At 55.9% G+C, this 230,686-nt stretch carries 207 protein-coding genes and 2 pseudogenes (2 of these 209 only partly in view); 117 read left to right on the top strand and 92 right to left on the bottom strand.

The genetic code is table 11. The features are described from left to right. The 3 genes in view from recF to dnaA are tightly spaced (at most 38 nt apart) and all read right to left on the bottom strand, a layout consistent with a single transcriptional unit that may run on beyond the window. A protein-coding gene (gene recF, locus RHM65_RS06105; protein ID WP_322166830.1) for a DNA replication/repair protein RecF crosses the window boundary here: on the bottom strand, nt 1-541 show its beginning. The gene continues 563 nt to the left of window position 1, outside the view; only the first 541 of its 1,104 coding nucleotides appear in the window; its start codon is at nt 539-541; its stop codon lies beyond the left edge, outside the window. A 25-nt stretch (nt 542-566) separates the two neighbouring features. Continuing rightward, the gene (dnaN, locus tag RHM65_RS06110; protein ID WP_322166829.1) at nt 567-1,670 is read right to left on the bottom strand and encodes a DNA polymerase III subunit beta; all 1,104 of its coding nucleotides are present in this window, start codon (nt 1,668-1,670) and stop codon (nt 567-569) included. A gap of 38 nt (nt 1,671-1,708) precedes the next feature. After that, nucleotides 1,709-3,217 carry a chromosomal replication initiator protein DnaA gene (gene dnaA / locus RHM65_RS06115; RefSeq protein WP_322166828.1) on the bottom strand — a complete coding sequence of 503 codons (1,509 nt, stop codon included), beginning with the start codon at nt 3,215-3,217 and terminating at the stop codon, nt 1,709-1,711. A gap of 603 nt (nt 3,218-3,820) precedes the next feature. Between dnaA and rpmH the strand changes: the two genes are divergently transcribed. From rpmH to glmS, 21 genes are all read left to right on the top strand, one after another. Then, the gene (rpmH, locus tag RHM65_RS06120) at nt 3,821-3,955 is read left to right on the top strand and encodes a 50S ribosomal protein L34 (RefSeq protein WP_002551315.1); all 135 of its coding nucleotides are present in this window, start codon (nt 3,821-3,823) and stop codon (nt 3,953-3,955) included. 16 nt (nt 3,956-3,971) lie between these two features. Then, nucleotides 3,972-4,373 carry a ribonuclease P protein component gene (gene rnpA / locus RHM65_RS06125; protein ID WP_322166826.1) on the top strand — a complete coding sequence of 134 codons (402 nt, stop codon included), beginning with the start codon at nt 3,972-3,974 and terminating at the stop codon, nt 4,371-4,373. Continuing rightward, complete coding sequence (gene yidD / locus RHM65_RS06130) at nt 4,366-4,611, top strand: membrane protein insertion efficiency factor YidD (RefSeq protein ID WP_322166825.1); 246 nt, start codon at nt 4,366-4,368, stop codon at nt 4,609-4,611. The genes rnpA and yidD overlap by 8 nt, the downstream gene beginning before the upstream one ends. Before the next feature lie 2 nt (nt 4,612-4,613). Beyond that, nucleotides 4,614-6,296: a membrane protein insertase YidC gene (yidC, locus tag RHM65_RS06135; RefSeq protein ID WP_322166824.1), complete on the top strand. Its 1,683-nt coding sequence runs from the start codon at nt 4,614-4,616 to the stop codon at nt 6,294-6,296. 81 nt (nt 6,297-6,377) lie between these two features. After that, on the top strand, nt 6,378-7,748 hold the full coding sequence (gene mnmE / locus RHM65_RS06140; protein WP_322184486.1) for a tRNA uridine-5-carboxymethylaminomethyl(34) synthesis GTPase MnmE: 1,371 nt from the start codon (nt 6,378-6,380) through the stop codon (nt 7,746-7,748). 490 nt (nt 7,749-8,238) lie between these two features. Then, nucleotides 8,239-10,131: a tRNA uridine-5-carboxymethylaminomethyl(34) synthesis enzyme MnmG gene (gene mnmG / locus RHM65_RS06145; protein ID WP_322184487.1), complete on the top strand. Its 1,893-nt coding sequence runs from the start codon at nt 8,239-8,241 to the stop codon at nt 10,129-10,131. Between the two features lie 5 nt (nt 10,132-10,136). Continuing rightward, nucleotides 10,137-10,772 carry a 16S rRNA (guanine(527)-N(7))-methyltransferase RsmG gene (rsmG, locus tag RHM65_RS06150; protein WP_322171297.1) on the top strand — a complete coding sequence of 212 codons (636 nt, stop codon included), beginning with the start codon at nt 10,137-10,139 and terminating at the stop codon, nt 10,770-10,772. Nucleotides 10,773-10,790: 18 nt separating this feature from the next. Beyond that, entirely contained in the window at nt 10,791-11,582 is a 792-nt protein-coding gene (locus RHM65_RS06155) for a ParA family protein (protein ID WP_322166821.1), read from the top strand. A 9-nt stretch (nt 11,583-11,591) separates the two neighbouring features. Further along, on the top strand, nt 11,592-12,464 hold the full coding sequence (locus RHM65_RS06160) for a ParB/RepB/Spo0J family partition protein (protein ID WP_322166820.1): 873 nt from the start codon (nt 11,592-11,594) through the stop codon (nt 12,462-12,464). Between the two features lie 145 nt (nt 12,465-12,609). Beyond that, nucleotides 12,610-13,017 (top strand): F0F1 ATP synthase subunit I, encoded by a 408-nt coding sequence (locus RHM65_RS06165; RefSeq protein WP_322184488.1) that lies wholly within the window; start codon nt 12,610-12,612, stop codon nt 13,015-13,017. Nucleotides 13,018-13,033: 16 nt separating this feature from the next. Further along, entirely contained in the window at nt 13,034-13,906 is an 873-nt protein-coding gene (atpB, locus tag RHM65_RS06170) for a F0F1 ATP synthase subunit A (protein ID WP_322166818.1), read from the top strand. Nucleotides 13,907-14,040: 134 nt separating this feature from the next. Further along, nucleotides 14,041-14,298 (top strand): F0F1 ATP synthase subunit C, encoded by a 258-nt coding sequence (gene atpE, locus RHM65_RS06175; RefSeq protein ID WP_002555987.1) that lies wholly within the window; start codon nt 14,041-14,043, stop codon nt 14,296-14,298. Nucleotides 14,299-14,355: 57 nt separating this feature from the next. Beyond that, the gene (locus tag RHM65_RS06180; RefSeq protein WP_299830955.1) at nt 14,356-14,826 is read left to right on the top strand and encodes a F0F1 ATP synthase subunit B; all 471 of its coding nucleotides are present in this window, start codon (nt 14,356-14,358) and stop codon (nt 14,824-14,826) included. 12 nt (nt 14,827-14,838) lie between these two features. Next, the gene (locus RHM65_RS06185; protein ID WP_322166817.1) at nt 14,839-15,375 is read left to right on the top strand and encodes a F0F1 ATP synthase subunit delta; all 537 of its coding nucleotides are present in this window, start codon (nt 14,839-14,841) and stop codon (nt 15,373-15,375) included. Between the two features lie 21 nt (nt 15,376-15,396). Continuing rightward, nucleotides 15,397-16,941 carry a F0F1 ATP synthase subunit alpha gene (gene atpA / locus RHM65_RS06190; protein WP_322166816.1) on the top strand — a complete coding sequence of 515 codons (1,545 nt, stop codon included), beginning with the start codon at nt 15,397-15,399 and terminating at the stop codon, nt 16,939-16,941. A 50-nt stretch (nt 16,942-16,991) separates the two neighbouring features. Then, complete coding sequence (atpG, locus tag RHM65_RS06195) at nt 16,992-17,852, top strand: F0F1 ATP synthase subunit gamma (RefSeq protein WP_322166815.1); 861 nt, start codon at nt 16,992-16,994, stop codon at nt 17,850-17,852. A 28-nt stretch (nt 17,853-17,880) separates the two neighbouring features. After that, nucleotides 17,881-19,260, top strand: coding sequence for a F0F1 ATP synthase subunit beta (gene atpD / locus RHM65_RS06200; RefSeq protein WP_322166814.1), 1,380 nt, complete (start codon nt 17,881-17,883; stop codon nt 19,258-19,260). A gap of 46 nt (nt 19,261-19,306) precedes the next feature. Beyond that, nucleotides 19,307-19,732: a F0F1 ATP synthase subunit epsilon gene (locus RHM65_RS06205; protein WP_322166813.1), complete on the top strand. Its 426-nt coding sequence runs from the start codon at nt 19,307-19,309 to the stop codon at nt 19,730-19,732. Between the two features lie 115 nt (nt 19,733-19,847). Continuing rightward, a complete protein-coding gene (gene glmU / locus RHM65_RS06210; protein ID WP_322184489.1) occupies nt 19,848-21,215 on the top strand; it encodes a bifunctional UDP-N-acetylglucosamine diphosphorylase/glucosamine-1-phosphate N-acetyltransferase GlmU in 1,368 nt (455 codons plus the stop codon). Nucleotides 21,216-21,345: 130 nt separating this feature from the next. Beyond that, complete coding sequence (locus RHM65_RS06215) at nt 21,346-22,113, top strand: DeoR family transcriptional regulator (protein ID WP_322184490.1); 768 nt, start codon at nt 21,346-21,348, stop codon at nt 22,111-22,113. Between the two features lie 9 nt (nt 22,114-22,122). Beyond that, nucleotides 22,123-23,958, top strand: a complete 1,836-nt coding sequence (gene glmS, locus RHM65_RS06220; RefSeq protein WP_322184491.1) for a glutamine--fructose-6-phosphate transaminase (isomerizing) — start codon at nt 22,123-22,125, stop codon at nt 23,956-23,958. A gap of 59 nt (nt 23,959-24,017) precedes the next feature. Here glmS and RHM65_RS06225 read toward each other — a convergent pair whose 3' ends face one another. The 6 genes from RHM65_RS06225 to RHM65_RS06250 all read right to left on the bottom strand — a co-directional run bounded on the left by RHM65_RS06225 (nt 24,018) and on the right by RHM65_RS06250 (nt 29,339). Further along, nucleotides 24,018-24,371: a hypothetical protein gene (locus RHM65_RS06225; protein ID WP_322184492.1), complete on the bottom strand. Its 354-nt coding sequence runs from the start codon at nt 24,369-24,371 to the stop codon at nt 24,018-24,020. A 188-nt stretch (nt 24,372-24,559) separates the two neighbouring features. Beyond that, nucleotides 24,560-25,261 carry a VIT family protein gene (locus tag RHM65_RS06230; protein WP_322184493.1) on the bottom strand — a complete coding sequence of 234 codons (702 nt, stop codon included), beginning with the start codon at nt 25,259-25,261 and terminating at the stop codon, nt 24,560-24,562. Between the two features lie 31 nt (nt 25,262-25,292). Then, the gene (locus tag RHM65_RS06235; protein ID WP_322185269.1) at nt 25,293-26,264 is read right to left on the bottom strand and encodes an FAD:protein FMN transferase; all 972 of its coding nucleotides are present in this window, start codon (nt 26,262-26,264) and stop codon (nt 25,293-25,295) included. Next, nucleotides 26,254-28,434 carry a PepSY domain-containing protein gene (locus tag RHM65_RS06240; protein WP_322184494.1) on the bottom strand — a complete coding sequence of 727 codons (2,181 nt, stop codon included), beginning with the start codon at nt 28,432-28,434 and terminating at the stop codon, nt 26,254-26,256. The genes RHM65_RS06235 and RHM65_RS06240 overlap by 11 nt, the downstream gene beginning before the upstream one ends. Nucleotides 28,435-28,459: 25 nt before the next feature. Beyond that, nucleotides 28,460-28,930, bottom strand: a complete 471-nt coding sequence (locus RHM65_RS06245) for a DUF2271 domain-containing protein (RefSeq protein WP_322184495.1) — start codon at nt 28,928-28,930, stop codon at nt 28,460-28,462. Between the two features lie 85 nt (nt 28,931-29,015). After that, nucleotides 29,016-29,339 carry a PepSY domain-containing protein gene (locus tag RHM65_RS06250; RefSeq protein WP_322184496.1) on the bottom strand — a complete coding sequence of 108 codons (324 nt, stop codon included), beginning with the start codon at nt 29,337-29,339 and terminating at the stop codon, nt 29,016-29,018. A gap of 131 nt (nt 29,340-29,470) precedes the next feature. Between RHM65_RS06250 and RHM65_RS06255 the strand changes: the two genes are divergently transcribed. From RHM65_RS06255 to RHM65_RS06280, 6 genes are all read left to right on the top strand, one after another. After that, nucleotides 29,471-30,130: a response regulator transcription factor gene (locus tag RHM65_RS06255; protein WP_322166804.1), complete on the top strand. Its 660-nt coding sequence runs from the start codon at nt 29,471-29,473 to the stop codon at nt 30,128-30,130. Beyond that, entirely contained in the window at nt 30,127-31,470 is a 1,344-nt protein-coding gene (locus tag RHM65_RS06260; protein ID WP_322184497.1) for a HAMP domain-containing sensor histidine kinase, read from the top strand. The genes RHM65_RS06255 and RHM65_RS06260 overlap by 4 nt, the downstream gene beginning before the upstream one ends. Before the next feature lie 99 nt (nt 31,471-31,569). After that, nucleotides 31,570-31,911 (top strand): hypothetical protein, encoded by a 342-nt coding sequence (locus RHM65_RS06265; RefSeq protein WP_322184498.1) that lies wholly within the window; start codon nt 31,570-31,572, stop codon nt 31,909-31,911. 99 nt (nt 31,912-32,010) lie between these two features. Further along, on the top strand, nt 32,011-33,267 hold the full coding sequence (locus RHM65_RS06270; protein ID WP_322184499.1) for a TolC family protein: 1,257 nt from the start codon (nt 32,011-32,013) through the stop codon (nt 33,265-33,267). Continuing rightward, nucleotides 33,264-34,742, top strand: coding sequence for an efflux RND transporter periplasmic adaptor subunit (locus tag RHM65_RS06275; RefSeq protein WP_322184500.1), 1,479 nt, complete (start codon nt 33,264-33,266; stop codon nt 34,740-34,742). Before RHM65_RS06270 ends, RHM65_RS06275 begins: the two co-directional genes overlap by 4 nt. Further along, entirely contained in the window at nt 34,739-37,891 is a 3,153-nt protein-coding gene (locus RHM65_RS06280) for an efflux RND transporter permease subunit (RefSeq protein WP_322166799.1), read from the top strand. The genes RHM65_RS06275 and RHM65_RS06280 overlap by 4 nt, the downstream gene beginning before the upstream one ends. Nucleotides 37,892-38,426: 535 nt before the next feature. Here RHM65_RS06280 and RHM65_RS06285 read toward each other — a convergent pair. From RHM65_RS06285 to RHM65_RS06300, 4 genes are all read right to left on the bottom strand, one after another. Next, on the bottom strand, nt 38,427-38,969 hold the full coding sequence (locus RHM65_RS06285) for a sterol desaturase family protein (RefSeq protein WP_322166798.1): 543 nt from the start codon (nt 38,967-38,969) through the stop codon (nt 38,427-38,429). A 398-nt stretch (nt 38,970-39,367) separates the two neighbouring features. Further along, nucleotides 39,368-40,024: a DUF2931 family protein gene (locus RHM65_RS06290; protein WP_322171291.1), complete on the bottom strand. Its 657-nt coding sequence runs from the start codon at nt 40,022-40,024 to the stop codon at nt 39,368-39,370. A 12-nt stretch (nt 40,025-40,036) separates the two neighbouring features. Further along, entirely contained in the window at nt 40,037-40,693 is a 657-nt protein-coding gene (locus RHM65_RS06295) for a DUF2931 family protein (RefSeq protein ID WP_322171288.1), read from the bottom strand. 2 nt (nt 40,694-40,695) lie between these two features. Then, complete coding sequence (locus tag RHM65_RS06300; protein WP_322184501.1) at nt 40,696-42,309, bottom strand: T6SS phospholipase effector Tle1-like catalytic domain-containing protein; 1,614 nt, start codon at nt 42,307-42,309, stop codon at nt 40,696-40,698. A 536-nt stretch (nt 42,310-42,845) separates the two neighbouring features. On the opposite strand from RHM65_RS06300, the gene tssA reads away from it, so the two are divergent. The 26 genes from tssA (at nt 42,846) to RHM65_RS06430 (ending at nt 74,423) form a co-directional block, all read left to right on the top strand. Beyond that, the gene (tssA, locus tag RHM65_RS06305; RefSeq protein WP_322166796.1) at nt 42,846-44,396 is read left to right on the top strand and encodes a type VI secretion system protein TssA; all 1,551 of its coding nucleotides are present in this window, start codon (nt 42,846-42,848) and stop codon (nt 44,394-44,396) included. Between the two features lie 33 nt (nt 44,397-44,429). Continuing rightward, nucleotides 44,430-44,936, top strand: a complete 507-nt coding sequence (gene tssB / locus RHM65_RS06310) for a type VI secretion system contractile sheath small subunit (protein WP_322166795.1) — start codon at nt 44,430-44,432, stop codon at nt 44,934-44,936. 27 nt (nt 44,937-44,963) lie between these two features. Next, the gene (gene tssC, locus RHM65_RS06315) at nt 44,964-46,439 is read left to right on the top strand and encodes a type VI secretion system contractile sheath large subunit (RefSeq protein ID WP_322166794.1); all 1,476 of its coding nucleotides are present in this window, start codon (nt 44,964-44,966) and stop codon (nt 46,437-46,439) included. A gap of 14 nt (nt 46,440-46,453) precedes the next feature. After that, nucleotides 46,454-46,858: a type VI secretion system baseplate subunit TssE gene (tssE, locus tag RHM65_RS06320; RefSeq protein ID WP_322166793.1), complete on the top strand. Its 405-nt coding sequence runs from the start codon at nt 46,454-46,456 to the stop codon at nt 46,856-46,858. A 106-nt stretch (nt 46,859-46,964) separates the two neighbouring features. Further along, entirely contained in the window at nt 46,965-48,746 is a 1,782-nt protein-coding gene (gene tssF, locus RHM65_RS06325; protein WP_322166792.1) for a type VI secretion system baseplate subunit TssF, read from the top strand. After that, entirely contained in the window at nt 48,710-49,717 is a 1,008-nt protein-coding gene (gene tssG, locus RHM65_RS06330) for a type VI secretion system baseplate subunit TssG (RefSeq protein WP_322184502.1), read from the top strand. The genes tssF and tssG overlap by 37 nt, the downstream gene beginning before the upstream one ends. A 6-nt stretch (nt 49,718-49,723) precedes the next feature. Then, a complete protein-coding gene (gene tssH, locus RHM65_RS06335; protein ID WP_322171286.1) occupies nt 49,724-52,327 on the top strand; it encodes a type VI secretion system ATPase TssH in 2,604 nt (867 codons plus the stop codon). Nucleotides 52,328-52,337: 10 nt separating this feature from the next. After that, on the top strand, nt 52,338-53,855 hold the full coding sequence (locus tag RHM65_RS06340) for a sigma-54 interaction domain-containing protein (RefSeq protein WP_322166790.1): 1,518 nt from the start codon (nt 52,338-52,340) through the stop codon (nt 53,853-53,855). A 67-nt stretch (nt 53,856-53,922) separates the two neighbouring features. Then, on the top strand, nt 53,923-54,063 hold the full coding sequence (locus tag RHM65_RS06345; protein ID WP_322184503.1) for a type VI secretion protein: 141 nt from the start codon (nt 53,923-53,925) through the stop codon (nt 54,061-54,063). 16 nt (nt 54,064-54,079) lie between these two features. After that, on the top strand, nt 54,080-55,219 hold the full coding sequence (gene tagH, locus RHM65_RS06350) for a type VI secretion system-associated FHA domain protein TagH (protein WP_322184504.1): 1,140 nt from the start codon (nt 54,080-54,082) through the stop codon (nt 55,217-55,219). 5 nt (nt 55,220-55,224) lie between these two features. Beyond that, nucleotides 55,225-55,725 (top strand): type VI secretion system lipoprotein TssJ, encoded by a 501-nt coding sequence (tssJ, locus tag RHM65_RS06355; protein ID WP_322166787.1) that lies wholly within the window; start codon nt 55,225-55,227, stop codon nt 55,723-55,725. Between the two features lie 2 nt (nt 55,726-55,727). After that, nucleotides 55,728-57,059 carry a type VI secretion system baseplate subunit TssK gene (gene tssK / locus RHM65_RS06360; RefSeq protein WP_322184505.1) on the top strand — a complete coding sequence of 444 codons (1,332 nt, stop codon included), beginning with the start codon at nt 55,728-55,730 and terminating at the stop codon, nt 57,057-57,059. Beyond that, nucleotides 57,056-57,943 carry a type IVB secretion system protein IcmH/DotU gene (gene icmH, locus RHM65_RS06365; RefSeq protein ID WP_416195099.1) on the top strand — a complete coding sequence of 296 codons (888 nt, stop codon included), beginning with the start codon at nt 57,056-57,058 and terminating at the stop codon, nt 57,941-57,943. Before tssK ends, icmH begins: the two co-directional genes overlap by 4 nt. Next, a complete protein-coding gene (gene tssM, locus RHM65_RS06370) occupies nt 57,940-61,437 on the top strand; it encodes a type VI secretion system membrane subunit TssM (protein WP_322184507.1) in 3,498 nt (1,165 codons plus the stop codon). Before icmH ends, tssM begins: the two co-directional genes overlap by 4 nt. Next, nucleotides 61,437-62,153: a PP2C family serine/threonine-protein phosphatase gene (locus tag RHM65_RS06375; protein ID WP_322184508.1), complete on the top strand. Its 717-nt coding sequence runs from the start codon at nt 61,437-61,439 to the stop codon at nt 62,151-62,153. Before tssM ends, RHM65_RS06375 begins: the two co-directional genes overlap by 1 nt. Continuing rightward, nucleotides 62,150-63,031: a serine/threonine-protein kinase gene (locus RHM65_RS06380; RefSeq protein WP_322184509.1), complete on the top strand. Its 882-nt coding sequence runs from the start codon at nt 62,150-62,152 to the stop codon at nt 63,029-63,031. Before RHM65_RS06375 ends, RHM65_RS06380 begins: the two co-directional genes overlap by 4 nt. Before the next feature lie 489 nt (nt 63,032-63,520). Next, on the top strand, nt 63,521-65,650 hold the full coding sequence (gene tssI, locus RHM65_RS06385) for a type VI secretion system tip protein TssI/VgrG (RefSeq protein ID WP_322184510.1): 2,130 nt from the start codon (nt 63,521-63,523) through the stop codon (nt 65,648-65,650). A gap of 18 nt (nt 65,651-65,668) precedes the next feature. Further along, nucleotides 65,669-66,478, top strand: coding sequence for a DUF4123 domain-containing protein (locus tag RHM65_RS06390; protein ID WP_322184511.1), 810 nt, complete (start codon nt 65,669-65,671; stop codon nt 66,476-66,478). After that, nucleotides 66,475-66,996 carry a DUF3304 domain-containing protein gene (locus RHM65_RS06395; protein WP_322184512.1) on the top strand — a complete coding sequence of 174 codons (522 nt, stop codon included), beginning with the start codon at nt 66,475-66,477 and terminating at the stop codon, nt 66,994-66,996. The genes RHM65_RS06390 and RHM65_RS06395 overlap by 4 nt, the downstream gene beginning before the upstream one ends. Then, the gene (locus tag RHM65_RS06400) at nt 66,981-67,538 is read left to right on the top strand and encodes a DUF3304 domain-containing protein (protein WP_322184513.1); all 558 of its coding nucleotides are present in this window, start codon (nt 66,981-66,983) and stop codon (nt 67,536-67,538) included. Before RHM65_RS06395 ends, RHM65_RS06400 begins: the two co-directional genes overlap by 16 nt. Continuing rightward, on the top strand, nt 67,523-68,080 hold the full coding sequence (locus RHM65_RS06405) for a DUF3304 domain-containing protein (protein ID WP_322184514.1): 558 nt from the start codon (nt 67,523-67,525) through the stop codon (nt 68,078-68,080). Before RHM65_RS06400 ends, RHM65_RS06405 begins: the two co-directional genes overlap by 16 nt. After that, nucleotides 68,065-68,622, top strand: coding sequence for a DUF3304 domain-containing protein (locus RHM65_RS06410; protein WP_322184515.1), 558 nt, complete (start codon nt 68,065-68,067; stop codon nt 68,620-68,622). Before RHM65_RS06405 ends, RHM65_RS06410 begins: the two co-directional genes overlap by 16 nt. Continuing rightward, nucleotides 68,607-71,171, top strand: a complete 2,565-nt coding sequence (locus tag RHM65_RS06415; RefSeq protein WP_322184516.1) for a DUF2235 domain-containing protein — start codon at nt 68,607-68,609, stop codon at nt 71,169-71,171. The genes RHM65_RS06410 and RHM65_RS06415 overlap by 16 nt, the downstream gene beginning before the upstream one ends. Before the next feature lie 463 nt (nt 71,172-71,634). Beyond that, nucleotides 71,635-72,627: an IS5 family transposase gene (locus RHM65_RS06420; protein ID WP_322165339.1), complete on the top strand. Its 993-nt coding sequence runs from the start codon at nt 71,635-71,637 to the stop codon at nt 72,625-72,627. A gap of 184 nt (nt 72,628-72,811) precedes the next feature. Next, entirely contained in the window at nt 72,812-73,507 is a 696-nt protein-coding gene (locus RHM65_RS06425) for a hypothetical protein (RefSeq protein WP_322184517.1), read from the top strand. Nucleotides 73,508-73,643: 136 nt separating this feature from the next. Beyond that, complete coding sequence (locus RHM65_RS06430; protein WP_322184518.1) at nt 73,644-74,423, top strand: hypothetical protein; 780 nt, start codon at nt 73,644-73,646, stop codon at nt 74,421-74,423. Nucleotides 74,424-75,170: 747 nt separating this feature from the next. Here RHM65_RS06430 and RHM65_RS06440 read toward each other — a convergent pair. The 7 genes from RHM65_RS06440 to RHM65_RS06470 form a co-directional block, all read right to left on the bottom strand. Next, complete coding sequence (locus tag RHM65_RS06440) at nt 75,171-75,482, bottom strand: DUF6124 family protein (RefSeq protein ID WP_322184520.1); 312 nt, start codon at nt 75,480-75,482, stop codon at nt 75,171-75,173. Between the two features lie 688 nt (nt 75,483-76,170). Then, nucleotides 76,171-78,060: an acyltransferase family protein gene (locus RHM65_RS06445; RefSeq protein ID WP_322184521.1), complete on the bottom strand. Its 1,890-nt coding sequence runs from the start codon at nt 78,058-78,060 to the stop codon at nt 76,171-76,173. 46 nt (nt 78,061-78,106) lie between these two features. Next, nucleotides 78,107-79,408: a hypothetical protein gene (locus RHM65_RS06450; RefSeq protein WP_322184522.1), complete on the bottom strand. Its 1,302-nt coding sequence runs from the start codon at nt 79,406-79,408 to the stop codon at nt 78,107-78,109. Between the two features lie 12 nt (nt 79,409-79,420). Next, on the bottom strand, nt 79,421-80,731 hold the full coding sequence (locus RHM65_RS06455; protein WP_322184523.1) for a hypothetical protein: 1,311 nt from the start codon (nt 80,729-80,731) through the stop codon (nt 79,421-79,423). 370 nt (nt 80,732-81,101) lie between these two features. Further along, complete coding sequence (locus RHM65_RS06460; protein ID WP_322184524.1) at nt 81,102-82,721, bottom strand: glucan biosynthesis protein D; 1,620 nt, start codon at nt 82,719-82,721, stop codon at nt 81,102-81,104. A gap of 150 nt (nt 82,722-82,871) precedes the next feature. Then, nucleotides 82,872-83,864 carry an IS5 family transposase gene (locus RHM65_RS06465; RefSeq protein WP_322165339.1) on the bottom strand — a complete coding sequence of 331 codons (993 nt, stop codon included), beginning with the start codon at nt 83,862-83,864 and terminating at the stop codon, nt 82,872-82,874. A gap of 346 nt (nt 83,865-84,210) precedes the next feature. Beyond that, nucleotides 84,211-84,525: a hypothetical protein gene (locus RHM65_RS06470; RefSeq protein ID WP_322166760.1), complete on the bottom strand. Its 315-nt coding sequence runs from the start codon at nt 84,523-84,525 to the stop codon at nt 84,211-84,213. A gap of 352 nt (nt 84,526-84,877) precedes the next feature. Here RHM65_RS06470 and RHM65_RS06475 point away from each other — a divergent pair, with 352 nt between their 5' ends. From RHM65_RS06475 to cfaB, 6 genes are all read left to right on the top strand, one after another. Further along, nucleotides 84,878-86,020, top strand: a complete 1,143-nt coding sequence (locus tag RHM65_RS06475; RefSeq protein WP_322184525.1) for an acyltransferase — start codon at nt 84,878-84,880, stop codon at nt 86,018-86,020. A gap of 142 nt (nt 86,021-86,162) precedes the next feature. Continuing rightward, nucleotides 86,163-88,145: a protease modulator HflK gene (locus RHM65_RS06480; protein WP_322184526.1), complete on the top strand. Its 1,983-nt coding sequence runs from the start codon at nt 86,163-86,165 to the stop codon at nt 88,143-88,145. An 11-nt stretch (nt 88,146-88,156) separates the two neighbouring features. Then, nucleotides 88,157-89,188: a protease modulator HflC gene (locus tag RHM65_RS06485; protein WP_322166756.1), complete on the top strand. Its 1,032-nt coding sequence runs from the start codon at nt 88,157-88,159 to the stop codon at nt 89,186-89,188. Further along, on the top strand, nt 89,185-90,243 hold the full coding sequence (locus RHM65_RS06490) for a protease modulator HflK (protein WP_322166754.1): 1,059 nt from the start codon (nt 89,185-89,187) through the stop codon (nt 90,241-90,243). The genes RHM65_RS06485 and RHM65_RS06490 overlap by 4 nt, the downstream gene beginning before the upstream one ends. Then, nucleotides 90,240-92,180, top strand: coding sequence for a heavy metal translocating P-type ATPase (locus tag RHM65_RS06495; protein ID WP_322184527.1), 1,941 nt, complete (start codon nt 90,240-90,242; stop codon nt 92,178-92,180). The genes RHM65_RS06490 and RHM65_RS06495 overlap by 4 nt, the downstream gene beginning before the upstream one ends. A gap of 272 nt (nt 92,181-92,452) precedes the next feature. Beyond that, nucleotides 92,453-93,637: a C17 cyclopropane fatty acid synthase CfaB gene (gene cfaB / locus RHM65_RS06500; RefSeq protein ID WP_322184528.1), complete on the top strand. Its 1,185-nt coding sequence runs from the start codon at nt 92,453-92,455 to the stop codon at nt 93,635-93,637. A 46-nt stretch (nt 93,638-93,683) separates the two neighbouring features. Here the strand turns inward: cfaB and cls are convergent, their stop codons facing one another. Next, on the bottom strand, nt 93,684-95,123 hold the full coding sequence (cls, locus tag RHM65_RS06505) for a cardiolipin synthase (protein ID WP_322184529.1): 1,440 nt from the start codon (nt 95,121-95,123) through the stop codon (nt 93,684-93,686). 158 nt (nt 95,124-95,281) lie between these two features. Between cls and RHM65_RS06510 the strand changes: the two genes are divergently transcribed. Beyond that, entirely contained in the window at nt 95,282-95,803 is a 522-nt protein-coding gene (locus RHM65_RS06510) for a DUF3617 domain-containing protein (protein ID WP_322184530.1), read from the top strand. A gap of 110 nt (nt 95,804-95,913) precedes the next feature. On the opposite strand, the gene RHM65_RS06515 is transcribed toward RHM65_RS06510, so the two are convergent. Continuing rightward, nucleotides 95,914-96,807: a metal ABC transporter solute-binding protein, Zn/Mn family gene (locus tag RHM65_RS06515; protein WP_322184531.1), complete on the bottom strand. Its 894-nt coding sequence runs from the start codon at nt 96,805-96,807 to the stop codon at nt 95,914-95,916. A gap of 330 nt (nt 96,808-97,137) precedes the next feature. Between RHM65_RS06515 and RHM65_RS06520 the strand changes: the two genes are divergently transcribed. Next, on the top strand, nt 97,138-98,367 hold the full coding sequence (locus RHM65_RS06520) for an N-acetylmuramoyl-L-alanine amidase (protein ID WP_322166745.1): 1,230 nt from the start codon (nt 97,138-97,140) through the stop codon (nt 98,365-98,367). A 9-nt stretch (nt 98,368-98,376) separates the two neighbouring features. Here the strand turns inward: RHM65_RS06520 and RHM65_RS06525 are convergent, their stop codons facing one another. Then, nucleotides 98,377-98,766, bottom strand: a complete 390-nt coding sequence (locus RHM65_RS06525) for a glutamine synthetase (protein WP_322184532.1) — start codon at nt 98,764-98,766, stop codon at nt 98,377-98,379. A 103-nt stretch (nt 98,767-98,869) separates the two neighbouring features. Between RHM65_RS06525 and zigA the strand changes: the two genes are divergently transcribed. After that, nucleotides 98,870-100,078 carry a zinc metallochaperone GTPase ZigA gene (zigA, locus tag RHM65_RS06530; RefSeq protein WP_322184533.1) on the top strand — a complete coding sequence of 403 codons (1,209 nt, stop codon included), beginning with the start codon at nt 98,870-98,872 and terminating at the stop codon, nt 100,076-100,078. A gap of 19 nt (nt 100,079-100,097) precedes the next feature. Here the strand turns inward: zigA and RHM65_RS06535 are convergent, their stop codons facing one another. Next, entirely contained in the window at nt 100,098-100,454 is a 357-nt protein-coding gene (locus RHM65_RS06535; protein ID WP_322171283.1) for an NADH:ubiquinone oxidoreductase, read from the bottom strand. 39 nt (nt 100,455-100,493) lie between these two features. Between RHM65_RS06535 and RHM65_RS06540 the strand changes: the two genes are divergently transcribed. Then, entirely contained in the window at nt 100,494-101,456 is a 963-nt protein-coding gene (locus RHM65_RS06540) for a CobW-like GTP-binding protein (protein WP_322184534.1), read from the top strand. 39 nt (nt 101,457-101,495) lie between these two features. On the opposite strand, the gene RHM65_RS06545 is transcribed toward RHM65_RS06540, so the two are convergent. The 5 genes from RHM65_RS06545 to uvrD form a co-directional block, all read right to left on the bottom strand. Next, nucleotides 101,496-101,888: a DUF3301 domain-containing protein gene (locus RHM65_RS06545; RefSeq protein ID WP_322184535.1), complete on the bottom strand. Its 393-nt coding sequence runs from the start codon at nt 101,886-101,888 to the stop codon at nt 101,496-101,498. Nucleotides 101,889-101,993: 105 nt separating this feature from the next. Continuing rightward, entirely contained in the window at nt 101,994-102,479 is a 486-nt protein-coding gene (locus RHM65_RS06550) for an acyl-CoA thioesterase (RefSeq protein ID WP_322166738.1), read from the bottom strand. A 196-nt stretch (nt 102,480-102,675) separates the two neighbouring features. After that, nucleotides 102,676-103,083: an SMI1/KNR4 family protein gene (locus tag RHM65_RS06555; RefSeq protein ID WP_322166737.1), complete on the bottom strand. Its 408-nt coding sequence runs from the start codon at nt 103,081-103,083 to the stop codon at nt 102,676-102,678. A gap of 126 nt (nt 103,084-103,209) precedes the next feature. Next, the gene (locus RHM65_RS06560) at nt 103,210-104,064 is read right to left on the bottom strand and encodes a Tim44 domain-containing protein (RefSeq protein ID WP_322166736.1); all 855 of its coding nucleotides are present in this window, start codon (nt 104,062-104,064) and stop codon (nt 103,210-103,212) included. A gap of 232 nt (nt 104,065-104,296) precedes the next feature. Continuing rightward, nucleotides 104,297-106,480, bottom strand: a complete 2,184-nt coding sequence (gene uvrD / locus RHM65_RS06565; RefSeq protein WP_322166735.1) for a DNA helicase II — start codon at nt 106,478-106,480, stop codon at nt 104,297-104,299. Nucleotides 106,481-106,725: 245 nt separating this feature from the next. On the opposite strand from uvrD, the gene RHM65_RS06570 reads away from it, so the two are divergent. From RHM65_RS06570 to RHM65_RS25290, 4 genes are all read left to right on the top strand, one after another. After that, complete coding sequence (locus tag RHM65_RS06570; protein ID WP_322166734.1) at nt 106,726-109,263, top strand: putative bifunctional diguanylate cyclase/phosphodiesterase; 2,538 nt, start codon at nt 106,726-106,728, stop codon at nt 109,261-109,263. A gap of 679 nt (nt 109,264-109,942) precedes the next feature. Continuing rightward, entirely contained in the window at nt 109,943-110,245 is a 303-nt protein-coding gene (locus tag RHM65_RS06575; RefSeq protein ID WP_322166733.1) for a DUF2845 domain-containing protein, read from the top strand. A gap of 165 nt (nt 110,246-110,410) precedes the next feature. Continuing rightward, nucleotides 110,411-111,277 (top strand): transcriptional regulator HexR, encoded by an 867-nt coding sequence (gene hexR / locus RHM65_RS06580; RefSeq protein WP_322166731.1) that lies wholly within the window; start codon nt 110,411-110,413, stop codon nt 111,275-111,277. Between the two features lie 297 nt (nt 111,278-111,574). Beyond that, nucleotides 111,575-111,721: a PA3496 family putative envelope integrity protein gene (locus RHM65_RS25290; RefSeq protein WP_369124696.1), complete on the top strand. Its 147-nt coding sequence runs from the start codon at nt 111,575-111,577 to the stop codon at nt 111,719-111,721. On the opposite strand, the gene RHM65_RS06590 is transcribed toward RHM65_RS25290, so the two are convergent. Beyond that, nucleotides 111,660-112,625 carry a LysR family transcriptional regulator gene (locus tag RHM65_RS06590; RefSeq protein ID WP_322166730.1) on the bottom strand — a complete coding sequence of 322 codons (966 nt, stop codon included), beginning with the start codon at nt 112,623-112,625 and terminating at the stop codon, nt 111,660-111,662. The genes RHM65_RS25290 and RHM65_RS06590 overlap by 62 nt on opposite strands. Nucleotides 112,626-112,831: 206 nt before the next feature. Between RHM65_RS06590 and RHM65_RS06595 the strand changes: the two genes are divergently transcribed. Both RHM65_RS06595 and oadA read left to right on the top strand, forming a co-directional pair. Continuing rightward, entirely contained in the window at nt 112,832-114,247 is a 1,416-nt protein-coding gene (locus RHM65_RS06595) for an acetyl-CoA carboxylase biotin carboxylase subunit (RefSeq protein ID WP_297837925.1), read from the top strand. A gap of 103 nt (nt 114,248-114,350) precedes the next feature. Next, entirely contained in the window at nt 114,351-116,159 is a 1,809-nt protein-coding gene (gene oadA / locus RHM65_RS06600; protein WP_322166729.1) for a sodium-extruding oxaloacetate decarboxylase subunit alpha, read from the top strand. 279 nt (nt 116,160-116,438) lie between these two features. On the opposite strand, the gene RHM65_RS06605 is transcribed toward oadA, so the two are convergent. The 4 genes from RHM65_RS06605 to RHM65_RS06620 form a co-directional block, all read right to left on the bottom strand. Beyond that, nucleotides 116,439-117,401 carry a transposase gene (locus RHM65_RS06605; protein WP_322184536.1) on the bottom strand — a complete coding sequence of 321 codons (963 nt, stop codon included), beginning with the start codon at nt 117,399-117,401 and terminating at the stop codon, nt 116,439-116,441. 445 nt (nt 117,402-117,846) lie between these two features. Continuing rightward, a complete protein-coding gene (locus RHM65_RS06610; protein WP_322166728.1) occupies nt 117,847-118,518 on the bottom strand; it encodes a GNAT family protein in 672 nt (223 codons plus the stop codon). Between the two features lie 16 nt (nt 118,519-118,534). Further along, nucleotides 118,535-118,981, bottom strand: coding sequence for a GNAT family N-acetyltransferase (locus RHM65_RS06615; protein ID WP_322166726.1), 447 nt, complete (start codon nt 118,979-118,981; stop codon nt 118,535-118,537). 10 nt (nt 118,982-118,991) lie between these two features. Beyond that, entirely contained in the window at nt 118,992-119,615 is a 624-nt protein-coding gene (locus tag RHM65_RS06620) for an FMN-binding negative transcriptional regulator (protein ID WP_322166725.1), read from the bottom strand. A gap of 88 nt (nt 119,616-119,703) precedes the next feature. Here RHM65_RS06620 and RHM65_RS06625 point away from each other — a divergent pair, with 88 nt between their 5' ends. Together RHM65_RS06625 and RHM65_RS06630 are read left to right on the top strand one after the other, a co-directional pair. Further along, complete coding sequence (locus RHM65_RS06625; protein WP_322166724.1) at nt 119,704-121,260, top strand: PLP-dependent aminotransferase family protein; 1,557 nt, start codon at nt 119,704-119,706, stop codon at nt 121,258-121,260. A gap of 44 nt (nt 121,261-121,304) precedes the next feature. Next, nucleotides 121,305-122,516, top strand: coding sequence for a YeeE/YedE family protein (locus tag RHM65_RS06630; RefSeq protein ID WP_322166722.1), 1,212 nt, complete (start codon nt 121,305-121,307; stop codon nt 122,514-122,516). A gap of 104 nt (nt 122,517-122,620) precedes the next feature. Here the strand turns inward: RHM65_RS06630 and tkt are convergent, their stop codons facing one another. Next, nucleotides 122,621-124,621, bottom strand: a complete 2,001-nt coding sequence (tkt, locus tag RHM65_RS06635) for a transketolase (protein ID WP_322166721.1) — start codon at nt 124,619-124,621, stop codon at nt 122,621-122,623. Here tkt and RHM65_RS06640 point away from each other — a divergent pair. Both RHM65_RS06640 and RHM65_RS06645 read left to right on the top strand, forming a co-directional pair. After that, nucleotides 124,620-124,781: a hypothetical protein gene (locus RHM65_RS06640; protein WP_322166720.1), complete on the top strand. Its 162-nt coding sequence runs from the start codon at nt 124,620-124,622 to the stop codon at nt 124,779-124,781. The genes tkt and RHM65_RS06640 overlap by 2 nt on opposite strands. 92 nt (nt 124,782-124,873) lie before the next feature. Then, complete coding sequence (locus tag RHM65_RS06645; RefSeq protein ID WP_322166719.1) at nt 124,874-125,761, top strand: bestrophin family protein; 888 nt, start codon at nt 124,874-124,876, stop codon at nt 125,759-125,761. Nucleotides 125,762-125,853: 92 nt separating this feature from the next. Here RHM65_RS06645 and RHM65_RS06650 read toward each other — a convergent pair. Together RHM65_RS06650 and aspA are read right to left on the bottom strand one after the other, a co-directional pair. Next, nucleotides 125,854-126,857: pseudogene (locus RHM65_RS06650) on the bottom strand (asparaginase). A 175-nt stretch (nt 126,858-127,032) separates the two neighbouring features. Continuing rightward, nucleotides 127,033-128,457 (bottom strand): aspartate ammonia-lyase, encoded by a 1,425-nt coding sequence (aspA, locus tag RHM65_RS06655; RefSeq protein WP_322166717.1) that lies wholly within the window; start codon nt 128,455-128,457, stop codon nt 127,033-127,035. 184 nt (nt 128,458-128,641) lie between these two features. On the opposite strand from aspA, the gene RHM65_RS06660 reads away from it, so the two are divergent. From RHM65_RS06660 to RHM65_RS06685, 6 genes are all read left to right on the top strand, one after another. Continuing rightward, nucleotides 128,642-129,562 carry a LysR substrate-binding domain-containing protein gene (locus RHM65_RS06660; RefSeq protein WP_322166716.1) on the top strand — a complete coding sequence of 307 codons (921 nt, stop codon included), beginning with the start codon at nt 128,642-128,644 and terminating at the stop codon, nt 129,560-129,562. Nucleotides 129,563-129,749: 187 nt separating this feature from the next. Then, on the top strand, nt 129,750-130,310 hold the full coding sequence (locus RHM65_RS06665; RefSeq protein WP_322166715.1) for a hypothetical protein: 561 nt from the start codon (nt 129,750-129,752) through the stop codon (nt 130,308-130,310). Between the two features lie 234 nt (nt 130,311-130,544). Continuing rightward, a complete protein-coding gene (gene purE / locus RHM65_RS06670) occupies nt 130,545-131,036 on the top strand; it encodes a 5-(carboxyamino)imidazole ribonucleotide mutase (RefSeq protein WP_322166713.1) in 492 nt (163 codons plus the stop codon). 9 nt (nt 131,037-131,045) lie between these two features. Beyond that, a complete protein-coding gene (locus RHM65_RS06675) occupies nt 131,046-132,128 on the top strand; it encodes a 5-(carboxyamino)imidazole ribonucleotide synthase (protein WP_322166712.1) in 1,083 nt (360 codons plus the stop codon). Nucleotides 132,129-132,258: 130 nt separating this feature from the next. Then, nucleotides 132,259-132,504, top strand: a complete 246-nt coding sequence (locus RHM65_RS06680; RefSeq protein WP_322166711.1) for a GlsB/YeaQ/YmgE family stress response membrane protein — start codon at nt 132,259-132,261, stop codon at nt 132,502-132,504. 87 nt (nt 132,505-132,591) lie between these two features. Continuing rightward, nucleotides 132,592-133,125, top strand: coding sequence for a DUF3299 domain-containing protein (locus RHM65_RS06685; protein WP_322166710.1), 534 nt, complete (start codon nt 132,592-132,594; stop codon nt 133,123-133,125). Nucleotides 133,126-133,133: 8 nt separating this feature from the next. On the opposite strand, the gene RHM65_RS06690 is transcribed toward RHM65_RS06685, so the two are convergent. Next, a complete protein-coding gene (locus RHM65_RS06690) occupies nt 133,134-134,033 on the bottom strand; it encodes a D-hexose-6-phosphate mutarotase (protein ID WP_322184537.1) in 900 nt (299 codons plus the stop codon). 83 nt (nt 134,034-134,116) lie between these two features. Continuing rightward, nucleotides 134,117-134,518: an acyl-CoA thioesterase gene (locus RHM65_RS06695; protein ID WP_297839195.1), complete on the bottom strand. Its 402-nt coding sequence runs from the start codon at nt 134,516-134,518 to the stop codon at nt 134,117-134,119. A gap of 443 nt (nt 134,519-134,961) precedes the next feature. Between RHM65_RS06695 and RHM65_RS06700 the strand changes: the two genes are divergently transcribed. Beyond that, nucleotides 134,962-136,251 carry an MFS transporter gene (locus RHM65_RS06700; protein ID WP_322166708.1) on the top strand — a complete coding sequence of 430 codons (1,290 nt, stop codon included), beginning with the start codon at nt 134,962-134,964 and terminating at the stop codon, nt 136,249-136,251. A 148-nt stretch (nt 136,252-136,399) separates the two neighbouring features. Here the strand turns inward: RHM65_RS06700 and RHM65_RS06705 are convergent, their stop codons facing one another. Then, a complete protein-coding gene (locus RHM65_RS06705) occupies nt 136,400-137,254 on the bottom strand; it encodes an EamA family transporter (RefSeq protein ID WP_322185271.1) in 855 nt (284 codons plus the stop codon). A 600-nt stretch (nt 137,255-137,854) separates the two neighbouring features. Here RHM65_RS06705 and RHM65_RS06710 point away from each other — a divergent pair. From RHM65_RS06710 to RHM65_RS06740, 7 genes are all read left to right on the top strand, one after another. Then, on the top strand, nt 137,855-138,856 hold the full coding sequence (locus RHM65_RS06710; protein ID WP_322166700.1) for a phosphate ABC transporter substrate-binding protein PstS family protein: 1,002 nt from the start codon (nt 137,855-137,857) through the stop codon (nt 138,854-138,856). Between the two features lie 423 nt (nt 138,857-139,279). Next, a complete protein-coding gene (locus RHM65_RS06715) occupies nt 139,280-141,316 on the top strand; it encodes an ABC transporter permease subunit (protein ID WP_322171277.1) in 2,037 nt (678 codons plus the stop codon). Nucleotides 141,317-141,385: 69 nt separating this feature from the next. After that, the gene (pstA, locus tag RHM65_RS06720) at nt 141,386-143,002 is read left to right on the top strand and encodes a phosphate ABC transporter permease PstA (protein ID WP_322171274.1); all 1,617 of its coding nucleotides are present in this window, start codon (nt 141,386-141,388) and stop codon (nt 143,000-143,002) included. Nucleotides 143,003-143,113: 111 nt separating this feature from the next. After that, nucleotides 143,114-143,947: a phosphate ABC transporter ATP-binding protein PstB gene (gene pstB, locus RHM65_RS06725; protein ID WP_322166699.1), complete on the top strand. Its 834-nt coding sequence runs from the start codon at nt 143,114-143,116 to the stop codon at nt 143,945-143,947. Between the two features lie 121 nt (nt 143,948-144,068). Continuing rightward, on the top strand, nt 144,069-144,830 hold the full coding sequence (gene phoU, locus RHM65_RS06730; protein ID WP_322166698.1) for a phosphate signaling complex protein PhoU: 762 nt from the start codon (nt 144,069-144,071) through the stop codon (nt 144,828-144,830). A 158-nt stretch (nt 144,831-144,988) separates the two neighbouring features. Beyond that, nucleotides 144,989-145,900 (top strand): response regulator, encoded by a 912-nt coding sequence (locus tag RHM65_RS06735; protein ID WP_322166697.1) that lies wholly within the window; start codon nt 144,989-144,991, stop codon nt 145,898-145,900. Nucleotides 145,901-146,109: 209 nt separating this feature from the next. Continuing rightward, nucleotides 146,110-147,006, top strand: a complete 897-nt coding sequence (locus tag RHM65_RS06740) for a peptidoglycan DD-metalloendopeptidase family protein (protein ID WP_322166696.1) — start codon at nt 146,110-146,112, stop codon at nt 147,004-147,006. Between the two features lie 90 nt (nt 147,007-147,096). Here RHM65_RS06740 and RHM65_RS06745 read toward each other — a convergent pair whose 3' ends face one another. The 3 genes from RHM65_RS06745 to phoB all read right to left on the bottom strand — a co-directional run bounded on the left by RHM65_RS06745 (nt 147,097) and on the right by phoB (nt 150,608). Next, nucleotides 147,097-148,437 (bottom strand): hemolysin family protein, encoded by a 1,341-nt coding sequence (locus RHM65_RS06745; RefSeq protein ID WP_322166695.1) that lies wholly within the window; start codon nt 148,435-148,437, stop codon nt 147,097-147,099. A gap of 111 nt (nt 148,438-148,548) precedes the next feature. Beyond that, on the bottom strand, nt 148,549-149,850 hold the full coding sequence (phoR, locus tag RHM65_RS06750) for a phosphate regulon sensor histidine kinase PhoR (RefSeq protein ID WP_322184538.1): 1,302 nt from the start codon (nt 149,848-149,850) through the stop codon (nt 148,549-148,551). 68 nt (nt 149,851-149,918) lie between these two features. Next, nucleotides 149,919-150,608, bottom strand: a complete 690-nt coding sequence (phoB, locus tag RHM65_RS06755; RefSeq protein ID WP_322166693.1) for a phosphate regulon transcriptional regulator PhoB — start codon at nt 150,606-150,608, stop codon at nt 149,919-149,921. 150 nt (nt 150,609-150,758) lie between these two features. Between phoB and RHM65_RS06760 the strand changes: the two genes are divergently transcribed. Further along, nucleotides 150,759-151,136 carry a hypothetical protein gene (locus RHM65_RS06760; RefSeq protein ID WP_322184539.1) on the top strand — a complete coding sequence of 126 codons (378 nt, stop codon included), beginning with the start codon at nt 150,759-150,761 and terminating at the stop codon, nt 151,134-151,136. Nucleotides 151,137-151,181: 45 nt separating this feature from the next. On the opposite strand, the gene ubiA is transcribed toward RHM65_RS06760, so the two are convergent. Further along, complete coding sequence (gene ubiA / locus RHM65_RS06765; RefSeq protein WP_322184540.1) at nt 151,182-152,072, bottom strand: 4-hydroxybenzoate octaprenyltransferase; 891 nt, start codon at nt 152,070-152,072, stop codon at nt 151,182-151,184. Beyond that, a complete protein-coding gene (locus RHM65_RS06770; protein WP_322184541.1) occupies nt 152,072-152,647 on the bottom strand; it encodes a chorismate--pyruvate lyase family protein in 576 nt (191 codons plus the stop codon). The genes ubiA and RHM65_RS06770 overlap by 1 nt, the downstream gene beginning before the upstream one ends. A 202-nt stretch (nt 152,648-152,849) precedes the next feature. Here RHM65_RS06770 and RHM65_RS06775 point away from each other — a divergent pair, with 202 nt between their 5' ends. The 4 genes from RHM65_RS06775 (at nt 152,850) to RHM65_RS06790 (ending at nt 155,191) form a co-directional block, all read left to right on the top strand. Then, on the top strand, nt 152,850-153,017 hold the full coding sequence (locus RHM65_RS06775) for a rubredoxin (RefSeq protein ID WP_297845633.1): 168 nt from the start codon (nt 152,850-152,852) through the stop codon (nt 153,015-153,017). Nucleotides 153,018-153,063: 46 nt separating this feature from the next. Continuing rightward, nucleotides 153,064-154,212, top strand: a complete 1,149-nt coding sequence (locus tag RHM65_RS06780; RefSeq protein WP_322166689.1) for an NAD(P)/FAD-dependent oxidoreductase — start codon at nt 153,064-153,066, stop codon at nt 154,210-154,212. Between the two features lie 194 nt (nt 154,213-154,406). Then, nucleotides 154,407-154,682, top strand: coding sequence for an HU family DNA-binding protein (locus RHM65_RS06785; RefSeq protein ID WP_003213368.1), 276 nt, complete (start codon nt 154,407-154,409; stop codon nt 154,680-154,682). Between the two features lie 131 nt (nt 154,683-154,813). Further along, nucleotides 154,814-155,191 (top strand): helicase, encoded by a 378-nt coding sequence (locus RHM65_RS06790; RefSeq protein ID WP_322166688.1) that lies wholly within the window; start codon nt 154,814-154,816, stop codon nt 155,189-155,191. Nucleotides 155,192-155,480: 289 nt separating this feature from the next. Here RHM65_RS06790 and RHM65_RS06795 read toward each other — a convergent pair whose 3' ends face one another. From RHM65_RS06795 to exbB, 6 genes are all read right to left on the bottom strand, one after another. Next, the gene (locus RHM65_RS06795; protein WP_322166687.1) at nt 155,481-156,878 is read right to left on the bottom strand and encodes an aminoacyl-tRNA deacylase and HDOD domain-containing protein; all 1,398 of its coding nucleotides are present in this window, start codon (nt 156,876-156,878) and stop codon (nt 155,481-155,483) included. Nucleotides 156,879-156,954: 76 nt separating this feature from the next. After that, entirely contained in the window at nt 156,955-159,030 is a 2,076-nt protein-coding gene (gene recG / locus RHM65_RS06800) for an ATP-dependent DNA helicase RecG (RefSeq protein WP_322166686.1), read from the bottom strand. A 9-nt stretch (nt 159,031-159,039) separates the two neighbouring features. Next, the gene (locus RHM65_RS06805; RefSeq protein ID WP_322166684.1) at nt 159,040-159,963 is read right to left on the bottom strand and encodes a hydrogen peroxide-inducible genes activator; all 924 of its coding nucleotides are present in this window, start codon (nt 159,961-159,963) and stop codon (nt 159,040-159,042) included. A gap of 79 nt (nt 159,964-160,042) precedes the next feature. Beyond that, nucleotides 160,043-160,798, bottom strand: a complete 756-nt coding sequence (locus RHM65_RS06810) for an energy transducer TonB (protein WP_322184542.1) — start codon at nt 160,796-160,798, stop codon at nt 160,043-160,045. Then, nucleotides 160,795-161,223, bottom strand: coding sequence for a TonB system transport protein ExbD (exbD, locus tag RHM65_RS06815; RefSeq protein WP_322184543.1), 429 nt, complete (start codon nt 161,221-161,223; stop codon nt 160,795-160,797). Before exbD ends, RHM65_RS06810 begins: the two co-directional genes overlap by 4 nt. A 3-nt stretch (nt 161,224-161,226) precedes the next feature. Continuing rightward, nucleotides 161,227-162,192 carry a tonB-system energizer ExbB gene (gene exbB / locus RHM65_RS06820; protein ID WP_322184544.1) on the bottom strand — a complete coding sequence of 322 codons (966 nt, stop codon included), beginning with the start codon at nt 162,190-162,192 and terminating at the stop codon, nt 161,227-161,229. 223 nt (nt 162,193-162,415) lie between these two features. Between exbB and RHM65_RS06825 the strand changes: the two genes are divergently transcribed. Continuing rightward, nucleotides 162,416-163,273, top strand: coding sequence for an NAD-dependent epimerase/dehydratase family protein (locus RHM65_RS06825; protein ID WP_322184545.1), 858 nt, complete (start codon nt 162,416-162,418; stop codon nt 163,271-163,273). A gap of 78 nt (nt 163,274-163,351) precedes the next feature. On the opposite strand, the gene RHM65_RS06830 is transcribed toward RHM65_RS06825, so the two are convergent. From RHM65_RS06830 to RHM65_RS06855, 6 genes are all read right to left on the bottom strand, one after another. Further along, nucleotides 163,352-164,089, bottom strand: a complete 738-nt coding sequence (locus RHM65_RS06830; RefSeq protein ID WP_322184546.1) for a hypothetical protein — start codon at nt 164,087-164,089, stop codon at nt 163,352-163,354. Nucleotides 164,090-164,146: 57 nt separating this feature from the next. Then, nucleotides 164,147-164,527 carry a RidA family protein gene (locus RHM65_RS06835; RefSeq protein ID WP_322166678.1) on the bottom strand — a complete coding sequence of 127 codons (381 nt, stop codon included), beginning with the start codon at nt 164,525-164,527 and terminating at the stop codon, nt 164,147-164,149. A 26-nt stretch (nt 164,528-164,553) separates the two neighbouring features. Further along, nucleotides 164,554-166,662 (bottom strand): bifunctional GTP diphosphokinase/guanosine-3',5'-bis pyrophosphate 3'-pyrophosphohydrolase, encoded by a 2,109-nt coding sequence (gene spoT, locus RHM65_RS06840; RefSeq protein ID WP_322166677.1) that lies wholly within the window; start codon nt 166,660-166,662, stop codon nt 164,554-164,556. A 60-nt stretch (nt 166,663-166,722) separates the two neighbouring features. After that, nucleotides 166,723-166,986: a DNA-directed RNA polymerase subunit omega gene (gene rpoZ / locus RHM65_RS06845; RefSeq protein ID WP_322166676.1), complete on the bottom strand. Its 264-nt coding sequence runs from the start codon at nt 166,984-166,986 to the stop codon at nt 166,723-166,725. Between the two features lie 191 nt (nt 166,987-167,177). Then, nucleotides 167,178-167,798, bottom strand: a complete 621-nt coding sequence (gene gmk / locus RHM65_RS06850) for a guanylate kinase (RefSeq protein ID WP_322166675.1) — start codon at nt 167,796-167,798, stop codon at nt 167,178-167,180. Between the two features lie 12 nt (nt 167,799-167,810). Beyond that, nucleotides 167,811-168,674, bottom strand: coding sequence for a YicC/YloC family endoribonuclease (locus tag RHM65_RS06855; RefSeq protein WP_322166674.1), 864 nt, complete (start codon nt 168,672-168,674; stop codon nt 167,811-167,813). Between the two features lie 273 nt (nt 168,675-168,947). Here RHM65_RS06855 and rph point away from each other — a divergent pair, with 273 nt between their 5' ends. Continuing rightward, nucleotides 168,948-169,670 (top strand): ribonuclease PH, encoded by a 723-nt coding sequence (gene rph / locus RHM65_RS06860; protein ID WP_322166673.1) that lies wholly within the window; start codon nt 168,948-168,950, stop codon nt 169,668-169,670. A gap of 108 nt (nt 169,671-169,778) precedes the next feature. Here rph and RHM65_RS06865 read toward each other — a convergent pair whose 3' ends face one another. Then, nucleotides 169,779-170,558, bottom strand: coding sequence for an exodeoxyribonuclease III (locus RHM65_RS06865; protein ID WP_219063057.1), 780 nt, complete (start codon nt 170,556-170,558; stop codon nt 169,779-169,781). A gap of 82 nt (nt 170,559-170,640) precedes the next feature. Here RHM65_RS06865 and pyrE point away from each other — a divergent pair, with 82 nt between their 5' ends. Both pyrE and RHM65_RS06875 read left to right on the top strand, forming a co-directional pair. Next, nucleotides 170,641-171,282, top strand: coding sequence for an orotate phosphoribosyltransferase (gene pyrE / locus RHM65_RS06870; RefSeq protein WP_322166672.1), 642 nt, complete (start codon nt 170,641-170,643; stop codon nt 171,280-171,282). 13 nt (nt 171,283-171,295) lie between these two features. Continuing rightward, nucleotides 171,296-171,886, top strand: a complete 591-nt coding sequence (locus tag RHM65_RS06875; protein ID WP_322166671.1) for a DUF4124 domain-containing protein — start codon at nt 171,296-171,298, stop codon at nt 171,884-171,886. A 237-nt stretch (nt 171,887-172,123) separates the two neighbouring features. On the opposite strand, the gene RHM65_RS06880 is transcribed toward RHM65_RS06875, so the two are convergent. From RHM65_RS06880 to coaBC, 16 genes are all read right to left on the bottom strand, one after another. Continuing rightward, nucleotides 172,124-172,873: a hypothetical protein gene (locus tag RHM65_RS06880; RefSeq protein ID WP_322184547.1), complete on the bottom strand. Its 750-nt coding sequence runs from the start codon at nt 172,871-172,873 to the stop codon at nt 172,124-172,126. Nucleotides 172,874-172,905: 32 nt separating this feature from the next. After that, on the bottom strand, nt 172,906-173,655 hold the full coding sequence (locus RHM65_RS06885) for a hypothetical protein (protein WP_322184548.1): 750 nt from the start codon (nt 173,653-173,655) through the stop codon (nt 172,906-172,908). Between the two features lie 32 nt (nt 173,656-173,687). Then, the gene (locus RHM65_RS06890; protein WP_322184549.1) at nt 173,688-174,437 is read right to left on the bottom strand and encodes a hypothetical protein; all 750 of its coding nucleotides are present in this window, start codon (nt 174,435-174,437) and stop codon (nt 173,688-173,690) included. Between the two features lie 32 nt (nt 174,438-174,469). After that, nucleotides 174,470-175,219 carry a hypothetical protein gene (locus RHM65_RS06895; RefSeq protein ID WP_322184550.1) on the bottom strand — a complete coding sequence of 250 codons (750 nt, stop codon included), beginning with the start codon at nt 175,217-175,219 and terminating at the stop codon, nt 174,470-174,472. Between the two features lie 32 nt (nt 175,220-175,251). After that, nucleotides 175,252-176,001 carry a hypothetical protein gene (locus tag RHM65_RS06900; protein ID WP_322184551.1) on the bottom strand — a complete coding sequence of 250 codons (750 nt, stop codon included), beginning with the start codon at nt 175,999-176,001 and terminating at the stop codon, nt 175,252-175,254. 32 nt (nt 176,002-176,033) lie between these two features. Next, nucleotides 176,034-176,783, bottom strand: a complete 750-nt coding sequence (locus tag RHM65_RS06905; RefSeq protein WP_322184552.1) for a hypothetical protein — start codon at nt 176,781-176,783, stop codon at nt 176,034-176,036. Between the two features lie 32 nt (nt 176,784-176,815). Beyond that, nucleotides 176,816-177,565 (bottom strand): hypothetical protein, encoded by a 750-nt coding sequence (locus RHM65_RS06910; RefSeq protein ID WP_322184553.1) that lies wholly within the window; start codon nt 177,563-177,565, stop codon nt 176,816-176,818. 32 nt (nt 177,566-177,597) lie between these two features. Next, nucleotides 177,598-178,347: a hypothetical protein gene (locus RHM65_RS06915; protein WP_322184554.1), complete on the bottom strand. Its 750-nt coding sequence runs from the start codon at nt 178,345-178,347 to the stop codon at nt 177,598-177,600. Between the two features lie 2 nt (nt 178,348-178,349). After that, nucleotides 178,350-180,713, bottom strand: a complete 2,364-nt coding sequence (locus tag RHM65_RS06920) for a hypothetical protein (protein WP_322184555.1) — start codon at nt 180,711-180,713, stop codon at nt 178,350-178,352. Nucleotides 180,714-180,721: 8 nt separating this feature from the next. Then, a complete protein-coding gene (locus RHM65_RS06925; protein WP_322184556.1) occupies nt 180,722-181,756 on the bottom strand; it encodes a toxin VasX in 1,035 nt (344 codons plus the stop codon). Next, nucleotides 181,746-182,627, bottom strand: coding sequence for a DUF4123 domain-containing protein (locus tag RHM65_RS06930; RefSeq protein ID WP_322184557.1), 882 nt, complete (start codon nt 182,625-182,627; stop codon nt 181,746-181,748). The genes RHM65_RS06925 and RHM65_RS06930 overlap by 11 nt, the downstream gene beginning before the upstream one ends. Continuing rightward, on the bottom strand, nt 182,624-184,708 hold the full coding sequence (gene tssI, locus RHM65_RS06935; RefSeq protein ID WP_322184558.1) for a type VI secretion system tip protein TssI/VgrG: 2,085 nt from the start codon (nt 184,706-184,708) through the stop codon (nt 182,624-182,626). The genes RHM65_RS06930 and tssI (RHM65_RS06935) overlap by 4 nt, the downstream gene beginning before the upstream one ends. A gap of 196 nt (nt 184,709-184,904) precedes the next feature. Further along, nucleotides 184,905-185,810, bottom strand: a complete 906-nt coding sequence (argB, locus tag RHM65_RS06940; protein ID WP_322166661.1) for an acetylglutamate kinase — start codon at nt 185,808-185,810, stop codon at nt 184,905-184,907. 28 nt (nt 185,811-185,838) lie between these two features. Further along, nucleotides 185,839-188,439: a phosphomannomutase/phosphoglucomutase gene (locus RHM65_RS06945; protein ID WP_322166660.1), complete on the bottom strand. Its 2,601-nt coding sequence runs from the start codon at nt 188,437-188,439 to the stop codon at nt 185,839-185,841. Nucleotides 188,440-188,554: 115 nt separating this feature from the next. Further along, nucleotides 188,555-189,010, bottom strand: a complete 456-nt coding sequence (dut, locus tag RHM65_RS06950) for a dUTP diphosphatase (RefSeq protein ID WP_299833822.1) — start codon at nt 189,008-189,010, stop codon at nt 188,555-188,557. A gap of 6 nt (nt 189,011-189,016) precedes the next feature. After that, entirely contained in the window at nt 189,017-190,225 is a 1,209-nt protein-coding gene (gene coaBC, locus RHM65_RS06955; protein ID WP_322184559.1) for a bifunctional phosphopantothenoylcysteine decarboxylase/phosphopantothenate--cysteine ligase CoaBC, read from the bottom strand. A 134-nt stretch (nt 190,226-190,359) separates the two neighbouring features. Here coaBC and radC point away from each other — a divergent pair, with 134 nt between their 5' ends. Continuing rightward, entirely contained in the window at nt 190,360-191,034 is a 675-nt protein-coding gene (radC, locus tag RHM65_RS06960) for a RadC family protein (RefSeq protein WP_322184560.1), read from the top strand. Nucleotides 191,035-191,094: 60 nt separating this feature from the next. Here radC and RHM65_RS06965 read toward each other — a convergent pair whose 3' ends face one another. Continuing rightward, nucleotides 191,095-192,684: an ABC transporter substrate-binding protein gene (locus RHM65_RS06965; protein ID WP_322184561.1), complete on the bottom strand. Its 1,590-nt coding sequence runs from the start codon at nt 192,682-192,684 to the stop codon at nt 191,095-191,097. A gap of 361 nt (nt 192,685-193,045) precedes the next feature. Here RHM65_RS06965 and rpmB point away from each other — a divergent pair, with 361 nt between their 5' ends. The 4 genes from rpmB (at nt 193,046) to RHM65_RS06985 (ending at nt 196,408) form a co-directional block, all read left to right on the top strand. Further along, nucleotides 193,046-193,282, top strand: coding sequence for a 50S ribosomal protein L28 (gene rpmB / locus RHM65_RS06970; protein WP_219063049.1), 237 nt, complete (start codon nt 193,046-193,048; stop codon nt 193,280-193,282). An 11-nt stretch (nt 193,283-193,293) separates the two neighbouring features. After that, nucleotides 193,294-193,449: a 50S ribosomal protein L33 gene (rpmG, locus tag RHM65_RS06975; protein WP_219063048.1), complete on the top strand. Its 156-nt coding sequence runs from the start codon at nt 193,294-193,296 to the stop codon at nt 193,447-193,449. Nucleotides 193,450-193,659: 210 nt separating this feature from the next. Then, nucleotides 193,660-195,153, top strand: coding sequence for an aldehyde dehydrogenase (locus RHM65_RS06980; RefSeq protein ID WP_322166655.1), 1,494 nt, complete (start codon nt 193,660-193,662; stop codon nt 195,151-195,153). A gap of 109 nt (nt 195,154-195,262) precedes the next feature. Then, nucleotides 195,263-196,408, top strand: a complete 1,146-nt coding sequence (locus RHM65_RS06985; protein WP_322184562.1) for an MFS transporter — start codon at nt 195,263-195,265, stop codon at nt 196,406-196,408. 10 nt (nt 196,409-196,418) lie between these two features. On the opposite strand, the gene RHM65_RS06990 is transcribed toward RHM65_RS06985, so the two are convergent. Next, nucleotides 196,419-197,840 (bottom strand): PLP-dependent aminotransferase family protein, encoded by a 1,422-nt coding sequence (locus RHM65_RS06990; RefSeq protein ID WP_322166653.1) that lies wholly within the window; start codon nt 197,838-197,840, stop codon nt 196,419-196,421. A gap of 177 nt (nt 197,841-198,017) precedes the next feature. Between RHM65_RS06990 and RHM65_RS06995 the strand changes: the two genes are divergently transcribed. Then, nucleotides 198,018-198,251: a DUF1127 domain-containing protein gene (locus RHM65_RS06995; RefSeq protein ID WP_322185273.1), complete on the top strand. Its 234-nt coding sequence runs from the start codon at nt 198,018-198,020 to the stop codon at nt 198,249-198,251. Between the two features lie 7 nt (nt 198,252-198,258). On the opposite strand, the gene RHM65_RS07000 is transcribed toward RHM65_RS06995, so the two are convergent. After that, entirely contained in the window at nt 198,259-199,572 is a 1,314-nt protein-coding gene (locus tag RHM65_RS07000) for an FAD-binding oxidoreductase (protein ID WP_322184563.1), read from the bottom strand. A 148-nt stretch (nt 199,573-199,720) separates the two neighbouring features. On the opposite strand from RHM65_RS07000, the gene RHM65_RS07005 reads away from it, so the two are divergent. Then, the gene (locus RHM65_RS07005) at nt 199,721-200,074 is read left to right on the top strand and encodes a YkgJ family cysteine cluster protein (RefSeq protein WP_322166651.1); all 354 of its coding nucleotides are present in this window, start codon (nt 199,721-199,723) and stop codon (nt 200,072-200,074) included. Between the two features lie 37 nt (nt 200,075-200,111). Here the strand turns inward: RHM65_RS07005 and dadR are convergent, their stop codons facing one another. Beyond that, entirely contained in the window at nt 200,112-200,600 is a 489-nt protein-coding gene (dadR, locus tag RHM65_RS07010; RefSeq protein WP_322184564.1) for a transcriptional regulator DadR, read from the bottom strand. 156 nt (nt 200,601-200,756) lie between these two features. On the opposite strand from dadR, the gene dadA reads away from it, so the two are divergent. From dadA to RHM65_RS07035, 5 genes are all read left to right on the top strand, one after another. Continuing rightward, the gene (gene dadA / locus RHM65_RS07015) at nt 200,757-202,058 is read left to right on the top strand and encodes a D-amino acid dehydrogenase (protein WP_322166649.1); all 1,302 of its coding nucleotides are present in this window, start codon (nt 200,757-200,759) and stop codon (nt 202,056-202,058) included. Beyond that, nucleotides 202,030-202,383, top strand: coding sequence for a RidA family protein (locus tag RHM65_RS07020; RefSeq protein ID WP_322166648.1), 354 nt, complete (start codon nt 202,030-202,032; stop codon nt 202,381-202,383). Before dadA ends, RHM65_RS07020 begins: the two co-directional genes overlap by 29 nt. 139 nt (nt 202,384-202,522) lie before the next feature. Beyond that, nucleotides 202,523-203,596 carry an alanine racemase gene (gene alr / locus RHM65_RS07025; RefSeq protein ID WP_322184565.1) on the top strand — a complete coding sequence of 358 codons (1,074 nt, stop codon included), beginning with the start codon at nt 202,523-202,525 and terminating at the stop codon, nt 203,594-203,596. Nucleotides 203,597-203,757: 161 nt separating this feature from the next. Next, a complete protein-coding gene (locus RHM65_RS07030) occupies nt 203,758-204,306 on the top strand; it encodes a cupin domain-containing protein (protein ID WP_322166646.1) in 549 nt (182 codons plus the stop codon). Nucleotides 204,307-204,494: 188 nt separating this feature from the next. Then, the gene (locus tag RHM65_RS07035) at nt 204,495-204,929 is read left to right on the top strand and encodes a c-type cytochrome (RefSeq protein WP_322166645.1); all 435 of its coding nucleotides are present in this window, start codon (nt 204,495-204,497) and stop codon (nt 204,927-204,929) included. Nucleotides 204,930-205,000: 71 nt separating this feature from the next. On the opposite strand, the gene RHM65_RS07040 is transcribed toward RHM65_RS07035, so the two are convergent. Genes RHM65_RS07040 through RHM65_RS07065 form a run of 6 tightly spaced genes read right to left on the bottom strand, consistent with a single transcriptional unit; the run spans nt 205,001 to nt 210,402 of the window. Then, nucleotides 205,001-205,729, bottom strand: a complete 729-nt coding sequence (locus RHM65_RS07040) for an AAA family ATPase (protein ID WP_322184566.1) — start codon at nt 205,727-205,729, stop codon at nt 205,001-205,003. Continuing rightward, nucleotides 205,726-206,622: a hypothetical protein gene (locus tag RHM65_RS07045; protein ID WP_322184567.1), complete on the bottom strand. Its 897-nt coding sequence runs from the start codon at nt 206,620-206,622 to the stop codon at nt 205,726-205,728. The genes RHM65_RS07040 and RHM65_RS07045 overlap by 4 nt, the downstream gene beginning before the upstream one ends. After that, nucleotides 206,600-207,433 (bottom strand): hypothetical protein, encoded by an 834-nt coding sequence (locus RHM65_RS07050; RefSeq protein WP_322184568.1) that lies wholly within the window; start codon nt 207,431-207,433, stop codon nt 206,600-206,602. The genes RHM65_RS07045 and RHM65_RS07050 overlap by 23 nt, the downstream gene beginning before the upstream one ends. A 46-nt stretch (nt 207,434-207,479) precedes the next feature. Next, nucleotides 207,480-208,340 carry a lanthionine synthetase LanC family protein gene (locus RHM65_RS07055; protein ID WP_322184569.1) on the bottom strand — a complete coding sequence of 287 codons (861 nt, stop codon included), beginning with the start codon at nt 208,338-208,340 and terminating at the stop codon, nt 207,480-207,482. Further along, a complete protein-coding gene (locus RHM65_RS07060) occupies nt 208,334-209,248 on the bottom strand; it encodes a DUF4135 domain-containing protein (protein WP_322185275.1) in 915 nt (304 codons plus the stop codon). Before RHM65_RS07060 ends, RHM65_RS07055 begins: the two co-directional genes overlap by 7 nt. Next, entirely contained in the window at nt 209,224-210,402 is a 1,179-nt protein-coding gene (locus RHM65_RS07065) for a DUF4135 domain-containing protein (RefSeq protein ID WP_322184570.1), read from the bottom strand. Before RHM65_RS07065 ends, RHM65_RS07060 begins: the two co-directional genes overlap by 25 nt. Before the next feature lie 666 nt (nt 210,403-211,068). Here RHM65_RS07065 and RHM65_RS07070 point away from each other — a divergent pair. Next, nucleotides 211,069-211,497, top strand: a complete 429-nt coding sequence (locus RHM65_RS07070) for a c-type cytochrome (RefSeq protein WP_322184571.1) — start codon at nt 211,069-211,071, stop codon at nt 211,495-211,497. Between the two features lie 303 nt (nt 211,498-211,800). Beyond that, a complete protein-coding gene (locus tag RHM65_RS07075; RefSeq protein ID WP_322184572.1) occupies nt 211,801-213,732 on the top strand; it encodes an acetyl-CoA hydrolase/transferase C-terminal domain-containing protein in 1,932 nt (643 codons plus the stop codon). Between the two features lie 90 nt (nt 213,733-213,822). Here the strand turns inward: RHM65_RS07075 and RHM65_RS07080 are convergent, their stop codons facing one another. Further along, the gene (locus tag RHM65_RS07080) at nt 213,823-214,395 is read right to left on the bottom strand and encodes a xanthine phosphoribosyltransferase (RefSeq protein WP_322166643.1); all 573 of its coding nucleotides are present in this window, start codon (nt 214,393-214,395) and stop codon (nt 213,823-213,825) included. Nucleotides 214,396-214,441: 46 nt separating this feature from the next. Then, on the bottom strand, nt 214,442-216,451 hold the full coding sequence (gene rep, locus RHM65_RS07085) for a DNA helicase Rep (protein WP_322166641.1): 2,010 nt from the start codon (nt 216,449-216,451) through the stop codon (nt 214,442-214,444). A gap of 203 nt (nt 216,452-216,654) precedes the next feature. Here rep and RHM65_RS07090 point away from each other — a divergent pair, with 203 nt between their 5' ends. Continuing rightward, on the top strand, nt 216,655-218,337 hold the full coding sequence (locus tag RHM65_RS07090; RefSeq protein WP_322184573.1) for a bifunctional diguanylate cyclase/phosphodiesterase: 1,683 nt from the start codon (nt 216,655-216,657) through the stop codon (nt 218,335-218,337). 234 nt (nt 218,338-218,571) lie between these two features. Here RHM65_RS07090 and RHM65_RS07095 read toward each other — a convergent pair whose 3' ends face one another. Continuing rightward, the gene (locus RHM65_RS07095) at nt 218,572-219,969 is read right to left on the bottom strand and encodes a NorM family multidrug efflux MATE transporter (protein ID WP_322184574.1); all 1,398 of its coding nucleotides are present in this window, start codon (nt 219,967-219,969) and stop codon (nt 218,572-218,574) included. Between the two features lie 152 nt (nt 219,970-220,121). On the opposite strand from RHM65_RS07095, the gene RHM65_RS07100 reads away from it, so the two are divergent. Beyond that, the gene (locus tag RHM65_RS07100; protein WP_322166638.1) at nt 220,122-221,042 is read left to right on the top strand and encodes a LysR substrate-binding domain-containing protein; all 921 of its coding nucleotides are present in this window, start codon (nt 220,122-220,124) and stop codon (nt 221,040-221,042) included. A gap of 194 nt (nt 221,043-221,236) precedes the next feature. Continuing rightward, nucleotides 221,237-223,214: pseudogene (locus tag RHM65_RS07105) on the top strand (Cache 3/Cache 2 fusion domain-containing protein). A 94-nt stretch (nt 223,215-223,308) separates the two neighbouring features. On the opposite strand, the gene RHM65_RS07110 reads toward RHM65_RS07105, so the two are convergent. Further along, the gene (locus RHM65_RS07110; RefSeq protein ID WP_322166637.1) at nt 223,309-224,802 is read right to left on the bottom strand and encodes a YifB family Mg chelatase-like AAA ATPase; all 1,494 of its coding nucleotides are present in this window, start codon (nt 224,800-224,802) and stop codon (nt 223,309-223,311) included. A gap of 157 nt (nt 224,803-224,959) precedes the next feature. Then, nucleotides 224,960-225,220 carry an accessory factor UbiK family protein gene (locus RHM65_RS07115; RefSeq protein ID WP_322166636.1) on the bottom strand — a complete coding sequence of 87 codons (261 nt, stop codon included), beginning with the start codon at nt 225,218-225,220 and terminating at the stop codon, nt 224,960-224,962. A 421-nt stretch (nt 225,221-225,641) separates the two neighbouring features. Between RHM65_RS07115 and glnK the strand changes: the two genes are divergently transcribed. The 4 genes from glnK to sutA all read left to right on the top strand — a co-directional run bounded on the left by glnK (nt 225,642) and on the right by sutA (nt 228,394). After that, a complete protein-coding gene (gene glnK / locus RHM65_RS07120) occupies nt 225,642-225,980 on the top strand; it encodes a P-II family nitrogen regulator (protein ID WP_002555808.1) in 339 nt (112 codons plus the stop codon). Between the two features lie 35 nt (nt 225,981-226,015). Continuing rightward, nucleotides 226,016-227,362 carry an ammonium transporter gene (locus tag RHM65_RS07125; RefSeq protein ID WP_322166635.1) on the top strand — a complete coding sequence of 449 codons (1,347 nt, stop codon included), beginning with the start codon at nt 226,016-226,018 and terminating at the stop codon, nt 227,360-227,362. Between the two features lie 177 nt (nt 227,363-227,539). Continuing rightward, nucleotides 227,540-227,971, top strand: coding sequence for a secondary thiamine-phosphate synthase enzyme YjbQ (locus RHM65_RS07130; protein ID WP_322166634.1), 432 nt, complete (start codon nt 227,540-227,542; stop codon nt 227,969-227,971). Between the two features lie 93 nt (nt 227,972-228,064). Then, entirely contained in the window at nt 228,065-228,394 is a 330-nt protein-coding gene (gene sutA, locus RHM65_RS07135) for a transcriptional regulator SutA (RefSeq protein WP_322166633.1), read from the top strand. A 72-nt stretch (nt 228,395-228,466) separates the two neighbouring features. On the opposite strand, the gene RHM65_RS07140 is transcribed toward sutA, so the two are convergent. The 3 genes in view from RHM65_RS07140 to RHM65_RS07150 are tightly spaced (at most 2 nt apart) and all read right to left on the bottom strand, a layout consistent with a single transcriptional unit that may run on beyond the window. Then, a complete protein-coding gene (locus tag RHM65_RS07140; RefSeq protein WP_322184575.1) occupies nt 228,467-229,159 on the bottom strand; it encodes an HAD family hydrolase in 693 nt (230 codons plus the stop codon). After that, nucleotides 229,152-230,054, bottom strand: a complete 903-nt coding sequence (gene xerC / locus RHM65_RS07145) for a tyrosine recombinase XerC (RefSeq protein ID WP_322184576.1) — start codon at nt 230,052-230,054, stop codon at nt 229,152-229,154. Before xerC ends, RHM65_RS07140 begins: the two co-directional genes overlap by 8 nt. 2 nt (nt 230,055-230,056) lie before the next feature. Beyond that, nucleotides 230,057-230,686 carry the 3' portion of a DUF484 family protein gene (locus tag RHM65_RS07150; RefSeq protein WP_322166630.1) on the bottom strand. It continues 108 nt past the right edge of the window, so only the last 630 of its 738 coding nucleotides appear in the window; its start codon lies beyond the right edge, outside the window; it ends in the stop codon at nt 230,057-230,059.

Genomic DNA, 230,686 nt, shown 5'->3' on the forward strand with positions numbered 1-230,686 from the left:
TGTCCCAAGCGGCTTGCGAAGCGGTGTCGAGTGTACCATGCCGAAGCCATGAGTTCCGCTGCCTGAGGGCCTTCTGCAAGCGCTGCCAGGTCGACATAAAACGAGGTTCCACGTGGAACACTCCCCAGTCGAGGAACTGTCGACGTATTTTCGGAGCACCTTCCAGAAGACGAAAGCTGTCTGGATTGATGAGCTGTAGGGGAAGTGCCTCGGCTAATTGCGCTGCACTTTTAGCGTTCTGGCCGTCAATACGGATCTGAAACTCACCCTGACGATCACGCGAAATACCTAGACTGCTATGACCACCTTCGGCCAATTCGACTTGACCAAAAACCGTGCACGCTGGCTGTTCGTATTGGATGACCGGCAGTAACCGTATGCTGCGAAAAGAACGCGCAAGACCCAGCAGGTGGATGGCTTCCAGCACACTGGTTTTGCCACTGCCGTTTGCACCGTGGAGGATATTGATACGAGGAGAGGGGGAGATCGTCACCGGGTGCAAATTGCGCACCCCAGTGACGGTGACGCGGCTAAGAGACATTCAAATTCTGCTGAGCATGGACACGTTACAGGCGCATCGGCATAACGACGTATGCAGAATCATCGTTATCCGATTCCTGCACCAGTGCGCTGCTATTGGAGTCGGACAGAATCAAACGCACCTGCTCGGTGGTCATCACGCCCAATACGTCGAGCAAATAGCTAACGTTGAAACCAATCTCCAGATTGCCGCCCGTGTAATCAACGCCGATTTCCTCTTCGGCTTCTTCCTGCTCCGGGTTGTTAGCCTGGATCTTCAAAAGACCGCTAGCCAATTGCAAGCGGATACCGCGGTACTTTTCGTTGGACAAAATGGCGGTACGGCTAAAGGCCTCACGCAAAGCCTGCCGATCACCCAACACCAACTTGTCACCGCCTTTTGGCAGAACACGCTCGTAATCCGGGAATTTTCCATCCACCAGTTTTGAGGTGAAAGTGAATTCACCCGTGGTTGCGCGGATGTGATGCTGACCCAAAACGATGCTGACCATGCCGTCTTGCTCAGTCAGTAAGCGCGCAAGCTCAAGGATACCTTTACGGGGCACTATGACTTGGTGACGATCTGCCTGCTCGATTTCCGCCGTCATTGAGCACATTGCCAAGCGGTGGCCATCGGTGGCAACAGCACGCAATATACCAGCGCTGACTTCCAGCAACATCCCGTTGAGGTAATAACGGACGTCTTGCTGAGCCATCGCGAAACTGGTGCGCTCAATCAACCGGCGCAGCTTGCTTTGCACCAAATTAAAGGTCAGCGATCCTGGGCCTTCTTCCACTGTCGGAAAGTCATTGGCAGGCAGCGTAGACAAGGTAAAGCGGCTACGGCCGGCTTTAACGACAAGCTTGTGCTCATCGAGCTTGATGTCTATCAACGCATCGTTGGGCAAGCTCTTGCAGATGTCCATCAGCTTGCGAGCAGGGACGGTGATTTCCCCTGGCTCGGCAGGCTCTTCCAGTTGAACACGACCAACCAGCTCGACTTCCAGGTCGGTACCTGTCAGCGAAAGCTGTTGCCCTTGAACAACCAAGAGCACGTTGGAAAGCACCGGCAAGGTCTGGCGGCGCTCTACGACGCCGGCGACCAGTTGCAGAGGTTTCAACAGGGCTTCGCGTTGAATGGTGAAATGCATGGTCTAGTCCCTTGCCTTAATAAGCTGCGCTGGTGTCATCAGGTTGTCAGTGTCCGCAGCAGGTTCTTGTAGTCCTCGCGAATATCCGCGTCGGATTCCTTAAGCTCGTTGATCTTTCGGCATGCGTGCAGCACGGTCGTGTGGTCACGTCCGCCGAACACATCACCAATCTCAGGCAAGCTGTGGTTGGTTAACTCTTTGGACAGCGCCATCGCAACTTGGCGCGGACGCGCTACAGACCGCGAACGGCGTTTGGACAGCAAATCAGAAATCTTGATCTTGTAGTACTCAGCCACGGTGCGCTGAATGTTATCCACACTGACCAACTTGTCTTGCAGCGCTAAAAGGTCCTTCAATGATTCGCGAATCAACTCAATCGTAATATCGCGGCCCATAAAGTGAGAGTGCGCGATGACCCGCTTCAACGCCCCTTCAAGTTCACGGACGTTGGAACGAATCCGTTGAGCGATGAAGAATGCAGCGTCGTGAGGCAGATCAACTTTCGCCTGATCTGCCTTTTTCATCAAGATGGCAACGCGGGTTTCAAGCTCTGGCGGCTCAACGGCAACCGTTAACCCCCAGCCGAAACGCGACTTCAAACGCTCTTCCAAGCCCTCAATCTCTTTAGGATAGCGGTCACTGGTCAAAATGACCTGCTGTCCGCCTTCGAGCAAGGCATTGAATGTATGGAAGAATTCCTCCTGAGAGCGCTCTTTGCGGGCGAAGAATTGGATGTCATCGATTAGCAGCGCATCCACGGATCGGTAGAAGCGTTTGAATTCGTTGATTGCGTTGAGCTGAAGGGCCTTGACCATGTCGGCAACGAAACGCTCCGAGTGCAGGTAAACAACCTTGGCATTCGGGTTCTTCTTTAATAGGTGGTTACCTACCGCGTGCATCAAATGCGTCTTACCCAAGCCGACCCCCCCGTAAAGGAACAGCGGGTTGTAACCGTGCTTGGGGTTGTCAGCCACTTGCCACGCCGCCGCGCGAGCCAATTGGTTGGATTTACCTTCAACGAAATTTTCAAAGGTAAACGTGCGATTCAAATAACTGGTGTGCTTGAGCGCTCCCTCTACTTGAACCGACCGTTGTTCGGCCCGAGCAGGCGCCTGCTGCGAACTCGCACCTGCCATAGGATCGAAGCTGGCACGAGAAGGTTCGTCGTGAACCGCAATCGTTTGGCTAAGAGCTGGCGAACTAACCTGCTGGATAGGTAAGGCCGCTACCTGGTTCACAGTAATCGCGTGCGAGGCCGCGGCAGCCAACGGCGCATTGGGTGCCGCCCGCGGCGCAGAGCTACGTTTGCTGCCAATTAATAAGGAGAGTGCAGGCACAAGGCCTTGTCCGCGCTCCCCAAGAAGCTCAAGCAAACGACCGAGGTATTTTTCATTGACCCAATCGAGAACGAATCGGTTGGGTGCATAGACACGCAACTCGTCGCCTTCGGCTTCGACCTGTAGCGGACGGATCCAAGTGTTGAATTGCTGGGCCGGCAGCTCATCGCGCAAAAGCTCCACGCACTGCTGCCAAAGTTCCACTGACACAGAGATCCCCTAAGTTGAAAGCCGGTGAGGCAAAAACAGCCGCCATTGTAACGATCAGCGGCTGACTTATCCACATGTAGCTTGTGAGCGGGGCGCGAAGAATCAAGGCTTTATCGCTAAATTGCTGGACCAGCAGCATGCGCATAAGCGTTGTGGATAAGCTAGCCTCAGCCCTTTGCATAAGTCACGCCTAAACTCTGTGGATAACCAGCCTGTGGATAAGATGGCATTCCATGCACAGCTTATCCGAGGGAGTAGCACAGGTGGAGCACCGTTTTTCAACCGAGTTGTCATCCTCTGTACAGCTTGTATATAAAGGCGTTGAGGCACTTATGCACAGAAAAACCGCTCCTTAGCTTTTATAAGCTTTATAAAAGAGCTTTAAATACTTTCCTTCTTTATATCTATATTTAATCACCCATCCAGTTCCGCCTATACAGCCAAAAAGGTCGATTGGAAAACCATCGCTCAAAAATGGCGTTGATAAGTATTTGAAGGAAACGCTGGTTGGAAATTGACCTAGAGGCTTGCTTTCTCTAGAATCCCCGGTCTCTTAAAACGGGGGCCATTCCGGCCCGTTGTGGACGAACCAGGTAACACGCCATGAAACGTACTTTCCAACCCAGCACTATCAAGCGCGCCCGCACCCACGGTTTCCGTGCACGTATGGCCACCAAAAACGGCCGTGCAGTCCTGTCGCGTCGCCGCGCCAAAGGCCGTAAGCGTCTGGCAGTTTGATAAATAGGCACAGGTGGTGAGTCAGGACTTCAGTCGGGAAAAGCGTCTGCTGACACCCCGGCATTTCAAGGCAGTCTTTGACTCCCCCACCGGTAAGGTTCCGGGGAAAAATCTCCTGCTCCTTGCGCGTAACAACGACCTCGATCATCCCCGCTTGGGGCTGGTTATCGGTAAAAAGAGCGTCAAACTCTCCGTTGAGCGCAATCGCCTGAAACGCCTCATGCGCGAATCATTTCGCCATCACCAGGATGATCTGGTTGGTTGGGATATCGTCATTGTGGCGCGCAAAGGTTTGGGTGAAATAGAAAACCCCGAATTGATTCAGCATTTCGGCAAGCTATGGAAACGCCTGGCACGTAGCCGGCCGGCTCCAGATGTTAAAACCGAAACTGTAGGGGTAGGCAGTTCAGATGCGTAAGCTGGCACTCGTTCCGATCCAGTTCTATCGCTATGCCATTAGCCCGCTGATGGCCAACCACTGTCGTTTTTACCCCAGCTGTTCCTGCTACGCGTATGAAGCCATCGAAAGTCATGGCCTTCTACGCGGTGGCTGGCTGACCTTCCGTCGGTTAGGTCGCTGTCATCCGTGGAATGCCGGTGGTTATGACCCGGTTCCACCTGTACCCACCTCCCGTTCCTCTTCGATGGCCGAGTAATCATGGATATTAAACGCACGATCCTGATCGCCGCCTTGGCAATCGTGACCTATGTCGGGGTTCTGAAATGGAACCAAGACTACGGTCAGGCTGCCCTGCCGACTCAGAATGTTGCTGCCAGCACTACCGCACCGGTCATTCCGGAAACGGCGCTGGGTTCAAATGCTACTGCAAGTGCCGATGTTCCAAGCGCCAACGGTGAAACTGCTGCCCCTATTGAAACGCCAATCGCGGCCAGCAAAGACCTCATCCAGGTAAAAACGGATGTGCTCAATCTGGAAATTGACCCGGTAGGTGGTGATGTTGCTCAGTTGCGTTTGCCTCTGTATCCACGTCGCCAAGATCACCCGGATATTGCGTTTCAGCTGTTTGATAACGGCGGTGAACGTACTTATCTCGCGCAAAGCGGTCTGACCGGTACCGATGGTCCTGACGCTCGAGCGGCAGGTCGTCCGGTTTACACCAGTACGCAGAAAACCTATCAACTGGCTGACGGCCAAAATGATTTGGTTGTTGATCTGAAGTTTGCTGACAACGGTGTCAATTACATCAAGCGCTTTTCGTTTAAGCGTGGCTTGTATGACTTGAAAGTCACCTACCTGATTGATAACCAGAGCGGCAAGCCTTGGGCCGGTAATCTGTTTGCTCAGTTGAAACGTGATGCCAGTGCGGATCCATCTTCAAGCACTGCAACCGGCACTGCGACTTATTTGGGCGCTGCGCTGGGTACTCCAGCCGAACCGTACAAAAAAGTATCGATGAAAGACATCGATAAGGCTTCACTGAAAGAAACTGTTCAAGGCGGATGGGTTGCCTGGTTGCAGCATTATTTCGTGACGGCCTGGATTCCAAACAAGTCCGACAGCAATGTCGTACAGACTCGTAAGGATGCTCAAGGCAATTACATCATTGGTTTCACTGGCCCAGCGATCTCTGTCGCTGCCGGTGCAACAGGTGAGACAACTGCCACGCTGTATGCAGGACCTAAAAGCCAAGCGGTATTGAAAGAGTTATCCCCAGGTCTCGAGTTGACTGTCGATTACGGCATTCTCTGGTTCATCGCCCAACCGATTTTCTGGCTGCTGCAACATATCCACAGCCTGGTCGGTAACTGGGGGTTCTCGATCATCTTCTTGACCATGTTGATCAAGGGGCTGTTCTTTCCTCTCTCGGCTGCCAGCTACAAATCCATGGCCCGCATGCGAGCCGTAGCACCGAAACTGGCTGCTCTGAAAGAACAACATGGCGATGACCGGCAGAAAATGTCGCAGTCGATGATGGAGCTGTACAAGAAAGAGAAGATCAACCCGCTAGGTGGTTGCTTGCCGATCGTTGTACAGATGCCGGTTTTCCTCTCGCTGTACTGGGTTCTCCTGGAAAGCGTGGAAATGCGTCAGGCTCCGTTCATTCTCTGGATCACTGACCTGTCGATCAAAGACCCGTTCTTCATCCTGCCGATCATCATGGGTGCAACCATGTTCATCCAGCAGCGGTTGAACCCAACTCCGCCAGACCCAATGCAAGCCAAGGTCATGAAGCTGATGCCAATCATCTTCACGTTCTTCTTCCTTTGGTTCCCTGCCGGTCTGGTTCTGTACTGGGTCGTCAACAACTGCCTGTCGATTTCGCAGCAGTGGTACATCACTCGTAAGATCGAAGCGGCTACCAAAAGCGCGGCTGCTTGATCTAACCTGTGTATACGTAGTTGTAAAACGCCCCCTCGTGGGGCGTTTTGCTATCCGCCTTTTGTCTAGAGAAGCCTGGTTATGAACGTTCCTCGTGAAACCATCGCTGCCATTGCCACGGCTCAGGGGCGAGGTGGCGTAGGCATTGTGCGAATATCCGGCCCTTTGGCGAGTGCCGCTGCGTCTGCAATCATTGGACGCACGCCAACGCCGCGCTATGCGCACTACGGTCCTTTCAACGATGACAATGGAGAGGTAATCGATGAGGGAATCGCCTTGTATTTTCCGGGACCACATTCATTTACCGGTGAAGATGTTCTCGAATTGCAGGGACATGGCGGTCCAGTAGTGATGGATATGCTGCTACAGCGCTGTTTGCAGCTTGGAAGCAGGTTGGCCAGGCCTGGAGAATTCAGTGAGCGCGCATTCCTCAATGACAAAATTGACTTGGCCCAGGCTGAAGCAATCGCTGACTTGATCGAAGCCAGCTCTGCGCAAGCGGCACGTAATGCTGTGCGTTCGTTGCAAGGCGCTTTCTCTGTGCGTGTGGATAATCTGACCGAAAAGCTAATCGGTCTACGAATCTACGTGGAAGCGGCCATCGATTTTCCAGAAGAGGAAATTGATTTTCTCGCCGATGGCCACGTATTGAATATGCTAGATGCGGTTCGTGAAGAGTTATCCACAGTCCAACGAGAAGCCGGCCAAGGCGCGTTGCTACGTGACGGTATGACCGTGGTCATTGCCGGTCGACCTAACGCCGGGAAATCGAGTTTGCTTAATGCGCTCGCCGGCAGAGAAGCTGCAATCGTCACTGACATCGCGGGCACGACGCGGGATATCTTGCGTGAGCATATTCATATCGACGGTATGCCATTGCACGTAGTAGATACGGCTGGGCTGCGGGCCACCGATGATAAAGTAGAAAAAATAGGCGTAGAGCGCGCCCTTAAGGCCATCAACGAAGCTGACCGAGTCTTGTTAGTCGTCGATGCAACTGCCCCTGAAGCGCATGAAGCCTTTGCCTTATGGCCCGAGTTTCTTGAACAGAGACCCGATCCGGCCAAGGTCACGCTTATCAGGAACAAAGCCGACTTGAGTGGCGATGTTATCGGTCAAGAACGTAGCGCTGACGGTCATGTAACGATTAGCCTGAGTGCAATGGCAGCCGGTGAAGGTCTGGAGCTGTTACGCGATCACCTCAAAGCGTGTATGGGCTACGAGCAAACCTCTGAAAGCAGCTTCAGCGCACGCAGGCGACATCTTGAGGCCTTAGGGCATGCCAGCGCATCGCTTGAGCATGGAAGAGCTCAGCTGACGCTCGCAGGCGCTGGCGAATTACTCGCCGAAGACTTACGGCAAGCTCAAAAATCATTGGGCGAAATTACCGGCGCTTTCAGTTCTGACGATTTGTTGGGACGTATCTTCTCCAGTTTTTGCATCGGCAAATAGACTCTCCCTTCCCCAATAACCTCCAACCGAGCGGATGAATGTCTGTCTCGGTGGCTTCCGTTCGCCCAACCTTTAGCAACAACCGCTATTTTGGGTGGAATAAGCCCTGTGTGTAACCATCCTTCAGCTCGGTTGATAACTAGGCTTAAAACCTGAGAATAATTCACCCTGTGGACAAGTCGCCCTTTAATCCACAGGCTTAGGCCACTTATCCCATCGGCCCAGGGCTACATGACCACAATGTTTTGATTCTCTGTACACAGCTAATATAAAGGGCTTCCGGATTCTATCCACAGAAACATGGCTCAGTAGTAGTAAACATAAAAACAAAGATTTATAAATTTCTTTCTTTTTAATTTCTATAACCGTCAATCACCCACAGCTGGTTGAATTTTGTGCAAAAGGTTCCTTTCAAGGGGGGTAAGTCCCTATACTTGCCGACTGTCCAAAATTTAATTTCCTGTTCTCAAGAGTAGGAACGAGGTGCGTGGTGGATTTCCCTTCCCGTTTTGAGGTGATCGTCATCGGTGGCGGTCATGCCGGTACCGAAGCCGCACTGGCGTCAGCGCGCATGGGTGCAAAAACCTTGCTGCTGACGCATAACGTGGAAACACTCGGCCAAATGAGCTGCAACCCAGCCATCGGTGGCATCGGCAAAAGCCATTTGGTCAAGGAAATCGATGCCCTTGGCGGCGCGATGGCCATCGCGACCGACAAAGGCGGTATTCAATTTCGCGTGTTGAACAGCCGTAAAGGCCCAGCCGTTCGAGCTACCCGAGCTCAGGCTGACCGCGTGCTGTACAAGTCGGCTATTCGCGAAATTATCGAAAACCAGCCGAACCTGTGGATATTCCAACAAGCCTGCGATGATTTGATTGTTGAACAGGACCAAGTCCGCGGCGTTGTGACTCAGATGGGGCTCCGATTTCTCGCGGACGCAGTGGTATTGACCACGGGCACGTTCCTCGGTGGACTTATCCACATTGGAATGCAAAATTACTCGGGCGGACGCGCAGGTGATCCGCCGTCGATTGCGTTAGCTCAACGTCTACGCGAACTGCCTCTGAGAGTGGGTCGTCTGAAAACGGGCACGCCACCTCGTATCGATGGGCGTTCGGTGGACTTTTCGGTGATGACTGAGCAGCCAGGCGATACGCCGATTCCAGTCATGTCGTTCATGGGCTCGAAAGAACAGCATCCTGCCCAGGTCAGCTGCTGGATTACGCACACCAACGCCCGTACCCATGAAATCATTGCGGCCAACCTTGATCGTTCGCCAATGTATTCCGGCGTCATCGAGGGTGTCGGCCCACGTTATTGCCCTTCCATCGAAGACAAGATTCATCGGTTTGCCGACAAGGAAAGCCATCAGGTCTTTATCGAACCGGAAGGGCTGAACACTCATGAGCTGTACCCTAACGGGATCTCCACCTCGTTGCCTTTTGACGTTCAGTTGCAGATCGTTCGTTCGATTCGGGGCATGGAAAACGCTCACATTGTTCGCCCTGGCTATGCCATCGAATACGATTACTTCGACCCCAGGGATTTGAAATACAGCCTTGAAACCAAGGTGATAGGTGGTCTCTTTTTCGCTGGGCAAATCAACGGCACGACAGGCTACGAAGAAGCCGCTGCCCAAGGTTTGCTGGCCGGTACCAACGCCGCGTTGCTCTCACAAGGCAAAGAGAGTTGGTGTCCGCGCCGGGACGAGGCTTACATCGGGGTCTTGGTCGATGACCTGATCACCTTGGGCACCCAAGAGCCGTACCGGATGTTCACTTCTCGTGCCGAGTACCGTTTGATTCTGCGTGAAGACAACGCCGACCTGCGGTTGACCGAGAAAGGTCGAGCTTTAGGGTTGGTCGACGATGCCCGTTGGGCGGCGTTCTGCACCAAGCGCGAAAGTATCGAGCTGGAAGAGCAACGCCTGAAAGGTACCTGGGTGCGTCCCGGAACGGTGCAGGGCGATGCCATTTCTGCGCATTTCGGTACGCCGCTGACCCATGAATACAATTTGCTCAATCTGCTGACGCGCCCTGAAGTCGACTACGCCAGCCTGATCGCTATTACTGGCGATGGTTGCAGCGATCCTCAAGTGGCCGAGCAGGTGGAAATCAAAACCAAATACGCCGGTTACATTGATCGTCAGCAGGATGAAATCGCTCGTCTGCGGGCCAGCGAAGATATCAAATTGCCTTTCGATATCGATTACGTCGGTATCTCCGGGCTGTCTAAAGAAATTCAAGGCAAGCTGGGGATAACTCGTCCTGAGACGCTGGGCCAAGCCTCGCGCATCCCCGGGGTTACCCCGGCGGCGATTTCGCTGTTGATGATTCATTTGAAAAAACGCGGCGCGGGCCGTCAGTTGGAGCAAAGCGCTTGAGTTCTATGGTTACCTCGCAACATGCCCAAGAGTTATCCCGTGGCGCCCTGCAACTGGGCGTCGATTTGAGCGAAAGCCAACACAGCCAACTGCTGGGTTACTTGGCGCTGTTGATCAAATGGAACAAGGCCTACAACCTCACTGCCGTGCGTGACCCCGACGAAATGGTTTCGCGGCATTTGCTCGACAGTTTGAGCGTGGTGCCCTTCATTTCAGGAGAGCGCTGGCTCGATGTAGGCAGCGGCGGTGGGATGCCCGGCATTCCGCTGGCGATCCTGTTCCCTGAAATGAAGGTTACGGTCCTCGACAGTAACGGCAAGAAAACCCGTTTTTTGACCCAAGTAAAATTGGAGCTGAAACTCGATAATCTTGAAGTTATCCACAGCCGGGCAGAAACATTTCAGCCTGCGTTGCCTTTCACCGGGATTGTCTCCCGAGCGTTCAGCAATCTCGCTGATTTCACCGGTTGGACTCGCCACCTCGGCGACACCGATACACGGTGGTTAGCGATGAAAGGCCTGCACCCTGCCGATGAGCTGGTAGCATTACCAACAGATTTTCGCCTCGATAGCGCACAAGCCTTGACTGTTCCTGGTTGCCAAGGCCAACGCCATCTGCTGATACTGCGCCGCACGGCATGATTGGGAACACGAGCAAGAATGGCTAAGGTATTCGCGATAGCGAACCAAAAAGGGGGCGTGGGTAAAACCACAACCTGTATCAACCTCGCCGCGTCATTGGTCGCTACCAAGCGCCGCGTGTTGTTGATCGATCTTGACCCGCAGGGCAACGCCACCATGGGCAGTGGTGTGGATAAACACGCCTTGGAACATTCGGTGTATGACGTGTTGATCGGCGAATGTGATTTGGCGCAAGCCATGCACTTTTCCGAGCATGGCGGTTACCAGTTGCTACCGGCCAACCGCGATCTGACGGCCGCGGAAGTCGTCCTGCTGGAAATGCAGATGCGAGAAAGTCGCCTTCGTAATGCACTGGCCCCTATTCGCGAGAACTACGACTACATTCTCATCGACTGCCCACCTTCCTTGTCGATGCTTACCCTGAATGCGTTGGTTGCTGCGGATGGCGTCATCATCCCCATGCAGTGCGAGTATTTTGCGCTGGAAGGCTTGAGCGACCTTGTGGATAACATCAAACGCATCGCCAGCGTACTGAATCCCCAGCTGAAAATCGAAGGCCTTTTGCGGACCATGTATGACCCGCGTCTGAGCTTGATCAATGACGTGTCCGATCAGCTCAAAGAGCATTTTGGTGAGCAGCTGTACGACACCGTTATTCCGCGCAATATTCGCCTGGCGGAAGCACCAAGCTTTGGCATGCCAGCACTGGCCTATGACAAAACATCGCGTGGTGCTCTGGCTTACCTCGCCTTGGCGGGCGAGATGGTTCGTCGGCAACGCCGCAACCCCCGTCCCGCTCAGACAACTTAAGGAATCCGCATGGCCGTTAAGAAACGAGGTCTCGGACGTGGGTTGGATGCACTTCTGAGCAGTCCGACCATCAGCGCACTGGAAGAGCAGGCTGTTCAAGCCGATCAGCGTGAGCTGCAACATCTACCCCTGGATGTGATCCAGCGCGGCAAATACCAGCCCCGCCGTGACATGGACCCCCAAGCCCTCGAAGAGCTGGCTCAGTCGATCAAGGCTCAGGGCGTCATGCAACCGATTGTCGTGCGTCCAATCGCTGGCAGTCGCTTCGAGATCATCGCCGGAGAACGGCGTTGGCGCGCGAGCCAGCAAGCAGGCCTGGAGACGATTCCGGCCATGGTTCGCGACGTATCGGATGAAACCGCCATCGCCATGGCGTTGATCGAGAACATTCAGCGCGAAGACCTGAATCCAATAGAAGAGGCCGTTGCGCTGCAGCGTCTTCAACAAGAATTTCAGCTCACCCAACAACAAGTGGCCGATGCGGTCGGCAAGTCCCGGGTAACCGTGGCGAACCTGCTACGCTTGATCGCATTGCCAGAAGTGATCAAAACCATGCTTTCCCACGGCGACCTGGAAATGGGTCATGCACGTGCATTGCTCGGATTGCCCGAAGAACAGCAGGTAGAAGGGGCGCGACATGTTGTCGCACGGGGTCTGACCGTACGCCAAACCGAAGCGCTGGTTCGCCAATGGTTGAGTGGCAAACCTGCTGCTGCCGAACCCGTAAAAAACGATCCGGACATCAGTCGCCTCGAACAGCGCCTGGCAGAGCGGTTAGGCTCTGCGGTGCAGATTCGCCATGGTCAGAAGGGTAAAGGGCAACTGGTTATTCGCTATAACTCGTTGGATGAGCTACAGGGCGTACTTGCGCACATTCGCTGAAACAGATGCGTTGTAGCGAGTAGTCGGAAATCACTACATGGCAGTTGAATAGGGGTTAATCCGCCCCTATACTCTGCGCGCATTTTGTCGGCACAAATTATGCCAGTTACTGATTTTGGTGGCTGACATTCCAGGAGCAGTTGTGATGGAAAACCGCACGCAGAAACGCCTGCCGTTCCATCGCCTGGCGGTTTTTCCGGTACTACTGACCCAATGTGCGGTACTGCTGTTGGCAGCGTTGACGTTATGGCAGTGGCACGGTGTCGTTGCTGGGTACTCAGGTCTTTGCGGAGGTCTGATAGCTTGGCTGCCCAATTTGTATTTTGCTCATAAGGCGTTCCGGTTTACGGGTGCTAGAGCAGCGCAAGCCATTGTCCGGTCTTTTTACGCTGGCGAGGCAGGCAAACTTATTTTTACGGCAGTGCTTTTTGCGCTGACCTTTGCAGGGGTAAAACCGCTGGCACCGCTGGCGGTATTTGGGGTGTTCATGTTGATCCAATTGGTCAACTGGTTCTCTCCCCTGCTTATGAGAACAAGACTTTCGAGACCTTAGGGCGTTTGAGGCAACCATGGCATCAGAGCAAACAGCTTCGGCATATATCCAGCATCACCTGCAAAATTTGACCTTTGGTCATTTGCCAACCAGCGGTTGGGGTTTTGCTCATGACGCGGCGCAAGCCAAGGAAATGGGTTTCTGGGCTTTCCACGTCGATACTCTCGGCTGGTCGGTCGCACTGGGGTTGATCTTTATTCTGATCTTCCGCATGGCAGCCAGAAAGGCAACCTCCGGTCAGCCGGGCGCCTTACAGAACTTCGTCGAGATTCTGATCGAGTTCGTTGATGGCAGTGTGAAAGACAGTTTTCACGGACGCAGTCCGGTCATTGCACCGTTGGCGCTCACTATTTTTGTCTGGGTGTTCTTGATGAACGCAGTCGACCTTTTCCCGGTTGACTGGATTCCGCATTTGGCGATGTTTGTCACTGGCGACCCCCATGTCCCATTCCGCGCCGTATCGACAACTGATCCAAACGCTACCCTTGGCATGGCCCTGTCGGTATTTGCGTTGATCATTTTCTACAGCATCAAGGTCAAGGGCATTAGCGGCTTCATCGGCGAAATGACCCTGCACCCGTTTGGTAGCAAGAACATCTTTCTGCAGGCACTGTTGATTCCAGTTAACTTCCTGCTTGAATTCGTGACGTTGATTGCCAAGCCTATCTCGTTGGCACTGCGTCTGTTCGGCAACATGTATGCCGGCGAGCTGGTGTTCATCCTGATCGCGGTCATGTTTGGCAGTGGCTTGCTCTGGCTGAGTGGCCTGGGCATCGTGCTGCAATGGGCGTGGGCTGTATTCCACATCCTGATCATCACCCTGCAAGCGTTCATCTTCATGATGCTTACCATTGTCTACTTGTCGATGGCTCACGAAGAAAACCATTAAGACTCGTCTTGGGCGACTTGATGACCCTACCGCTTCGGCGGCAGGGTGCCCGCAAGGGCTGATGTGAACAATTTTGTTTTACCGCTTTAAATCTAAAAAACCTAACCAATACGACGTAAAAGTCGGGAGGAAAGATGGAAACTGTAGTTGGTCTAACTGCTATCGCTGTTGCACTGTTGATCGGCCTGGGCGCACTGGGTACCGCAATCGGTTTTGGCCTGCTGGGCGGCAAGTTCCTGGAAGGCGCAGCGCGTCAACCAGAAATGGTCCCAATGCTTCAGGTTAAAATGTTCATCGTTGCCGGTTTGCTCGATGCCGTGACCATGATCGGTGTTGGTATCGCTCTGTTCTTCACCTTTGCGAACCCCTTCGTTGGTCAACTCGCTGGCTGATCTCTCGAATTTTCGAGTGGATTGGTGTGATGGACAACGAACGAGCGAGGTGTTGGCGTGAACATTAATGCAACCCTGATTGGTCAGTCCGTTGCGTTCTTCATTTTTGTACTGTTTTGCATGAAGTTCGTGTGGCCTCCGGTCATCGCTGCTTTGCACGAACGTCAGAAGAAGATCGCGGATGGGCTGGACGCTGCTACACGAGCAACTCGCGACCTGGAGTTGGCCCAAGATAAAGTGGGTCATCAACTGCGTGAAGCGAAGGCTCAAGCAGCAGAGATCATTGAGCAAGCCAAGAAACGCGGTACCCAGATTGTCGACGAAGCCCGTGAACAGGCCGTTGTCGAAGCTGACCGTGTGAAGGCTCAGGCTCGGACCGAGATCGAACTGGAACTGAACGGCGTCAAAGACGCGCTGCGCGCCCAATTGGGTAGCTTGGCGGTCAACGGTGCTGAGAAGATCCTGGGTGCCACAATCGATCAAAACGCGCACGCGGAGCTGGTTAATAAACTGGCTGCTGAAATTTAAGCGAGGGCGATCATGGCAGAACTGACCACGTTGGCCCGACCTTACGCTAAGGCAGCCTTCGAGCACGCCCAGGCCCACCAGCAACTGGCCAATTGGTCAGTAATGCTTGGCCTGGCTGCAGCTGTGTCGCAAGACGACACAATGCAGCGGATGCTGAAGGCACCGCGACTGACGAGCGCAGACAAGGCCACCACTTTTATTGAAGTGTGTGGCGACAAGTTTGATGTCAAGGCACAGAATTTCATCCACGTCGTTGCTGAAAACGACCGTCTCCTGCTTCTGCCGGAGATAGCCGAACTGTTCGACCTGTACAAGGCCGAGCAGGAAAAGTCGGTCGATGTGGACGTCACCAGTGCTTTTGCATTGAACGAAGAACAGCAAGACAAACTCGCCAAGGTTCTCAGTGCACGGCTCGGCCGGGAAGTGCGCCTGCATGCTGCGGAGGATGCCTCTCTAATAGGTGGTGTCATCATCCGCGCCGGCGACCTGGTTATCGATGGCTCAGTTCGTGGCAAACTCGCGCAACTGGCCGAAGCATTGAAATCTTGAGTTTGAAGGGGCAGCAGAGCAATGCAGCAACTCAATCCTTCCGAAATAAGTGAAATTATCAAGAGTCGCATCGAGAAACTCGATGTAACTTCCCAAGCCCGTAACGAAGGCACAGTCGTCAGCGTATCTGACGGCATCGTGCGGATTCACGGTCTGGCCGACGTTATGTACGGCGAGATGATCGAGTTTCCGGGCGGCGTCTTTGGTATGGCGTTGAACCTTGAGCAAGACTCTGTGGGTGCCGTTGTATTGGGCTCCTACCAGATGCTGGCTGAAGGCATGAGCGCCAAGTGCACTGGCCGCATCCTTGAAGTTCCGGTTGGTCCGGAATTGCTGGGTCGCGTAGTCGATGCATTGGGTAACCCAGTTGACGGCAAAGGCCCTCTGAACAACGTCCTAACCGACGCTGTCGAGAAGGTTGCACCCGGCGTGATCTGGCGTAAGTCGGTAGACCAGCCTGTACAGACTGGCTACAAGGCTGTTGATGCCATGATCCCTGTCGGCCGTGGTCAGCGCGAGCTGATCATTGGTGACCGTCAGATCGGTAAAACCGCTCTGGCGATCGACGCGATCATCAATCAGAAAAACAGCGGCATCTTCTGCGTCTACGTAGCAATTGGTCAGAAACAATCGACCATCGCTAACGTGGTTCGCAAACTCGAAGAAAACGGCGCGTTGGCTAACACCATCGTCGTTGCTGCCAGTGCTTCCGAATCGGCTGCGTTGCAGTTCCTTGCTCCGTACTCCGGTTGCACCATGGGCGAATATTTCCGCGACCGCGGCGAAGACGCGCTGATCGTTTATGACGATCTGTCCAAGCAAGCAGTGGCTTACCGCCAGATTTCCCTGCTGCTGCGCCGTCCGCCAGGCCGTGAAGCCTACCCAGGCGATGTGTTCTATCTCCACTCCCGTCTTCTGGAGCGCGCATCGCGTGTTTCCGAAGCGTATGTAGAGAAGTTCACCAACGGTGCTGTGACTGGCAAGACTGGTTCGTTGACCGCTCTGCCAATCATCGAAACTCAGGCTGGCGACGTTTCCGCGTTCGTTCCGACCAACGTGATTTCCATCACCGACGGTCAGATCTTCCTGGAATCGGCGATGTTCAACTCTGGCATCCGTCCAGCTGTGAACGCCGGTGTTTCAGTATCCCGTGTGGGTGGTGCCGCTCAGACCAAGATCGTCAAGAAGCTTTCCGGTGGTATCCGTACCGCTCTGGCTCAGTACCGTGAATTGGCGGCATTCGCCCAGTTCGCTTCTGACCTGGACGAAGCCACTCGCAAGCAGCTTGAGCATGGTCAGCGCGTTACCGAGCTGATGAAGCAAAAGCAATATGCGCCGATGTCTATCGCTGATATGTCGTTGTCCCTGTATGCCGCTGAACGTGGCTTCCTGGTGGACGTCGAGATTCCAAAAATCGGCAGCTTCGAGCAGGCTCTGATTGCTTACTTCAACCGCGATCACGCCGAATTGATGGCGAAGATCAACGTGAAGGGTGACTTCAATGACGAAATCGATGCGGGCCTTAAAGCCGGTATCGAAAAGTTCAAGGCCACCCAAACCTGGTAAGCCGCAGCGGGGGCCGAGAGGCTCCCGCTTGCTAACCTGATAGGTGTTACATGGCAGGCGCAAAAGAGATTCGCAGTAAGATTGCGAGCATCAAAAGCACGCAAAAGATCACCAGCGCCATGGAAAAAGTGGCAGTTAGCAAAATGCGCAAGGCTCAAATGCGCATGTCGGCTAGCCGTCCTTATGCGGAGCGCATCCGCCAGGTAATCGGACATCTGGCCAACGCCAACCCGGAATACCGCCACCCATTCATGATCGAACGCGAAGTAAAGCGTGTCGGTTATGTTGTGGTGAGCAGTGACCGTGGTCTGTGCGGTGGCTTGAATACCAACCTGTTCAAGGCTTTGGTCAGGGACATGGCGGTAAACCGTGAAAACGGCGTAGAGATCGATCTGTGCGTGATCGGCAGCAAAGGTGCGACCTTTTTCCGCGTTTTTGGCGGTAATGTCGTTGCTGCGATCAGCCATCTGGGCGAAGAGCCATCAATCAATGACTTGATTGGTAGCGTCAAGGTGATGCTGGATGCTTATCTGGATGGCCGTATTGATCGCCTGTCCGTGGTATCCAACAAGTTCATCAACACCATGACGCAGCAGCCTAAGGTGGAACAGTTGATTCCGCTGGTTGCGACCCCGGATAAAGAACTCAAGCACCACTGGGACTATCTTTACGAACCGGACGCCAAAGAGCTGCTTGACGGCTTGATGGTTCGCTACGTTGAGTCACAGGTCTACCAGGCGGTGGTCGAGAACAACGCAGCTGAACAAGCCGCGCGGATGATCGCAATGAAGAACGCTACTGATAACGCCGGTGATTTGATCAGCGATTTACAACTGATCTACAACAAGGCGCGTCAGGCTGCGATCACCCAAGAGATCTCGGAAATCGTCGGCGGCGCTGCCGCGGTTTAACGGTTCAAATATTCAGAGGATCCAGCTAATGAGTAGCGGACGTATCGTTCAAATCATCGGCGCCGTGATCGACGTGGAATTCCCACGCGAACACGTACCGAGCATCTACAACGCGCTGTTGGTAAAAAGTGCAGCCGGGACCACCCTGGAAGTTCAGCAGCAGCTGGGCGACGGCGTGGTTCGCACCATTGCAATGGGTTCCACCGAGGGCTTGAAGCGCGGTCTGGAAGTCACGGACTCTGGCGCAGCCATTTCCGTACCGGTCGGTAAAGCGACCTTGGGCCGGATCATGGACGTCCTCGGTAACCCGATCGACGAATGTGGCCCGATCGAAACCGAAGAGCGTTGGGGCATTCACCGTCCTGCGCCTACTTTCGCTGAACAGGCAGGCGGAAACGACCTGCTGGAAACCGGCATCAAGGTTATCGACCTGGTTTGCCCGTTCGCCAAAGGCGGTAAAGTCGGTCTGTTCGGTGGTGCCGGTGTAGGCAAAACCGTAAACATGATGGAATTGATCCGTAACATCGCCATCGAGCACAGCGGTTATTCCGTGTTCGCTGGTGTGGGCGAGCGTACCCGTGAGGGTAACGACTTCTACCACGAGATGAAGGACTCCAACGTTCTCGACAAAGTGGCATTGGTTTACGGTCAGATGAACGAGCCGCCGGGTAACCGTCTGCGCGTAGCACTGACTGGCCTGACCATGGCTGAGAAATTCCGTGACGAAGGTAACGACGTTTTGCTGTTCGTCGATAACATCTATCGTTACACACTGGCCGGTACTGAAGTATCCGCACTGCTGGGCCGTATGCCTTCTGCAGTAGGTTACCAACCGACCCTGGCTGAAGAGATGGGCACTCTGCAAGAGCGCATCACTTCGACCAAAGCCGGTTCGATTACCTCGATTCAAGCTGTCTACGTACCTGCGGATGACTTGACCGACCCGTCGCCTGCTACAACGTTTGCCCACCTGGACGCTACCGTCGTACTGTCCCGTGACATCGCTTCTCTGGGTATCTACCCAGCGGTCGATCCACTGGACTCGACTTCGCGCCAGCTGGATCCGGATGTTGTCGGCCAGGAACACTACGACACCGCTCGCGGCGTACAGTACGTGCTGCAGCGTTACAAAGAACTGAAGGACATTATTGCGATCCTGGGTATGGACGAGCTGTCGGAAACCGACAAGCAGTTAGTATCCCGCGCACGTAAGATCCAGCGGTTCTTGTCGCAGCCGTTCTTCGTGGCTGAAGTCTTTACGGGTGCCTCGGGTAAATACGTTTCCCTGAAAGACACCATTACTGGCTTCAAAGGCATCCTCAACGGTGACTACGACCACTTGCCAGAACAAGCGTTCTACATGGTCGGCGGCATCGAAGAAGCGATCGAGAAAGCCAAAAAACTGTAATCCCGGTGCCCGGTAAAACGGGCGCTAATTAGGTTGAGGCAAGCAAATGGCTATGACAGTCCATTGCGATATCGTCAGCGCGGAAGGGGAAATTTTCTCCGGTCTGGTCGAGATGGTGATTGCGCACGGTAACTTGGGCGATATCGGTATTGCTCCAGGCCACGCGCCGCTGATCACTGATCTGAAGCCAGGTCCGATCCGCCTGATCAAGCTGGGTGGGGAAGCCGAGGTGTTTTACATCTCGGGTGGTTTCCTCGAAGTGCAGCCAAACATGGTCAAGGTTCTTGCCGACACCGTGCAACGTGCTGCCGACCTGGATGAAGCCTCTGCTCAGAACGCTGTTAAAGCGGCTGAGAAGGCGCTGAATGAAAGAGGCGCAGATTTCGATTACGGCTCTGCGACTGCACGACTGGCCGAGGCGACAGCGCAGCTGCGCACCGTTCAGCAAATTCGTAAAAAGTATGGTGGCTAACCCCATCTGTTTTTTTGCGTGATTGAGAAAAAGGGTAGCCTCGGCTACCCTTTTTTCTTTTTTAAAATTCACCGCCGGTCGCCCTTGCTGACCGCCCCAGGATTGGTAGACAGCCATGTCACTCGATATCGTAATTCTCGCAGCGGGCCAGGGCACGCGCATGTGTTCGGCACTGCCCAAGGTTCTGCATCCAGTGGCGGGCGACTCCATGCTCGGGCATGTTATCCACAGCGCGCGCCAACTTAATCCACAGCGGATTCACGTGGTGATTGGTCACGGTGCGGACTTGGTTCGCGAGCGTTTGGCGGCAGATGATCTGAATTTCGTCTTGCAAGACAAGCAGCTCGGTACGGGCCACGCGGTTGCCCAGGCATTGCCCGAATTAACGGCAGAGAACGTGCTCATTCTCTACGGCGACGTGCCGTTGATTGAAGTGGGCACGCTGCGGCGTCTGCTGAAAAACGTCAGCGCCGAGCAACTTGGACTGCTGACGGTGACGCTTGCTGACGCCACGGGTTATGGACGTATCGTGCGAGATGAGCAACAGCGTGTCACTGCGATCGTCGAGCACAAGGATGCGACCGACGCGCAGAAAGCGATTACCGAAGGCAACACCGGCATTCTCGCTGTGCCAGGCAAGCGATTGGCAGACTGGCTGGGTCGGTTATCCAATAACAACGCGCAGGGCGAGTATTACCTAACCGATGTCATCGCCTTGGCCGTGGAAGACGGTCTGGTGATTGCCACCGAGCAGCCGCTGGATGCCATGGAGGTTCAAGGCGCAAACGACCGCAAGCAACTTGCCGAACTGGAGCGTCATTATCAGATGCGGGAAGGCTGCCGTTTGATGGCACTGGGCGTCACCCTGAGGGACCCGGCGCGTTTCGACGTGCGCGGAGAAGTCAGCGCAGGTCGCGACGTATTGATCGACGTTAATGTGATCCTTGAGGGTCGGGTGATTATTGAAGACAACGTCAGCATTGGCCCCAATTGCGTCATAAAAAACAGCACCTTGCGCAAAGGCTCGGTGGTTAAAGCCAACAGCCACATTGACGGTGCCGTACTAGGCGAGGGAAGCGATGTAGGCCCGTTCGCTCGACTGCGGCCCGGCAGCGTCCTGGAAGCCTTGGCGCATGTGGGTAACTTTGTTGAGTTGAAAAACGCACACCTTGGAGCAGGCGCAAAAGTAGGCCATTTGACCTATTTGGGCGACGCAGACGTGGGCGCACGTACCAATATCGGGGCCGGCACCATCACCTGTAACTACGACGGGGTGAACAAACACAAAACGGTCATCGGTGAAGGCGTCTTTATCGGCTCCAACAACTCTTTGGTCGCGCCTGTGGATATCTTTTCCGGTGCGACCACGGCGGCGGGATCTACCCTCACTCAAAACGTCCCTGCCGATCACTTGGCCATCGGTCGCGCTCGTCAGCGCAACATCGAAGGATGGAAGCGGCCGGTGAAAATCAAAAAAGAATGAAGTTATCCACAGACGTTTTCACACTCAGGTCTTTGCGGAAAGTCGTTCATAGGCAAACCCAAGCTTGACGAATGTACTCCAATAGGTTTTGATTGCCTTCGTTATCTTTCGAAACGAAATTTAGATCGCCATGTCGAAACGCAATACACCACAACGTCGCCATAACCTTCTTGCCGTGCTCAATGAGCTGGGTGACGTAAGCGTCGACGACATGGCAAAACGCTTCGAAACTTCGGAAGTCACCATTCGTAAGGACCTCGCCGCGCTTGAAGGTGATGGCTTGTTGTTGCGTCGCTACGGCGGCGCCGTGGCCCTGCCACACGAGTTAATAGCGGATAGCTGTCAACCGGTGTCCAAGTACAAACTGGCCATTGCGCGAGCTGCTGTCGCAAGAATTCGAGAGCACGCACGCATCATCGTCGACAGCGGTAGCACGACCGCCGCGTTGATTTCTGAATTAGGCAGTCTGTCTGGTCTAGTAGTCATGACCAATTCGCTGCAGGTTGCCACGGCGTTAAGTGAACTTGAACGTGAGCCCGTGCTGCTGATGACCGGCGGTACGTGGGACCCCCATTCCGAGTCGTTCCAGGGACAGGTTGCCGAACAGGTACTGCGTTCCTACGACTTTGATCAGCTATTCATTGGTGCGGATGGCATTGATTTGAATCGCGGTACGACAACGTTCAACGAACTCCTGGGCTTAAGCCAAGTCATGGCAGAAGTTGCTCGGGAGGTCGTGGTGATGGTTGAAGCCGATAAAGCTGGTCGAAAAATTCCCAATCTGGAACTGCCCTGGAGCAGTATCCACACCCTAATTACCGATGATCGCTTGCCCGCTGAGGTACGCGAACAGATTCAAGCCCGCGGCATAACCCTGATTTGTGCGGCTGTTTGCTAGGAGAGAACCATGTGTGGAATCGTCGGCGCTGTTGCTGAGCGCAATATCACTGCCATCTTGCTCGAAGGCCTCAAGCGCCTTGAATACCGTGGCTACGACAGCGCTGGCGTGGCGCTTTTTACCAACGCTGGCAAGCTGGAGCGCTGCCGTCGACCGGGCAAGGTTGCTGAGCTTGAGCAGGCGCTCGCTGGCGAACCTCTGATTGGCCGTCTCGGCATTGCACATACCCGCTGGGCCACCCATGGCGCGCCATGTGAACGTAACGCGCATCCGCACTTTTCTGCGGATGAACTGGCGGTCGTGCACAACGGCATCATCGAAAACCACGAAGAACTTCGCGACCGACTCAAGGGTTTGGGGTACGTCTTTACCTCAGACACCGATACCGAAGTCATCGTCCACCTCTTGCACCACAAATATAAAGACTCAGGTGATTTGGCCATCGCGCTGAAGGCCGCCGTCAAAGAGTTGCACGGTGCCTACGGCTTAGCGGTCATCAGTGCCAAACAGCCTGACCGTTTGCTCGCCGCCCGCAGTGGCAGTCCGTTGGTCATCGGTTTGGGCTTGGGGGAAAACTTTCTGGCCTCAGACCAGCTCGCGCTTCGGCAAGTGACTGACCGTTTCGTGTACCTGGAAGAAGGCGACATCGCTGAGATTCGTCGCGACAGCGTGCAGATCTGGACCGTTGATGGTTTGCCGGTCGAGCGCGAAATCGTTCAATACCATGAGGGTGCGGAAGCGGCTGACAAAGGTAAATTCCGCCATTTCATGCTCAAGGAAATCCACGAACAACCGAAAGTGGTACAGCGCACCCTTGAAGGGCGTTTGGGCCAACATCAGGTATTGGTTCAAGCATTTGGTCCACAGGCGGCCGAGCTGTTTGCCAAAGTGCGCAACGTGCAGATCGTGGCCTGTGGTACTAGCTACCACGCGGGCATGGTCGCCCGTTACTGGTTGGAAGGTTTGGCCGGGATTCCGTGTCAGGTCGAAGTCGCCAGTGAGTTCCGTTACCGCAAGGTCGTCGTGCAACCCGACACGCTGTTTGTGTCGATCTCACAATCGGGCGAAACCGCCGACACCCTCGCCGCACTGCGCAACGCCAAAGAACTGGGTTTCCTCGCCAGCCTGGCTATCTGCAACGTCAGCATCAGTTCGCTGGTGCGTGAGTCTGACCTGACCCTGCTGACTCAAGCTGGCCCGGAAATAGGCGTCGCCTCCACCAAAGCCTTCACCACCCAACTGGTTGCCTTACTGCTACTGACCCTTGCCCTTGGGCAGGTCAAAGGCACGCTGGAAGAGGGCGTCGAAGCAGAATTGGTCGAAGAGCTGCGCCGCCTTCCAATCCGTCTGGGTGAAGCACTGGCCATGGACAGCACTGTCGAAAAAGTCGCCGAGCTGTTTGCCGAGAAGCATCACACCCTGTTTTTAGGGCGTGGCGCGATGTACCCGGTGGCCATGGAAGGATCGCTCAAGCTCAAAGAGATTTCCTACATCCACGCAGAAGCCTATCCAGCCGGCGAACTCAAACACGGTCCGTTGGCCTTGGTCGACAGCGACATGCCCGTCGTCACCGTGGCACCGAACAACGAGCTGTTAGAGAAGCTCAAATCCAACCTGCAAGAAGTCCGCGCGCGCGGCGGTGAATTGATCGTCTTCGCCGACGAACATGCCGGCATGACCAACGGCGAAGGCACACACGTGATCGCCATGCCGCACATCATCGACACCCTGGCGCCGATCCTCTACACCGTCCCCCTGCAGTTGTTGTCGTATTACGTCGCGGTGCTTAAGGGCACGGACGTGGACCAACCGCGTAACTTGGCGAAATCGGTGACGGTGGAGTGAGTCGTGGCGATATAGACTATAAAAATGGATAACAAACTGATTTTATTGGGATGTTATTTTTAGTATTTGCCATTTTTCCAGATTTCCTGCTTCGTCTTATGCATCGGGTAAGTTAGGTATGTTTCGTCAGCTATCTCGCATGACCTAATTGTCCTAGCTGCTTGCTGCGGGGCGAGAATAAGCAGTGCGGCGGGGCGCTGTGCGCATGCCATTGAGGATCTCAAGTGCAATGACCAAAGCACCACAGACGCCCCGGCAATCGCCGTTTTGTTATTGCCTTCACCAAACAGCGCGAAGAAGTAACTCAGCGCTGGGAACACAATGACCAGGTAGCTAACCTTGCCAATCCAGTCACTGGTCCAGTAGCCCTGGTCGAATTTAAACCAAAAAACTCGCCACCCAATGCCGGGCATAGGCAAACACCCCGTTATCCAATGTCGGTTGGCAGGCTGAAAATACCGCTGCCGATCATTGAACCCACCACCAAGGCAATCAGCAGACTCAATGAGAGCCGTTCTGACGCTCTATGTCGGCGTAGATGAGCGGTTCGTGTTTGATTTATGTCAGACGCGGGATGATCATTTTGGAGATTGGCAACAAACTAAACCAATGCCCCGAACGCAGATCCCACCAGTGCTGTAATGCCCATGGCCAGTGCACCCCACATCGTCACGCGCCAGGCGCCGGTCAATACGCTGGCACCGCCGGCCCTGGCCGCAACAGCCCCCAGGCTGCTGAGAAAAACCAGTGACATGCCACAGATCCACGGCACAACGCTGTGGGCTGGCGCGATGATAATCACCGCCAGCGGCAGCGCGGCCCCCACCACGAAACTTGCGGCCGAGGCGAGGGCGGCCTGCAATGGTTTGGCCGTGAGTGCTTCGCTGATGCCTAGTTCATCCCGGGCGTGAGAGCCCAGGGCATCATGGGCCATCAATTGACCGGCTACCTGATGTGCCAGTTCAGGCGATACACCGCGATGCATGTAAATGTTCGCCAGTTCGATGTGTTCGGCTTTCGGGTCGCTGGCCAGTTCTGCCCGCTCCCGGGACAGGTCTGCCCGTTCGGTATCCGCCTGAGAGTGCACGGAAACGTATTCACCTGCCGCCATTGACATGGCGCCTGCCACCAGCCCGGCCATACCCGTCACCAGCAACGTTGAATGAGTGGCGTTGGCTGCGGCGACGCCGATCAACAGGCTGGCGGTGGAGACGATCCCGTCGTTAGCCCCCAGGACGGCGGCACGCAGCCAGCCGATACGATCGCTGCGATGAGACTCGGTGTGCCTGTGCATGAATTTCATTGTTTAACTGGACTCACTGTCATTGGGTGATTCATATCGGACGGGTTTCAATCTGCGCCTGCAAGTGGCCGCCGACAATGGATATTTCCTTGAACTGTTCACCGTCATGCAGCACGAACAATGCGTCCATCCCGCGCTTCTGAGCCAGCCGTGGCCCTTCGATTTCGCCCAGCACCATCAGCGCCGTGGCCCAGGCATCGGCAAGCATGCACGAAGCCGCCACCACGGTGACGGCCGCGAGCGGGTTACACAGCGGCGCACCGGTGGCAGGGTTCATGCTGTGGGCGTAGGATTGCCCACTTACATCCACCCAATGTCGGTAGTCCCCTGATGTGGCGATGGCGGCGTCGCCAAGCTCCATGACACCCATCACTTCACGTACGCCACGGAGGGGTTTTTCAATGGCCACGACCCAGGGCTGAGCATCAGGTTTCACGCCTCTGGCGCGCATCTCGCCGTCGATGCCAACCAGATAACAAGTGATGGCAAAATCTTCCAGGCAACGGGCCAGTTCATCGACGCCGAAGCCTTTGGCGATGCCATTTAAATCAAGGTTCAGTGGCCCACGTTTGCGTACCTGATTGCGTTGAGGGTCGATTACTAGCGCGGCGCTGGCGGACAGTTGCGCTCGCGGTGGTGCCGTCCCGAGGGTTTGCTCCGTGATGGATTGTTCGCCGGGACCGAACCCCCAGGCATCCACCAGGTCACCGACTGCTATGTCGAAGGCGCCGGCAGATTGCTGACTGACCCGCAGCGCGGCAGACAGCACTGTGGTCAGCTCTTTGGGCACTGACAGCCATTCCTGCTCGGGGCCGGCGTTGAGGCGGCAGAGGTCGGAATCGGGTTTCCAGATGGACATTTGCTGGTCCACCCGGCCTACGACGTGTGCCAGGGCCTGGGCGATTTCGCTCGTGTCGATCCCGGCCTCCGCATAGAACAAGGCGGTGTAGCGCGTGCCCATGGTCTCGCCGTTTATGCTGTAGCGTTGCACCTCAGTAGACATCTTCACGGTAGCGTCCTTGTGCCTTGAGGGTCAGCACACTCAGGTTGAGCGGTGCCAACACTTCATCCAGGGCGTGCATCACGCCTTCGGCCATTTTTCGACTGCCACACACCAATACTTGGGCGCCTTTTTCAATCAACCGACGCAAAGCCAGCGCATCGCTGATCAGTCGGTCTTGCACGTAACTGTGATCTTGAACCTGGGAAAAAGCGGCGCGTAATTCGGTGAGGCGTCGGTCCGCCAGATAACGGGTGAGCTCCGGTTCGTAGAGAAAGTCCGAGGTCGGGTTACGTCCGCCCCAATACAAGTGCATCGGGTGTCGGGCCTTGTTGTTACGGATAAAACCGGCCAATGGACCAATGCCCGTGCCAGCGCCGATCAGTATTACCGGGTGCGTGCCCGACGCTGGACGAAATTGCGGGTTAGGCTGGATAAAGGCGTCGATCGACGCGCCGATGTTCAGGCCATGCAGGAACTGTGAGCACACACCGCGTTCGTGTTTACGGACGCAGATTTCCAGCACTCCGTCTTCGGAGCTACTGGCCAGCGAGTAAAAGCGCGGGACCGGATTATCCGGTGGCAGAATCCCGACCAAGTCTCCGGCCTGAAAGCTCGGCAGATCACTCGGTGCCTTGAAGCGCAGGACGTGGGTCGGAGCATTCACTTCTTCACCGTAGACGATGCATTCGGTCAACTCCAGTTGATGGGTGCACGGTTGCTCCGGTGTGTGGACCAAGGTCAAGTCATGCCCCAGTGCTTCGGCCAACGCGTGGCCCCAGCGCGCAAATTCCTGGGAGGACAGGCGGTTGACGGTCTCCAGCCCCAGCAGCGGCGAGCCGCCGGCCTGCACCATCGCGCTCTGCACCTGATGGGCGTACTGACAAAATTGCGCAAACTGTCGATCGCCCAACCCCAGTACCGCAAAGGGCAGGCCGGGTTTGAGTCCGACCTGGTTGAGCCGTGTCAGGAACTGCGAGGCTGAAGCCGGGGCGTCACCATCACCGTGGGTCGCGGTGAGTATCAACAGCCGCTGGGCATGGCGGTAATCGCCTTTCCATTCATTCATCGCCGCGCTATGCACCCGATGCCCAGCCTGGTGCAAGGCATCATGCAGGGTTTGGGCAAAACCCCAGGTGCTGTTGTTTTCACTGCCCACCAGAATCACGCTGTCGGCGAGATGGGCGGGGCTGTTGTGGCGGATGTTCGGGCCGGCCTTGCGGCGGCGCCACCAGAGCAGAATGCCTGTCACGCTCATCAACGGCACGCAGAGGGCACAAAGGCCAAGCGGCAGGCCCAGCCACCAGAGGCCTTCACCGGTGTGCAACTGGTAAATCAGTTGATAAACGTTATACATCCAGTCGTGAGCTTGCCAGGACAACAAGGTGCCGCTGGCCGGGTCCACGTAGCCCTCGCCCTGGGCCGTGCGCAGGGAAAACACATTTTGCGGGTTGCCGGGGCTCGGGTAGACCAGTTCGCGCAGGTCATTCAGGTCGGTGGCCTGCAAGGCTTGCAGGTTCGCCGCCGGCGACGCCGGGCCGGCGCTGATGTGGGTGGGAAAGGCCGGTTCGCTCTGACTGCCGTCAGCGATCAAACCGAAGGTGGTGCCGGACATGTAAAGCCCGCTCAATGCCGACAGCAGCAGCCCGAGTATGGCCAAGCGCCCGACTTCCGCGTGCCAGCGCTGGCTGAAAGTGCCGCGCAGTGGCCGCAGCAGATTGCGCCAGCCGCCCAGGCGTCGGGCCAGCAGCAATGCGCCGGACACAGACAGCATCAACATGAACAGTGCGCCAACGCCCGACACCCCGTGCCCCGGTGTGCCCATAAACAGCGAGCGATGCAGGTCTTTCATCCAGCGTGAGAAGGCTGACGGCTCGTAAGGTGCGAGGCCCAGACCGGTTAGTGGGTTGACCTTTTCGGCAGCGGACTGACCGCCTTGGTTGTAGTAGACGATGACCGTCCCGGACGCTGTGCGCTGGATTTGTTCAACGCCCGGAAAGTGACTGGCGACACGTCCGGCCAATTGGCCGACATTGAGCTGCCCGACAGCGATGGACCTGCTGTGCAGGCGCTCCAGCGCTGGGTCAACGGACAATACCGCGCCGCTGATGGCCAATAGCATGACCAACAGGGCGGCAATCAGACCGGGTAGTGAATGGAACTGGCGAAGCATGTTCAGCCTCCAGAAATCGCGGGTGCTACAGGTCGTAGGTGAACGAGTCGATGTAAGTGCTGCCGGTCGCTGGCTTGCCCGAACCTTTGGAGGTCAGGGGCACGCTGATGTCGGCTCGGCCTTCGCGCTGGCTTTCCACAGCGCTGTCGATATGGATCTGATACCCAGCGTCGATCAAGGTGTCTGCCAGTTCAACGCTGACTTTGAGGGTGCGTCCGCTGCCGACACTAGCGCCGCTGACGCCGTCAAACTCGCTCGGATTCATGCCGCTGCCACGGGCCCAGTCGGTCAAGTGCCGGTAGTACTTGGCCTTCTTGCCGGCGACCCAAAGGGTCTTCTGGTATTGGCCGTTGGCGTCGGTGACATAGATCGCCAGGTACGCATCGTTACCGCCGTAATCCTTGAGCTGGGTGGTCAGGGTCACTTCACGGGCCTGTGCCAGCCCCGGCAGGGCAACGGCACCGGCGAGGCAGGTTGCAGCGATGATTCTCTTCATGAGGATTTCCTGTTTGAGCGTTGTGGCCAGAGCCTGGACCTGTTGGCTGACAGCAACCTGAAAGCCTTGGGAAAAACCGAAATGATCATTTGGAGACGGATCCGGCGAGGTAATCCCGGGCGTCGCCGTCGTCACCGAAATTGACTTGTAATGTGCGCAGGCGCAGGGAGGCTGGTGCATAGCGGGCTTCGATGGCGTTGCCCTTGCGGTCGGCGCCCTTGAGCTTGTAGCAACCGTCGTCGACCTTGATGCGCTGTACGCTCCAGCCGTATTGCTGCTCCACCTGATGACGCAAGGTTTCCCGTGGTTGCCAGTCACTGACCGGCTCGCTGCAGTCGCCATCGGCCAAGGCGTGGCCGCTGAGCAACACGCTCAACAATGCGGTATTGGCAATAAAAGCTGATTTCATGATCTGTCTCCTGCCGGATCGGCGTCTGTGGCATAGCCTAAGGTGCATTCCTGACAACGAGCTGAAACTTCAGACTCACGTCAGGTAAGGCGGTTAAGGTGCTGCACGACAACCATCACAGGAGTTACCCGATGCGGGTTTTATTGGTCGAGGACGCGCCCGGGCTGGGGGAGGCGGTGCGTGAGCAGATCGCCGATGACGGCCACGCCGTTGATTGGGTGCAACGCCTGGAGCATGCTCGCAACAGCGTTCGTACCACGCCTTACGACCTGATCCTGCTGGACCTGATGCTGCCGGACGGTCGCGGCCTGGACTTTTTGCGACAGCAGCGCTCAGCCGGGAACGTGACCCCGGTGATTATCCTGACCGCCCAGGACCAGATATCCGATCGTATCGCCGGCCTCAATGCCGGGGCCGACGACTACCTGATCAAACCGTTCGACCTGTTTGAGCTTTCGGCTCGCGTGGCGGCTGTGGCCCGACGTTACAGCGGCAACCCCAATCCGCAGATCAAGCTCGGCGAACTACAGATCGACATGAACGCACGTACGGTGCAGCGTGCCGGCGCGACCGTGGATCTGACGGCCCGGGAATGGGCGGTGTTCGAAGCCTTTGTTCAGCGCCCCAGCGCGTTGCTGTCTAGGTCGCAGCTCGAAGAGCGCTTGTATGCCTTTGGCGCCGAAATCGAGAGCAACACCATCGAGGTCTATATCAGTCGCCTGCGTAAAAAACTCGGGCGCGACCTGATTGAAACCGTGCGTGGCATGGGTTACCGGTTGATGTCGGTATGAAGTCGTCGTCAAGCCTGCAAAAACGCCTCGGCCTCGGGTTGACGCTGGGTATGACCTTGCTTTGGCTGGGGGCGACCGTCGGTGCCTGGCTGGTGGTACAACATGAGTTGAACGAGGCGTTCGACAGCGCCTTGGAAGAGACCGCACAACGCATCCTGCCGCTGGCCGTGCTGGAAATCAGCAACCGCGAAGCACCCCGTGAGGCGCAGCATGTCGCCACCCTGAAAATACACAAGGAATACCTGACGTACCTGGTGCGTGATGCCAAGGGCGAGATTTTGATGCAGTCCCACGATGCCGACCCGAAGATCTTCAACAAGCAGCCGAGTGAAGGGTTTTCCACCACTGAAAAATACCGCCTGTATGGTGCAAGTGCGTTGCGTGAGACGTTGTTTATCGACATCGCCGAACCTTTGGACCATCGCCGTGAAGCCGCTCGTGAAGCCTTGTTTGCCTTGTTGTTGCCGTTGTTGGCGCTGATACCCATCAGCCTATTGGGCGTCTGGTTATTTGTGCGCATCAGCCTGCGCAGCGTGTTGGCCTATCGTCGTGCCGTGGAGGCGCGTGGTGTGGGCGATCTGTCACCAATCAAAGTGGCACGGCTGCCGGCTGAAATCGACCCGTTGGCCGACGCGGTGAACCATTTGCTTGAGCGTTTGCGCAAGGCGTTGGAGGCCGAGCGCAGCTTTACTGCCAACAGCGCCCACGAACTGCGTACGCCGCTGGCGGCGACGTTGGCGCAGATCCAGCGCCTGCGCCACGAAGCGCCCGAAGGGCCGTTACGCGTGCGGGCGGCGAAAATCGAAAACTCGTTACGGGAGCTGGCGCGGCTCTCGGAAAAACTCATGCAACTGGCCAAGGCCGAGGGCGGCGGGCTGTTGTCCGAAGCGCCCCAAGACCTTATTCCGTTGCTGGCCCATGGGGTTGATGAGTGGAACCACAGCGGTGGGCAGCGCATCGCGTTGCAGTTGCCCAGTCAGGCCAGTGTTTACTCGGCGATTGATCCGGACGCTTTTGGCATCCTGTTGCGTAACCTGATCGAGAATGCGTTGAAGTACGGCGCAGCCGATCAACCGGTCGAGGTCAGCCTCGGCGATCAGGCATTGCTGCGAGTGGTCAACGGCGGCCAGGCGGTGCCAGAGCCGGTGTTGCGGCGCCTGACCGAGCGCTTTGTGCGGGGCAATAGTGACACGAGCGGTTCTGGCCTGGGCTTGGCAATTGCCCAAACAATTGTCCAAGGCGTCGGCGCCAGCATGACCCTGGCCTCACCAGCGACGGGCCGGGATCAAGGGTTTGAGGTGCGCGTCCAGTTTGTACTCATCCCGACAGTTAAAGAATGAGCACATCCTAGCGCACGCTTTTTCGGTTTTTCCGATAGCCAATAAAGAAGTCTAAACGGTGAATTGTAACGGCCATTTGCACCGTCTACACTCCAGCCCATGAAACGCTATCTACGGTTTTGCCTGATTTTCCTGATTAGTTTGGCGCTTCCCCTCAGCGGGATGGCGGGTGTTCAGGCATCGACTGAACCATGCCCGATGAAATCCATGGGCATGGCGATGATCGATGGTATGGGGCAGGATTGCTGCCAAGACATGAAAAGTCCCACCGATTCTGGCAAACCCTGCAAGCCAGGCCAGGAATGCAAAACCGGCGGCATGCTGCAAGTATCAATCATCAAGCCTCCTCTCACCTTGTCCAGCCCTCTCGTTGTGTCCTTCCCCAGCCATATCCTGCTAGTACAAACCCCTTCAGGGGTATGGCGACCGCCCCGTACTTGATTCCTGTACCTCATTGAGCCTCATTCCGCGTAAGCGGGATGGCATATCTGCGCGCATGTTTTATGAAGCGCGCGGTGGATCATCACAGGAATCGTGAACATGAACTCCAAGTGCTATTGCACAGGTTGGTCCCTCGTGGCCGGCCTGGCGGCAAGCATACTGGCATTGCCGAGCCTCGCGGGCGCATTGACACTCGATGAAGCCTTGCGGTTGGCCGAAAACAACGCTCCGTCACTGACCGCCCAAGCCGCCAAATTCCACGCCGCCAGCAGTGCTGCTATTCCAGCCGGCGAACTGCCCGATCCGAAGTTAAAACTCGGCTTGCAGAACTATCCCATTGGCGGCCCCAATCGCTGGAGTATTGACCAGGACTTCATGACCATGCAGATGGTTGGGGTCATGCAGGAAGTACCCAACCGCGACAAACGCCGAGCGCGCATTGACGTTGCCGACGCGGCTGTTGACCGAGCGGCGGCCGAAGGTCGTGTCGAGCGCCTGAACGTCCGTCAGGCCACGGCACTGGCTTGGATCAGCAGCTATTCCATCGAACGTAAAGAGGTCCTGTTCCAGGACTTTTACCAAGAAAATCGTTTGTTGACCGAAACCATTCGGGCACAGATCGCCGGTGGTCGTGCCCAACCTGCCGATGCAGTGACACCCAAGCAGGAGGCGGCTCAATTAGCGGATCAACAGGACGACCTAGTCCGCCTGCGTGCTCAAGCCCGGGCTGCGCTCAAGCGCTGGATTGGGCAGGCGGCCAACGACGAACCCACTGGTGGTTTGCCGCAATGGCCCGTCGAGACTTCAGGTTACACCCGCAAACTGCAACATCACCCCGCGCTGACCGCTTTTGTGCCGATGACTCGCGAGGCGCAAGCCAAGGTGCGTGAAGCCGAAGCGGAAAAGCAGTCCGACTGGAGTTGGGAACTCGATTACCAACACCGTGACCGTCGGTTCGGTGACATGGTCAGCGTGCAGTTCAGTTTCGATCTGCCACTGTTTCCCGACACCCGTCAAAATCCCAAGATCGCTGCCAAGCACGCTGAACTGAACCAATTGGAGGCTGAGCGTGAAGTCATGGTGCGAGAGAAAACCCAGCAACTGGAGGAGGATTTGGCCGAATACGAACGCCTGAATCGTGCCGTGCGCCGCAGTCAGGAAAGCCTGGTACCCCTAGCCAAAGAAAAGGTCGGACTGACCATGGCCAGTTACCGGGCAGGGAAAGGCGACCTAAAGGCTGTCGTCGCAGCTCGACGTGAGCTCATCGAGGCCCGATTCAAACAGGTCGACATCGAAGAACAGCGAGCCCTGACCAATGCGCGCTTGTATTTCAATTACGGTGAAACCAGCCTATGAACACTCGAATATGGAAAACGGCTGTGTTGACTGGCTTGTCGGTTGCCCTAGGCGTTGCAGCCGGCTACTGGTTCGCTCAGCAGCGTATGAGCGCAATGCCTGACGCGCTCGCCGAGCAGAGTCCCAAGACACAAGACCAACGCAAGGTGCTGTATTGGTACGACCCGATGAAGCCGCAGCAGAAATTCGATAAGCCGGGCAAATCGCCCTTCATGGACATGCAACTGGTGCCGCAATACGTTGATGCTGCAACGAACGGCGCAGCCATCAGCATCGATCCAAGCCTGACCCAGAATCTCGGCATGCGCCTGGCGACAGTCACCCGTGGAGTCCTCACTTCCAGCCTGGACGTGGTCGGCGTGCTGGCGTTCAACGAACGGAATGTCGCCGTGGTTCAGGCGCGTACTTCGGGTTTTGTTGAGCGGGTCTATGCCCGTGCTCCCGGCGATGTGCTCAAAGCTAATGCGCCATTGGCGGATATCCTGGTACCGGAATGGGCTGCAGCCCAGGAAGAATTCCTCGCATTGAAGCGCAATGGCGATGCTGACTTGCTGGCGGCTGCACGCCAAAGGTTGCACCTCACCGGGATGCCGACAGCGCTGATTACCCAGGTAGAGCGCAGCGGTAAGGTCCAGCCGAACCTGACGCTCACCAGTCCCATTAGCGGTGTGCTGCAAGAGTTGGATGTACGTATGGGTATGACCGTGATGGCCGGCGAGACTTTGGCTCGAGTTAATGGATTGAGTAGCGTCTGGCTAGCCGTGGCCGTTCCAGAGTCGGAGACGGAATCGATCGTCCTCGGTCAAACGGTCGAAGCACGCCTGCCAGCCTTCCCAGGGACTGTGCTCAGAGGCGTGGTCAGCACGATTCTTCCCGAAACCAATCCGGACAGCCGCACCGTTCGCGTGCGGGTCGAACTGGCCAACCCTAATGGACGACTCAGGCCGGGTATGACGGCGCAGGTACGCCTGAATCGCTCGACTGAGCAAAGCGTGTTGTGGGTGCCGAGCGAGGCGCTCATCCGCACCGGTCGACGCACGCTGGTGATGCTCGCCGAAGACGCGGGTCGCTATCGACCCCTAGAGGTGCAACTCGGGCAGGAAAACGAAGGCAAGACGGTGGTGTTGAAAGGCCTGGAGGAAGGCCAGCAGGTGGTCTCATCAGGTCAGTTCCTGCTCGACTCCGAGGCTAGCCTCAAGGGCATCGTCGCAAGCACGCTGGAAATGCCAGCACCTACAGCCGCTGCCCTTCATGAGTCGCAGGGGCAAGTCCTACAGATCAATAGCAAAGACGTTACGCTCGCCCATGGTCCCTTCAAGACGCTGGGTATGCCGGGCATGACCATGACCTTCCCACTGGCGGACCCTGCGCTCATGCAAGGGCTCAAATTGGGAGACAAGGTTCGGATCGCAGTGAGCCAAACCGATGATGGTTTGCGCGTTGAGCGTCTGGAAAAACTAGGGGGCCAGCCATGATCGCTGCCCTTATCCGCTGGTCTGTGGCCAACCGCTTCCTGGTCCTGCTGGCCACGCTGTTCGTCACTGCCTGGGGCGTCTGGTCGGTTCAGAGCACCCCCATCGATGCACTGCCGGACCTCTCCGATGTTCAGGTAATCATCCGCACCCCCTACGCGGGGCAAGCGCCGCAAATTGTCGAGAACCAGGTGACCTATCCGCTGGCGACCACCATGCTCTCGGTACCGGGAGCGAAAACCGTACGCGGTTACTCCTTCTTCGGCGACAGCTTCGTTTACGTGCTGTTCGAAGACGGTACCGATTTGTATTGGGCTCGCTCACGCGTACTGGAGTATCTGAGCCAGGTACAAAGCCGCTTGCCGGCTACGGCCAAACCGGCCTTGGGACCAGATGCCACCGGGGTGGGCTGGATCTATCAATACGCGCTAGTGGATCGCACCGGTGGCCATGATCTGGCGCAGCTGCGCGCACTTCAGGACTGGTTTCTCAAGTTCGAGCTCAAGACCCTGCCGAACGTGGCAGAAGTAGCCACCGTCGGCGGCATGGTCAAGCAATACCAGGTGCAGCTCGATCCGCTCAAGCTGGCCAGCCTGGGCATCACGCAGTCTGAGGTGACCGAGGCGATTGGCAAGGCCAATCAGGAAACCGGCGGTGCTGTGCTGGAACTGGCGGAGACCGAGTTCATCGTGCGCGCTTCCGGTTACCTGAAGACACTGAATGACTTTCGGGCTATCCCGCTAAAACTCGGGGCTGGTGGCGTGCCAGTGACTCTTGGCGATGTGGCCACAATTCAACTGGGGCCAGAGATGCGTCGTGGTATTAGCGAACTCGACGGCGAAGGTGAAACGGTTGGTGGCGTGGTGATTCTGCGCAGCGGCAAGAATGCTCGAGAAACCATTGCGGCGGTCAAGACCAAACTCGACGAGCTCAAAGGCAGTCTGCCGGCCGGGGTAGAAATCGTCACCACCTACGACCGCAGCAAGCTGATCGACCGTGCCGTGGAAAACCTCAGCCACAAACTGATCGAGGAGTTCATTGTCGTCGCGTTGGTCTGCGGGATATTTCTGTGGCATCTGCGCTCATCGCTGGTAGCCATTATCTCGCTGCCAGTTGGGGTGCTGATTGCCTTCATCGTCATGCGTCACCAAGGGATTAACGCCAACATCATGTCTTTGGGAGGGATTGCCATTGCCATTGGTGCCATGGTCGACGCCGCCGTGGTGATGATCGAAAACGCCCACAAGAAGATCGAGGCCTGGCATGCGGCCCATCCCGACGAGGAACTTAAGGGCGAACATCGCTGGCATGTGATTACCGAAGCCGCGGTTGAGGTAGGGCCGGCGCTGTTCTTCTGTCTGTTGATCATCACCCTGTCGTTCATTCCGGTGTTCACCCTGGAGGCGCAGGAGGGCCGCCTGTTTGGCCCCCTCGCTTTCACCAAGACCTACGCCATGGCGGCGGCGGCCGGACTGTCGGTGACTCTGGTGCCGGTGTTGATGGGCTACTGGATTCGTGGACGAATTCCCACTGAGCAACAGAACCCACTGAACCGTTGGTTGATCAGGATCTATCAGCCGGCCCTGGACGCGGTGCTGCGTCGGCCCAAAATCACCTTGTTGGTTGCACTACTGGTCTTTCTCAGTACGCTTTGGCCGATCTCTCACTTGGGTGGCGAGTTTCTCCCTGCGCTGGACGAGGGTGATCTGCTCTACATGCCTTCCGCCCTGCCGGGGTTGTCGGCGCAGAAGGCGGCGCAACTGCTGCAACAGACCGACCGCCTGATCAAAACGGTGCCCGAAGTCGAACACGTTTTCGGTAAGGCGGGTCGCGCCGAAACCGCCACCGATCCGGCACCGCTGGAGATGTTCGAGACCACCATCCAGTTCAAGCCGCGTGATCAGTGGCGCCCAGGGATGACCCAGGAAAAGCTCGTGGAGGAGCTTGACCGAGTGGTGCGCGTCCCAGGGTTGACCAACATCTGGATACCACCGATTCGTAACCGCATCGACATGCTGGCTACCGGTATCAAAAGCCCGATTGGTGTGAAGGTTGCCGGTACCAACCTGACGGAGATCGATGCCGTCACCCAAGCCGTCGAACGTGTGGCCAAGGACGTGCCAGGTGTCAGTTCAGCGTTGGCCGAACGACTGACCGGTGGCCGTTATATTGACGTAGATATCGATCGTAACGCTGCGGCCCGCTATGGACTGAATATCGCCGATGTGCAGTCGATCGTGGCCGGCGCAATCGGCGGTGAAAACGTCGGGGAGACGATTGAAGGACTGGCTCGTTTCCCAATCAACGTACGTTACCCTCGAGAGTGGCGTGACTCGCTCGGGGCTCTGGAGCAGTTGCCGATTTACACCCCTCTGGGTAGCCAGATCACCCTGGGTACCGTGGCGAAGATCAAGGTCAGCGATGGTCCGCCCATGCTCAAGAGTGAGAACGCTCGACCTTCAGGCTGGGTGTATATCGACGTGCGTGGACGGGATATTGCCTCGGTAGTCGCCGATCTACGCCGGGTAGTCAGTGAGCAAGTGAAGTTGCAACCTGGGATGAGCCTGAGTTACTCAGGACAGTTCGAGTTTCTCGAAAGGGCTAACGCACGACTCAAACGGGTGGTACCTGCCACGCTGTTGATCATCTTCGTGCTGCTCTACCTGACGTTCGCTCGCTTTGATGAAGCGTTGCTGATCATGGCCACTCTGCCATTCGCACTGACTGGAGGGGCCTGGTTTCTCTATCTATTGGGATTCAACCTGTCGGTCGCCACGGGTGTCGGCTTTATCGCCTTGGCCGGTGTTTCTGCCGAATTTGGCGTGATCATGCTGCTCTACCTGAAGAACGCCTGGGCTGAACGTGAAGACCTTGGCGACAGCACTGAGCGCGGGCTGGTGGCTGCGATTCGTGAAGGCGCTGTGCAGCGCGTTCGGCCCAAAGCCATGACCGTGGTCGTTATCATTGCAGGCCTTTTACCTATCTTGTTGGGCAGCGGTACCGGTAGCGAAGTAATGAGCCGCATTGCAGCGCCCATGGTAGGCGGCATGGTCACGGCACCTTTACTTTCTCTGTTTGTCATCCCGGCCGCCTATCGCCTGATGCGCCGTCGGCGCCTCTTAGCTGAACCTGACAAGGAAGTTAATGCGTAAATAGAAAATGTAGAAAACGAGGTCGCATTTGCTGCCTAGTTTTTTAAAGCATCAATTGCTTTTGGAGATCTGGAAACTCAGCCATATCTGTCTCCCTACCTGGCGCTAGGGTTTGAGCGCCAGCTGCCTAGCTGCCTAGCTGCCGGCACCGTCCCTGCCGCGCCTCCTTGAAAATCCACCTAAAAGGGACTAGATATAAAAACGCTACCCTTTGAGACTACGAATATGAAATCCACATTAGCCGCAGAGCTTCGCCAAATCGCCAAATCGCTCCACGACTTATTTCGCTCCGCTGATCTGAGCCATAAAAGAGATCCGATCTGAGATGCGTAAAACCTACAAGACAGAGTCAAAGAAAAATTAAGCGATTCTTCGACTAACTCTTAGGTAGGCTTCAACAGCAATACCACCAGTCGCTTGATACCAAAAGTACAGCGGTACAGCTCAACGGCCAACTCACTAATATCGGCCTTTACGTAGCCATGGCTCACTCTGAGACATATCAGCGATATAGTTCAGCCAGGCTCGTCCGGTGCTACGCCATGTAATCTTCCTCGACAGTGTCAGTAACTTCAGTTCGTACGTAGGTACGCATGACGTGGTCCCAAAGTGGAGAGGTCACGCCGAAATTCTTCTCTATTCCCTTGCGATGATGCAAGTTGTGATTCGCAACCAGCCCAGGAATGAAACGGTAGGCCCAGTGTTGAGGACGGTGCAGCACATAGTGCAACGAGATATAGCAGAAGTAGCCGATCAGCAACCCGGCAAAAACGGAGGTTAAGCCGGTGAGCCAAGCGAGCAATAACAAAACGGCATTCACCGAGTTGGTCTTCCAGCCGGAAATACCGATGTAAGCGAGCACGTCAATATGGTGGGTCCAATGCTCCCGGCGATACAACGAGTGAAACAAGAAACGGTGCGCCGAATACTCGACCAGCGACCATGCTAATAGCCCGGCCAGCGCCTGTCCGGGATGAAAAGGTGCAATGCAGAAAATGAGGAAGACGAACAGCGGAACGGTAAAGAAGTCGAGATAATAGGCAAACGAGGACATCAGCCATTTGTTGGATGTAGCCATGAGTGTCTTTTCCTTATATACAAAATTAACAGAGTTATTTCAAAAATGATTCAGAAACCGAGATGTGTGTGATTCCTGAGCACTTTGTTGCTCTTACACATATTCAACAGCGGCAACGAAGTTCGTTACTCCAGTACCTGGCGTTTAGGCGTCTTGACATAACACCCCTGTGAACCCTCTATTCAACGACGGCTTCAAAGTTATTACCTTTCTGTAGCGACAGTTGTGAAGCCATTTCCATCACGTGTTGCAAGTATTAATTACCGATGAGATCGTTAGCTGAGGTCTGTTCCTGATGAAAACAGGCCATTAGAATAAACTTGAAATAAGAAAGGTCATTCTTTTCATGTGATGCTCCTTAAATTTGGAGTAATGATACTTTTTTAGATGCGGTAGGATCACCAACTGCCGTAAGGAATGCCGAAGCGTTCGATGTATTGTTTCGAATCTTCGGTTTGTTGAAAGTAATGCCCGTTTGATTTACCCAGATACGGGCCTAAAGGCTCGACTTCGACTTGAGCGCGGTTGAAGGCGACTCGGTGTAAACACTCGTCCCACACCCACACTTGAACAATACCGCCGGGGGCAAGTCCCAAGGTCATGCTGGGGTGCCAAGAAGCGGGGCGATCAGGGTATTTGGCGCAGCGTCGAGCGATGGAGTGGCGCATCAGTTGTCGGGCTTCTTCCGGGATCTCTATCCAGCCTTGGTAGGTTTGAGGCTCGACCGAGGACTGCCAGCGCACGAAGACCCGTTTCGGGAGATCGGCGCCGGTGACAAAACTTCCGTTTCCGCCGGTATCCGCCCATCCATGGGCATATTCGATGCCGTCGTTCCGAAAAGCTCCGGTGCCGATAGCGCCGCCGCCTCTGCGTGGAAAGAATCGGTTATTGATATCCACCACCGCGCTCATCTCGACCCAACCCGTCATATACCTTGGTGCAGAAAACCGTAAATCCCACCATGGGTGATGGGGGTCATTTACGCCAGACAATGGGTCTGCGGCTTGGCATCCTGCGATCAGAGCTAGACCCAGTAATGCGACGAGTTTTCTGATAATCATCCGGGATCACCAACTGCCGTAAGGAATGCCGAAGCGTTCGACGTATTGCTTCGAATCTTTGGTTTGTTGAAAGTAATGCCCGTTTGATTTACCCAGATACGGGCCTAAAGGCTCGACTTCGACTTGAGCGCGGTTAAAGGCGACTCGGTGTAAACACTCGTCCCACACCCACACTTGAACAATACCGCCGGGGGCAAGTCCCAAGGTCATGCTGGGGTGCCAGGAAGCGGGGCGATCAGGGTATTTGGCGCAGCGTCGAGCGATGGAGTGGCGCATCAGTTGTCGGGCTTCTTCCGGGATTTCTATCCAGCCTTGGTAGGTTTGGGGCTCAACCGAGGATTGCCAGCGCACGAAGACCCGTTTCGGGAGATCGGCGCCGGTGACAAAACTTCCGTTTCCGCCGGTATCCGACCATCCTCTAGCATCTTCGATATCGTCGTTCTGGAAAACTTCAATACCAATTCCGCCGCCACCTCGGCGTGGGAAGAATCGGTTATTGATATCCACCACCGCGCTCATCTCGACCCAACCCGTCATATAGTACGGTGCAGAAAACCGTAAATCCCACCAAGGGTGATGGGGGTCATTTACGCCAGACAATGGGTCTGCTGCTTGACATCCTGCGATCAGAACTAGCCCCAATAATGCCCACAACTTCTTGATCTTCATCGTTCACCTTTGATTGCGTGTGGGTGTTGGACGCGTATGCCATTTGCAGTTGGTGCATTAAAGTAAAAAAGCTTTAGGCCTGTCCCATCTCGCTTAGTCACGGGGTTGTTCCAATGAGCAGAGGTATGGATATAGCGCCGTTTTAAAAGCGCCTCTTCGGCCGCAGTGGTACCGTACTCACCTGCGACAAACTGGTCACACAGCGACTGGAGCTCTGGGGGAAGGATGTAATCTGGATCTAACTCCTCAATATTGGTAAAGCGTACTTTTTTCTGCTTCGCCAGCTCATGCATAACCCGCAAATAAACTCGCGATAACTCTCCGCGAACTGTTCGCTTGAGTTGCAAGCCCGCAAACACTCTTTTTTGCCGAGGTGCGTGTCGATCCTGTGGGTCGATCGCTAACTCCGTAGAGGGCGGGGTAATAATCTCCAGCATCTCAGCGGGCCAGCCTTTAGCTATCATGTGCATTTTGGCCTGCAGCGCGTCGTGGTAAATGGACGTGGTTTTTACGTCACAGTTTTCCGCGACCGTCAGCGCCTGCATGGGGGTGATCAGCACGCATTCGTCCGCCTCGGCGCGATAGCCGCCTCCAACGTCCGAGTGGACTCCGGGCACGATAATTTCAGGATGATCGGGGCCTATTTTATTAAGGGCGAAATTGTCTCGACACTCGTCGCGGGCTACTAATTGCACCACGTGTCTGAAGTCTGACGGTGGCAACGCGATGTTTAACCCAGGGGTAATTGAACTGCTGATATTCAGCAAGTTACTCAACCCACCCGTAGCCGCCACGGTATCGAACAGGCCAATAAAGCCAATGCGGATGTGTTTTTTGTATTGGCCCATGAATTTCGGGCTGAACGCAATCTTATAGCTGTTGAGCACAACGCCTAAGGGACCGTTGCGAACTTTGGCGACTTCTGTGGCAAAGTGCCTGGCCGCTGCGGCGCCTCGACTGAAACCGAAGACGTCAAAGATGATATGGGTGATTTCGTTGTGGGTATCCAATTCATAAATATCATTAACTACCCGACCTATCGCACCGAAAACCGACTGCACACGTTCTGCCACGCCAGTCTCACCACGCCCGAGGCTTGAACCGAGCTTACTGTCTTTTTCGCCCCCCAAGGTTCCAATGCCGTCGACGTAGATTTTTCGGTAGGCGTACGAACTTTGCTCCCACAGCTCTCCTTGCTCCAACTTTATGGGTGCGTGATAAAGATCATGCAACTTCGCTACATTGCTTAAATCATTCCCATAACTGCTGTCTGGATCCGCCATGTACGGCTTGCAACTGGCGTCGAGGTCTTGCGGCTGAATCGGGTGATGCGCGCCACACATAATGCCTTGCGCGGTGTTGCTGGCGTTATTGCAGGTGCCATCGAAGAACACACCAATGGTCAAGAAGACCGGCACCTTGCTTGCGCGCTCGCGTTTTTTCTGTTCCTCCACCCTGCGATAGACCTCTTGCCGGTGAGCCTCTCCTTGGGCAATTGCCGCCAGGAAGGGCTTTTGCATTTCTTCGCGGGCGGCGAGTTGCTGAGGCGTCATTTCTTTAGGCCGGTTCGCCAAACATACCCGGCAGGAATTGGGGTCGTGTTTTTCCACAAGCGGTACTCCTGAATAACTGTTCAAACACTAGCCGTTTTAGACTGCGCAACTATTTGCGCACTTGTTGCTCAAAATGGCGCACTTAAGACAAATGAGGCTGCTATAGGTGCAACCGCCCCAACACTGAAGTTCAGGCAGTCAGTGTATAGATACATAAGTACTAATAATTTGGTTGCGGAAAAATACGACGATTAAGTGCTTTAGACAAGTGGATTTACGCTATTTATAAAGCTCTAGTTTCCGATGTTTATGCAGGACATTTCCTACAGACAACAGCGAGTTGCAAGTATCGGCAGCCGCTGTAAGAAGTTTCGGCGATTTCACCGGACTCGTCCGACATTAGAAAGTAAAAAATCCTACAGACTTAGTTTTTCATCGCTCTTATCATCCGACCTATCGCCCGAGGTGCCCAGTATGACGTACGATAAATGTAACGTGCTTAACGCAACTCCAACCAATCATCTTGATACAACTCCGCCAAGTGCTGATGCACTTCGGCATGACTACGCTTGCATTAAAGACCGTTGCCTCGGATGACCTATTCAAGCGCACGCTCCGCCTATTACCTTGTTGTGGCTAAAACGCCCATCGCCCAAGACAACTTCTGCGGCGAGGACATCCGGTTTTCAAACGAATACGAAGCGCTGGAGCTTGAACTCAACAAAGCTCAGTCCATGGAAGAGGGCATGAAGGTCGACTGGCAGAAGGTGCTTGACCTGAGCGAAGCGATTTTGCAAACCCAGTCCAAAGACCTGCGTGTAGGGGCGTGGCTGGTGTGGGCGTTGTACCAGAAGGAATCATTTGCCGGTTTGATGGCGGGCGTCGGCATGCTCTATCACCTGTGCCAGCACCATTGGCAGGCGGTTCATCCGCTAAAGGTGCGCACCCGTGCAGCAGCGTTCAGTTGGCTGTTGCCACGTATGGATCAGGTGTTGGTGGAGAGCGTTCCGATCAAGGAGCAATTGCCCTTGTTCCAACTGCTGCTGGAATACCTTCATGGGCTGGAAACATTGCTGACGTTGCATCTGGCGGATGACGCGCCTTTGATGTTGCCGCTGTGTCGGCGCCTGAAGCTGATGATTGATCGCGCCGTTAATAATTTGCCCGGCCCCGTGGAATCCACTGTTGCGCAGATCAAACAGGTGGCTAGCCAACTCTTTGCACCGGGTTCACCCGTCAACAACGAGAAAGAAGCGCAAAAAGCGCTGCGTGGCCAGCAGGAAAATGCCCGCACTTTGTGTGCATGGTGGTTGCGCCAGAAAGCCACCGACATTCGCGCTTTGCGCCTCAACCGGACATTGCTGTGGCTGCCTATCGATACGCTTCCCGAACGCAACGCTGAGCAGGTCACCGCGCTGCGAGGGCCGCCGGCAGACAAACTAAAAACCTATCAGGACCGCTTTTCTCAAGGGGCGTACGCCGATCTGCTGGTGGACCTTGAGGCAAGTATTTCTGCATCGCCGTTCTGGTTCGACGGTCAGCGTATGGCCTGGGAGTGTCAGCAGGGGCTTAACGCGGACCTCGCCATGCGCGAAGTGGAGTTGCAGTTCTCACTGTTCTTACAGCGCCTGCCCGCAGTGGTTGATCTGAAGTTTCATGACGGCGTGCCCTTCGCCGATGCCGAAACCCGTAGTTGGATCAGCGCCCACGTTTTAGTGCATCTCCAAGCTGCCAGCTCGCCGATGACAGTACAAAGCGACAGTCAGCACGCGGCTTGGGAAGAGGCTTACGAAGAGGCGTTGCCCATTTTGCGAAGGGATGGGCTCAAACCTGCCGTGCAACTTCTCAAGCAGGGGCTACAGGCTGCTCAGGGAGGGCGGGTGCGGTTCTTCTGGCAACTGAGCCTCGCTCGCTTGTGCCATCAGGCCAAGAAATACGACTTGGCCAAAGCTCAGCTTGAAATCCTCGATCAACAATTATTGAGCTCCGGACTTGCGGCCTGGGAGCCGGACCTCGCACTGCAAGTTTTGCATCTGTTGTACCGCTGCTGCGAGTTGTTGCCACAGAACGCCCTGTTGCGCGAGCGCAAGGACGACATCTTTCAACGGCTTTGCCACCTCGATATCGAAGTCGCACTGCCCTAGGCCTTCGGGTCATCACTGTAGAGGAGAAAACTCATGGCCAAAGAAGGCTCCATAGCCCCCAAGGAACGCATCAACGTCACGTTCAAACCGGCGACCGGTAACGCTCAGGAGGAGATTGAGTTGCCGCTGAAGTTGATGGTGCTGGGGGATTTCACCCATCGAGCAGATGAACGCAAGGTTGAAGACCGCAAGCCCATCAGTATCGACAAAAACAGCTTCGACGAGGTGCTGAGCAAGCAAAAACTCAACATGACGCTGAGCGTACTGAACCGTCTTCAAGACGAGGGTGGCTCCGATGAACTGGCGATCAACCTTGCCTTTGACTCCATGAAGGATTTCAACCCGGCCAGCCTGATCGAGCAGATTCCAGAGCTGAAAAAGTTGATGGAATTGCGTGATGCATTGGTCGCTCTGAAAGGGCCATTGGGTAATGCGCCGGCTTTTCGCAAAGCAATCGAAAGCGTTCTAAAAGACGACGAATCGCGCAGCCGAGTGCTGGGCGAGCTTGAAATGAACGCAGCTGCAAAACCGGACGCTTAAGCCGTTAACGCACAGGAAGCCAATATTATGAGCACCAAAGCTTCATCCCAAAATACCACCGAAACAGCAGAGAGCGGCATTCTCGACCGGATTATTGCGGAGACTAAACTGACGCCCAGTGATGATGCTTACGGCATTGCCAAGCGTGGTGTGGCGGCGTTCATCGTAGAGTTGCTAAAACCGCAAAACGATGGCGAGCCAGTCAAGAAGGCGATGGTTGATCGCATGATCGCCGAGATCGATGCCAAGCTCAGTCTTCAAATGGATGAGATTCTTCACCATGTCGATTTCCAGGCATTGGAAGCGTCGTGGCGTGGGCTGAAATTGCTGGTGGATCGCACCGACTTCCGCGAAAACAACAAAATCGAGATCCTCAACGTTTCCAAGCAAGACTTGCTGGACGACTTCGAAGATTCGCCGGAGATCAATCAATCCGGGCTTTATAAGCACGTCTACACGGCTGAATACGGACAGTTTGGCGGTGAGCCAGTGGGGGCAATTATTGCCAACTACTTCTTCTCGCCCAGCTCGCCAGATGTTAAGACCATGCAGTACGTCGCCAGCATTGCGTGCATGGCACACGCTCCGTTTATTGCCGCTGCCGGCCCTCAATTTTTCGGACTGGAAAGCTTCACAGGCTTACCTAACGTAAAAGACCTCAAGGACCACTTTTCAGGCCCGCACTTTTCCAAATGGCAGAGCTTCCGGGTGCAGGAAGACGCACGCTATGTCGCCCTGACCGTGCCGCGATTCTTGCTGCGTAACCCCTACGATCCCGAAGAAAATCCGGTCAAAAGCTTTGTCTACAAAGAAAATGTAGCCAACAGCCACGAACATTATCTGTGGGGCAATACGGCTTATACCTTCGCCACCAAACTCACCGACAGCTTCGCTAAATTCCGCTGGTGTCCGAACATTATTGGTCCCCAAAGCGGCGGCGCCGTGGAAGATCTGCCGTTGCATCACTTCCAGAGCATGGGTGAAATCGAGACCAAAATTCCGACCGAAGTGCTGGTATCTGATCGCCGCGAGTACGAATTGGCAGAGGAAGGTTTTATCTCTCTGACCATGCGTAAAGGCAGCGATAACGCGGCGTTCTTCTCCGCCAGCTCGGTGCAAAAACCCAAACTTTTCGGCATTAGCGAAGAAGGCAAAACAGCCGAATTGAATTACAAGCTCGGCACGCAGCTGCCGTATATGTTCATCATCAATCGCCTGGCGCACTACATCAAAGTGTTGCAGCGCGAGCAACTGGGCTCTTGGAAAGAACGCACCGACCTTGAGCAAGAGTTGAACAAGTGGATTCGTCAGTACGTGGCTGACCAGGAAAATCCAAGCGCTGATGTTAGGGGGCGCCGCCCACTACGAGCTGCACAGGTCATCGTGACTGATGTTGAAGGCGAACCTGGCTGGTACCGCGTTAGTTTGAACGTGCGGCCGCACTTCAAATACATGGGCGCAGATTTCACCTTGTCGCTGGTCGGCAAGCTGGAAAAAGAGTGAGCAGGGCATAGTTCATGACGACATACGGCAGTCTTTTCGAACGTCTTGGTGGAGCTCCTGCCGAGCAAAGCAAAAACCGCGAGGAAGCCACCAGGGATTCGGTAACTGCCCACCTGTCTAAAATGCTCAGTACCCGTGCGGGCAGCGTACTAGCGCTGCCCGACTACGGGATGCCGGATCTGAACAATATGAGCGTGAGCCTCCACGATGCCTTGACTCAGGGTGCGCAGGTCATAAAGCGCTTCATTGAAGTCTACGAACCGCGCCTCAGCGAAGTCCAGCTCGTCTCCACGCCCAATGGCGTCAACCCTCTGAAACTTGGGTTCTCCATTGAAGCCCAGTTGGAGGTGGATGGCATCAAGTCGTCGGTGTTGTTGTCCGCCAAGTTGACTGGTGGCGGACACATCACGGTCAAGTAACGAAGTTCTACCCATATACCAGCGTGTTCCACGTGGAACCTTCCAGCGGAGCACGCCTAACGCTTTACCCCAATCACACAGCACTCGTGCAGGAAGCTCATCGCCCGTGTCTTTTAACCAGTACTACCAAAGCGAACTGAACGCGTTACGTCAGTTGGGCGGTGTTTTCGCTGAGCGTAATCCGGCGTTGGCGCATTTTTTGGGACAGGGCGGAAGCGATCCCGACGTGGAACGTCTGCTTGAAGGCTTTGCGTTTCTGACGGGGCGTTTGAGAGAAAAGCTCGAAGATGATTTGCCCGAGCTGACGCATTCGCTGATGTACCTGCTGTGGCCGAACTACATGCGCCCGCTGCCCTCGTTCAGCATGTTGCAGTTTGAGCCGCTGGCTCAAGCGGGCCCGGCGATCATAGCCGCCCGCGATACCCTAGTTAAAGGCAAGCCGGTCGAAGGGGTGAGCTGTAATTTTCGTACGTGTTATGCCACTGAAGTTCAGGCGCTGAAACTGGCTGACTTGAGTTACTCAGAGAACGGCGAAGGCGCGCTTTTGACACTGCGGTTGGAAGTTTCCGGTAATGGCCATCTGGGAGATTTGAAGCTGAGCCGTCTCAGGCTGCATTTTGCGGGCATGCCCTACATTAGCCAGACGCTTTATCTGAGCTTGCTGCGTTATCTGGGTGGTGTTGAGGTGCATCTTCTGGGCAATGACGTCGATAGCCTGCTGACTCAGCGCCGCGAGGATGTTGTGCTAACGCTACCTGCTAACTGCATCCAGCCTGTCGGTTTTGCAGAAGAAGAATCACTGATTCCTTACCCGCTGAATACCTTCCGTGGTTATCGCTACCTCCAGGAATATTTCGCGTTTCAAGAGAAGTTTCTATTCGTTGATATTTCTGGTCTGAATGCTCTTCAAAGCTTGTCGGAAGACATTCTCAAAGGCACCACAGGCATCGAGCTGCAGTTCTCCATCACCAAAAACGGTATGGAGCGCCAGCGCCCGACGGTCGACAACGTAAAGTTGTATTGCACGCCCATCGTTAACCTGTTCAAGCACGATGCAGTACCTATCCGTTTCGACGCGAAGGAGGACGAATACCTTCTGCTTCCACATGAATCGAGTCGAGGTCACTGTGGCGTTTTCTCCGTTGACGCCGTGGCGGCAAGCGAGGGCGGCGGGAAGGTTAATAATTTTGTGCCATTTGAGTCCTTCGAGCATGACTCCAGCTTCGACGGCGGTAATGCGTCTCCGCATTACAGCGTTCGACAGCGACCGTCCATGGCCCATGAAGGCGTAGATACTTACCTGAGTTTTGGCACTCAAGACATTGATCGTTTTTCGACGGTCTCCGTGGACCTGACCTGTACCAATCAAAACCTTCCGCGCCGGCTCAAAGTTGGCGATATTGCTAACAGCAAAGAAACCTCGGAAACGCTGATCTTCCGCAACATCCTCGTGCCGACGTCCAGTTATGCCCCGCCGCTGAACCGCGACTTCCTGTGGAAGCTGATCAGCAACATGTCCCTGAACTACGTGTCGTTGGCCAACGTCAACGCGCTGAAGGTCATTCTCGAAACCTACGATCTGCCGCGTTATTACGACCAAAAAGCCCGCAACGTCAGCAAAACCCTACTCGACGGCCTGAAGTCCATCAGCCATCAGCACGTTGATCGGTTGCATCGCGGGCTGCCCGTCCGTGGCTTACGTACCGAACTGTTGATAGACCCAACTAGCTATGTCGGCGAAGGCGATTTGTTTCTCTTTGCCTCGATTCTCAACGAGTTCTTTGCGCTCTACGCCAGCCTCAATTCGTACCACGAACTACATGTGCAAAGCACACAAGGGGAGGTGTACCAATGGGCACCGAGAATGGGCCTGCAACCCCTGCTTTAAGCGGGTTGAGCCTGGCTATACGCGAATATTCGGTTTTTCAGGCCGTGCCTCAGGTCATGGCACGGCTGCGCGACTCCAACCCCCAAATGACCGAAGAGCAGCTTTACGATTTGGTGGAGTTTCAGGCGAATCCAAGCTTTGGTTTTGCCAGCAGCGACATCGATAGCGTGGAGTTCTTCAACGAGCGGGGCAGGCTTCGCGCACGGGTGCGTCTAAACATGATCAGCCTGGTAGGCGCCGGTTCTCCGCTGCCCGCCTTTTATGGCGAGCAAGCGGAGGAGGACAGTACAAGGGGGCGTTCGACCCGTGATTTCCTCGACTTGTTTCATCATCGGTTGCAACGTCTGCTGCTGCCCACTTGGCGCAAATATCGCTATCACGCGCGCTTCGAACTCGGGGCCGTGGACCCATTTTCCGCGAACCTCTTCGCACTGATTGGGCTTGGGAGCGAGGCGATACGCGAGACTACCGAGCTGAACTGGAAGCGCCTATTGCCCTATTTGGGTCTGCTCAGCCTGCGTGCCCACTCCGCCGCACTTATCGAATCCGTTTTGCGTTACTACTTCAAGCACGCCGAATTGACCATTGAACAGTGCATCGAGCGTTCGGTACGGATTCGCGATGAGCAACGCAATCGGCTGGGCATGGCGAACAGTCGCTTGGGCGAAGACCTGGTGTTGGGTGAGTACGTGCGTGATCGCAGCAGCAAATTCCGCGTGCACATCCGCGAGCTGGATTGGCAACACTTCCACGATTTCCTGCCCAACGGATCCGGCTATCAGCCGCTGTGCGCGCTGGTGCGGTTCACCCTGCGCGACCCCCTCGATTACGACATTCGTTTGGTACTGCGCCATGAAGAAATTCACGAGCTGCGCCTCGACGAACAGAACCCCTGCCGCCTCGGCTGGACCAGTTGGCTTGGACGCGAATATGCCGATGGCATCGTCACCCTCGGCAGCAAAACTCATTAAGGACGCCTGATTATGATTAACGTAGACCTGCAACAACTCATCCAGGCCTTGGACGCTGAAAGCCGTCGAGAGCTGGAAGGGTCCGCCGAACGGTGCGTGGCCCGCAACGGCAGCAAAATTCTGATTGAAGACCTGTTGCTGGCACTCCTGGAACGGCCCCAAGGCTTATTAAGCCGGGCCTTGCTGGACGCTGAAGTCGATGCCGGAGAATTAGCTGCTGCGCTGCAGCCGCGAGATGAACAGAGTGCTTCTCGCAATCCGGTGTTCGCGCCCGAACTGGTGCAATGGCTGCAAGACGCGTTGCTGGTTGCCACGCTGGAGCTTGGACAAAGTCATGTGGGACAGGCGGCGTTGATTCTGGCATTGCTGCGCAACCCGATGCGTTACGCAGGCAGCCGTTACCAGCCGCTCATGGCTAAATTGAATGCTGACCGATTGCGTGATTTCGCGCTGTCTGAACAAGCAGAGCCAGCGGCTGGAAAACCCGCTGCCCCCGGCGAGTCGCTGTTGGCCCGATTCACCCACAACCTCACCCAGCAGGCACGGGAAGGCAAGCTCGATCCGGTGCTGTGCCGCGACGACGCGATCCGGCAGATGATCGATATTCTGGCTCGCCGTCGGAAAAACAACCCCATCGTGGTCGGCGAAGCCGGTGTAGGCAAAACTGCCATCGTTGAAGGACTGGCGTTGCGCATCGCCCGAGGCGAAGTGCCTCAAGCCTTGAAAGGTGTCGAACTGCTGTCGCTGGACATGGGTTTGTTGCAGGCGGGCGCCAGCGTCAAAGGCGAGTTCGAACGGCGCCTTAAGGGCGTGATTGACGAAGTCAAAGCGTCGCCCAAGCCGATCACGCTGTTCATTGATGAGGCCCACACCTTGATCGGTGCTGGCGGGCAAGCAGGCGGTTCCGATGCCGCCAACTTATTGAAACCAGCACTGGCCCGTGGTGAGTTGCGCACGATTGCGGCAACGACATGGGCTGAATATAAAAAATATTTTGAAAAAGACCCAGCGCTGGCGCGACGCTTCCAGCCTGTTCGGCTAAATGAGCCGACAGTCACCGAGGCCATCACGATACTGCGCGGGTTAGCGCCTATCTATGAGAAGAGTCACGGCATTTATCTACGTGACGATGCGGTTGTGGCTGCCGCTGAGTTATCCGCGCGTTATCTGTCGGGCCGTCTCCTGCCAGACAAGGCGGTGGACGTACTCGATACCGCCTGCGCTCGTGTGCGCATCAGTCTGGCGACACCGCCCGAACGCCTGGAAAAACTACGCAGTGAATTAGCCGAAGGCGGGCGTCAGTGCCATGCATTACGTCGGGATGCCGAGGTCGGATTACGCATCGATCTGGACGCATTAAACGCGCTGGAAGGCCGTCTTGAAGAGGCCGAGGGCGAGCAGCGCATCGTAGAACAATCGTGGGATGAGCAACGAAAACTGGCTGAGCGCTTGCTTGAGCTGCGCCAGCAATTGGCCCTCGCTCGCGATGGCGAAAGCGATTCAAGTGAAGCCAACGCGCTTGAACTCAAGGCGCTCGAGACCGAACTGCACAGTGTTCATGGCGCCTTGAGCGCTGCCCATGCGGTCGAGCGGCTGGTCAGTTTCGAAGTGTGTCCGCGTCAAGTCGCCGAAGTCATCAGTGCTTGGACCGGTGTGCCGCTCGCGCAATTGGCGCGAGAGCACAACACCCGAGTCAGCACCTTTGCCAGTGACCTAAGGCTACGTATTCGGGGTCAAGACCAAGCTGTAAGCGCGTTGGACCGCTCGATGCGCGCCACCGCAGCCGGGCTGAACAAGCCTGATGCACCGGTCGGAGTGTTTTTGCTGGTAGGGCCAAGTGGCGTCGGAAAAACCGAAACGGCGCTGGTGCTGGCGGACTTGTTGTACGGCGGAGATCGCTTCATCACCACCATCAACATGTCCGAGTTTCAGGAAAAACACACCGTTTCTCGCTTGATCGGTGCGCCACCGGGTTATGTCGGTTATGGCGAAGGCGGCATGCTGACCGAAGCCGTGCGGCAGAAACCCTATTCAGTGGTGCTGCTCGACGAAGTGGAAAAAGCCGACCCCGATGTGCTGAACCTCTTCTACCAGATCTTCGACAAAGGCATCGTCAACGACGGCGAAGGCCGTGAAATCGACTTCCGCAACACGTTGATCCTGATGACATCCAACCTCGCCAGCGACCGCATCGAGGCGTTGTGTCGCAACGGCAATCGCCCAACCGCCGAGGTCCTGGAGGAGAGCATTCGACCAGTGCTCAGCCAGCATTTCAAGCCGGCGCTGCTGGCGCGAATGCGGGTGGTGCCTTACTACCCGGTCAGCGGCCCGGTGCTGCGCGAATTGATCGAGATCAAATTGCAGCGTCTGGGTGAACGGCTGGCGCGGCGTCAACTGGGCTTCAGCCATTCTCAGATATTGGTCGATCACTTGGCGCAGCGCTGCACCCAAAGTGACAGCGGCGCGCGTCTTATCGATTACTTGCTGGACTCACATGTGTTGCCCTTGGTGGCGGACCGCTTGCTCGATGCCATGGCCAGCGGCGAAACACTCAAAAGCGTCCACGCTACCCTGGACGAGCATGACGCTGTTGCGTGTGAATTCGCATGAGGTGGTCGTGATGTTTTCACAAGTGCCTGAGCCGCTGCGTTATGCCCATGACCTGTTGGCGCAATTCGCTCGGCTTTCAAGAGCGGCTGACGGCGCGACGTTGTTAGGTGATTTCGTACGAGCTTCGGTCGAACTCAGTGCGTGTGAAATCAGCCAGTTGTATCTGCTGGACGCTACCCACACCCGTCTCGTTTTGAATGCGGAATACTGGCAGGGGCTGTTGCAGCCGCGTGCCGCGTCCAGCTTGCCGACGGACTATGACGGCGAGCAATTGCTGCAGTACGCGTTATGTCAGAACAAGGTGGTCAGCCTGTGCAACCTGAGCGCCAGCTTGCAAGAGACGACGTTTCTTCCGGCCGGTCCGCGCCCCTGGCAATCGTTGTTGTGTGTGCCGTTGCTTGATCAACACAACGCCGTCAGCGGTTTGTTGGTGTGCGCTAGCCGCAAGCATCTCGAACTTCAGGGGTTCGCTGACTCGTTGGGGCAATTCGGTTCCTTCGTGCTCGGGCAACTGCGTCTGTTGCAGCGTTCGAGGCGCCTCATCGAGACGTCCTCATCGCTGACCGATGCCGTGCCGATGGCCAGTGGCTATGGACTGATTGGCAGAAGCCCAGCCATGCGCGAAACCTGTCGCTTGATGGGCAAAGTGCTGAACAACCCTTATACCGTCCTTCTCTTGGGCGAAACCGGGACCGGTAAGGAAGTGGTTGCTCGGGCTATTCACGAAAATGGCCCGCGTCGATCCAAGGCATTCATCGTTCAAAACTGCGCCGCGTTTCCAGAGAGCCTGTTGGAAAGTGAACTGTTTGGCTACCGCAAAGGCGCCTTCACCGGCGCCGACCGTGACCGTGTCGGCCTGTTCGATGCCGCTGATGGTGGAACGCTATTGCTCGATGAGATCGGCGACATGCCTCTGTCACTGCAAGCCAAGCTGTTGCGTGTGTTGCAGGAGGGCGAAGTCCGTCCGTTGGGCTCCAATGACACTCACAAAATCGACGTCCGGATCATCGCCGCCACTCACCGCGACCTTGTGGCACAGGTGGCCGCCGGGCGTTTTCGCGAGGACTTGTATTACCGTCTCGCGCAATTTCCTATCGAGCTGCCCGCCCTGCGTGATCGAGGAGGCGACGCGCTGGACCTGGCGCGCCATTTCGCCGATCACGCCTGCACCTTTCTCAAGCGTGACCCAGTGAAGTGGTCCGATGGGGCCTTTGACCAACTCTGCCAATACGCCTTTCCCGGCAATGTTCGCGAACTCAAGGCGTTGGTCGAACGAGCGATTTTGCTCTGCGACGGCGACGTACTACTCCCCGAACATTTCGTGTTGCGTCGCGACCTGGAACCCAGCGATAGCAGCTTGAACCTGCGCCCTCGTCTGGAGCAGATCGAGCGGGGCCTGTTGCTCGATTGCCTGCGCAAAACGGGTGGCAATCAAACCGTGGCTGCCCGCCAGCTCGGGTTGGCGCGCCGCACGCTGCTGTACCGCATGGAACGCCTGAATATTCGCTCTAGCGATGTTTCGCTCTGAGCGCTCTATGTCGACCTCACTTAACCCTTTCCTTGCAGCACCGCCTGCACACCGTGGAGACCTACCGATGTTCGTTCGTCAATGGCCAGCAATCCTGCTGACGCTGATCGTTTCATGCTGCCTCGGCGGCTGTGGCGGCAACTACAAATTCAGCGACGACACTTATCGTCCCCTCGGTGACCCTCAGGTGGTTAACCGCGGCAAATGACTGCAAGGAGCACAACATGCAATTGATTTTGGAAATAGTGAACACCGAACACGCTGCGCCTTCGCAGCAATTGCGCTGTGTGTTTGAGCCCAGGGGCGGCGCGATTGGCCGTCAGGCGTTCTCCGATTGGGTGATCGTCGACCCCAGCAGCCAAGTATCTCGCGAACACGCGCATATCAGCTTTAACGGCAGCCACTTTTTCCTGCGCGATATCAGCACCAATGGTGTACGCCTGAAAGCCACCGGTGAGCGCGTGGTGAAAGACACCACTGTGCGCATCGACCACGGTGCCATGTACGTGATTGGACCCTTCGACATTCGGGCACAGGTGATACGCAAAAGTGCTGAGTCCAATTCGCTGATCATTCCGGAGGATGTCAATTTCGGCCAGTTGCCCATGGCTGCTGTAGAACAACCGTCCGCCTTGCACACGCCGGCTCTCGAACCGCAACAGTGCGCGGATTACGCGCCAATCCAGCGTGAGCACTTGATCGTGCCGACGCTGGTGCCGCCGACGCCAGAGCCCGAAGCGATCCCTGAACCCACTCCGTTACCCGATCCAAACGAGGCCTTCTGGCAGCGTTTAGCCCAAGCGCTCGGCCTGAACGTGGATAACCTCGACCAAGCTAGTCGCGAAGCGTTGGCGGTGGAAACGGCCCGCCTGTTTAAGCTCAGCATCGACAATTTGCAGCAAAGCCTGCGCACGCGCACGGAGTTGAAAAACGAACTGCGCCTGGCACTGACCACTGGACAGTACACGCGGCAAAACCCGATCAAACACGCGGCCACCGCCAGCGATGCAGTGAAAGGGCTGCTGCTTGACCCGCAATCACGCGCGCATGCCGAGCGTTCGATCAATCGCTCGTTCAATGACTTGCAAGCCCACCAAGTGGCCATGCTCAGCGCCAGCCGCGCCGCCTTGCGCAGCACCTTGGAGCACTTCTCACCGCCACACTTGGCGTTGCGCCTTGAGCGCGACGGGCACCGGCCTTTGTTCTCCACCGACGGCGGTTTGTGGCGTGCTTATGGGCGTTATCACCAGGCGCTTGGCCAAGACGATGACTGGAGCGAACGCCTGTTGGCCCGCGACTTCGCCCAAGCCTATGAAGAACAGGTTCGTCTAGTCGACAGCCTTCACACCGACCCTCAAGGATGACGCACATGTCCTGCTCTCACGTTTCTCGTTTCAAAGCCCTTTCAGTTCTTGCGGCCCTGTTGCTGTTGGCCGGTTGTTCGACGCTGTCACCGTATTCCACGCTGACCAAGCTGGATTTGACGCTGACCGCCAGTGACCAGCTCAACCCGGACTTGAATGGGCGCCCCTCTCCGATTGTCGTGCGCTTGATCGAGCTGAAAAATCCCGTGGCCTTCGAAAACGCAGACTTCTTCAGCCTGTACGAACGCCCGAAAGAAACCCTGACCCCGGACCTGGTGACCAGCGAAGAGCTTGAATTACGACCCGGCGAAAGCCTCGACCTCAAGCTCAGCGTCGACAGCGGCAGCCGTTACGTCGGCGTTCTCGCTGCCTACCGCGACCTGCCAGAAACCAAGTGGCGCTACGTGGTTCAACTGACGCCTACCGAACGCACCCACGCAACCTTGCGCCTGGACCAAGCGGGCATCCATAACGCCTTAGCCTCATTCAACACAGCAGGAGACTGACCTTGAACGCTCATAAAGTCATTTGGCGGGAAGGCATGCTCCTGCGCCCGCAACACTTCCAACACAATGACCGCTATTACGATTACCAAATGAAGACCCGCACGCAGTTGTTAGGCCGCTACATGTGGGGTTTTTTAGATCTGGGGATTGAGGCGGATCCATTAAAACAAGGCAAGGTTGTTGTCAGTCGGGCCACCGGAATTTTGCCTGACGGCAGCCTGTTCAATCTGGAGGGCCGCGTCGAGCCGTTGATGATCCAGGTGCCACCCAATGTTGGCAGAACACCGGTTTACCTGGCGCTGCCCCTAGTGACCGGCAATCACATCGAAGCCCGGGCGGACGAAGACAAAGACGTACTGGCGCGTTACTCCATATACGACGCCCCTATTTCCAATTCGAATGCCGGGGAGGGCATTGCCAGCCAAGTGCAATGCGGCCGCCCGGATTTCCGCTTGCTGGTCGGTGAGCAGCAAAGCGACCAGATTTTTGTGAAACTCAAACTGTGTGAAGTTCTGGATTGCACGGCGGACGGGGGCGTAACGCTTAACGGTGATTTCGCGCCGACGGTCCTTCACGCGAAGGCCTCGACTTACCTGACGGGCTGCCTCAACGAAGCCATCGCTCTGGTGGATACCCGTTGTGCCGCATTGGCCGAACGGCTCAGCGCCAGCGGCAAAGCGGGTGGTTCCGAAGTCGGCGACTTCATGCTGATGCAAATGATGAACCGCACGCAGCTGATATTGCAGCATTACGAAAAACTGCAACACGTTCACCCGGAGGAGCTCTACCGCACGCTGCTGGCGGTGGTGGGCGAGTTATCGACGTTTGCCGGTACGGATAGACGCACGCCGAAGACGCTCCGCTATGTGCACAGCGATCTAAGCCAAAGCTTTGAAGCGCTGACTAACGTTTTCAAACATTTGATGACCATGGTGTTGGAAGAGCATGCGACGCCGCTTCCGCTCATGCCACACGAGTATGGAATTCAGGTGGCCATGGTGGCCGATCACGCGCATTTCGACACGTCTTCCTTTGTGCTGGTGGCGAGTGCGTATTGCAGCGCGGAAGAACTGCGTAATCGTTTGCCTGCACAACTAAAGGTTGGCTCGGTGGAAACCATCCGCAACATGGTCAATTTGCACCTGCCGGGTATAAAAATCAGACCGCTGCCCGTCGCCCCCCGACAGCTCGCGTTCCACGCTAACAAAGCCTATTTCATTGTTGACTTGACGACCGAGGAACTGACCCAGCTTAGACGATCCGGCGGCTTTGCATTCCATGTGTCGAGCGAGATTCCAGACCTTGAGTTGAATTTTTGGGCGATCAAGAAATGAGCGATATAAGTGAAGGGATGGCCACGGATGTAACCAATATGTTTGACGGGAGCAACGCTCCCCTTGGTTCCAACCCAGTAACAGGCATGCCTAGTTCGGTACAGACCGCAGACTTGGATGCACAACAAAAACAATCCGCACAAAATCTGGATATCAACACTTACAGTGCCAATATCAATCCGCTGATTGCAGCAGCAGCTCCTCTGCTAGCTGCAATATCGACGTTCACGCGCGAAGGTGGCAAGGCGAACTTCGACCAACTCAATAGAACGCTGTTGGAAAACCTCCAGGCGTACCAGTCACGAGCGTTAAAGCTGGGTGCCGAAAGCCATTTGACCAATGAAGCCTCATACGTTCTGTGTACTTTCGTTGATGAAGCCGTACTGCAAACTGACGCAGGAAAAGATAGCAGTTGGTCCACTCAGACCCTTTTGTTTGAGCAGCATCAGCAAACCTCTGGCGGCGAAAAATTTTTCGAGATACTAACCAGCCACAACCGCAACCCAGTCAAGCACCTGCACCTGCTTGAGCTGATGTACTTATGTCTAGCGTTAGGGTTCCGAGGTAAGTACGGCGTCAATACGCAGGAAAAGGCTGAGTTGGAGGACACCCGCGACGGCCTTTATCGAACCATTCGCCACCTGCGCGGCGACGTTCCGCGAGAGTTATCGCCGCATTGGCACGGCCTCAAGGATAAGCGCCGCAACCTGGTACGCATCGTTCCTTGGTGGTTGGTGGCGTTGTTTACCTTGATGTGTCTGGCCGTCATGTATTCCGGGTTCGCCTGGGTGTTAAGTGAGCAGCGCGAGACCGTTCTTGAACCTTACCGTCAGCTTGATGCGGCAGTGATCCAACTGCCGTTGCAGGACAGGAATGCACGATGAAAATTTTCTTTAAAAAACTGGCAGCCTTCCTCGGTAAAACCTGGGTGTGGACGCTATTGCTGGTGCTGCTGGCTGCCCTCGCGATTTGGTTTCTGGGGCCGCTGCTCGCGGTAGACGATTACAAATTCTGGGAAGATTCAAGCCATCGCTTGCTGAGTATCAGTGTGTTGTTTCTGGCGTGGGGTTTGTTCGTTGTTTTTAGTGGTTGGCTAAGCACCCGCCGCAAAAATCAGGCGCAAGAAAGCGACGATGGTAAAGCCCGCCTCGACCTTGCACAGGAAATAGAGAGTGAAGAAAAGCGCCGGCGCAAGCTGTTCAAAAAAGCGCTTAGAACTCTCAAAACTGCGAGCCTGTACCGCGGGCGTAGTGAGCGCTGGCGTTCCGAATTGCCTTGGTACCTGCTGATCGGGCCAGAGCAGAGCGGCAAAAGCAGCTTGCTGAAGCGCTCAGGTTTAGAATTTCCCCTTAATGATATTGACGACAAAGCTAAGCAAGAGCCCACGTTTTATGAGTGGTACTTCGGCGAACACGGTGTCCTGATCGACACCGGGGGAGCTGCGTTAACGTCTGAAAGCAGCGTCGATAAAAGCACTTGGAAAAGTCTGCTCGGCCTGTTGCGTGCCAGAAGACGCAACCGGCCACTCAACGGCATTGTGATAACAATCCCTGCCCAATTATTGATCATCGGTGACCACCAGACGCCGAATAACCGCAACGCCATTGCCAGTTCAATTCGTGAGCGGCTAAAGGATATCCGCCAGCAGCTAAAGGTCGACTTGCCGGTGTATCTGATACTCAGCAAAACTGACGACATTGATGGTTTTGGGGTGTTTTTCGATCAACTGACGAAGCACGAAAGCGATCAAGTGCTAGGCGCGACCTTCGCCGATGATCAAAACGGCAATGACCGGCAAGTGCTGCGTGGGGAGTTTGAGGCCTTGCTGAAGCGCCTCAACAGCCAAGTAATCACCCGTATGCATCAAGAGCGTACGGCAGAAAGAAGCGCAGTCATTCTCGATTTTCCCCATGCGTTGGGAGTGCTTGGTCCAGCCCTGTGCGACTTCGTACACGAAGCCCTGGGCGGCAATCGCTACCAGCGTGCCAGCCGACTTCGCGGGTTCTATCTGACCAGCGCCACTCAGCCGCTTAAAACCCCTGACGGCAAAGAAAAAAACACTACACCACAGTCGTTATTTACCGGGTCGGCCCGATTCATCAACCATTTGTTCAGCCGGGTAATCTTCCCCGAAGCCGAACTTGCCGGGCTCAACAAACGCGAGCGCCGCCGTATCCATTGGGGTCAACGTGCGCTGTACGTGACCTCATTCGCAGCACTGGGGCTGTTCGGCCTGCTCTGGGCCCTCGGTTTCTCCGCTAACCACGGTCGCCTGGAACAACTGCGCGAGTTCGCACAAAACCTCACCAAACAACACGTCGAATTGGCGCCGCAAGACGACGCCATGGCGGCGCTTCAGGTGTTGGATACCGGTTACGCTGCCAGCCGTGTATTCCCGGCCCTGAGCGACGTGCAACTGCACGAACGCAGCGGGCTGTATCAAGGTGAGCTCAGCCACCCGGTGTTGGATGACGCTTACCAACGCGAACTGCAAAAACAACTGCTGCCCCGCGTAGCCCGGACCCTCGAAGCGCAAGTGCGCGCCAACATGAACGACCGCGAGCGACTCTTAGGCAGCCTGCGTGCATACCTGATGCTCAACCTTACCGAGCGCCGCGATTCGACGTGGCTCAAAGACTGGGTCGCCACCGATTGGTCGATGCGCTACATGGGCAACACCTCGGTGCAAAACAGCCTGGGCGAGCACTTCAGTCGCCTGCTTGCCCACGGATTTACTTACCCGCTCAACGACGCCTTAGTGGCCCAGGCACGTCAGGTGTTACAGGCCGAGTCTCAAGCCGCTGTGGTTTATCGGTCACTGCGTGAACAAGCCAAGAGCTTGCCGGATTACCGTGTCAGCCAGCACTTGGGTCCGCAGGGCGCAGTATTTCGCGGCACCGACTACCTGATTCCGGGCTTCTACACCCAACGCGGTTATCAACAGTTCTTCACCACCCAAGGTGCAAGTCTGGTGAACGATATCCTGCGTGATAACTGGGTGCTGGGTGAAAGTGCGGGCATCAGCGGCATGGACCTGCGCCGTTTGATGGTCGAATTGGAGCAGCTGTATTTCCGCGACTACGCCAACCATTGGGGCGAAGCCATTGGCCAGATCAGCCTGCAACCCTTCGGCAGCGCGGGTGAGGGCGCGAGCCAACTGGCTGGGCTGATTGCCGCCAATTCGCCTCTACTGCAACTGCTGGTCGAAGTGCGTGATAACACCCGTTTCCCTGATCTCACTGAAGGTGTCGAGCAACTGGCCGATGCGGCCGGTGATGCGGGCGGCAAACTCGGCGCACTGGGCAAAGTCGCCGCTGCGGCAGCCGGCCAGGCACAAGGCGCACTCGCCAAGAGCCTGCCAGACACGGCGAAGAAATCCATGCAACGCCGTTTCGAACCGTTGCATCAACTGCTGGACGCCAACAACGGCCCGGCACCGGAACTGATGCCGACACTACAAGCGCTTAACGATTTGCAACTGCAAGTCGCCACGCTGGCGCGCTCCAGCCAGCCGGACCAAGCGGCCTACGAAATGGCCAAGCTGCGCATGAACGGCCAGCGTGATGCGCTGAACAGTTTGCGCGGAGCAACCAGCCGCTTGCCGCGCCCTATCAGTGGTTGGCTAGACGTGTTGGCCGAAGACACCTGGATGCTTGTCCTCAGCGATGCCTATCAATACCTGAATCAGCGTTATCAGAGCGAACTTCACGAGTTCTATAGCAAAGCCCTGCACCAGCGTTACCCTTTCAACGCCCACAGCACCAGCGACGTTGCCATCAGCGACTTCCGCGAGTTCTTCAAAGCGCAGGGTGTTGCCGACCGCTTCTTCGACAACTACATGCGGCCCTTCGTCAGCGGCACACCGGGCAACTACCGGTTGCGCAGCATCGACGGCCGCAGCCTGCCCATGTCGCGGTTATACCTGGCGCAAATGGGCCATGTGCAAGTCATCCGCCAAAGCTTCTTCGCCCATGACCCGAACGAACCACAGGTGCAATTCAAGCTTGAGCCCTACACCCTGGACCCGACCGTGAGCCGCGCCGAATTCCGTTTCGGCAACCAACAGCTCGAATACCGCCACGGCCCCATCGTGCCGATGTCCTTCACCTGGCCCACCGATGCCGAAGACGGGCGCACGAGCCTGGTGCTGGAAAAAATGGTCGGACGTCCCATTGGCATCGAGAAAAACACCGGGCCATGGTCGTTGTTCCGTCTGCTCGACTTGATGCAGACCGAGTACCTGAAAGGCCGCGACGTGATGGTTCTCAAAGCCGATGTCGGTGGCCTGCGCGCTAACTACCTGTTGCTCGCCCAGCGCTCACCTAACCCGTTCGATGTGGCTGCCCTGCGCAGCTTCCGTCTGCCGGCGCAGCTCTGATGAATCAGCTGAAGCCCTGGCGCAGCGTGGCCCGCACCCATGCTGGCAAGGTTCGGACGCGCAACGAAGACGCTTTTCTTGACTGTCCACAGCTCGGGTTGTGGGTGGTCGCCGATGGCATGGGCGGTCATCAGTGCGGCGACATCGCCAGCCAATTGATCGTCACCCACCTCGCCGATCTGCCCCAAGCGGGCAGCTTCGACGAGCGGATGATTGCTATGCGCCAGTGCCTGCACTGGCTTAACCGGCGCATGAGCCAAGAATTGACCATCAACCCGGAGCACAAAGACAAGATCATGGGCAGCACGGTCGTCGCGCTGCTCATCGAAGGTAAGCGCGGTGCGTGCGTCTGGGCGGGCGACAGCCGATGTTACCTGCTGCGCGACAACCACCTGCATCAACTGACCCGCGACCATTCGCTGTTTGAGCAACTGATCAATGAACAGAAGATGAGCCCAGAAAAAGCACGCCTGCAACCCAATTCCCAGTCCCTGACCCGCGCCATCGGTGCCAGTGATCAGCTCCAGTTGGAAATAGTGGAATTGGAGGTGCAACCGGACGACGTATTTTTGCTCTGCAGCGACGGTTTTTATGAGGGCCTCAACAACGAGGTGCTGCTTAGAACCTTGGACCTTGAGTCAATGCACACCCTGTTCACTGACGTATTAGGTGGCACCGCCCGGGATAATTTGACTGCCATAGTGATTAGCCAATGACCGACGCCTTGCCACCTTTACCCGGCGTGCTGGCTGGCCGTTATCGCATCGAGCGTTTGCTGGGTGCGGGTGGCATGGGCTTGGTGTATCGGGCGCGAGATTTGTTGCATGAGCAGTTCGATACGGCGGGCGGCGATATTGCGGTGAAAATCCTCGGCGACGCATTCGCTGAAACACCGGACGCGAATGCGCTGCTTTATCGCGAGTTCGCCTTGACTCGGCACCTGCGTCACCCCGGCGTCATTCAAGTGTTCGATTTTGAGACCGACTCGGCCTGTCAGCGTGCCTTCATCACGATGGAATTGATGCATGGCTTGCCGCTCGACCGGTTGCTCTGCGAGCGGCCGCTTGGCGTGCCTTGGATAGAACTGCGGGATATCGCTATCGAGTTGCTGGACGCACTGGCCCACGCCCATGACCGAGGCGTGTTGCACGGCGACCTCAAGCCCAGCAACGTCATGCTCACCGAAGACCGTGTGCGCCTGTTTGATTTCGGTCTCGGGCAGACGCTGGATAACGTGCTGCCAGGGCTGCCGCAACTGAGCCGCGAAAACTTCAAGGCCTGGACACCCACTTACGCCGCGCCGGAGCTGCTCGAAGGCGGACCGTTGTCCATGAGCGCCGATGTCTATGCCGTGGCGTGTGTCCTGTTTGAAATGGCCAGCGGCAAGCATCCCTATCAACGACTGAACGCATTAGAGGCCCGTGACAAAAAACTAAATCGCCACCTGAAAAAACCCAAATACCTCCCCAAAATTTGCTGGCCAGCGCTGCAAACTGCCTTAGCGTTCAAACCCAAAAACCGCAAGATTGACGCAGCGGCGTTGCGCGACAGTTTCAAAGCCGCTCCACCCGCACAATCCTGGTTTTGGTTTTAGGAAAACCACCAAACACCTGTGAAGCTTCAGCCAACACATAACTTGTTGAATTACATCTATTAACTGTAGGAGCGCTTGCCCGCGATTGATCGCGAAGCGGTCCCAATAGACTGACTCGATTCAACTGCAAAAACCGAATTACCTGATTTACGACTGCTTCGCAGCCGATCGCGGGCAAGCGCACTCCTACACTGCCAATCCGCCGAAAAACAGGACTAACACCAAAACTCGGCCCGACAGGCATGCCGTTCAACCGCCTGTAGATACCAACTTGTTGGCGAGAGGGTTATGTGTCGAACCAGGTTAGCCGCTTTGCCAATAACCCCCCATCACCCTCAAAAACCGCCGCGTTCACACCGGCGGTTTTTTATTAATCGATGTTTAGGACATTTCCCAAGGTGGATGCGGACACGTCCTACATACGACGGCGGTCGACCTGAGCAAGCATGTGCGCCAATGAATTCTTGGCTTACACAATGAGGGTCGTACATGCCGATTCTAAACACTCAGAAAAAATTCACCCTGACCGTCGCCCAGCAAACAACGCGGTACGACCTGCAGGTGTTCGAATTCTCCGGAAAGGAATCCCTCAACCAGCCCTACTGTTTTGAGATTGACGTGGTCATCGACTGCCATTTCCTGGACCTGGACGATTACCTGCATAAATCCGCTTATTTGTGTTTCGACGATGGGCAGGATTATGGCGTTCATGGGGTGATTCACGAGTTCGTGCAAGGCGAGACGCGCCTGAACATGACCCATTACCACCTCAAGTTAATGCCCACCCTTTTTTACCTGAGCCACCGAACTAACCAGCGCATCTTTCAACACCTGACGGTGAAGGAGATCATCGCCGAGGTTTTGAAAGAACACGGCATTCTGACTGACCGTTATCGCCTCGAGGTCGTGGGGGCGTTCGAGCCACGGGAATACTGCACCCAATACAAAGAGTCGGACTTACAGTTCATCCAGCGCTTGTGCGAAGAAGAGGGTATCCACTTTCACTTCGAACACAGCCAAAACCACCACACCGTGGTGTTCTCGGACACCAATAAAGGCTTCAAGCACTTCCCGACCCCCATCACCTTTGCCCCGGACAACGGCCTCAACCCCGAAACCGTGGCGGTGAAGTCGTTCAGTGTCGGGGTGCAGAGCAAACCGTCGCGGGTCACCCGGCGTCAGTACGACTTCGTTACCTCCAACGAGTCCATGGATGTGGCCTTCAAAGGTTATGACCCTGAAACCTGGACCCGCTTTCAGGTGCTGGAAGATTTCGACTACCCCGCGCCCTTTACCAGCCAAGAACACAATCGTTGGCTGGCGATCAAGGCCCTTGAACGCTTGCAGGTCGACGCCCGTCTGGCGCGAGGCACCAGCGACCAACCGATGCTGCTCAGCGGGCACGTGTTCACCCTCGAAGACCATTTGGTGGCGGACTGGAACGCCGCCTGGCTGTTGCTGGACATCAAGCACCGGGGCCGACAACCGCAGGTGATGGAAGCCTTTCGCAGCCAAGCCCCCGCAGCGGCTGCCGATGGCTTTACTCAGGGCTACCGCAATACGTTTACGGCCATCCCCGAGCGCGTGACGTTTCGCCCGGCCCTTGAACACCCTAAACCCTTGGTCCTGGTCAGCCAGACCGCCACCGTCACCGGCCCCCAGGGCGAAGAGATTTACTGCGACGAATATGGCCGGGTGAAAGTTCGCTTGCGCTGGGACCGCTCCGGATCGGCCAACGAGCAGAGCAGCCGCTGGGTCCGGGTTGCCAGCAGTTGGGCCGGCAAAGGCTACGGCAGCCAGATCATTCCGCGGGTCGGCATGGAAGTGCAGATCAGCTACGACGAAGGAGACCCCGACTCACCCATCGTCACCGGTTGCTTGTTCAACACCGTCAATACCGTGCCCAGCCCACTGCCGGCCAACAAAACCCAAAGCGTGTTCAAGACGCTCTCCTACCCCGGTGGTGGTGGCAGCAATGTGCTGGAGATTGAGGACCGCAAAGGCCGAGAGCGCATTTTCCTGCAAGCCCAGCGCGACTTCATGACCCACGCCCTCAACGACCACACCATTGAGGTCGACAACGAACAGCGCACTCACGTCAAAGCCAACGCCTACCGCGAATTTCACGCCGAAGAACACCACACCACCCACGGGCTGCGCAAAACCCAGCTCAACGCCGATGACTCGCTGAGCGTCGCGGGCAGCATCAATACCCAGGCGGGCACGACCTTTGTGGTTCGAGCAGGACAAAGCGCTCAAGTACAAGCGGGGGCGCAGGTGGTGATCGACGCCGGCGCCCAGCTCACGCTCAGCTGTGGTGGCCAGCATTTGGTGCTGACGCCCGCCGGCATCTTCAGCAGCAGCCTGATTGTACTCGGCGGCGTGCCCATCCCCGGAACCCCGCCCGCGATTCACCCCCCGCAACTGCCCGGCGAAAGCGAACCGCAAGCGGCAGGGCGCTTGATGACGCTGCCGCTGTCGTTGCCCGAATTTGCCTGGGAACACGAGCCAGAACCGGTGGAGGTGCTGCCGGAGCCGGTGGTGTGTGAGAACTGCCTGCTCCGCGCCCGAAACCAAGCCCAAGGCACAGTGGGTCGCACGCTCCCATCCGCCGTCTGATCCACTCAAGGAGATCACATGAATTTGTCCTCACGCGATTGGCTCAACAGCTTGCAAGAGCAAGCCAAAGCCAGCGACCTGGAACATCTGGACATCTTGATCGATGCCACCGGGCTCGATTATCCGCTGCTGAAACAACTGGCCGAGTTAGAGCCTCGGCCATTGCAGGCGCTGTTATTTGACGGCACACCCGAACATGACCTCGCCGAACAAGGTCCGGTGCTGATCCGTCTGCTGTGGGCGCAGCCCGAGCAAGTGAACTGGCTCGGTGGGCTCCTGAAGCAATTGCACGGCCAATCTCGGGTGCTGGCGCTCTTGAGCCGCTGGCCGTTCGAGCCCCTCACCGAGCACCTGCGTTATTGCACCCAGGCCCAATGGAACAACGGTGCCATCAGCGGCGTTTTGCGCTACTACGACACCCGCTTGTTCAAACACATCAGCGGTCTGTTCGTGGGCGACGACAATCGGGACCTCCACGCCCCCGTCATCACCTGGCACTGGATCGACCGTGATCAACGGGCGCAAATCATCGGTGGCGCTCAACTAAAGCTCTACGAATACACAAAGCCCACATCGCCGCTGATGCTTGATGACCGCCAAATGCAATCGATCTATGCCCGAGGACAAGCCGAGCAATGGGAAGCCAACCACGGCCCGATCCAACAAAGCTACCCGATGGGTAAAGAACAACTGATCGCTCAGGTCCACATCGGACAACTCGCCGCCAACTCCCAACGCCTTGAGGGTGAAGAGCGACGAGCGTTCATGGTCGAGTGGCTCGCCGAGCACCTGCCCGCGACCGTTTCATCCACGAGCGGCTTGGCATGAACTTTCAGCCCGTTGCTTTTGCCTTGATAACCGTTGCGCTGCAAGCCTGCAGCAAAGCGCCGCCCGACCGGCTGGGCGCGCCTATTGAGGGTTACAACCACACCTCGGCGGCGATCAATCATTTCGACGTCAACGGCAATGGCGGTCCGAACATCGGCCCGTTTGGTGGTGGCGGAAGCCAGATGTGCTGCGTGTCCATGCCGCGCAAATGGCATCCCGGCCTGACCGTGGTGGTGGAGTGGGAGAAGGATCCGAATGTCGGCGCGTCTCAATACTGGACCGAATCCTTTTCCTCCAACGCTTGGCGTGTACGAATGAAAGAACACCGCTCCAAATACACCCGCCAGCGCGCCGTCGTGGAGGTCGCGCCCTATGAAGAACTCGGGGTCATTGACGTCCATTTTTTGCCCTGCGACCAAATCGCCGTTGCAGCCGTTGCCCAACTGCCCGGTAAGCCCGGCTACCCCTTTCCCTACCCTCGCAAAATGGAAGTGCCTCCCGTATGTCCAGCTTCTTGAACCCTGGTTTGGTTCGTCGCGTGCCGGTGTTTTTAGCCGCTGCGGCACTCGCTTGCATCGCCCTGCAAGCGTGCAGCAAAGCGCCGCCCGACCGACTGGGCATTCCCATCGAGGGCTACAACCACACCTCGGCAGCGATCAATCATTTCGACGTCAACGGCAACGGCGGTCCGAACATCGGCCCGTTTGGTGGTGGCGGAAGCCAGATGTGTTGCGTGTCTATGCCGCGCAAATGGTATCCCGGCCTGACCGTGGTGGTGGAGTGGGAGAAGGATCCGAATGTCGGCGCGTCTCAATACTGGACCGAATCCTTTTCCTCCAACGCTTGGCGTGTACGAATGAAAGAACACCGCTCCAAATACACCCGCCATCGCGCTGTCGTGGAAGTGGCGCCTTACGAGCGATTGGGCGCGATTACCCTGCATTTCCTGCCCTGCGACCAAGTAAAGGTCTCTGCCGATCAGACCTACCCCGGCATCGCAAATCATCCCTATGACTACCCGCGCAAAATGGAAGAGCCCTCTGTATGTCCAGCTTCTTGAACCTCCGCTCGGCTCGCCGCGTATTGCTGATGTTGGCCGCTGTGCTGCTCGCCGGTATCGCCCTGCAAGCGTGCAGCAAAGCGCCGCCCGACCGGCTTGGCGCGCCTATCGAGGGTTACAACCACACCTCGGCGGCGATCAATTACTTCACCGTCAACGGCAATGGCGGCCCAAACATCGGCCCGTTTGGTGGCGGCGGTAGCCAAACCTGCTGCGTAGGTATGCCGCGCAAATGGCGTCCGGGCCTGACCGTGGTGGTGGAGTGGGAAAAGGATCCGACGCCGCATGCTTACGGTGATTGGCCCGAACCTATGTTCTCTGACGCGTGGAGCGCTCGTATGAAGAAGGAGAAGACCAATAACACCCTCCACCGCGCCGTCGTGGAAGTGGCGCCTTACAAGGAACTCGGCGTCATCGACGTTCACTTCCTGCCTTGCAATCAAATCGCGGTCTCAGCCGTTGCCGAGCTGCCGGGTAAACCCGGCTACCCCTTCTCTTATCCCCGCAAAATGGAAGTACCTCCCGTATGCCCAGCTTCATGAACCCCGGTTTGGTTCGTCGCGTGCCCGTATTTTTAGTCGCTGCGGTACTTGCTTGCATCGCCCTGCAAGCGTGCAGCAAAGCGCCGCCCGACCGGCTTGGCGCGCCTATCGAGGGTTACAACCACACCTCGGCGGGGATCAATCATTTCGACGTCAACGGCAATGGCGGTCCGAACATCGGCCCGTTTGGCGGTGGCGGCAGCCAGATGTGCTGCGTGTCCATGCCGCGCAAATGGCATCCCGGCCTGACCGTGGTGGTGGAGTGGGAGAAGGATCCAAGCCCCTTTGACTCCGCCACATGGGCGGTGCCCAGATTTTCTGATGCATGGCATCAAAAAATGGAAGAGCAAGAAGCCGAATACACCCGCCACCGCGTCGTCGTTGAAGTCGCGCCCTATGACGAACTCGGCGTCATTGACGTCCATTTTTTGCCCTGCGACCAAATCGCCGTTGCAGCCGTTGCCCAACTGCCCGGTAAGCCCGGCTACCCCTTTTCCTACCCGCGCAAAATGGAAGTGCCCCCCGTATGTCCAGCTCCTTGAATTCCAAATCGCAACGCCCCCAGCCGTCGCCGCTAACACCTACGCCACGGTTCAAGAAAGAAGGCTTGCTGCCTCTTAATTCCGACGACGTCGGGCTCAATTACCGGAAGCAATATCGCCCCAAACTTATGTTTTCCGATGCGGTTGAGCGGGCCAACAGAGCCAAAGGCTATGGCTATGGCGCCCAGGGCTCGCCTTGCATGGACGTGTTGAACATCACGCTGTGTTTTGACGGCACCAATAACCACGAGCCCTCGGACAAGCGGGCTCAACCGCCGACCACCACCAACGTGGCGCGGCTGTTCCATGCCAGTTTGGGCGGTGAAGATAACGGCGCCAAGAACCGTGACAACCAAGAAGGCTTTTACCGTTACTACATCCAGGGCGTCGGCACCGAATTCAAGGAAATTGGTGAGTTCGAGCCGCGATTGCTGGGCTTGACCGGGGCTGCGGGAGGTGAGAATCGGATCGATTGGGCGTTCACCCGCTTGCTGGATACTCTCCACAGAGCCTGCGGTGAAAAGCGTCTAGAGCCCGTAGAGGCTTACGCACTGGTTCAGCAGATGAGCGCTTCATTAACCAGCGGGCTGTTTAGCAACGGAAACGCCTTGCGCCGCCAAGTGCTGCAAGCGCCGATGCTGGCGCTGCAAAAAAAGATCGAGAACCTGCACGCCCGCAGTGCGATCCCCAGGATCATCGGCATGCGCCTGTGGATCTACGGTTTCTCTCGAGGGGCTGCCGAGGCTCGGGCGTTTGCCAACTGGCTGGAAGCGCTGACCAAAATCGAGGTGGACGGTGAGACCTGTTATTTGTTTGCCGGAATCCCCATCAGCATTGCCTTCATGGGGCTGTTCGACACCGTGGCCTCATCCGGTATCGCCTATGCCGCGCCGTTCGCCGACGGCCACATGGGGTGGGCGGATGACACCATGCGGCTGCCGGAATCAGAGAAGTTTCTTGAGCGTTGCGTGCACTTGGTGGCGGCTCATGAACAACGCAATTGCTTCCCGGTGGATTCTATCCGGAGAAAAACCAACCCTGACGATCCGAACTGCCCCTCGACTTACCGCGCCGGAACCTTTGAATACCTCTACCCCGGCATGCACTCTGACGTCGGCGGGGGGTATCCGCCAGGTGAACAGGGCAAGTCGCTCGCCGGTTCTGGGGATGTTTTGTCGCAAATCCCGCTGCATCACATGTATTCAGAAGCCTACTCAGTGGGTGCGCCATTGCAGGCGCCTCCAGACACGCTCAGCTTGGATCAGATAGGGAAATGGCCGTGGCTGAAGATGAGTGACCCGACATTCAAGGCCTTCGCAGTCTCCGAATCCCTCACCCACCGCTTCAACACCTGGCTCGACGCCCACCAAACCGGCCCGCTGGAAGATGCCATGGAGCATCAAGCCGCCCTGATCACTGCCTGGCGAATCAATCGGTACGCGTCCTTCCGCCTGCGGGAGACGTCGGTTTATCAGCACCTTCAGGGCAAGGACATGACGGACGAAGAGAAAAACGCCTTCAAAGCGCTGTACGGCAGACAGTCCGAAGAGAACCTGGCGCAGCACAATGGGACAGAGCCGTCGGCCTTGTCAGACCAAAAACAGGCAAAACGCGACAGCCATCTGGCGATCAAGCAGGCCTACGAACAGCGTACCGGGGCCTCACAGCCCATGACCTTCAACACGCACAAGTCCTTTGAACCCATCCTCGACCAGAATCAGCTGGAAATGGCGATGAGCGAGTTTCGCCGTGACTATACGGGGAAGTGGGCGTTCGCCGATTCCAACGAGGCGACGTCGGGTGGCACGCTGATCAACACGCTGTTCGGTGGGTTGGTGTACCTGGTCAATGATCAGGACGAAGCCGAGGAATACGTCAAAATGCGCAGAACGGCCAATATAGCCTTCAACAAGCTCTACGCCCCCGGCAGTTTTGAACCCCTCAGTGATAAAGCGCAGACCCTTACCGATTTTTTTGACGAGCAAGTCCACGATTCACGCGCCTGGTTCATGAACGCGATGCTCAATGAGCGTGAAGTGTTCGGCGACTATTTCCGTTTTCGCGCAGTGTTCTTCGATGATCAATCCAACAAGTCGTTATCGCTGATCGCCAGGTCCGGGCAGGTGATCGGGGTCGGCATCGCGCTTGCCAGCGTTGGCCTGAGCATCAAGCGCAACGACCCGCGCTACCTGATTGGGCTGATTATTCCGTCGCTGGGGATTCCGGCGTTTCGCGGCAAGCTCAACGCGCTGGCCACGCCGGAAGTGCGCGCCTTTGACCCGGTTACGAACATCGACCTGCCGATGCAAGACGTCGGCGCCCTCAGGACCTTTACCAAAAACACGGGCGACGTGCTGAAACTGGCCAAGGCCTTGCCGCTGCCTGAAGCCCTCAGCGACGAAACCGCCACCACGCCTAAGCTTAAAGCCCTGCTCAAAGCCCAAAAAACGGCGAAGGTCGCAGAAATGGCCAAAGACCTGTTCGACAGCCTGCCCGCCGAAGAGAAAACCAGTTGGCTGGACCAAATCAAAGGCGCCGTGGGCGGATAACCCCACCCCTCTGGAGCCAACGTGTTGGCGAAGGCCTTAACGCGGTGTTTCAGTTACGCCGCCTCGCCAACAAGTTGGCTCCTATGTATGGCGGAACGCGCCTTGACCTGATGGCGATACTGTATCCGCCTTTCATCCTCGACACCTACGGGTTAAGTATCCCTCTCGGATTAATCGACTGCCTGCCTCATTCGTGATGGATACGTTCACGCTTGAACAGGAATGGGGAAAAATCTGTCGTCCATGGACCCAACTTTAGACCTGTTTTAAGAAAGTAGATTATTAAGGCAACGTTATCTCTACGGCAAAAATATTTATTTACGGAGATTCATAGAATGAGTATCGAAGGTAAAAGTTTGAGGGGGATGACGTTTTTAGCGTTTTTGCCTCTAGGGAAACTCTGAAAAAGGTTTTCAAATCTGGTGAAATGTCCCCCATCACATGAGCCGAGCGGTTGCCCCCCATGAAGCAAATTTCTTTCGCCGATGCCGAGTACGCCGGTAAACGTAAGCGAACCCGCCGTGAGATTTTCCTGAGCGAGATGGACAAGGTCGTCCCCTGGAAGGGGTTGATCGCTTTGATCGAGCCGCATTATCCAAAAGGCGAAGGGGGCCGCCCGGCGTATCCCTTGATGGCCATGTTGCGTGTGCACCTGATGCAGAACTGGTTCGGCTATAGCGATCCAGCAATGGAAGAGTCTCTTTATGAGACCACGATTCTGCGCCAGTTCGCGGGGTTGAATCTGGAACGCATTCCCGACGAAACCACGATTCTCAACTTCCGTCGCCTGCTGGAGAAAAACCATCTTGCCGGGGGAATCCTGGAGGTCATTAATGGCTACCTGGGAGACCGAGGTTTGATGCTTCGTCAGGGCACAATTGTTGATGCCACGATCATTCATGCGCCGACGTCGACCAAGAATAAAGAGGGTAAACGCGACCCCGAAATGCATCAGACCAAGAAAGGTAATCAATATTTTTTCGGGATGAAAGCGCACATCGGAGTAGACGCTGATACGGGTCTGACGCACAGCGTGGTGGGCACGGCAGCCAATGTCGCGGACGTCACTCAAGTCGATCAGTTGCTGCACGGCGAAGAGACCCATCTCTGTGGCGACGCGGGCTACACCGGCGTAGAAAAGCGGCTTGAACATGAGGGGCGCGAGATGATCTGGTCGATCTCCGCCAGGCCCAGCAGCCGCCGCAAACATGGAGAAAAAAGCGTCATTGGCCGTGCGTTGCGCAAGATTGAATACGCCAAATCGCAAACTCGGGCCAAGGTTGAGCACCCGTTTCGGGTGATCAAGCGCCAGTTTGGTTACACCAAGGTGCGGTTTCGCGGGTTGGTAAAGAACACGGCGCAGTTGGTGACACTGTTTGCACTGTCGAATCTGTGGATGGCGCGCCGACATTTGATGGAGCCTATAGGACAGGTGCGTCCGCAGTATGGAAATTAAGGGTTAATAAGTGCTTAAAACCGGCTTATTCATCAATAAAAGCCGATATTTTCGAAATTTCAGTGAAGTACTTTCTTTCGGAGCGCTTGACGCCCGATTTGCCAGAAAAAGAAGGTCTTATTTCAGACCTTCCCTAGTAGTACTCTTCGTCGGTTGCAGTACGACAGGTTCAAAAAGCTTCACATTGAAAACCAACCTGCCCGCAGACTTTAAGGTAACTGCGGACGTTTATTACTCTCCGGCCACCAATGCAACCTGTGTGATGCCCCCAACAACGAGTAGCTATATACCTGGGCGAAAAAGATTAAAGAGCGAAGTGCAAGACATTGAGCATTCGGTGGAATTTGAAATCCCTTTATCCGACTCAGCAGGTGGCTGCCCGCTGGTATTGCGCAGTGTGAGGTTGGATATACAAGGAAGGTGGGGGCCTGACGCTGATGACGTAAGCAGCGATATTGCAGGACTTTCGTTTCTTGATCAGTCCGATAAAATTAATAAATTATACAACGGCGAGTGCCAATGGTTTTTTCGTACCGCTGGGCCTAATCGCTATTTAATAAAAGTCATCAAGTGTCTCGCTGTGGATGAACAAGGTGTCGCATTAAAACAACCGGCGGGTGGAGTGTTACAGCGAGATAGCCTAATCAATACAATAGTCAATGTAACTTTCAAGGTGGCAGCAGAGGATTCGCCTTATTACAACAGGTCTTGGATGAAGACTTCCGTTGGTTGGAAACCGTGTACTGGTCGTTGGGGAAGTAATAACGAAGAGTTATGTATTTCTCCGCCAAAATTTACAGATTATAGAATGTCTGAGAAAACTTGTACCGTATATCCCAGCTGTACTGAACTGGAAATAAAAAATGTTTCAAAAAAGTAGTTCCACTAATAAAAGGTTGGCATCTGAAAACTTCAGTCGCCGATGGTCTGAACTTTTAGACCTGTTTTGGGAAGTGGAGAGCATCGAGGCAACGTAATCTCTACGGCAAAAATATTTATTTACGGAGATTCATAGAGTGAGTATCGAAGGTAAAGGTTTGAGGGGGATGACGTTTTTAGCGTTTTTGCCTCTAGTAGTACTCTTAGCCGGCTGCAGTACGATGGGTTCAAAAAGCTTTACATTGAAAACCAACCTGCCCGCCAACTTTAATATAACTGCGGATGTTTATTACTCACCCGCTACCGGCGCGACCTGTGTGATGCCCCCAACAACGAGTAGCTATATACCCGGGCGAAAAAGATTAAGGAGCGAAATGCAAGATATTGAGCATTCGGTGGAATTTGAAATCCCTTTATCCGACTCAGCCGGCGGCTGCCCGCTGTATTTGCGAAGTGTGAGGTTGGATATACAAGGGAAATGGGGGCCTGGTGCTGATGACGTCAGCAATGATGTTGCAGGACTTTCGTTTGTTGACCAGTCTAATAAAACTAATAATGTCTACAACGGCGAGTGTCAGTGGCTGTTTCGTACTGTCGGGCCGCAGCACCACATTATAAAACTTTTAAAGTGCCGGGCCGTCGATGATAAGGGCGATGTACTAAAGCAGCTTGCAGGGGGTGTTTTAGAACGGGACTTACTGGTGGGTAGAGCCGTCAGTATAAACTTTACGATTGCAAAAAAAGAGAGTCCGGCAATTGACGGTAATTGGATTGAGTTTCCAGCGGGTTGGAAGCGCTGTTTAGGAAAAGACTTCAGTGATCGTGATGCGTATTGCGGTGAGAATAGAAAGGAGTTTAAGTCTTTCATTATGCCGGATGGTCGCGATTGTAATGTTTATCCCAATTGCATTGAGTAGGTACAAAGGAACGTCTAAATGTAACTTTGCTTCGGCGCTAAGGAGCTTGCATCTAATTCAATCGATGGAAACACGCCGAAGGCTTCGATTATCGGATGGTGACCGGAATTTGAATCAATCATCCGATTTATCGCAGCCTTCGGCAGCTCCTACAGACTAGTGGAGTCGGAGAACGTTGGTTTGCCGTATTATTTGAATTGGTTATATAAGTCGTAAGGCAGGAGGATTGTGTCGACTGCGGCGTCGACGGGTAAGGAATAAACAAATGCCACGGGGCAGATTATCGACATCCAGCATATGTAATGTGAAGGGTCATATCCCCTCGCAAAACCTCCCGTAAGAAATTCGTAGCTGCCTTGAAGACTTTTAAAAAAATAGGCGTCAGGATCGTCGTATTGTGCTCTGCCTGCTAATGTCCCGCATCCGTTTGTAGAGAGTAATAAAAACAAAATTAGTGTCGTTTTTACAATGTGGTTTGCTTTTTTGAAGATGTTGGTCATTTCGACATCCCTTGTGTTGCTGAAAGTATCGAAAGCATATTCAGCAAATAAAGCTCAGTCTGTAGTCCTGCGTGTTAATTGCTGTAGGAAAGTTCCGATAGTCATCGTCAGGGTGCACGGGAGTTATAGGGCTAAGTGTGAGTTGTTGGTTAGCCAGACACAGCTTTAACGTGAAGGCGAATCCATTCTTGAATGAATTCGCTCCCACAGAATTGCTGCGTTGTGTTTGTCGTCCAAGGTTTCGGAGTTAGCTCTGGACAGCCGACTTCGGCCCATCAGCAGCCAATGCGGACTCCAGCAATTCCTGCGCGGTTTCTACCAGATACACGACAGCCAATACCAACTTGCGGCTAGGGGCGTCGAGTTTCTCGGCGGATTCGTAGGCGGTAGCGGCGGCGCAGTCGAGGATTTCGCAAGCGGTGGTCAGGGCTTCTTCGGCGCTGACGTATTCGCGGACGTGGAACAGTCTGTCTGGGAGGTTTTGTTGGGTGATTCGGGAGGTACGCGGGGTGACGCGGTTGCGGTTTGAATGGGGTGGATCGGGGGTGATTTTTGTCATCTGATACATCTCCAGTGTTTAGTGGAGCTGCCATCATTGCGACTAAACAATGGGTGGCAGCTGTGCACAGGTTAGTCGACCGGAACACTGGAGACCCGGCGCACCCGAGGGTGCCCTGCGCACAGCCACCATAAAGCTCAGGCGATAAAAAAGCGCCTGGCTAAAAGTGACGCTTGTGCGCCAGTGTGTGGGCGGGCGACTAAACCCGGCCGCTGATTTTGCAGCGACCCACGAAGGTTAGCGTCGGCCCTGAGCAAGCGCAACCGCCAGACTATGCCCTCAGTCGTTTCCGGGTGAATAAGTCTCTGTCCTACGCGGCGTAAGGATTTGTCTTACCGAGATCCGGTGACCCTAATTTTCGAGCATAAAAAAGCCCGCTCAGATCATTAAGTCTGGCGGGCGAGCCGGAACGGCTCTGGGATTTCATTGGCGCCGAACAACTCACGCCGCCGCACATTTTGTGGGAGCAGGCTTGCCTGCGAAGAGCCCCATCATCGCGCTGCTGATGTCGACTTGAAACCTGGGTTGCCTGCAATAACGCTTTCGTTGGCAAGCCAATTCCACAGGGTACTTCGGCAAATTTGGAGTCGCAGGCACCTGACATTCATCGCAGCCTTCGGCGCCTCTTCAAAGGCAATTCACGCTTGGCGGGTTTACGCGGCGAGGGATGCCAGCGGAGTGTCAGGCCTCAATTCAGCTTCTCAATCTCCGGCATCACAAAATTCTTAACGATATAAATCGAGCCCTTTTCACTCAAGTGACCGGAGTCGATTTGCAGCAGTGAGTTGTCTCCTTGCAGCCGCACCAGGCAGGAATCTGCGACGCACAATTTGTCGATGAGTGAGACGAAGTCCACGGCGTTGTGGTCGATGGAGCTTTGGGTGGCGCGGTCGGCGACCATGACGCTGCGGTCGAGGGCGGCGTCGGTGATGTGGGAGTCGTTGGCGCCCCAGTGACGGTTGGCGATGACGCTGGGCAGGGACGGGCTCCATTGCGGCAGCGGGCCCATGAGGACCACGTGTTTGACGCCGTAGCTTTTGAGCCGTGCGGCAATTTCGTCCCAGTGGGTTTTGTCGTGTTCGTCTTTTTGCGCGATGACCACGATGTCGGGTTTGTCGGCCTTGATGCTGTCCAGTGCCGTTCTGTTGGAGTAGTTGCAGGTGATGCGCGGCGGTGTTTGCAGGCCGGTGTCGTCGGTGAGGCTCGGTTTGCAGGCAGCCGAGGTGACTTGGTAAAACGGCGTTTCTTTGGGCAGCAGGGTTCTCAAGCCCAGCGACAACGCTTGAGCGTGGGAATCGCCCCACAGAAAGACGCCGCCTTCACCGTGTTTTTGCGTGCAGGACGGGTCAATCGCTTTTTGTCCGCGCTGGGTGAAGGCGGAGAACGCGTCGCACTTGAGCCAGTAGGTTTCGTAGAGGTTGTTTTGCCGGTCGGCGTACTCCTGAACGAAGCGTGCCTTGTCCGAGATGCTGATGGCGCGTAACGGTGTAACGGCGCCTTGGGTCGCTTTGACCGCCGCGCCTGCGGCGAATACCAGCACGATCAGGCTGCTGACGGTTGCGAACTTCCAGGGGCGTTCCGGCTTTTTCTCGGTTGAGCTTTTTTCGATGACCGTAAACGAGGCCAGGCCCAAGGCGAATGAGGTGGCGATTCCGACCAAGGCGCTACGGGTATCGTTCAAGTACCCGGCGTAGCTCATGAACACCACCACCGGCCAGTGCCACAGGTACAGCGAGTAGGAAAGCTTGCCGGTCCATTGTGAGAAGGGGTTGTTGGTCATGAACGAATCTTGCCGCGCCGAGATGATCACCGACAAGGTGCCCATTACCGGCAACAGCGCCAGGTAACCCGGCCATACGTCTTTCTCGGAGAGCACGAAAAAACTCGCCAGCATCAGGCCAACGCCCACTGCTTCCAAGGCGCGTTGTGACCGGCTTATGAGCTTGAACGGGAACAGACAAGCGACGCCGCCGGCCAATAATTCCCACGCCCGCGCAGGCAGTAAATAGAACGCCGGCTCCGGCCATTTGAAGGACATGTAGACGCAGGCGAGGAAGCCGAGAACGCTCCCGGCCAAGACGATCCAGCGCAGTGCATTCAGCGTGACCAGCCTGCTCAGCAACAGCAGGACGATCGGGTAGATCATGTAGAACTGCCACTCCACCGAAAGGGACCACGTGTGCAGCAGCCATTTCTCGTGGGCGCCAGCGGCGAAGTAGCCCGCTTCGGACCAGTACACGAAGTTGGAAAAGAACCCCAGGCTGCTGGCGACGTGTTTGCCCAGTTCGCTGTATTCAAGGGGCAGCAGGTAGAACCAGCCGAATGCCAGTAAGGCAAAGCACATGGCTGCCAGCGCGGGGATGATCCGCCGTGCCCGGGATGTGTAGAAGGTGATCAGGCCGAAGCTGTTTTTCTGCAAACCCCGGAAGATGATGCCGGTGATCAGGTAGCCGGAAATCACGAAAAATATATCGACGCCCGCGTAGCCGCCGGGCAGCCACGCCGGGTTGAAGTGGAACAGGATGACGGCGATAACCGCAATCGCGCGGAGTCCGTTGATGTCTTTTCGAAAGTCCATGACGATTCAACTCCAGAAACGGGCGGCAGGCTCAGCAGGTGATCACTCAGCGTTTAACCATCCCGTCGGGGGCGTTCAGGCTGATGACTTTCGGGAAGTTGGTGAGGGTCACGTTGGTAGCACAGCGCTCACCATTGCAGGTCCACGATGTCTCCGAGTCGATCTGCCCTTTGGTGGCGTGCGCGGTGTCGATCAGTTGCACTTTGCCGGTGAGTGAGGCGTTGCCGACCACTTGTTGTTGCTGGCTTCGCCCGCCCGCCCAGCCGACCGCGATGTGCTCGGATCCTTTGTTGAAATACAGCAGGTAAACGTCGTTGACCATGGTGCTGGGGCCGGGGTCGTAGGTGTAATCGCGAACGAACGGGCTGATGGCTTTGAGCACGTCATAGCCGGGTTTGGGGTCCATGTTGTTTTCGAGCAAGCCGAAGTTGTGTTCCTGATCGGTCTTGTCCAGGCCGTCATTTACCAGGTCATACCACCACATGCCCTTTAGGCCGGGGATGGTGCGGGAGAGGAAAAACGTCCGCGCGATGTAAGACGCGACCGTGTCTTCTGTGAAGCCGCAATTGCCGGTGTGGGTCGGCCAACTGACTTCGGTCAGGTAGATCGGAATTTCCTTACCGGCTTTTTCGTTCACGTGGCGGACGTAATCACGCACCCATTGGGCCCAGGCTTCCGGTGTGTTTTGCCCTCTGCCGGCGCAATGCACGTAGGGGTGAATCGACAGGCCGTCGATTTGATCCAATATTCCGGCGTCGATCAGGCGGTCGGCGAACCCAAAGTTCATGCCGTCAGGTGTGACGGAGCCCGCGAGAATCTTCGCGTTGGGATCGTTCTTGCGAATCAGCGGCACCGCGTCTTTGACCAGGGTCGCGTAGTCGGCAGAAAGCTTTGGGTCTTTGGGGCCTTCCAGGTCCCACTCGTTCCAGATTTCCCAATAGTCGACTTTGCCCTGCAACTGGTGGGTCACGTAATCGACGTATTTGAGATACGCCTTCCTGACCTCTGGCGTGCGCGGCTTGAGGTTGCCGTGGAAGTTGGTGCTGTAATCCAGAATTGTCAGGGTCGACAGCTTTTTGGATTTAGCGGTATCCAGGTAAGTGCGCCATGGCGGCACGATGCGGTACTGGTTGGCCGAGGGTTCGGCCGTTGACCAGTACGCGTCGTCCTTGAGTGCTGTGATGCCTGCATCCGATGCCATCTGCAGGGCTTTCACCGGGGAGGTTTCGTAATTCATCAAGTGCGTTCCCACGCCGATGATGAACCCATCGTCGGCGTGGGACGCGGCGCAGCACAGGGTCAGGGAAAGCAGCAAAGCAGAGGCGGACACATGGGTTTTCAATCGCATATCAACACACTCTCATCGCAGTTCCGGCAGCCCGGAAAGTTCACCCAAACCGTGGGCTGTAGTCGTCGCGGTGCTGGTAGCGGTTGAGCGGTTTAACACTCGCCCGATGGCCAAGCCCATAAACAGGTTGGAGAGGGTGATCTCGAACATGTCGGTGGTCCAACTGGTCAGGCAGATGCAAATGCTGATCGCGAGTAAGGCGTTATCCATGCGTGAGGTTTGATCGCGCAGCATAAAGAACATGGGAATTTGCAGGGCGTACAGTGCGATGCCGACAAAGCCAAACGTTGCCCAAAGGTACATCGCGCTGCTGTCCGATCCGGTCAGGATCTGCGCGCCGGGCACCGGGAATAACACTTGGCTGCTGCCAAACATGCCCAACCCCGCGCCCGTCAAACTCCAGCCTTGCTGGTACAGGTATTGGGTAACGTGCGGCCAGGTGTTGATCAGGCGGTCGTAAAGCGACATCAGGGAGCGGTCGCCGCTGGTGATGTTGTTGGGGTCAAAATCGAAGGCCACACCGACGATGGGCAGCAGGAAGCCAATGGCGACCAAACCGACAAAAAGGGCCGCGCTGGTCCAGCGCAAGCGACTGAGCATCATCACCGCGAGGGTGAGGGCGAAGGCCGCCGCCGGCGCTTTACTGGTGGTCAGCACGATGGCGTAAAAGCCCACGGCGGCGATGATGCAAAACAGGATTCGCGAGCGGGTAAACATTGCCAGGTACAGGCTGAACATTGCAATGATGATCGACAGCGCGTTAGAGACCCGAGTAAAACCTGCGAGCCGGTCAAACTCATCGTCAGCCCATGCGGTGTTGCCGACTAGCTCAGTGTTGCCCACGAGGTAGCTGTAACCTTTCCACGGGACCGTGATGTATTTGTCCAGCAACAGCCCTATTAGAGACAAGATCAGGCACATGCCGATGACCCAGCCCAGCAGTCGTTTGCGATGAAGAATGTGTTCGCTGCACACCGCGCCAAACAGCAACGGGCTGAATCCGAACAGGCTAAACGCAACGTTGGTAAAACTGGCGCCGTGCAGCATCGCCAGGGCGCAGGACACAAACAGCAGCAACAAGCCCACCCACAGCACGCGGGTGGCTTTGTAGGTCAGCAACTGCGCCGCGAACACTATCAGGCAGGCTATTTTCGGCAGGTACAGCAGCGGCGAAATGCCCACTTGGTCGAAGTAATAGCGCAGCGCACCGGCCAGTGTTTCGGACACGATCAGGCTGATGGCGACCCAAATAATTAAAGTGGATTTGTTGAATGTCAGGATCGACGGACGTTCAGTAGGGCTGAGATCGGGTGTCGACATCATGGTGGTTGCCCTCTCAGGAGCGTAGAAAATTCGTCGTGGATAAAACGCGGGCATAGCTACCGCCCTCGAAAGACCTGGGGGGAGGCGATCGGATAGTTAAAGTGGGCGTTATTGCGCAGCAGATAGCGGTATATCAACGTCACTTTTGAGCGCTGTCAAATCAATTCGTCAAATTTTTAGCGCGAGTTATTGAGTGCGGTTACCAGCGCTACTTAAGTAATTGATACTTAACGAGGGATAAAAAATTGACGCGATTTTTATGTACGTTATTGAACGGTTAATGCGTGGCTTCTATGACTCATAATATTTACAGATGTAAAAACGGCTGACGCTTTCAAGCGCGTCAGCCGCTTTAATATCGGCCGCTCAATCAGTTATAGCGGCGTTTGTCAGGTGCTGGCGGGAAATATTGGTAGAGCCAGGTTTCGCTCAGCGTTCTGTCGTGGGTGCGAATGAAAAGGCGCAGTTCGACGGGTGCCACTGAGTCGCTGTTGGGGTACCAGTCGAACGTCACGCGATAGCCCTTGATGTCCGGAATCACCAACACGTTGAAGTCTTTTACTTCGCCGCCTGAGACGGTAATCACAGGTTCAATGCGGGTGCCCTCGGGCAATCGATCCAGACCGCCTCCGGTGAAGTCGACTGCAAATCGGCGCGCCCAGACTTCTGGGTGATGCTCGCCCGGCGCCCAGCCCTCAATGAAGCCGCCCATTCCGGAGCGTGTGGCATGCACCCGTGCCAGCGGCGTACCGACCGGGGGCAAAGCGCTCCAGTAGAGCTTGTAACCGAAGTTCAGGGACGTACCCGCCGTCACGGGGGCTTTGGGGGTCCAGAACGCCACGATGTTATCCAGGGTTTCTCCCGTGGTCGGAATTTCCAGCAGGTCTATCGAACCTTCGCCCCACGCAGTGGTGGGCTCGACCCACAGGCTCGGTCGCTGGTTGTACCAATCGACGGTGTCTTGGTAGCTGGAAAAATCGTGGTCGGTCTGGACCAGGCCAAAACCCTTGGGGTCTTTGTCGGCGAATGCGTTGAATTGCAAGGTGGCCGGATTGTTCAGCGGACGGCATATCCACTCACCGTTGCCGCGCCACATGGCCAGGCGGTCCGAGTCGTGGATTTCCGGGTGGAGGGTGTCGCACATGCGCCGCTCGTGAGTGCCGCAGCTGAACATGCTGGTCATCGCCGCGATGCCCAACTGCTCAATGTCCTTGCGGGCGTTGATGTGGGCGTCGATGGCCATGACCACTTGATTGGCCTGACAGTCGATATCGAAACGGTAAGCGCCGGTCGCACTGGGGGAGTCGAGCAAGGCGTAGACAACGAAGCGGGTGTTGTCCTTGGTCGGCGTCTCGAACCAGAACTTGGTGAAGTTGGGAAATTCTTCCTTGCGCTTGGCATAGGTGTCGATGGCCAGGCCCCGGGCGGACAGCCCGTATTGCCCGGAGCTGTCCACGGCGCGGAAGTAGCTGGCGCCGAGAAACGACAGAATGTCATGGGTCGCGATTTCCGGGGCTTTGAACAGCTTGAACCCGGCGAAGCCCAAGTCGCCCTTGAGCTGCGATTTATCGACGCCGCTCTTGTCGTAATTGAACATTTCCGGCCGAAAATGCACCTCCCGCGACTCGTTGGTCTGGGGGTCGACGCTGTACATGCGAATCGGCTGTTTGAAGCCCATGCCGACATGAAAAAATTGCACGTCCAACTGACCTTTGTTGTCGCCCCACAACGAGTGCGCCGGGTCGTATTGGATGGCGTTGAATTGTTGGGGGGTCATTGTCCCCAGGGTCGGCGGCAGCTGTTCGTTGGTATCAACGAAGGGCGTGCTAGCCAGTTGTTTGGCGTTGACTTGCAGGGCCGTGAAATCGAAATGCTCGACGTCGCCATCAGCCGTGGCTGCGAATGCCCGTGCTGCAAATAGCCCCGTTGCGGGTAGGCCGGTATAGGCCGCGAGAGCGAGCGATGCTTTCAGAAGATTCCTGCGATTCATAACGATGGAGCCTCTAGGGAAGGTCTGAAATAAGACCTTCTTTTTCTGGCAAATCGGGCGTCAAGCGCTCCGAAAGAAAGTACTTCACTGAAATTTCGAAAATATCGGCTTTTATTGATGAATAAGCCGGTTTTAAGCACTTATTAACCCTTAATTTCCATACTGCGGACGCACCTGTCCTATAGGCTCCATCAAATGTCGGCGCGCCATCCACAGATTCGACAGTGCAAACAGTGTCACCAACTGCGCCGTGTTCTTTACCAACCCGCGAAACCGCACCTTGGTGTAACCAAACTGGCGCTTGATCACCCGAAACGGGTGCTCAACCTTGGCCCGAGTTTGCGATTTGGCGTATTCAATCTTGCGCAACGCACGGCCAATGACGCTTTTTTCTCCATGTTTGCGGCGGCTGCTGGGCCTGGCGGAGATCGACCAGATCATCTCGCGCCCCTCATGTTCAAGCCGCTTTTCTACGCCGGTGTAGCCCGCGTCGCCACAGAGATGGGTCTCTTCGCCGTGCAGCAACTGATCGACTTGAGTGACGTCCGCGACATTGGCTGCCGTGCCCACCACGCTGTGCGTCAGACCCGTATCAGCGTCTACTCCGATGTGCGCTTTCATCCCGAAAAAATATTGATTACCTTTCTTGGTCTGATGCATTTCGGGGTCGCGTTTACCCTCTTTATTCTTGGTCGACGTCGGCGCATGAATGATCGTGGCATCAACAATTGTGCCCTGACGAAGCATCAAACCTCGGTCTCCCAGGTAGCCATTAATGACCTCCAGGATTCCCCCGGCAAGATGGTTTTTCTCCAGCAGGCGACGGAAGTTGAGAATCGTGGTTTCGTCGGGAATGCGTTCCAGATTCAACCCCGCGAACTGGCGCAGAATCGTGGTCTCATAAAGAGACTCTTCCATTGCTGGATCGCTATAGCCGAACCAGTTCTGCATCAGGTGCACACGCAACATGGCCATCAAGGGATACGCCGGGCGGCCCCCTTCGCCTTTTGGATAATGCGGCTCGATCAAAGCGATCAACCCCTTCCAGGGGACGACCTTGTCCATCTCGCTCAGGAAAATCTCACGGCGGGTTCGCTTACGTTTACCGGCGTACTCGGCATCGGCGAAAGAAATTTGCTTCATGGGGGGCAACCGCTCGGCTCATGTGATGGGGGACATTTCACCAGATTTGAAAACCTTTTTCAGAGTTTCCCTAGGTAATGCCGTGACGCCTGCACGTGCGCGTGCAGATGCATACAACTACCCCCACTAGATAACAAAGTGGGCGACCTGTTCGCTACTGGGGGAAAAAAAAGATAGTGGCCTGGGTACCTGGCATGTCGATGTGGATTCTCGCCAACAAGTTGGCGCCTATCAAGCAAGGCATATCTTATTGATTACCAATAATAAACTGTAGGAGCGGGCTTGCTCGCGATGGGCCCGGAGTCGCGCTCGACCGAAGCGGCCCCCAATGGGGCAGGGTCAAGCGTCAGTCGTTGGATCTGTTCAGCGTCGAGGGGTCACTGAGGTACGTGGTGGATGGAAATTTGCCGTCCGAATCAAAATTGATGCGCGAGCCTCTGACGGTGACCGCATGCGCGTCAGTTTTGATAAAAAGAGTTTCACCACTTTTAAAGGTAAGCCGATGAATGTGTTTGTCGTGGTCTTGGCTTATGTCGTGGCTGACCAGGTCCAGTAAATTGCTCAACCCTAAAAACGATCCGGGTTCAGTGATGGTCAGGCAGCTCGTAGTTTCAATGTCTGAAGTACAGGTGGGAACACGGAAATCCCAATGTTTTTTCATGGTGTTAGCCGTCGTATATTAGATGGGTTAGGGAATATAATCATCGGAACTTGTAACGGCAAGTCGCTCAATCCTTGAAATTGTAACTGTAGCTTTGCGCGGTTATTCAATTGCGGTAACGACTGCTTTTAAACGCATAGGACGTTTCTGTTTTTTTTGTAGGACAAACTAACAGATGAAAATTGACGCCATTTTTTCCGTGATTTTGGAAAGCAGAAAAATAAAAATCTATTTTATTTCGCACTACTTTGCACTCAATGATGGGCTCATCTAGGATTTCTCCGGTTTCCACGCTCGTAAATACAACACTCAGTAGTCCCGCTAAATAGGAAATTATCAAAGGGATGTCCCTATGGCCCAAGACAGACGATTTCATGCGCTTGATAGTTTTAGAGGGCTGTGTGCCCTCGCTGTGGTTGTTTACCATCTACACGTTGTTGGCAGTATCACCGAGCTGCAATTCTTCAGTAACGCAGACCTGTTCGTCGAGTTCTTCTTTGTCTTGAGCGGCTTTGTCATCACCCACGCTTATGGCTCAGGGGCGCCTATTGATTTCCGTAAATTTTTTATACTCAGGACTTTTCGGCTGCTTCCGCTGCATGTGTTTATGTTAGGTGTGTTCATTTTATTTGAGTTTCTAAAGTTGCTGGCAGCACATAAAGGATTTGCCTTCAATAAAGAACCCTTTACCGGGCAATATGCGCCTTCGCAGATACTGCCCAATTTATTCTTGATTCAAGCCTGGACACCCTTGACGGAGAACCTCTCATTTAACTATCCGGCCTGGAGCATCAGTATCGAGTATTACATGTATATGATATTTGCCGGGGTGGCCTTTTTTTGCGCGGCCCATAAAAAACTCGCGTGGAGCGCAATCTCTTTGGGCGCTTTCGTTCTGTTATATAACAATGCCGGGGCCTTGACTGAGTTCGCTTACAAGGGGCTCTCCTGCTTTTTTGCGGGGGCATTGTCATATGGAGTGTTTGGTGTTAAAAAAAAAAATCTAAAAACTAACTATGTGGTGTATTCACTACTGGAAGTTGTTTCTTTGTGCCTCATCGTGATGGCGCTCAATTCAGATCTGACCCAGAAAACCATCGTCTGCAGCCTGTTATTTTGCGGCGTGGTCACGCTGTTTGCCTTTGACGCGGGGGTGGTATCGAGCCTGCTAAAAACCCGAGTGTTCAGTTTTCTTGGCCGCCTTTCCTACTCGATCTACCTCACCCACGTCGTGGTACTCAGTGGCTTGATATTGGTATTTTTGGTTTTGGAGAAAAGGACCGGGTTGACCTTGGCGCCGATGATGGGGGATGTGAGGTATATCGATACCGGCAGCGGCCTGCTCAATAACCTGTTGGTGGCGTTAATACTCCTGTGTGTGGTCGGTATTTCATACGTGACCTATACGGTCATTGAAGTTAACGGTCAGAAAGTAGGCCGCTATCTCATCAATGGAAGGCTGAAAAAGATTCCTGCAGTGATTAACCCCGTTTAGGACCCGGCTGGCGCACCTGCATGATCACCTTCAAATCCCGTCAAAATATTTTGAACAATAATTTCACGACCCCTGTTATATCATAACGCTCGTTGGGCCAAGCCCACGGGTGTCTTCATTATGAGTAAGGTCTGGGGTGTCGATGCGGGTTGATCTGGATGGCGAAAGCGTTGGCCTTGATGGCTTGCCGCGCTTTCAAAGGGCCGCTTTTCATGCCCGTCGGTTGCAGCGGCTTTGTTACGGGCTGGCGGCATTGGGCTTGTTCAGCTTTGTCCTGGCAATGTTCGCGATGCTTTTTTCGCCTGCGACGTTGTGGTCCGCGGTTCTGATTAATAACGCCGCAGCGTTGTGGGTGTTGGTGGCAGGTTTGCAGTCCGCGTATTGGATCGCCCATTGGCGCGCGCAAACCCTGGCCGCTGCGCACGTTTCGGCGGTGATCGAGCCGTTGCCGACAGACGCAGAACCCATCACCGACGAGCCCATCGGCTGGTCTGACCGCCTGTTGAGCCGCATCAGCGGCAGCGGCGTTTCGCTGCTGGCCCAAGTGGGGCCGCCGACGTTATGGCTGGGTGGCTGGGCGTTGCTGGCCATTCTGGTGGTGAAATGGGCCTGGAACCTGAGCCTCGTTGGATCGAGTGTTGGCCCGATGGGCACTGTCGTCGGCGCCGTTGCACTGTTACTGGCCTTCGGGTTGTTGGTGCTGGAACGCCAACTGACCCACGAATTGCCGGCCGAGTGGCCTGAAGCCGCACAAATGGCGCAACTGACGCGGGTCGTGATCGCCTGCTTGTTGCTCAGTGCGTTGTGCCTGTTTTTCTCCACACCTGACCGTCTCTGGCCAGTCCGACTGGCTGTATTGATCGGCTTGTTGCCTGTGCTGGTGGCGCTGGAATTATTGCTCCGGGCCGTCATGTCGCTGTTTAGCCCGCGCACAGAGCGGATCGAGCCGCGACTGCTGGCCAGCAGTTTTGTCGCGGGACTGCTGCGCTGGCCACCGCAGCCCTTGTTGGCGCTGCAGAACGAATTGCATAACCGATTCGGCATCGACCTGCGCCAGATATGGGCGTTCACCTACATGCGCCGGGCTTTTTTGCCGGTGTTGGCGGTGGTGTTGGGGCTAGGTTGGGTGCTGAGCGGTGTGCATGAAATACCAATGCAGGGCCGAGGCATCTATGAGCGTTTCGGCAAACCGGTGCAAGTCTTCGGTCCGGGCTTGCACACCGGTTTACCCTGGCCTTTCGGGCGCGTGTTGGCAGTAGAAAATGGTGTTGTCCACGAGTTGGCAACCAGCGTTTCAGAATCCAATGCCGTCGAGCAGGTCCTTGAGCCCGCTGAAGGGCCGGCGCCCCTGAGTGCCAACCGTCTGTGGGACGCCAGCCATATCAACGAAAAATCCCAAGTCATCGCCAGCAGTGCAGGTGACAAGCCTTCGACCCAAAAGCAGAGCTTCCAGATCGTCAATATGGACGTGCGGTTTGTCTATCGAATCGGCCTGACCGATCAGGCGGCGATGGCGGCAACCTACAACAGCGCCGATGTTCCTACGCTGATTCGCAGCACCGCGAGCCGAATATTGGTCCACGATTTTGCATCGCGGACCCTGGATGAGTTACTCGGAGAACAACGCGCCGCGTTGTCTTCCGACATCGGTGACGCTGTCCAAGCAGACCTGAAGAAGCTCGACAGCGGCGTAGAAATTTTAGCCACTGTCGTGGAGTCTATTCACCCACCCGCTGGGGCGGCCAACGCCTACCATGCGGTGCAGGCGGCGCAAATCGGCGCCCAGGCGTTGATTTCACGGGAGCGGGGCGCAGCCAGCGAGCAATCGAACTTGGCCGAACTTAACGCCAGCGTGGAGAAAGACAATGCGTCTGCGGCAGCCCGCGAAGTAATGGCGTTGGCTCAAGGCGCAGACCTGCGCTTCAGCGCCGAGCGTAAGGCGTATGACCAGGCGGGCCAGGCTTTTTTGCTTGAGCAATACCTGACGCAGCTGAGCCAGGGCTTGGTCCACGCCAAGCTGTTGATTCTCGATCATCGACTCGGCGGCAACATTGCACCGACCATCGATTTGCGTACTTTCACGTTACCGGCAGACCCAACGGCGCCGAGTAAAGCCGTCCATTAAGGAGTCGTCCCTTGAGTCTGTTTCATTCCCACGATCATCACGATCACTCCGACCATGACCACGGTCACGCTGGGCATCACCATGGCCATCAGCATGGCGACACGTCTACTCCCGCCGCTTTCCCGTGGCGCCGAACGGCGTTGGCGGTGTTATTGATCGCTTTTGCAGTGGCGGCGGCCAGTCTGGTGCAAGTGCGTTCGGGCGAAGCGACGGTGATTACCCGTTTCGGCAACCCCTCTCGAGTATTGCTTGATCCGGGTTTGAGCTGGCGTTGGCCGGCGCCGTTCGAGGCAACGATTCCGGTGGACCTGCGGTTGCGCACCACTTCCAGTGGTCTGCAAGACGTGGGTACTCGCGATGGCCTGCGGATTATCGTCCAGGCCTACGTCGCCTGGCAGGTGCAGGCCGATCCCGACAACGTGCAGCGCTTCATGCGGGCCGTGCAGAATCAGCCCGACGAAGCGGCGCGGCAAATCCGTACCTTTGTCGGCTCAGCGCTGGAAACCACAGCGGCCAGTTTTGACCTGTCCAGCTTGATCAATACCGATGCCAATCAAGTAAAAATCACGGCGTTCGAAAACCAGCTGCGCCATCAAATCGAACAGCAACTGCTCTCCACCTATGGCGTGCGCGTCCTACAGGTCGGTGTCGAGCGTCTGACCTTGCCGTCGGTGACGCTGAACGCGACGGTGGACCGCATGCGTGCCGAACGTGAAACCATCGCCACCGAACGAACAGCAGTGGGTAAGCGCGAGGCCGCTCAGATCCGCTCGGCAGCAGAGCGTGACGCCCGTATCGTCGAGGCTGACGCCACGGTCAAAGCGGCGGATATCGAAGCACAATCACGGGTCGAAGCGGCACAGATTTATGGCAAGGCGTATGCCGGATCGCCGCAGCTTTACAACTTGCTGCGCTCGTTGGACACCTTGGGCACGGTGATCACGCCGGGGACTAAATTGATTCTGCGCACTGACGCAGCACCGTTCCGCGTATTGGTTGATGGGCCGCCAACGCTGGACGGTAAAAGCGGATCGCAACCATGAGTGAAGTCGTTACTGAACGGCCTGCAGTCAATAGCTCCTGGTTGCAGGCCAGCCGTTTGGCTTTTCTCGGTTTGTACGCGGTAACGTTGCTCGCGGCATTGGGATGGGCGTTGTCTAACGTGCGTCAGATTGACCCGCAGAACCGCGCCGTGGTCCTGCGTCTCGGCGCTCTGGAGCGTATTCAACACGCCGGTCTGCTGACGGCGTGGCCGCAACCGTTCGAGCAGGTGGTGTTGCTGCCGTCGGCGGATCGAGTGATTGAACGTCGGGTCGAAACCCTGCTGCGCTCAAAGCCAGCGTTGGACGCAGATCGAATCTCAAGCTTCGCCACGCCGATGAGCGATGCGTTGGCGGGCTCAGGGTATTTGTTGACCGGTGATGCGGGCGTCGTACAGCTGGACGTGACGGTGTATTACAAAGTGACCGACCCGTATGCCTACGTCTTGCAGGGCGAACATGTGCTGCCTGCGCTGGACCGTCTGGTCAATAGCAGCACGGTGGCGCTCACCGCAGCGCGGGATCTAGACACGATTTTAGTGGCACGTCCCGAGATGGTCAGCCCCGACAGCAAGTCTGCCGAGCGCCGTGAACGTCTGCGTGGCGATCTGGTACGCGGGATCAATCAGCGCCTGACAGCACTGGCGGCTACGGGTGTCGGACTGGGCATCGAAATCTCTCGGGTGGATGTGCAATCGAGCCTGCCGGCTTCGGCCGTCAATGCGTTTAACGCAGTGCTGACCGCCAGCCAACTCGCCGATCAGGCGGTGGCTAACGCCCGTACCGAAGCGGAAAAACTCACGCAAACCGCCACGCAGCAAGCGGATCGCACCGTGCAAGTGGCGCATGCCCAAGCCTCTGAGCGCTTGGCGAAAGCCCAGGCAGAGACCGCCACAGTAACGAGTTTGGCGCAGTCGATTCGCGACAAGAGCGATCCGGGTCTGCTGATGCGGATCTACCGAGAGCGCGTGCCAAAAATTCTTGGGCAAGCCGGTTCCGTGACCACGGTCGACCCCCATGACGATTCCCACCTGATTATTCAGGGAGCAGAAAAATGAGTGCCCACGCTGCGACAACTGAACCCGAGTCCTCCGAAGTCCCGGTCAGCATGCTCAGCAATGCCGAGCAACGGAGTGCCGCTCGGCAATTGACCTTGGCCATGCTCGCCTTGGGTTTGTTGGCATTGGGGCTCGTTTGGCGATTTTTCGTACCGGAACAAACCGGCGTCAGTCAGCTGTTGTTGGGTGCAGCGTCTTTGCTGGTCGCGGTGCCAGTGGTCAGCGCCGGTTGGCACAGCCTGCGTTACCCAAGCCTGCATGGCATCACCGACCAGTTGATTGCGCTGGCGATGCTCGGCGCCTGGGCCACTGGCGATTTAACGACCGCCGCGTTACTGCCCATCATCATGATCTTTGGCCATGTGCTGGAAGAGCGCAGCGTTATCGGTTCTCAAGAAGCCATTCAAGCCCTGGGGCGTTTGACCCGCAGCCATGCGCGGTTGATCGAGGCTAATGGCACGGTGCGTGAGGTGGATAACTCGGTGTTGGTGGCGGGCGATTTGGTGGAAGTCCGCGCAGGTGACCGGGTGCCGGCCGACGGCGTTGTGCGCTCCGGGCAAGCCAGCCTTGATACCGCGCCGATTACCGGTGAATCGGTGCCGCTTGAAGCGCGAGTCGGTATCGAAGTTTTCGGCGGTGCGATCAATCTCGATGGTCTGTTGCGTATCGAAGTAACGCGCATCGGCAACGAATCAACCTTGGGCAAAGTCATCGCGCTGATGCAAAGCGCTGAACGCTCCAAGCCGCCGATCACCCGTCTGCTGGAACGCTATGCCGGCAGTTACATGGTGTTGGTCTTGATGATTGCGGCGGTGACTTGGTTTATCACCAATGATGCGCAAGCGATGCTGGCGGTACTGGTGGCGGCGTGCCCCTGCGCGCTGGTGTTATCGGCGCCTGCGACGGCGATTGCCGGGATCGCGGTGGCCGCACGGCACGGTATTTTGATCCGCAGTTCGGCGTTTCTCGAAGAGCTGGCGGACTTGACGTCATTGGTCGTCGATAAGACGGGGACCTTGACCTACGGCACCCTTCGGCTGCAATCGATTCAAGCGGTATTGACGCAGCAGGCGACGTTATTGCCGCTGGCGGCGAGCCTCGGGTCGGCCAGCAGTCACCCGGTCAGCCGTGCATTGGCAGGGTTGGTGGAAAAAGATCAATTGCTGGTGCTGACCGACATTCACGAGCGGCAAGGCTTGGGCGTCGTCGCTAAAACAGAACATGGCCTCGCGGCGCTGGGTCGGCCTGAGCTGTTTGAACAACTGAACATCAGTACATCGCCAGTTCCGAATCACGACGGTCCGATTGCCGGGATCGCGGTGGACGGTGTGTTTTTGGCATGGCTGTTGCTGGCTGACAGCCTCAAGCCTGAAGCACGACAGGCGCTCGCCGAACTGCGTGAGCTGGGGCTGGGTCGTCAGTTGCTGCTGACCGGTGACCGCCAAAGCGTGGCCGACAGCCTTGCGCTTGAGGTGGGTATCAGCGACATCGAGGCCCAGGCGTTGCCCGAAGACAAGCTCAATCGGGTGATGGGCGAAATCAGCAGCGGTTTCCGGCCGATGGTGGTGGGCGACGGGATCAACGACTCACTGGCGCTTAAGGCCGGGGTGGTGGGCGTGGCGATGGGGGCGGGCGGAGCAGATATCGCACTGGCGTCCGCGGACATCGTATTGATTGGCAGCGACCTTCGACGATTGGGCACCTGCGTGCGTTTAAGCCGTCAGTGCCGTCGGACCTTGCACGTCAATGTGATCATCGGCTTGGGTTGGACCTTGGCCATCGTTGCCATGGCAGCCTTCGGTTTTCTGGGGGCGGCGGGTGCGATGATCGCTGCGCTTTTGCACAACCTCAGCACCTTATTGGTCCTCGGAAATGCCGGTCGCTTGCTGCGTTTTCAGGAGCCTCTACTAAAGTTGGAGACCAAGCCAGAGGCCTAGCGCTTAGGGGCTCTCACTAAAAGTGCCGTGCTAGACAGGTCTGTTAAGTATAAAAATTTGCTTGAGCTTTGTAGAACTCTGTTACAAATTGACAGTCATTCTTGATGAGGGTGCTCCATTGCACGCTGCATGTTGGCTCGAAACATTGGGCGATAGGCGGTAAACCCAAGGTTTCAATAGTGACTCGCGACTGGCCAATCGCCGGCGATTTCGGCATCAGCGTTGTTTTGGACTACCCTTTTTCCTGAGTTTCTGGATAGAGGGTTTACTCAATGCTCGCGCAACTTCCAACAGCCTTGCAGAATCTTCATCTGCCGCTACGGCTGAAACTGTGGGATGGCCATGAACTCGATCTAGGCCCGATGCCCAGCGTCACCATCGTGGTGAAAGACCCACAATTGGTGTCGCAATTCACGCGTCCCAGCCTCGACCTCCTCGGCAGTGCTTTCGTCGAGGGTCGATTGGAGCTGGAAGGGTCTATCAAGGAAGTAGTCCGCGTCTGCGACGAGCTAAGCCAGGCGTTGCTTGATGATGACGGACCTTATGTGCCGGTTCGCTCAGAGCACGACAAAGCCACCGACGCAGCGTCAATCTCCTACCACTACGATCTGTCCAACGAGTTTTACCAGCTCTGGCTTGATCAAGAGATGGTCTATTCCTGCGCCTATTTCAAGACTGGCGAAGAAACCCTAGAGCAAGCGCAGCAGGACAAGTTTCATCACTTGTGCCGCAAGCTCAGGTTGCAACCAGGGGAATACTTGCTGGACGTCGGCTGCGGCTGGGGTGGATTGGCACGGTTCGCGGCCCGCGAATACGGCGTGAACGTGTTCGGCATCACCTTGAGTCAGGAACAATTGACCCTTGCTCAGGAGCGGGTAATCGCCGAGGGGCTAGAGGATCGGGTGGAGTTGGTGTTGCTTGACTACCGTGATTTGCCTCAGGACGGTCGCTTCGACAAAGTCGTCAGCGTCGGCATGTTCGAACACGTCGGTCATGCGAATCTTGAGTTGTATGCGCAATGCTTGTTCGGTGCCGTCCGCGAAGGCGGGTTGGTGATGAACCACGGCATCACCGCCAAACACACCGACGGCCGTCCAGTTGGACGGGGCGCGGGTGAATTCATTGAGCGTTACGTGTTCCCCAACGGCCAGCTGCCTCACGTGTCGATGATCAGTGCGTTCATCAGCGAGACCGGGCTGGAGATCGTTGACGTTGAGAGCCTGCGGCTGCATTACGCGCTGACCCTCGAACACTGGAGTGAACGCTTGGAATCGCGGCTCGATGAAGCATCGGAGATGGTGCCCGAGCAAACCCTTCGTATTTGGCGCTTGTACCTGGCTGGCTGTGCATACGCGTTTGCAAGGGGCTGGATCAATCTGCATCAAATACTGGCGGTCAAACCATATGCCGATGGCAGCCATGGCTTACCGTGGACGCGGGAAGATATCTACGTTTGAAGATGTCTGTAAACGGGGTCTTCGGACCCCGTTCTGCGTTCTCGGTTTAGAGAATTGGCGACACCAAGCGCGCAATGCGCATGCCGAGTTGCTGAAAGCGGTGGGTTTCTTTGCTTTCTTCCAGGGCGATTTCCCGGGCGAGGGCAAAGTCGGCGTTGAGCATGACCTCAACCTGGCTGGCAAAATCACTGTCGACGGTTAACAGCATCAATTCAAAATTAAGCCTGAATGATCGGTTGTCCATGTTGGCGCTGCCGATGGCGCTGATTTCACTGTCGACCAGCACCACCTTCTGATGCATAAACCCCGGCTCATAGCGAAAGATCCGCACGCCTGCGCGCACCGCTTCGAAGGCGAATAGGCTGGAGGCGGCGTAGACCACGTAGTGATCGGGACGCGATGGAAGCAATATCCGCACATCGACCCCCCGCAGAACTGCCAATCGTAGCGCCGCGAATACCGCCTCATCGGGAATGAAATACGGGCTGGTTATCCACACTCGGTTTTGTGCCGCATGGATGGCTTCGACAAAAAATAGAGAACAGGTTTCTTGCGCGTCAGCCGGACCACTGGCCAATAACTGGCAGAGAACGCCGTCTTCGGGGTAGCTCTCCGGCAGGATCAGCTGAGGTAACTCGCGCGTGGCCCAAAACCAGTCCTCCGCAAACGACTCCTGCAAGCACGCTACCACCGGACCGACAATCGCCACATGGGTGTCGCGCCACGGCGAGAGCGGCGGCAACTTTCCTAAATATTCGTCACCGACGTTGTGGCCGCCAACAAAGCCGCGCACTCCATCGACTACAACAATTTTGCGGTGGTTACGGAAGTTGATTTGGAAGCGATTCAGCCAGCCGCTGCGGGTGGCGAACGCTTTGATTTGCACACCACCGTTGCGCAGGGTTTCGCTGTAACTTGCAGACAGGGCATGGCTGCCCACTCGGTCGTAAAGGACGTAAATGGCGACCCCCTCAGCGGCTTTTTCCAGCAGCAGGGCTTGCAGGCTTCGGCCAAGCTCATCGTCGTGAATGATAAAAAATTGAATCAATACTGCTTTTTTAGCACCACGGATGGCCTCGAAAATGGCGGCGAAGGTGGCTTCGCCGTTGATCAGTAACGTCACTTCGTTATTGGCCAGACACGGCATGCGCCCCAGTCGCGGCATGGCCCGCAGTGAGGCATACGCCTCTGAACGTCTCGCCGTTACAGCTTCTTCGATCCAGGGCCGCCAATTCAGTGTGCCAATGGCGGTGCGCATTTCCTGGTTAGCCTGGCGCCGTGCGTTGATGTAGCCGTCGAAGGTGCTGCGACCGAACACCAAATAGGGAATGAGGGTGACATAGGGAATGAAAATAAGCGGCATCGCCCATGCGATGGAGCCTTGTGCAGTGCGTACAGTGAGCAGTGCGTGAATGGCAGCAATCAGGCCGAGCAAATGAGTAAAGCCGATCAAATAGCCGACAAAAGACGGAATGTGAAAATCCATGCGTAACCCTGATCCTGTTTTTTTTAAGTCTCTAACAGACCACAGCACGTGGGGATTGTCGCTATTTTATTCTGGTTGCAACTGGCAGGCGCTTGCATCGTCTAAGACTCATCGTCAGGCTGGCGCGTAACCGGTCGCTTTCATTAAGGAATTTGCACATGAACAAACGCTTTTTGGCTTTGCTGTTTTGCCTGGGTGCGCCGCTGGCCCACGCGCAGATGCTGCAGCCGGGACTGTGGGAGCTGACCACCAGCAACATGCAGGTCGATGGCCAGCCATTGCCCGACTTGCAATTGATGCTGAACCAACTGAAAAGCCTGGCGCCCGATCAGCAAGTGATGATGGAACAGGCCATGCAGAAGCAGGGTGTGACCTTGGCCGGTAAGGGTGTGCAGGTGTGCTTGACTCAGGACCAGGTCAAGACAGACAACATTCCGCTGACAGACCCGAAGTCTGGCTGCAATCAGCAGATCACCGACCGCAATGGCAAGACTTGGAAGTTCCGCTTTAACTGCCCTAAAGCCCAAGGCACTGGGGTCGCACAATTCCAGAGCGACCGCGAATTCAGCACCTCTGTCGTCGGTACGTTCAATGCGACCGGCGTGCAACAAAACGGCAGCATGGAGACCCGCGCCGTTTGGCTGGGGCCGCAGTGCGGTGCGATCAAGCCTAGGACTTGAATCTAAAATCGGTAGGAGCCGACTTGTTGGCGAGAGGCCCTAACGGGTATGCCTGATCGATCACCTCGCCAACTAGTTGGCCCCTACAGAGTTGTGGCGGTTAACCCTATCTATGGCTGGGCCAGCGCGTCGCGCAGGGTGTCGATGTTGGCTTGGTACATGCCTATAAAAGTGCTGGCTTGGCCTTTAGCCGACAGGGCGTCGGAGTACAGCGTGCCGCGAACGGGTAGACCGCTTTTTTCGGCTATCTGTTGCAACTGGCGCGGGTCTTGAGTGTTGTCCAGCAGCACTGCTTTGGCTTTATCGTCGTGGATTTTAGCGATCAATGCATCGAGCTGTTCCGGCGTCGTTTCGACGTTGGCCGACACTCCCTGCGGCGCGATAAATTCGATTTGGTAGGAGGGGCTCAGGTAACCAAACGAGTTATGTGCCGTCACGAAGCGCCGACTGCCAGGCGCCAAGGTGCCCGTGGGTATCAAGCCAATTTTTACGTGAGCATCGTTGATCAGGGCGTGAAGTTGCTTGGTATAGGCCTTCCCACCGGAAATATACGAATTGGCGTGGGTCGGATCAACCGCGCTAAAGGCCAAGACGATGTTGTTCACGTAAAGCTCCGCGTCCGGCACGCTCTGCCAGGCATGTGGATCAATAACGGTTTTGCCGTTTTCCTTCGCGGTGCGTGGCGTGATGCCGCTGCTCGCAGTGATCACCAGTGTTTTCACTCCACTGCGTGTAATCAGCGCATCCATCCACGGTTCATAACCCAAACCGTTCTGAATGATCACGTTGGCCTGCGCCAGCTTTTTCGTGTCCTCACCGGTTGGCTTATACGCCTGAGCGTCTTGATCGGGGCCGACCAGATTGATGACCTGGATATGATCACCGCCAACGTGCTGGGCCATGTCGGCAAGAATGCTAAAGCTGGTCACGACTTTCAATTTTTCCGCTGCCGACAACGACAGTGGCAGCAGCAACAAACTGGATAGCACCAAGGCAACGCGCATCGGGTGAAACCTCACTGGAGGGTGTGGGCGAGCGCGTTCCAGCGCTCACCCGTGGGACGCATTATGCGGTATCTGACCTTAAACTTCAGTTCCACGTGGAACACTGTTCTTCGAAGTTGGCAGAATCTCTAGCCTGACAAGCGATGCGACACGTACCCACCCGGTCCAGGTGAAACGCTTGGTCTAGGGCTTCGCGGCTGTATCCGGCAGGGCCAAGGCGTTCATCAAATGGCTCATCGTCGAAGTAAAAAATCATGTTATGTTATAACTATTATTTCAACGTCACTTTTTTTGAGCCTGGATGCTCTCCCTATTTTTTCGGTACATCCCATGCACAGACGTCAAATGTTGCTCAACCTTCTTTTGGCCGGTGCGGCCTTGGCATTGCCGTTGGGTGTATCTGCTGCTCAGATTCGCAATGCTCGGCTGTGGCGAACGGACGATAAACTTCGCCTAGTGTTCGATCTTAGCGGTCCGGTCAGCTATAAGACGTTCACGTTGAGCGCGCCGGAGCGGGTGATCATCGACCTCAGCGGCGCGCAGTTGAGCGGGGATTTCCGCCAATTGGCGCTGGCGAACACCCCCATCAAGTCCATTCGCTGCGGGCACTTTGGTCAAGGCGATACGCGCATTGTGTTGGACCTGAATGCGCCGGTGCAGCTCAGTAGTTTTTTGCTCGGTCCTGAGGGTTCGCAAGGCCACCGGCTGGTGCTGGATCTGGGCAGCGCGACTCACGTTCCCGTGCAGATCGCGGCCGTGGGTGCAATTGCGCCGCCCGAACAGCCGTCGCCATTGCGAGACAAAGCTCATCCCAAGCGCAGCATCATGGTAGTGGTCGATCCCGGTCATGGCGGAAAAGACCCGGGTGCCATCGGCTCCAAAGGCGAGCGGGAAAAAGACGTGGTGTTGTCCATTGCCCAGTTGCTCGCCAAGCGCTTGAAGCGCGAGAAAGGGTTTGATGTGCGCCTGGTACGCAACGACGATTTCTTCGTGCCGCTGCGCAAGCGGGTAGAGATCGCTCACAAACTCAACGCCGACATGTTCATTTCCGTGCATGCCGACGCTGCGCCGCGGCTCACTGCATCGGGAGCCTCGGTGTATGCGCTTTCAGAAGGCGGCGCCACCTCGGCCACAGCGCGCTTCATGGCTCAGCGTGAAAACGGTGCCGACCTGATCGGTGCGAGGAGTCTGCTTAGTCTGAAAGACAAAGACCCGATGCTGGCTGGGGTGATTCTCGACATGTCGATGAACGCAACGATTGCGGCCAGTTTGCAGCTAGGCAACACAGTGCTTGGCAGCTTGGCTGACATAACGTCGCTGCATCAAAAACGCGTCGAGCAAGCGGGTTTTGCCGTGCTCAAATCGCCGGACGTGCCCTCGATTCTGGTCGAAACCGGCTTCATCTCAAACGTCCGCGACAGCCAGCGATTGGTTACGGCGCGTCATCAACAGGCCGTTGCCGATGGACTGTTTGAGGGGTTACAGCGCTATTTCAAACATAACCCGCCCACTGACTCCTATATGGCGTGGCAACAAGAGCACGCACGAGGGCAGGTTTGAGGCCCCGCGTTACTGGCAACCGCCCATACGGTTGCAGGTGAATTTGCTGCGTTTACCGTCAGAGCTGGAGACCCGGGTGATGGTCGTCCAGCCCACGCGTTGGCTGTAACCGATCCAGGTGTCGCCGTTCGACGCCAGGCCGGTAAAGAACGTCAGCATGCCGTAGCGACTATTGGTTTGTGCCCACAGCCGGTTGCCTTGAACTTCAAACCCACGAACGTAGGACACCGGGCCGGCCGTTGCCACGCTGTAGCGATTGCCGAGTGCATCGCTGCACGCGATCAGGTTCGCGCTCTGTGAGCAGCGGGTCGTTTGCGCCTGCATGTTGGTTGGGGCCGCCCGCGCCTGGGCGCTTGCGAGCAGTATGGCGACCATCAAACTCGTTAAAACGTGATTCATCGAAGCGGCCTTTGTCGTACGGGTTAGCTATTCTGCACTGTTATACTATAACATCTGCCGGCCGGCGCTTACTTGATGACTTGCGCCCGATGAGGACTGCCTGATGCCCAACCGTCTACCCGTTACCGTTCTGTCTGGATTTCTCGGCGCCGGTAAAAGCACGCTGCTCAATTACGTTCTGCGCAATCGCGAGCATCTCAAAGTTGCGGTGATCGTCAACGACATGAGTGAAATCAACATCGATGGTGGCGAAGTTCAGCGCGATGTCAGCTTAAACCGCGCAGAAGAAAAGCTCATCGAAATGAGCAACGGTTGTATTTGCTGCACCTTACGCGAAGATCTGCTTGAAGAGGTCAGTCGGTTGGCGCAGGACGGTCGTTTTGATTACCTACTGATCGAGTCCACCGGAATTTCGGAGCCGCTGCCCGTGGCGGAAACCTTCACGTTCCGTGATGAACAAGGAAAAAGCCTGGCCGACATGGCGCGTCTTGACACCATGGTGACCGTGGTGGATGGCATGAACTTTCTTCTCGATTACCAGGCCTCCGAAAGCCTGGCGACCGCTGGCGAAACTTTGGGCGAAGACGATGAGCGTTCGATTACCGATTTGCTGATCGAGCAGGTCGAATTTGCAGATGTTCTGTTGATTAGCAAGATCGACCTAATCAGCGTCAGCGAACGCGAGGAGTTGACCGCGATTCTGCATCGGCTTAACGCCCACGCAGAGATCATCCCCATGGTCATGGGTGAAATTCCGCTGAAAAAAATCCTCAACACTGGGCGTTTCGATTTCGAGCGGGCGTCGTTGGCACCGGGTTGGCTCAAGGAGATGCGCGGCGAGCACCTACCTGAAACTGAAGAGTACGGCATTGCTTCAACCGCTTATCGCGCACGTAGGCCGTTTCATCCTCAGCGGTTTTATGACTTCATCGACCGTGAATGGATCAATGGAAAACTATTGCGCTCAAAAGGCTTTTTCTGGCTCGCGAGCAAGCATCAGGACGCCGGAAGCTGGTCGCAAGCCGGCGGGCTGATGCGCTATGGTTTCGCCGGACGGTGGTGGCGTTTTGTGCCCAAACAACACTGGCCGCAGGACCCGGAAAGTGCGGCGACGATCATGGAAAACTGGGTCGAAAAAACCGGCGATTGCCGCCAAGAATTGGTGTTTATCGGGCAACACATCAACTTTGCACGGCTCGTCGACGAACTGGACAGCTGCTTGCTGACCGATGAGGAAATGGCGCTAGGTGTTGAGGAATGGCTTCAGTTTACCGATCCCTTCGGGCCCTGGCATGACGAGGTAGCCGCTTGAAGCTCACGGCCTGAGCAGCTTACGGTGTTAGCCACTGGCCTTGACTTTGTCCTTCGCAAAAAGGCTTGAGGTAGTGAGCGTCGGTAGCAACGCCGTAATAGTGAATATTTTGGTGATAGGGCATATTGGCGACTTGGGCATTGCTGCACACGCCAAAGGCGCCGGTGGGGCATTGCTCGACAAAGACGACGTCGACTTTTTGCCCGGCAAATTGCGGTTGGCAAAAGCCGTCGTGAAAAAGCTTCGTCGGGATGTTTCGGTTCTCCTGGCAAACTTTGACGTCGAGGCGTTCGGCTTGAGTGTGTACCACGCAAGCTTCGGCCCAAACCTCATTCGATGTCATCCATAACAGTGTCGCCAGCCAGATCACGCGCATCATTTACCCGTACCTTCCACTCTTAAGAAATCGGCCACTATGTTGCAGAACATCCCGACCCACGTCATTGCGGGCCCTTTAGGCGCTGGCAAAACCAGCTTGATCAAACAGCTGCTGACGCAAAAACCAGTCGGCGAGCGCTGGGCGATCTTGATTAATGAATTTGGTCAGATCGGTCTGGATGCTGCGCTGCTGACCACGGCCGCCGATGGTATCGCACTTGGCGAGGTCGCTGGCGGGTGCCTGTGTTGCGTCAACGGCGCGCCGTTTCAAATCGGTTTGGGTCGTTTGCTGAAGAGCGCGCGACCGGACCGATTGTTGATTGAGCCGTCAGGGCTTGGGCATCCGGCGCAGTTGATGGAACAGCTGCGTGAGCCGCCGTGGGAAGGCGTATTGGCGCTTCAGCCCAGCGTGTTGGTGCTGGATGCGGCGGCAATGGCGGCGGGTCAGCCATTGCCATACAGCCAGCGAGCGGCGTTGAACGGTGCGGGTGTATTGGTCATGAATAAATCTGCGGGGCTAGTTCCGGCGGAACGCGACAAACTGGCTGGGTTATTACCGGACAAACCCTTGTTCTGGACCGACCAAGGCGTTCTGCCGCTGGCCAATTTGCCCGGCGTTGATGCTCAGGCGTCCGCGTCGGTGGATAACTTCAGTCCACCAAAAGGGTTGGCGCAACTTCCGGCCATCTGGACCGATTCCCGTCAGCCCATTTGCCTAAGCCAAACTCAGCCAGAGGGTTGGAGCATCGGTTGGCGTTGGCACCCAAGCCAACAATTTGAATTGATGCAGGTTCAGCAGTGGCTTAATCGTCAGGCGTGGCGGCGGGCCAAGCTGGTTATTCACAGCAACGCGGGGTGGTTGTCAGGCAATGCGCTGGAGGGCGCTGCAATTCACTGGCAAAACAGCGAATGGCGTCGAGACTCACGGCTGGAGCTGATTTTCAGCACGCCCCAGGACGAGGCGGCGTTGCAAGCGGGACTGGCTGCCTGCTTGATCTAAACGGGTTATGCACAGCCCCGTCTAGTTATGCACGTTTAATTACAACTTGCGCTTGATATGGTTTTCGCGCCATTCGCTCATCTCGATGACGTTGGCGCTTGGCGGTGGAGTTTTGATTTCAAACGGGTAGGGTGCCAGCACGATTTGCGCGGTGTGGGCGCCGAACATTGTGATCGTGCCGGGGTGCCGCTGCTCGCCGGTTACGGTGAACTCAAAGTTATACACGCGAGCCAAGCGCTTTGTGCCATTGGCATCGCGTGCAAATGTCAGGCGACGCAGCGCTACGTTGCCGTCAAGCAATTCGATGTCGAGTTTGGCGCAGTGTTGCTTAACCCGCGCCAATGCTTGCTCACGCAAACCATGGGAATGCCAGAGCCATGCGGCGCAGGTTGCCAAGACCATCAAGACAAAAAGATTACCCAGCGTCAGCATGAAAGTGTGCTCCACCAAAGGACGTCCAGCTTAACTGGGTATGACGATTTTCAGCCATACCGGTCGACCTAAATTTCGTTCAATTCCGTTCTTGTTCATCTGCCGTTAAGGCGCTTCTTCCTTGATTTCCTGATAACGCTTTTCAAGCTCTTGACGAATTTGACGCCGTTGCTTGGCTTGAACGTAACGACGCTTATCTTCGCTGTTGGCCGGTTCAAGCGGCGGTACTGTGGCCGGCTTGCGCTGATCGTCGACGGCCACCATGGTGAAGAAGCAGCTGTTGGTGTGTCGAACCGAGCGTTCGCGGATGTTTTCAGTCACCACCTTGATCCCGACTTCCATCGAGGTATTGCCGGTGTAGTTGACCGATGCAAGAAAGGTCACCAGTTCGCCCACGTGAATAGGTTCACGAAAAATCACCTGGTCCACTGACAGCGTCACCACATATCGCCCGGCGTAGCGGCTGGCGCAGGCGTAAGCGACCTCATCGAGGTATTTGAGCAAAGTGCCCCCGTGAACGTTGCCAGAGAAATTGGCCATGTCCGGGGTCATCAAGACAGTCATCGATAGTTGAGCGTTTCCGGGTTCCATAGCGTACTCACAGGTGGGGTGTGTCAGAAGTGCACCTTAGGGTGGCGCTCATGTTCTTGGATCAATTTTTATACAGCATTATTCGGGACGGCGGCGACGTCGCCGCCGTCACGTAGGCGTGTGTGTAAAGTCCCACATAGTTACATCCAGCTGGAGCCGTCCTGGCATTGCGCCGGAACGGCGTCCTGATGTCGACTCAGCTTTCCAGCCAGACATCCCGGGCCCAGTGCCAGACTGACTCCCAGCTTTCTTCAGTCACCAGCTCTTCTTCAGCGGACCATTGCACTACGGTGCCGTCTTCTTCCACGCAATAATAATCGTCGCCGTCCTGACAGATCGGGATCAATTCACGTGGTACGCCGATGTCCCACGCCGTTGCGCACACTTCTGGCAGATAAGTGTGCGATTGCGGGTCCATCACTGTGACCGGTTCCAAACTTCCGTAAACCACGTCGCTGACGGTGAGCAGGAATTCCTTGAACACGAACGGAATATTGATAAACAGCTGTTCCTCGATTTCTACCAGGACATCATCGTCAGGCAATTCAAGGGGTACTGGTACCCGTTCGTTCTTTTCACGCAGCTCTTCAATGACTTCTTCCACGACCTGGATCCTCTAAACTATTGGCGCGGTTTATACAGTAGCGTAAAGCGTTTCTCAAAATAACTACCCGAATGGATAAAACAAAACCCCGGCCAAAGACCGGGGTTCTGTGTGTTGTAGCGCGGATCAGCCGTTTTGGCGGATACCGGCTACCAGCCAAGGCTGGTTATCACCTTGTGGACGCTCCATGTTCCAGCTTTCGCTGAACACTTCGCCTTGATCGAAGCGCGAAGTCTTGGACAGGCCGGAGAAGGTCAGCGTGGCGACGGTTTTATCCGAGCGATCATCCAGGCCGTCGAGTTGTACAGTCAGGTTGTCGATGTAGGTCGACTGAAAGCCGTCTCCCAGGTTTGCGCGTTCCTGCTTGAGGAACTGCAACATCTGTGGCGTCACAAACTCGGCAATCTTGTCCATCTCATTGGCGTCCCAGTGCTGTTGCAGCGACTGGAAGTGGCCACGAGCGGCGTCTAGGAAGCGTGATTCGTTAAACCAGGCTGGCGCTTGGATCACTGGCGCCGGTGCAGAAGCTGCGGACGACCCACCGAACATTGAGGCTTGAGCCGGTGGTTCATGGGTTTCACGCTGAAACGGCGTGTGGCCAGCGGCAGCCATGTCAGGCTGCTTGCGACGACGTGCGGCGATAAACCGGAAAATCACGAAGCCGATGATGGCCATGATCAGGATGTCGAAGAACTGCATGCCGTGGAAGCCGCCGCCCATGAACATCGAGGCCAGTAAGCCACCGGCTGCGAGGCCGGCTAAAGGACCCAACCAGCGCGACGCGCCGCCAGCAGGACGAGCAGCAGCGGCTGCGGCACCTGCAGCACCCGGTGCGGCAGATGGAGAAGAAGTCGGCGCTTGGCGCATTTGATGGCTTGGCGCTGAACCGAAGGACTTGCCGCCACCGAAGCGCGCGTTGGCGTCGAGGCTCATTGTGAGCCCGATGCACAACACCATTACGATGCTAAAAAAACGTTGCATAAGGGATTCCCATTTGTGGATTGCACGCGCGTCATGTTGCACATGAGCCATGGCGATAGCTAGCGACTAAATGTTTCGGGCTTTTACCTGGAAAGGCGAGGTCCGATTCTGCATAGCCTGTAAGGCATTTCCTTCCGCTACGACTGACACATTACCTGTAGGAGCCAACTTGTTGGCGAGAAGTCATAACATGTTCCTCGCCAACACGTTGGCTCCAGGTCCAGGCTTAAAGTCAAATCGCTTCAAGCTTCGCGTAGCCCATCATCAACCATTTACTGCCTTCTTCGAAATTCACTTGGACTCGAGCCTGAGCCCCCGCGCCTTCGAAGTTCAGAATTACGCCTTCGCCGAACACCGAATGCTGCACTCGTTGGCCCAGACTAAACGCAGTATCTGGAATGCCGGTGCCATTGAAAAGGCTGCTGGTGCCCATCTTTTGCACGCCGCCGAACGGTCGGCTGACGCTGTTGGACAACCGGACTTCCTGAATCAATGTTGGTGGAATCTCGCGAACGAAGCGCGACACCTTGTTGTAGGTCTCGGTGCCGTATAAACGACGGGTTTCGGCGTAGGTCATCACCAGTTGTTGCATGGCGCGAGTGATGCCGACGTAAGCCAGCCGGCGTTCTTCTTCCAAGCGGCCAGGTTCTTCCAGGCTCATCTTGTGCGGGAACAGGCCTTCTTCCATGCCCACCAGGAACACGTACGGAAACTCGAGGCCCTTGGCGCTGTGCAAGGTCATCAGTTGCACGCTGTCTTCGTGTTCTTCTGCTTGGGTATCGCCCGCTTCCAATGAAGCGTGACCAAGGAAAGCCGCCAACGGCGTCAGATCGGCGTCTTCTTCGGCGTTTTCGAAGTTGCGTGCGGCGCTGACCAATTCCTCAAGGTTTTCCACCCGAGCCTGGCCTTTTTCGCCTTTCTCTTCCTTGTGGTAGTTGATTAGCCCGGACTGCTCGATCACCGTCTGTGTCATGAGGTGCAACGGCATCTCCATGACTTTCGCTGCCAAGTTCTCGATCAGTTCAACGAACCCACCTAACGCTCCGGCTGCGCGACCAGTCAGGCCTTTGTTGGCGATCAGTTGGCGCATGGCCTCCCACATCGACACGTCGGCATGGCGCGCGTGTTCGCGAATGGCCTCTACAGTTTTTTCACCGATGCCGCGTGCTGGAACGTTAATCACCCGCTCCAGTGCTGCATCATTGCCGCGTCCGTCGAGCAAGCGCAGGTACGCCATGGCATTTTTGATTTCAGCACGTTCGAAGAAGCGCTGGCCGCCATAGATCCGGTACGGAATTCGCTCGCGCAGCAACGCTTCTTCAAGCACCCGCGATTGGGCGTTAGAGCGGTAAAGAATCGCGATGTCGCTGCGCATCAGGCCGGTCTTCAGGGCGCTTTCTATCGTCTCGACCACGTAGCGCGCTTCGTCGTGTTCGTTGAACGCGGCGTACAGGTTAATCAGCTCACCGTCGCCACCGTCGGTCCACAGCTCTTTGCCCAAGCGCCCGCTGTTGTTGACGATCAACGCGTTGGCGGCTTTCAGGATGCTCGCGGTAGAACGGTAGTTCTGTTCCAGGCGGATGGTTTCTGTGTCAGGAAAATCTGACGAGTACTCGTGAATGTTTTCAATTTTTGCGCCGCGCCAGCCGTAGATCGACTGATCGTCGTCACCGACCACCATCAAGCTGTCGCCACCCTGAGCCAATAATCGCAGCCATGCGTACTGTACGGCGTTGGTGTCCTGGAATTCGTCGACCAGCACATGGCGGAAACGACGCTGGTATTGCTTCAAAAGCCCGGCATTGTCACGCCACAGGTCCAGGGCGCGTAACAGCAGTTCTGAGAAGTCGATCACCCCTGCACGCTGGCACGCGACTTCGTAAGCCTCATAGACAGCTTTCATGGTGGTCAGAAAGAAATCACCGCCCGCCTGAATATGCTTGGGTCTGAGGCCTTCGTCCTTTTGGCCATTGATGAACCATTGCGCCTGACGCACCGGCCACATCTTTTCGTCCAGATTCATCTCGCGCATCACGCGTTTGACCAGCCGTTGCTGGTCATCGCTGTCAAGAATCTGAAAGTTCTGGTTCAGACCGGCTTCTTGCCAATGCGCCCGCAACAAGCGGTGCGCCAAGCCGTGGAACGTACCGACCCACATGCCCGCCGGACTGATGTCCATCAGTTGCTCGATGCGGTGACGCATCTCGGCAGCGGCTTTGTTGGTGAACGTCACCGACAAAATCGAGTGTGATGAGGCTTGCTCGACCTGGATCAACCAGGCGATGCGGTGCACCAGCACGCGGGTTTTGCCGGAACCAGCGCCGGCAATGACTAACTGACGACCCACGGAGGCGGCTACGGCCTGACGTTGGGCATCGTTGAGGGAGTTCAGCAGAAGGGAGAGATCATCGCGCATCGGCGCATTCTAGGGTGCTGGGCTATGTCGGGCAAACCAAGCTTTGCATTAGCCGATAAAAGCGATGCCGGGGATGACCGGTTAGTCAGGGCTGGAAGCTGCGCGGGCCGTGGCTGAGCCGTCTGGAATAGGGTGTTCAAACCAAGCAGCGCAAGGATTATATGTCATCGACAGTTTGGTGTAGAGGGCGCCTTGTGTATGCTCCGTCCACGTTTAAGGCCCAGACCATTATAAGAACACCGCCTATGACTTCTAGCATCAGCTCCTCGGGCGCCGTTGTTGCGACCTGGCGAGTGATCCGCGAGCGATTTGCCCAGCAGATTGCCACTGATCGCACACGTTTGCTTTATCAAGGGTCGCTATTGCCGACCCTCTTCATGTTGCTCAATGGTTTGATCTGCAGCGGGTTATTGTGGAGTCCCAAGCGTCAGATGCTGATCAGCATCTGGCTGGGTTGGCTGACGATATTAGTGGGCTTGCGCGTCATCCAGGTAGCCGCGTTTAACGCGGCGTCGCCGTCGCGTCAGGCACAACCGATCTGGCGCAGAATGTTCCTGCTGGGGGCCTCGATCAGTGGCCTGACCCTTGCCAGCGCTACCTTCGCCCTGACGCCCTCCGACAGTTTCGTGCAGCAAGCCTGGGTGTTCGGCCTGATCGGCGCGGCGACGTTGTCGGCCAGCGTCGCCTACGCAGTGAGCATGCCGGCGTTCCTGAGTTTCATCCTGACGTCCTTGGTGCCCTCGATCGTCTACTTGTTTTTGCGCGGTGATGGGCAGTTGCGCGGGTGGGCTTGGCTCGGGCTGATTTTGCTGGTGGCGTTGATTGTGGTGGCGGTGCAGACCAACCGCTTGGTCCGTCGAGGCTTGCTGAGGCGATTCCAGAATCAGGCGCTGATCGAACGTTTGCAGCAAGCCCATGCCCAGAGCGAACAGCTTAATCAAGAATTGGCGCATGAAGTCGAGCAGCGGCGCAGAGCTGAACGGGCGTTACGCGAGGCTCAGATCGAACTCGAAGCCAGAGTCGCCCAGCGCGGCCGCGAACTGGACGTGGCCAATCAGGCCCTGAGCGAGAGTGAGGTCAGCGCCAGCAACCACCTCGAAGAACACCGCCGGTTAGCCGCAACGGTTTTCGAGGCTGCCAGCGAAGGTATTGTGATCCTCGACCCGGATTACATCATCGTCACCGCCAACCAAGCGTTCAGCCGGGTTACCGGTTACTCGCCGGAAGACATTTTGGGGCACAACGTCACCGAACTGGCGTGCAGCCGAGATGTAAAACGTCACTTCTCTGCGATTCATCAGTCGTTGGGGCGCACAGACAGTTGGCAAGGCGAGCTGGTCGAAACCCGCAAGAATGGCGCGTTATACCCGCAGTGGCTTCAATTGAATGTCGTGCGCGATATTCGGGGAAACGTTAGCCACATCGTCGGCTTCTTCGCCGACCTGTCGGCGCGTCGTGAATCCGAGGAACGCATGCGTTACCTCACTCATTACGACGAGCTGACCGGCCTGGCCAATCGTTCGTTGTTCAAGGAGCGTCTACGCGAAGCCAACCAGCGCGTGCGTCAGGGGGGCAGGGGGCTGGCGCTGCTGCACATCGACCTGGACCGCTTCAAGTTGCTCAATGACAGCTTGGGTCATGAGGTTGCCGACCAGCTATTGCGTCAGGTTGCCCGACGTTTGAGCAGTGCAATGCCTGAGGCCGACACGATTGCGCGGTTGTCGGGGGATGAGTTTGCCGTGCTATTCGATGCCTACGGCAACTTATCCAGCCTGGCGCGGGTGACCAGCCGGTTGTTGGCCAAGCTGCGCATGCCGTTGATAGTTGATGGACAAGAGTTGGTGATCAGTGCCTCAGTCGGAATTAGCTTACTGCCTGATTCGGCCCGGGAGATTTCCGCGCTGATCAGCCAGGCCAACATGGCCATGCAGCACGCCAAACATTTGGGCGGCGACAATTTCCAGTTCTACACCGACAGCTTGCAGGCCAGCACGCTGGAGCGTCTTCAATTGGAAAATCAGCTGCGCAAAGCTATCGATGAAAAGCAGTTGCAGGTCTTTTATCAACCGAAGCTGTGCCTTGCGACGGGCCGTTTAAACGCTGCCGAAGCCTTGGTGCGCTGGCGCCATCCTACACTTGGCATGGTGCCGCCCGCGGACTTCATCGGCCTGGCCGAAGAGACCGGCCTGATCGGACCGATTGGCGAGTTCGTGTTGCGTCAAGCTTGCCGGCAAGCGTGCGAATGGCAGCGTCAGGGCCTTGAGCCGATTCGGGTCTCGGTCAACTTGTCGGTCCATCAATTGCGTCAGGGAAAATTGGTCAGTCTGGTTCGCCAAGTACTGGAAGAGACCGGGCTTGCGCCGCAATACCTTGAGCTTGAGCTAACAGAAAGCCAGCTACTCGACAGCGTGGAGCACATCATCGCAACCTTCCATCAGCTAAAAGGCCTGGGCGTGAAGCTGGCCATTGATGACTTCGGCACCGGTTACTCGTCATTGAGTTATTTGAAACGCTTCCCGGTGGACTACGTGAAGATCGACCAAACCTTCATCCGAGGCTTGGGCGAGGGCACCGAAGACGCAGCGATCACCCACGCCATTATTGAGATGGCTCATAGCCTGAACCTGAAAGTCGTCGCGGAAGGCGTGGAAAACCGCGAGCAGTTGGTGTTTCTTAGCGCTCACGGGTGCGATGAAGTGCAGGGCTATTTGATTAGTCGGCCAGTGGAGGCAGACGCTGTGGGGCAATTGTTGCGCGAATATGTGCCGGGTACGTGGATGTGACCTACGACTCTGTAAGAGCGAACGTGTTCGCGAGGCGGCTGATGCGGTGTGTCAGGTATGCTGCTTCGCCAACAAGTTGGCTCTTATCAAACTATTTTTTAATCTTTTTAAAACAATGGGTTGGCGCGGGTTTGGCGTGTATATCCGGCCTTTGTGGTTGCTGAGCTTATGGTTTCGCTTTTACAGCGAGTCACCTTTTTCAACCGCCAAAAAGGTAACCCAAAACGCTTGCCCCACCATGCAGGACCTCGCTTAGGCTCGGTCTTCCCTCACTCCGGCGTTGCTCCGGGGGTCGCCGTGAGCGGCCGTCCCTGGCCGCGCACGGCTTACTCGGCATCCTTGCCTCGTCACCCCCTGCGCAACGCCTGCGTTCGGCCGCATGGTTTCACGGGGCCTCTTTCCGTAATTTGATATTCAATTCACGGGCGATCTACAGGCGGGCGACCATCTGTAGCCAACGTGTTGGCGAAGGTCCTTCGGACCTGATCGCAGCCTTCGGCAGCTCCTACAAAAATCGGTGCAGCGCCAAAATCTGTGGGACCGAATTTATTCGGGAAGGCTTCCGTCCTGACACGCTGCAATCTCTAAGCACACAAAGTGCTTCCCAGTTTGCTGCGCGACAGCGCAGCGTCGAAGACGTGGCGGACCCTCCCGCGGAACCAGTGATGGGAGAGGTGGTGTGACATTGAATAGAGGGATGATCGGCGTCGCACTGTTGTTGGCTGCAAGCGGCAGCGCCCAAGCATCGATGCGCTGCGCGAGCGGCTTGATTGATGAGGGCGACACTGTCGGCGTGGTCGTCAGTACGTGCGGGCAACCTGCCCATCGCCAAGTGTCGGCGCCCGCCGTGAATGCCGACGGTGTTCAGGCCTACAAATCACTCACCGTCGAGGACTGGGTGTATGGTCCGACCAACGGCCTTTATCAGTACTTGCGCTTCATTGACGGGAAACTGGTAAGCATCCGTAGTGACCGGAAATAGGCACCGAATTGTCCGTGATGACGCGTCGGATATTTCTTATTTTGAGCGCGTCATTTTCGACATATCTTCCGCCCCGGCTCGTTTAGCTGTGCGGCCCGCAGGTCATGTAGTATAACTACAAGAAAGCTACATCCCGGCCAAGCCGTCATCATTGAGTCCTCCCCTTTGAATCTGTTGCAACACATCGGCCAGTCACGCCATCTGCTACGCAAGTCGGAACTCAAGGTTGCCGACCACGTGCTGCTTGACCCTGCGGCCGTGATGCACAGCTCCATGGCTGACCTCGCCCACAGCGTGGGCATCAGCGAACCCACGATCGTGCGGTTTTGTCGTGCCATTGGTTGCACCGGGTTTCAGGACCTGAAACTGAAGCTGGCGCAAAGCTTGGCCGCAGGTGCAAGCTTCGGTCAGTTCGCCATTCATGAAGACGATTCGGTTGCCGATTACAGCCTGAAAATTTTCGACACCACGCTGCACACGCTGATGGAGGTTCGTGAAAATCTCGATCCCCACGCGCTGCAATCTGCGGTAACGGCCATGGCGGCTGCGCAACGTGTCGAGTTTTACGGCTTCGGTGCTTCTGGCGCGGTGGCGGCAGACGCACAGCATAAATTCTTCCGCCTGCTGCTGACCGCTGCCGCTTATTCCGATCCGCACATGCAGGCCATGTCGGCCGTAACGCTCAAGCCCTCCGACGTCGCGATCTGTATTTCCCAATCGGGTCGCTCCAAGGACTTGCTGATCACCGCTAATCTGGTCCGCGAGAGCGGTGCCACGTTGATCACCTTGTGCCCAAGCCAAACGCCGCTGGCGGAGTTGGCCACCATCAACCTGGCCATTGATGTGCATGAAGACACAGAAATCTATACGCCGCTGACGTCTCGCATTGCCCACCTGGTCGTCATCGATGTACTGGCGATGGGCGTGGCCATGGCCCGCGGGCCGAGTTTGGTTAACCACCTCAAAAGTGTAAAACGCAGCCTTCGTAGCCTTCGCTTATCGCCAAAATCAATCAAAAACCTCGACGACTAAAAGACCGTCTTCGCGAATGAATTCGCTCCACAGATAAATTGCATTCCCCTGTGGGAGCGAATTCATTCGCGAAGAAGTTCACACGGTTAACAGCAGAATCTCGTCAAAAATCATTCATCGCTCTGTCATCTGATCGCCGCGTAATCGTCATTCCCAGCGTTCATGCTCAAGCTCCCGCAACGTGATGGGAGACAGGACATGCTTCGGCACTACGATGAATCACAACAGCACGCCACGACCACGACCGCTGGCAACACCTCCAAAAATACCCGTCGGCAGCAGGAAGATCAGCGCCGCATGGAGTTCCGACGCGCCATCGAAAGTTATTCCGAACAACGACAGCTGGCCCAAGAGCTTTCTGATTATTTCGACTTGGGCCCAGTCACGAGCGTGTGGCAACAAAGCGCGGTAGATTCCCGTCGAAACGCTCAACAAGCTGGCTAATCTGCGCACGTTCGGCGCGGATGAAAGCAAGAAAGGCATGGGCAACTGGCGACAACGGTTTGTCCTTGGCTTGCACCACGCACCAACTGCGGTACAGCGGCAACTCGGCTACCGGCAGCTCGCGCAGCATGCCGGTGGCCAGTTCCAGGCTTAACGCGTGGCGAGTCAGCATCGCTAACCCCAAACCGGCTACCACGCTTTCACGCTGGGCTTCGTTCGATGCGACTTCCAGCGTGTGACTAAAGTGCACGCGCTTTTCCTTGAAGTATTCTTCACACGCTTTGCGCGTGCCTGAGCCGGCCTCACGAATCACCAGTGAGTACGGTTCAAGGTCCTTCAGCGTCAGCGTTTCGGCAGTGCACAACGGATGATCCGGCGGTGCCACGGCCACGATCGGATTGTTGAGAAAGGGCATGAATTCCAAGCCCATGTCCTGCGGCACCATCGACATCACCACCAAATCATCCCGGTTGTCCGACAGCCGCCGGATAACCTGCGTCCGATTGACCACCGTCAGGTTCAGCATGACGTCGGGGTATTGCCGTTTAAACGCGGCGAACAAATGCGGCACGAAATACTTGGCGCTGGATTCAATAGCCAATTTGAGCTGACCCTGCAACGAACCCTGCATGTCGGTCAGTTGCATATCGAGGTTTTCCAGGCGCCCAAAAATGTCGCGACTGGCGGCTTTGAGCGCGTCCGCAGCCTCCGTCAGGTAGAGTTTTTTGCCTACGTATTCAAACAACGGTTGCCCAATAAGCTCCTCTAGCTGACGAATTTGTAGGCTAACAGCCGGTTGTGTAAGAGACATTTCCTCAGCCGCCCGGCTGTAGGATTTCAAGTCACAGACCTCATTAAAAATTCGCAGCTGTCTTAATGTCATACGCATCAATGACTTGCGCATACTTTTCACCTTCTCTAAACGCCGATGAAAGCAACTATAAGGTTTTACTTATACACAACCCAACTTTTACTGATTTTTATTAATCTTGCTCACGGCTTAGGGTAGCTCTCGCCATGCGACTTCATCGGAGTATGCGGGTCACACGCCGAACGGCTCAGCCGGTTCGTCTGTTCTAACGGTCGAGGCTTATCAGTCGAGGAATGCCAGTGATAACAAAAATCCTGATCGCCAACCGCGGTGAAATTGCTGTCCGGATCGTGCGTGCATGCGCCGAGATGGGCATTCGCTCGGTTGCGGTCTATTCCGACGCCGACCGTCATGCGCTGCACGTGAAACGCGCTGACGAAGCCCACAGCATTGGCGCCGAACCGCTCGCTGGCTATTTGAACCCGCGCAAGCTGGTCAATCTGGCCGTGGAAACCGGTTGTGACGCGTTACACCCCGGTTATGGTTTTCTTTCGGAAAACGCTGAACTGGCGGATATCTGCGTTGAGCGTGGGATCAAATTCATCGGTCCGTCGGCTGAAGTCATTCGCCGCATGGGCGACAAAACCGAAGCGCGCCGCAGCATGATCAAGGCGGGCGTGCCCGTGACGCCGGGCACCGAAGGCAACGTTGCGGACATCGCCGAAGCGTTGGTCGAAGGCGAGCGCCTTGGTTATCCGGTGATGCTCAAGGCGACCTCCGGCGGTGGCGGTCGCGGCATTCGCCGTTGCAACAGCCCTGAAGAACTGGAGCAGGCGTTTCCTCGGGTGATCTCGGAAGCCACCAAAGCCTTTGGCTCGGCGGAAGTCTTCCTCGAAAAATGCATCGTCAATCCCAAGCACATCGAAGCCCAGATTCTCGGCGACAGCTTCGGCAACGTCGTTCATCTGTTCGAGCGTGATTGCTCGATCCAGCGTCGTAACCAGAAGCTGATCGAAATTGCCCCCAGCCCCCAGTTGACCCCTGAACAACGCGCTTACATCGGCGACTTATCAGTGCGTGCGGCTAAGGCGGTGGGCTACGAGAACGCTGGCACCGTGGAGTTTCTGCTCGCCGAGGGCGAGGTGTACTTCATGGAAATGAACACTCGGGTGCAGGTGGAACACACCATCACCGAAGAAATCACCGGCATCGACATCGTCCGTGAACAAATTCGCATCGCTTCCGGCCTGCCGTTGTCGGTCAAGCAGGAAGACATCATTCACCGTGGTTTCGCCCTGCAATTTCGGATCAACGCCGAAGACCCGAAAAACAACTTCCTACCGAGCTTCGGCAAGATCACCCGTTATTACGCGCCCGGCGGTCCCGGCGTGCGCACGGACACAGCGATTTACACCGGCTACACGATTCCGCCGTTTTACGATTCGATGTGCCTGAAGCTGATCGTCTGGGCGTTGACTTGGGAAGAGGCGATGGACCGTGGCCTGCGCGCGCTGGACGACATGCGCCTGCAAGGGGTCAAGACCACGGCGGCGTACTACCAGGAAATTTTGCGTAACCCGGAATTCCGTAGCGGCCAGTTCAACACCAGCTTCGTTGAAGCCCACCCAGAACTGACCAACTATTCGATCAAGCGCAAACCCGAAGAGCTGGCCTTGGCCATCGCCGCCGCCATTGCCGCCCACGCAGGCCTATGAATAAGTTAGCGGCAAGCTTCAAGCGGCAAGCTGCAAGTAAAAGCCGATTACGCTTTTTCTTGTCGCTTGAAGCTCGCAGCTTGTCGCTATAAGGAGCTTTTGAATGTCTAAGAAAATCTTCGTCACTGACACCATCCTGCGTGACGCTCATCAGTCGCTGTTGGCCACTCGCATGCGCACTGAAGACATGCTGCCGATCTGCGAAAAGCTCGACAAGGTTGGCTATTGGTCGCTGGAAGTGTGGGGCGGCGCGACGTTCGATGCCTGCATCCGTTTTCTGAAAGAAGACCCGTGGGAGCGCCTGCGCCAGTTGCGTGCGGCGTTGCCTAACACTCGCTTGCAGATGCTGTTGCGCGGTCAGAACCTGTTGGGTTATCGGCACTATAGTGACGACGTGGTGCGTGCTTTCGTGGCCAAGGCAGCGGTCAACGGCATCGATGTGTTCCGTATTTTTGATGCGATGAACGACGTTCGTAACCTTCGGGTGTCGATTGAAGCGGTGAAAGCGGCGGGCAAGCATGCCCAAGGCACCCTCGCTTACACCACGAGCCCAGTGCACACCATCGACGCGTTTGTCGCCCAAGCCAAACAAATGGAAGCCATGGGTTGCGACTCGGTGGCGATCAAGGACATGGCCGGCCTGTTGACGCCGTATGCCACTGGCGAATTGGTCAAGGCGCTGAAGTCTGAGCAATCGCTGCCGGTGTTCATTCATTCCCATGACACGGCTGGTCTGGCCGCCATGTGTCAGCTGAAAGCGATTGAAAACGGCGCCGATCACATCGACACCGCCATCTCCAGCTTCGCTTGGGGTACCAGCCATCCGGGCACCGAGTCGATGGTCGCTGCGCTCAAGGGGAGCGAATTCGATACCGGTTTGAACCTGGAACTGCTGCAGGAAATTGGTTTGTACTTCTACGCAGTGCGTAAGAAATACCACCAGTTTGAGAGTGAATTTACCTCTGTCGACACCCGTGTGCAGGTCAACCAAGTGCCGGGCGGGATGATTTCCAACCTGGCCAACCAGCTCAAAGAGCAGGGCGCGCTGAACCGCATGGCCGAAGTGATGGCGGAAATTCCTCGGGTTCGTAAAGACCTCGGCTACCCGCCGCTGGTCACCCCGACTTCTCAGATCGTCGGTACTCAGGCGTTTTTTAACGTGCTGGCCGGTGAGCGCTACAAAACCATCACCAACGAAGTGAAGCTGTACCTTCAAGGCGGTTACGGTAAAGCGCCGGGTATCGTGGATGAAGAGCTGCGCCGTCAGGCCATTGGCAACGAAGAACTGATCGACGTGCGCCCTGCGGATTTGCTCAAGCCGGAAATGGTCAAGCTGCGGGCTGAAATAGGTGCGGTGGCCACGTCCGAAGAAGACGTGCTGACCTATGCCATGTTCCCGGATATCGGGCGCAAATTCCTCGAAGAGCGCGCAGCGGGCACGTTGAAACCTGAAGAGCTGTTGCCAATTCCCGAAGCGGGCGGTGTCAGCAAAGCGGGCGGCGAGGGCGTACCGACTGAGTTCGTGATCGACGTACACGGTGAAAGCTACCGCGTCGACATCACCGGTGTCGGCGTCAAAGCCGGCGGCAAGCGTCACTTCTACCTGACCATCGATGGCATGCCGGAAGAGGTGGTTTTCGAACCGCTCAACGAATTCGTGGGTGGCGGCATCGGCAAGCGCGCGCAAGCGACAGAACCGGGCCATGTGAGCACCACCATGCCGGGCAACATCGTCGAAGTATTGGTCAAAGAGGGCGACGTGGTCAAAGCCGGTCAGGCCTTGCTGATCACCGAAGCGATGAAGATGGAGACTGAAGTACAGGCCACCATCGCGGGCAAAGTCACGGCGATTCATGTCGCCAAAGGGGACCGCGTCAACCCAGGCGAAATCCTGGTGGAAATCGAGGGCTGATTCGATACCCGCTTAACTGTTTACTCTGGGGGGAGCACTTGTGGCTCCCCTTTTTTTAATTTCGAATTCAACCTGTGGGATTGCCCGAAATTCTGTGGGACCGAATTTATTCGGGAATGGATTTCACATCCAACCTCATCGGCGCCTGATACGACGCCTTCCCGAATAAATTCGGTCCCACATATGTCGTTGTTTTCAGAATTCTGAGCTGCCCAAGGCTGCGATAAGATTTTTCAGTGCCGACTATTTCGTGTCTGCCAAAAAACTCTGTGGGAGATTCTATGTTTGAGCGCAACCCCCAGACCAAATTTTGGGGGTGTATTTCGTTTTGTTTTTCATCAGGGAAAACATTACCCGCGCCAGCTTGCGAGCAAGGATCACCAGCGCTTGAGTGGCCTTGAATCCTCTAGCCAGGTAACTCTCGTAAAAGGGTTTCCACGTTTTAGACCGACTGGCAGCCATGGAGCTGTTGTGCAGCAGACGCCGCCATTCCGAGTCCCCTCGTTTGGAGAGGCGCCTTTCTTGATCCTTTTGTCCTGACTGCCTGACGCGCAGGTCCAGCCCCAGGAAGGCGATAAACGCGTCGCTGTTGGCAAAATCACCTCGTATAAATGCAGTGGCCATTGCAGTTCCGGTCAGTACGCCCACGCCCTCTACGGCCTGGCAGCGTTTCACTTGCTCCTGTATTCCAGCTTCTTCAGCAAGGGCTTTCAGAGTCGTCTGGATCGCTTTCTCGAAATGATCAATCGCGGCCAAAAACTCGTCAAACGCCTCTTCCATCTGGCTTTCAGCTTCCCAACTTTGTTTCATTTTTACGCGGCATTGAATCAACTTGGCACGGCGCAGAAGCAGGCTTTTGAGCTGTGTATAGGCTCTTGGAGGCGGGCTCCAGATCCTCAGTGTATCGGACTCTTTAGTCAGGTAACGCGCCAGCAAATGAGCATCCGAGGCATCTGTTTTTGCACGAATACCAAGAGACTCGCGATATTTGCTAACACGACTGCCATCAATGACATACACGTCGTGACCCATGTCATGGGCCAGTTCGGTCGTATCAAGGTGGTAGATACCGGTGGCCTCAAGTCCAATCGCAGTGTGCGCCGGAAGTTTTTTGAGCCATTTTCTGAGCGAGGATCGCTCGTTGGCAACGATCTCGATTTGTTGCAGATCGGACCGATAAACAACGATTTCAGCCTTCGCAACATCCACACCGACGACCACCTGTGCAGTTAGGATTGTCATCGCATGTTCTCCGAGCTAGGGTTTAAGGACTTGTCGGGGTTCACCGTTGCGCTGACTTGTCTCTATTGTCGGTCTGAGCCGATGCATTCCTTATCGGCGCATTGGGTGAAGGGGTGGGACGAAAGTCTCCCACGGTCTGTACTGTACGAGTCAGATGTTTGGCTTTTTGTCCCACCCACCCCTTCAAGTTTAAACATACAAGTTGGCTTGCCAACGAAAGCGTCAATGCAGGCGACCCAGGTTTCAGGGTGACATTAGCGGCGTGATTATGGGCCTCTTCGCAGGCAAGCCTACTCCCAGGATTCGTGGCTGCTTGCTATCAACCGTGCCAATGAAACCCCAGAGCCGTGCCGGCTTCGCAGCCTTCGGCAGCTCAGTTGCCGGTGTTTACTGAGACCACCTCAACGCATGAATGAAATCGGTCCCACAGTTACGGCCTGTGCCATTAGCCTCGGAAAGTTTCCAACGATCGAATCTGCTGCCCACCCTCAAAGTTATCCACGGCCAACCAGCCTTCAAACGCTTGCTGCAACGCTGGCCATTCCGCGTCGGTTATCGAGTACCACGTGGTGTCCCGATTGACCCCTTTCACCACCATGTGCTGGCGGAAGGTGCCTTCGAAGGTAAAGCCGAAGCGTTCGGCGGCGCGTTTGGAGCGCTGGTTACTGTCGTTGCATTTCCACTCCAAACGCCGATGGCCCAACGCGAAGGACTCTTTGGCCAGCAGGTAAATGACCTCGGTGCCTTTGGCGGTGCGTTGCATGGCGCCGCCAAACATCACGTGGCCGATTTCGATTCGGCCATGATCAGGGACGATCGACATCAGGCTCAGGCAGCCGTCCACGATTCCGGTCTCGCGGTCGATCACGGTGTAAAACCAAGGGTCGTTCCCCGCTGCGAGGCGACTTAGCCAGTTGTCGAACTCGGCGCGTTGGTTGAACGGGCCATACGGCAAATAATCCCACAGCTTCGGGTCGGAATTCGGGCCCTGCAAAGCGGTCCATAAACCATCGCAGTGACGCACGGCGTCCAGTTTTTCAAGACGTATGAAGCGGCCTTCGATGGGTTTGGCATTCGGCAACTTAGCCGTTTGCCAGTGCAGTTCAGCGGTCGACATGAGCAGAATTCCAGGGCTAGAGCGGTTTACGAAATTGAATGAAACCGGGGCGTTCGGCAATGCGTTCATACAGCTGAATGGCGGTGGCATTGGTTTCGTGGGTCAGCCAATGAACCTTGTCGCAGTTATTTTCAGCGGCGGTGGCGTAGACGTATTCGATTAACTGCCTGCCGACCCCGGTGCCGCGCTGCTCCGGGCTGACCAGCAGGTCTTGCAGGTAGCAAGCGTTCTTGATGCTCCAGTTAGAGCGATGGTAGATGAAGTGAACCATGCCAACCGCTTTGTCACCGCTCCAGGCGAGGGCAGCGTTGGTGGGTTCGCTCGGGTTTAGGATTCGCTGCCAAGTGACGTCACTGACGCTGTCGGGCAATTCGGTCTTGTAGAACGTCAAATAGGCTTTCCACAGCGGCAGCCAAGCGGCGTGGTCTTCCGGCGTGACGGGGCGGATCTGTATGTCGGTCATCAATGGCTCCTTAGCGCATCAGTCGGGCGAGTTCGTTGTCATTGGGCGCGGCACTGGCGGCGAGTCCGTCACGGACGCCTGCAATGTCAGCCGCGTTGCGGTTCTGGTTGAGCTTGCGCTTGCCTTCGAGCCGGGTGATCGGCACGGCAAACCCGACGATGGCGCCGAGCATTTTGTCGATGTACTCCTTTGGCGCGTCCTCCACCGCCCAAGGCATGGCGCGTCCGGCTTCATGCTTGTCGGTCAAAGCGCTGACCAGATCAAGCAGTCGACTCGCGTCGTGAAACACTTCGGGCGTGCCATAGGCGTGAATCGCCAAAAAATTCCAGGTGGGCACCACTTGGCCATGTTCGGCCTTGCTCGGGTAAAACGACGGGCTGACGTAGGCGTCCGGGCCGGCGAAGATCAACAGGGCTTCGGCGCCGCTGGCCAGCTCCTTCCACTGCGGGTTGGCTTTGGCCAAATGCCCGTGCAGCGTGCCGTTCGGGCCTTGGTCCGGGCTGAGCAGCAGCGGCACATGGTTCGCCAGTAAGCCCAGCGCGCCGTGGGTGACCAAAACGGCGAGGCGCGTGCCTTCCATTTGCTGGTGCAGGAGGGCGAGATCCTCTTCTTTAAATGCGCTGGGTAGGTACATGAGTTTTTCCTTGGCGGATGGCTAAATCTTAGGCACGCTATTGGTTGGTTGTAAGAGCCATTAACGATCAATTTCGTAGGGCCAATTCATGGCGTTCAGCACTTCTTCTTTTCCATTCGATCCTGCCGGTATCGAACTTGATCCCAGCCGTGGGCTGAGCCGTCAGCTCTATCAAACGCTACGCCAGCGGATTCTCGACGGCAGTTTGAGCAGTGGCACACGGTTACCCGCCAGCCGGGATCTGGCGTCGTCGTTGTCGATTTCCCGAAACAGCGTCATGCGCGCCTACGACCAGCTCTATGCCGAGGGTTTTACCGAAGGGCGCATTGGCGACGGCACTTACGTTGCGCAGCTTGCGTCACCATCGGTCGCGTCAAAGAAGGCAGTTAAGTTATCCACAAAAGTGTCCACAGGCTTATCAACAGGCTTACCCACAGCCTTATCCACAGTTTCGTCTGATTCGGGTCACGTTCAGCCTGAAAAAGTTGTCTACAACACCGCACTGAATTTGCTTCAACAGCATCATTTGCCGCCACCGCGAGGCGATGCTCCACGGGCGTTTCGGGTGGGCGTGCCGGCATTTGACCTGTTCCCATTCGGCGTTTGGGGTAAGTTACACGCCGCTTTTTGGCGCAACCCGGACTTGGGCAAGCTGGGATACGGCGAGCCCGCAGGAGACTGGCGCCTGCGCGAGTTGATCTCGGCCTATTTGCGCAGTTCCAGAGGCTTGCATTGCAGCCCTGAACAAATAGTAATCACCAGTGGCGCACAGCAAGCGATTAGCCTTTGTGCACAGCTGTTGGTCGAAGTGGGCGACGCGGTGGCGGTGGAAAATCCGGGGTATCGCGCAGCGGCCCACGCATTCGCCATCGCCGGGGCGCAGTTGCACGGCATCGGCGTGGACAACGAAGGCATGCGTTGTTCCGAACTACTGCACAGCGATTGCACCCTGGCGTATGTCACGCCGTCACACCAATACCCGACAGGCGTGACCATGAGTTTGGCGCGGCGCCTTGAAATCCTTACTTGGGCAGAACGGACTCAAGGCTGGATCGTCGAGGATGATTACGACGGTGAGTACCGTTACAGCGGTGCGCCATTGGCACCCTTGGCGGCGCTGGATCAGAACGGACGGGTGTTGTACGTCGGCACCTTTGGCAAAATTGCTTTTCCGGCCCTGCGCCTGGGCTATTTGGTGCTACCGCTGGGGTTGGTGGAAGCCTTCAGTCAGCGCCGAGCCGTGGACATGCGTCACTCCGAAGTCGGGACGCAGGCGGTCATGGCTGAATTCATCGCCGCCGGGCATTTCCAGCGACACATCCGTCGCATGCGCCGCGCTGCGCTGAGTCGTCGGGATGCGTTGTTGGCGGGCTGGCCGCACGGCATCAGCGGCTGTGGCGCGATGCCGAAGGTCGTCGCCGGACTGCACGTTGCGGTGCCGGTATCCACCTTGGCCCGTGAGGGAGAATTGATCGACAAGGCCGCAAGCGTCGGCGTTGAGATCAACCCGTTGAGCGATTATTGGTTGCCGACGTCTTCTGAGCCTGTGGATAACCGTGCAGGGTTGGTCTTGGGTTTCGCCGCCATGCCTGAGCCAAGCATTCGCGAGGCGCTGGATAAGCTGCGCCAAGTGTGGGCGAATTAAGCGTTTATACTCGCGCCATTGCACTTCACTCACCGAGATCCGTTATGAGTCTTCCTCTCTCTGCGACGCCTGCACGCAAGCCCGCCGCGCCACTAATCGCCTTTGTTTTGTTGTTATTCGGCGCTGCGTTTTTGCAAAACAGCGTGGGTTCGCGCCTGGTGTTGTTGCTGGTAGTCGGCGCGGCGTTGGGTCTAACCCTTTACCACGCCGCGTTCGGTTTCACCTCGGCGTGGCGGGTATTTATCAGTGATCGCCGTGGCGCCGGTTTGCGCGCGCAGATGGTGATGCTGGCGGTGGCCGTGGTGCTGTTCTTTCCCGCACTGGGCGCGGGCAGCTTATTCGGTCAGCCAGTGGTGGGTCTGGTGGCGCCTGCGGGTATTTCCGTGGTGGTCGGCGCGTTCATGTTTGGTATTGGCATGCAGCTCGGTGGCGGCTGTGCATCGGGCACCTTGTTCACCGTCGGCGGCGGCAACGCGCGGATGTTAGTGACGCTGCTGTTTTTCATTGTCGGATCGTTTATCGCTACTCATCACGTCGATTGGTGGTTTTCACTGCCGTCGTTTCCGGCGATTTCCATCGTCAAAAGCTTCGGGGTTTATCCCGCGTTGGTGATGAGCCTGGCGCTGTTCGCGATTATTGCGGCGGTGACCGTGCGCCTGGAAAAGCGCCGTCATGGTCAGCTTGAGGAAGGCGTCACCAGCGAGCACATCGGCCTGCGCCGTTTTCTGCGCGGGCCTTGGCCATTGGTATGGGGCGCGATTGGTTTGGCGTTGCTCAACTACGCGACCTTGGCACTCGCCGGTCGGCCATGGGGAATCACCTCGGCTTTCGCGTTGTGGGGCGCCAAAGTCGCCAGTGGTCTAGGCGTGGACGTTGGCAGTTGGGTGTTTTGGCAACTCCCGGGCAACGCCAAAGCCTTGGCTGCGCCGGTATGGGAAGACGTCACCAGTGTCATGGACATCGGCATTATGCTGGGTGCGCTGTTGGCAGCAGGGCTGGCCGGACGTTTCGCACCCAACCTGAAAATCCCCGCCCGCTCATTGATCGCGGCAGTCATCGGCGGTCTGTTGTTGGGTTACGGCTCTCGCCTGGCCTACGGCTGCAACATCGGCGCCTACTTCAGCGGCATCGCCTCCGGCAGCTTGCACGGCTGGGTGTGGCTGGTGGCGGCGTTTATTGGGAATGGCGTCGGGGTGAAATTGCGGCCGTATTTCTTTGTCGGTGAGCGTCCGCAGGTGGCGTTGAGTGGGTGCTGAATAGGAACGGTAACTGCAGCGATTGTTTAGACAAAAAATGCAATTATTCTGGCTAAAGAATGAATTTAGCGCAGGAATAATTGCATTTATCTCTCGCCCGCAGGCTATTTCTCTAGCTGCGCCTTCGCCACCTTCACAATATTCTCCACGGTGAAGCCAAACTTGGCTTGGAGCTTCTCAATCGGAGCCGAGGCGCCGAAGGTGTTCATGACGATTTTGGCTCCGGTGTTGCCGACGTAGCGGTCCCAGCCCACGGGGCCAGCTTGTTCAACCACCACCCTGGCAGTGACGCTCGGCGGGAATACGCTGTCGCGGTAGGCTTGGTCTTGATCCTCGAACAGTTCCCAGCTGGGCATTGAAACCACCCGCGCCGCGATGCCTTCTGATTTGAGCTTCTCGTACGCTTGTACGGTCATGCCGACTTCGCTGCCGGTGGCGATCAAGATTACTTCCGGCTGACCGTGCCCTGCGTCACCCAACACATAAGCGCCGCGAGCCGTGTCCTCTGCGCTGGCATACACCGAGCGATCCAGCGTCGGCAGCGGTTGGCGCGAAAGCACAATGCACGACGGCCGATTGGTTTGCGCCAGGGCGATCTTCCAGACCTGAACGGTTTCATTGGCATCGCCGGGGCGCAATGTCAGCAGGCCGGGCGTCGAGCGCAGTTGGGTCAGCTGTTCGATGGGTTGGTGCGTCGGCCCGTCTTCACCGACACCGATGGAGTCGTGGGTGAAGACGAAAATCACCGGCAGCTCCATGATCGACGCAAGACGAATTGGCGGTTTCATGTAGTCGCTGAACACCAGGAATGTCGAGGTGTACGGGCGGATATATGACAGCGCCATGCCGTTGGCAATTGACCCCATGGCGTGTTCGCGAATGCCGAAGTGCAGGTTGCGCCCGCCATAGTTTTCGGCCGAATAGCTGTCCGCGCCGTCGAATGTCAGGTTGGTCTTGGTCGAGGGCGACAAGTCGGCAGAGCCACCCATCAGCCATGGGATTTTCGAGGCGAACGCATTGAGAACTTTGCCGCCGGAGGCACGGGATGCGATGCCTTTTGCGTCGGTTTCGAATTGTTCCAGCTCATCCTGCCAATCGTCGGGCATCTCGCCAGCACGCATCCGGCGCAACTGATCGGCTAGGGTCGGGTCACTGTTGCCAAGCTCGGCCAAGGTTTTTTCCCACGCTTCGTACTCTGCGCTATTGCGTTCAATCAGGGCGTCTCGTAAGCAGTGCTGGGCCTCTTGCGGCACCAGGAAGCTGGCGTTCTCGTCCCAGCCATAGAATTTTTTGGTCAGACGAATTTCTTCCACGCCCAAGGGTTCGCCGTGGGCCGCTGCGGTGTTGTGCTTATGCGGCGCGCCATAACCAATCACGCTGTCAACCACGATCAATGTGGGGGCGTCTTGGTTGTGTTTGAAGGTTTCAATCGCTTTGGCCAGCGCCACGGTATCGTTAGCGTCGGTGACGTGCAGCGTATTCCAGCCATAGCCCTTGAACCGGGTCTGCACGTCTTCGTTGAACGACAGCTCGGTGTGGCCCTCGATGGTGATGGTGTTGTTGTCGTAGATCCAGCACAGGTTAGCGAGCTTGAGATGGCCGGCAATCGATGCCGCTTCGGACGACACGCCCTCCATCATGTCGCCATCACCGCACAGCACGTAAACGTTGTAATCGAACAGCGTTGCGTCGGGACGGTTGAAGCGCGTGCCCAACCAGCGTTCAGCCATGGCCATGCCCACGCTGTTGGCACACCCTTGGCCCAGCGGGCCGGTGGTGGTTTCGACGCCCGTGGTCATGCGGTATTCCGGGTGACCGGGGGTTTTGGAGTCCATCTGACGGAACTGTTTGATGTCTTCCAGGCTGACCGCCGGTTTGCCTGAAGGTTGGCCGTGTTCGTCGATTTCGATCACGCCGGCCAGGTGCAGCAATGAATACAGCAGCATCGATGCATGGCCGACCGACAGCACAAAGCGGTCGCGATTTGGCCAATCGGGGTGCTCGGGGTGATAACGCAGAAATTGATTCCAGACTGTGTAACCTACCGGCGCCAGTGCCATCGGTGTTCCAGGGTGGCCGGAGTTGGCTTTTTGGACGGCATCCATGGCGAGCGTGCGAATGGTGTTAATGCACAGTTGGTCGCGCGTGGTGCGCTGTTCGATGGAGGAAGACGTTGAAGACGAGCCCATTGAATTTACCCTCGGTGACGTGCTGCTGAACATCCAGATAGGTGTTGAGCACGAAAAAGGCGAGTTTGTTCCATGAAACTTCAGATCCGTCGGTGCCGAACCATTTGAGCAAAAAGCATTCGAACCCCAGGGGACAGCGCTCGTGTTGTCGTCGAACGAGGTAATCGCTTGCAGCAGGCAATCGTTGAGAAGTATCAGTTTTTGGTCCGAACCCTGTCTTATGTGGGGTGGTCGCTGGTTTGGCTGTTGGTCTGGGATGTCATCGTCACCGTCGATTTCATGCTTTATCTGGAGCGCAAGGTCACCTTGCCCCCGCTGCCACTGACACTGCTGGGTTCGGCGTTGGTCGTGCTGACCAGCTTTCGCAATTCCAGTGCCTACAACCGCTGGTGGGAAGCCCGAACCTTGTGGGGCGGTTTGGTCAACAATTCCCGCAGTTTTGCCCGGCAAGCCTTGACGTTTATTGACGACAATGGAGACATTAATCCGGTTAAAGCCGTGCTGCTACGCCGGCATGTGGCTTACGTGAAATGTTTATCGGCGCATTTAAAAGGTGAGACCTGCGGCGCAGAAGTGCAGGCGCTGATCTCCCCCGAGGAGTTTGACCGTCGTCACGATACCAACAATTTTCCCAATGATTTGCTCAATGCCTCTGCTGCGCTGCTGGCCAAAGAGTTCAAGTCCGGTCACCTGGACAGCATTCGGTTGGCACGAATCGAATCCACGCTGGTGGAAATTTCTAATTGCCAAGGCGGCATGGAACGCATCGCTAACACGCCGTTGCCTTACCCGTATGTGGCCTTTCCAAGGCTGTTCATCACCCTGTTTTGCGTGATCGTACCCATCGGTCTGGTGGAAACGCTTGGCTGGTTCACGCCGCTGGCCTCCACCGTAGTGGGTTTCATGCTGCTGGCGATTGAGAAAATCGGCACCGATCTGCAAAGCCCGTTTCTGGCCAGCGAGCATGAAATTCAAATGACAGCGCTGTGCACGAATATCGAGCGCAACTTGGACTCAATGTTGCGGGATGCTCAGGTGGAGCGGGTTGATATATAGATTATTTATAACCCTGTAGGAGCGAACTTGTTCGCGAGGCGGTATCCACTTCGCCAGCAAGTTGGCCCCTACAAAGGCTTTGGCGTTTTTTGTTAGAGCAATTCCCCACACACATCCAGTTTAACTAACCGTCGTACTTCTTCTATCCCAAGCCCCGCACCCAGCAGCGCATGCAGTTTGCCGAACGCCGCTTCTCGGGTCATGCCGCCGCCGGACAATACGCCGACACCGCGCAGGCGGCTGCCCGCTTCGTAAACGTCCAGTTCGACGCCGCCTTCATGGCATTGGGTGATTGCTACCACGCAGATGCCACGTTGATGAGCATTTTTCAGGCTGGCGAGGAACTCTGGGTTGTCGCTCGGGCCGGTGCCGCTGCCGAAGCATTCGAGGACCAGCGCTTGGATGCCGCTGTCGAGCACCGCGTTTAGGTGCTGAGCGTTGATACCTGGAAACAGCGGCAGCACGGCGACGTTGGCGATGGTTTTAGGCTGGCGATAATCCAGAGCGTTCGGCATCGGCTGCGCCGACTCGCCCCCCGCGTGCGCTGCAACGCCGCAAACGGATGCCGCCCAAAGCTGCGGATTTTCGCGCAACGGGTCGGCGCCAGCAGTTCACCGTGGAAATACAGCTGTACGCCGGATTTCAGGCCTTTGCCAAGGGCGAGTAGGGCGCCGTTGAGGTTTTCCCAGGCATCGCTGTCATCTACGCCAGCGGGCAGCATCGAGCCGGTGAACACCACTGGCGCATTCAATCCAATCAGCTGGAAACACATGGCAGCCGCGCTGTAGGCCAAAGTGTCGGTGCCGTGCAAAATCAGCACGCCATCGCAGCCATCGACATCCACTGCTTCAATCACCGCTTCACGCAAGCGCTGCCAATAGGCAGGGGTCATATTGGCGCTGTCGATCAGTGGCAGCAATTCTCGAAACCGCCAGTTGGGCACCTGACGGTCCGGTTGCGCGGCCAGTTGTTCGGCCATCCTCGCTTCAAATCCCGACGCCGGGGCCAGCCCGTTGGCGCTGGCCTGCATACCAATCGTGCCGCCGGTATAAAGCACCATGACCTGCTGAGCGGGTGACTGCGTGTCGCTATTCATTGGGTTTTCTCTAGACAGGTCAGGGATTGGCGTGAGTCGTAAGGTATGGCGTAGACGGTTAAAAGTAAAAACAAGCAGGCAAAAAAAGGGCCTGGAGAGTGATCTTCAGGCCCTCAAAAGGTGAGAGGTGTCTAGTCCCTCGACCTGGTGAACGTTGTGCGACGTGGCGTTAAAGTCAGGCTTTCAACGGCACCAGTCGCGGGGCAATCATGTTTTCCGGGCGCAGGATGTCGGCGAGCATGGCGTCGTCGAGCAAGCCTTCTTCGCGTACCAATTCCAGCACGCCACGGCCGGTTTCCAGGGCGATACGAGCGATACGGGTCGCGTTTTCATAACCGATGTACGGGTTCAGAGCAGTCACCAGACCAATCGAGTGCTCGACCAGTTCACGGCAGCGCGCTTCGTTGGCGGTGATGCCGACGATGCAGTGCTCGCGCAGCATGTCCATGGCGCGCTGCAGCAAGCGAATGGTGTCGAAGATTTTGTAAGCGATCAGCGGCTCCATCACGTTCAATTGCAGCTGACCGCCTTCCGCCGCCATGGTCAGCGACAGGTCGTTGCCGATGATTTCAAAAGCCACCTGATTGACCGCTTCCGGGATGACCGGGTTGACCTTGCCGGGCATGATCGAGCTGCCTGGCTGACGTGCTGGCAGGTTGATTTCGTTGATCCCGGTGCGTGGGCCGCTGGACAGCAGACGCAAGTCGTTACAGATCTTCGACAGCTTGACCGCGGTGCGCTTGAGCATCCCGGAGAACAGTACGAAGGCGCCCATGTCGGAAGTGGCTTCGATCAAGTCGGCAGCCGGTACCAGCGGTTGGCCGCTGATGATTGCCAGACGATCTACCGCCAATTGCTGATAACGCGGGTCGGCGTTGATGCCGGTGCCGATGGCGGTGCCGCCAAGGTTTACTTCGGTCAGCAGTTCTGGCGCCAGGGTGCGCAGCCGATTGAGGTCTTCATTGAGGGTAGTAGCGAAGGCGCGGAATTCCTGTCCAAGGGTCATCGGTACAGCGTCCTGTAACTGGGTCCGGCCCATTTTCAAGACGTGGTTGAATTCTTTGCCTTTGGCTGCAAAGGCCTGGATCAGGCTGTCGAGGCTGGCGAGCAGTGAATCGTGACCCAGCAGCAGGCCCAGGCGAATAGCCGTCGGGTAAGCATCGTTGGTCGACTGCGCCATGTTCACGTCGTTGTTCGGGTGCAAGAACTGGTATTCGCCTTTGCTGTGGCCCATGGCCTCCAGCGCGATGTTGGCGATGACTTCGTTGGCATTCATGTTGGTTGAAGTGCCCGCGCCGCCTTGAATCATGTCCACCACGAACTGGTCGTGGAAATCGCCGCGAACCAGCCGTGCACAGGCTTCGCTGATCGCTGCATGCTTGGCTGAGTTCAGGTGGCCCAACTCGTGGTTTGCGTCAGCGGCGGCTTGCTTGACCATCGCCAATGCCACAACCAGCTTTGGGTAATGCGAAATCGGCACGCCAGAGAGGTGAAAGTTATTCACCGCCCGTAGCGTCTGAATGCCGAAATAGGCATCAGCCGGTACTTCGAGAACGCCAAGCAGGTCTTTTTCGGTACGCGATGATGCGGCGGAGGACATGATAGAGATAGTCTCAAGAGAGGCACGAAGGGTGCCGGAACGCTGATGATGCTAGGCTTGTAGGCAATTTGGAGCAAATGCTGTTAAGCGCTGACCTATGCGTAAACGGCATACTGTTGATGTGACGTTACGATTTTGAAACGCGTATGTAGACGCAGGTATGCGTTTTTTGGCAGGAGACCCCATGAATCTTGAAAGCAAATGGCTGGAGGACTTTAGTGCCCTGGCCGCGACCCGTAGTTTTTCCCAGGCGGCCGAGCGCCGCTTTGTGACACAACCCGCCTTCAGCCGCCGAATTCGCAGCCTTGAATCAGCGCTGGGCCTGACGTTGGTCAATCGCTCGCGCACGCCCATAGAACTCACGGCTGCCGGGCAATTGTTTCTGGTGACCGCGAGGACCGTCGTTGAACAACTGGGCGAAGTGTTACGCCACCTACACCACTTGGAGGGCGGACAGGGCGAAGTCATGCAGGTCGCGGCTGCGCACTCCCTGGCGTTGGGCTTTTTTCCGCGCTGGATCGCTCAGTTGCGTAATGAAGGCCTAAACATCGCTACGCGGTTGGTGGCGACCAATGTGGGTGAAGCGGTGCATGCCTTGCGCGAAGGCGGTTGCGATTTAATGCTGGCGTTCTATGATCCGGACGCCGCGTTGCAAATGGATAACGAGATTTTCCCCTCGCTGCATTTGGGACACACCGAAATGCTGCCGGTGTGCGCAGCTGATGCCGATGGCCAGCCGATGTTTGATCTGGAGGGCGATGCCAGCGTGCCGTTGTTGGCCTACAGCGCCGGGGCGTTTCTCGGGCGCTCAGTAAATTTACTGCTGCGTCAGCGCAGCGTGCGCTTTACCACGGTCTACGAAACGGCCATGGCCGACAGCTTGAAAGGCATGGCGCTTGAAGGGTTGGGCATCGCGTGGGTACCGGAGTTAAGCGTTCGCGCGGAGCTGGCACGGGGCGAATTGGTGGTCTGCGGCGGCGTTCAATGGCATGTGCCACTGGAAATTCGTCTGTATCGCTGCGCGCTGGTGCGCAAGGCGAATGTGCGGTTGTTGTGGCGCAAGTTGGAGACTGCGGGGCAGTCGGCGTCTCACGACGGCAGTTAGGGAGTTAGCAGTGCGATGGCGCAAGGAGTGCGTTTCCTACATGTTGCAATTAGCAGAGACTACATTCTTTGTTGTTGATGTCTGAGTGTATTTAAATTCTTTAAGTTGTAATTTTGAGGTCGAGGGTAAGTGCCCTCGATCTTCCGCCTGTCATGACGATGGGCGAGTACTATTAAAGGGATTTAACATGTCAGCCAAACAACCCATTCGACTATTCGTTTTTTATCACGACGATGTCGATGCCGACACGCAACGTATTGTTCCTCGTAATTACCTGAAAGACTGTATTGTCGAAATTAAGAAAATCACTGGCCGTGAATGCATTATTGAGTACAAGCGTTCCATCGAAGGCGTGACAGACTTCAATTACAAAGGCCACGAGAGAACGGTGCTGGAAGACTGGATTCGTCGGGTTGGAGGCTATGTAGTACAAAATAACCTCTCTTGGAAGAAAACCTACCGCTACCTGTTAGTCACTAGCGACAAACTAAACGATACAATATTGGGTGTAACTTACGAGGGGCACAACTGTTTGATCTCTTCGTTGGTGGCCTATCAGAATATTGGTCATGAACTAGGGCATAGTTTCGGCGCCACCCATGAAGATGCGGAGTTGCAATATAATTCATTCGGCCTTCTCAGTGAGACATTCGTGTATCCGCATCGAGATAGGAAACGGGGTAATGCATACCGGTACAGCTTAAAGAATCGGGAGAATATCGCCAATTTCCTTAGGTCTGACGACTAGTGTGTGTCAGGTCGTCTATAAGCGGTTGAGCTCCAACATCTCAACCAAGGCCGCTGCGACACGCTGCTGACTACTGGTCACAAAGGGGCTGTCTTCCCGCTGCTTTACGGTATACTGCGCGGCCTTTGGCCGGTTCGACCGGTCATTATTCGTACAACAAGCCACGCCGGTTTTCCCCGCGTGGCTTGTTGTTTTTTGACGCGCTTGCGGGCGCCCAATAGAAGAGGCACGACGATGAGCGCACTGGTTGGCGTGATCATGGGCTCTAAGTCCGATTGGTCCACCCTTAGCCACACCGCCGATATGCTGGATAAGCTAGGCATCCCTTACGAAGTCAAGGTGGTGTCAGCTCACCGAACGCCAGACCTGCTGTTCCAGTACGCCGAACAGGCCGAAGCGCGGGGCATTGAAGTCATCATTGCTGGCGCTGGTGGCGCTGCACACTTGCCGGGCATGTGTGCGGCCAAGACTCATTTGCCGGTGTTGGGCGTTCCGGTGCAGTCGTCGATGCTGTCGGGTGTCGATTCCTTGCTGTCGATCGTGCAGATGCCCGCCGGGATTCCCGTGGCCACCTTGGCCATTGGCAAAGCAGGCGCGATCAATGCAGCGTTGCTGTCGGCGAGTATTCTTGGCGCCAAGCACCCGCAATTCCATACAGTGCTGAAAAAATTCCGCGCTGACCAGACAGACAGCGTCCTGGACAATCCAGATCCGCGCGACGCCTGAGGTTTTTCTATGAAAATCGGTGTAATCGGTGGCGGCCAATTGGGTCGCATGTTGGCTCTGGCGGGCACTCCGCTGGGGATGAACTTCGCTTTTCTTGACCCTGCACCAGACGCTTGTGCGGCTGCGTTGGGCGAGCATCTGCGTGCCGATTATGGCGATCAGGATCACTTGCGGCAGTTGGCCGATGAAGTTGATCTAGTGACCTTTGAATTCGAAAGCGTGCCCGCAGAAACCGTCGCTTTCCTGTCGCAGTTCGTCCCGGTTTATCCAAGTGCCGAAGCGTTGCGTATTGCCCGTGACCGCTTGTTCGAAAAGAGCATGTTCAAAGACCTCGGGATTCCCACCCCGGAGTTTGCCGATATCCATTCGCAAGCCGATCTGGATGCGGCGGTCGCCAACATCGGTCTGCCCGCAGTGTTGAAAACCCGCACTCTCGGTTACGACGGTAAGGGCCAAAAAGTCCTGCGCACCTCGGCGGACGTGGTCAACACCTTTGCCGAACTGGGTAGCGTGGCGTGCTTGCTGGAAGGCTTCGTACCGTTCACCGGTGAAGTGTCGCTGATTGCCGTGCGCGGTCGTGATGGCGAAACACGGTTTTACCCATTGGTCCACAACACCCACGACAACGGCATTCTGCGCTTGTCGATCGCCAGCACCCATCATCCGCTGCAGGCCCTGGCCGAAGATTACGCCGGGCGTGTACTTAAGAAGCTTGATTACGTGGGTGTGTTGGCATTCGAATACTTCGAAGTCGACGGCGGCCTGAAAGCCAACGAAATTGCACCGCGCGTTCACAACTCCGGGCATTGGACTACCGAAGGTGCCGAATGCAGCCAATTCGAAAACCACCTGCGGGCGGTGGCAGGCTTGCCACTGGGTTCAACGGCCAAGATCGGTGAGAGCGCGATGCTCAATTTCATCGGCGAAGTGCCTGCGGTGGCTAAAGTCACCGCCATTGATGATTGCCATTTGCACCACTACGGCAAAGCGTTCAAGGTCGGGCGCAAAGTCGGGCACGCGACCTTGCGTTGCGTTGATCGGGCCACCCTCGATCAGCAGATCAAAAAGGTTCAAGCGCTGATCAAGGCCTGACCCAAGGCCTTCGGCTTTCGCCAAACATGTCGCAACCCCGAGGAACCAATAGCGCCCATCGCTCTCTGATGGCAGGATGCCGACGCCGTAACTAGGCTTGGTCTATCCAGTTCATAGAGAGGGAAATGGCATGGGAATTATCGGAACCATCTTTATCGGCCTGATCGTTGGGCTATTGGCGCGATTCATTAAGCCGGGCGATGACAGCATGGGTTGGATCATGACCATTCTGTTAGGTATCGGTGGCTCGTTGGCTGCCACTTACGGTGGTCAGGCGCTGGGCATTTATCAAGCAGGCCAAGGCGCCGGCTTCTTGGGTGCATTGGTGGGAGCGATCATCCTGTTGGTTATCTATGGCATGCTCAAAAAAGACTGACAGTAAATCTTCAGCCCTCTGCGCTAATGCCCCGTAGAGGGCTAGAATGCTCGGCACCGTTTATTACTTTATGTTGCCGAGCCACTTATGCGTCGCCTTCTCTTGATTACGTTGTTGCTGGCGTCCGGGCTTGCCCACGCTGAGTTGCCGGAAACCGATTGGCTCGAACTGATGCCAAAGTCGGATCAAAAAGCCCTCGAAGCCATGCCTGAAATCGACCATAACTCCCCGGAAGCTCAGGGAACCTTCGACAGCAAAGGCGGCTTGAAACAAAGCAAGGGTCTGCCCGCTGTGATGTATTCGGCCAAGACTGTGGCCGCCATGAATGGCAAAGATATTCGTATCGGTGGTTATCCCGTACCGCTGGAGACGGACGCTAAAGGCCGCAGCACGCTGTTTTTTCTCGTTCCGTACCCAGGCGCTTGCATCCATGTGCCGCCACCGCCACCCAATCAATTGGTGCTGGTACGCTACCCTAAAGGCTTGAAACTCAACGATATCTACACGCCGCTGTGGGTAACAGGAACGTTGAAGGTCGAGAAGGTGAGCAATGACATGGCCGATGCGGCCTATGCGCTGGATGCCTCAAAGGTCCGCGTCGTGGTGGAAGCGGACCTATAGGTCGGACGTTACAACGGCTCGCTGCCGATGCTGACAGTCAGTGTATGGGAAGCGTCGGGGCTGAGGGTTACCACGTCACCCATGACGTTGGCGGTTTCTACACACACCAAGCCCTGCCAACCGTCATCGGCCATGTCGCTGAGGCCCTTTGCCCGTTCAGTCCAGGGGTTCCAGACCACCGTGGATTTCGATCCTCGGGTGTTGATGACGATGCGACGATTCCAGCCGGGGTCGACCACACTCAGGTGATTCGGCGTGTTCAGGTATATGCGATCGGTTTCGCGGGCGAAGTTCAGGGCGCCGGACTGCATGCACTCCTTCCAGTCGTCCGTGGTGTCGATATACCGCAGCCCGTCCAAACCTTCTACGTTGACCTGGCGCACATCACTTACCGCGAAATAACTGTGCAGCGCCTGGCTAAGCGTGACGTCTTCATGGCCCTTGTTGTGGCTGATAAGGCTGACGTGTAGCTGCGTGTCCAGCCGAATGCTCAATTTAAGCGCCACGTCGTGGGGCCATCCGGGCAGATGGCCTTGGGTTTGCGGCAGCACAAATTCCACCAATAGCGCTTCGCCGTCATTGCTGATGCCCAGCAGCTCCCAGTCCAACGCACGAACTTCGCCGTGGGCCTTTGCCGGCTCAGCGCTTTGACGCATCGCCTGCACGCTGTCTGGATTACGTTCAAAATTGCCGAACCACGGCCAGCAGATCGGAATCCCGGTACGAATCGGCTTGCCCTGTTTGAACGTAGCCTGTTTGTTCAGCCAGATCAGCGGCTGCTCGCCCGCGACCTGATAGCTGAGGATGTGCGCACCTTGTTGGGCGACAAGTAACTCAGCGTTGCCGTGACGGATGCGCCAGCAGTTCAGCTCATCGAGTTTTACGGTTTCAACATTGGGCGTTGGCATGCGAAGGCTCTCACTATAAGGACAGTGATAAAAGTAGACCGTGTTACGGCCAACGAGTTTACCTCGGCATGCCCCACCTAGGCTTAACGCCGAGCGGGCACCGAACGAGTGCGGCCGCTGCCATCAATGGCGACGAACACAAATACCGCTTCAGTGACTTTGCGCCATTCGCTGGACAACGGGTCATCGCTCCACACTTCGACCATCATCTGGATCGAGCTGCGGCCGATTTCCAGTGCCTGGGTATAGAACGACAGCTGCGCGCCGACGGCGACTGGAACCAGAAAGGTCATGCGGTCAATAGCCACAGTGGCGACACGTCCGCCAGCGACTTTGCTCGCCATGGCGGTGCCCGCCAAATCCATCTGCGAAACTAGCCAGCCGCCAAAAATATCGCCAAAACCGTTGGTTTCTCGGGGCAACGCCGTAATTTGCAACGCAAGGTCGCCTTGTGGAATTGGATCTTCTTGTTCGAGTTCGATCATGCCTAGGGTGCCTCTGACCCATGACTCTCATTATTTTTTGCCGCGGTGAAAAGACATTAAAAACGCCGAGTGTGAACAGACTGTGTCCACAGGGTTCAGGTGCGTCTTAATTAGGGAAACTCTGCGAAAACGGCTGTTTAAAGCTCAGCGGCGACTTCGCACAGCAACCCGTAGCCTGTCTGGTTACTTTTGGCGGTCTGCGAGTATATCGGGCGATGCGTCACACGACGACCGTTCGGTTCTCATTTTGACCACGTAAACCTTCTTGCTGTGTGCTTTTTTAAGAGTTTGCTATCGTGCCGGACCTAAACAGCTTTGGACCGCCCTGTCTGTCAGGCAATTTTGGTGCCCGTGTCAGAGTTTTCCTTAACCGTCGAGTGTGCAGTCCGTCAGGTATCGGCCAGCGTTGCTGATGCCCACCCCTCCCAAGAGAAGTCCTTGTTATGTCCACCGTGCCCTCAAGTACCGCACAGACCTCGCGTCAGTTGACCCGTAACGACTATAAAACCTTGTCGTTGTCTGCCTTGGGCGGTGCGCTGGAATTTTACGATTTCATCATTTTTGTGTTCTTCGCCACGGTGGTCGGCAAATTGTTTTTCCCGGCGGACATGCCTGAATGGCTGCGGCTGATGCAAACCTTCGGTATTTTCGCCGCCGGTTACCTGGCCCGGCCGTTGGGTGGCATCGTCATGGCGCACTTCGGCGACCTTTTGGGGCGCAAGAAGATGTTCACCCTGAGCATTTTCCTGATGGCCGTGCCGACCTTGATCATGGGTTTGCTGCCGACTTACGCGCAGATCGGCCTCTTGGCACCCATGCTGCTGCTATTAATGCGGATTATTCAGGGTGCAGCGATTGGCGGCGAAGTGCCCGGCGCTTGGGTGTTTGTGTCCGAGCATGTGCCGGCGCGCAGTACCGGTTACGCCTGCGGCACCCTAACCGCCGGCCTAACGGCGGGCATCCTGCTGGGCTCGCTGGTCGCTACGCTAATCAACAGCCTCTATAACGCGCAGGAAATGCTCGATTACGCGTGGCGGATTCCGTTCTTACTGGGCGGCGTGTTTGGTCTGCTGTCGGTCTACCTGCGCCGCTGGCTGCACGAAACCCCGGTGTTTGCCGAGCTTCAACTGCGCAAAGCGTTGGCCGAAGAAGTGCCGCTCAAAACCGTACTGCGTGATCACCGTGGGGCGATTGTGCTGTCGATGCTGCTGACCTGGATGCTCTCGGCGGCCATCATCGTCGTGATCTTGATGACCCCCACCGTGCTGCAAACCGTGTATGGCTTCTCACCGGCGACTGCGCTGAAAGCTAATAGTCTGGCAATCGTCTGCCTGAGCCTGGGCTGCATCGGCGCGGGATCGCTGACGGATCGTTTTGGCGCTGGCTGGGTATTTATCTTCGGCTGCCTAGGCCTGCTGGTCAGCTCATGGACGTTCTATCACACCCTCCAAGCTCACCCAAACGCACTGTTTCCGATGTACGCCATGACCGGATTGTTCGTCGGCGTGGTCGGCGCTGTACCGTTCGTCATGGTCCGTGCATTCCCGGCCGCCGTGCGTTTTTCCGGATTGTCGTTCTCCTACAACCTGGCCTACGCCATCTTCGGCGGCCTGACACCCATGGTCGTGACGCTGATGCTCAAGAACAGCCCAATGGGGCCGGCTTGGTACGTGGCGGTGCTTTGTGTGATGGGGATGTTAATTGGGGTGTATCTGTTGCGAAAACGCATTTGACGGGGGCGAGCGCCGATTTCTGATGCAACGCAGAGGGCTCGTGATGTCGAGTTTTTTGTGGGACCGAATTCATTCGGGAAGGCTTCAGTCCTGACACGCTGCAACCTCAAACCACACAAAGCGCCATCCAGTTTGCAGAGAGATTGTCTCAACGATAAACATGAAGCGCGAACGCCCCGCCGAGCACCAGCAGCACCCCAACAACCTGAATCGCAGCCAAGCGCTCTCTGAAAAACATGAAGCTCAGGACGGCGGCGACTCCGCCTGAGAGTGTGCTGATTACCGTGACCACGGAAACTGAGCCGACCGTCGTGCCGTACGCGTAGGCCGAGAACCCGGCCAGGTTCGCCAGGCTAACGCCGGTCAGGGCGATGCAGTTTTTCAACGGCGGAATTTTCAGGCCATTGGGAACGTTGAGCACAATCAGCAGCAGCATGCTTATCCCGACCAGATAGCCGAGCCACAGTGTGGTAACCGTCCCGAGCAACGGAAGGGTGTATTTGGCCTGTAGCCAAAAGCTGGTGCCATAAAGGGCTGCAGCCAATAGTGCGTAACCGATGGAGCGGGTGGGCGTGGTGTGATGAGGCAGCGTTGAATCCTTATGGCGGCTGGAGAGGGTCACGCCCACTACGCACACCGTGATGCAAGCCAGTTGGGCGCTGCTGATCTGTTCGCCACTGGCCCAAGACAACAGCGTGGTCACGACGCCGTAAGACGTGACCACCGGAGCGATAATGGAGGCCTTTCCCAACGCGAAGGCCTTAGAAAGTGCCAATGCGCCGAAGACGGTCAGCATCGCGGCGCCTACGGCTAACAGCCAAACGCTTAACGGCGCAGTAAGAGGCTTAAGAATGATTGCCGGAAACGCCAATAGCAGCAGACTCATGACGACAAACCCGAGTGTCTGCGCAAAATAGACCGCTTTTTTGACCCCGACCGCCCTCGCATTGATGCCGACCAACACGTCCGTGATGCCCCACAGCACGGCAGTGAGTAACCCCATAAGTACGTCCATTTTATTTCCCTATAGTTAGATTGCGTCTTACAGGTCCATTGTCAGACGTAGGCTGAATGCGGCTTTGCTGCTCGCTTTCTGGGTGGGGTAGGGATGTTAATGGGCTGTGTATTTACTGCGCAAGCGCGCCTGATGTCGCGGTATAGGCTTGCCAAGTGTATTGAAATTAGGAAGTTTATGTCGAAAGCATAATTGGCTTAATTTCAGTATCTTTTGCGCGGCAAACACCAACTTGTAGGAGTGGGCTTGCTCGCGATGGAGCGCGAAGCGGTCCCAAAAATGTTGAACCCACGCTAACGTCATAAATTGAGAACGCTGTTTTTACGACGGCTTCGCAGCTGATCGCGGGTAAGAGGGTTCCGTTGGCATGCGCCAAAAGGTATCCAGTTGTTGCAAAACTGCGTGTAAGGCCCGTACTTAAAACCCCTCGGAATCAACCCCACCAGTGCCTCCAGCCCATACGCGCCTATTTCCAAAACCCGCTGATCCTCAGTCATCCAATTGTCATATTGCTTTCATAAAGTAGTCACACGGCATTCAGATACTTGCCCCCGATTCAGCACCTATAAAATTTTGCAGGAGCAAGGTATGACTTTTAAGCGATTGATGGCGGCTTTGACGTTTGTTGCCGCAGGCGTAGCCACTGCCCAGGCTGTTGCAGCGGTTGACCCTTCTATCCCGTCTTACACCAAGACGTCCGGCGTTTCCGGAAATTTGTCCAGCGTTGGTTCCGATACGCTCGCTAACCTGATGACCTTGTGGGCTGAGGCTTATAAGAAAGAATACCCAAGCGTGAACATCCAGATTCAGGCAGCGGGTTCGGCGACCGCGCCCCCTGCGTTGACTGAGGGCACCTCGAACCTGGGCCCGATGAGCCGCAAGATGAAAGACACCGAACTGGCGGCTTTCGAAACCAAATACGGCTACAAGCCCACTGCAATCCCGGTCGCGGTTGATGCGTTGGCTATTTTCGTACACAAAGACAACCCGATTCAGCACCTGACCATGGAACAAGTGGACGCGATCTTCTCCGCGACCCGTTTGTGTGGCGCTAAGGCCGAAGCAAAAACTTGGGGTGACGTGGGTGTGACCGGCGATTTGGCGAACAAGCCGATTCAGCTGTTTGGTCGTAACTCGGTGTCTGGCACCTACGGTTACTTCAAGGAAGAAGCTCTGTGCAAAGGCGACTTCCGCGCTAACGTTAACGAGCAACCGGGTTCGGCCTCGGTGGTCAGCTCGATCAGCAGCTCGCTGAACGGCATTGGCTACTCAGGTATTGGTTACAAAACCTCCAGCGTTAAGACCGTAGCCTTGTCGAAGAAGGGCGGTACCGAGTTCATTGAAGACAGTGAAGAAAACGCACTGAATGGCAAATACCCGCTGTCGCGTTTCCTATTCATCTACGTCAACAAAGCACCGAACAAGCCGTTGGCGCCGCTGGAAGCCGAGTTCGTGAAAATGGTCCTGTCGAAACAGGGTCAAGAAGTCGTCATAAAAGACGGGTACATTCCATTGCCAGCCAAAGTAGCGGCCAAAGCACTGGCTGACCTGGGTCTGCAAGAAGCCGCTGCGGGTGTAGCTGCCAAGTAAATATCGATTGGGGCAGGCGCTGATTTGCCCCGATTCAAGTCATAAAGCGGGTCCGGGTAGACCGGTTTTCGCTACAGGTTTATTAGTCCGCTGCCAGTAGGTTTGGGCGGCGGATTTTTTGCGTCTCAGGACTGTAATGTTTTTGTCATAAAGGACGGCTAGGGTGAGCGCATGAATGATTTGGCAAACTCCACCATGACCCAAAAGTCTCCTCCCGAGCGCATTGATTTCAATACGCCGGAGATGAAGCGAAAGCGCCGTATTCGCGCGCTGAAAGACAAGCTGACCCAGTGGTATGTATTAGTCGGTGGCTTGGCGGTGTTGGCTGCCATTACCTTGATTTTTTTCTACCTCGCCTACGTGGTTGCGCCGCTGTTTCAAGGCGCCAAATTGACCGCACAAATGCCGCTCAACCCTGCCTGGATGCAAGACGCCGGCAAGCCCTTGCTGCTTTCTATCGAAGAGCAAAATCAGGTTGCCCTTCGGGTTTCTGACAAGGGCGAGGCGATATTCTTCCGTGTTGAAGACGGCACCGAACTTAAGCGTGTTGCCCTGCCTGTTCCGGCTGGCACAACGGTAACGTCCATCGGTGAAGACCAGCCGGGTACCCCATTGATGGTGCTGGGATTGTCTAACGGCCAGGCGCTGGTGTTCAAACACAATTACCTGATCACTTATCCAGACAACAAAAAGACAATCTCCCCGACCATCAGCTATCCCTATGGCGAGGCGGCTTTTAGCGTGGATGAGGGCGGTCGGCCCCTGGAGCACGTGAGCCTCAATGCCGCTGATAAAGCGCTGGTGCTGGCGGGCGCTACGGGCGCGCAACTGCACGTTCTTTCTCTGACTCAGGAAGAGAACATGATGACCGGCGAAACCACCAGCGAGCTGACGCGCATCGAACTTCCGCGCATGACCGAAGTGGTCAAAGCGATCTTCATCGATCCTCGTCAGCAATGGTTGTATGTGATTAACGGTCGCGCTCAAGCGGACGTGTTTAGCCTGCGTGATCGCAGCCTTAACGGCCGTTACAAATTGCTCGAAGACGCGAACGCTGAGATTTCTGCCAGCACTCAATTGGTGGGTGGCGTGTCATTGATCGTCGGCAGTTCCACGGGTGGTCTGGCCCAATGGTTCATGGCCCGTGACACCGATGGTGAAATGCGTTTCCAGCATATCCGCGATTTTCAAATGGGCACCTCTCCGATTGTGCGCATCACCGGTGAGCAGCGCCGCAAAGGCTTCGTCGCCCTGGATGCCTCGGGCAAGCTCGGCGTGTTCCACAGCACCGCGCACCGCACATTGCTGGTTGATCAAGTGTCTGGCGGCGGCCCCGGTATTTTGGGGTTGTCACCACGGGCCGACGAAATCATCGTTGAGCAGGGCGGTAAGTTGCTGCCGATGAGTTTGTCCAACCCGCACCCGGAAGTTTCATGGAGCGCGCTGTGGGGCAAGGTCTGGTATGAAAATTACGACTCGCCGCAATACGTCTGGCAGTCCACCGCCTCGAACACCGACTTCGAACCCAAGCTGAGCCTGGCGCCATTGACCTACGGCACCTTGAAAGCCGCGTTCTACGCCATGTTGTTGGCCGCACCACTGGCCATCGCGGCGGCGATCTATACCGCTTACTTCATGGCACCGGGCATGCGCCGCAAGGTCAAGCCGGTGATCGAGCTGATGGAGGCGATGCCAACAGTGATTCTCGGCTTTTTCGCCGGTCTGTTTTTGGCGCCGTATCTGGAAGGACATTTGCCGGGGATTTTTAGCCTACTGATGCTGACCCCCGTGGGCATTTTGCTGGCGGGCTTCCTGTGGAGCCGCTTGCCGGAGTCGATCCGCTTACGGGTGCCGGACGGTTGGGAGTCGGCGATCCTGATTCCCGTGGTGCTGTTGGTGGGTTGGCTGTCGTTGGGTATGAGCTCGCACCTGGAGAATTGGTTTTTCGGCGGCGACATGCGCATGTGGATCTCCAACGATCTTGGCATCACCTACGACCAGCGAAATGCACTGGTGGTGGGCTTGGCAATGGGCTTCGCGGTGATTCCCAACATCTACTCGATTGCCGAAGACGCAGTGTTCAGTGTGCCACGCGGTTTGACCTTGGGCTCGCTGGCCCTGGGTGCGACGCCTTGGCAGACCTTGACGCGGGTGGTGATTCTCACGGCCAGCCCCGGCATTTTCTCGGCCCTGATGATCGGCATGGGCCGCGCAGTGGGTGAAACCATGATCGTGTTGATGGCCACCGGTAACACGCCGATCATGGACATGAACCTGTTCGAAGGCATGCGCACTCTGGCGGCGAACGTCGCGGTGGAGATGCCGGAGTCTGAAGTCGGCGGCAGCCATTATCGGGTGCTGTTCCTCGCGGCATTGGTGCTGTTGATGTTCACCTTCGTGATGAACACGCTTGCGGAGCTGATTCGTCAGCGTCTTCGCAAGAAATACTCATCTCTCTAAGGAAGGAAGACGTCTGTGAAACAGAACTCCCTCAAGAGCTGGATCAAAAGCGGCGCCCCCGGCGTCTGGATGAGCGCGGGCGCGGTGTCCATTGCCGTGATCATGACCTTGGGCCTGTTGATGGTGATTGCCGTCCGTGGTCTGGGTAATTTCTGGCCGGCAGATGTGGTGTTGGCGCATTACGACGTGCCTCATCAGGAAAACCAGGTCCTGATCGGTGAAGTGGTGCAGAAAGAAGAAGTACCACGCGCACGCCTCAAAGGCGCTGGCTTGCCGGTGCCGGACGCCGGCCCTGAATTCATGACCCGCGAGCTGTTCAAGGTGGGTAACCGCGACATCAACCCGAGTGACTTCACCTGGGTGGTCGGCGAGTGGCTAACCGAGCAAAGCACGCCAAAAGAACTGATGACCCTGGAGCGCCGCGAGTGGGGCAATTATTACGGCTACTTAGTGAACATCAAGGAAAACGGCAAGGTCATCGCCGAAGGTGAAGCCGCGTGGCCGATCCTTCAGGAGAGGATCAAGCGCGTTGAGTTACTCGCGAATGAACTGAGCGGGCTCGAGAAAAAAGATATCGGCGCCATCAACCACGGTATCGAGCGACTGCGCCTGCACAAACGCAAGCTGGAACTCGACGGCCAGTTGAATGCCGTCGCGCAGGCCGACATGGACAGCGAGCGCGCTGAATATGACGCTCAGTACAAAAGCATCGAAGGTCGATTGGGCGCGCTGCACGAAGCCTTCAACCGGGACAGCCTGACCGCTCGCGATGCCCACGGTAAAGAGGTTGAGATCAGCGTCGGTAAGGTGGTCCATGCGTACCAGCCGAATGCAATGAGTGTCGTTTCCAAACTGGGCTTTTACTTCAAGAAACTGTGGGAATTCCTTAGCGAGGACCCGCGTGAAGCCAACACGGAAGGTGGAATTTTTCCGGCGATTTTCGGTACGGTGATGATGACCCTGATCATGGCCGTAATCGTCACACCGTTTGGCGTACTGGCGGCGGTTTATCTGCGTGAATACGCAAAGCAGGGGCCGGTGACGCGGTTGATCCGAATCGCCGTCAACAACCTTGCCGGGGTGCCAGCCATTGTTTATGGGGTGTTCGGCTTGGGTTTCTTTGTGTATGTGCTGGGCGGCTCGCTGGACAGGTTGTTCTTCCCCGAAGCCTTGCCCGCACCCACATTTGGGACGCCGGGATTGCTCTGGGCCTCGTTGACCCTCGCATTGTTGGCTGTGCCGGTGGTGATCGTCGCCACCGAAGAAGGCTTGGCGCGTATCCCGCGCACAATTCGCGAAGGTTCGTTGGCGCTGGGCGCAACCAAGGCTGAAACCCTGTGGAAGATTGTACTGCCCATGGCCAGCCCGGCGATGATGACCGGCCTGATCCTGGCGGTCGCTCGCGCTGCGGGTGAGGTTGCACCGTTGATGTTGGTCGGCGTGGTTAAACTGGCGCCGTCACTGCCGGTGGACGGTAACTACCCGTACTTGCACCTTGACCAGAAGATCATGCACTTGGGCTTCCATATTTATGACGTCGGGTTCCAGAGCCCCAACGTCGAAGCGGCACGTCCGCTGGTTTACGCGACGGCGCTGTTGTTGGTGCTGGTTATCGCGCTGCTCAACCTGTCAGCGGTGACGATGCGTAACCACCTGCGCGAAAAATACAAAGCGTTGGAGAGCTAAACATAAGCCACAAGCGGCGAGCTAAAAGCGGCAAGCTAAATGCCGCACGCCGTTTTGCACAACACTTGCAGCTTGCGGCTTAGAGCTTGCAGCTAGGAACGGAGTGAGAACATGCCACATGAAGTCCATACCCACGGCATCAATATGTCGGCCTTGGGGCGCAACAAGCAGAGCCTTGATCTGGCCAATGAGTCCGTGGCGATTGAAGTTCCGGGCCTGAATCTGTTCTACGGTGATAAACAGGCCCTGTTTAACGTGGGCATGAACATTCCCAAGCAGCGCGTGACCGCCTTCATCGGCCCGTCTGGTTGCGGCAAGTCGACCCTGTTGCGCACCTTCAACCGTATGAATGATCTGGTCGATGGTTGCCGGGTAGAGGGCGCGATCAACCTGTATGGCCACGATATCTATCGCAAGGGCGAAGACGTTGCCGAGCTGCGTCGTCGCGTTGGTATGGTGTTCCAGAAGCCGAACCCGTTTCCGAAAACAATCTATGAAAACGTGGTCTACGGGTTGCGCATTCAGGGCATCAACAAAAAACGTGTTTTGGACGAGGCCGTTGAATGGGCGCTTAAGGGTGCGGCGTTGTGGGATGAGGTCAAAGACCGTCTGCACGAGTCGGCGTTGGGTTTGTCAGGTGGTCAGCAGCAGCGTTTGGTCATTGCTCGCACCATCGCCGTCGAACCCGAAGTGCTGTTGCTCGACGAACCCTGTTCGGCACTCGATCCAATTTCGACGCTAAAAGTTGAAGAACTGATCTACGAACTGAAATCCAAATACACCATTGTTATCGTCACTCACAACATGCAGCAGGCTGCGCGGGTCTCCGATTACACCGCCTTCATGTACATGGGCAAGCTCGTCGAGTTTGGGGATACCGACACGTTGTTCACCAATCCGGCGAAAAAACAGACCGAAGACTACATCACTGGCAGATATGGCTAGGGGGCAGCGGCAAGCTTCAAGCTTCAAGCCGCAAGCCAGGCGCGGCTTTGTGAATGTTGGACACCACATACCTACTTGCAGCTTGTAGCTAAGCGCTTAAAGCTGTCGCGGAGCGACCCTAATGATCGATAAAGACAGTCTTACTCACCACATTTCCCAGCAGTTCAACGCTGAGCTCGAAGAGGTGCGTAGCCACCTGCTGGCGATGGGCGGCCTGGTTGAAAAACAGGTCAACGACGCCGTGACCGCGCTGATCGAAGCGGACTCGGGCCTGGCCCAGCAGGTTCGTGAGGTTGATGACCAGATTAACCAGATGGAACGCAACATTGATGAAGAGTGCCTGCGTATTCTGGCACGTCGTCAGCCAGCGGCTTCGGATTTGCGTTTGATCATCAGTATTTCCAAATCGGTTATCGACCTGGAGCGTATCGGCGACGAGTCCACGAAAATTGCCAAGCGTGCCATTCTGTTGTGCGAAGAAGGCGAATCGCCGCGTGGTTATGTCGAAGTGCGGCACATCGGTGATCAGGTGCGCAACATGGTCCGGGACGCCCTTGATGCGTTCGCCCGTTTCGATGCCGACCTGGCGCTTTCGGTGGCCCAATATGACAAAACCATCGACCGCGAATACAAGACCGCGTTGCGCGAATTGGTTACTTACATGATGGAAGACCCGCGCTCCATTTCACGGGTGCTGAACGTCATCTGGGTGCTGCGCTCGTTGGAACGCATCGGCGACCATGCGCGCAATATTTCCGAACTGGTTATTTACCTCGTGCGCGGCACCGACGTACGACACATCGGCCTCAAGCGCATGAAAGAAGAAGTGCAGGGCATCAGTGGCAAAAACGCTAATGTTTTGGACAAACCTGACGATAAATAAGACTGCCTGTGAAAAAAACGCCTAGCACGCTGCTGGGCGTTTTCCGTTCTGAGCGTTGTATTTTCAAGCCGCCCGCGAACGAAAAGTCCTGGCGTCGTAAATGGGCTGGGCAATGGCGATCTGCCAGCGCTATGCTGCCAGGAATCTAAGGAGCGTCGATGAGTAAAGTCAGTGTGTTGGTCGTGGATGACGCGCCGTTTATTCGCGATCTGGTGAAAAAAGGTCTACGTAACTATTTCCCCGGCATCCATATCGAAGACGCGGTCAACGGACGCAAGGCGCAAATCTTGCTACAACGCGAGACGTTCGATCTGGTGCTGTGCGATTGGGAAATGCCGGAGATGTCCGGTCTTGAGTTGCTGGCTTGGTGCCGCACGCAGGACAACCTTAAGGCCATGCCTTTCATCATGGTGACCAGCCGTGGCGACAAGGAAAACGTAGTCCAGGCGATCCAGGCTGGCGTGACCGACTTCATCGGTAAACCGTTCACGAACGAACAGTTGCTGACCAAAGTTAAGAAAGCCTTGGCCAAAGTTGGCAAGCTGGACACGTTGCTCGCCAGCGCACCGACCAAGATGAATTCTGCATTTGCTAACGACTCCCTCAGCGCCTTGACCGGCGGCAAAGCGCAAGTGGTTCATCCACCGGCTTCGCCGTCCGCCGCACCGACTGCGACTCAGGGTTTGCTTAATACCGGCGCTCCACGTCCCGCTGCTCCGGCTCCAACAGCGGCCAGCCGTGGTCAGGGTCAATTACGTCTGCCCAGTGGCACTCAGCAATGTGCGATCAAAGGCTTAAGCCTCAAGGAAGCGCTGCTGGTGGTCCGTCGTAGCGATGTTCTGCCACAGATCCTCGACAGCGCGGTGCTTGACCTTGAACAAGGCGAGAACGCTGAAGTTGCGCGTCTCAACGGCTACTTGCACGCCATCGTCGCCTACGAACAAAAGCCTGACAGCGACTGGTTGCAACTGACGTTCCGTTTCGTTGACCAAGATGCGCAGAAGCTCGATTACGTCTCGCGCCTGATTGCCCGTGGCACTGCGCAAAAACACTTCGTCCCCGGCGCCTGATTTGGAAACGTGTGGGCGAGAGGCCTAACGCGGCGTGTCAGGTTTAACGTCTCGCCAACACGTTGGCCATAGAGGATTGTTGCGCAAGCCTGGATCCGATAAGCGACCAACGGGCTTATCTAGTAACGACTGATTTGATTCAGCCGAGCGCAAAAGATAGTGGATCGCTGCTACGCTCCCCCTGCCTCTAGCCAACCAGATTAATCATTATGCTCAAACGGCCTCTCCTGCTGTGTGTTCTTCTGCTGACTGCACAAACGGCGTCGGCGATGACTATCTACAAGTTCACCGATGCCAATGGCGTCGTGTCGTTCACCGATCGGCCGACGGCGGGCGCCTCGGTGGTGGTGCCTCGAGAGCGAATCGTCGAGCACCTGGAGCAGCAGGTACACCTTGAGACCAAGCGGGATAAAGGCGTACACAGCCTGTTCGTGCGCAACGACACCTACGCGCCGGTCGAGGTCGAGTTGCAGCTTAAAGGGCTAAAAAACGTCTTGGGCGTTACCGATAAAGCCATTCACCGAATCGTGCCCGCGCGCAGCAGTGTTCGATTTGTCGTGCTCAGCCCTTTGCAACCGGGCAAAACGCTCAGCTATACGCCAAAGCTGCGGTACTCCCTTGGCGACCCGGAGCGTCAGCCCTTCGTTTACAGCTATCCTCTGCCGTGGAAGGGCGGGCCGTTTCGCCTGAGTCAGGGACCCAATGGCAAGTTTAGTCATTTCGGGGTAAGAAGCCGCTATGCGATGGACATCGCCATGCCAGAAGGCACGCAGATTATTGCAGCGCGTGCCGGCACGGTGATCAAGGTCGAAAACGGTCAGTCAGGTCGCGGTTCGGACCCGTCTGGTAACTTCGTGCGGGTACTGCACGATGACGGCACCATGGGCGTGTACCTTCACCTGATGCGCGGTTCGGTCAGCGTCAAGGAGGGGCAGCGCGTGGTGGTGGGTACTGACCTCGCCAAGTCCGGCAATACCGGCAACAGCACCGGCCCCCATCTGCACTTCGTCATACAGCGCAACGTCGGGCTAGGGCTGGAATCGATTCCGTACCAATTTGCGGTGCATGTCGACAGCCTGCCCAACTTTGCGCTGGGCGGGAATTAATCAGCTGCAAGAACCAAGGTGTTGGCGAGGCGAGATACCTGACACGTCGCATTGAGCCTCTCGCCCACAAGCTCCTACAGGCTCGCGGCGTTAATCGATCTTTAGCACTTTGGCCAAGACGATTTTCGGGCCTTTCATTTTTTTGATGATGATGCGCAAGCCTTCGACTTCCAGCACTTCCTCTTCACCAGGCACCCGCTTCAGGGTTTCGTAGATCAAGCCGGCAAGGGTTTCCGCGTCGATGTGATCCAGATCGATGCCTAGCAGTCGCTCGACTTTGAACAGCGGTGTATCACCGCGTACCAATAGTTTTCCAGGCTGATACGCGAGGATGCCGCGCTCGGCTTTGCGGTGTTCGTCCTGGATGTCGCCGACCAGCACTTCAAGTACGTCTTCCATGGTCAGGTAGCCGATTATCTTGCCGTCCGCCTCCTCAACCAGAGCGAAATGCGAACCGCCCTGGCGAAACTGCTCCAGCAACTTGGACAGCGGCATGTGTCTGGAAACACGCTCCAGCGGGCGGGTCAGCTCCGCCAGATTGAACGACGCAGGAATGTGGTCCAGCGCCGCCAGCTCCAGCAGCAGATCCTTGATGTGCAGCAGGCCTACAAAGACGCCGCGTTCGGCGTCATAAACAGGGTAACGACTGAATTTATGGCGACGGAATAACGCGAGTATTTCCTTGAGTGGCGCATTGCAGTCCAGCGTGACCAGGTCTTCCCGGGAATTTGCCCAGTCGACGACTTCCAGTTCGCCCATCTCGACCGCAGAGGCCAGAACGCGCATACCTTGGTCGCTCGGATCCTGGCCACGGCTTGAGTGCAGAATCAGTTTCAACTCTTCACGGTTATATTGGTGCTCGTGGTGCGGGCCAGGTTCGCCCTGACCGGCAATGCGCAGAATACCGTTGGCGCTGGCATTGAGCAGGTAGATCGCCGGATACATGCACCAATAGAACAGGTACAGCGGCACGGCCGTCCACAGCGACAGCATTTCCGGTTTGCGGATTGCCCAAGACTTGGGCGCCAGTTCGCCGACAACAATGTGCAGGTACGAAATCATGAAGAAGGCACTGAAGAACGACGCGCCTTTGATCACTTCCGGTGACTGTACGCCGGCGGCGTGCAGCACGGGTTCAAGCAAATGCGCAAACGCAGGCTCACCGACCCAACCCAGACCCAGAGAGGCGAGGGTGATCCCCAACTGGCAAGCGGACAGGTAGGAGTCGAGTTGGCTGTGAACGGTGCGCAGGATATGCCCGCGCCAGCCGTTTTTTTGAGCAATGGATTCGACCCGGGTCGAGCGCAGCTTGACCATGGCGAACTCAGCGGCAACGAAGAAACCGTTGAGCAGAACCAGGATCATTGCAAAAAGAATCATGCCGAAGTCGGCGAACATCGCGGAGAGAGTGAGGCTAGGGGAAGGGTCCATGGTGGAGTTTTAAAGGTTCCGTATCATCTAATGAGTGTGTTGCCGAAGCTAAACCGGCGAGCATAAGACCGGCAATGTAGCGGCTACCGGCCAGCTTGACTAGTGGGCTGGTTAAGAATTGATCACTTGAGCGGGCGCAAAATGGCAGGTAAAAGTACACCCTTTGCCGACCACACTGACGATTTCCAATGTGCCGCGATGGCGTAACAAAACATGCTTAACAATCGCCAAGCCAAGCCCAGTGCCGCCTGTGTTAGAAGCACGACTGGAATCAACCCGGTAGAAACGCTCGGTCAGACGCGGCAAATGTTTGGTTTCAATTCCCGGTCCAGAATCCTGCACGCTCATGTGTGCGCCCTGTTCGTCATCCCACCAGCGGATATGAATCGTGCCTTCAGCCTGGGTGTATTTCACGGCATTGAACACTAGATTGGAAAAAGCGCTGCGCAGTTCCGATTCGCTGCCCTTGAGCTTGGCCTCGTTATCGATGCTCAGTGTTATGCGCTGTTTGCGCTGTGCCGATAACGCCAAGGCATCGTTCTTGATGATTTGTAGCAGTGTGGACACGACGACCGGTTGGTTATCCGACGGATAGTCGGTCGCCTCGAGCTTTGCCAGCAGCAGCAAGTCATTGAGCAGCGCTTGCATGCGCTCGCTCTGCTGCTGCATTTGCTGCAGCGCTCGGACCCAGCGCGGGTTCATCCCCTCAGCGTTGTCGATCAGGGTTTCCAGGTAGCCACAGATCACCGTCAGCGGCGTGCGCAACTCGTGGGAAACGTTGGCCACAAAGTCTTTACGCATCTGCTCAAGCTGATGAATACGGGTGACGTCGCGCACCAGCATCAAGTGTTCATTGTTGCCGTAGCGGGTGATCAACAACTGCACGCGCACCCGGTCATTGATCGGCGAGGGGATCTCTAGCGGTTCGGCGTAGTTGTTCTGTTCGAAATAGTCCTTGAAACGCGGATGGCGCACCAAGTTGGTTACCGGCTGCCCGCTGTCCTGGGGGGTCTTAAGGCCGAGCAATGTTTCTGCTGCGCGGTTCCACCATTCAAGGTTGCCGTCGCTGTCGAGCATGATCACAGCGTCTCTGAGCGCCGCTGTCGATTCCTGAATGCGATCAATCACCGCTTGCAGTCGGGCATGCACGCGTTGGTCCCGGCGTTGCTGGTGATAGATGCTGTCAAACACATCGCCCCACAAGCCGTAACCGTCAGGCGGGGGCTCGTCGGGTTTATGTTCACGCAGCCAATTGTGCATGCGCAGTAATTGTTTAAGCGTCCAGGCGAGGTAAATACCCAGGCCCACCGCCATGCTCCAGCCGTAATCACCAGTGATCAATCCAACCAACAGACAGGCGGTGACCAACAGCAGCAAGTGGCGGATCAGCGTGCCGTGCCAGTTTTGATTCAATTCAAACGCATCCTTGTCGAGTAAGCGTCAATCAGCCAGTTCAGCATGCAATGCGCAAAGAGCGTGGTTCAGCTCTTTGTGGAAAAACGGTAGCCAGTGCCGCGCACGGTTTGTACCAGATTTTCGTAGGCATCGCCGAGGGCTTTACGCAGGCGCCGGATGTGTACATCCACCGTGCGCTCTTCGACATAGACATTGCCGCCCCACACTTGATCGAGCAGTTGCCCCCGGGTGTAGGCGCGTTCCTGATGGGTCATGAAAAATTGCAGCAGGCGGTATTCGGTCGGGCCCATTTCTGCGGGCTTGCCGTCGATGGTGACGCGATGGCTGATGGGATCGAGCAGCAGGCCGCCGACCTCTATGGGGGCCTCGCCATCGGTCGGCCCCGCGCGGCGCAGTACCGCTTTGAGGCGTGCGACCAGCTCACGGGGTGAGAACGGTTTGGTGATGTAATCGTCAGCGCCGACTTCCAGGCCCTGGATCTTGTTGTCTTCTTCGCCCTTGGCAGTGAGCATGATGATCGGAATGTCGCCGGTCAGCTCGTCACGCTTGAGACGACGAGCCAGTTCGATCCCGGAGGTGCCTGGCAGCATCCAGTCGAGCAGGATCAAATCCGGTTTACGGTCAACGATGATGGCGTGGGCCTGCTGAGAGTTTTCCGCTTCCATGCAATCGTAGCCGGCCATTTCCAATGCAACGGCGATCATTTCGCGAATAGGCGCTTCGTCGTCAACGATCAGAATACTCCTGCCAGCCATGCTCAATCCTCTTGTCATTTAACTGTCTTGGGGCGCATTAGATAACGGAATTATTGCAGTCGTGTGACAGCTAGGGTCGTCGCTGGCATCACTGCCTGCTCTAGGACTAAGCTTAGGCTCCGACTTAAAACAAAAAAGAGGACATATCCGATGACTAATATTTCTAAGACCTTGCTCGGCTTGCTCACCGCTGCTGCGTTGGCTACTTCGGGAATGGCGTTTGCGATGGACCCGGCCATGATGAAGGACGGAATGATGGTCGATCAGAAGGGCATGACGCTTTATACCTTCGATAAGGACACCATGGCCGGTAAATCCATGTGTAACGACAAATGCGCTGACAATTGGCCGCCGTTGATGGCACCCGCCGATGGCAAAGCCATGGGTAAGTGGACAATGGTCAAGCGTGACGACGGCAAAATGCAGTGGGCGTTTGATGGCAAACCGCTCTACACCTTCAAGATGGACAAAAAAGCCGGTGACATGATGGGTGATGGCAAAGGCGATGTTTGGCACGTAGCCAAGTAACTCAAACCTTTGTAACGCGCGGACCGTCAGCGTAGAGGCTGACGGTCAACGCAACGCATAGTCAGCGACAATCCCTAGAAATATCGCCAATCCCGCCCAGTGGTTATGCAAAAAAGCCTTGAAACAGCGCTGCGGCTCACGGTTGCGCGTGTACCAGAACTCCCAGACGAAGCACGCGGCGGCCACCAGCAGGCCCAGATGAAAGCACGTCCCCAGCCCGAAGCGTGATCCGGCCAGCAGCAGGCAGCCTAATGCCAGCCCTTGCAGCGTCAGGATAATCACCCGATCCGCGTCGCCGAACAGCAAGGCAGTAGATTTGACACCGATTTTCAAATCGTCTTCTCGGTCTGTCATCGCGTAATACGTGTCGTAGCCCACCGTCCACAGCAGGTTAGCAATGTAGAGCAACCACGCCGCAGCAGGCAGGTCACCAGTCTGGGCGGTGAAGGCCATCGGCATGCCCCACGAAAAGGCTGCGCCGAGCACCACTTGCGGGTAATAGGTGTAGCGCTTCATAAACGGATAGCAGGCCGCCAGCGCCAAGCCACCGAACGAGAGCCAGATTGTCAGCGAATTAGTGAGCAGCACCAGCACAAAGCTCAAGCTCACTAGCACCGCGAACAACACCAATGCCTCGCGGGTGCTGACTTTACCGCTGACCAATGGACGCTGTTCTGTGCGTTTGACGTGACCATCGACCTTGCGGTCAGCGAAGTCATTGATCACGCAACCGGCGGCGCGCATCAAAAACACGCCGACAACGAAGATCAGCAGGTTGCCGATCGACGGCAGGCCTTTGGCCGAAATCCACAGCGCCCACAGTGTCGGCCACAGCAGTAGATAAATGCCGATGGGTTTGTCGATACGGGTCAATTGAACGAAGTCCCACACCCGAGGGTTCAGGCGATTTAGCGACTTAAGCAAACTCACATACATCAATGACGCTCCGTATCATCGGCGCCGGCGATTCCGACTGCATGCCAAAAATCAGGCAGGAATATTTCCGCCACCAACAGACTCAATACGCCCCGGCTGAAGCAAGAGCGCCGCCCCCATAAACCGTCAGCGGTGTCTTCGTTGGGCAACCAGGCAGCGGGATAGCGACAGGCTTCCAGTGCGCCGCGCTCAAACGCTTCGTCGCAAAATAGCAGTCCGCCCAAGGAACGGGTGCCCAGTTCGTCCATGTTCAGACCGCCTTGTTGCAGCGCACTTTGGGCGGCGACGCTGCGGGCGAACACCCACTTCTGGCCGTTGCCACGCAGATACACTTCGCGTACCCAACCGATGCTCTGATCGGGTAACGACAGCGCTGCGCACTCTTCGGCGCGCAGGGCTTGCCAGCCTTCGAACAATGGCAAAATGCTGAAACCATCTGCAGACAGACGCGTCAGACGACGAGTAAGGGAATCCTGATTGAACAGCCAATCGAGCACGATGGGCTCGGGCAGCTCCATCAGTTGGTGTTGCAGACGCCAGTCAGACGCAACAAGAAGAGGATTTTGTTGGGGCACGGTGGGTAATTATTGGCAACAATCGAGGCGGCGATCTTAGCATGTTTGATTGCAGGGTCTGAGCCTGCGGCGCAACCCGTTTACGTCGATCCCGCTTGCATCTGAACGCATCGATCAGTACAAAACGCCCTGAGCTTGGCGGCAATCGCTGTACCCATCGACCGCCTAGGCCATGACAGCCTGAAAACCGAGAGAATTTACGATGAAGAAGTGGCAATGCATTGTTTGTGGCTTGATCTATAACGAAGCCGATGGCTGGCCGGATGACGGGATCGCACCGGGCACTTTGTGGCAGGACGTGCCGGCAGATTGGCTGTGCCCGGACTGCGGCGTTGGCAAAATGGATTTCGAAATGATCGAAATCGGTTGATCGCTGTTCCATTTCTCTTTAACTGAGTTTCAATCGGGAAAACGTAATGAACGCACCTGTCGTGATCGTCGGCACTGGCTTGGCGGGCTACAACCTGGCCAGGGAGTTTCGCAAACTGGATAGCGACACGCCGCTGCTGCTCATTTCTGCGGATGACGGGCGTTCTTACTCTAAACCGATGCTCTCCACCGGCTTTGGCAAAAACAAAGAGGCTGATGGCCTGAGCATGGCTGAGCCCGGTGCGATGGCTGAGCAATTGAAGGCCGAAGTGCGAACCCACACCTGTGTGAGCGGCATTGACCCTGGCCACCAACGGCTGTGGATAGGCGAGGAAGCGGTGTATTACCGCGATCTCATCCTGGCCTGGGGCGCTGAAACTGTTCGGGTTCCCCTTGAAGGGGACGCCAATGACTTGGTTTTTCCGATCAATGATCTGGAGGACTACGCGCGTTTTCGCACGGCGGCAGCGGGCAAGCGTCGGGTGGTGATTTTGGGCGCCGGGCTGATTGGCTGTGAATTTGCCAATGATCTGATTGTTGGAGGTTATGAAGTTGATCTGGTGGCGCCGTGCGAGCAGGTCATGCCGACCTTGCTCCACCCGGCCGCCGCCGCTGCCGTGCAAGCGGGGCTGGAAGGTTTGGGGGCTCGCTTCCACCTCGGCCCGGTGCTGGCGCGTCTGTTACGGACCGAACAAGGGCTTGAGGCGCATTTGTCGAACGGTGAAGTGCTGCCGTGTGATGTCGTGGTTTCGGCTATCGGTTTGCGTCCGCGAGTGGACTTGGCGGCCGCCGCTGGCTTACAGACCGATCGCGGGGTGACGGTTGATCGCTACCTGAAAACGTCCCATGCCAATATTTATGCGCTGGGCGACTGCGCCCAAGTTGATGGTCTGAATCTGCTGTACGTCATGCCGCTGATGACTTGCGCGCGAGCACTGGCGCAAACGCTGTCCGGCAACCCGACCGCGGTTAACTATGGTCCGATGCCTATTACCGTAAAAACGCCGGTATGTCCGCTGGTGGTTTCACCTCCTCCACGCGGTATAGAAGGCGTCTGGACGGTTGAAGGGCAGGGCGCCGATATTAAAGCGCTGTGCCATGACGTTGACGGCAAGTTGCTCGGTTATGCACTAACGGGCACTGCTGTAATGGAGAAATTGGCATTTAATAAAGTGCTACCACCGCTATTGGCATAAATACCGGTCGTTCTGTCGGATAAGCCACGTTTTTGGCGCGATAAACGTCCCGCCCAGGGTGGCGCAGGTATCAGCGGCATGCCATCCTCATTCCCGTCTGCCGCAACGTAGAGCAGTTGCGGCACTTTGGTCGCCGTTCGGGAAGAACGGCACGGACATAACAACAAAAATCCAAACCGTCAAAGAGGCTTTATATGCGTAAACCAGAACTCGCAGCCGCCATTGCTGAAAAGGCAGATCTCACCAAGGAACAAGCGAATCGCGTTCTTAACGCTGTTCTTGAAGAAATCACCGGTGCCTTGCACCGAAAAGACAGCGTTACGCTGGTCGGCTTCGGTACTTTCCTGCAACGACATCGTGGGGCCCGTACCGGCAAAAATCCGCAGACCGGTGAACCAGTCAAAATCAAGGCGAGCAACACCGTGGCTTTCAAGCCTGGGAAATCCTTGAAAGACAGCGTTAATCCTTAATCTGCCAATCGCCTCAGCGGGAGGCGTACAGCAGCAAAAATGGGCACGCCGACTCGGTCGGGTGCCCTTTTTTTTGCGTACACTGCGGCGCTGGCCGCTTTGACTTAAGCGGCTTTCTGTGAGGCGGTGCAATGAAATTTCGTTTTCTTTTATGGATGCTTGGCTATTTGATGGCCAAAGCCAGTCGCAATAACCCGGCTTTCCAGAGTCAACTGGCCGATAAAGAGCTGATTTTTCAGTTGCAAACATTCGACGGTAAGGTTGCTCGGCATTTCGTCGTCAGCGGGCAGCGCCTAGTCAGTAAGCCAGGGGCAGTGGATGAGCCTGCGTTCGCGATTTCTTTCAAGGATGCGGCATTCGGCTTCGCAACGATGCAGGCCAAGAACAAGCAGTTGGCGTTTATGCAGGGCATTCAGGACAAAGACATTCTGATCAAGGGCAACCCGGGATTGGTTATCTGGTTCCAGGGTTTGACCAAGTATTTGAAGCCAAAGAAAAAGACCGTTTAGCAGCGAACACAGGCAATTGTAGGAGCGGCCGAAGACTGCGAAGCGGGAACGGCTCTGGGATTTCAATACCACGGTTGATAGCAAGCAGCCGTAAATACGGTGGGAGCAGGCTTGCCTGCGAAGAGGCCCGTAATCAGCGCCGCTGATTTCGACCTGAAACCAGGGTCGCCAGCATTGACGCTGTCGTTGGTAAGCCACAGAGGCTTGGGCAGACATAAAAGAGTAGGCACTGAAAAGCCTTATCGCAGCCCGGCAGCCCCTACAATTAATGGATTAATTTCCTGCGCTGTTACTGGTTGAACTGCGACGCCAGCTCGCGCAGCAGGACTTCGGCTTCCAGGACTTTGCGCACTGACTCTTCGGCTTTTTCCCGTGACAGGCCCAAGCGTGCAAACAGCTCATCCGGAATGCTTTCCACCGGACCCGAGCCGATGCCGTGTTTGCGCAGCAAACGCACTGTCAGGCACACCAAATTCGCGTACTCGCTGTGAGCGCCTGCGTAAGTTGGGTCGTGCTGGAAGCGCAATGCCGTTGCCAATTCTTCAGGCATGTCCCAATAGCGCATCAACCAGGCACCAATCTGTTCGCGGCTGATGCCGAGCAGGTGCTGTTCGACGTAGCTGTGGCACAGGTGTGGATTGACTTCCAGATGACGGCAGATCAGCGAAAAGTGCGGCGGGAACACGTGAGCCAGCAGCAGATAACCAAAGTTGTGCAACAGCCCCGCCAAATACGTCAGGCCCGCTTCCGGGCGCTGAGCGCGCGGCATGGCGCGGGTCAGACCTTCGATGACGGCGGCGGTGTAAATCGACTGTTGCCAGTACGGCGTAGTCTGTTGCGGGTGATCTTTGGGCAAGCTCAAGGTTTTACCCAAGGCCAGGCCCAGCGCCAGATTGATCACCAGATCAAAGCCCAATACGCGGACGATGGCATCTTCCACTGAGCGTATTTTTCCGGGGGAAGCGTAATAAGGTGACGCCGCCCAACTGACCACCTGGGCGGCCAGCGCTGGGTCGGTCTCAACCACACCGGTAATGTCATCGATGGTGGCGTTCGGATCGACACGCAATTTGATGATTTTTTGTGCGGTCTCCGCCAGTGGCGGTATTTCCAGCGTGGCTTCCAGACGCTGCTGGATACGGCGCGCGGTAAACGCATGCATCGCTTGGATGATTTCCTCTCGGTCATCGTCCGGGCGATCAAGGTTCGGGCGGATCGTGCTCAGTGGCTCGCCGAAATTCGCTGCGCTGGCTTTGCTCACCATGCCCTTGAAGTCGTCGCTGGAAATTTCCAGGAATACACCCGGTTCGCCAGAATTGATCAGCAACGTCGATTCTTGCAGCAAACGTTCTTCATACAGGCACGGCAAACCGTTCAGGCCTGGCAGGCCGGGCAGCAGGCTGCGGGTGCTTTTGCCGAGCAAGCGCACTAGACGCTCTTCAGGCACGGCAGTGAGCTTTCGCCCGGTTAACTCTGCCAAGCGATTGAGGTCGAGCAAATGGTTCTGTGGGAATAACACCAAGAGTGCACCCACCGCATCGTCGACTAATACCGCTTGAAGTTTTCTAGACGCAGAAAGGCTATTGTCGTCCATGACTTCGCGGTAACTGATGGCAAGTTTGCCAAGCAATAACCGGATGACAGAGGGGGCGAGCGGAATTGCATCGGCGAAGGCAGCTTCTGTCATGGTCTGTGTCCAAATTCTTACAGTCGAAGGAGTATAACCAGCTTGATTATTTCTGCATTGTTATCGGCTGAGACTCTTACACTTGTCCGTATTGCTGACCATGACGCAACCAGCGATCCAACAGCGGGCTTACATGGTTTGGCCAGCGTTCTAACAACGCTTGCGCGGCATCACGAACGGCGGGCAGTAGATCGGCGTCACGCATCAGGTCTGCGACTTTGAATTGCAACAAGCCCGTCTGTCGCGTTCCGAGCATCTCGCCTGGACCGCGAAGTTCTAAATCTTTTTCAGCGATGATGAAACCATCATTCGTCTCGCGCATGATGCCAAGGCGCTGCCGACCTATTTGCGACAGTGGCGGATGATAGAGCAGCACGCAGTGACTTGCCGCTGTGCCTCGACCAACACGCCCGCGCAGTTGGTGCAATTGTGCCAAGCCGAGTCGTTCGGGGTTTTCGATAATCATCAGGCTGGCGTTCGGCACATCGACGCCAACTTCGATCACCGTGGTCGCAACCAGCAGCTGTAGAGCGCCTTGTTTGAATTCGGCCATGACCGCCGCCTTTTCCGCAGGCTTCATGCGGCCGTGGATCAGGCCCACGCGCAGCTCACCCAATGCGCTGGTCAGTTCTTGAAACGAGGTTTCTGCGGCCTGACAGGTCAGTTCCTCGGACTCTTCAATTAGCGTACACACCCAATAAGCTTGGCGTCCTTCGGCGCAGGCCGCACGAACGCGCTCAACCACTTCGACACGGCGTGTATCAACCACCAGCACGGTATTAACCGGCGTTCGGCCGGGCGGAAGCTCGTCAAGGATTGAGGTGTCGAGGTCCGCATAGGCGCTCATGGCCAAGGTGCGCGGAATGGGCGTCGCGGTCATGATCAACTGGTGCGGACACATTAATCCGCCGACGCCTTTTTTGCGCAGGGCCAAGCGTTGTTGAACGCCAAAGCGATGTTGTTCATCGATAACCACCAAGGCCAGGTTCTTGAACTGAACCTCGTCCTGAAACAGCGCATGGGTGCCGACGACCATTGGCGTACCGGTGGCAATTTGCTCCAGCGCAGCGACCCGTGCTTTGCCTTTGAGCTTACCGGCGAGCCAGGCGACCTCAATGCCTAGCGGCTCAAGCCAGCGCTTGAAATTGACATAGTGCTGTTCGGCAAGGATTTCGGTGGGTGCCATCAGTGCGACTTGATACCCGGCTTCAAGCGCCTGCAAGGCGGCCAAGGCGGCCACCACGGTCTTGCCCGCGCCTACGTCGCCCTGAATCAAGCGCAGCATCGGCTCCGGCTGGCTGAGGTCGTAGGCCACTTCCTTGCCCACCCGTTGTTGCGCGCCGGTGGGGGCGAAACCGAGGTTGGCGAGAAATTGCGCAGGGAGTCGTGTCGCGACAGGCAAGACCGGCGCGCGTTGCGAGCGAAGGCTTTCACGAAGACGTTGCTGCGAGAGCTGATGAGTCAACAGCTCTTCAAACGCCAGGCGGTGTTGAGCCCAATGATGGCCGAGCGCGAGCTCTTCGAGGTCGGCATCGGCTGGCGGGTGATGCAAATAACGAATGGCCTCGTCGAGGGGGGCGAGCTTGTAGTCGCGTGCCAGCTCTTCAGGCAGCCAATCGGGCAGACTTTTCGGGCCGAGCAGGGCAAGGCTTTGCTGGCACAGCTGGCGTAGCCGCTGCTGGGTCAGGCCCTCGGTGCTTGGATAAATCGGGGTGAGGGTCTGCTCAACCGCAAGTTGTTCATTGCCAGTCAGCGCACGGTATTCCGGGTGGTAGATCTCCAAGCCTGATGCACCGGGCCGGGCTTCACCGAAGCAACGCAAGTGGGTGCCGCGTTTCATACCGTCTTTTTGCGCGTTGCTGAAATGGTAGAAGCGCAGGCTAAGTACCCCGCTACCATCGCCAAGTCGCACCAACAGGCTACGCCGCTTGCCCATCACCACATCGGCCCCGCTCACCACGCCTTCGATCACCGCGTCTTGTCCCGGACGCAATTGGCCAATGGGCACGACACGGGTTCTGTCTTGATAACGCAACGGCAGATGGAACAAGACGTCCTGAAGGTTTTCCAGGCCGACCTTGCTCAGCTTTTCAGCCATGGCCTCGCCGACGCCCTTAAGCGCCGTAACGGAGACCTTTGACAGCTCGCTCATGATTGCGACTTAGCTCGCTTCAACTTTCGGGCGAGCCACGGAACACAAACGCACGGAATCCGCGAGGATCTCGATCGCTTTAGGCCGAGGGAAACTGGCACGCCAGGCAATCGCCACTGTACGGAACGGCACTGGAGGCGTCAGGGGACGAACTTCAATGATGCCGGGTGCGTAGTGGTGGCTGTCGACCGCCGACATCGGCAGAATCGAAATGCCCAGGCCCGACGCAACCATGTGCCGAATGGTTTCCAGAGAACTGGATTCGACGGTGGTGTGTCGCGCGCCTTCGCTGCCTTTGACCAGCGTCGGGCAGGCTTCCAGCACCTGGTCACGGAAGCAATGACCTTCGCCGAGCAGCAATAGGCTTTTGTCGTTCAGCGCCGAAGCATCAATGGTTTCTTTCTTGGTCCATGGGTGATTGGCCGGCATCAGCACATAAAACGGTTCGTCGTACAACGGCAAGGTCAGTACGTCTGCTTCGTTGAACGGCAACGCGATGATGATCGCGTCAAGTTCACCGTTGCGCAGTTTGTCGCGCAGCACGTGGGTGAAGTTTTCTTCGATGTACAGCGGCATCTGCGGGGCGACCCGGTGCAGTTGTGGAATCAAGTGCGGGAACAAATACGGACCGACGGTGTAGATCGCCCCGACTTTGAGCGGCGCAACCAGCTGATTCTTTCCGGCCTGCGCCAATTCTCGGATGCCTTGAGCCTGTTCAAGCACTTTCTGCGCCTGAGCGACGATGCCTTCGCCAACGGGCGTTAAGCGGACAGCGCTCTTGCTGCGCTCGAAAATCAGCACACCAAGTTCATCTTCAAGTTTCTTCACGCCCACCGATAACGTCGGCTGGCTGACGTGGCAACGCTCGGCTGCGTGGCCGAAATGTTGTTCTTGAGCGAGGGTAACGATGTAGCGAAGTTCTGTAAGGGTCATAGCGTGCGTCCATTAGGTTGCGAGCCCAGCATAGCGGCTGCAATCGATAGACGCACGTTATCAACTGACCTCATGTCGATCAAAAGCGCGATTTTGCGTCCTTCAGGGAATAGTTGAAGGGCGCATTGACCTCAATCGAACCATTTCTCAAGATTTCAGCGGGTGGTTTGGGCAGCGGTTGGGCTCGACGGATCATTTCCAGGGTCGCCCGGTCCAGCGAAGCGTTGCCGGATGACTGAGCGATTGAGACCGAAATGACTTTGCCCTCGGCATCTACTTCAAAGTTAAGGCGCGTGGAGCCAGCAATATTGCGACGACGAGCATCTTCCGGGTATTTCTGATATTTGCCCAAATGGTTCTGAAGATCACTTTGCCACGAACGTTTTGCATTGCTGTCCGAGGGCGGGTTCGGTTGCTGCGGGGGAGCGTCCGATTTGACCGGCTGCGAAGCGACCGGCGGTGTATCAACAGGTTTTGGATCTGCAGGTTTTTCTTGCGGCGGTTCGGGCTTTTTCTGCACTTTGGGCGGTTGAGGTTTTGCCTTGGGCTTGACCGCTTTTGGAATGGCAATTTCCGGCTTTTCAGCTTCGGCCAGTTTCGGCAACGGCATTTCCTCAACCGGGGCCGGAGGCTGCGGCGGTTGCACGACGTTAGGTGGCGGTGGTGTTGGGGGCGCAGGCATCGGCGCCAGCTCGACGAGCATCGCGGCTGGCGGTAATTCGATGACCTGCGGTGCCGACCAGCGCAGCGCGACAATAATCGCGACGGCGTGAACGGCGAGCACCAACAACAGACTGCCGCTATAGCGCGTCAGTTTTTGGCGCAAAGTCATCATTTCTTACCAACCGTCTCAAGACCTACAAGGCCGACCTTCAGGTAACCCGCGCCACGTAGCGCGTTCATGACATCCATCAGATCGCCGTAATCCACGCTTTTGTCGGCCTGGAAGAAAATCGTGGTGTCCTTTTTGCCCTTGGTCTTGGCGTCGAGCACCTGGCCAAGCTGCTCACGGCTGATCTTGTCTTCGCCCAAAAACAGGCTCTGATCGGCTTTGACGCTGAGGAACAGCGGTTTTTCCGGCCGGGGTGCTGGTTTGGACGTCGAAGCAGGCAGGTCGACTTTGATATCGACTGTCGCCAACGGTGCCGCCACCATAAAGATGATCAACAACACCAACATGACGTCGATAAAGGGCGTGACGTTGATTTCGTGATTCTCGACGATATCATCGCCGCCGCTTTCGTTCAGATGCAGGCCCATTACTTACCCCACCCTCACCACGTGCGGCTGCTGGCTGCGCTCCGCCGGCAGGTGGTCAAGGTCTCGGCTGACCAGCAGCAGGACCTGGGCAGAGGCATCGGAAACCTGCGCTTTGTACCCCGCGATAGAGCGGGCGAATACGTTGTAGATCACGACCGCAGGAATGGCCGCAACCAGGCCCAAGGCGGTTGCCAGCAGGGCTTCAGCAATGCCGGGCGCGACAACAGCAAGGTTGGTGGTTTGTGTCCTGGCGATACCGATGAAGCTGTTCATGATGCCCCACACGGTACCGAACAGACCCACAAACGGTGCAGTGGAGCCAATGGTGGCGAGTACGCCGGTGCCATTGCTCATGTTGCGACCACAGGCAGCCACCAAACGCTCAAGACGGAAACTGACGCGTTCCTTGATGCCTTCGCGTTCGCGGCTGTTGGCGGAAAGGCGCATTTCTTCAAGGGCGTCGTGGACCAGTAAATGGGCCAGAGTGCCTTCTTTGTTTGCGCCTTCACTGGCTTCTTTAAGGGTGCGGGCTTTTTTCAGCGTAGTGATTTCAACGCGTAAGCGACGTTTGGCGCCTAGCAGTTCAAATCCTTTGGCAATCCAGATGGTCCAAGTGATGACCGAAGCGATAGCTAGACCGATCAGAACGAGCTTTACGATGATGTCAGCGTGTTGGTACATGCCCCAGGGCGACAAGTCGTTGGCCATACCGAGGCTGTTGTCCACCACGGCCGGGGTTGCATCTAGGGCTTGAGCAGGTAGATCGCTCGCGGCCTGTTGGACGGGTGCCACTGCACGAACCGTCGCGGTAGCGGCTGCGTGCGCAGCGGGTGTCGCAGCGGATGCCGGCTCGTCGGCGAACGCGGCTGGGGCAATTAGCAAGCTAAGCAATAGGACAGCAATGCCGCGCCATGCGCGCGGCAGGCTGGCAAGCTTGGTTGGCGAAGCGGAGCGTTGAATACGTGTCATGCTGGCCGGACCTGAGAAGAAAAGAGGGGCGTATGCTCTGCGCCTGGGCTGGACACAAGGCCGAGAGAGGAGAACAAACAGGCCGGTATTATTGCAAATAGTTCTTGTTAACAAAAGTAACTCATAATCTTTTTTCTATTAGTCGCAACAAATGGTCTGAGTTTTGCGACTGTTTTGAGTCATCTACCGTGCTGTTACCGCACGCTTATCCTGGAGCTTTGCGATGTTTCCCCCTTCTGTTTTGATTGCTGGCTGTGGTGACGTTGGAAGCCGTTTGGCCAACCAGCTACTCGCCTATGATTGGACGGTTTACGGTCTGCGCCGGTCTGTTTCGCAATTACCAACCGGCGTTATAGGCGTAGCGGGCGATTTATTCGATTCGCGATGTCCTGGTGATTGGCCAACGTCGCCGCTCGATTATTTGGTCTATAGCGCATCCGCGACTGATCATGACGAAGCGGGCTATCAAGCAGCTTATGTGGATGGGTTGAGCCATGTGTTGAGCTGGCTCAAGCAAAATGGACAACAACCAAAACGTTTGCTGTTCGTGTCCAGCAGCAGCGTTTACGGGCAGCAGCACGGCGAATGGGTCGATGAATTGTCGCCCACCCAAGCGGTGGGTTATTCAGGGCGGCTGATGCAGCAGGCCGAGCAGCTTGCGCTGGGTAGCGGTATTCCCGCCAGCGTGGTGAGGTTGACCGGAATTTACGGGCCGGGGCGCGAGTGGTTATTAACCCAAGTGCGTCAGGGTTATCGCGTGGTTACCGAGCCGCCTTTATATGGCAACCGCATTCACGTAGACGATGCTGCAGGCTTGTTGGCGTACTTGCTACAAGCAGACGCTCGCGGGGTGGCGTTGGATGATTGCTACATAGGCGTCGACGATGCGCCTGCACCGTTGGCTGAAGTTGTGGCGTGGCTGCGTGAGTACTTGGGCGTTACCGAGTGGTCGGCCGAAGCGAGCGTGCGCCGCACCGGTAGCAAGCAGTGCAGCAACGCCAAAGCCCGTGCCTTGGGCTGGGTGCCACGCTATGCCAGTTATCGAGAAGGGTACGCCGCGATTCTTGAGGGAAATCTGTAGGAGCCAACTTGTTGGCGAGGCGGTGTATCGGGTGTAACCGCGTCAAGTCTTTCGCCAACAAGGGGGTTGGATTGCGCGTTAGTCGCGCTCAAGCAACCAGCGACGCGGGCCGGGATGCAGGTCTGGCATTTCATCCGTGCTCGCCTGGTTTACTGCTTGCAGTATTTCCAGCTGATCGCCTTTGCGGACGAATATCCAAGCGTTGCCCTGTTTGTTCTTCTCTAGCCAAAGGCTGTCGTTTTCACCGCTCATGGCTGCGCAATCGCCAGCCAGGCACAGTGCGTAACGGTCGTCGTCAGGCAAGCCATCGACGCTGCCGTCAGGGTGGAATTGCACGATGTTCCCGGCGCCCACGCCATCGACGATCTTCCATTTACCACCCATGTACGCGCTATACAGCGCTTTTTCAAAGCTGCTGCCTGGCGGTGCATCTACAGGTGCCGGATCTTTTGGCTGTTGGAAGCGTTGCTCTGGGCCAGACTCGCTGGCGGCCTGGATCAGATCGTCCCCTTTGATCTTCAAGTCTTCGAAGAAGTTGCCGTAGAAATCGACGTGATATTTGCCGTCGGCTGCACTGGTGATCTTGCCTTCACTGAGCTCAAAACCATTTGAGAACGAGGCTTGGCCAGCTTTCGAATTGACATTCCACTCCAGATTCGGCCCGTTAGCGAGAAGCGCCTGACGCAGGTTACCGCCTTTTACAGCAGCATCGATTGCGGTTTGATTGATCCAGATACCGTCCGGGTTACGGTCGGAGTTGCTGGCACAGCCGCTTAACAACGCGGCAAGCAGCGAGAGGGCAAGCGCAAAGCGCATGGCGGTCCTTCCTTTGAGGGGGGAGGGCGAAACGATTAACGGTTCGCCCAGGGAGATTTATTCGATGACGAGAATGGCGTCCATTTCGACCAGCGAGCCTTTTGGCAGCGCAGCAACACCAATCGCGGCACGAGCCGGATAAGGTTGATCGAAGTACTTGCCCATGATCTCGTTGACCTTGGCGAAGTGGGTCAGGTCGGTCAGGAAGATGTTGAGTTTGACGATGTCTTTGAACGAACCACCAGCGGCTTCGGCAACGGCTTTCAGGTTTTCGAAGACCTGAACCGTTTGAGCTTCAAAGCCTTCTACCAATTCCATGGTTTTCGGGTCCAGTGGGATCTGCCCGGACATATAGACGGTGTTGCCAGCTTTAATCGCCTGAGAATACGTGCCGATGGCTGCAGGTGCTTTATCGCTGGTGATAACTGTCTTGGTCATGAAGAACTCCTGAGGATAATGTTTGGCTACGCGCGCATGCGGGTGATGCGAATCACCCCGGTCAGTGCGCGTAGTTTTCTGATCACGCGGGCCAGGTGCACACGGTCGTGCACGCTGACTACCAATTGGACCACGCTGATGCGGCCATCGCGTTCGTCCATGCTGATTTTTTCGATATTGCCGTCGGCGGCGTTCACGCTGCTCGCCAACAACGCGATGAGGCCGCGTTGGTGTTCCAGCTCGACCCGCAACTCGACGTTGAATTCGCCGGTAACGTCTTTGGCCCAAGACAGCTGGATGCATTTTTCCGGATTGTGCCGGAGTTCGCTGATATTGCGGCAGTTGTCCAAGTGCACCACCATGCCTTTGCCCGCAGATAAATGGCCGACAATCGGGTCGCCCGGAATCGGCGTGCAGCACTTGGCGTAACTGAGCACCAAGCCTTCGGTGCCGCGAATAGCCAGCGGGCCCTCGGAGCTTGGCAGTTGCTCGGCGTCGCTGGTCAGCAGGCGGCGGGCAACGACATACGCCATGCGATTGCCCAGGCCGATGTCTTCGAGCAGGTCTTCAATAACCTCCACTCGGTACTCGGTCAGGATCAACTGCACGCGCTCTTCCGGAATTTTTTCCAGGGTGCTGTCGAACCCGTTGAGCACCTTGTTCAGCAGGCGCTCGCCCAGGCTGATGGACTCGGATCGACGTTGAAGCTTAAGGGCGTGGCGAATGTGTGTGCGGGCTTTGCCGGTAACCACAAAGTTCAGCCACGCCGGATTTGGGCGTGCGCCGGGCGCGCTGACAATTTCAACCGTCGAGCCACTTTGCAACGGCTCGGAGAGCGGTGCCAGGCGACGATTGATCCGACACGCAATGCAGCTGTTGCCGACATCGGTGTGCACCGCGTAAGCAAAGTCCACCGCCGTCGAGCCTTTCGGCAGCTCCATGATCCGGCCTTTAGGCGTAAAGACGTAAACCTCGTCCGGGAACAGGTCAATCTTCACGCTTTCGATGAATTCCAGCGAATTACCGGCGCGCTGCTGCATCTCCAGCACGCCTTTGACCCACTGGCGGGCGCGGGCATGGGTGCTTATCGGCAGCTCATCGCCCGTGGATTTGTACAACCAGTGCGCGGCAATCCCGTTATTCGCCATCTCTTCCATTTCGCGGGTGCGGATCTGGATTTCGATGGGAACGCCATGCATGCCGAACAGCGTGGTGTGCAGCGATTGGTAGCCGTTGGCTTTGGGGATCGCGATGTAATCTTTGAAGCGGCCGGGCAGCGGCTTGTACAAATTGTGCACAGCGCCAAGCACGCGGTAACAGGTGTCGACCTTATCGACGATGACCCTGAACGCGTAAACGTCCATGATTTCGTTGAAGGCCCGGCGTTTGCCGCGCATCTTCTTGTAGATGCCGTACAGGTGCTTCTGCCGGCCGCTGACCTCGCCTTCGATACCGTCCACGGCCAGGCAATGGCTCAGGGATTCTTCGATCTTGTTGACCAGTTCTTTGCGGTTGCCCCGTGCTCGCTTGACCGCTTGGCCAATACGCGACGAACGCATCGGGTACATCGCCTTGAAACCAAGGTCTTCGAACTCGATACGGATGCTGTGCATGCCCAGCCGATTGGCGATGGGAGCGTAGATTTCCAGCGTTTCTTTAGCAATCCGCCGACGTTTTTCGCCGGACAGGACTTCGAGCGTGCGCATGTTGTGCAGCCGATCAGCCAGCTTGACCAAGATCACCCGAATATCGCGGGCCATGGCCATGGCCATTTTCTGGAAATTTTCGGCTTGGGCTTCGGCTTTGGTTTCGAAGTTCATCTGGGTCAGCTTGCTGACGCCATCGACCAGTTCGGCCACGGTCTCACCGAATTGCGCACAGAGCGCTTCTTTGGCGATACCGGTGTCTTCGATTACGTCATGCAGCATGGCCGCCATCAGGCTCTGATGGTCCATATGCATGTCGGCAAGAATATTCGCGACCGCTAAAGGGTGCGTAACGTAAGCTTCGCCGCTGCGGCGGCGTTGGCCGTCGTGGGCTTGTTCGGCGTAGAAATACGCTCGGCGGACCAGGTTGACCTGGTCTTTGCCGAGGTAGGTCGACAGACGATCGGCGAGGGCGTCTATGCTCGGCAAGGGAATACCCCTCGCTGAGTGCATTGACCCTTTGCCGTACTACGTCGACCGGGCATAGGCTTAAACGGCCTCGTTGGACTCGTCCTCGAAGGCCGCGAACAATGGCTCATCTTCAACGATTTCGGCTTCAGCGATAACAGCGTAGCTCATCAGGCCGGCCGCGATTTCACGCAGCGCCATAACGGTAGGCTTGTCGTTTTCCCAAGGCAGCTTAGGTTCTTTACCACCGGTAGCCAGCTGACGGGCACGCTTGGTAGAGAGCATGACCAGTTCAAAGCGGTTAACGACGTGGTCTAGGCAGTCTTCAACGGTCACGCGGGCCATGGGTATTCCTCGTAGCAAATGCAGTATGCGCGGTGCCCGGATGGGCGAGCGGACTCGATAGTTTAAAAAAACACCAGCGTTTAGGGAAGGGGAAATTCATCAGCCGTTAGTTTTAGGCGGCAGGCGGCAAGTAAAAGCGCCTGAAACGCGCGCAATTTGAGGCTTGCAGCTTACCGCTTGAACCTTCCAACTCAGGCCAATAATTGGGCGAGCAATTCGCTAAAACGCTGCTGTTGCGGTTTTTGGTGCAACTGATTGGCGCGGAAAATCGCTTTTAGGTCTTCGAGTGCTGTGGCGAAATCGTCGTTGATCACGATGAAATCGTATTCCACGTAATGACTCATTTCACTCACGGCTTCACGCATGCGCCCTTCGATGATCTCGTCGCTGTCTTGGCCTCGGTTGGTCAGGCGCTGGCGCAGCGCTTGTTGAGTCGGCGGCAAAATGAAAATCGAACGGGCATCGGGCATCAACTTGCGCACTTGGTCCGCGCCCTGCCAGTCGATTTCAAGAATCAGGTCGTGTCCTTCATCCAGCGTCTGCTGCAAGCGGCTTTGCGACGTGCCATACAGGTTGCCGAACACTTCGGCTTGTTCGAGAAAATCGCCGTGTTCGATCATCCGCACGAATTCGGCTCGGTCCACGAAGTGATAGTTCACGTCGTTGATTTCACCGGGGCGCATGGCCCGCGTGGTGTGCGATACAGAAACGCGAATCTGCGGCTGAGCGTCGATCAGGGCTTTGACCAGGCTGGTTTTGCCCGCGCCAGAAGGTGCAGAAACGATATAAAGGGTGCCGGTGCTGTGGGTCATGTCGGGGTTGCCTTACTCAATATTCTGCACTTGTTCACGCATCTGCTCGATCAACACTTTGAGGTTGACCGCTGCCTGAGTGCTACGCGGGTCGAAGGCTTTGGAGCCTAATGTATTGGCTTCGCGATTGAGTTCCTGCATCAGGAAGTCCAAGCGCCGGCCGGCTTGTCCACCCGTCTTCAAGACGCGGCGTACTTCAGTGACGTGCGTGGCGAGGCGATCCAACTCCTCGGCCACATCGCTTTTTTGCGCGAGCAGCACCATCTCCTGCTCTAGGCGTTGAGGGTCGAGTTCCGCCTTCATGTCGGTAAAGCGATCCATTACTTTCTGACGTTGGGTTGCGAGCATTTGCGGAACCAAGACACGCAGGGTGGCGACCTCTTCAACGATGGAGTCTAACCGTTCGTCGAGAAGTTTAGCCAAGTCGGCGCCTTCACGGCCTCGACCGGCTTTTAACTCGGTTAAGGCTTCGTTGAACAGGGCCATTGCGTCGTTGTTCAGCGCTTGTGGGTCGCTGGCATCTGCCACTAAAACCCCAGGCCAGGCCAGCACCTCCAGCGGATTCAATGGCGCGGGTTGCTGGATCAGGCTAGCGACCACTTCGGCAGCGGCGACCAATTGCGCGGCGCGCTCACGGTCGACTTGCAACGGTTTGCCAGCAGTTTCTTCGGTGAAGCGCAGCGTGCATTCAACCTTGCCCCGCGACAAGCCTTGACGCAGAGCTTCGCGCACGGCGCCTTCGAGATCACGAAACGACTCCGGCAAACGCAGATGCGGTTCTAAATAACGGTGATTCACCGAGCGCAATTCCCAGCTCAGGGTGCCTTGGGCGCCAGCCCTTTCGACTCGGGCGAAGGCTGTCATGCTGTGCACCATGGAAACGACCTCTTGATAGGAGCGGAAGAAAACTGCCGTGGGCGATGAATTGCCCAATGAATGTCATAAATAGCCGACAGGCTTTGAAGGCGCGCGATTGTAGCGCAGTGCAGTGGATGCGCCCAAATTGGCGCGGTGACAAAGTGCTGCGTAGCGCTGATTCTGCGTCCGCAAGCGGGTGAGAATCGGACCGGTAGCTTTTTAGAGCTGCCCACACCGGGTTGTGATCACTATAATGCTCGGCAGATTTCCGTCTCAGTACAGGTATTCCAAATGAAACGTCCAAGTGGCCGCGCTGCCGATCAGCTCCGCTCGATCCGCATCACCCGCAACTACACCAAGCACGCCGAGGGCTCTGTTTTGGTCGAGTTCGGTGACACCAAAGTGATCTGCACAGTCAGCGTCGAAAACGGTGTGCCGCGTTTCCTTAAAGGTCAGGGTCAAGGTTGGCTGACGGCTGAGTACGGCATGCTGCCGCGCGCCACTGGCGAACGCAACCAGCGTGAAGCGAGCCGTGGCAAGCAAGGCGGGCGTACCCTGGAAATCCAGCGTCTGATTGGCAGATCCCTTCGTGCGGCGCTGGACATGTCCAAGCTGGGCGACGTCACCTTGTATGTCGATTGCGATGTGATTCAGGCTGACGGCGGCACACGTACTGCCTCCATCACCGGCGCCATGGTCGCGCTGGTCGATGCCTTGAAAGTGATCAAAAAGCGTGGCGGCCTCAAAGGCGGCGACCCACTCAAGCAGATGATTGCTGCTGTATCAGTAGGCATGTATCAGGGCGAACCAGTTCTCGACCTCGACTACCTGGAAGACTCTGCTGCTGAGACCGACCTCAACGTCGTGATGACCAGCACTGGCGGCTTCATCGAAGTCCAAGGCACCGCTGAAGGCGCACCGTTCCAGCCTGAAGAGCTGAACGCCATGCTCGCCTTGGCGAATAAAGGCATGACTGAACTGTTTGAATTGCAGCGCGCAGCACTGGCTGACTGATCCGCCCCTGTAGGAGCCAACGTGTTGGCTCCTACAGGGCAATTGATACAGTGTTCTCGCCCACAAAAAAGCCGACACGAAGTCGGCTTTTTTGTGGGCGACGGAACGTTAAATGGTCAACGTCCAGTCGTAATCCACGATCAATGGAGCATGCTGCGAGAAGCGAGGCTGGCGCGGTAAGCGAGCGCTGCGTACGAAGCGGCGCAGGCCTGGGGTCAGCAACTGGTAATCGAAACGCCAACCGAGGTTGAGCATTTCAGCCTGTTCGTTATCCGGCCACCAGCTGTACTGATCACCTTCGCGACTGACTTCACGCAGTGCATCGACATAACCCATGGTGCCGACAATCTCGTCCATCCAGGCGCGTTCTGGCGCAAGGAAACCTGGAGATTGCTGACTGTCGCGCCAGTTCTTGATATCAAGCTTCTGCTGCGCAACGTACAACGAGCCACAGTAGATGTACTCACGGCGTTTGCGTCGTTGTTTGTCCAGGTAGCGAGCGAAGTCGTCCATGAGCTTGAATTTTTGATTCAAGTCTTCATCACCGTTCATCCCGGAAGGAAGCAGCAAGGTCGCAATACTGACTTTGTCGAAATCTGCTTGCAGGTAACGCCCGTAACGGTCGGCTGTTTCGAAGCCGAGCCCGCTGATTACCGCTTTCGGTTGCAACCGCGAGTAAAGCGCCACGCCACCTTGGGCAGGAACTTCAGCTTCGCAGGCATAAAGGAAATAGCCATCCAGTTGGAAGGCTGGGTCGTCCAGTTCAAAGGCGGAGGCGCGGGTGTCCTGTAGGCAGATGACGTCGGCATTCTGAGCTTGCAGCCAACTGAGCAAACCACGCTCGACTGCGGCCTGAATGCCATTTACGTTCACACTGATGATCCGCATAAATGGCCCCAAAAATCACGTGCGTGTATGATACCCGAGCTCTACCTAATTAGCTAAATCCGTGGTATTTGGGGCTTTTTTCATGCATGAGTATCAACGCGACTTCATCCGTTTTGCCATCGATCGTGGGGTTCTGCGCTTCGGTGAATTCACGCTTAAGTCCGGGCGCATCAGTCCGTATTTCTTCAATGCGGGGCTGTTCAATAGCGGTTCTGCTCTGGCGCAGCTAGGCCGTTTCTATGCCGCAGCAGTGGTCGACAGTGGTATTTCTTTCGATGTTCTGTTCGGCCCGGCGTACAAAGGAATTCCTCTGGCCGCCGCCACAGCCGTGGCGTTGGCTGAACATCACCAGCTCGATCTGCCGTGGTGTTTCAACCGTAAAGAAGCCAAGGCCCACGGCGAAGGCGGAAGCTTGGTCGGCGCGCCACTCACCGGCAATGTGCTGATAATCGATGACGTGATCACCGCCGGTACTGCCATCCGCGAAGTCATGCAGATCATCAAAGACCAAAACGCTACGGCCGCCGGTGTACTGATCGCATTAAACCGCCAGGAACGGGGCAACGGTGCGTTGTCGGCCATTCAGGAAGTCGAACGCGACTTTGGTATTCCAGTCGTCAGCATCGTGTCGCTGAATCAAGTTCTTCAATATTTGGCCGATGATGTACAGCTTAAGCAGCATTTGCCGGCGGTTGAGGCCTATCGCGAGCAGTACGGAATCTAAGGACAGTGTTTATATGCCCAAGCTGAGCGTGTGCGGATTAGTTCTGGCGTTGTACGTTGTAGCTGGGCAGGCAGCAGAAAAGCCTCAGATCTTGTTCTATCGCTACATCGACAGCAAAGGCGGGGTAGTCCTTGATCGCCAAGGCGTTCCACCCGAGTACGTGGGCAAAGGCTATCAAGTGCTCAACGAGCGCGGGCGAGTCATGCAAGTGGTGCCCCCCGCCCCGAGCGCAGACGAATTAGTCCACCAGCGAGCCGATAAAGCCCAAGCCGATTCCGATGCTCAGTTGCTGCACCTCTACAGCAGCGTCGCCGACGTCGACCGCGCCAAAGCCCGCAAGTTGGCAGAGGTCGACGCACTGGTCGCCGTCGCCCAAGGCAATCTGCAAAACCTGAGCGCACAGCAAAGCAACCTGCAAAGCCAAGCGGCGGACCAGGAACGAGCGGGCCGCGTTGTGCCGCAAGCGTTAGTCGATCAAATGAACAGTTTGCGAGACGACCAGAACAACCTCAAGGCTGAGATTGTGCGGTATCAGGACTCACGTAAACAGGTGGACGCCAGCTTTGCGGGGGACCGGGTACGGGTGCAGAAGTTAGTGCCGTGATAACCATTGCTGCGGTTATTGGATAAGCCACCACCCGCATGAGCAACACGTAACCGTCGTAGGAGCGCGCTTGCCCGCGATCGTCTGCGCAGCAGTCGTAAAACCAGCCAATCAGTTCTTTCAGTTGAAACCAAGTCTGTCTATGGGGACCGCTTCGCGCTCCATCGCGGGCAAGCGCGCTCCTACATTAGTTAGCGTGTATTTAAGGCAGTAACGTTTCGCTTGATAAAAAGATAGCTATTCATTACAGCCATCCCAGTGGCATTGTTCGAAGTGGGTACATGTTGGTGCATGAAATTTAGCGATTCTGATTAAGTCATCTATTTGGTCTTTGGGCACAAATGCTTCAAAGCAGACATACTGCTCTTCAAATGTCCTGCTGGGATCCCAGTGTGCTGTAAATACAACGAGCTTTCGTTTTCTATCGATGACGATCCAGTTAAGTTTTTCCCATGTAAAGTCATTGTAGCGAACTACTCTTTTCCAATTTAGAAGGGAATTGGAGGCTAGAATTGCCATGCCTCCGGGGCCTGCCAGTAGCCAGATTCCGGACGGCATGACTGCGATCAGGCAAACGACAAGGAATATGCCTATACCCACCGTCCACCTGAAAAAAATATTGATGTTTTCAGGGATGTCCGCCCAGTAATTTGCTTGACCGCCAACCTCTGTGATGCGCATCTTATAAACGTTTTTTTGAAGAACTATTTTTTTCCAAAAAAATATCCATATGCAAAGGAAGAAAATAGCAGAGTCGGTCTGCGTGTCTTCTGTTATCGCAGGTCGGCCGGTAAAGTATTCGTAGACAATAACTCCAAGGGGTAAGCTGAAAACTACAGCCATCATTATATTGCCTGCCAGGGTCGGGTGCGGCAGCGCTTTTGTTGTCCAGACTTTAAGCTCTTTTCCTTCAAAGAGAACTATAGGGTTGTCGGGTAAATTGCTATCCGGTTGGAAGTAGGACTGATCCTCATCAAGCGTGTTCATGCTTTTCTTCCAATTTGGTATGACAAGAACCATTACTCATTACAGCCATCCCAGTGGCACTGTTCAAAATGAGTGCGTGTTGGCGCATGTAGTTTAGCGATTCTGATCAAGTCATCTATTTGGTCTTTGGGTACAAATGCTTGAAACCAAACATACTGCTCTTCGAAGGTCCTGCTGGGGTCCCAATGCGCTGTAAATACGACGAGTTTTCGTTTTCTATCAATGACTATCCAATCTAATTGGTCCCAAGTAAATCTAGTGTATTTTATTTCTCTTTTCCAATTTAGAAGGGATTTCGAGGCTAGAATTGCCATGCCTCCGGGGCCTGCCAGTAGCCAGATTCCGGACGGCATGACTGCAATCAGGCAAACGACAAGGAATATGCCTATGCCCACCGTCCACCTGAAAAAGATATTGATGTTTTCAGGGATGTCCGCCCAATAATTTGCTTGCCCGCCAACCTCTGTGATGCGCATCTTATAAACGTTTTTTTGAAGAACTACTTTTTTCCAAAAAAATATCCATATGCAAAGGAACAAAATAGCAGAGTCGGTCTGCGTGTCTTCTGTTATCGCAGGTCGGCCGGTAAAGTATTCGTAGACAATAACTCCAAGGGGTAAGCTGAAAACTACAGCCATCATTATATTACCTGCCAAGGTCGGGTGCGGCAGCGCCTTGGTTGTCCATGCCATGAGCTCTTTCCCTCCAAACAGAACTATTGCATTCAGTGGTGTCCGACTATCTGCTTGAAAGTAGGGCTGATCCTCATCAAGCTTATTCATGCTTTTCTCCCAATGGGGGATGACAATAATCGTTACTCATTACAGCCGTCCCAGTGACATTGTTCGAAGTGGGTGCATGTTGGTGCATGAAATTTAGCGATTCTGACTAAGTCATCTATTTGGTCTTTGGGTACAAATGCTTCAAAGCAAACATACTGCTCTTCAAATGTCCTGCTGGGATCCCAATGTGCTGTAAATACAACGAGCTTTCGTTTTCTATCAATAACAATCCAATTCACTCTATCCCATTTGAATTGTGTGTAATTTATTTCTCTTTTCCAATTTAGAAGGGATTTGGAGGCTAGTATTGCCATGCCGCCGGGGCCTGCCAGTAGCCAGATTCCGGACGGCATGACTGCGATCAGGCAAACGACAAGGAATATGCCTATACCCACCGTCCACCTGAAAAAAATATTTATGTTTTCAGGAATGTCCGCCCAATAATTTGCTTGCCCGCCAACCTCTGTGATGCGCATCTTATAAACGTTTTTTTGAAGAACTACTTTTTTCCAAAAAAATATCCATATGCAAAGGAACAAAATAGCAGAGTCGGTCTGCGTGTCTTCTGTTATCGCAGGTCGGCCGGTAAAGTATTCGTAGACAATAACTCCAAGGGGTAAGCTGAAAACTACAGCCATCATTATATTACCTGCCAAGGTCGGGTGCGGCAGCGCCTTGGTTGTCCATGCCATGAGCTCTTTCCCTCCAAACAGAACTATTGCATTCAGTGGTGTCCGACTATCTGCTTGAAAGTAGGGCTGATCCTCATCAAGCTTATTCATGCTTTTCTTCCAATGGGGCGATGACGGAATCGTTACTCATTACAGCCATCCCAGTGGTATTGTTCGAAGTGGGTACATGTTGGTGCATGAAATTTAGCGATTCTGATTAAGTCATCTATTTGGTCTTTGGGCACAAATGCTTCAAAGCAGACATACTGCTCTTCAAATGTCCTGCTGGGATCCCAGTGTGCTGTAAATACAACGAGCTTTCGTTTTCTATCGATGACGACCCAGTCAAGCTCTTCCCATTTAAAGTCATTGTAGCGAACTACTCTTTTCCAATTTAGAAGGGATTTGGAGGCTAGAACTGCCATGCCGCCAGGGCCTGCCAGTAGCCAGATTCCGGACGGCATGACTGCGATCAGGCAAACGACAAGGAATATGCCTATACCCACCGTCCACCTGAAAAAAATATTGATGTTTTCAGGAATGTCCGCCCAGTAATTTGCTTGGCCGCCAAGCTCTGTGATGCGGATTTTATATACGTTTTTTTGCAGAGCACCTTTTTTCCAGAATAGCAGCCATAGGCAGAGGGCAAAAATACCGCAACCGAGAACTGGGAGGTCACCTATGATGGCCTGGTCGCCAAAATAGCCGTAAAAGACCACTCCGATGATGATGGCGCACACTGCGCCCATCACTATATTGATAGTCCCCACTGGATGCGGCAGCGCTTTTGTTGTCCAGACTTTAAGCTCTTTTCCTTCAAAGAGAACTATAGGGTTGTCGGGTAAATTGCTATCCGGTTGGAAGTAGGACTGATCCTCATCAAGCGTGTTCATGCTTTTCTTCCAATTCGGTATGAAAAGAACCATTACTCATTACAGCCGTCCCAGTGGCATTGTTCAAAATGAGTGCGTGTTGGCGCATGTAGTTTAGCGATTCTGATCAAGTCATCTATTTGGTCTTTGGGTACAAATGCTTGAAAGCAAACATACTGCTCTTCAAGGGTCCTGCTGGGGTCCCAATGCGCTGTAAATACGACGAGCTTTCGTTTTCTATCAATGACGATCCAATCTAATTGGCCCCAAGTAAATCTAGTGTATCTTATTTCTCTTTTCCAATTTAGAAGGGATTTTGAGGCTAGAATTGCCATGCCTCCGGGGCCTGCCAGTAGCCAGATTCCTGACGGCATGACTGCGATAAGGCAAACGACAAGGAATATGCTTATACCGACCATCCACCTGAAAAAGTACTTCATGTTTTCAGGAATGTCCGCCCAGTAATTTGCTTGGCCGCCAACCTCTGTGATGCGCATCTTATAAACGTTTTTTTGGAGAGCAACTTTTTTCCAAAAAAACGACCATACACAAAGTCCAACAATGGCAATATCAGTATGCCGAACACTTCCCAAGGCTGATTGGTCTGCGAGGTATTCATAGATAATTACACCAAGGGGGAGCATGAAAACTATACCCATCAGAATATTAACTGCCATTACAGGGTGCGGCAGTGCTTTTGTTGTCCAAGTTTTAAGCTCTTTCCCGCCGAATAGCTCTATGGCGTTCAAGGGTAAGCGGCTATCTGGTTGGAAGAAGGGTTTATCCTCATCAAGCGTGTTCATGCTTTTCTTCCAGTGGGGGATGACAAAAATCGTTACTCATTACAGCCGTCCCAGTAGCATTGTTCGAAGTGGGTGCACGTTGGTGCATGAAATTTAGCGATTCTGATTAGGTCATCTATTTGGTCTTTGGGTATAAATGCTTCAAAGCAAACATACTGCTCTTCAAATGTCCTGCTGGGGTCCCAGTGTGCTGTAAATACAACGAGCTTTCGTTTTCTATCGATGACGATCCAGTTAAGTTTTTCCCATGCAAAGTCATTGTAGCGAACTACTCTTTTCCAATTTAGAAGGGATTTGGAGGCTAGAATTGCCATGCCTCCGGGGCCTGCCAGTAGCCAGATTCCGGACGGCATGACTGCGATCAGGCAAACGACAAGGAATATGCCTATACCCACCGTCCACCTGAAAAAAATATTGATGTTTTCAGGGATGTCCGCCCAGTAATTTGCTTGACCGCCAACTTCTGTGATGCGGATTTTATATACGTTTTTTTGAAGTACTACTTTTTTCCAAAAAAACAACCATATGCATATACCTAAAATAGCAAGGTCGGTCACACTAGATTCTGTTACCGCAGGTAGGCCCGTAAAGTATTCGTAGAGAATAACTCCTACGAGTAAGGAGAAAACTACAGCCATCATTATATTACCTGCCAGGGTCGGGTGCGGCAGGGCTTTGGTGGTCCATGCCATAAGCTCTTTCCCACGAAACAAAACTATTGCATTCAGCGGCATCCGACTACTTGCTTGAAAGTAGGGCTGATCCTCATCAAGCTTGTTCATGCTTTTCTTCCAATGAAGGATGACAATAATCGTTACTCATTACAGCCGTCCCAGTGACATTGTTCGAAGTGGGTGCATGTTGGCGCATGTAGTTTAGCGATTCTGATCAAGTCATCTATTTGGTCTTTGGGTACAAAAGCTTGAAAGCAAACATACTGCTCTTCGAAGGTTCTGCTGGGGTCCCAATGCGCTGTAAATACAACGAGCTTTCGTTTTCTATCAATGACGATCCAATCTAATTGATCCCAAGTAAATCTAGTGTATTTTATTTCTCTTTTCCAATTTAGAAGGGATTTCGAGGCTAGAATTGCCATGCCGCCGGGGCCTGCCAGTAACCAGATTCCCGACGGCATGACTGCAATCATGCAAACGACAAGGAATACGCTTATACCGACCATCCACCTGAAAAAGAACTTCATGTTTTCAGAAATGTCCGCCCAGTAATTTGCTTGACCGCCTACTTCAGTGATACGGACTTTATATACGTTTTTTTGCAGAGCACCTTTTTTCCAGAACAGCAGCCATAGGCAGAGGGCAAAAATACCGCAACCGAGAACTGGGAGGTCACCTATGACGGCCTGGTCGCCAAAATAGCCGTAAAAGACCACCCCGATGATGATGGCGCACACTGCGCCCATCACTATATTGATAGTCCCCACTGGATGCGGCAGGGCCTTCGTGGTCCAAGTTCTAAGCACTTTCCCGCCGAATAGCTCTATGGCGTTCAAGGGTAAGCGGCTATCTGGTTGGAAGAAGGGTTTGTCCTCATCAAGCGTGTTCATGCTTTTCTTCCAATGGGGGATGACAATAATCGTTACTCATTACAGCCGTTCCAGTGGCACTGTTCAAAATGGGTGCGTGTTGGCGCATGTAGTTTAGCGATTCTGATCAAGTCATCTATTTGGTCTTTGGGTACAAATGCTTCAAAGCAGACATACTGCTCTTCAAATGTCCTGCTGGGATCCCAGTGTGCTGTAAATACAACGAGCTTTCGTTTTCTATCAATAACAATCCAATTCACTCTATCCCATTTGAATTGTGTGTAATTTATTTCTCTTTTCCAATTTAGAAGGGATTTGGAGGCTAGAATTGCCATGCCTCCGGGGCCTGCCAGTAACCAGATTCCGGACGGCATGACTGCGATCAGGCAAACGACAAGGAATATGCCTATGCCCACCGTCCACCTGAAAAAAATATTGATGTTTTCAGGGATGTCCGCCCAGTAATTTGCTTGACCGCCAACTTCTGTGATGCGGATTTTATATACGTTTTTTTGAAGTACTACTTTTTTCCAAAAAAACAACCATATGCATATACCTAAAATAGCAAGGTCGGTCACACTAGATTCTGTTACCGCAGGTAGGCCCGTAAAGTATTCGTAGAGAATAACTCCTACGAGTAAGGAGAAAACTACAGCCATCATTATATTACCTGCCAGGGTCGGGTGCGGCAGGGCCTTGGTTGTCCATGCCATAAGCTCTTTCCCTCCAAACAGAACTATTGCATTCAGCGGTGTCCGACTATCCGCTTGAAAGTAAGGTTGACTTGCTTCGATATTGTCCATGTTCATTCCGCTCCTGGTACAGCAAGAGTGATTGCTTTTTCTCGACCGCCCAGCGTTTGAACTTGTATGCTGTTAGTATTTAAGCTGCTCACAAGTGTATCTTTCTCATCAGTAACGCCTTTCTCTTCCAGCTCCAACTGGAATCGATATCCTCTATCCCCCTCGGCTGCGGCCAGGACTTCCAGAGGGTACCAGACTTGAGCTTCAACAAACTGAGCATCTACTTCTAATGGAACCCATGTTTGCCAGATAATGCCCGCGTTGTTCTCGAAAAGGGGGTGGTAAACATTTTCTGCCTTTGTGGGCCCGTTTTCGTTAGGCGTTTTGCCTAGTAGTGACGGGTCAATCATGTAGCCATTATCGATGAATTTTTCTTTCAACGATTTTCCAAGTTTCTCAACCATGCCCACGTAATACGGTTGATGGCTCGCTATCAAATTGACTTGAACCACTGATCCCTGAAGTTCTGCGGGGAGATGTAACTGGACCCACGCGCCGTTCTGAAGTGGAATCTTTTGATGACCTTGTTTATAAGAGTATCGCTCGATGAGCGTGTATGTTGGTTTAACGTGAAGTGTTGGGCTCAGTTGTATCTCGAGAAAAGATCGGTACTCCTCTGTATCGCTCAATAATGTTTGAGGTAGGCGTTCTTCTGGGAAACGGGACCAAGAGCCCATACGTAACCATTGGCCTACGGCATCGCGTTTCAGGTAGTTGAGCGTGAGCGTGGTCGCAAGATAAATTAAACCCATTGCAAGCGCCGCCCATGCGGTGAATGGATTCATGGCAAGCGGCAAAAGCAATGGGTTGCCAGCAACTGCAAGTAGTCCTGCACCTAATTGCAGAACCCCGATCATCGCCATTCCAAAAACTGCTCCTCGTTTAACCCACAGCAGATTTTTATCGGTCAACGAATATGTGCTTTTTATGTCATCTGAAATGTCCCAGGTCTCGGTGAGCGTCGCCACCAAAGTGAATGCACCCAATCCCACCAGTCGAGCACCGAAACCACGTATGAGGCTCCCCCAACCTGGCTGACTGTGCGTCCAATAATTAGCGGATTTCTTCATGATCCCTAATGTTCCTCCATCAACAACCGTACTCAAATCCTTCATCACCCCCCACTTCGTCTCCACAAACAATCCCATCAACGCACTGCCGGTGTACGCCGCGGCCGATGTCAGCTTTACCCAGTCCTTCTCACTCAACTCCCCATCTTTCGACAAATCGCGATAAACCAGCGCGGTATTAATCAAGTTGGAAATGATCACGGCGTAGGTAAACGCTCCAGCGTTGAGGCCGCGTTTTTCGCTCCAGGCGCGGACTCCGTTGAGCCAATTATCGGCAGCGAGGCCGCCGCGGGCGAGGGAGGAAGCGATGCCTTCCTGGATGGATTTGAGGTACGGCGAATGTTCGAACTCAAACAACAGCGGTAGTTTTAGAGCATGGACTTTGAGGGCGTTGTCCGCGTCAGCCACGGCGCGGCCCAGGCTGCGGGCGTTGTAGGTGTCGCGTTGGTAGGTGAAGCGATACTGGGCGCTGTTTAACCCAGCGCGTAACTGGTTCATCTCCTGTTTCCATTGCATGAGGCGTTTGGCAAAGTCAGGGACGGACTTGAGTACATTGGGATGTCCCATCAGGAAATTGCCGATGGCCAGATTGCGCAGCAGGGCGCCCAAGTGCGGACTTTTCCCACTGGCCAAACGGCTGTCCGCAGCCAATAAGGCGAGCAGCGTTTTCTCCAGAACGTGTTTGCCAGCGCCTTTGACCAGATCGCCCATGGCCTTGAAGGTGTTTTGAATCGGTTCGCTCAGGGCCTTCATCCACGGGTGGCTGGCGATGGCGTCGTGGCCCAGCAACGCGTTCAGTTCGCTGGCACGACTGAACAGCCCATTGATATCGTTATGGTCTTGGATCAGGTCGTTAACTTGCGCATCGAAAGCGGCTTTCAGGCCGACGGAAAATCCGAAGCGGGCGACGCCGAACAGCGATTTGGCGTGCAGTTCTTCTTCCATCATCCAGTGCGAGGTCGTCAGGTCCTGGCCGAGAATTTCCAGCAGGCCCGCGATAAGGCTTTGCAGGTAAAGCAGGCTGTCGGGGTGGGTGGTGTCAACGAACAGTTTTAGCGGTTCGGTGCCGATGTGCTCGGCCCACGTCCTGAGGTCTTGCTGGGTTTTTGAGAGCTGCTGGCGCAGGGCATCACTCCGGGGCTGCTGGGTTTCGGCAAAGCTGCGTGCCGCGACATGATCGGCTTGCAGACGCCATTTTTGCCGGTTCTCCCAACTTTCGCGCAGCTTGGGGTCGGGCCGGCTGTGGTATTTCGAGTAGATCTGATTGCCGATTTCGGTGGACGGCAGGCCGTTCAATCCAAGGATCAAACCGGTGCCGGGGGTGCACCGGAGTCTTCCTCAACTTTGAGTTGTTCGAAGTATTTTTCAGCCAGGGCGACGTATTCCCGGGTCGCGCTTTCATCCCTGAGCGCCGGCTTTGGAAGCAGTGATCGATCGCTGCCGGCGCCGCACAGTTGCTCGACAATCCCGGCAATCCCCAGCTTGTGCTCGTGCTCGTCCTGCCATTCCTGAAGGGCGGCTTGGTCGGCAGCCAGTTGCATGCCGAGGTCTTCCATCACCGCCAAGGGGTCGTTGAGAGCGATAAGCACTGAACTGAATTTGTCGTCGACGGTGCCGGTCCAGAGCACGTCGGCGGCCAGTGGTACCGCGTGTCGGGTTTCACCGAGGCCGCCGATGGCCTTGGGTGGATGGGCCGAATCGGCAAAACGACCGTCGTCGGCAATCGGCCAGGCATCGATGTCCGCTACAGCTTTCTTCGCCAATTGCATCAACGGCAGGGCGTGGGGCACCGACAGGCTGCCGCTGTATTCTTTCAGGTCCAGCGCCTGCATCCACTGTGAACGATCCTTGGCGTGGGAACGCAGATGCTCACACGTGCGCCAGGTCCATTGCTGTGGTGAAAAGGCGATGTACAGTTGATGGCTGCGCGGGTAAAGCAAGTGTGTCTGGCAAACGCCTCTGTTTGAATTAGAACGTTGATCCAAACCGATCTCGGACTCGTCCCAAAGGATGCGGGTGAGGAGGGCGGTGACCGCCGAATACGAGTACTCGTGCAGGGTGTTGGCGGTTTCATCAAAGACATAGACATAACCCTCGCGCAGTTGGCGCAGGGTGTAGGTGCGGGTTTTCAACGGGGGTAGAAAGGCCCATTTACCGCGTGGGCTCAGCGGGGTGAGCGCGGCGGGATCGACGTCGTAATGCGAGCGATCCAAGGCGTAGCGCATCGGCACGATAGCGATTTCAGCGTTTTTGAAGGGGCATGACGCTTTGGTCGCCGCTGGCGTATCCGTGAACAGAGCGTCGCGCCGTTCTTGCAGGGTGCCGGTTTTAGCGAACATGAATGAAGTCCCTGTGCATATGGCGAAAAATGTCGAACGCTTTGATGCGCAACTCGGGTGACAGGCGCGGATGTTCGGGGTCGCGGTCAAGCCAGGTTTGATAGCGGCCGTCCCTTTGATCGGCAAAGTCGGAGCCCGCATCCAGGCTTATTTCGGCCCAAATGATCAGTCCACGTTCGGTAAACAAACCCCAGGCAAGCCCGCTATCGATCGTTGATTGCATCCAGTCCCATGTTTGCTGACTGTTCATGGCTGCAAAAGAGTCGGGGCGGCGGCTGTTTAACCACTGGTAAAAACGTTCCTCCAACTGCCAGCGTTGCGCCCGTGCAAGCGCTGCCAGCTGTGGATGGTCGAGAAAGGCAAATTCCGGGGTCCAGGAAGATTCGGCGTCAACTCGGCTAAACCTCTGCCAGGAACTTGGAGACGGTTCTTGCCAGCGGTGTGTCGGACGGCCTACCCACCAGTGTTCGATAGGCCCTAGCCGCTCAGCCAGTTGTGCGTCCGAGAAGCTCGACAGCCAAAAAATCGCGACCAAGGGATCGGAAAACCGCAGTAAGCCGTTGCCGCCCCATGCGTCGGGCGGGCAGATGAAGTGCCGCAGATGGTTGGCCACGACGTGCAGCGGCTTCGTGCTGTACAGCAACGTTGAATCTTGTTGCTTGCGAGGTTCATTGAGCCATTGCGAAACGTGCGGGCTGTCCGCGTCGAGCTGGATCAGAATCGGTCCCTGGTCATGCAGTTCACTCCAGCGGGTTCCCATGTACAGCGGATTGGCCCGCGTGGATTGATCGTCCTTGAGTAACTCAACCAGCGCGCCGGGACGTAGCGCTCCATCGATCAGCAGGTAGTTGGCATGCTCAGGGCTGCTCATGGGGCTTTGTCCTGTTCCATTTCACAGACTTCGCAATGGGCAGGTGCTTGCTCCAAGAGCTGCTCGATGGCCGGCGCTGAAATCGGCGTGACAGGCGGGATAACGGCGGCGCCCAGAGCCTCTACGCCCTCGGGTGGCAGTGGCATCGAAGGAGTTCCCGGCAGCGGCGCACCGCCCAGCAAAATGGGTACGCTGGAAAAGATGCCCGCAGGGCTGAGGAAAAGATGCTGGCCGCCTGCTGTCAGCGTCAGCGTCATACCGGCATCGATGATCAGGTTGACGCCTGCCTTGAGATGCACTTCTTGGCCAGCTTCTACAGACACCCCTTCGGTAACTTGGGTATGGCTGGACCCCGCCACCTGCAAATGATCCCCCGCCGATAACTGCACTTTGCGGTCGCCGGTAACGGCTTGATGGTGCTCAGCCTCCAGCACTGAAACACTGTTGCCTTTGATGGTTTCCAAGCGCTGACCGCGCACCTCAAGGCGGCTGTCGTTCTGGATCAGTTGCTCCATGTCGCGCTGGGCGCGCAGGTAGACCCGTTCAGCGCCATCGCGATCTTCAAAAGAGACTTCGTTGAAGCCCTGGCTTGCCTTGGAGCTGCGACTGCGGAACACGCTTTTGGTCTTGTTCGCCGGTAACTCATACGGCACCGGATTCAGACTGTTCGGCAAACAGCCCATGACAATCGGCCGGTCCGCGTCGCCTTCCAAGTAGGAAATCAACACTTCCATGCCCACCCGAGGCAAGGTCACCGCGCCATGACTGTTGCCCGCCCAACTCGACGCCACCCGCACCCAGCAACTGGTGGTTTCGTCATTCAGCTCGCGGCGGTCCCAGTGAAACTTGACCTTTACCCGGCCGAATTTATCGCAGTGGATTTCTTCGCCTTCCGGGCCAGTGACCTTGGCGGTTTGGGTGCTGTGGATCAGTGGTTTGGGGTGGCGCAAGGCGGGGCGAAACTGGATCGTTTCGGGGATGGCGGTGAAGGAATTCCGATAACCCTGAGCGATTTTCCCGGCGGCGACCGGGGCGTCAGCGCCCAATTCTTCCAATACCTGCGGCTGCCGCCCTTCGTGCTTGATTGAAACCAGCACCCACGGGTTATTCCATTTCAGCTGCGGGTGTTCTTCCAGCTGGATCACCGTCCCGCTGCGCAACACCGGGTGATCGCTGCTGCCGTCGGCCAGTTGAAAATCCGTGCGGTGCCGTTCCAGGTCTCGGTTGGATAATCGTCTGCCGTGATCGTCTTCCAGAAAACGACCGGGATAGACGTAATGCTCAAACTTCGGTTCGACATGCAGGGCCTCACCCCTTTGGGCTTGGGCTGGGGTCGCCTGCGGACTTCTAACGCTTTCCAATAAATAACCAGCTTTCTGGAAATCGTAATCGCGATGCACCACGTGGCTGGTGCGTGCCGCCAGGCGCACGCCGAAGGACTGAATCGAACAGTCCTCGGGCACCATGCCGTTCAACGGTTTGAACGGCAGCGCCAACCGCGCCGCGTGGGGAAACATTATTTCGTCATCGGCGAAAATCAACCGATGGCCGTCAGCCGAATGCTCAAAACGGTAAAACCAACCGTCTTCTTCACACAGCCGATTGACGAAGTGCAGGTCGCTTTCGTCGTACTGAACGCAATAGTCACGGACCGGAGCGCGGGTCACGCCACTGTCGAATTGCACGTCCAGGCCGTCAAACAGGCCGTGTTCTTTGAGCACTTCAAGAATGATCGCCGGCACGCTCATCTGCTGGAACGAGCGGCGGTGGCTGCTGTGTTCCAAGTACGCGAGAGAGGGTTTGAGCACCGCGACGTAGTGGGTCAGCCGGGCATTGGAATCGCTTTTGTGGATGGAGTGAATCTGCCCGTGAATGCCTTCGCCGTCCGGGCCGAAACCGAGAAAAGCCGCCTTGTGCAGCAGGTCCGAAAGCTCAATACCAGACGACCGACTGACCAGTTCGACGGTGATGGCGTACGGCGTGCTGACGGCTTCGGTGCCATCAAATGCGAGGACTTGAAAATGGCGGGGTTCAACACCTTTCACGTTCAGCGTGAAGGTTGGGACGGCGGCCTGAGGCATTGGCAGATTCTCCACATCAAAAGATGCGGTAACTCTGCAGGACTGGGCCTTTAACGACTATCGGGCGGAGCTAACACGTTGCGTAGGACGCATCCCGTGCGCTGGTAGGGTTCGTCCTACGGCTTTGTCCTTGCAATAAAAAAGCCCCGTCCGGCATAACCCGGACGGGGCTTTTGATTTCCAACCGACTAACCCATCAATGACGCTTGCGATTGGTAATCTGAGTGCCTACGCCGCTGTCGGTAAAGATCTCCAGCAGCACGGCATTCGGCACGCGGCCGTCGATGATGTGGGAGCTGTTGACCCCGCCCTGAACCGCTTCCAACGCGCAGCGAATCTTGGGCAGCATGCCGCCGTAGATGGTGCCGTCGGCGATCAGGCCGTCCACTTGTTCGGTGGTCAGGCCGGTCAGCACATCGCCTTGTTTGTTCATCAAGCCCGCGATGTTGGTCAGCAAAATCAGCTTTTCGGCCTTGAGGGCTTCGGCTACTTTTCCTGCTACCAAATCAGCATTGATGTTGTAGGACTCGCCCTGAGGGCCGACGCCAATCGGTGCGATGACCGGGATGAAATCACCTTTGACCAGCATGTTCAGCAAGTCGGTATTGACCCCGACCACTTCGCCGACCTGGCCGATGTCGATGATTTCTGGCTTGGTCATGTCGGGGGTCTGCCGGGTGACCGTCAGTTTCCGCGCACGAATCAGCTCAGCGTCTTTGCCGGTCAGGCCGATGGCGCTGCCGCCATGGCGGTTGATCAGGTTAACGATGTCTTTGTTGACTTGGCCGCCCAGCACCATCTCCACCACGTCCATGGTTTGCGCATCGGTCACACGCATACCGTCGATGAAGTGGCTTTCGATCGACAGCCGCTTGAGCAGGTCGCCGATTTGCGGGCCGCCGCCGTGAACCACTACCGGGTTGATACCGACTGCTTTCATCAGCACGATATCGCGCGCAAAGCCGGTTTTCAGCTCGTCGCTTTCCATGGCGTTGCCGCCGTATTTGATCACCAGCGTTTTGCCGACGAATCGGCGAATGTAAGGCAACGCTTCGGACAAAACCTTGGCAACGTTGGCAGCGGCATCACGTTCGAGGGTCATTCAGGGCTCCAGTGAGACTTAAGGTCGGTCAAAACGGTAGTTCGAGATCAGGTGCGACGTTTTTCAGTTGGGCATGAAACACATCTTTGATGCGTTGCAGCTCAGCTTCAGTATCGGCTTCGAAGCGCAAAACCAATACCGGTGTGGTGTTCGAAGCACGAACCAGACCCCAGCCTTTCGGGTAATCAACACGAACGCCGTCGATGCTGGTCAGCTTGGCTTCTTGCCCCCACTGCGCGTCGCGTTGCAAGGTTTCGATGATGCTGAACTTGGTCAGGTCAGTCACGTCGATATTGATTTCAGGGGTAGAAATGTCGTTCGGAAAGGTGGCGAACACTTCGTCAGCGGTGCCTTTTTCCTGGCTGAGAATTTCCAGCAGGCGTGCAGCGCTGTAAATGCCATCGTCAAAACCGAACCAACGTTCTTTGAAAAAGATGTGGCCGCTCATTTCGCCGGCCAACAATGCGCCGCTTTCGCGCATTTTCTTTTTGATCAGCGAGTGACCCGTTTTCCACATCACCGGGCGGCCGCCGTATTCAAGAATCAGCGGCGTGAGGCGGCGCGTGCATTTGACGTCGAAAATGATGTCGGCGCCTGGGTTGCGGGAGACCACATCCTTGGCAAACAGCATCAGCAAACGGTCAGGGAACACGATGGCGCCGGTATTGGTTACCACCCCAACGCGATCACCGTCACCATCGAACGCCAGACCCAGATCGGCCCCGGTTTCCTTGACCTTGGCGATCAAGTCGACAAGGTTTTCCGGTTTGCCTGGATCGGGGTGATGGTTCGGGAAGTTGCCATCGACGTCACAAAACAGTGGGATGACTTCGCAATTCAGAGCTTCGATCAACTGCGGTGCGATGACGCCTGCCGCGCCGTTACCGCAATCGACCACGACTTTCATGCGCCGGGCGAGGACCACGTCCTTGGTGATTTCCTTGAAGTAAGACTCAAGAATTTCAACCTTCTCGACGTTACCTTTGCCCGTGGTCAGGTCATTGGTTTTCAGGCGGGTGTGCAGCGCCTGTATCTGTTCGTTGGCCAGAGTGTCGCCAGCGATGACGATCTTGAAGCCGTTGTAGTTCGATGGGTTATGGCTACCAGTCAGCATGACGCCCGATTTACCGGCCAATACGTTAGCGGCGTAGTAAAGGGCTGGAGTCGGAACGAGTCCGACGTCGCTGACGTGGCATCCACTGTCAAACAACCCCTGAATCAGTTGCTGGACCAACTCAGGTCCGGACAAGCGGCCATCGCGGCCTACGGACACGTGTGGTTCATTCTTGGCCAGACTTTCTGAGCCGATTGCGCGACCGATCCAGTAAGCCGTTTGTGCACTAAGGGTTTCACCGATGACACCGCGAATGTCGTACGCGCGGAAAATGCTGTCAGGGAATGCAGGTGCTACGGTATCTGGGCTGCTCATGATCTGGGGGTGCTCCATTCTCAGGAAATCCTGGTTTTCGTCGAGGATGTCGATATCGAGAATATCGGTATCTTGAAACAGCGGATCAACCCACTCGGCATGCTGGGCGTCGGGATGTATCGCCGCTGCGGCACTGGTTGTGTCGAAGCTGGCCTTGCCACTTGACATCCCTTGGGCGGCACTCACCACCACGGGAGGTGCGCTGCGCATTGAAAATCGAGCCAGGCTTTGTGCCAGGCCGTTCAGCGCTGGAAGACTCAAGCCGAAGGCTTTGACGGCTTTTCCGCCCGAGAGTTCTTGAAGCAACTGATCCAGCTGTCGCGCATCTGCACTAATACGCCGTTGCAACACACGTTCATTGAGGAATAGCCCAAACACTGCGCCGACAAACGCAAGCAATACTGCCAAGCCCATGACTAACCACGGCGTTCCTGAGTTGAGTGCCGGGCCCGGGGAAAACTCGAGTTTCCAGTTAGCCTGGCCGGTGTCGAATGTTTGTGCCAAGCCAGACGCTTGACCGCGCAACAGCAACACTTGTGCCGGGCTGGAACCGAACTGCTGCGTTACTTTCACTTCGCCAACACCCGCTGGGAGCAGTGGCAAAGCATCCAGTACCCGTTGCAGATCGAATGCCAGCAGCAACGTTCCGATGACAGGTGCGGTAGGGTTGGCGCGCAGGGGGGCGGCACTGTAAACCAACCACCGATCACCTATTTTGCGCGCCTCGGGTGATGGAATCTGGCCTTGGGCGGCTTTGTTAAGCATGTCCAGCGTAGCGAAGCTCACCGGCACCGGGCCTTGGGCATTTACCTCGGTCAAGCCGATATGATTCAGTCGGGCCCCGATCACACCGCTACGAAAGCCTAGCTGGGTTTGGGCGTTGCTGATGGCCCCGGCATCGTTGCTTTGCAGTGCCTGAATCAATGCGCCATCAAGCGCTGCGGCCTGGGTTTCTGCGTTCAACTGCTTGAGCGCCATACCAACGGCTGCGGCCTGACTGGAGCCCCAGGCTTCACCCAACTGCGGTTGCTGCTGCGAATGGTTGGCAAGCGCCCACCACAGCAGTGCGCTGGCAGCGACCAAGCCAATGACCACCGAGATCAGTCCCGGTGAAAAAACCCGTTGGCGAGCACCTAACGGTTGATCGTTGACGGGTTTAGAGGTACCGCTTGCTGTGGCCTTACCGTTAAAACCCTTCAAATAACCTCTCCCCGATATTCATCCTGAACGGCAATGCGTGGTTCCTGATCCGCTTATCGCGCAGTGCGAACTTCAAACGGTCGGGTCAGGTTTATATGGTTATTTGGCAGGCTGTTCAGTGGCTGCCGGAATGTCCGAAGCCGCCAGCGCCGCGCTGGCTCTCGTCAAATTCTTCCACCAGCTCGAAGTGTGCCTGGACGACCGGCACCAACACTAACTGCGCAAGACGCTCGCCGACGGACATCTTGAAAGCGGTTTGGCCGCGATTCCAGCAGGAAACCATGAGTTCACCTTGGTAATCGGAGTCGATCAAACCGACCAGATTGCCCAGCACAATGCCGTGTTTATGACCCAGGCCCGAGCGCGGCAAAATTAGCGCTGCCAAGCCAGGATCGCCAATGTAGATCGACAGGCCGGTGGGGATCAGTAACGTCTGGCCCGGTTCGATGACGGTATCTTCCTTCAGCATGGCGCGTAGATCGAGACCAGCGGAACCCGTGGTGGCGTAGGCCGGAAGAGGGAATTCGCTGCCAATGCGAGGGTCAAGGATTTTGGCTTGTAAGGCGTGCATACGTGATTAAACCTGGTTCAGACGGTCGGCAATGAAGGTGATCAGCTGGCGGGCAATTTTGCCCTTGCTGGTCTGGGCAAAAACAGTTTCGTGCAGCGCTCGGTCAATGACGCTGCAAGCATTTTCTTCGCTGTTGAAACCGATGCTGGGGTTGGCAACATCGTTGGCGACGATCAGATCAAGGTTTTTGTCCTTGAGCTTGCGAGCGGCATAGTCGAGCAAGTGTTCGGTTTCGGCAGCAAAGCCGACACTGAAAGGTCGGTCCGGGCGGCCAGCAATGGTGGCGAGAATGTCTGGGTTGCGGACCATCTGCAACAGCAGCCCGTCACCATTGGTGGGGTCTTTCTTGAGTTTGTGTGGGGCAACGACTTCCGGCCGGTAATCCGCCACGGCGGCAGAGGCGATGAACAGGTCGCAGGGGATTGCCGCTTCGCAGGCCGCGAGCATGTCACGAGCGCTGACAACGTCAATTCGGGTGACACGGTCCGGCGTCTGCAGGTTCACCGGGCCGGTAATCAGCGTCACGCGGGCGCCGGCTTCCACGGCCGCTTCGGCCAAGGCGAAACCCATCTTCCCTGAGCTGTGGTTGGTGATGTAACGCACCGGGTCGATGTTTTCCTGGGTTGGGCCGGCCGTGATCAACACGTGTTTGCCGGTCAACGATTCGCGCCGAAAACATTCTGCGGCACACAGTGCGAGGTCGTTGGCTTCGAGCATCCGGCCAAAACCGACGTCACCGCAGGCTTGGCTGCCCGAGGCAGGTCCGAACATGCGCATGCCACGCTCTTCCAGCAACCGGGTGTTGGCCTGGGTGGCCGGGTCGCGCCACATCGCCTGATTCATCGCCGGTGCCAACGCCACCGGGGCGTCGGTGGCTAGCACGACGGTGGTCAACAAGTCGTTGGCCAGGCCTTGGGCCAGGCGCGCAATCAAGTCCGCCGTTGCGGGGGCGATCAGCACTAAGTCAGCCCATTTCGCCAGTTCGATATGACCCATTGCGGCCTCAGCGGCCGGGTCGAGCAAGTCCATGTGCACGGGATTACCGGACAAAGCCTGCATAGTCAGAGGGGTGATGAACTCACTGCCGCCGCGGGTCATGACAACACGCACTTCCGCGCCCTGATCGAGTAACCGACGGACTAGCTCTGCGCTCTTGTAGGCAGCAATGCCGCCGCCGACGCCTAGAACAATGCGTTTCCGATACAGCCGTTGCATAGGCCTGCCTTTTTAGTCGAGTGATCGCAACGGCAATGACGCCTCCCCAGGCCAGGTCACCGCGCAAAAAAAGATGGGCTAAGATAGCACAGCGACCGCACCGGAACAGCGGGGCCCACACACATGGAGGTGCTATGAGTATTCGAGATTGGCCTGTGGCTGAACGCCCACGGGAGAAGCTGCTTGAACAGGGTTCGGCGAGTCTTTCTGATGCCGAACTGTTGGCGATATTTTTACGCACCGGCGTGACCGGAAAAAGCGCTGTGGACCTTGCCCGACACTTGTTGAAGCAATTCGGGAGCTTGAGAGCGTTACTGGAAGCGGACCTTAAAACCTTCAGCCAGGAGCTGGGATTGGGGCCCGCCAAGTTCGCGCAGTTACAAGCGGTGATAGAAATGTCTCGCAGGCACATGGCTGAGCGCTTGAAGCGCGACCCAAGCCTGCACAATCCTGGTGAGGTGCGCGAATACCTCAAGGCCATGCTCAGGCACGAGCCGCACGAAGTGTTCGGGTGTCTGTTTCTCGACGCCAAGCACCGGGTTCTGGCCTTTGAGGTGCTGTTTCACGGCTCTATTCGCTGTGCTGAGGTGCATCCGCGACAGGTGGTCAAACGCTCTTTGGCGAACAACGCGGCGGCGGTCATTTTGTGTCACAACCATCCGTCAGGTATCACTGATCCGAGCCCAGCAGATCAAAACCTGACGGTTCTTTTGAAAGACGCGCTGAGCTTGATCGACGTTCAAGTGCTGGATCATTTCATCATCGGCGACGGTGACCCTCTGTCCATGGCGGAAGCCGGCTTGATGTGATCGGCGTAGGCCGCGCTGGCCTGGCGCGGCGCGGCCTGGGCATCACAACGGTCTAGTAAATTACTTCAACGTGACGTGGGAAAAATCTTGGCGTCCGAACGGACTGACCTGATAGCCCTGTACGTTTTTTCGCGTTAGCGCCGCCGCGGTTGGGTGTGCCAACGGCAGCCAAAGTGCTTGTTGCTGGATTTGCGCCTGCGCTTGCTCATACAGCGCGCTGCGTTTTGCCTGGTCGCTGCCCGCTTTGCCGTCGCTGATCAGCGTGTCCAGAGTCTTATCGCAATAGCGGGCAAAATTGGTCCCGGATGTCACAGCTGCGCATGAAAATTGCGGGCTCAGGAAGTTGTCCGGATCGCCGTTATCGCCTGCCCACCCCATAAACAGCAGGTCATGCTCGCCGGCCTTGGCGCGACGAATCAGTTCGCCCCACTCAATCACTTTAATCTCGGCAGTGATTCCGACTTTGGCCAAGTCATCTTGTAACAATTGTGCGCCGAGACTCGGGTTCGGGTTCAACAAGCTGCCCGAAGGCCGCGTCCAGATCGTGGTTTTGAAACCGTCCTTGAGTCCAACTTTAGCCAGCAGCTCGCGAGCCTTGGCAGGGTCGTAGGCGTAACCGGGCAAGTCTTTGGCGTAACTCCAGGTGTTAGGGGGGTAAATACCGTTGGCGGCTTTGGCGGTGCCTTGGAACACGGCTTTAAGGTATGTCTCTTTGTCGAACGCCAAATTGATTGCCTGACGGACTTCCGGTTTATCCAGCGGCGGGTGTTGGGTGTTGATGGCCACGAAAGCGGTCATGAACGCCGCGTTCTCCTCCACGTTCAACTTGGGGTCGGTCCGGGCGGCTTGAATATCAAGTGGCTTGGGCGATAGAGCGATCTGGCATTCGTTCTGGCGAATTTTCTGCAGGCGAACGTTGGCATCCGGGGTAATCGCGAAGACCAGTGCGTCAACGCCGGGCTTGCCGCCAAAGTAGTCCGGGTTAGCGGCATATCGCACCACAGCGTCTCGCTGGAAGCGCTTGAAGACGAAAGGACCGGTACCGATGGGCTCGCTGTTGAGTTTTTCCGGCGTGCCCGCCTTGAGCAGTTGTGCGGTGTACTCGGCGGAGTAGATCGAAGCAAAGCCCATGCTCAGTGTTGCCAGAAACGTTGAGTCCGAGTGGTCGAGGGTAAAGCGCACCGTATGTGCGTCAGGCGCGTCGATGCGCTTGATCAACGCTGGCAGTTGCATCGATTGGGCGTGAGGAAAGCCGCTTTGAGCGATTTTGTGCCATGGGTTAGTTGGATCAAGCATGCGTTGAAAGCTGAACAGTACGTCGTCGGCCGTCAGCTCGCGGGTCGGATTGAAATAATCGGTGTGGTGAAATTTAACGCCGGAGCGTAATTTGAATGTGTACGTCAGGCCGTCAGCGGAGATGTTCCACTGTTCGGCCAAGCTGGGTACCACCTTGCCGTTTTGTGCGTCGAACTCTACCAGGCGGTTCATCAGCACATCGGCTGACGCGTTGGTGGTGGTCAGCGAGTTGTATTGCACCACGTCAAAGCCTTCAGGGCTGGCTTCAGTGCAAACGCTAAGCAGCGTCTCAGCTTGAGCCCATAAAGGGCACAGCAAAGGGGCAAGTAGAAGGGGTAAGGCAGCAAGGCGCATGGCTATATTCCTGTCAGAAAAGGCCCCATCTGCAGGCGCAGTCTGGTGAGGGACTTACCCTAGACTATGCGTCGACGCAGGACAATCCGTCTAGGTCGACGAGCGGTAGATTTCCTGCAATGGCCTGTACCGACTACGTTTTCAGCCAGCAAACAGGCAGGACGGAAAAGGTATTTCGCATGTGTTGTTGTTGCATCGCAGGGTTTCTGATATAAAGCAGCGCTCTTTTCTAGGGGCCCGGTTCCTTCGTTTGTAGGTGTAGCCGGTAAGACCCCTAAAGAAACGCGGCGCCTGGCGCCAACTGAGAGATTAAGCGGCCAACCCATGCCGGGTTGGGCATGTGGTTTTAGAGGGCTGAGGCATGTCGAGAGTATGTCAAGTTACCGGTAAGGGTCCGGTAACTGGGAATAACATTTCCCACGCAAACAACAAAACCCGTCGTCGTTTCCTGCCGAACCTGCAGCATCACCGCTTCTGGGTCGAGTCCGAGAATCGTTTCGTGCGTCTGCGCGTATCTGCCAAAGGCATGCGTATCATCGACAAGCGTGGCATTGATGTCATTCTTCTCGAAATCCGCGCCAATGGCGCTAAGGTCTAAGGGAGAAAGTCATGCGTGAATTGATCCGTTTGGTGTCGAGCGCTAACACAGGCCACTTCTACACCACCGATAAGAACAAGCGCACTACTCCGGATAAAATCGAAATCAAAAAATTCGATCCGGTAGCTCGCAAGCACGTGATCTACAAAGAAGCCAAAATCAAGTAATTGGTTTTTACTTCTTTACGAAGAAGCCCGCCTGAGAAGGCGGGCTTTTTTGTGCCTGAATTTCGAGGTTATGTTGAATAAAATGAACAACAGGCTGCCGTTTACCCCCAAGTGTCAAATATATTGGAAATACTCCGCTGACTTGGTTTAGGGTGGCAACTGCCTTGGCTGACGCCATCCGTATTCAAAATACAACAGGAGGACACTCGAATGACCACCCTGACTCGTGCTGACTGGGAACAACGCGCTCGCGATTTGAAGATCGAAGGCCGCGCCTACATCAATGGCGAATACACCGCCGCCGTTTCCAGCGCTACTTTCGAATGCATCAGCCCGGTCGATGGCCGCCTCCTGGCACACGTCGCCAGCTGTGACGCCGCAGATGCCCAGCGTGCCGTTGACAGCGCCCGTGCAACGTTCAATTCCGGTGTGTGGTCGCGACTGGCGCCAGTCAAGCGCAAAGTGGCAATGATCCGCTTTGCCGCCCTGTTGAATGAGCACGTTGAGGAGCTGGCGTTGCTTGAAACCCTCGACATGGGCAAGCCGATCAATGACGCGTTGACCATCGATATCCCCGCCGCCGCTCAGGCGCTGAGCTGGAGCGGTGAAGCGATCGATAAGATTTATGACGAAGTCGCCGCGACGCCCCACGATCAATTGGGTCTGGTGACGCGCGAGCCGATTGGTGTCGTCGCGGCCATCGTGCCGTGGAACTTCCCGTTGTTGATGGCCTGTTGGAAACTCGGCCCGGCGCTGTCCAGTGGTAACTCGGTGATTCTCAAGCCCTCGGAAAAATCCCCACTGACCGCCATTCGCGTCGCTCAACTGGCGGTTGAAGCCGGTATCCCAGCGGGCGTGCTCAACGTAGTGCCCGGTTATGGCCACACGGTGGGCAAAGCGTTGGCGCTGCACATGGACGTCGACACGTTGGTGTTCACCGGTTCCACACGCACCGCCAAGCAACTGCTGATCTATTCGGGCGAGTCGAATATGAAGCGCGTATGGCTGGAAGCGGGCGGTAAAAGCCCCAATATCGTCTTTGCCGACGCGCCGGACTTGAGAGCCGCAGCCGAGTCAGCGGCTGGCGCCATCGCGTTCAATCAGGGCGAAGTCTGCACCGCCGGTTCGCGCCTACTGGTGGAGCGTTCGATCAAGGACCAGTTTCTGCCGTTGGTGATCGAAGCACTGAAAGCCTGGAAACCGGGTAATCCGCTGGACCCGGAAACCACCGTCGGGGCGTTAGTCGATACGCAGCAGATGAATACCGTGCTGTCGTACATCGAGTCCGGGCATGCCGATGGCGCCAAGCTGGTCGCGGGCGGCAAGCGTATTTTGCAGGAAACTGGCGGCACTTACGTCGAGCCGACCATTTTTGACGGCGTGAGCAACGCGATGAAAATCGCTCAGGAAGAAATTTTCGGTCCGGTGCTGTCGGTGATTGCCTTCGACACCGTTGAAGAGGCCATCCAGATTGCCAACGACACGCCGTATGGCCTGGCTGCCGGGGTCTGGACCTCCAACCTGTCGAAAGCTCACCTGACCGCCAAGGCACTGCGAGCCGGCAGTGTGTGGGTCAATCAATACGATGGCGGCGACATGACGGCGCCGTTTGGTGGCTTCAAACAGTCGGGCAATGGCCGGGATAAATCCCTGCATGCGTTCGACAAGTACACCGAATTGAAAGCGACCTGGATCAAGTTGTAATCCTCCAAACCGAGTCGGTTTCTTCGCGGATGAATTCGCTCCCACGGTTGAACTCGCTTTAACCGTGGGAGCGAATTGCTTCGCGAAAAGACCTTACGGATCTATGAAAATGCGTTGGGGTACTTATTTCGCTGTGCTGGCTTCGGTCCTCAGCGTCGGGTTAGCACTGGGCGTCAGCATGCCGCTGGTGTCCATGCGCCTGGAAAGCTGGGGCTACGGTTCGTTCGCCATCGGCGTTATGGCCGCGATGCCCGCCATCGGTGTGCTGGCGGGCGCCAGTGTCGCCAGCCGCCTCGCTGCGCATGTCGGCACGCCGTTGCTGATGCGCTTGTGTTTGTGGGGCGGGGCGCTCTCTATTGGGTTGCTCGCGTTACTGCCGAGCTACGCGGTCTGGGTCGTGTTGCGGCTATTGATCGGCGTCATCCTGACCATCGTTTTTATTCTGGGCGAAAGCTGGATCAACCAACTGGTGGTCGAGCGTTGGCGCGGTCGGCTGGTAGCGCTGTATGGCAGCACTTACGCCCTGAGCCAGCTGGCTGGGCCATTGCTGCTGGGCGTGATGGGCACCGAGGCCGATTATGGCTTTTGGGTCGGTGCCGCGTTATTGGTCATCTCCCCGCTGTTGCTGCTGGGACGAACCGGCGCACCCAGCACCGAGGCGTGCAGCGTTACCTTTAATGACCTGTTCGGTTTCTGCCGAGGGCTGCCAGCGATTGCCTGGGCGATTGCGTTGTTTGCCGCGTTCGAAGCGATGATCCTGACCCTGCTGCCGATCTATTGCTTGCAACAGGGCTTTACTGCGGAAATCTCATTGTTCATGGTCAGCACCGTGGTGGTCGGCGATGCCCTGTTGCAACTGCCGATCGGTGCGTTGGCCGACCGCATCTCTCGGCGCACGCTATTTTCCGGTTGTGCGTTACTGTTGATGGTATCGAGCCTGGCAATCCCGTTGCTGCTCGACACGGTATTGATATGGCCGGTGTGGGTGTTGTTCGGTGCCAGCGCTGGCGGGCTGTTTACCCTGTCGCTGATATTGATTGGCGAACGCTATCGCGATGACGCGTTGGTCCGCGCCAATGCCCACGTGGCTCAGTTGTGGGGCGTGGGTTGCTTGTTGGGGCCCTTGGCGGCGGGCGCGGGCAGCCAATGGGTCAGCGGGCATGCTTTGCCGCTGTTGATGGCTGCCGGTGCATTCGGTCTGGTGATTGTGTCCCTGCGCCGTGGCGCGTTCGGCTTACAGCCGGTGATGGCTTAGCGACCCGCCTTCACGCGGTCTCGCTTAGCAGATGCGTGATGGCAGCACCCACCGTTCGCACGGCGGCTTCAATCTCGGCCGTTGGCTTCGATGCGTAGTTCATTCGCAGACAGTTCCGGTATTTGCCCGCCGCCGAGAAAATACTGCCGCCCGCCACTTGAACGCCTTGCCCCAGCAACGCGCGGTTCAGGCGCAAGGTGTCGAAATCTTCCGGCAGCTCGACCCACAGCATAAAACCACCTTGGGGCCGACTGACCCGTGTGCCCTGTGGGAAGTAGCGCATGACCCAGTCAGTCATCTGGTCGCGGCCACGCTGATATTGCCCCCGCATCCGCCGTAAGTGCGGTTCGTAATGCCCGTCCTTGAGAAATTCGGCGATGGCCAACTGAGGTTGGGTGGCGGTGCAACCGGTGCTGATGTACTTCATGTGCAGCACTTGTTCCAAATAACGACCGGGTGCGACCCAGCCAATCCGCACGCCAGGCGCAAGGGTCTTGGAAAACGAACTGCACAGCAGGACGCGGCCGTCTTCGTCGAAAGACTTTATCGTGCGCGGACGGGGGTAGGTGTAGGCCAGGTCGCCATACACGTCGTCTTCAATGATTGCCACGTCATAGCGCTGGGCCAGGGTCAGCAACGCTTTTTTATTCGCCTCGGGCATGATGTAGCCCAGCGGGTTGTTGCAGTTGGGAGTTAGCTGAATGGCTTTGATTGGCCACTGTTCCAAGGCCAACTCCAACGCCTCAAGGCTGATGCCTGTGATTGGGTCGGTGGGAATTTCCAGTGCCTTTAAGCCGAAGCCCTTGAGCATTTGCATCACCCCGTGAAAGCTAGGCGAATCCACCGCGACGATATCACCAGTCTGGCAAATGGCGCGCAGGCTGGTGGACAGCGCTTCGCTACAGCCGGTCGTGATGACTAACTCGTTGGTCGTGAGCTGGCAGCCAGAATCCAGCATCAGTCGCGCCACTTGCTCACGTAGGCTTTGGGTGCCGTAGATCGTGTCGTAATACAAACTCGCCATGTCTTGGCGTCGGCTGATGGTGGCCAAGGAGCGCAGCAAGGGTTTTAGCGTTGGGCTGGTGATGTCTGGCATCCCTCGGCCCAGCTGGATCACGTCTTTATTCGGTACGACGCGAATCAACTCCAGGACTTGATCCCACTGAGAGATTTCCACCGGACGCTGCGCGGGCCGTCCCACTGCGGGCAAGGCCGGCGCCGTTCGTCCCGCCGGAACGAAATAACCCGATTTAGGCTTCGGCGAGGCCAAGCCGTTGTCCTCCAACACGCGATACGCCTGTTGCACAGTGCTGAGGCTCACCCCGTGTTCCACGCTCAAAGCGCGGACTGAGGGCAGTCGGTCGCCGGGACGATAAAAGCCGTTTTCAATGCGGGAGCCGAGCAGTTCAGCAAGGTTTACATAGAGCGTCATGGCGGACTCCCAGCGGCTATTTTTCAAATCGACCGATACAGATGAGGCCAAAATACAGCATTCAGTGGAATATTCGTACTGTGTGTATGGAAAAAATACTGCATTTTTGGATCTGTAATGGTTCCTGCTGCCGCGCCATCATGAAGCCACATGCAAAAGGTGATGGAGGCGTTGGAAATGAACGGGATGAGCGATGTACGGCTAATGCTGCGCGGTCAGGAGTTGCAGGCAGTGCAGGGGCCTTTTATCAAGATGCGCTGCGCGCCAGCGTCCAGCCGCTGGGGCGTTTTCCGCCATCGTTGGGTCACACGCAAAGTGCTGCTGGAGTTGGACGCCGACCAACTTCGAGACGTCGGCATCTCGTGGGAGCAGGCGCGTGCCGAAGGACTGAAGCCGTTCTGGCGGGACTGAGGAATGTTTAGCGCCGTTCTTTCAAGCGGTGCCAGAGCATGCCCAGCGCCAATAGGGGAGAGCGCAACCTTTTCCCTCCCGGAAAGGTCATGTGCGGCACCTGGGTGAACAGTTCAAATCCACTGCTGTGCTGGCCGCTGATGGCTTCTGCCAGAAGCCGTCCGGCCAGATGGGTGGCGTTCAGGCCATGGCCGGAATAGGCCTGGGCGTAATACACATTCGGATGGCTATCGAGTCGACCGATCTGTGGCAGCCGGTTGGCGCCGATGCCGATCATGCCGCCCCATTGGTAGTCGATTTTAACGTCGGCCAGTTGCGGGAAAACCTGCAACATCTTGGGCCGCATGTAGGCCGCAATGTCTTTTGGGTCGCGCCCCGAATAATGACAGGCGCCTCCGAACAGCAGGCGTCGGTCAGCCGAGAGCCGGTAATAATCGACCGTCACCCGCTGGTCGCAGAGCGCCATGTTTTGCGGCAACAGTTCGTGGGCCTGTGCTGCGCTTAATGGCTCAGTTGCGATGATGTAGCTGCCCGCCGCCAAGACTTTGCCGCTTAGCTGCGGGTTCAAATCATTCAGATACGCGTTGCAGCCCAGCACCAGGGTATCGGCGCGCACCGATCCATGTGCGGTGTGGACGCAGAGCTGTGGCCCATAGTCGATTCGGGTCACTGCTGAGTGTTCAAAGAGCTGAACGCCCAATTCCCGCGCAACCTGTGCTTCGCCCAGCGCCAAATTCAACGGATGTAAGTGGCCCGAACCCATGTCGATTAGTCCGCCAACATAGCGATCCGAGCCCACCACGCTGTGCATCTCGTTGGCTTGCAGCACCCGCAGTTCGTGGCGATAACCGAGGCCGCGTAACGACTCGGCGTCCTCGATCAAGTGAGCTAAATCTCGGGGTTTGTTGGCCAGATCGCAGTAGCCCCAGGTCAGGTCGCAGTCGATGTGGTGCCGTTCCACTCGCTGGCGCACGATTTCTACCGCTTCCAGGCCCATGAGTTTCAACTGGCGAACACCCTCGCTGCCGAGAGTGGGCGTAAATTGCTCCAGTCCATGGCCCACGCCGCGAATCAGTTGCCCGCCATTGCGCCCACTGGCACCCCAACCAATCTTGCGCGCCTCCAGTAACACCACGCTCAGACCGCGTTCTGCCAGTTCAATCGCGGTATTGAGCCCGGTAAAACCACCGCCGACCACGCACACATCAGCCTTCAGCTCGCCCTTTAGCATCGGATGATCCCGTTGCGGATGGCTGCTGGCGGCGTAGTAAGAAGCGGTGTGTTGGTCGGTGATAGTTGGCTGCTGAACGCGGGCGTTCATGTTGTTTTTCCTGTTTTTGGTGTTTGGAAAACTTTACGCAGCATAGACGTCGACGCGGACCACCGGCAAGGTTCGGCTCGGTGGCGCTGTCCGATACGGCACAAGTGAGGCAAAATCCCAGCTGATCCTTCTTTCGGTAATCGCTTCGATGAGCTGCAACAGCCAGAAAATCCGCTTTCTTCGGCAGCAGATCCCGTCATTCGAGTGCGTGCCCGGTTGCCACGATTGCTGTGGGCCTGTCACGACTTCAACTGAAGAAATGTCCCGCTTGCCACGCAAGACGGCGGCCGAGCAAGAGGCCGCGATGGATGAGCTGGATTGCGTACACCTGGGGCCTAATGGCTGCACAGTGTATGAAGAGCGTCCGCTGATCTGCCGTCTGTTCGGCACCACCCCGACCCTGCCCTGCCCCAATGGCCGTCGCCCAGTGGAAATGATTCACCCCAAGGTTGAGAAGCAGATTCACGAATACATGGCGACTACTCGACAAGTGTTGGTGTGAGCTCTCGCGCTCCTACAGTTATCCCGTATTTCCCCGCCTACTCAGGTATCGGCAAATTCAGGCTCTCTTTCACTTCTTCCATCACGATGTAGCTCTTGGATTCGCGCACGTGCGGGAGCTTGAGCAGGATGTCGCCGAGTAATTTTCGGTAGGACGCCATCTCTGAAATCCGCGCTTTGACCAGGTAATCGAAGTCGCCGGACACCAAATGGCATTCCAGTACGTGGGGCAGTTTCAAGACGGCGCGGCGAAACTCCTCGAAGGTGTCGCCCGACTTGTAATCCAGGCTGATTTCAACGAAAACCAGCAGGCTGGCCTTGAGGTTTTGTGGGTTGAGCCGGGCGTTGTAGCCCATGATGATCCCTTCGCGCTCAAGCCTGCGCACCCGCTCAGTGCAGGGCGTGGTCGACAATCCGACGCGCTCCCCCAGCTCGGTAAATGAAATCCGGCCGTCCGCTTGAAGGATGCGCAAGATGTTGCGATCAATCTTGTCCAACTCACGTTTGGACTGATGCTGGGTCCGCATGGGTTACCCCTCGCTAGTAAAGCCGTTATTGCCGAGAATTACCGCCGAATATAGGCGTTTATATAGTGAAATGCACTGCCCGCTGCTTTTTATACTGGGCATATCTTTGCTCTTAAGCACAAACGTCAGCGGATATCCGCGATTGAGGGATTTACTATGCGAGTTCTGGTCCTTGGCAGCGGCGTGATCGGTACGACAACGGCCTACTATCTGGCGCGGGCCGGGTTTCAGGTGACTGTTGTCGACCGCCAGCCTGCCGCTGCCATGGAAACCAGCTTCGCGAATGCGGGCCAAGTGTCGCCAGGTTACGCCTCACCATGGGCTGCGCCGGGCGTGCCGCTCAAGGCCATCAAATGGTTGCTTCAGCGCCATTCGCCGCTGGCGATCAAGGCCACCGGGGACATCGATCAATACCTGTGGATGGCGCAGATGCTGCGCAACTGCACGGCCAGTCGCTATGCGGTGAATAAAGAGCGCATGGTGCGCTTGTCCGAATACAGCCGCGATTGCCTCGACGAACTGCGCATCGAAACCGGTATTGCCTACGAAGGCCGCAGCCTGGGCACGACCCAATTGTTCCGCACCCAGGCGCAACTCGATAACGCCGCCAAGGACATCGCCGTTCTGGAACAGTCTGGCGTGCCGTACGAATTGCTCGACCGCGCCGGCATCGCCCGGGTTGAACCCGCGTTGGCAGGCGTCACCAACATCCTCGCCGGCGCATTGCGCCTGCCCAATGATCAGACTGGTGACTGCCAGTTGTTTACCACTCGCCTCGCGGAAATGGCGGTCAAGTTAGGCGTTGAGTTCCGTTTCGATCAGAACATCGAACGGCTGGATTTCGCCGGCGACCGAATCAATGGCGTGTGGATCGACGGCAAGCTGGAAACCGCTGACCGCTACGTGCTGGCGCTGGGCAGTTATTCGCCGCAGTTGCTCAAGCCGTTGGGCATCCGCGCCCCGGTGTATCCGCTCAAGGGTTACTCGCTGACCGTGCCGATCACCAACCCGGCCATGGCGCCGACCTCGACTATTCTCGACGAGACCTACAAGGTCGCGATCACCCGTTTCGACAACCGTATTCGGGTGGGCGGCATGGCGGAAATCGCGGGTTTCGACCTGTCGCTTAACCCGCGTCGGCGCGAAACGCTGGAGATGATCGTCGGCGACCTTTATCCTCAGGGCGGTGATTTGGCAGCGGCTGATTTTTGGACCGGTCTGCGCCCGACCACGCCGGACGGCACACCGATTGTAGGTGCCACGCCGTTCCGTAACCTGTTCCTCAATACCGGCCACGGCACACTTGGTTGGACCATGGCGTGTGGCTCGGGTCGTTTGTTAGCCGATTTGATCGCGCTCAAAACACCTCAGATCAGCGCCGAAGGCCTTGATATTTCTCGCTACGGTAAAACCCAGGAGATCGTAAAACATGGCAATCCTGCGCCAGCTCACCAATGACCGCATGAGTCAGATCGTCGTCCACAACAGCACCGTGTATTTGTCCGGGCAAGTGGCTGACAACATGGCCGGCGGAATCGAGCAGCAAACCCGCGAAACCTTGGCCAACATCGAGCGTTTGCTGGATTTGGCCGGCACTGATACCTCGCGGATTCTCTCAGTGACCATTTACCTGAAAGACATCGATGCGGATTTTGCCGGGATGAATAGCGTGTGGGACAAGTGGCTGCCAAAAGGCGTCGCACCCACCCGCGCCACCGTTGAGTCGAAGCTGTGCGAGCCTGAGATTCTGGTTGAATTATCGGTAGTCGCTGCGCTGCCGTAACGATCCCCCGCCATCCTGTAGGAGCGAATTCATTCGCGAAGGGGTCGGTACATCTAACACATGGTTGTCTGACCCAACGCATTCGCGAATGAATTCGCTCCAACGGACCTTATTCCTTTAACTTCAGAATCCCGCCGCCATGCGTCCTGCCCGCGCTTTAATCGATCTGCAAGCCCTGCGTCAAAACTATCAGTTGGCACGTGAGTCCACAGGCGCCAAGGCGCTTGCGGTGATCAAGGCCGATGCTTATGGGCACGGCGCGGTGCGTTGCGCGCAGGCCCTGGAAGGTGACGCCGATGGCTTTGCCGTGGCCTGCATCGAAGAGGCGCTGGAGCTACGCGAGGCGGGAATCCGGGCACCGATTTTGCTGCTTGAAGGATTCTTCGAAGCCAGCGAATTGCCCCTTATCGTCGAGCATGATCTCTGGTGCGTGGTGCATTCACTGTGGCAGCTCGAGGCCATTGAGCAGGCCAGCCTAAGCAAACCGCTCACCGCCTGGCTCAAACTGGATTCGGGCATGCACCGAGTCGGCTTGCGCCCTGACGACTACAAAGCCGGCTACCAGCGTTTGTTGAGCAGTGGGAAAGTGGCGAACGTCGTCTTGATGACTCACTTCGCCCGTGCCGACGAACTGGATTGCTTGCGCAGCGACGAACAAGTGGCCGTGTTCAAAGCGGCCACCCAAGGGATCGTGGCGCCGATCAGTTTGCGTAACTCACCAGCGGTTCTGGGTTGGCCGACCATCCCAAGCGATTGGGTGCGCCCCGGCATTCTGCTCTACGGCGCCACGCCATTCGACCAGTCGAACAGCCTGGCCGCACGCCTGAAGCCGGTGATGACGCTGGAATCAAAAGTCATTTGTGTACGTGAATTGCCTGCGGGCGAACCGATTGGCTATGGCGGTGGTTTCGTCACCGATCGGTCCATGCGCATCGGCGTCGTCGCCATGGGTTACGCGGATGGTTATCCACGTCAGGCGCCCACCGGCACGCCAGTTTTTATCGACGGGCAATTGAGCCGATTGCTGGGCCGTGTGTCCATGGACATGCTGTGCGTTGATTTGACCGATTTGCCACACGCTGGGCTTGGCAGCCAAGTTGAATTGTGGGGCAAAAACGTTCTTGCCAGCGACGTTGCCGCTCACGCCGGGACCATCCCCTATCAGATTTTTTGCAACCTACGCCGGGTCCCAAGGCTCTATTCCGGGAACTGACCGCCAAGGCTGCGTCGGCGCTGATTACCTTCAGATTATTCCCCGATAAGCGGCGAGTGCTTTTACGAGCAGGTTAGGGGTCGAAGTGTTGTAAATACTGAACGCTATCGCCATCATAACGTTCATTTCGACCGCACCTGATCAATAGGAGGACTCCCGTATTGGACGTCGGTGAACGACTGCAATCCATTCGCAAGCTCAAAGGTCTGTCCCAACGTGAACTCGCCAAGCGAGCGGGCGTGACCAACAGCACCATCTCCATGATCGAGAAAAACAGCGTCAGCCCTTCGATTAGTTCTTTGAGAAAGGTGCTGGGCGGTATACCGATGTCCATGGTCGAGTTCTTTTCGGAAGAGTTGGAGCAAGAAAACCCGACGCAGGTGGTTTACAAAGCCAGCGAACTGATCGACATTTCGGACGGCGCGGTGACCATGAAACTGGTCGGGAAGGCGCACCCAAGTCGGGCGATCGCTTTTCTCAGCGAGATCTATCCTCCAGGTGCTGACACCGGGGTTGAAATGCTCGTTCATGAAGGCGAAGAAACCGGAATCATGCTCGAAGGTCGTTTGGAATTGGTGGTCGGTGCCGAGACGTTCATTCTTGAAGCGGGCGACAGCTATTATTTCGAAAGCACCAAGCCCCACCGCTTTCGTAACCCGTTCGACGAGCCGGCGCGACTAATCAGCGCAGCGACGCCAGCGAATTTTTGAATTAAATTACGCGCTTCAACCAGAGACGCGCTGTTCGGAAGAAGCATAGAGCGTCCATCAAGGCCTGATATTCGGTAATCACCCCTGCGACTATAGGGTTGTTTCGCAGTGGCGGCCTAACCGTTATACTTTCGTCCGCCCGCCAGACCGTGGCCGCGGGCGTGACTAGTCACCATGAGGGTGTAAGCGTGAATTTAATTAACAAAATGCTGGCAGTACCTGCTGTCGTCTTGGCCCTTTGGGCCGTTGGCGCTCAGGCGACGACCAATACCAATGACGATATTGCCAAGCGTCTGGAGCCAGTAGGCCAAGTCTGCATACAAGGCAAAGAATGCGCAGGCATGGAGGTTGCGGCCTCCGCTGCCGGTGGAGGCGGTGCGAAATCGCCGGATGACATCATCGCTGGCCACTGCAACGCGTGCCACGGCACCGGCCTGCTGGGTTCGCCGAAAATCGGTGACGCCGCAGACTGGGGCAAGCGCGCCAAAGAGCAGGGCGGTCTTGATGGCCTGCTGGCAAAAGCGATCACCGGTATCAACGCAATGCCGCCAAAAGGCACCTGCGCCGATTGCTCCGATGCAGAGCTTAAAGGCGCCATTTCGAAAATGTCTGGTCTGAAGTAATTTGGTCAGGTTCGGATAGTAGGAAGCCGACGTCATGTCGGCTTTTTATTTAGAGCGAAGGCGGTAGCTTTTTACTCGTCATCCGAAAGTAGGCGTTCCAAGTATCGGCCATCAGAATTTATAACAGCCTTATAAATGCTGTACGATTCCATCTCGCAAGCATTAGCAGGCTCTAGGACGCCATTGTGCAGGTGTCGCAGGTCACAGCTAGGGATTGACATGATAATTGGAGAATGGGTCGCAATTATAAACTGAGAACCTTGTTTTGCTAGCTCAGCAATCCTAATGACAAAGCTAAGTTGGCGAATTGGGTGTAGAGAAGCTTCCGGCTCGTCTAAAATATAGATGCCGTCCGGTTTAAATCGATTTTGGTAGAGTGCTTCCATTGCCTCGCCATGAGACATAGAGTGAAGATCTTTTCCTCCATAATAAGTTTTAATCTCAGGATCAAAGCTTCCCTCGCTGTCTAAGCGTCTAATCTCGGTGTTTAAATTATAAAAAGTCTCAGCTCGATAAAAGAAGATGTCTTTCTCCTTTCTGTAACCTTTGGAAATAATGATATTATTATGTAAGTCTGAGTGAGTAGCCTCTGTGCTGAAAGAGAAATTTTTCCCACCTCCCTCGGGGTTACATCCTAGTTTTACAGCAATCGATTCAAGCAAAGTAGACTTGCCAGCTCCATTGTCTCCGACAATTACTGTTATTGCATTGTCGAAATTAATTGGAAAAATATAGTGTATAGACTTATTAAGTAACACTCCAGCCTTGAGTCGTATTTCTTTAATAATTGTAGCGTTCATATTCTTCTCTTGAAAATCCTATTTATTGAAACTTTTGTTCCAACTATAGATAACGCTGCTTGGATGGAGCTGTTGGCGCCGAGAGCAAACATGCCAACGTAGCCTAGATAATACAGCATCTCAGCTCCAAGCATTCCAGGTGATAAAGTTGCTATCAGAAATAATGATGCAGCAATCATAGCAGATACGATAATTTCTGGCGTACCGCTAAGTAAAATACAAAGCCGCTCATATAAGTAGCGTGTGTTTATAGATCTCCTCAAATTGTACTCAGTGCTTTTAGCTCTAAAGTTGAAACGATGAGCATTGTTGAAAGAGGCTTTTTTCAGACGAATAATCGAGGCTTTGTATTTTTGCTCTTGGTCAATTTCCAAAGTGTACGCTTGACCAACGCATTTGGTAAAACGAGTAACATGAAGATATGAAAGACCGAACAGTATCATTAATGGGGCCGCCATAAAATAATTATCGAAAGTTAAAACAATAAAAGTAACCAGAGTCAAGCAGCCAGAAGCAGTTAGCTCCAAAATCTGTATAACGCTTGCTGCGACCCTTTCAGAGTCCTCTTTTATCAAAGTGATAAGTTCGCCCTCCTTATTTGATTTCGCTTGTGCGTAAATATGTTCTATCAGAGAAAGTCGTATTCGAGCTTCAATCAAATGATTTAGTATTGTGCAGGCGCATTGTAATATGCTTTTGCCACTAAATATGAATATCAGTACGAATATAGTGTAAACGTTTTTTTGGGATGCTGTTATCTCCCTGATGCCATTGCTAATGACATAGGGTATAGCAATTTGTAAAGCAGCACTGGTTATCGATATGGCAATACTAGTAACTATAAGAAAGCCGTGTTTTTCAATTACGGTCTTAATGGAATGTGGTTTTGCCATGTAATGAAACCATCCTTGATCGTCTATAAATTGCTTCCGCGCTCGAAAAATAAATTCCTAGCAGGAAACCCAAAGGATTTAATATGCGCTCTATATACATCGCGGATGCGATCAACGCGCCTAATGTTATCGCATTTGACTGCAATAATTGATCTCCTATATATAGCAAGAGTGACATGCCGATAAGAAATGAAAAGCCGGTAGCTGCCTCAAGTGTTGAAATTTTCAGCTGGGTTTTGCAAAGTATCATCAAAGTGTCTTTCTTTAATTCGTCAAACACGTCAAATGAGGGGCCGCTTTTCATCTGCGATGCAGAAATAATATTACTGATGAGAACAGTGTTTTGCTCAACATATCTGCCGTAGGTTTTTTCTATTACTGTCCTGCTTGTTATATAAACTAATGACGAAAAAATAATTGCTGCTATTGGGGCTATCAAAAGCGAAAAGTGGTAGTTATATATCGCTATCAGAGAGAGGCAAATTGCTGCGAGACTTACGCTGATATCAAAATATATATTGTGATATAGGTAAATGGAACCGTCCACGTCATTATCGACAAACTCAATTATGTCGCCTTCAGGTAACGAACCTCTGTTGTGTTGTATCAGTATCTGAACAGATTTCTGTTTAAGTTTCAGCCTAGTAGCGGCGTTCGACTTAGCTAACTGAATTTTTGTGTAGAGTTTTATGCATGGAGATAATATGAAGCTGATACATGCAGCTGAAATATGCCAAATATGCAGTTCATGGTGCTCTTGATAGTGATCGATAGTGGCGCCCAAAAAAAAGGGGCGCAAAGGTTCACGCATGCCGTCGCAGCCCCAAGAGCTATAAAGCCAAAGTTAGGTATCATTATTATAGGTAGTTCATTTGATGGACAAGGAAGGGAAACTCGTACGCTCTGCTAAGAATGCCGGATGCGCCCAGAACCGCTCCCGTTTTCCCTACCCAAAGACCCAAAGGATCGGCAGATCTAGAGCGTAGTTCTCGCACATCGTGCTCTGCTAATAACGACAAATTCAACCATGCATAAACTCTTGGATCGGATAGTGCAGCGGGGTATAATTTTTTTAAAATATTTAGTAAGCCGTATGCACCATGGCACATTGAATCATTCGAGGGCCGTTCCCTTTGTATAAGACTTTCATAGCAAAAAAACGATGATGCAGGTTTTTCTGTAATAAAATCTAATGCTTCTTGTACTCCGTGTTCCGCAAAATACTGAAGGGCGAGATAGTTTCCTGGTAAACCGTGACTCCATGAGAACTCACCACCTTTCGATTCAGACCTACGGCGGTAATCGGGCCAGTTGTTGATGCTTTCATCAAATTGCTTCAATTCCCAGTCTAAAAACGTAGTGAAAACATCATACGCTTCGGCTGTCCTAGCGATGGTTTTATAAAAATAAAATGCTGAGTATGCGCATCCCATGACGCCATGGGAAATTCCGGAGAGAAGTGCGTCTTGTCGAATAGTCACGGACTTGTCGAATTGAACCATTCGCTTGCCATCAGCGATAGTAAGCTCAGTGTCAATTTTTCCGTGCAAATTTACGGCCAAAGCGCTGAATTCGTAATCACCGGAAAGTTCAAATAGCTTAGTCAGTACGCTGAGTGTTCCGTACATACCAGAAAGAAGGTCAGCGCCCCAATAATACTTCTGCCACCAGTCTTCCGACATTGCGCTGTGCAAATAATTTTTGTATTTTTCTAACAATTCATATGTCGACTATCGTCAAAATACTTGAGACAGATTGCGAGAGGTAAGATCGATGAGGATATGCCAAAATGTGAGCCTCCCAGATGAGACCCCTGATTATCTAATTTGGCGACTACTCGCCTATATGTCTCATTCAGCAGCGGTAATAAGCCGTCTGTCGGTATTGGTGTCATGTGGTGGATGGTTACTAGGCCATATATTATGCCGGAAAGCCCGTAATATAGATCTTCTCCCAATTCAGAATATTCTATATAACCCCCCGGCGATGCGTGAAAGCCATACCATAAACCGTTATTGGAAAGTTCTGTTGAGATTTTGGTAGTGAGAAATTTTATATTCTCATGTTGAGAACGTCTTATACTTTCTATTACGTCCGGTAGACTGAGTGAGTTAAGATTGATCGCGTCAACTTCCCTAAAATTATGCGTTGTTAGTTTTTTATCATGATCGTACATAAACTTCATAGCGGTTAAGGTATTATTTATTTGAGCGAGTTCAAAATTGCGGCGGCTCTCGGAGAAATTTTCGATATAATCAACGCTGTTGGATAGCCCGTCCAGATAGGTGTTTGGATCTAGATGCCCTTCCCCGGAATAGTGGGGCTCGAAAAAGTCTAGTGACCCAACCTGGCTTTTTGCATATGGAATGTCAAGATTCAAAAGTGCTTTTACTTCCGCGGGTAAAAATCCTTTTGCTGGCGCATTATCATTATCAAGAATCTTGGCTAAAAACGCTTCTCGCTCATTTGTCGAACGCATCAAAGATGCATGAAGGGAGCATTGCAGCGCATAATGGTAAGTAGCGGTGGGGCGTGGCACGTAACGCGATGGAAGTCCTTTGAATGATTGAATTTTTTGGACTACGAATAGCTTGTTTTTTTCTAGGACCGAAAAAATTTGTTGAATCCTTCACGAATTTCTTGCTCATAGAGCCATGGGCTAACGACCTCTCCATCAATATAAAGTACGTTTTCTGCTGGAAATATTTTGACGCCGTCGGTGCCGAAAGTTCCATCACCGCTGTCATCTTCTATGTACTGGTACAAATTAAGGCTGACATATTGTTCTCTCAGGCCACCTAGAGCGCTTAAATCGACCCCGATCCCGTCGGTCCCCTTCCAAGTCCAGTTCGGAAGTATGCTTGTCTGGGCACAGTTCCAACGAACCTCTTTAGGGATCGTCTTGATATCTAGCACGCAGTAAAACATAGTCTCGAGGTCGATGGGGGTAGGGTTGCTTCCATTGCATATAATATTGTCAGAGGTTATATCGGAAGCGGTAAAAGCTGTACAAAACCCTAGAAGAAACCCGGCACGTTTATAATAAGTATGCACATCCAAAATATTACTAGCTGGTGTATGTGGCACAAACTGTGCCCAGCCGTGGTCTTGATTTACGATGTAGGACGGAATTTCCCATTCCGCGTAACTAGTTCCTGCATCTTCAGAAAGCCTCTTTAGAAGCATCGAAGCGTTATGTTCTATCGTGAGATTTCTGGGTTTATATATTACTTTGCTACCATTGGAGAAAGTTAAGCTGCAGACGGTGAGGGAGCCATTGTGAGTTTCACCTTCCGACGGGTTACACTCACTGATGGGATAGGACGACTGTTCGCCGATTAATGCCTCCAAGAATGCTCGATCTTCGCTTAGACGAGTTGCCAAAAGTCGGGTTTGATCAACAAAATTTTCGGATACTTGCTGGAGTACCCGGTCCAACTCTGGATATGCCTCTAGGATATTGAGCAAATAATTTGAATTATTTCTCACTAAATTATAGTATTCCACAGTGTTCAATTTATGTGGTTTGATCGTTGAATTTAATATATCTTTTTCTACGGTTAATACGTTAGCAGCAGTATTTGTGATTCGCGTTGACAAGTTCCTTAAATAACCATTGATGATCACCTTTTTCTCTGGTTCAGCTAATCCTTCAATCTTTGTTAAGCCTTCGATAGACTTTTTTGTAAAAAAGACTAGGTATGGCCATACCGGACAATCGGTCGTGATACTTTTTACGTCTTGCGATTGTAGTTTTAATATTTCAATAGCGTATTGCATCTGACTTCCTTGCATAGAGGACGGCTGCGTCGCAGCCGTCAACTTGATTCACGCGTATGTTGCGTTGCAGCAACGGCTCCAGCACTGAGTGCAACAGCTGGTACACGGTTTGGTACCACTGCTTGCTGATGTGAGATTACTGTATGCTTGAATAACAAGCGCTGAAATTGGCGCAATTGTTTCCAACATCACACTTCGGTTATTTTGAATTGTTTCGAGATCGATCTGCATATTGCTCTCGCTTTATGAGAAATTTAGTTAAGGTAATGGATCGCAATGTATCTAGCGGACGACATATATAGTTGGATGGCACTTTCAGATAATGCTCGCACATTGTATAGGTCAAGAACTGTTCATTAGCGAATCTCCTAATCAGGCTTTTTGAGATTTATGTACCGGGTTATTTGTATTGATTTATTGTTCACCTCAAACCGCGTCGGGTCAACAGCGATACATTCCGGGAATGTTGTAGCTTTTGTCTTAAGACAATTCCTACAATTATTTAAAGCGATTCCTGCGTGGTAAGTTTGTATTGAAGCGTAACATCCACCTTGCGCTTACTATTTTGGAACTTCCAACAATCACTCGGAAAGGGCTAACCGTTATACTTGCGTCCGCCCCGAAGCTGTGGACGCGGGCGTGACTAGTCACCATGAGGGTGTAAGCGTGAACCTAATCAATAAGATACTGGCAGTACCCGCCGTCGTATTGGCCCTTTGGGCCGTTGCCGCTCAAGCTACGACCACTGACGATATTGCCAAGCGTCTGGAGCCAGTAGGCCAAGTCTGCGTTCAAGGCAAAGAATGCCCTGGGATGGACTTTGTCGCATCGGCTGCCGGTGGCGGCGGGGCGAAAACCCCGGACGACATCATTGCCGGCCATTGTGGCGCATGCCACGGCACCGGTTTGCTGGGTTCGCCGAAAATCGGTGACGCCGCCGACTGGGGCAAGCGCGCCAAAGAGCAGGGCGGTCTTGACGGCATCTTGGCCAAGGCCATCACGGGCATCAACGCCATGCCGCCTAAAGGCACCTGCGCCGATTGCTCCGATGCAGAGCTCAAAGCCACCATCTCGCAAATGTCTGGGTTGAAGTAATTCAGTCCGATAAAAATAGCCGGCCTTGGGTCGGCTTTTTTTTACGCGCGATTCACTGTGTAGGGGCGCGCTTGTCCGCGATCAGCTGCGCAGCAGTCGTCAATCAGGCAGCTCGGGTTTTTCCGTTGAAATCGGGTCAGATATTTGGGACCGCTTCGCGATCCATCGTGGGCAAGCGCGCTCCTACCAGTGGCGAATTTGCGGTATTTGTTTGGCCACAAATAACCCACAACCCTGTTCTTTGCAGTAAACACCCGGCAAGCTCGGTCCAACCTGAAATCAAGGATGTGCCGGGAGGGTTCAATGCCAAAGTCATGCTCCATCGAACACGCCGTCAACCAAGTGCTCGAACGATTGCCTGCGCACATTCATATGGGGCTGCCGCTGGGCTTGGGCAAACCCAATCTTTTCGTTAACGCTCTGTATGCTCGAGTCAGGCAGTTGCCCGAGCGACGGCTGACGATTTACACCGCGCTTTGCCTTGGGCGGCCTGATTTGGGTGATGGGTTGCAGGAGCGCTTTCTTGAGCCCTTCGTGGCGCGGGTGTTTGGTGACTATCCCGAGTTGGATTTTCTCGCTGACCTTCACCGGGACAGCCTGCCGCTGAATATCCACGTTGAGCAATTTTTCATGTTGCCGGGCAGTTTGCTTACTAGTCACTCGGCGCAGCAGGATTACGTCAGTAGCAATTACAGCCATGCGGCCCGCGACATTAATGCCAATGGCTTGAACCTGGTGGCGCAACTGGTTGCTCGCGATCCGGCGCGTTCAGGGCGGTTGAGCTTGAGCTGTAATTCGGATGTGACCCTTGATCTGTTGCCGATGATTGCCAAACGTCGTGCTGCCGGTGAGACCATTTTGTTGCTCGGTCACGTACACGCCGATTTGCCGTACATGCCGGGTGACTCGGAGCTCGACGTGGATGATTTCGATCTGCTGATCGAGAACGAAGACCACAGCACCTTGTTTTCCACGCCGAACATGCCGGTGGGTTTTCAGGACCATTTCATCGGCTTGCATACCAGCACCTTAGTGCGCGATGGCGGCACGTTGCAGATCGGCATTGGTTCGATGGGCGATGCGTTGACGGCGGCGTTGCTGGCCCGACAAGCCGATAATGGAGCCTATCGGGCGCTGCTCGACGAGTTGGATGCCACCACGTCTTGGCAGACCTTGATCCAGCGTGAAGGCGGCTTGCAACCTTTTGCTCAGGGTCTGTACGGGTGCAGCGAAATGTTCGTCAACGGTCTGTTGGTGTTGGTCGATGCAGGCATAGTGCGGCGCAGGGTGTATGCCGATGCCGCCGCGCAAAGACAGGCTATCGCGGGCACGCTGGATGAGTCATTGCGGTCAGACGGCGTCGTGGTTCACGGAGGTTTTTTCCTCGGGCCGAATAGTTTTTATCAGCGCCTGCGTGAGTTCTCGTTGGAGCAGATGGGGCGCTTCAATATGACCGCCATCAGTTACATCAACGAGCTGTACGGCAACGAGGAGCTCAAGCGACTGCAGCGACGCGACGCGCGATTCATTAATAGTGCGTTCAAAGTAACGTTGCTGGGGGCGGCCATTGCCGATCAATTGGAAGACGGGCGCGTGGTCAGCGGGGTCGGTGGCCAATACAATTTTGTTGCCCAGGCTCATGCGTTGGAGGGCGCGCGCTCGGTGTTGATGCTGCGCAGCTGGCGTGAATCCGGCGGTGATGTCAGTTCAAGCATCGTTTGGGCCTACGGCCACGCCACCATTCCCCGGCATTTGCGTGACATCGTGGTCACTGAATATGGCATCGCTGATTTGCGGGGCAAAACCGACGCCAGGGTGATTGAGGCGCTGTTGAACATCAGTGATTCACGCTTTCAGGCAAAGCTGATTGAGCAAGCGCAGAAGGTGGGTAAGTTGCCTCGGGATTTTCAGCTTGATCCACGCTTCTCCGATAACACGCCCGAGCGCTTGCAGGCACTGCAGGCTCGGTACGGGCAGCTCTTCCCCGAGTACCCTCTGGGGTGTGATTTCAGTGCCGAAGAAAAGGATTTACTGCGGGCGTTGAATTGGCTGAAGAGCAAATTCAAACTCACTGAGATTTTACAGTTGGGCAAAGCCACTTTCGATGCGCCAGAGCCAAGCACTTACCCGGCGCACCTTGAGCGAATGCAGTTGGATAATCCACAGGGCTTGAGGGAAGAGCTGTTTCAGCGGCTGGTGCTGGCGGGGTTGCAGGCCACTGATCCTGGCGTCTGAGGCAGCCGTGCTCCTACAATTAAAATATCGATTATCAACGGGTTATGCCGTGTTTGATAAGCGCCACCGTGCTGGCGAAGGTTCTGACGGTCACTCCATGAACGTTACAACGCCGCCGGCCAGTGATTTAACCCGAGCCAGTGACTCGACGCGATAACCCTGGGCATCCAGTTCGGCCCGGCCGCCTTGAAACGATTTCTCGATCACGATACCGACGCCTACCACACTGGCGCCCGCTTGTTTGATGATCGAAATCAGCGCTTGCGAGGCTTTGCCGTTGGCCAAAAAGTCATCAATGATCAGTACCCGATCACTGCTGGTCAGGTGACGGGGCGAGATGGCGACGGTGCTTTCGACTTGCTTGGTGAATGAGTACACCGTCGCCGAGAGCAGGTTTTCCGTCAGCGTCAGGGACTGATGCTTGCGGGCGAAAATCACCGGCACGCCCAGTTTCAGTCCAGTCATGATTGCCGGTGCAATGCCCGAGGCTTCGATGGTGACAATTTTGGTGATGCCCGAATCAGCGAACAGCGTGGCGAATTCATTGCCGATCAGCTGCATCAACGCCGGGTCGATCTGGTGGTTGAGAAACGCATCGACCTTCAACACCTGGTCTGAAAGGACAATGCCCTCTTCACGAATTTTCTGATGCAGTGCTTCCACGATGATTCCTCAAGCGGCGCAAATGTGCGCAATAAATGAACAAAAATTAGCGTTTCAGCATGGCACGTATGTCAGCCAGTGCTGTGTTACCTCGAACAGCTTTTACTTCGACCGGGGTGTCATCGTTGCCTTCCCAAGCGAGATCGTCAGGCGGTAACTCATCCAGGAAACGGCTGGGTGCGCAGTCAATGATTTCCCCGTACTGCTTGCGCTTGGCCGCAAAAGTGAAGGCCAGTGTTTCACGTGCCCGGGTGATGCCGACATACGCCAAACGGCGCTCTTCCTCGACGGTATCGGCTTCGATACTGGAGCGGTGCGGAAGAATCTCTTCCTCCATGCCCATGATGAACACGTAGGGAAACTCCAGCCCCTTGGACGCGTGCAAAGTCATCATTTGCACGCCCTCGGCGTTGTCCTCTTCTTCCTGCTGACGTTCGAGCATGTCGCGCAAGACCAGCTTGCCGATGGCCTCCTCGATGGTCATCCCGCCTTCTTCGTCTTTTTCCAGGGTGTTCTTCAATGCTTCGATCAAAAACCAGACGTTAGCCATCCGGTAATCGGCGGCTTTTTCGCTGGAGCTGTTCTGCCGTAGCCAATTCTCGTAATCGATGTCCACGACCATGCTGCGCAACGCCGCGATGGGATCGTTCTGCGCGCATTGCTGGCGCACGCCGTCCATCCAGCGCTTGAAGCGTTGCAGGCGGTCGGTATAGCGACTGTCCAGGTGCGTGCCCAAACCAATCTCGTCGGTGGCAGCGTACATCGATACTTTGCGCTCGGTGGCGTAGTTGCCGAGCTTTTCCAGGGTAGTTGAGCCGATTTCCCGGCGCGGCACATTGATCACGCGCAAGAAGGCGTTGTCGTCATCCGGGTTTACCAAGAGTCGGAAATAAGCCATCAGGTCTTTCACTTCCTGACGTCCGAAGAAGCTGTTACCGCCCGACAGTCGATATGGAATCTGGTGGTGCTGCAGCTTCAGTTCGATCAGCTTGGCTTGATAGTTACCGCGATAAAGAATCGCGAAATCGCTGTAAGGACGGTCGGTGCGCAGGTGCAGGGTGAGCAGTTCAACGGCCACGCGCTCGGCTTCTGCGTCTTCGTTACGGCAACGGATCACACGAATTTCGTCGCCGTGGCCCATGTCGCTCCACAGTTGTTTTTCAAACGCGTGAGGGTTGTTCGAGATCAACACGTTGGCACACCGCAGGATGCGACTGGTGGAACGGTAGTTCTGTTCAAGCATGACCACTTTCAGCGACGGGTAATCGTCTTTCAGCAGCATCAGGTTTTCTGGCCGGGCGCCGCGCCAAGCGTAGATGGACTGGTCATCGTCGCCGACCACGGTGAACTGATGCCGAGTGCCGATCAGCAGCTTCACCAGCAGGTATTGGCTGGCGTTGGTGTCTTGGTATTCGTCCACCAGCAGGTAGCGGACTTTGTTTTGCCACTTTTCGAGAATGTCGGCGTGTTCCTGGAACAGCTTCACCGGCACCAGGATCAGGTCGTCAAAATCCACCGCGTTATAGGCTTTGAGCGTGCGCTGATAGTGGGTGTAAACGATGGCGGCGGTCTGTTCTTTGGGGTTGCGGGCATTTTCCAAGGCCTGGGCAGGCATGATCAGGTCGTTTTTCCAGGACCCGATCATGTTCTTGATTTCGTCGACGCCATCGTCGCCTGAGTATTCCTTTTGCATAATGTCGGTCATCAGCGATTTGACGTCGGTCTCGTCGAAAATCGAGAAACCGGGTTTGTAACCCAGCCGCGCGTGTTCCTTGCGGATAATGTTCAAGCCCAGGTTGTGGAACGTCGACACCGTCAAGCCGCGACCTTCGCCGCCTTTAAGCAACGTGCCGACCCGCTCTTTCATCTCCCGGGCCGCTTTATTGGTAAAGGTCATGGCGACAATGTGCTGTGCCCGAATGCCACAATTCTGGATCAGATGGGCGATCTTGCGGGTGATTACGCTGGTCTTGCCGGAGCCAGCACCGGCGAGCACCAAAAGAGGGCCGCCGACGTAGTTCACGGCTTCTTGTTGCCGGGGATTGAGTCGGGACATGACAGAAAGAGATCGCTCACGAAATGGCCGGGCATTTTAACAGGATCAAGCCTTTATGCCGTCATCGTCAGACACTGTGACGCAGCACTCGATCTAAATTTGCCGGTTTTGATACTTTCGCGCAGGATGCGCATTGAATTGCGCTCATCCTCGGACTTTTGAGCGGTATTACCAACGATTTTTAGTGAGTCTAGGGAGCTAGTTTGTTGACGTCTGCCCAACCCTTGCATTTGCTGTTGTTGGCCCAAACGCCAGAATGGTCCGCGTTGTTGCGCGAGTGTCTCGTTCCATTGGGAGACACGGTGACGCTGGTCTGCGCGCCGAGCTGGGAAGATGTGAGCGGCTTGTTCAATGACGAACCCAATGCCGTGCTGCTAACAACCCCTCAATTACAGCCAGTACCTGGGCGCTGTAAGTTGCCTGTGGTGATGCTGCTCGAACATGAGCCGACAGAGCCGCCGGTGGGCGTCAGTGATTGGTTGGTGCTTGATGCGCTGAATATCGACACGGTTCGTCGGTGCCTGCGGCATGTGCACGAGCGCGGTGTGCTTGAAAACACCCTACAGCGTCTGGCTGAGCAGGACCCGTTGACGGGTATCGCCAATCGCCAGGGTTTCCAGACCTTATTGGCCGCCCGTTTAGCCGAAAACGACGGGCGTGGCCTGGCCCTCGGCCATCTCGATCTGGACAACTTCCGCCATGCCAACGACGCACTGGGTCATCAGGCCGGTGACCGGTTGATCCTGCAAGTGGTCTCGCGGCTTAAAAGCCAGCTCGAAGCTGGCGATCAATTGGCCCGGCTCGGCAGTGATGAATTCGCTTTGTTGATCGACACCCGTCGTGCGCCGCAACGTGCCGAATGGATGGCCGAGCGCATCGTTGACGCGATGTCTGAAGCGTACTGGGTTGACGGCGAAAGCCTGTTGATCGGTTGCAGCCTAGGCATTGCTCACGCGCGCGCCCAGGCAGGCGCCGATCCGCTGATGTGGCACGCGCACATCGCCATGCAGCAGGCGAAAAGCACTCAGGGCTGCACTTTTCATATCTTCAATGAGCGCATCAATCGCAACGCACGAAGCCTGGCGGACCTTGAAACAGAGCTGCGCGCAGCCTTGCGCCTTGATGAGTTGGAACTGCATTACCAACCACGATTGTCCCTGGAAGACGGTCGCATCGTGGGCCTTGAAGCCTTGGTGCGGTGGCGCCACGCTGAGCGCGGATTGCTGCCACCGAGTGAGTTCGTGCCGTTGGCTGAGCAAAGCGGGTTAATCGTGCCCCTCGGTTATTGGGTGATTTCCCGCGCGCTGCGTGACATGCAGGACCTTCGTGAGCGCGGGTTACCGCCGCTGCACATGGCGATCAATTTGTCGTTCCGTCAATTTCAGGACAGCCAACTGCTGTCGACGTTAACCCGGTTGATCGCCGAACGCGGCGTCGATGCGCGCTGGCTGGAGTTCGAGCTGACCGAAACGGCGGTCATGCGCCGCAGTGATTTGGTCAAGCAAACCATGGATGCGCTGGGCCGCCTGGGCGTGCGCTTCTCGCTGGACGATTTCGGCACCGGTTTCTCTTCATTCGTGCACCTCAACAGCTTACCGATTGCTTTGCTCAAGGTTGATAAGAGCTTCGTGGGTGGCATGGAGCTGCGTGAAGAGAACCGAAAACTGGTTCACGCCATGATCAACCTGGCGCATAACCTAAACCTCGAAGTGGTGGCCGAAGGGGTTGAAACCGCTGAGCAGTTGGCGTTGCTGCGCGACTTTGGCTGCAATCAAATTCAGGGATACCTCATCAGCAAACCGCTGCCGCTGGATCAACTGGTTCAGTATTTAACGTTTGGTCAGCGCGAAAACGTCGGACAAACCAAAAACCTATCTAACAACTAGTGTCTGTAGGAGCCAACGTGTTGGCGAAGGCCCTTCGGACCTTATCGCAGCCTTCGGCAGCTACAGAATCTGTGTAGCGCCAAACCGTGGGACCGAATTCATTCGGGAAGGCTCCAGTCCTGACACCCTGCAACCTCAAACCACACAAAGTGCCACCCAGTTTGCTGCGCGAGACAGCGCGGCGTCGAAGACGTGGCGGACCCTCCTACAAGGGTTGATTGCTCTAAATCGGCTTTACGCCAAAACCGTCTCGCCTACCGGTGCTTGCCGCAAGAGACGTGATGTTTTTCGTTCGAAGGCCACGATCAGCGCTGATGCTGCGCACGCTAATCCCAACGCCAACCCCCACCAAACCCCGATGGCGCCGCCGTTGACGTAAAAACCGAAGGTCCAGGCCGCTGGCGCTCCGATTAGCCAATAGCACGCGAGGCCGATCATAAAGGTGGTCTTTGCGTCCTTGAACCCACGGATCGCGCCCATGGCTAGTGTTTGGGCGCCGTCGAACAATTCAAACCATGCGGCGATCGCCAGCAACTTCACGGCGAGTTCTATCACGTCATGGTTGGCCGGATTGTCAGAATCCAGAAACAGGCCCACCACCATGTGCGGTGCCAGCCAGAACAGCAGCCCAAAGCCAAGCATCATCAAAGAGCCGAACGCGATGCCCGCTCGTCCCGCCAAGCGCGCTTGCTGAAGTTTGCCCGCGCCATAATGGGTGCCGATTCGCATGGTCATCGCGTAGGAAATCCCGACCGGGATCATGAATGCCATTGACACCGATTGCAGCGCGATCTGGTGCGCGGCCATTTGCGAGCGGCCCATCGCACCCATGCAAAAAGCGGCAAACGTGAACAGACCGATTTCAACGGCATAAGTCCCGCCAATCGGTAAGCCCAGGCGCCACAGCTCTTTCAAATAGTGCAGGGACGGGCGCATCAAACCTTGGCGAAGGGGATAGCGGGCGTAGGCCCAATGCCGACGAATGTGCAGCGCCAGCAGTAATGCCATGCCGTTCGCCACCAACGCTGTCACCAGACCAATGCCCATCAGCCCCAAATGCGGCAGACCAAACAGCCCGTGGATCAGGGCATAGTTAAAGCCGAAGTTCACTGCCACGCCGCCGATGCTGATGACCATCACCGGCCCTGCGCGGCCTAGCGCGCTGGTGAACCCACGCAACACCATAAAGCTCAACAAACCGGGTAACGCGAAGGGCAGGGTGATCAAAAACTCACCGGCCAAGTGTACGTTGGCCTCGTTCTGGCCGAGCCTGAGCAGGATTGGCTCCAGATTCCACAGCAGCGTTGCGGCGACCAATGCCATGCCCCATGCCAGCCACAGTCCATTTTGAGTCAGGCGGATAACGCCCTCGAGGTCGCCAGCCCCATGGCGAATTGCGACCAAGGTGCCAACGGCGGCAATCACCCCCACACAGAAAAAAGCGATCAGGTTATAGCTGGCCACCCCCAGCCCGCCGCCCGCCAATGCGTCGGGCCCGAGATGGCCCATCATGACGGTGTCGGTAAAGACCATCAGCATGTGCGCCATTTGCGACGCAATCAGCGGCCCGGCCAGGCGCAGAATGGTTCTCAGCTCATTGATCCAGGGGGCTTTAGTAGCAACAGGTTGCATGGGTGTGGCTCGGTATCAGGGTTTTATGAGCAACTGATTCTCGACAGTTAAGCGCATTGGCACAAAGGGATAAATCCGATGCTTGGCATGAGTAAAACTCATCTGAAGCCCGTTCAGGTAGAGTGACCGCAAACCGCAACAGGAAGCGCTGTATGTCACGTACTTTGCCCCCGCTGTATGCCCTTCGCGCCTTTGAAGCCGCTGCTCGGCACAGCTCATTCACCCGAGCGGCCGAAGAGTTGTCGATCACCCAAAGTGCGGTGAGTCGTCATATCCGCACCTTGGAGGAGCATTTCGCCTGCCGTTTGTTTCAGCGTAATGGCCGTAACGTGCAGTTGACCGAGGCCGCACGCCTTTTATTGCCGGGGGTGCGGGAAGGTTTTTCGGCACTGGAGCGGGCGTGCAGCACCTTGCGCGCAGAAGATGGCGTGCTGCGGATGAAGGCGCCGTCGACCCTGACAATGCGTTGGTTGCTGGCGCGCTTGAGCCGTTTTCGTCACCTGCAGGTCGGCAATGAAGTGCAACTGACCAGCGCCTGGATGGACATCGAAAGTGTTGACTTCACTCAAGAACCATTCGACTGCGCGGTGTTACTCAGTCGTGGGAACTTTCCCCCGGATTGGGAGGCGACGTACCTGTTTCCCGAGTTGTTGATTCCAGTCGGCGCTCCGACGTTGCTTGAGGATCAGCCCTGGGATGTTGCACGTTTGGCCAGCGCCGAACTGCTGCACCCCACGCCGGATCGTCGGGATTGGCGCAGTTGGCTTGAGCGGATGGGATTGTTGGATCAGGTTTCATTGAAGGGCGGACAACTTTTCGACACCCTTGAGTTGGGTATGATTGCTGCCGCCCGTGGCTATGGCGTGTCCATGGGCGATTTGTTGATGGTTGCCGAGGATGTGGCGCAGGGACGCCTGAGTTTGCCGTGGCGCACGGCGGTGGTCAGCGGCGAAAACTACTATTTGGTGTGGCCGAAGACACGCCCCGGCGGAGAGCGTTTGCGTCGGCTCAGTGATTTTCTTCAGGGCGAGGTCCAGGCGATGACGTTACCAGCGGTAGAAGTACTGAAATAGGCAGCGGGGCTCAGCCAAGGCGACAGCGCCACTTTGCTTTGCGACCTCGCGCCGCACTCAAGTATTTTTCGTATCGGCCGAATCCGTATAAGCATGGTGTTTCGTTCAAAAACGTTCAATATGCCTCTTCATCGAAATTTTGCTGGGCAGCCGATTGGAAGTAAAACGCTGCTGCTGTCCAGCCAGGAGCCTTCATGTCTGAACCCAGTGCCCGTATCGCTACGCAGCTAGGCGTCGCCCTGGCGGTCATTTTGGCTGTGGTCATCACCGGTAGTACGGTGTTTGCCTTGCGCTCACTGGACAGGGCCAACCTGGAAATTCGTGAAGACCACATGTCCAGCGAAGCGCGCTTGCTCGCGGATCAGTTGAATACCTTTCATAGCAGCCTGCGCGAAAGCACGTTGCGGTTGAGCGGGTTATTCGAAAAGCGCTTCGCCGCAGGATTGAGCCTGCACGCAGACAGCCCGGTGACCGTCGCCGGGATGCAGACACCGGGTTTGATGGTGGGTGATCAGGTGTTGAACAACGACTTCACCGAGGTCGACAACTTCAAGCAAATGACCGCCGGCGTAGCGACGATTTTTGTGCGTAGCGGCGACGACTTCATTCGCATCAGCACGTCCCTGAGGAAGCAGGACGGCACGCGCGCCATCGGCACGTTGCTCGATCACAAGAGTGCGGCTTATGAGCGTTTGATGGCGGGCGAGGGCTACGTGGGCCGGGCCTTATTGTTCGAGCGCTATTACGTGACCCACGTACAGCCCAGTGCGTGACAGTACTGGCAAGATCATCGCCGCCCTGTTCGTCGGTTTCGATTACACCGACGCGCAAAATACTCAATTTGAAAACCTGAAAAACTTCCGCATCGGAAACACCGGCTCGCTGGCGCTGCTCGATGAGCAAAATCACTGGCTGGTTGCTCCGGACGGGGTCAAGGATTTGAAGCAGGCAGTTCAGAGTTTGGCCGACATTATCGAGCGTCCGGGTAACGGCCAGTTCTGGGCGAACAGTGGCCAGGAGTTTTATACCGTCGCCTCGCCGTTTGCTGGTGGGCCATGGACGGTATTTGCAAGCATGCCGGAGGCCGAGATCAACGCCGTGACTTGGAGCGTCGGCATGCAATTGGCCATCGGCAGCCTGCTGGCCATGTTGATCGCGGTCGGTGCGGCCATTTGGCTGCTGCGCCGTAAATTGCAGCCGCTGTCAGACTTGGTGCATCAGGCCGAGGCCATGGGCGCGGGGGATCTGAGCGCTAGGCTGAACGTCTCCAGCCACGATGAAATTGGCCAACTGGCGGGCAGTTTCAATCAGATGGGTGAAGCGCTATCGAACATGGTCTCGCACATCCGTAGTGCGGCTCAGGAAGTCAGTGGTCGTGCTCAAGCGTTGTCTGGTTTATCGGGCGGGGCCTACGAAGGGATGGAGCAGCAGTCCGGCGAGATCACCAGCATGGCCGGCGCTGTGGAAGAGTTCAGCGCCACCTCGTTGAATATCGCCGACAACATGGGCAACACCGAGCGCCTTGCGCAGGAAAACGCCCAGCAAACGCGTATTGGGCGAAGCTCAATGGATGAGGCCTCGACGTCACTGCAGCAGATTGCCTCGTCGTTGAATGGCACCGCCACCGTGATCAATACCCTGGGCCAGCGCTCGCAGGAGATTGGCAGCATTGTCGGCGTTATCACCTCGATTGCCGAACAGACCAACTTGCTGGCGCTCAACGCTGCGATTGAAGCGGCGCGGGCGGGTGAGCAGGGTCGTGGTTTTGCGGTGGTCGCCGATGAGGTGCGCAACCTGGCGTCGCGCACCCGTAAGGCTACCGACGAAATCACCGACATGATCGCCAGCATCCAGCTCGAAACCGGCAACGCCATCAGCACCATGGAGCAGGGCAACGCATTGATGCAGGAAGGCCTGTCACGCAACGCCACCGTTGCCGCCGCGCTGGCCCGGATTGATGAGCAAAGCCGCTCTGCCGGCGAACAATTTGCCGCCATCACCACGGCCACTCAAGAACAAAGCAATACGGCAACCCTGCTCAGCAGTAATCTGCAAAGCATCGCCCTGGCCAACAGCGAGCAGCGCGAAGTGGTGTCCCACTTGGCGATCACCGCCAAGGAACTGGAAGAACTGGCGGAGGAGTTGCGCAAGGAAGTGAATCGGTTTCGGTGAGGCTTGGTGTTTAAATTCACGAAACTGTCGACTCCAGACCCCTGCAGCCAACACGTTGGCTCAGGGGTTTGAGTATCGGGAATACTCCGCATCCTCAATAACCCGAAGGCCGGTACTGCAACGCTTCCGCCAGATGATGACGGACAATCCCATCGACCTGCTCCAAGTCTGCCAACGTCCGTGCGACTTTTAGCAAGCGGTGCGCGGCCCTAAGTGAAAGCGTCAGGCGCTCGCAGGCGGTTTCCAGCCACGTCTCATCTTCAATCGATAAGGGGCAATGCTTGCGCAGTCCTGGCAAGTCGAGGAAGGCGTTGGGGCAACCTTGGCGCTGTTGTTGCCGGTCGCGGGCTTGGGCGACGAGCGCGGCGGCTGTGGCGGTGTCGTCGCCGGTTTGTGGGCCGGGGTTGAGCGCAGTGGCTTCACGGGCGACGGTCAGGTGCAAGTCGATGCGGTCCAGCAGTGGGCCGGACAATTTGTTGCGATAGCGCTGAATCTGCTCGGTCGAACACCGACAGCGACCGCTGGGCTCTCCGAGATAACCGCACGGACACGGGTTCATCGCGGCGACTAACTGAAAACGCGCCGGAAAGCGCACTCGGTCACGGGCGCGGGCGATGACGATGTGGCCAGACTCCAGCGGCTCACGCAGCACCTCCAGCACCTTGCGGTCGAACTCAGGCAGCTCATCGAGAAATAGCACGCCGTGGTGAGCGAGGGTAATTTCCCCCGGCTGAGGCCGACTGCCGCCACCGACCAGCGCCGCACCGGAGGCTGAGTGATGCGGTTGCCGGAAAGGCCGCAGCGGCCAACTCGTGAGAGGTGTTTGGCTGGCAACCGACTGAATCGCCGCAACCTCCAGCGCTTCATGTTCATCCAGCGGCGGCAACAAACCGGGCAGGCGGCTGGCGAGCAGTGTTTTGCCGGTGCCTGGCGGGCCGCTGAAAAGCAGATTGTGCGCCCCGGCCGCCGCCACCAACAGCGCACGTTTAGCCGCAGTTTGGCCTTGGACTTCGCTTAAGTCCGGGTATGGCTTGCTCTGGTGCAACAGGCCGCTGGATGTATAGGGGATGATTGGCGCCTGACCGTTGAAGTGCGCCACCAGCTGACGCAGGTCATTAACGGCGATGACCCTCAGACCGGACGCCAAACACGCTTCTTCAGCGTTCGCCGTAGGCACGATCAGCGTATGGCCTGCCGCCCGTGCTGCCAACGCCGCAGGCAACACGCCCTGAACTGGCCGAATGCCGCCTGACAATGCCAACTCACCCAAACACTCCACGTCCTGGAGTGCAAACGCAGGTAATTGGGTGCTGGCGGCCAGCAGTCCCAATGCAATGGCAAGGTCGAAGCGTCCACCGTCCTTGGGCAAATCTGCCGGGGCGAGGTTGAGCGTGATCCGCCGTGCCGGAAATTGAAAACCTGAATTCAAAATGGCGCTGCGTACCCGGTCCTTACTTTCCCTGACCGCTCCCTCGGGCAGGCCCACCAGCGTTAGCGCCGGCAAGCCGTTGGCCAAATGACATTCGACAGTAACGGCAGGTGCTTCCACGCCTACTTGGGCGCGGCTGAGAACGATAGCGAGAGACATGATCATTCCTTGATGTCTGAAGAACCGCATCCTGCGGCAATTAGCGATGAGGCTGGGGAGGGGAATAGCTACAGGGTGTTAACTGAGTTATGTGATAAAGGGGCGCATGCTCCTACAGTTGTACTGTGTTTGCTGCGTAACAGCTCTTCAGGGCGTATCACTCAGCCGGCGGAGCCAATCGTGCTTCCATCTCGGCCACTTTTGCTTCCAGTGCTTCAAGACGAGCACGGGTTCGGGCAAGTACGGTCATCTGGCTATCGAATTCTTCCCGGCTGACTAAATCCAGTTTGCTGAACCCACTTTGCAGCAGGATTTTGAACTGGCTTTCGAATTCAGTGCGCGGGACCGGTGTTTCGCCGTTGAACAAGCGTGAAGCATGGCCGCTCAAGGCGTCGAGGAAGGCTTTAGGCGCGAGCATATTCAAGTTTCCATAAGCAGATGCCCGGCAGTGTATCACGCAGCGTCTATAGTCAATCCAGACCCGCCACCCTGCACAGTTTTCGTGCAAAGTGCCGGGCGCGGTCGCACTATTATTGTGCGTGTCAGTGGTAATACGCGGGTAGAAGAGCGCAAGTTATCGATAAAATCCCTGTAATCAGTGATTTTTCCCGAGATGGCAAGCTTTCTGCTTAGTGGCTTATGACCCATGCGCTGATGCAGTCAATGTGACGATGCAGTGCCCAAGGCGGAGCAGGGAAGTGTTTCGTCGGAAGCAGTTTTTTTGGGGTTGGTCGGGCACGTATTGAGACGACCGACGGGTTACAAAGCCAAGCACTGCGCTTAGACTTGAGTCGGGTTTGTTTTCCTGGGGCAAGTCCACCAATTCGGGAGAAAGTTTCATGAAACTAGTCACTGCAATCATTAAGCCGTTCAAGTTGGACGATGTGCGCGAGTCGCTGTCCGAAATCGGCGTGCAGGGCATCACCGTAACTGAAGTCAAAGGCTTCGGCCGGCAGAAGGGTCACACCGAGCTGTACCGTGGTGCGGAGTATGTAGTCGACTTCCTGCCAAAAGTGAAAATCGATGTTGCGATTGATGACAAAGATCTGGACCGGGTTATCGAGGCGATAACCAAAGCAGCCAACACCGGCAAGATTGGTGACGGCAAGATCTTCGTAGTTAATCTGGAACAGGCTATTCGCATCCGTACCGGCGAAACCGATACCGACGCAATCTAAGCCGCCAACCCCCATCGCCCCAGGAGTAAAACAATATGACTCTGCGTCAATTCGCAGGGCTAGGAGCCCTGCTGTCCCTTTTAATACCTGGTCTGGCCCTGGCGGCTGACCCGGTACCCGTCGTCGCTCCAGTGCTCAACTCTGGCGATACGTCGTGGATGTTGACTTCGACGGCGCTGGTGTTGTTCATGACCATTCCCGGTTTGGCACTGTTCTACGGCGGTATGGTTCGCTCGAAAAATATTCTCGCAATAATGATGCAGTGCTTTGCCATTACCGGTCTGATCACCATCCTGTGGTTCGCTTATGGCTACAGCGTTGCGTTCGATACAACGGGTATGGAAGCAGGCGTCATTAACTACTACTCCTTCTTCGGCAGCTTCGCCAAGGCGTTCCTCGCCGGTATCACGCCAGCTAGCATCACTGGCCCTACCGCGCTATTCCCTGAGGCGGTGTTCGTCACCTATCAGATGACTTTCGCTATCATCACCCCGGCGTTGATCGTCGGTGCGTTTGCTGATCGCATGAAGTTCTCTTCAATGCTGGTCTTCATGGCCCTTTGGTTCACCTTCGTGTATGCGCCGATTGCGCACATGGTCTGGAGCGGTCCGGGCGCACTGTTGGGCGATTGGGGTGTTCTCGACTTCGCTGGCGGCACCGTGGTTCACATCAACGCCGGTGTTGCGGGTCTGGTTTCCTGTCTGGTTCTGGGTAAACGTAAAGGCTACCCAGCTACACCGATGGCCCCGCATAACCTTGGTTACACCTTGATGGGTGCTGCCATGTTGTGGGTCGGCTGGTTCGGCTTTAACGCCGGCTCCGCTGCTGCGGCCAACGGCACTGCCGGTATGGCAATGCTCGTTACTCAAATCGCTACGGCTGCTGCTGCACTGGGCTGGATGTTCGCCGAGTGGATCACTCACGGTAAGCCAAGTGCCCTGGGCATCGCTTCGGGTGTGGTTGCCGGTCTGGTTGCTATTACTCCTGCGGCCGGCACTGTTGGCCCAATGGGCTCGCTGGTTATCGGTTTGGCGGCTGGCGTGGTCTGCTTCTTCTGCGCTACCAGCTTGAAACGCAAACTGGGCTACGACGACTCCCTGGACGCCTTCGGTGTACACGGTATCGGCGGTATCCTCGGCGCGATTCTGACCGGTGTGTTCGCTGCACCGTCGATGGGTGGCTTCAATGCCGCAACCACCGACATCGCTGCACAAGTCTGGATTCAGTGCAAAGGCGTAGGCTTCACGATCATCTACACGGCGATCGCGACCTTCATCATTCTCAAGGTGGTTGACGCGGTCATGGGCCTGCGTGTCACCGAGGAAGAAGAAGCGGTCGGCCTCGACCTTGCGCTGCACAATGAGCGTGGCTACAACTTGTAAGGCATCACAAAAAAATGCCCGGGTGACCGGGCATTTTTTTGCCTGAGATTTGTCGATGTAGGTACGATCGCCATCGTAGTACGAGTCTCAGTTATGGCTTACATAAAACGTGGCTTATAACGCGCTTTGTTTTTTTCACCAGCGCGTTAGAATGCGCGCCGAAGCGTGGAGAACTGTATGTGGCAACAGACGCTGATTACGTTGCGAGCAAGGCCTCGCGGTTTTCATCTAGTGACCGACGAGATACTGGCAGGTTTGCCTGAACTGCGCAGTTGTCGAGTCGGTCTGTTGCATTTGTTGCTGCAACACACCTCGGCCTCATTGACCATCAATGAGAACGCTGATCCGGCCGTGCGTCGTGACTTCGAACGTTTTTTCAGCCGTCTGGTGCCCCAGGGAATGGACGGATACGAACATGACGACGAAGGCCCCGATGACCTGCCTGCGCACTTCAAGGCCAGTTTGCTTGGCTGCCAACTGAGTTTGCCGATTACGGCGGGGCGGTTGGCGTTGGGCATCTGGCAAGGTGTTTATTTGGGTGAGCACCGTGATGTCGGCGGTGCTCGCAGAATCCTTGCCACCCTTCAGGGTGATGGGGATGTCCGCTGAGTATCAGCGGATGTTGAATTTTTTCTGGCGACCATCGTAAGTTGGTGTGGCTGGGCTATAACTAATCTGCTTTCGCAAGTCATGAGGTAAAACATGAGCGACGACGACATCGACGATCCGGTAGACGATTTGGAAGACGAAGAGGGCGGTGAGGAACTGGCCGCTGCTGGCGGTGACGACGACGGCCCTGAAGTTGACGAAAGCGCTGACGGTGCTCCCGCTGCGCCCAAAGGCAAAGCCAAGGCTGCTGTTTCGGTTGATGAGCTGCCTAGCGTAGAAGCCAAGAACAAAGAGCGCGATGCCTTGGCTCGCGCAATGGAAGAGTTCCTGGCCAAAGGCGGCACTGTGCAGGAAGTGGAGGCCAATGTGGTCGCCGATCCGCCGAAGAAGCCTGACAACAAATACGGTAGCCGGCCTATCTAGGTGTGCGTTGCGGTTAAGAAAAAGCCCGCTGTCGTTGCGGGCTTTTTCTTGGCTGCGTTCAAGCGCGGTTAACTAGCGCCAGCGTTTCAACAGCTCTGGCAGTTCGGTCAGGCTTTTGATTTCAGCATCAGGACGCTTATCGGCTTCCCACGGTTTGCCCGTTGGGTTGAACCAGATTGCACGAAAGCCGGCCTGCTGCGCGCCAGCAATGTCGTCACCCGGATGATCGCCAATGTGCACCGCGGCGCTGGCATCGGCACTGCCGCGCTTTAGTGCTTCAAGGAATGGCGCCGGGTCGGGTTTGCCGATCCCGACATCCTCTGCGCTCAATGCGAAAGCGAAATAATCTGCCAGCCCTAAACGGCGAACGTCGGCGTTGCCATTGGTCAACACCCCAAGGGTGTAGGTTTTGGCGAGAATTTCCAGGGTCGGTTGAACATCAGGATAAACCTCGATTTGATGCCGTGCGTGCAGGAACACCTCAAAACTCTTGTCGGCCAGATCCTGCGCCTCGTCGTGGGGATATCCGGCATCTTCCAGCGCATGAAACAACACCTTCCGGCGCAGTGCACTGATCCGGTGCTTGAACGATGGATCGGCCTCAACCAACCGCGTTCGGATCGCCCACAGGTGTTCGACCGGAACCGGTCCCAGGCTGGGTGCGTGTTCGGCCAACCAGTCTCGCAGCACGGCTTCGGCGCTAATGATCACCGGGGCGGTGTCCCACAAGGTGTCATCAAGGTCGAAGGTAATCAGCTTAATCATGATCAGAGCCCTTTACGCGTTTGGCCCGGGGATGGGCGCTGTCGTAGACCGTTGCGAGGTGCTGGAAGTCCAGGTGCGTGTAGATTTGTGTGGTCGCAATGTCTGCGTGGCCGAGTAATTCCTGAACTGCGCGTAGATCCTGCGAAGATTCGAGCAAGTGGCTAGCGAATGAATGGCGAAGCATGTGCGGGTGGAGGTTCTGTCCCAGCTCGCGTATGCCTGCAGCTTTTACGCGCAGTTGAATGGCGCGCGGGCCCAGGCGGCGCCCTTGTAGGCTAATGAACACCGCGTCGTCCTGCGGGTTGGCAAGCGCGCGCAACGGCAGCCAGATTTCCAAGGCTTCGCATGCTTTCTTGCCCACCGGCAGTACTCGGGTTTTGCTGCCTTTGCCGAGGACTTGAATCAGCCCGTCACTCAAATCCAGCTGCTCCAGATCGAGTCCGGTCAGCTCCGACAGCCGCAGCCCCGAGGAATAGAATAGCTCCAGAATGGCTTGGTCACGGTGGGCCAGAAAATCGTCCTCGACGGCGCCGTCGAGTAGTTGCAGGGCCCGGTCGGCATCAAGGGTTTTCGGCAAACGGCGCTCGCCTTTGGGCGGCGACAGCCCATTGGCAGGGTCGTGATTGCAAAGCCCCTCGCGATTCAAATAGTGATACAGGCCGCGAACCGCCGACAGTAGCCGCGCCAGGCTGCGCGAGGATTGACCTTGCTGGTGCAAGCGCGCAATCAAGCTACGCAGGTGCTGAATATCTAGCGCAGACCAACTGCTTACGTTTTGTTTCTCGCAGAAAGCCAGCACCTTATTCAGGTCGCGACGGTAGGCTTCTAAGGTATGCGGCGACACCTGGCGCTCGCTGCGCAGGTGCGTGCAGTAAGCGTCCAGCTGCCTTTCCACCGTTAATAAACCGGGTGTGAAGGTTGAGTAAAGCGCGGCAATACTCGGCCCAACACGTCAGCGATGTAGCTGAGGAATAAGGTGCCGACCGAGCTTTTGTAGTACTGCGGATCGCGGCTGCCGATCGCCAGCACGCCGTGCAGGCCTTGATGGGTCAGTGCCACGACGGCGCTGGAGCCGACTTGAACGCCTTGCTCTGCGCCGTACAAAAACGACAGCTCATGCTCGCGCAATGCCCCACAGACTATCTTGTCATCTGAAATCAGGCCGCCGATGGATTTATGCGCTTCATCTGCGCCGACCCATCGTCCGACTGTCATCGGTTTTTCGCTGAACAGGATCAGGCTGACAAAAGGCACCTGGAACTCTTGGCGCAAGCTGTCTTCTACGGCAATCACTACTTCTTCCAGGCTGCTGGCGTCTATCAACGCCAGCATCAGCCGACGGGTCTTGTCGAACAACCGGTCATTGTCTCGAGCGACATCCATTAGTTGCGAAAGACGGTGGCGCATTTCAATGTTGCGTTCGCGCAGCAGATTCAGCTGACGCTCAACCAGCGAGACCGTATCGCCGCGCTTGTGCGGTATACGCAGGGTGGTCAAGAGTTCTTCGTGGTCTGCAAAAAACTCGGG

Origin of the sequence: Pseudomonas sp. CCI4.2, from assembly GCF_034350045.1 — a bacterium.
GTDB lineage: Bacteria > Pseudomonadota > Gammaproteobacteria > Pseudomonadales > Pseudomonadaceae > Aquipseudomonas.

Excerpts from the sequence above, each read along its gene's own strand:
- RHM65_RS06880 (WP_322184547.1), bottom strand. The coding sequence starts at position 172,873 with ATGAACACGCTTGATGAGGATCAGTCCTACTTCCAACCGGATAGCAAT.
- RHM65_RS06405 (WP_322184514.1), top strand. The coding sequence starts at position 67,523 with ATGTCCAGCTTCTTGAACCTCCGCTCGGCTCGCCGCGTATTGCTGATG.
- argB (WP_322166661.1), bottom strand. The coding sequence starts at position 185,810 with ATGACCCTCGAACGTGATGCCGCTGCCAACGTTGCCAAGGTTTTGTCC.
- phoB (WP_322166693.1), bottom strand. The coding sequence starts at position 150,608 with ATGGCTGGCAGGAGTATTCTGATCGTTGACGACGAAGCGCCTATTCGC.
- pstA (WP_322171274.1), top strand. The coding sequence starts at position 141,386 with ATGAGCGCGGGCGCGGTGTCCATTGCCGTGATCATGACCTTGGGCCTG.
- RHM65_RS06540 (WP_322184534.1), top strand. The coding sequence starts at position 100,494 with ATGTTGCAGAACATCCCGACCCACGTCATTGCGGGCCCTTTAGGCGCT.
- RHM65_RS06640 (WP_322166720.1), top strand. The coding sequence starts at position 124,620 with ATGGCGAGCGTGCGAATGGTGTTAATGCACAGTTGGTCGCGCGTGGTG.
- atpD (WP_322166814.1), top strand. The coding sequence starts at position 17,881 with ATGAGTAGCGGACGTATCGTTCAAATCATCGGCGCCGTGATCGACGTG.
- RHM65_RS06875 (WP_322166671.1), top strand. The coding sequence starts at position 171,296 with ATGCCCAAGCTGAGCGTGTGCGGATTAGTTCTGGCGTTGTACGTTGTA.
- RHM65_RS07110 (WP_322166637.1), bottom strand. The coding sequence starts at position 224,802 with ATGTCTCTCGCTATCGTTCTCAGCCGCGCCCAAGTAGGCGTGGAAGCA.
- RHM65_RS06705 (WP_322185271.1), bottom strand. The coding sequence starts at position 137,254 with ATGGGGTTACTCACTGCCGTGCTGTGGGGCATCACGGACGTGTTGGTC.
- glmU (WP_322184489.1), top strand. The coding sequence starts at position 19,848 with ATGTCACTCGATATCGTAATTCTCGCAGCGGGCCAGGGCACGCGCATG.
- RHM65_RS06695 (WP_297839195.1), bottom strand. The coding sequence starts at position 134,518 with ATGATCGAACTCGAACAAGAAGATCCAATTCCACAAGGCGACCTTGCG.
- tagH (WP_322184504.1), top strand. The coding sequence starts at position 54,080 with ATGCAATTGATTTTGGAAATAGTGAACACCGAACACGCTGCGCCTTCG.
- atpA (WP_322166816.1), top strand. The coding sequence starts at position 15,397 with ATGCAGCAACTCAATCCTTCCGAAATAAGTGAAATTATCAAGAGTCGC.
- RHM65_RS06490 (WP_322166754.1), top strand. The coding sequence starts at position 89,185 with ATGAGTGAAGTCGTTACTGAACGGCCTGCAGTCAATAGCTCCTGGTTG.
- RHM65_RS06415 (WP_322184516.1), top strand. The coding sequence starts at position 68,607 with ATGTCCAGCTCCTTGAATTCCAAATCGCAACGCCCCCAGCCGTCGCCG.
- RHM65_RS06535 (WP_322171283.1), bottom strand. The coding sequence starts at position 100,454 with ATGCGCGTGATCTGGCTGGCGACACTGTTATGGATGACATCGAATGAG.
- RHM65_RS06715 (WP_322171277.1), top strand. The coding sequence starts at position 139,280 with ATGCAAGACGCCGGCAAGCCCTTGCTGCTTTCTATCGAAGAGCAAAAT.
- RHM65_RS07125 (WP_322166635.1), top strand. The coding sequence starts at position 226,016 with ATGACTCTGCGTCAATTCGCAGGGCTAGGAGCCCTGCTGTCCCTTTTA.
- RHM65_RS25290 (WP_369124696.1), top strand. The coding sequence starts at position 111,575 with ATGGAGTTCCGACGCGCCATCGAAAGTTATTCCGAACAACGACAGCTG.
- RHM65_RS06790 (WP_322166688.1), top strand. The coding sequence starts at position 154,814 with ATGAAATTTCGTTTTCTTTTATGGATGCTTGGCTATTTGATGGCCAAA.
- RHM65_RS06570 (WP_322166734.1), top strand. The coding sequence starts at position 106,726 with ATGACTTCTAGCATCAGCTCCTCGGGCGCCGTTGTTGCGACCTGGCGA.
- RHM65_RS06685 (WP_322166710.1), top strand. The coding sequence starts at position 132,592 with ATGCGTCGCCTTCTCTTGATTACGTTGTTGCTGGCGTCCGGGCTTGCC.
- pyrE (WP_322166672.1), top strand. The coding sequence starts at position 170,641 with ATGCATGAGTATCAACGCGACTTCATCCGTTTTGCCATCGATCGTGGG.
- tssJ (WP_322166787.1), top strand. The coding sequence starts at position 55,225 with ATGTCCTGCTCTCACGTTTCTCGTTTCAAAGCCCTTTCAGTTCTTGCG.
- RHM65_RS06830 (WP_322184546.1), bottom strand. The coding sequence starts at position 164,089 with ATGCGCTTTGCGCTTGCCCTCTCGCTGCTTGCCGCGTTGTTAAGCGGC.
- dadA (WP_322166649.1), top strand. The coding sequence starts at position 200,757 with ATGCGAGTTCTGGTCCTTGGCAGCGGCGTGATCGGTACGACAACGGCC.
- RHM65_RS06785 (WP_003213368.1), top strand. The coding sequence starts at position 154,407 with ATGCGTAAACCAGAACTCGCAGCCGCCATTGCTGAAAAGGCAGATCTC.
- rph (WP_322166673.1), top strand. The coding sequence starts at position 168,948 with ATGAAACGTCCAAGTGGCCGCGCTGCCGATCAGCTCCGCTCGATCCGC.
- RHM65_RS06250 (WP_322184496.1), bottom strand. The coding sequence starts at position 29,339 with ATGAAATCAGCTTTTATTGCCAATACCGCATTGTTGAGCGTGTTGCTC.
- RHM65_RS06215 (WP_322184490.1), top strand. The coding sequence starts at position 21,346 with ATGTCGAAACGCAATACACCACAACGTCGCCATAACCTTCTTGCCGTG.
- RHM65_RS06260 (WP_322184497.1), top strand. The coding sequence starts at position 30,127 with ATGAAGTCGTCGTCAAGCCTGCAAAAACGCCTCGGCCTCGGGTTGACG.
- RHM65_RS06255 (WP_322166804.1), top strand. The coding sequence starts at position 29,471 with ATGCGGGTTTTATTGGTCGAGGACGCGCCCGGGCTGGGGGAGGCGGTG.
- RHM65_RS06235 (WP_322185269.1), bottom strand. The coding sequence starts at position 26,264 with ATGTCTACTGAGGTGCAACGCTACAGCATAAACGGCGAGACCATGGGC.
- RHM65_RS06345 (WP_322184503.1), top strand. The coding sequence starts at position 53,923 with ATGTTCGTTCGTCAATGGCCAGCAATCCTGCTGACGCTGATCGTTTCA.
- RHM65_RS06470 (WP_322166760.1), bottom strand. The coding sequence starts at position 84,525 with ATGAAAAAACATTGGGATTTCCGTGTTCCCACCTGTACTTCAGACATT.
- RHM65_RS06340 (WP_322166790.1), top strand. The coding sequence starts at position 52,338 with ATGTTTTCACAAGTGCCTGAGCCGCTGCGTTATGCCCATGACCTGTTG.
- RHM65_RS06630 (WP_322166722.1), top strand. The coding sequence starts at position 121,305 with ATGAGTCTTCCTCTCTCTGCGACGCCTGCACGCAAGCCCGCCGCGCCA.
- icmH (WP_416195099.1), top strand. The coding sequence starts at position 57,056 with ATGAGCGATATAAGTGAAGGGATGGCCACGGATGTAACCAATATGTTT.
- RHM65_RS06780 (WP_322166689.1), top strand. The coding sequence starts at position 153,064 with ATGAACGCACCTGTCGTGATCGTCGGCACTGGCTTGGCGGGCTACAAC.
- ubiA (WP_322184540.1), bottom strand. The coding sequence starts at position 152,072 with ATGTATGTGAGTTTGCTTAAGTCGCTAAATCGCCTGAACCCTCGGGTG.
- RHM65_RS06700 (WP_322166708.1), top strand. The coding sequence starts at position 134,962 with ATGTCCACCGTGCCCTCAAGTACCGCACAGACCTCGCGTCAGTTGACC.
- RHM65_RS06155 (WP_322166821.1), top strand. The coding sequence starts at position 10,791 with ATGGCTAAGGTATTCGCGATAGCGAACCAAAAAGGGGGCGTGGGTAAA.
- RHM65_RS06240 (WP_322184494.1), bottom strand. The coding sequence starts at position 28,434 with ATGCTTCGCCAGTTCCATTCACTACCCGGTCTGATTGCCGCCCTGTTG.
- RHM65_RS06660 (WP_322166716.1), top strand. The coding sequence starts at position 128,642 with ATGAATCTTGAAAGCAAATGGCTGGAGGACTTTAGTGCCCTGGCCGCG.
- RHM65_RS06735 (WP_322166697.1), top strand. The coding sequence starts at position 144,989 with ATGAGTAAAGTCAGTGTGTTGGTCGTGGATGACGCGCCGTTTATTCGC.
- RHM65_RS07045 (WP_322184567.1), bottom strand. The coding sequence starts at position 206,622 with ATGGCAAAACCACATTCCATTAAGACCGTAATTGAAAAACACGGCTTT.
- rsmG (WP_322171297.1), top strand. The coding sequence starts at position 10,137 with ATGGTTACCTCGCAACATGCCCAAGAGTTATCCCGTGGCGCCCTGCAA.
- RHM65_RS06550 (WP_322166738.1), bottom strand. The coding sequence starts at position 102,479 with ATGGAACCCGGAAACGCTCAACTATCGATGACTGTCTTGATGACCCCG.
- RHM65_RS06510 (WP_322184530.1), top strand. The coding sequence starts at position 95,282 with ATGAACAAACGCTTTTTGGCTTTGCTGTTTTGCCTGGGTGCGCCGCTG.
- RHM65_RS06620 (WP_322166725.1), bottom strand. The coding sequence starts at position 119,615 with ATGTACCTACCCAGCGCATTTAAAGAAGAGGATCTCGCCCTCCTGCAC.
- RHM65_RS06625 (WP_322166724.1), top strand. The coding sequence starts at position 119,704 with ATGGCGTTCAGCACTTCTTCTTTTCCATTCGATCCTGCCGGTATCGAA.
- RHM65_RS06400 (WP_322184513.1), top strand. The coding sequence starts at position 66,981 with ATGTCCAGCTTCTTGAACCCTGGTTTGGTTCGTCGCGTGCCGGTGTTT.
- RHM65_RS06230 (WP_322184493.1), bottom strand. The coding sequence starts at position 25,261 with ATGAAATTCATGCACAGGCACACCGAGTCTCATCGCAGCGATCGTATC.
- RHM65_RS06475 (WP_322184525.1), top strand. The coding sequence starts at position 84,878 with ATGGCCCAAGACAGACGATTTCATGCGCTTGATAGTTTTAGAGGGCTG.
- dnaN (WP_322166829.1), bottom strand. The coding sequence starts at position 1,670 with ATGCATTTCACCATTCAACGCGAAGCCCTGTTGAAACCTCTGCAACTG.
- RHM65_RS06245 (WP_322184495.1), bottom strand. The coding sequence starts at position 28,930 with ATGAAGAGAATCATCGCTGCAACCTGCCTCGCCGGTGCCGTTGCCCTG.
- RHM65_RS06745 (WP_322166695.1), bottom strand. The coding sequence starts at position 148,437 with ATGGACCCTTCCCCTAGCCTCACTCTCTCCGCGATGTTCGCCGACTTC.
- RHM65_RS06865 (WP_219063057.1), bottom strand. The coding sequence starts at position 170,558 with ATGCGGATCATCAGTGTGAACGTAAATGGCATTCAGGCCGCAGTCGAG.
- RHM65_RS06160 (WP_322166820.1), top strand. The coding sequence starts at position 11,592 with ATGGCCGTTAAGAAACGAGGTCTCGGACGTGGGTTGGATGCACTTCTG.
- RHM65_RS07095 (WP_322184574.1), bottom strand. The coding sequence starts at position 219,969 with ATGCAACCTGTTGCTACTAAAGCCCCCTGGATCAATGAGCTGAGAACC.
- RHM65_RS07020 (WP_322166648.1), top strand. The coding sequence starts at position 202,030 with ATGGCAATCCTGCGCCAGCTCACCAATGACCGCATGAGTCAGATCGTC.
- RHM65_RS06205 (WP_322166813.1), top strand. The coding sequence starts at position 19,307 with ATGGCTATGACAGTCCATTGCGATATCGTCAGCGCGGAAGGGGAAATT.
- RHM65_RS06390 (WP_322184511.1), top strand. The coding sequence starts at position 65,669 with ATGAATTTGTCCTCACGCGATTGGCTCAACAGCTTGCAAGAGCAAGCC.
- mnmE (WP_322184486.1), top strand. The coding sequence starts at position 6,378 with ATGAACGTTCCTCGTGAAACCATCGCTGCCATTGCCACGGCTCAGGGG.
- rep (WP_322166641.1), bottom strand. The coding sequence starts at position 216,451 with ATGTCCCGACTCAATCCCCGGCAACAAGAAGCCGTGAACTACGTCGGC.
- RHM65_RS06610 (WP_322166728.1), bottom strand. The coding sequence starts at position 118,518 with ATGTCGACCGCTGAACTGCACTGGCAAACGGCTAAGTTGCCGAATGCC.
- atpB (WP_322166818.1), top strand. The coding sequence starts at position 13,034 with ATGGCATCAGAGCAAACAGCTTCGGCATATATCCAGCATCACCTGCAA.
- alr (WP_322184565.1), top strand. The coding sequence starts at position 202,523 with ATGCGTCCTGCCCGCGCTTTAATCGATCTGCAAGCCCTGCGTCAAAAC.
- radC (WP_322184560.1), top strand. The coding sequence starts at position 190,360 with ATGAGTATTCGAGATTGGCCTGTGGCTGAACGCCCACGGGAGAAGCTG.
- RHM65_RS06605 (WP_322184536.1), bottom strand. The coding sequence starts at position 117,401 with ATGACAATCCTAACTGCACAGGTGGTCGTCGGTGTGGATGTTGCGAAG.
- cfaB (WP_322184528.1), top strand. The coding sequence starts at position 92,453 with ATGCTCGCGCAACTTCCAACAGCCTTGCAGAATCTTCATCTGCCGCTA.
- RHM65_RS06855 (WP_322166674.1), bottom strand. The coding sequence starts at position 168,674 with ATGGTGCACAGCATGACAGCCTTCGCCCGAGTCGAAAGGGCTGGCGCC.
- RHM65_RS06280 (WP_322166799.1), top strand. The coding sequence starts at position 34,739 with ATGATCGCTGCCCTTATCCGCTGGTCTGTGGCCAACCGCTTCCTGGTC.
- RHM65_RS06905 (WP_322184552.1), bottom strand. The coding sequence starts at position 176,783 with ATGAACAAGCTTGATGAGGATCAGCCCTACTTTCAAGCAAGTAGTCGG.
- yidD (WP_322166825.1), top strand. The coding sequence starts at position 4,366 with ATGCGTAAGCTGGCACTCGTTCCGATCCAGTTCTATCGCTATGCCATT.
- RHM65_RS06675 (WP_322166712.1), top strand. The coding sequence starts at position 131,046 with ATGAAAATCGGTGTAATCGGTGGCGGCCAATTGGGTCGCATGTTGGCT.
- tssI (WP_322184558.1), bottom strand. The coding sequence starts at position 184,708 with ATGCCTCAGGCCGCCGTCCCAACCTTCACGCTGAACGTGAAAGGTGTT.
- RHM65_RS06995 (WP_322185273.1), top strand. The coding sequence starts at position 198,018 with ATGAACGGGATGAGCGATGTACGGCTAATGCTGCGCGGTCAGGAGTTG.
- RHM65_RS06460 (WP_322184524.1), bottom strand. The coding sequence starts at position 82,721 with ATGAATCGCAGGAATCTTCTGAAAGCATCGCTCGCTCTCGCGGCCTAT.
- RHM65_RS06760 (WP_322184539.1), top strand. The coding sequence starts at position 150,759 with ATGACTAATATTTCTAAGACCTTGCTCGGCTTGCTCACCGCTGCTGCG.
- rpmB (WP_219063049.1), top strand. The coding sequence starts at position 193,046 with ATGTCGAGAGTATGTCAAGTTACCGGTAAGGGTCCGGTAACTGGGAAT.
- RHM65_RS07040 (WP_322184566.1), bottom strand. The coding sequence starts at position 205,729 with ATGAACGCTACAATTATTAAAGAAATACGACTCAAGGCTGGAGTGTTA.
- sutA (WP_322166633.1), top strand. The coding sequence starts at position 228,065 with ATGAGCGACGACGACATCGACGATCCGGTAGACGATTTGGAAGACGAA.
- RHM65_RS06560 (WP_322166736.1), bottom strand. The coding sequence starts at position 104,064 with ATGCAACGTTTTTTTAGCATCGTAATGGTGTTGTGCATCGGGCTCACA.
- RHM65_RS06495 (WP_322184527.1), top strand. The coding sequence starts at position 90,240 with ATGAGTGCCCACGCTGCGACAACTGAACCCGAGTCCTCCGAAGTCCCG.
- oadA (WP_322166729.1), top strand. The coding sequence starts at position 114,351 with ATGTCTAAGAAAATCTTCGTCACTGACACCATCCTGCGTGACGCTCAT.
- aspA (WP_322166717.1), bottom strand. The coding sequence starts at position 128,457 with ATGTCCTCCGCCGCATCATCGCGTACCGAAAAAGACCTGCTTGGCGTT.
- RHM65_RS06165 (WP_322184488.1), top strand. The coding sequence starts at position 12,610 with ATGGAAAACCGCACGCAGAAACGCCTGCCGTTCCATCGCCTGGCGGTT.
- RHM65_RS06410 (WP_322184515.1), top strand. The coding sequence starts at position 68,065 with ATGCCCAGCTTCATGAACCCCGGTTTGGTTCGTCGCGTGCCCGTATTT.
- RHM65_RS07000 (WP_322184563.1), bottom strand. The coding sequence starts at position 199,572 with ATGAACGCCCGCGTTCAGCAGCCAACTATCACCGACCAACACACCGCT.
- RHM65_RS06450 (WP_322184522.1), bottom strand. The coding sequence starts at position 79,408 with ATGCGATTGAAAACCCATGTGTCCGCCTCTGCTTTGCTGCTTTCCCTG.
- RHM65_RS06810 (WP_322184542.1), bottom strand. The coding sequence starts at position 160,798 with ATGATGACTTTGCGCCAAAAACTGACGCGCTATAGCGGCAGTCTGTTG.
- RHM65_RS06925 (WP_322184556.1), bottom strand. The coding sequence starts at position 181,756 with ATGTTCGCTAAAACCGGCACCCTGCAAGAACGGCGCGACGCTCTGTTC.
- RHM65_RS07065 (WP_322184570.1), bottom strand. The coding sequence starts at position 210,402 with ATGCAATACGCTATTGAAATATTAAAACTACAATCGCAAGACGTAAAA.
- RHM65_RS06455 (WP_322184523.1), bottom strand. The coding sequence starts at position 80,731 with ATGATGTCGACACCCGATCTCAGCCCTACTGAACGTCCGTCGATCCTG.
- RHM65_RS06895 (WP_322184550.1), bottom strand. The coding sequence starts at position 175,219 with ATGAACACGCTTGATGAGGATCAGTCCTACTTCCAACCGGATAGCAAT.
- RHM65_RS06665 (WP_322166715.1), top strand. The coding sequence starts at position 129,750 with ATGTCAGCCAAACAACCCATTCGACTATTCGTTTTTTATCACGACGAT.
- RHM65_RS06965 (WP_322184561.1), bottom strand. The coding sequence starts at position 192,684 with ATGCGCCTTGCTGCCTTACCCCTTCTACTTGCCCCTTTGCTGTGCCCT.
- RHM65_RS06985 (WP_322184562.1), top strand. The coding sequence starts at position 195,263 with ATGCGTTGGGGTACTTATTTCGCTGTGCTGGCTTCGGTCCTCAGCGTC.
- RHM65_RS06615 (WP_322166726.1), bottom strand. The coding sequence starts at position 118,981 with ATGACCGACATACAGATCCGCCCCGTCACGCCGGAAGACCACGCCGCT.
- zigA (WP_322184533.1), top strand. The coding sequence starts at position 98,870 with ATGCCCAACCGTCTACCCGTTACCGTTCTGTCTGGATTTCTCGGCGCC.
- RHM65_RS06515 (WP_322184531.1), bottom strand. The coding sequence starts at position 96,807 with ATGCGCGTTGCCTTGGTGCTATCCAGTTTGTTGCTGCTGCCACTGTCG.
- RHM65_RS07140 (WP_322184575.1), bottom strand. The coding sequence starts at position 229,159 with ATGATTAAGCTGATTACCTTCGACCTTGATGACACCTTGTGGGACACC.
- RHM65_RS06835 (WP_322166678.1), bottom strand. The coding sequence starts at position 164,527 with ATGACCAAGACAGTTATCACCAGCGATAAAGCACCTGCAGCCATCGGC.
- RHM65_RS06420 (WP_322165339.1), top strand. The coding sequence starts at position 71,635 with ATGAAGCAAATTTCTTTCGCCGATGCCGAGTACGCCGGTAAACGTAAG.
- RHM65_RS06285 (WP_322166798.1), bottom strand. The coding sequence starts at position 38,969 with ATGGCTACATCCAACAAATGGCTGATGTCCTCGTTTGCCTATTATCTC.
- RHM65_RS06900 (WP_322184551.1), bottom strand. The coding sequence starts at position 176,001 with ATGAACACGCTTGATGAGGATAAACCCTTCTTCCAACCAGATAGCCGC.
- RHM65_RS06990 (WP_322166653.1), bottom strand. The coding sequence starts at position 197,840 with ATGACGCTCTATGTAAACCTTGCTGAACTGCTCGGCTCCCGCATTGAA.
- rpmG (WP_219063048.1), top strand. The coding sequence starts at position 193,294 with ATGCGTGAATTGATCCGTTTGGTGTCGAGCGCTAACACAGGCCACTTC.
- atpE (WP_002555987.1), top strand. The coding sequence starts at position 14,041 with ATGGAAACTGTAGTTGGTCTAACTGCTATCGCTGTTGCACTGTTGATC.
- phoU (WP_322166698.1), top strand. The coding sequence starts at position 144,069 with ATGATCGATAAAGACAGTCTTACTCACCACATTTCCCAGCAGTTCAAC.
- tssG (WP_322184502.1), top strand. The coding sequence starts at position 48,710 with ATGGGCACCGAGAATGGGCCTGCAACCCCTGCTTTAAGCGGGTTGAGC.
- RHM65_RS06525 (WP_322184532.1), bottom strand. The coding sequence starts at position 98,766 with ATGAATCACGTTTTAACGAGTTTGATGGTCGCCATACTGCTCGCAAGC.
- RHM65_RS06270 (WP_322184499.1), top strand. The coding sequence starts at position 32,011 with ATGAACTCCAAGTGCTATTGCACAGGTTGGTCCCTCGTGGCCGGCCTG.
- rpmH (WP_002551315.1), top strand. The coding sequence starts at position 3,821 with ATGAAACGTACTTTCCAACCCAGCACTATCAAGCGCGCCCGCACCCAC.
- tkt (WP_322166721.1), bottom strand. The coding sequence starts at position 124,621 with ATGGATGCCGTCCAAAAAGCCAACTCCGGCCACCCTGGAACACCGATG.
- RHM65_RS06795 (WP_322166687.1), bottom strand. The coding sequence starts at position 156,878 with ATGACAGAAGCTGCCTTCGCCGATGCAATTCCGCTCGCCCCCTCTGTC.
- coaBC (WP_322184559.1), bottom strand. The coding sequence starts at position 190,225 with ATGCAACGGCTGTATCGGAAACGCATTGTTCTAGGCGTCGGCGGCGGC.
- tssB (WP_322166795.1), top strand. The coding sequence starts at position 44,430 with ATGGCCAAAGAAGGCTCCATAGCCCCCAAGGAACGCATCAACGTCACG.
- pstB (WP_322166699.1), top strand. The coding sequence starts at position 143,114 with ATGCCACATGAAGTCCATACCCACGGCATCAATATGTCGGCCTTGGGG.
- RHM65_RS06590 (WP_322166730.1), bottom strand. The coding sequence starts at position 112,625 with ATGCGCAAGTCATTGATGCGTATGACATTAAGACAGCTGCGAATTTTT.
- RHM65_RS06890 (WP_322184549.1), bottom strand. The coding sequence starts at position 174,437 with ATGAATAAGCTTGATGAGGATCAGCCCTACTTTCAAGCAGATAGTCGG.
- gmk (WP_322166675.1), bottom strand. The coding sequence starts at position 167,798 with ATGACCCACAGCACCGGCACCCTTTATATCGTTTCTGCACCTTCTGGC.
- RHM65_RS07050 (WP_322184568.1), bottom strand. The coding sequence starts at position 207,433 with ATGCGTGAACCTTTGCGCCCCTTTTTTTTGGGCGCCACTATCGATCAC.
- RHM65_RS06520 (WP_322166745.1), top strand. The coding sequence starts at position 97,138 with ATGCACAGACGTCAAATGTTGCTCAACCTTCTTTTGGCCGGTGCGGCC.
- dut (WP_299833822.1), bottom strand. The coding sequence starts at position 189,010 with ATGCACGCCTTACAAGCCAAAATCCTTGACCCTCGCATTGGCAGCGAA.
- dadR (WP_322184564.1), bottom strand. The coding sequence starts at position 200,600 with ATGCGGACCCAGCATCAGTCCAAACGTGAGTTGGACAAGATTGATCGC.
- RHM65_RS06545 (WP_322184535.1), bottom strand. The coding sequence starts at position 101,888 with ATGCTGACGCTGGGTAATCTTTTTGTCTTGATGGTCTTGGCAACCTGC.
- RHM65_RS06380 (WP_322184509.1), top strand. The coding sequence starts at position 62,150 with ATGACCGACGCCTTGCCACCTTTACCCGGCGTGCTGGCTGGCCGTTAT.
- RHM65_RS06265 (WP_322184498.1), top strand. The coding sequence starts at position 31,570 with ATGAAACGCTATCTACGGTTTTGCCTGATTTTCCTGATTAGTTTGGCG.
- RHM65_RS06930 (WP_322184557.1), bottom strand. The coding sequence starts at position 182,627 with ATGAGCAGCCCTGAGCATGCCAACTACCTGCTGATCGATGGAGCGCTA.
- exbD (WP_322184543.1), bottom strand. The coding sequence starts at position 161,223 with ATGGGCCTGCATCTGAACGAAAGCGGCGGCGATGATATCGTCGAGAAT.
- RHM65_RS06885 (WP_322184548.1), bottom strand. The coding sequence starts at position 173,655 with ATGAATAAGCTTGATGAGGATCAGCCCTACTTTCAAGCAGATAGTCGG.
- RHM65_RS06910 (WP_322184553.1), bottom strand. The coding sequence starts at position 177,565 with ATGAACACGCTTGATGAGGACAAACCCTTCTTCCAACCAGATAGCCGC.
- RHM65_RS06375 (WP_322184508.1), top strand. The coding sequence starts at position 61,437 with ATGAATCAGCTGAAGCCCTGGCGCAGCGTGGCCCGCACCCATGCTGGC.
- RHM65_RS07130 (WP_322166634.1), top strand. The coding sequence starts at position 227,540 with ATGTGGCAACAGACGCTGATTACGTTGCGAGCAAGGCCTCGCGGTTTT.
- tssA (WP_322166796.1), top strand. The coding sequence starts at position 42,846 with ATGACCTATTCAAGCGCACGCTCCGCCTATTACCTTGTTGTGGCTAAA.
- tssI (WP_322184510.1), top strand. The coding sequence starts at position 63,521 with ATGCCGATTCTAAACACTCAGAAAAAATTCACCCTGACCGTCGCCCAG.
- recG (WP_322166686.1), bottom strand. The coding sequence starts at position 159,030 with ATGAGCGAGCTGTCAAAGGTCTCCGTTACGGCGCTTAAGGGCGTCGGC.
- RHM65_RS06465 (WP_322165339.1), bottom strand. The coding sequence starts at position 83,864 with ATGAAGCAAATTTCTTTCGCCGATGCCGAGTACGCCGGTAAACGTAAG.
- RHM65_RS06445 (WP_322184521.1), bottom strand. The coding sequence starts at position 78,060 with ATGGACTTTCGAAAAGACATCAACGGACTCCGCGCGATTGCGGTTATC.
- glnK (WP_002555808.1), top strand. The coding sequence starts at position 225,642 with ATGAAACTAGTCACTGCAATCATTAAGCCGTTCAAGTTGGACGATGTG.
- RHM65_RS07075 (WP_322184572.1), top strand. The coding sequence starts at position 211,801 with ATGCCAAAGTCATGCTCCATCGAACACGCCGTCAACCAAGTGCTCGAA.
- RHM65_RS06825 (WP_322184545.1), top strand. The coding sequence starts at position 162,416 with ATGTTTCCCCCTTCTGTTTTGATTGCTGGCTGTGGTGACGTTGGAAGC.
- RHM65_RS06440 (WP_322184520.1), bottom strand. The coding sequence starts at position 75,482 with ATGACAAAAATCACCCCCGATCCACCCCATTCAAACCGCAACCGCGTC.
- RHM65_RS06710 (WP_322166700.1), top strand. The coding sequence starts at position 137,855 with ATGACTTTTAAGCGATTGATGGCGGCTTTGACGTTTGTTGCCGCAGGC.
- purE (WP_322166713.1), top strand. The coding sequence starts at position 130,545 with ATGAGCGCACTGGTTGGCGTGATCATGGGCTCTAAGTCCGATTGGTCC.
- RHM65_RS06805 (WP_322166684.1), bottom strand. The coding sequence starts at position 159,963 with ATGACCCTTACAGAACTTCGCTACATCGTTACCCTCGCTCAAGAACAA.
- atpG (WP_322166815.1), top strand. The coding sequence starts at position 16,992 with ATGGCAGGCGCAAAAGAGATTCGCAGTAAGATTGCGAGCATCAAAAGC.
- RHM65_RS06740 (WP_322166696.1), top strand. The coding sequence starts at position 146,110 with ATGCTCAAACGGCCTCTCCTGCTGTGTGTTCTTCTGCTGACTGCACAA.
- uvrD (WP_322166735.1), bottom strand. The coding sequence starts at position 106,480 with ATGCGCGATGATCTCTCCCTTCTGCTGAACTCCCTCAACGATGCCCAA.
- RHM65_RS07100 (WP_322166638.1), top strand. The coding sequence starts at position 220,122 with ATGTCACGTACTTTGCCCCCGCTGTATGCCCTTCGCGCCTTTGAAGCC.
- RHM65_RS07115 (WP_322166636.1), bottom strand. The coding sequence starts at position 225,220 with ATGCTCGCGCCTAAAGCCTTCCTCGACGCCTTGAGCGGCCATGCTTCA.
- tssE (WP_322166793.1), top strand. The coding sequence starts at position 46,454 with ATGACGACATACGGCAGTCTTTTCGAACGTCTTGGTGGAGCTCCTGCC.
- tssC (WP_322166794.1), top strand. The coding sequence starts at position 44,964 with ATGAGCACCAAAGCTTCATCCCAAAATACCACCGAAACAGCAGAGAGC.
- RHM65_RS07005 (WP_322166651.1), top strand. The coding sequence starts at position 199,721 with ATGAGCTGCAACAGCCAGAAAATCCGCTTTCTTCGGCAGCAGATCCCG.
- RHM65_RS06480 (WP_322184526.1), top strand. The coding sequence starts at position 86,163 with ATGCGGGTTGATCTGGATGGCGAAAGCGTTGGCCTTGATGGCTTGCCG.
- RHM65_RS06185 (WP_322166817.1), top strand. The coding sequence starts at position 14,839 with ATGGCAGAACTGACCACGTTGGCCCGACCTTACGCTAAGGCAGCCTTC.
- RHM65_RS06775 (WP_297845633.1), top strand. The coding sequence starts at position 152,850 with ATGAAGAAGTGGCAATGCATTGTTTGTGGCTTGATCTATAACGAAGCC.
- glmS (WP_322184491.1), top strand. The coding sequence starts at position 22,123 with ATGTGTGGAATCGTCGGCGCTGTTGCTGAGCGCAATATCACTGCCATC.
- rpoZ (WP_322166676.1), bottom strand. The coding sequence starts at position 166,986 with ATGGCCCGCGTGACCGTTGAAGACTGCCTAGACCACGTCGTTAACCGC.
- RHM65_RS06690 (WP_322184537.1), bottom strand. The coding sequence starts at position 134,033 with ATGCCAACGCCCAATGTTGAAACCGTAAAACTCGATGAGCTGAACTGC.
- RHM65_RS06915 (WP_322184554.1), bottom strand. The coding sequence starts at position 178,347 with ATGGACAATATCGAAGCAAGTCAACCTTACTTTCAAGCGGATAGTCGG.
- cls (WP_322184529.1), bottom strand. The coding sequence starts at position 95,123 with ATGGATTTTCACATTCCGTCTTTTGTCGGCTATTTGATCGGCTTTACT.
- yidC (WP_322166824.1), top strand. The coding sequence starts at position 4,614 with ATGGATATTAAACGCACGATCCTGATCGCCGCCTTGGCAATCGTGACC.
- RHM65_RS06225 (WP_322184492.1), bottom strand. The coding sequence starts at position 24,371 with ATGCCCGGCATTGGGTGGCGAGTTTTTTGGTTTAAATTCGACCAGGGC.
- RHM65_RS06680 (WP_322166711.1), top strand. The coding sequence starts at position 132,259 with ATGGGAATTATCGGAACCATCTTTATCGGCCTGATCGTTGGGCTATTG.
- RHM65_RS06275 (WP_322184500.1), top strand. The coding sequence starts at position 33,264 with ATGAACACTCGAATATGGAAAACGGCTGTGTTGACTGGCTTGTCGGTT.
- exbB (WP_322184544.1), bottom strand. The coding sequence starts at position 162,192 with ATGACACGTATTCAACGCTCCGCTTCGCCAACCAAGCTTGCCAGCCTG.
- RHM65_RS06980 (WP_322166655.1), top strand. The coding sequence starts at position 193,660 with ATGACCACCCTGACTCGTGCTGACTGGGAACAACGCGCTCGCGATTTG.
- RHM65_RS06395 (WP_322184512.1), top strand. The coding sequence starts at position 66,475 with ATGAACTTTCAGCCCGTTGCTTTTGCCTTGATAACCGTTGCGCTGCAA.
- tssM (WP_322184507.1), top strand. The coding sequence starts at position 57,940 with ATGAAAATTTTCTTTAAAAAACTGGCAGCCTTCCTCGGTAAAACCTGG.